Origin of the sequence: Pseudomonas sp. TWI929 (genome assembly GCF_039673335.1) — a bacterium.
In the GTDB taxonomy this organism is placed as follows: Bacteria; Pseudomonadota; Gammaproteobacteria; order Pseudomonadales; family Pseudomonadaceae; genus Aquipseudomonas.
The window spans coordinates 54,781-285,466 of sequence record NZ_JBDJLK010000001.1; the positions used below are offsets into that span (position 1 = coordinate 54,781).

Here is a 230,686-nt window from a genome sequence, read left to right on the forward strand (position 1 = left end):
TTCCGGGTAGTTGAGCTTCAGGCCACGGGCCAGGCGCCGTTCGGCCAGCAGCGCGGCGGTGAACAGCAGCAATTTGTCTTTCTCTCTCGGGGTCAGCTCCATGGCGCTCTCTCAGGTGGCCCAGATACGCGGCGGGCAGGCTGGCAGGCCGAGGACGGCCGGGCGCAGCACATGCCACAGGCGTTGCAGGGTGTGTTGCAGGTGTTGGTTGTCATGGTCGAGCAGGCGGATCACCAGCAACGACCCAAGCAGGGTTGCGCCGGCTGGATTGCCCAGCTCATCGAGCAGCGGGCGAACCTGCTCCAGCACGGCCTGGTCGGCAGGTGCGGCGCAAAAGGTGGCAAGCAACGGGTGCCCGCCCAGCTTGCCCAGTTGCCCGCCTTCGATACGCAGGCGTTCATGCAGGCCGGTTTCGTTGGGCAGTTCAATGTGCAAACGGCTGTCAAGGGCGCCCTGGTCGAAACGCTCGTTCATCACCGGGCGCCCCAGGCACAGGGTTTCCCAGGCCAGCAGGCGGGCGCCCGGTTCGAGGGTGAAGCGGCTGTCGAGGCTGGCGCGGGCGCCGGAAAAGAAAATGCTGTCTTGTGGCAGCCATTCCAGAGTGCTGCCGGCGGCCAGATGAAAGCGCTGGGCCAGCCTCGCCGTCGGGCCGATGCTGCGGTAGAACTTGCTGGCGCCGGGCATGGTCAGCAGCGCATGGCTGCCCGTTTCCAGGTGGATGTCCAGCTCCAGCCGGTCGCCAGCGACGATGCCACCCGGTGGGTGCAGCACGTAGACGTGGCACGCTGCACCTTCCGGGTAGAAAGGCCGCTGCACCAAAAGAGGTCCGAAATGCCGCCACGCACCAAGGCGGGTCACATCATCGCGCCTGACAAAGCGCAACTGCAGGTGGGCGCTCCAGCCTGCATCGTCCTGTTGTTGTTCGATCTGCTCCGCTAGCGACATCCTGCGGCCCCTGAAATCCGTGGCCTGCTGGCCGTTTAGAGGGTCCGGCGCGGGCAGCTGTCAGCGCGCGCGGCCTGACCACTCGATCAAATTCGCAGGCTGGATATAGCAGGTTGCGGGCCAACTCCGCAGGTGAAGGCAGATGAAACTTTTGTCGCGGCCGCTCTGGCATCGGGCATACAGGGGTATGGCGCACAAAGCGGGGGCGCGCTCAGGCCCTGTTTCGGTGCCAGACAGACAGAGTGTTGGGGCCGCTTTGCGGCCCTTCGCGGGCTCGCCCGCTCCCACAGGCAAACCTTATCCTTCAACCCTGTGGGAGCGGGCAAGCCCGCGAAGGGCTGCAAAGCAGCCCCAATCGATATCAGTAATCGAAACGGTCCACGGCACGCCGACGTTCGTTGTCGTCGCGCCGGTCGTAGATTGCGGTGGTCTGGATGTTGGCATGGTGCGCCAGCTTCTGCGCAATCGACAGGTCGTGCTCCTCGATCACCCGGGTGATGAACGCCCGGCGGAAGTCATGCGGCATGATCTTCACCCCAACCTGCGCGCCGCGCTGGCGGGCAATGTAGTAGATGGCATGCTTGGTGATACGCGCCCGGGTGATGTGGCTGCCGCGGCGGATGCGGTTGAACAGGAACGGGTCGTCCTCGGCACCGGCCGGCAGGTCCTGGCGGCGCAGGTCGAGCCATGCCTGCAGTTTCTCGAAAGCCCAAGGTGGTGCGTACTTGACCAACTGGTGGTTGCCCTTGCCCACCACCTGCAGGCTGCGGGCCTCGAAATCGACCTGCTCAAGGTTGATGTCGACCGACTCCGACTTGCGCATGCCAGTGCCATACAGCAAGGCAATGATCGCCGCGTCGCGCACGCCTTGTGGGCGCGGGTCGGCTGCGCACACGTCCATCAACTCGCGAATCAGGCTGCGCCGCAGGTTGCGCCCGGGCGGCAGGCGGGTGCCAGTGGCCGGCTTGACCTCGCGGATGCGCAGCAACTGCTCGTGGTCAATCAGGCCCTGGCGCCAGGCTTCGTTCATCACCCCGCGAATGGCGTTGACGTACAACGACGAGCTGTTGGGCGCGTAACCGTCGGCACGCAGGGCCGCCACCAGGGCAATCACGTGGCCGGGCTCGAGCCGATGCCAGGGCACATCGACTATGTTGCAGTCGACAAAGCCCAGCCGGTCGGCGGCGTCCTGAAGGATGTAGCGCATGGTTTGCTGACTGGATGGGGCCAGGCGGGCCATGTACTGCAGCAGCGGATTTTTCGAGAGGTCGGACAAAACGTGAATCCTGTAGCGTTGCGCCAGCCGGCAGCGAACCGGCTGAACCCTGAAGCGAGTCAATACGACATAACAGCAAGTCCCAATGACAGCATCACACGCATGTCATTCGGACCCGAAGAGGTGCCATCACCTTGATATTCAAAGGCTTTGAAGCTGGCACGGATCGTGATCTTACCCCAATTGAAGCCTACTGAACGAACCAAGGACTGCCCATGCTCGTGCAACCTATCGCTTCACGCCCACGCCAGGCCGTCTGGGGCCTGGGTTTTCGCCCATTCTTCCTGGGCGGCAGTTTGTTTGCGCTGGTCGCCTTGCTGTTATGGGCCAGCGTACTCGCCGGGGTACTGGCCCCCACGCCGCCCGGGGGCATGCTCGCCTGGCACCGCCACGAGATGCTCTACGGCTTTGCCGCCGCCATCGTCGCTGGTTTCCTGCTGACCGCCGTGCAGAACTGGAGCGGCATCCCGGGTTTGAGCGGGCGGGCGTTGCAAGGCCTGTTCCTGCTCTGGTTGCTGGGCCGGGCAAGCTGGTTCCTGCCACTACCCGCTGGTTTGCTGGTGCTGGTCGAAGGCAGTTTTCTACCGCTGGTGGCGCTGTGCCTGGCGCGGCCAATCGTGCAACGGCGCCTGCGCAACAACTACCCGATCGTCGGCCTGGTGCTGCTGATCGCCGCTTGCCAATGGCTAACCCTGGCCGGCTGGCTACGCCAGGACGAACTGTGGCAGCGCCGTGGGGTATTTGCCGGGCTGTGGCTGGTGACGGCGATGATGACCGTGCTCGGTGGCCGGGTCATTCCGATGTTTACCCGGCGTGGCCTGGGCAACATGACTGCGGCCCCTGCCCGCCCGTGGCTGGACCGTGCCTGCCTGTTGCTGAGCGTGGCGGTACCGCTGGCATTTGCCACCGGCCTGGCCGATACGCCACGTACCAGTCTGGCGGTGCTGTTCTTTGCCCTGTTCGCGCTGCACTCAACCCGCTTGGCGCTGTGGCACGACCGTGGCCTGTGGCGCGTGCCGTTGCTGTGGTCGCTGCACCTGGCCTACGCCTGGATCGCCCTCGCCTGCCTGGGCATGGCACTGTGGCACGCCGGGGTGAAACTGAACCCGAGCCTGGTGACCCACGCCCTGACGGTTGGCGCCATGACTGGCCTGATCCTGGCGATGATGGCGCGGGTCAGCCTGGGCCACACCGGCAGGCCATTGCAGGTGCCGACCAGCATTGCCTGGGCCTTTGCCCTGATGCAACTGGCGACGTTGGCGCGGGTGGTGTTGCCACTGTTCACACCGCTGGGCATCAGCCTTTCGGCACTGTGCTGGAGCCTGGCGCTGCTGCTGTTCATTCGACACTACCTGCCTATCCTGTTGCGGCCACGGGCAGATGGCATGCCGGGCTAGGCTGCAGAGCAGCCCCGGGGTTTCAGCGCAGAGGAAAAAATTGCTGGGGCTGCTCTGCAGCCCTATCGCGACACAAGGCCGCTCCCACAAGGGTCAGTGAGGGCCCGGAGATCGATGCATGGCATCAGGGACAATCTTTAGCAGGCGGCCACCAGCCCGGGAACATCTGCTGCACCCGGGGCTCGGCGAAGCGTTCATCGATCAGCACCAGCACACCCCGGTCCTGGTCGCTACGGATGACCCGGCCCGCCGCCTGGATGACCTTGCGCACGCCCGGGTAGAGGTAGGCGTAATCGAAACCCGCACCAAACTGCCGCCCCAGGCGCTGCTTGAACTGCTCGTTGACCGGGTTGACCTGGGGCAGCCCGAGGGTGGCGACGAACGCGCCGATCAGGCGCGTACCGGGTAAGTCCACCCCTTCCCCGAATGCGCCGCCCAACACCGCAAAGCCTACCCCACGGCCATCCGCGACAAAACGGTCGAGAAACGCCTGACGGGCTGCCTCGCCCATGCCCGGCTCCTGCGCCCACTGGGGAATCTGCTCATACCGCTCGGCCAGCAGCTCAGCCACCTGTTGCAGGTATTCGAAACTGCTGAAGAACGCCAGGTAGTTGCCCGGCATCCGCTCGTACTGCTGGGCAATCAGCTCGACGATCGGTGCCAGCGAGGCCTGGCGCTGCTGGTAACGGGTAGACACCTGGCTGGCTATTCGCACCTCCAGCTGTTCTGCGCAAAACGGCGCCGCCACCTCCAGCCAGGCAGTATCGGCCGGCATGCCCAGCAGGTCGCTGTAGAAATGCCGCGGGCTCAGCGTGGCGGAAAACAGCGTCACACTGCGCGCCGCCTGCATGCGCGGCGCCAACAGCCGCGCCGGGGTGACATTGCGCAGGCACAGGGTGGCCAGCCGCCGATTACGTGGCCCCTGACGCTGGCTGATGTCGAACATGAAGTGCTCGTCGAACAGTTCGGCAACCCGGCTGAATTGCAACGCCTGGTAGAAGAACTGCAACACCTGCGGGTCCATTTGCGCAGGCGCCTGGTTCATCTGCTCCTGGATCAGGCCGATGCATTGCTGCAGGGCACGCAGCAAGCCTTCCGGCAGAGCCTCGCTAGCCTGATACGGCGCAAGCTGTTCTTTATACAGCGCGTTCCATTGCCGGTTCAGCCGGTCCAGCGCACTGACCAGCCCATGCGGTTTGCTCTGGCGCAGGGCCAGCAACTGGCCCTGGTCGAGGCTGGCGCTGTACATGCCACGCCCGCGCTCGACCAGGTTGTGCGCCTCGTCCACCAGCACCGCGACCCGCCACTGGTTGAGCTGGGTCAGGCCAAAAAGCAAGGCATGGGCATCGAAGTAGTAGTTGTAGTCGGCGACCAGCACATCCACCCAGCGCGCCATCTCCTGGCCCAGGTAATAAGGGCATACCTGGTGCGCCAAGGCGACCTCGCGCAGGTTGGCGCGGTCGAGCAAGGGCAATGCTGCCGCCGCCTCGCGTGCTGCCGGCAGGCGGTCGTAGAAGCCTGCGGCCAACGGGCAGGACTCGCCATGGCAGGCCTTGTCAGGGTGCTCGCAGGCTTTGTCACGGGCAACCAGCTCCAACGTGCGCAAGGCCGGTTGCGGCGAAGCATCGGTGACCTGGCGCATGGCATCGAGGGCCAGTGCCCGGCCCGGTGTCTTGGCCGTGAGAAAGAACAGCTTGTCCAGCTGCTGCGGCACCATGGCCTTGAGCAGCGGGAACAAGGTGCCGAGGGTCTTGCCGATGCCGGTGCTGGCCTGGGCCATCAGGCAGCGACCAGTGCTCACCGCCTTGTACAGGGTTTCCGCCAGCTGCCGCTGGCCCTGGCGGAACTGCGCATAGGGGAAACCCAGCGCTTGCAGGCCTTGGTCACGTTCGGCAAGGCGCCGCTCCTGCGCCTTGGCCCAGGCCAGAAAGCACTGGCACTGGGTTTCGAAAAACGCCTGTAGCTCAGCAGCCGTGTGGTGCTCGCTTAACAACGTCTGGTCATCGCTGTCTACGTCCAGGTACACCAGCGCCACCTCGATGGCCGGCAGTTGCCGTGCGTGGCACATCAGCCAGCCATAGACCTTGGCCTGCGCCCAATGCAACTGACGATGGTTGGCCGGCTGGCGCGCCAAGTCGCCACGGTGCGTCTTGATCTCTTCCAGGCGGTTGCTGGCCGGGTCGTAACCGTCGGCGCGGCCGCGTACCTTGAGGGTTTCGAACTGTCCTTCGAGGGTGATTTCCGATTCATATCCCGCAGCACGCCGCGCCACAACCCGTTGGTGCCCTTCGATGCCTTCCTGGGCGGTGGGCGACGGCGTGAAGCGCAGGTCCAGGTCACCGACCTTGGCGCTGAACTCGCACAAGGCGCGCACGGCCACGCTGTAGCTCACGCCGTTTCGCTCCAGCGCACATGGCACACCGCGACGGGCAAGCCGTGCGCTTGGCAGAAGTCCAGCCAGCGTAGCTGGTTGTCCTGCAAGCGGTCCCCGGGCCCCTTGACCTCGATCATGCGGTAGCGGCCCTGCCCGGGCCAGAACTGGATCAGGTCGGGCATACCGGCACGGTTGTTGCGAATGTCCTGCAACAGGCGCAGGAAGCACTGCTTCAAGTGGGCTGCCGGCAGGCAAGCCAAGGCTTGCTCAAGCAGCTCATCGCTGAGCATCGACCAGAATACGAACGGTGACTGCAGGCCCTGCTTGGCGACGTAGCAGTCAAGAATGGCCTGGTGATGGCTGCCATCGTCAAGCCGCCCCAGGCAGCGCTCGAACAGCGCACTGCGCCGCTGCTGGAAGTCGCTGTCGTGCAGGTCCTGAGGGGCGGCCTGGAACGGGTTGAAGAACGCCCCAGGCACCGGGGCGAAGATCGCTTCCCAGCACAGCAGGCCGAACAGGCTGTTGAACAGGGTGTTCTCCACGTAATGCACCGGACCACCGCCTTCGGCCAAGTGCTGGCGCACCGCTTCCTCTACACCCAGCGCGGCGTGTTCCCGTGGCAGTTCAAGTTCAATAAGCTCCAGCGGGGCAATACGCTGACGCCGTTGTGGCGGGCCGCCTAGCTTGCGCGCCAGGCGTGGCAGCAAGCGTTCCAGTGCCTGCGCTTCCAACGCGTTGGCGGGCGCCGCTGCCAGTTGCAGCGCCAACGCATGGGCCTGGGGCCATTGCTCGCTGCGCTCCAGTACCCGTACCTGCCGGATACGTGCCTGGGCATGGCTGCACTGTGTGTAAATGGCCATTGCCTGCTCCCAATCGCCCAGGCGCTCACATTGCTGGCCGAGGGCAAACTGCAGGCGTGCATGGCGCCTGGCCAGCCACGGGTTGTCACTGTGCAGGCCTTGCATGGCAGCAACGATCGACCCAGGGTCATCGCCCTGCTCCAGGCGCTCGGTGCACTGGTGCAAGGCCATCGCCAAGTCGATATCGGCACGTTGCTGCAGGGCTCGCGAGCCGGTGCTGAACGGCACCTGCTCGTAACGCAGCAAACCCAGGTCGGCGAGGACAAAATCCGACCAGTCCTGGTACAGGTTGCCGAAAAACAGCAGACGCATGCGGTCGCACAGCGGCTGCAGGCACCACTGGAAAATACGCACGCCACTGTCCGGAAACCACTCGGCCAGGGAACGGGCCGTCAGCCCCAGGGGTTGCAGCTGCGCCAGCAAGTCATGCTTGGCAGCCTTGGGCCGGCCCAATTGGTTGGCAAAACAACGGGCCAGTTCGTCTTTGCGCAGCAGGGCGAACAGTTGCTCCAGTTCCAGTTGCTCAGGTTCACGCACCCAACCGAGGGCCTGCAGTGGCTGCAGGGCCAGCACGGTATCGCCGATTTCGACGTAGTCGAGCCGGTCACTGCGGAACAGCTCGCCCTTGCGCATGACCATGCGCACCATCATGGCTTGGGCCGGTGCGGCAAGTTGGGCAAATGCATGGATGAAGTCCAGCTCCTGAACATCGAGCAGGTCTTCGTAGCGCTGTTCGACCCACAGCAGTACCTGGCGGAAATTGTGCAGGTAGTAGAACGGGTCGTCGACGGAATGGGCGATCACTGGGAGAGTCAGGTAGCGGAAACAGGTACTGGTTATACATACAGACCACCCTGCCTGACAAGAGCCGTGGGTCGCATCACTGACAGTGATCGGTTTTGGGGGCTGCTTCGCAGCCCAATCGCGACACAAGGCCGCTCCCACAGGTACTGCGCTGCTGCCAAACCCAGCGCGATACCTGTGGGAGCGGCCTTGTGTCGAGATTGGGGCGCAAAGCGCCCCCTCAGGACTCACATCTGTTCAGTCGCTGCCGCCATCTCCCCCGCTTTGACCTTGGCACTGCCAATCGGCGCCTGCAGCAGCAGGAAATACGCTACCGCCGAACACAGCGCCACCACCGCACTGATCATGAACGCCGTGGTAAACGACCCCGAGTACTGAATGCTGAAGCCGGTAGCGATCGGCGCCACGGAGCCGGCAATGTAGCCGCCGAAGTTCTGGATCGAACCGAACGAGGCCACCCGCTGGCTGTCGACGATGGTGTTGACGATCATCCAGGCGGTGGCACTGGCCATGTTGATACTGAACAGTGCCAGGCACAGCAGGATGATGCAGCCAGTCAGCCCGGTGACGAACGACAGCGGCAAGGTGAACAGCGCCGCCAGCACCAAACCGGTGATGACACTGAACTTGCGGCTGCCCAGCACGCTCAGGCCACGCTTGACCAGCCAGTCACAGAAGCGCCCGGCCACGATCGTGCCCGCCGCGCCAAAGCCATAGGCCAGCGACACCACCCAGGCAGTCTTGTACAGGTCCAGGCCGTGCTCACGCTCGAAATAGCCCGGCAGCCAGGTCAGGTGCAGCCAGAGCATGTAGATCACGCCCATGAAGCCCAGCACCGCACCCCAGGTACTGCGGTGCTTGAACAGGTCGAGCCAGCCGGCGAAGTACGAGGCCTTTGGCGCCTGTGCAGCAGCTGCCGGAGCCTGCTGCTCACTGGGCAGCGGCTTGCCTTCAGCCGCCAGTTCCGCCAGGTAGCGTGCCTTGCTCTTGTAAAACGTCAGCCAGCACACCGCCAGCACCACACCAATTGCCCCGGTGATGATGAACATGCCGCGCCAGCCGAAGTTGACCATGAACAGCGTCAGCAGCGGTGGCGCCAGGCACGGGCCGAGGCAGGTCGAGGACCAGACGACGCCGGTCGGGGTGCCGCGCTCGTTGGCATCGAACCACTCCGACAGGGCCTTGGCCGCCGACGGGAACATCGGCGCCTCGCCAATCCCCAGCAACACCCGCAGGCCCATGAAGCCGGCAAAGCTGCTGACCATGCCGAAGGCCGCCTGGGCTACCGACCAACCCAGCAGCGAAGCACCGAGGGCGATCTTGCTGCCGAGGCGGTCGATGATCATGCCCATCGGCAGCTGGGCGAAGGCATAGGCAATGGAAAACGCCGACAACAAGATGCCCATCTGTGACGGGCTGATCATCATGTCTTTCTGGATCGAGGTGTTGGCGATAGACAACGCACTACGGTCCAGGTAGTTGACGATGCCGATCAGCAGCAGGAACACAACGGTGACGCGTTGGTACTTCTTCATAGGGTTCATGTGATGACCTTTATTATTATTGTTGCCGCGCTGTCAGCGCCCTGGCGATCCCTCATTCATGCTGCGCCTTCCCTGGCGCAGCGCGCCGCTCAAAGCTGGCGCGCGGTGGTTGCAACTTGCAGCAGGCCACGGCGGCCGAGGCTGTCGATCAGCGAGCGCAGGCCAAACTCCCACTGCGGTGCCTGGTCGCTGGTGGTGACGCGGTTGCACAGGGTGCCCAGTTGCGGGTTGCTGATGCTCACCACGTCACCCGGTTTATGAGTGAAGCCATTGCCCGGTTGGTCGCGGTCCTGCTTGGGGGCGAACAGGGTACCGAGGAACAGCACCAGGCCATCAGGATACTGGTGGTTTTCGTTGAGGGTTTGCTGCACCAGGTCCTGCGGGTCGCGGCTGATCTGGCGCATGGAGCTGCGCCCGGCAAGGATGAAACCGTCTTCGCCTTCAACCCGCAAGTCCACCTCGGCATTGCGCACATCGTCCAGGCCGAAGCTTTCGTCGAACAGGCGCAACAGTGGGCCCAGTGCAGTGGAGGCATTGTTGTCCTTGGCCTTGGACAGCAGCAAGGCGCTGCGCCCTTCGAAGTCGCGCAGGTTGACGTCGTTGCCAAGCATGGCGCCTTTGATGCTGCCGTCGCTGGATACAGCCAGCACCACCTCCGGTTCCGGGTTGTTCCAGCTCGACTTGGGGTGGATGCCAATGGCAGCGCCGTGGCCGACCGCCGACAGTGGCTGGGCCTTGGTGAACACTTCGGCATCCGGACCAATGCCCACCTCCAGGTACTGCGACCACAGGCCTTGCTCCACCAGCACCTTGCGCAGTGCTTCGGCCTGGGCGGAACCCGGCACGATCTGCGACAGGTCAGCGCCGATGCGGCTGGCGAGGGTATCACGGATGGCATCGGCCTTGGCCGGGTCACCCTTGGCCTGCTCTTCCACCACGCGCTCCAGCAGGCTGGTGGCGAAGGTTACGCCAGCAGCCTTCACTGCCTGCAGGTCGATAGGCGCCAGCAGCCACGGTTGGTGCAGGTCGCGTTGGGCCGGGTCGCTGTTGCTCAGCAATGCTGGCAGACCGATCAGCGGCTGGGCCAGCGGCAAGGCGCGCAGGTAGGCCACCGGGTCGGCCACTTCCAGCAGGGCCGAGACGGTCGCCACGTGGGTGCTGATATCGTATACGGCACCGGCCTTCACCAACACCACCGCCGGCCCCTGGCCTGGCAGCCAGACCCGCCCTACCCAGCTGCCGCTGTCGAATACGCTGGCATCGAAGCTCAGCGGCAACGGTTGATTGGCGTTCGATCGATCAGTCATCTGTGTACCCTTACTGTGAATCATTGGGAAAGTGCCGGCAGTTGCAGCTGCACGGCCAAGCGGTCAAGGTCAGCCACCAGCTGGGGTGAAAGGCTCAGTCCCTGCTCCAGGGCTTGCCGGCGCAGCGCCAGGCCGGCTTGCCCGGGCAGGCGCACCGGGCGCTCGGGGTCCAGTGGGCGGCTGGCGAGTACCAGCCGGCCAAGGAAGCTGGTTTCGTTGGTAAACGCCTCCAGGCCACCGAAGAACCGCGGGTCGATAACCACGGCTGTGGCCGAGGCGCCCCACTGCTCTGGCTTGTCCTTGCGGCCATGGCCGGCCAGCCCCGAGGTCAGGGCCTCGACCAGCAACGCCAGGGCGAAGCCTTTGTGGCCAAAGGCCTGGCCGCCGAGGGGCAGGATGCTGCCTTGCGGGCTGCTGAAGAAGCCGCGCGGGTCGTCAGTCAGTTGCCCGTCATTGCTGACCAGCACCGGGTGCGGCAGCCGGCTGCCGGCATCGCGGCACTGGCCGACCAGGCCAAGGGTGACGGTGGACATGCTCACGTCCAGCAGGATCGGCTCACCCTGGGTTGGAATGCCCGCAGCAATCGGGTTGGGCGTGTAGACCGGGTCGATACCACCGTGGGCGCAAACCAGGCCCACCGAAGGGTCCGACGAGTACACCAGCGCCACCAGGCCCTGGTCGGTGTATGGCTTGAGGTAGGCTGCCAGGCAGCCGATATGCGAAGCGCGGCGCACCACGGCAATACCGATACCGTGTGCAGTCGCACCCTTTGCCGCGCAGTCCAGGGCGCGGCTGACGCAGTACGGGCCCAGCACGTAATGGCCATCGAACAGGCTGGAAATGCCACTGCCCGACACCTGTTCCAATGCCTGCGCACGGGCCTTGACCTGGCCATCGAGCATGCCGCCAATGTAGCGGCTGACCAGGTTCAGGCCATGGGTACGGTGGCCGAGCAGTTCGCCCTCGAGCAGCACTTGGGTCACTACCTGGGCGACTTCGGCATCGGCGCCGGCTTTTACGAACAATTGCTCGACGAAGGCGGTGAGCGCTTGCACGTTGTAATGTGTGGCTGGAGTCATTGCGGTTACCTCGAATAGGGGTGGGAGCGATTGATCAGGTCACGGCACCGATTTGCCAGGGCACGAATTCGTTCTGCCCGTAGCCGTGCTGTTCACTCTTGCTGCGCTCCCCAGAGGCAATGCGCAGCATCTGTTCGAAGATGAATGCACCCCGTTCCTCGATGCTGGTGGAACCATCAGCGATGCCACCGCAGTTCACATCCATGTCTTCTTCCTGGTGCTCGAACACCCGGTTGTTGGTCGCCAGCTTGATCGATGGCGCCGGGGCGCAACCGTAGGCCGAGCCACGGCCGGTGGTGAAGGCGATCAGGTTGGCCCCGCCCGCGACCTGCCCGGTAGCAGAGACCGGGTCGTAGCCGGGGGTGTCCATGAACACCAGGCCCTGGGCACGCACCGCCTCGGCATACTGGTAAACGTCGACCAGGTTGCTGGAGCCGGCCTTGGCCACTGCACCCAGGGACTTCTCCAGGATGGTGGTCAGGCCGCCAGCCTTGTTGCCGGCCGAGGGGTTGTTGTTCAGCTCGGCGTTCATGCGCTGGCAGTAGTCTTCCCACCAGCGGATGCGGGCGACCAGTTTTTCGCCCACCTCACGGCTGACTGCGCGACGGGTCAGCAGGTGCTCGGCACCATAGATTTCCGGGGTTTCGGACAGAATCGCAGTACCCCCAGCCGCCACCAGGCGGTCGACGGCATTGCCCAGTGCCGGGTTGGCGGTGATACCGGAATAGCCATCAGAACCGCCACATTGCAGGCCGACCACCAGGTGCCGCGCACTGACTGGTTGGCGCTGCACCTGATTGGCCTCGGCCAGCAGCGCCTTGACCTGTTCGATGCCGGCAGCGATGGTTTTGGAGGTGCCACCGAGCCCCTGGATGGTGAAGGTGCGCAGCTGGGCACTGGCCTGCAGGCCCTGGGTTTCCAGCAGGCTTTCGATCTGGTTGGTTTCGCAACCCAGGCCGATGATCAGCACAGCGGCGAAGTTGGGGTGCACGGCGTATCCGGACAGGGTGCGACGCAACAGGCCCAGGGCTTCACCGCTGGGGTCGACGGCACAGCCGGCACCGTGGGTCAGTGCCACCACGCCGTCAATGTTCGGGTAATCGGCCAGCGCCTCGGGGTGGATGTCGCGGCGAAAATGATCGGCCACAGCGCGGGCCACCGTCGCCGAGCAGTTCACCGAAGTGAGGATACCAATGTAGTTGCGGGTAGCCACCCGGCCATCGGCGCGCACGATGCCCTGGAACTGGGCTTCGCTGCCCGGCTGGCTGCGGGTGTCGACACCAAAGGCATAGTCACGGGCGAAATCACCCATCTGCACGTTGTGCACATGCACGTGGTCGCCGGCTTCGATGGCCTGCGACGCAAAACCGATGATCTGCCCGTAACGACGCAGCGGTTGCCCCTGCTCTACACGTTCAGTGGCAACCTTGTGGCCCGAGGGAATTGGCTGGCGCACGGTAATCGCCTCGGCGTCCAGGCGCAGGCCTTGCGGCAGGGCCTGGCGGGCGATCAGTACATTGTCTAGCGGGTTCAGGCGGATGACGGCAAGGTCACCGGATTTGGCTATCAGTTGCATGGGACCTCTCTGGGCGGTGCGGCTGACTTCTTGTTATGACGCTGCCCGTACATTGCCGGGCGAATCTGCGACCACTGTAAAAAGCCTTGCGCAACATTCCCAATGAGATGATCCGATCGAACGATAACCGCGCGTTATCGCAAGGTGGTAACAGGCCGTGCTTATCAATCGCCTTTGATGGCCACTGGGGCTGCTACGCAGCCCATCGCGACACAAGGCCGCACCTACAAGGGCCAGTGCTGGCTTGAAGAGATATGCCTGGCAACCATCGAACGCGGCAACATGAGGCAGAGTTACTGCGCACGCAGGTAATGCAGCAAAGTGTCCAGGGCAACCGAGTTGGGCCGTGAGCGCAGGGTCAGCACGCCCAGGTTGGCCATGGCCAACGGCAGCTCCACCTGCAGGATGGCGACCATGCCATAACGCGCGTAGTGCTCGGCCACGTCATTGGGCACCACCGCAATCATCTCGGAGGCTTCAAGCATGGCGGTGGTGGCCAGGATCGAGGCGGTTTCGACGATATCCAGCGACTGCACCATGCCGCCAGCCTGCAGCGCACTTTCAACGCGGCGGCGCATGGGGCTGCCAATGGGGTGCAGGATCCAGGTCAAGGCCACCAGATCGGCCAGTTGCAGCATGCTGGCCTCTGCCAACGGGTGCCCGGCGCGGGCAATCACCCGCATCTGCTCTCCGCCTTCGAACAGTTCAATGTTCAAGTCCTGGCTGTCGCTCTGGTCTGGCAGGCGCCCCACCACCATGTCGAAGTCGCCACGCAACAAAGCCGGCAGCAAGGTATCGCTGGTGCCGACTTCCAGCGAAATACGCACCTTGGGGTGGTCGCGCTTGTAGGCCAGTACCGCCTTGGTCAGCACACCGGGCACCGGGCCCATGACGCTGCCCACCCGCACCAGCCCCAGCGCCCCGCGCGCCAGCTCAGCGATCTGCGCCTGCGCGTGATCGAACTCATGCAGCGCGTTCTGCGCATAGCGGATCATCACTTCGCCATACAACGTCGCTTGCATGCCCCGTGGCAAGCGCTCGAACAGGCGCACGCCCAGGCGCTCCTCAAGCTGCTGCAGCAACAGGCTGGCCGCCGGTTGCGTGGTGTGCATCGCCGCAGCGGCGCGGCGCAGGTTGCCGAACTCGCCCAAGGCGTTGAGCAGCGTGATCTGGCGGCTGGAGATTTTCAGTGCGCCAAGGCTGGCAGGCGCCTGGGCGCTGTCGAGAGGCAAGCGAGACATATCGAATCCGATATCGCTGATTAAGAATTGGCGATTATGCCTGTATCGCTCGACAACCTACAGTCAGGTCTCCCAGTGCTTGAACAGAACAAGAGCCCACCATGAGCATACGTATTACCCACCTCAGCGTTCGCGACATCCGCTTCCCCACATCGCTGTCGCTGGATGGCTCCGACGCCATGAACAGCGCCCCCGACTATTCGGCAGCCTACGTGGTGCTGCACACTGATGCCGAGGCCCTTGAAGGCCACGGCCTGACCTTCACCATTGGCCGCGGCAACGAGATCTGCGCGGCGGCGGTGCAGTCGCTGGCGCCGCTGATCGTCGGCCTTACCCTTGAGGACATCACCGCCGACATGGGCGGTTTCTGGCACCGTTTCACCGTCAGCGACAGCCAGCTGCGCTGGCTAGGCCCGGAAAAGGGTGTGATCCACCTGGCCACCGCCGCCATCATCAACGCCGTATGGGACCTGTGGGCCAAGCACCAAGGCAAGCCAGTGTGGAAGCTGCTGGCCGACATGTCGCCCGAGCAGTTGGTGCGCTGCCTGGACTTCAGCTACGTCACCGACGTGCTCACCCCCGAAGAAGCCATCGCCCTGCTGCGCCGCCAGGCACCGGGCAAGGCCCAGCGCGAGGCGCAGATGCTGCGCGAAGGTTACCCAGGCTACACCACCGCGCCGGGCTGGCTGGGCTATAGCGAAGAAAAGATGCGCAAGCTGGCCCGCGAGGCTGTGGAGGACGGCTGGACTCACATCAAGCAGAAGATCGGCGCAAACCTTGATGAAGACATTCGCCGCGCCAGCATCCTGCGCGACGAAATCGGTTGGGAACGTACCCTGATGATGGACGCCAACCAGGTATGGGGCGTCGAGGAGTCGGTTGCCAACATGCGCCGCCTGGCCGCCTTCGCGCCACTGTGGATCGAAGAACCGACCAGCCCGGACGACATCCTCGGCCACGCCAGCATTCGCCAGCGCATCGCACCGATTGGCGTCGCCACCGGTGAGCATTGCCACAACCGGGTGATGTTCAAGCAGATGTTCCAGGCCGGCGCACTGGACTTCTGCCAGCTGGACGCGGCACGCCTGGGTGGTTTGAACGAGGTGCTGATCGTGCTGCTGATGGCGGCCAAGTACGACATACCGGTGTGCCCGCACGGCGGCGGCGTGGGGCTGTGCGAATATGTGCAGAACATCGCCCTGTTCGACTACATCGCGGTGTCTGCCTCGCTGCACAACCGGGTACTGGAATACGTCGACCACCTGCACGAGCACTTCATCGACCCGGTGGTGATCCGCCGCGGGCGCTACATGCCGCCACAGCGCCCGGGCTACAGCATTGAAATGCATGCCGAGACCCTGGAGCGCTACCAGTACCCCAATGGCGCGGTGTGGCTCGACATCAACCGTTCCTGAACCACAGACCTGTGGCGTACCGCCTTTGCGCGGCGCGCCACCAGTACTTTCACGGGGAAAAAACAATGACAATCCTCACCGGTACTGCAGGGGCCTGCGCCCCTGCCACCACCGAGCAGCGCCTGAATAGCCTGCTGCTGCGCAAATTGATGCCACTGCTCATCGTCGTCTACGTGATGAGCTTCCTCGACCGCACCAACATCGCCTTGGCCAAGGCCAGCATGGGCATCGACCTGGGCCTGTCGGCGGCGGCCTATGGCCTGGGCGCCGGCCTGTTCTTCCTCACCTATGCCCTGGCCGAAGTGCCCAGCAACCTGATCATGCACCGGGTGGGCGCGCGCTTCTGGATCACCCGCATCATGATCACCTGGGGCCTGCTCTCGGCTGGCATGGCCTTCGTCCAGGGCGAAACCTCGTTCTACGTCATGCGCCTGTTGCTTGGGGTGGCCGAGGCCGGGCTGTTCCCCGGTGTGATGCTGTACCTGACTTACTGGTTCGACCGCGAACAACGCGCCCGCGCCACCGGTTATTTCCTGCTGGGTGTGTGCCTGGCCAATATCCTCAGCGGCCCGCTGGGAGGCGCCCTGCTGGAGATGGACGGTGTGCTGGGCTGGCATGGCTGGCAATGGCTGTTCGTACTCGAAGGCCTGCCCGCCGTGGCCCTGGCCTATGTAGTGTGGAAGAAGCTGCCTGATGGCCCAGGTTCGGCGCCTTGGCTATCGGCCGTCGACGCCCAGGACATCGTACGCCGGCTGAACGCCGAGCGCGCTGGCGCACCGCAACAAAGCAAGCTGGGGCAGATGTTCCGCGACCGGCAGATCTGGCTGGCGATCGTGGTGTACTTCGTGCACCAGATCACCATCTACACAGTGATTTTCTTCCTGCCGGGCATCATCGGCACCTATGGCGCACTAACGCCTTTCCAGGTCGGCCTGTTGACCGCCGTGCCATGGATTGCCGCCGCCATCGGCGCCGCCACCTTCCCACGTCTGGCCACCTCGCCACGCCGTTGCCGCACCCTGCTGTTCTTCGGCCTGCTGACCATGGCAGCCGGCTTGCTGCTGGCGTCGCTGGCCAACTCGTTCATTGGCCTGCTCGGGTTCTCGCTGACCGCCCTGATGCTGTTTGTGGTGCAGTCGATCATTTTCGTCTTCCCCTCCAGCCGCCTGAGCGGCAGCGCCTTGGCGGCCGGGCTGGCCTTCGTCACCACCTGCGGCCTGTTGGGCGGCTTCGTCGGGCCGTCGGTGATGGGCCTGATCGAGCAGACTACCGGCAGCACCCGCAATGGCTTGTGGATCATTGCCGCGTTGCTGGTGTTGGCAGCGCTGGTCAGTACCCGCTTGCGCCAAGGGCAGGAACAACCACATCGCGGCTAATGGGCGTTGTCCTGCCCGACCGCATATGCAGTACCTGTGAGCGGCCTTGTGTCGCGATGGGCTGCAAGGCAGCCCCAGGGTTTCAGCGCAAATGCTCAAATTGCTGGGGATGCCGGTGATGGGCTGCAATGCAGCCCTTCTGCCACTCAACGGGTAAGCCTGGCGGGCCGCCCGCAGCGCGGGTCCAGCACCCGGGCCAGGCGCTCTACCGCCTGCTGCAGATCTGTAGCCTGCTCCCCTACCCAGGTTAATGCCAGGTACTGCTGATACCGCCCCTGCAAGCTGAACTGCACGCCCGGCATTGCCTGCAATGCTGAACCTGCAATTGCTGAGGCAATGTCATCCCACGGCAGTGACTGGCGAAAGTGCACCCACAGCACTCGCCCACCGTGGGGCATTTCCAGCGCTACCAGGTTGCCGAACTGCAACTCCAATGCACGCGCCAGGCATTGCATGTGCCTTTGCAGGTCGGATCGCAGCCGCTCCTGCTGCATCTCGATCTCACCTTTGCCCAGCATGTGGGCAAGCGCTTGCAGGCGCAGCGGTGCAAGCCGAAACGCACGCTCGGCGAACGCCTCGCCCAGTACTGCATCGTGCCCCAGCACATAGGCGTAGGGCGCCTCGGCCCCCACTGCCGCCTCGAACGCCCCCATCACCAACAGCCTGCGAGGGTCAACCCAGTCGCGCAGGCGCGTACTCGGCGGCCCGCTGTAACAATGCTCACTGTCCAGATCGTTTTCCAGCAGCCATACCGCGTGCTGGCCAAGCAATTGGCCAAGCTGCTGCTGGTAATGCGGCGATACCAGTCGCCCCTGCGGCATGCCAAGGCATGACGGCATGACCAGCATGCACACCGGTTCACTGCCTAGCAGCCGGGCCAAGGTGCTCAGGTCCGGGTTGCCGCAGGTATCCGCTGGCACTTCCAGCACACGCATGCCGGCACGCGCCAGGGCGCGCAGCACTTGCCAGCAACAGGGCGAGTGCACCAGCACGGTCCCCCCTTGCAAGGCCAGCGCTGCAAGTACTGTTTCGAGTAAAGACTGCACATCAGGGGCAAGCTGAACATCTTCGGCACACCAGTAGCGGCTTGAGCAGCGGGTATAACGCTCAGCCACGGCGTGGCGCAGACGGGCGCTGCCGTGCTCTTGCCAAGGGGCAATGTTGTGCACGCGCTGGCGTGCCAGGCGCCGCTCGTGGGTAAACAGCGCCCGCTCCAACAATGGCGGCGCTGGCAAAGCTGCCTGCCCCGCCACGGGCGCAGCCCCGCCTTTTGCATCGTGCTGTACGTAGTAGCCAGACCTCGGCAGGCAGTGTACGCGCCCCTCCTCCTCCAGCAGGCTGTAGGCGCTCTGCACCGTGGCCAATGACACCTGCAGCCGCCGGGACAACGTGCGCAGCGACGGTAAACGGCATGGGCCACCGTTTGACGCTTGGTCGATCAAGGCTTCCAGGTAGCGATACACCTTTCGATAGGCGAACTCGCCGGGGATCGATCGCGCCATCAGGGCCGCCCCGTAAAACCACGCCGCTGCCCCGACGGCCGACGTGGCAGCAGCCTCAGGTGTACATCGCGACGGGCCAGGTTGCTGAGCACGCGCCAGGCGGACAGCGGCAAGCGCCCCTCATAAATCGCACGCAGTTGCCCCAGTGTCAGGCCGCTGGTGTTCACCAGCCAATCTTTCACTGCATCAGGGCAGGGTTTGCCTTGCAAGGCCCGATGCAGATAAGGCAACGCCACCAGCATGTCGGCGTGCCGGCACTGCAGAAAACGTTCAAGGTTTTTGCCCTGCCTGGCGAACGGGCCGAACATCAGGCATACCAGCTGGGCCTGGTTGATGCCGTAGGCTTTGCCGAGTTGTATCTGTTGCACATCGCGCTGGTTGTTGCCCCCCGCCTGGTCCGCCAGCCGTAACGCTGGGCGACTGGCCTGCGGCTCAAGGCAGCGTGCGCGCAGGTCATGCAATTGTGCCAAGGCCAGCGGATCGACAAATGCCGCCAATGGCCAGGCATCCTCGGCACACTCGAACCGATTACCTAGCATCAGGTCAAGCTGCTGCTCTTCGAGCAGGTGCGGCAGCAAGTCATCAATGGCCATCACCCGCAATGGCGCACTCTCTGCCGCCACGCTGGCCAGATGTTGCGCATAGGCGCCCAGCGGGCCCCCAACAGCGCCGTGCAGCCGGCTCAGCCCGTGGGCCAGTGCCGCCAGGCACTGATGCGGCACATGCTGGCCACGCCCCCCTGCCAGGCGTAGGCTACGCCGAGCCCAGACCAGGTAGCGGCGCCTCTGGCGCACGGGCATGTCGGTGATCAACAGGTCTGCAGGTGCCTGTGCCCGCAGTGCAAAACCCACGGCATCTGCCAGCTCCAGATGCAAGCGACTGCCCAGCAAGGCTTCGGGCCTGACATCGACCAGGTGGCCGAACATCAACATGGCATCCCTCGCCAGCAACCAGCGTTCGGGGGCTACCGAGGGCCGGCTGCTGAAAGGTACCACTTCGCGCCCCTCGATCATTTGCAGTTGCACCCGCGGATCGTCCTGCATGAACAAGGCATTGAAGCTGCGCTCATGCCCCTCCAGCGTGGCGCTACTCACGGCGGGCAGGCTGACTACCAGCACCCGTAACTGAAAAGTTACCGGCGCGCGCAGGGCGATGCTCAGTTGTGCGGCGCGCAGCATGGCCAGCAGCCGGGTACTGCGGCGATCGTTGCCTTGCAGGACCATCACGCGGAATGTACCGATGTACTCGGGCCCACCTGCGGCAACCAGCAGCCGTTGGATCAGTAACTGCAATGAAGCACGCTGCGCCTGAGACATGTGGCCAAGCAAGCGTTCTAGCACTTGCTGGTAGATATAGTGCATTGCCTGATCGTGAATAGCAGTCACGAAATCACCTCATCAACTTCTTGCAGCCAACGCACGCCGAGCAAAAACCTGAGCGCTAACATGCACTGCACTTATCCAGAACAAATTTGCTACAACCAACTAGAAGTAATGACGTAACCGGTCACTGTCGCCAGGCCATGGAAAAAAACGCACCACTGCGGCGTTCCGCCTTGCACAGCCCTGGCTTTGGCATTGCCGTACTCATCCCGCGCTCCTTGCGCAAACTATCACTGGGCCATTATCGAGGGATATAAAGTGAATAGTAGATACAGATCAGGGTAAAAAAGCCATTCAGCAAAGACGAGAGTTCACATTGAATTTCAGGTCAGAATAGTTCAAGCGGAAATTGTTGGCTGCATATTTCAACAGCGCTTGATTGCATCCAATTAGATGTAGTCCGATTCTGATTTTATTGTAGGAACGTTCTTACTTTTTATATTTCCATGGCGCCCTATCAAGCACAAAAAACCCGGGACTTGGCCCGGGTTCTTCAGTAACACATACAGCTGTCAGTGTTGCGCCATGTCCAACACCACACGCCCGCCGCACGGGCATTGGTCCATGTAGCGATGCGCCTCCACCACCTGCTCGAACGGGTACACCTTGATGATCTGCGGTGTCAGCAACTGGTCGGCAGTAAACTGGTTGATGTCGCGCAGGGCGCGCTGCAGCGCCACCTGGTCCTGGCTTATGCCCAGCTCCGGCTTGCCGGTGAAATTACCGATGCAATGCACGTAGAACTGGATGTTCTTCTGGAACGCCGCGCAAGCCGGAAACGGCGTCTGGTTGCCGCCTTGCAAGCCATACAGCACCAGGCTGCCACGCGGTGCCAGCACATCACCCAGCAGCGACATCTGCGGCCCGCCCATACCATCGAGGACCATGTCCACGCCGCGGCCATTGGTGTATTTGCCAACCTGCAGCAGCAGGTCCTGCTCTTCGGTGACAATCACCTTGTCGGCGCCCAGGCTCAACAAGTACTCACGCTGTTCCGCATCCTTGGTAACGGCGAACACCTTCAGCCCCAGGGCCTTGCCCAGTTGCACAAAGGCAGGGCCGGCGCAATGGCTGGCATCGGTAACCAGCGCGGTTTGCCCGGCCTTGGCCCGGGCCAGGTCGACGTAGGCGAAATAGGCGATCAGCAGCGGCGTGTAGTGCACGCTGGCCTCGATCGGGGTGAGCACAGCCGGGTAACGGGTAATGGCCGTGCGCGGCAGCACGATCACATCGCCATATACCGGGTGATCATTGGCACTGGTGGCCGGGAAGCTGGCAACCCGGTCGCCCACCGCAATGTCCTCGACCCCTTCGCCGACCGCCATGACCACCCCAGCCATCTCGTGGCCGATCCCCGCCGGCAGGTGTGCCTGGGACGGTGCCAGGTTCTGGCGCCAGAGCACGTCATACCAGCTGACGCCAACCGCCTCGACGCGGATCTGTACCTCGTCGGCAGCGGGTGACGGTTCGGCCTGCTCCTCGCAACGGAGCACATCGGCAGCGCCGAACTTATGGAAACGGATCATGCGGGACATCGCATACCTCGCCTTTGTGAACCTCTAATTACCACTGACTTTATCCGGGCTTTGCCAGTTAGACCATCAGTGGTCATTAATAGTCGACATGCTTGTCATCGATTGGGCACCTGACTTTCCCTGCGATTGGTCCCCCTAAACCCGTGCAGGGTAACAGCCTTTGGCCTTAAGATTCACCCCTGCCCCACTTTAGGCGAAGCGCACCGATGAATCGAAACGACCTGCGTCGCGTAGACCTCAACCTGCTGATCGTATTCGAAACGCTGATGCACGAGCGCAGCGTGACCCGTGCCGCGGAAAAACTGTTCCTCGGCCAGCCGGCCATCAGCGCGGCGCTGTCGCGCCTGCGCAACCTGTTTGACGACCCGCTGTTCGTGCGTACCGGCCGCAGCATGGAGCCCTCGGCGCGGGCTCATGAAATCTTCGCCCTGCTGTCCCCGGCACTGGACTCGATTTCCACCGCGGTCAGCCGCGCTGCCGAATTCGACCCGGCCACCAGCAATGCCGTGTTCCGCATTGGCCTGTCGGATGACGCCGAATTCGCCCTGCTGCCTCAGCTACTCAAGCGTATCCGCGCCGAAGCACCGGGTATCGTGCTGGTGGTTCGCCGGGTCAACTACCTGTTGATGCCGACCCTGCTGGCCTCGGGAGAAATTTCGGTGGGTGTCAGCTACACCAGCGAACTGCCGGCCAATGCCAAGCGCAAGGTGCTGCGCCGCAGCATGCCGAAACTGCTGCGGGCCGATAGCGTGCCCGGCAGCATCACCCTGGACGACTTCTGCGCGCGGCCGCACGCGCTGGTGTCGTTTGCCGGTGACCTGGCTGGGTTCATCGACGAAGCGCTGGAAGAAATTGGCCGCAAGCGCCATGTGGTGTTGGCGGTGCCGCAGTTCAACGGGTTGGGGAGCTTGCTGGCAGGCACCGATATTGTCGCTACCGTACCGGATTACACGGCCGATGCGCTGACTGCAGCCGGTGGCTTGCGGGCCGAGGACCTGCCGATACCCGTGCGCAGTTTCGAGTTGCACATGGCCTGGCGCGGGGCGCAGGACAACGACCCGGCGGAGCGGTGGTTGCGGTCGCGGATACAGATGTTTTTTGGAGATCCGGATAGCCTTTGAGCGAGCTCCACCGATATCCAGAAAAACCCGTAAATACAGTCACATAGAAAGCAATAATTAATCCGTCCCGATGCATCGAATTCCACCCCGTTCTGACGTGTCTGGGGGTAAGTGGGCCGCCTGACGGCCCGCTCAGAACACCAGGATGTTCCTGCCAAAAACGGCGCCCTGTCATGCTACGCCCCGTTTCGACAGCGCTTCATGTGTATCAAATGAAGTGTGTCGAAACTCGGCCGACGCCATTGATCTCCGCAATGAAACTGTCTCCACGGTTGACCGGGACCATCGGACCGAGCGCGCCACTGAGGACGACATCGCCCGCCTTTAGAGGCGTCCCTGCCTTGGCCATGACCCGGGCAAGCCAGACGACTGCATTCAGCGGGTGCCCCAGGCACTCGCTCCCCGAGCCGGTGGACACCGTTTCGCCGTTGCGTGTCAGACTCATCCTGCAGTCGAGCAGATCCAGGTTGCCAAGCTGTCTGACCGGGCCACCCAGCACGAAGCAGCCACAAGAAGCATTGTCAGCCACGGTATCGGTAAACCGAATATTCCAGTGTTCGATACGACTGTCGACAACTTCCAGCGCCGGTATTACCCAGCGGATCGCCTCGAATACGTCGCTGTGAGTGGTATCAGCATGCGGAAGGTCGCGCCCAAGTTGAAAGGCAATCTCCGCCTCAATTTTAGGTTGGATGAAACGTGCGTGGTCTAAATGCCCGTTGTCCCCGTAACACATATCGGCGAACAGCGTACCGAAATCAGGGCGATCGACTCCCAGTTGTCGCTGGACACTGGGATTGGTCAAACCAATCTTGCGTCCGATGATACGCCGACCAGCGGCAACGCCCTTTTCGACGTTGATTTGTTGAATACGGTACGCGGCCTCGCTGTCCCCATCGCTCAGTTGACTACGAATCGGAGCGATTGGCCGACCGCTTTCTTGAGCTCGTATTAGGCTTTCGGCCAAGTCATTCAGGTCTGTCATTTCTTTGTACCTTGTCGTTTATTGATGGGCCTGCAAACAAACCCTGGGCGCGCCAACTTGATTGCGACTTTTCCGAAAGTCAGCAGCGCACCGGGAGTTTGTCAGAGGCCCCTCCTTGCAAATAGAAGTCGTTTTTGGAGCGTTAGTGATGGCGAATTATGTACGGGACGTGCTCAAGGCATCCGGCATCGAGGACGATCAGAATATCCAGGCGATACCGACCATCGGGCCGGTGAGCGTCATATCCGGCTCATCGTCCAGGTCCTGTTCAAAACGACGGTAGGACACCATCGCTCCCAGATTTGGAGTGAGCATGGTTTTCAGGCCAACTCGAACTTCCTTGGCATTACTGTGCTTCAACTGAAAGGCACCGAGGTCGCCAAAGACAACGAGCGGGAACTTATCGGCAAGCAAAGTCACCATATAATCTCCGCCGGCATGAACACCTATGCCGAAGTCGCTGCCATCGGCAGGTAGGCTTTGAAACTTCAACTTCTGGCTGAAGCGCTCAACGCCAATGAAAGCCTGCCCTCGCTGAAAGCGCTTGCGCGCCCCAACGCCCAAGCGCAGCTCTTCGGCCTCCACTCTCTCTTTGACTCCAGGAGCAAGTTTCAGGTCGAAGCTGGGCTCCTCATACTGGAAATAACCGTACAGCCAGCCCTTTCCCAATTCTCCGACCAAGCCTCGCGCATGACCTTCTCCATTGGGTGCGGCACCTTTATTGTTTACATTCGCATCAGTGTAATAAGCACCCAGCATGCCAGTTATCGGCGCTTGTTCGTCGGCAGCTGCCTGCCCCAAAAGTCCCACCAGCAAGAAAATAGAAAGAAATTTTGTCATTGTTATGCCTTTCTTTTTTAAGTTGTGTGTGTGTGCGATGCTTTATTGCTGGTGCCTGGCCAGCAGATCCAGTGCCACGTCGACGATCATGTCTTCTTGACCGCCGACCATGCGCCGCTTGCCCAGTTCGACGAGGATATCGAGTGTCTTGAGGCCGTATTTGGCCGCCGCCACTTCGGCGTGGCGCAGGAAGCTCGAATAGACCCCGGCATAACCCAGCGCCAATGTTTCGCGGTCGACCCGTACCGGGCGATCCTGCAGGGGGCGGACCAGATCGTCAGCCGCGTCCAACAAGCAATACAGGTCAGTGCCGTGGTTCCACCCCATGCGCTCGGCAGCGGCAATGAACACTTCCAGCGGCGCATTACCGGCACCGGCCCCCATACCTGCGAGGCTTGCATCGACGCGATCGCAGCCCTCTTCCACCGCCACGATGGAGTTGGCCACGCCCAGGCTCAGGTTGTGGTGGGCGTGCATGCCGGTCTGCGTACGCGGGTCAAGTACCGCCTTGAAGGCACGCATGCGGTCACGGATGTCGGTCATGTTCATCGCACCACCGGAATCGGCCATGTAGATGCACTGCGCACCGTAGCTCTCCATCAGCTTGCCCTGGGCCGCCAACTGCTCGGCCGGGATCATGTGGCTCATCATCAGAAAGCCCACCGTGTCCATACCCAGTTCGCGGGCATATTCGATGTGCTGTTTCGATACGTCCGCCTCGGTGCAGTGCGTCGCTACCCGTACCGAGCGGGCACCCGCGTCATAGGCCTGTTTGAGGTCGTGGACGGTGCCGATACCTGGTATCAGCAATACGGTGATACGGGCGTGTTCGATTACATCTGCAGCAGCTTCGATCCATTGCAGATCGCTGTGGGCGCCAAAGCCGTAGTTGAAGCTGGAACCCTGCAGGCCGTCACCATGGGTCACTTCGATGGCATCCACTCGCGCCTTGTCCAGAGCGCGGGCGATGTCCTGCACGTTCTGGATCGAATACTGGTGGCGAATCGCGTGGCTGCCGTCACGCAGGGTGACGTCGGAAATATAGAGCTTTTTGCTAGGATCAAAGGTCATGATCAGTTCCTCTGCCGTTGATCATCGACAGCGCCATGCGCTCGGCGGTGGCCAGCGCTGCCGAGGTCATGATGTCGAGGTTGCCGGCGTAGGCTGGCAGGTAATGGGCGGCACCTTCGACTTCGAGGAACACCGAAGTCTTCAGTCCCGAGAATTGGCCATGCCCGGGGATGTTCAGCGGTGCGTTTTCCGGGATCACGTCAAACTGCACCTTCTGTTTCAAGCGATAGCCCGGCACGTAGGCGTGCACCGCAGCCGCCATTTCTTCTATGGACGCTTCTACCTCGGCCTGATCGACCATTTCGGACAGCACAAACACGGTGTCGCGCATCATCAGCGGCGGCTCGGCTGGATTCATGATGATGATCGCCTTGCCTCTGGCCGCCCCGCCGATCACTTCGATGGCCTTGGAGGTGGTCTCGGTAAACTCATCGATATTGGCTCGGGTGCCTGGGCCCGCCGACCTACTGGCGATCGACGCAATGATTTCGGCGTAATGCACCTTGGCCACGCGGGATACGGCGGCCACCATCGGGATGGTCGCCTGGCCACCGCAGGTCACCATGTTGACGTTCCTCTGATAAAGGTTCTGCTCCAGATTGACCACCGGTACGCAGTAGGGACCGATGGCGGCTGGGGTCAGGTCAATCAGGCGGATGCCCGGTTTGATCGAACGCAAAAAAGCATCGTTCTTGACATGGGCGCCGGCACTGGTGGCATCGAACACGAAATCGATGTCGGCAAATTCCGCCATACAGGCCAGGCCTTCTACGCCTTCGTGGGTCGTGGCCACGCCCATGCGTGCGGCCCTTGCCAAACCATCGGATGCCGGGTCGATACCGACCATCACCGACATTTGAAGGTGCTGTGAATTGCGCATGACCTTGATCATCAGGTCGGTGCCGATATTGCCGGACCCGATGATGGCGACGTTGAGTTTCTTATTCATCGTTTATCTCTCTTGATCGAGAAACGCTCGCGGCGCTTGTGAGTGCCCCGCTTGATCAGGGACGCCAAGTCCCGGTAATACCCCGGTGTTTTCCGGGGCCTTACCGCCACTTGCAGGGATTCGAGCGTCAGTGCCCCTTGATAAAGGTGGTTACGAGATCGTTGAACTCCTCTGCATGCTCGATCATTGCCCAGTGCCCGCATTGATTGAGCAGTACCAAACGGGAATTGGGGACATGGGCAGTGAGCAGCAGAGAGGTTTCGTAGGAGACCACACGGTCGTCACGACCGTGGATGAACAGCGAGGGAACTTTGATGTCACGCAGTTTGCTCAGGTCTACCCACTTGGGCAGAGGTGCCCCCTTGGGAAGTCCTTCGACGTAATTTCGCAGGTGTTCCGGGCGTGCGAGGGCAGCATCGGAACGCGCTTTACACAGTTCTGGCGTGGCAAAGCGGGCCTTGTCGAAGCACATGATTTCAACAAGCGATTTCATATTTTCCGGGCTGGGCTCTCGGTAGGCATTGATCAGCACCTTGAGTCCTTCCGAGGGACCGTCGCCAGCCCCGAACAGCGTTGGCAGCTTGCCCACGGGAGGCCCCATGGTGACCAGATGGCTGATCCGCTCCGGGTGCTCGGTTGCCAACCTTAGCGAGGTCTGGCCACCCATAGAGTTGCCGACGAAGGCAGCTTTTTCGATACCGACTGCGTCCATGAATTGAATGGCGGCACTGACGTGGTCGAGCTGATCGACCGTCGCCGCATCTGATTCGCCCCAACCGGGCATGTCGACGGCATAGACGTGGAAATGCTCGGCCAGCGCACCGATATTGCCCGAGAAGTTACTCCAGCCGGTGGCTCCAGGGCCGCTGCCATGCAGCAGGATGACTGGGTGCCCTGATCCCAGTTCGTAGTAGCGCAGGTTCCAGTCCCGGGTCCGAATGCTGCGCGCGAGATCTTGCTGAGTGAAGGTGGACATGATGGAAATCCTTATAGATCGCGTCAGGGTTTGAGGGGCGTGGCGGCGGCCAACAGCGCGGAAACGACTTCCGGTGACCGGTGGCCCCAGCTGTGCAGCCTGTCGAGGGTTTTCACCTCCCAGGTGGCGTCATCGACCCGCAGGCCGCCCCACCCGTATTCGAGGCTGAACCCCGAGGGCGTGAGCACGTAGAAACTGAGCATCTGGTCGTTTGGATGCTGGCCCAGGGTCATTTCGATAGGTTGACGGGCATCCAGGCAGCGATCGTATGCAGTACCGACATCGCAGTAGTCGCTGACCTCGACCATGATGTGGTGGATTTTCTTCGCAAGCGGTATCTCACCCATGGCCAAGCTGTGATGGCGCTCATTGCAACGCATGAAAATCAGGTCGGCAAAGATGCCGGGCGCCACCTCTTCGATGATGATGTCGCTGGTTTTGAAGCCCAGCAGGTGTTCGTAGAAGGCCAGATAGGTTTCGCGGGAAACACCGTGAGCCGCGAGCACTTCGTGTCCGGCGCCGCCGTCGCCGGTCACAAACCTGCCCTTGATACGGGTAGATACGAAGGGGGTGTCGGCATCAGCGAAGCCGGTGACCAACTCGACCCGGTTGCCCATCGGGTCTCGGGTGTGGAACAAGCGCTTTACCTTGCGGCGCTTCAACAGCGCCAGGTCGCCTTGCGTCACGTCGAATCCGGCGTCCCGCAGCTTCGCCACCAGTTGATCGAGCGCAGCGTCGCTTGCAACTTCGAATCCACTTGCCACCAAGTCTTCGGCAGTTCCAGCCTGAATCATCCAGCGATAGGCCTTGTGGTCCATTCGCAATGCGAGGCTGTCGTCATCACGCTCGGCGAGCTGCATGCCGAGCAACTCGGTAGCGAAATTTTCCCATGCGTCGAGGTCGCTGGCTTCGAAGACCACGTAGGCCAGTTCTTTGATATGCGCCATATTAAGGAGCCTTGAGAGTGTTGTTATGTTCAGGCGATCTCGGGCACAGCAAGGCCATGCGCATCGTCGGCGGCGACAAATTTGTCCGGGCGAACGGCAATCACTTTGGCGCCGTAACGGGCCATCCAGGGAAGAATGACGTGATCCAGATCCACCAACTCATGGGGAGCCTGGGTGTACTGGTCTTTCGAGCGGATCGGAATGTAGCGAGCACCCAAGGCATCCCAACCGCGCTTTTCATCGGCGCTCAGTACGCTGAGGGGGTCCACATCCGCGCCGAGCAGCACAAAACCTGGAGGAATCAGGCAGTCCGCTCGGGCAACTCGACCAACATTGTCGCCAATGATCGGCTGCGGCAGCATACGACCAATAATGCTGGTGCTGCTGCGCTCCCCGCGGAGCCAGCCCGCCTCCAACACTGGTGGGGCGACCAGTGGCGACTCATGAAGCGCGACTTGGCCTTCGGGCACCCGGTTGATGGCTTCAATTTCTTCCGGCGAGGCTTCCTGTTTGATGACTCGACCCAGGGCGACGGCCAGGTTGGTAAAGAACGTCACATTGGGGCGGCGCTCGGTTTCATAGGTATCCAGCCATGTTTCGGGCAGATCGCCTTTGATGACGGCGGCCATCTTCCAGCCGAGGTCATGCCCATCGCGCATGCCGCTTTGCATGCCAGCACCCGCCCACGGCGGCATCAAATGGGCAGCATCGCCGGCCAGAAAAACCCGGTCACGGCGCCATGTTTCAGCCATCCGAACATGGTGCTTGTAGAAGGCGTGCTGATGGATCTCCACATCCGCCTCTGAAACATTCAATGCCTGCAGCAAGGGCCACACTTCTTTCGAGGTGGGGTAATCGGCGGGAGTTTCACCCGCGCGAAGCGGGATCTCCCAGCGGTGATTACCAGCCGACAGGGCGATGTCCACTACGGGGCGGTCCCGGTCTGACCAGAACGTGAGAAAGTCCCGGTCCGGCCACCAGCGTTTCACGCGGCAGTCAATCACCACCCAGGTCACATCATTGGTATCCCCATCAAGCGGGATATCCAGCAGGCCGCGGCAAACACTGGAACCGCCATCAGCGGCAATGGCGTAGCGGGCGCGAGTGGTCTTTTCCTCACCGGTCTCGACATGACGGCTAGTAATGGTGACGCCATTGTCGTCTTGGTCGATGCCAACCACCTCGAAGCCAAAGTTGACCTGCAATTGCTGCCCGTATTCATCAGCACAGCGGCGCAGCTCTGCTTCCATGACGGGCTGATAGATGTTGTAAAAGCGAGGCTTGGTGTTTCGGGTTCCCAAGGTGCTGGGCGGATGCATGATCCGCATGATTTCGTCACCGGCATACGTTTGCCAGCGCAAGCCTCGCTGGGCTTCGATGACGCTTTCGATGCGATCGTCGATCCCCAACCCTTGGAAAATACGCATGGTCCAGTCGTTTACCGTTACCGCCCGGGCGCGAGGGTAGATCGATTGCTCGCGTTCAAAAGCAACTACGTTCACACCATGCTTGGCAAGTGTGAGGGCACTGACAATACCGGTGGGACCGTAGCCGATGATGGCTACATCGGTGTCGTACCGGGTGGAAGAGTCTTGTTGACGCATGTCATCACTCCGTCGGCGGTTCTACTTTATTTTTGTACCGATCGTTCGGTATTTAAATACTAGGCATGGATTTCCAGGAAATGCAATACCCAAAACACTGGCGTGGCAGATGCGAAATGGCAGCTGCCTTATGGCGCGCGGAAAGGTAAAATCCGGAATGATCACGACAAATTCCCGACGAGATCGGAAAGGCTTCTGTCGATGGAGGGGCTGACGATTAGGCCCGGTCTTTAACATTTTTTGGCGATACGCTATCGCCAAGTGGAGGCATGTCGACCAATGAGGTCAGAAAAGATCGTTCGGACGAACAACCGCCGAGGACAACGCTCACGCGAGGAAATCCTGGATGTCGCCTCTCGACTCATGGCGCAACAGGGGTATGCAGCTACTTCCCTTTCGGCACTAAGTAGTGAGACAGGGCTTCCAAAGAGCGCTATCTACCATCACTTCGAATCCAAGGCCCGACTGCTTTCCGCCGTCATGCTGCACAATGCCGAGCGGTTCTTCGGCGCGCTGGCCGAGGCTTATGCTCACCCGCCAAGCAGCGGCACAACGCATGAACGACTGAGCTGGCATCTGAAGCGCACAGGTGAAGTTTTCATGGCTCACCCGGACTTCCTTCGCCTGCATCTGATTTTGATCATGAGCGCCGAAGCGAAAGAGGCCGAAGTCGATACGCTGATTACCCAGGTGCGTTTGGAGGGCCGCTCGCACATGCACAGGATGATTTCCTCATCCTTCGCCGCTTACGGCCAAGAGGTCGCTCAGGTCATAGCCGACAAGCTTACGTACTTTGCCATAGCAGGTTTCGATGGCGCCTTCGTGGCGATGCAGGCAGATCCGCAGCGTCATCTTGCAGCGCAAATGCCGCAGCTTGCGCAAGCCATGGTTGTATTAGGCGAGATCTATGCCGCCCAACTTCGTGAAGATACCTGAACTTCTTCCCTCTTGGTTCACTGTAAAAGGCCCGCGAGCTGGCTCGACACAAATGGCTGATGCTCGCGATTGCTACGAGAAGGTTCACGGGGGGATGGTGAACACGTGGCACATCTCTCGTAGAGCACTGCGGATTCTAGTCATCGAACGTGAAGGCAGCGCTTAGGTCTCGCATGACCGCTTCCAACCCAGGCTGGGGGAGCAACGACCTGGCTCAAATTTCATAGGCTGCCGCGAAACCCGCTCCTATCAAGATCATTGCTGACATTACTGGCGGCTATGAGCATTCGCGAACGATCTAGGGCAATCTACGGAACCTAGGATTTGAGTCGACTGAACCAGTCGAGGAGTGCGTGGTGGTTAATCGTCTGCGGGTCTTCACTGAAAGTCAGTGACCACCTGGTATGGGGCACTCTCCCTACGGGAAACATTGGAAACATGCCAGGGTAATTTCGACAAAGCCCCACGTCGTCTCGGCATCACCGGATACATATCACGGAAACAGCGACGATCCACGCATACAGCCATAACCACCTGATCACCTGAAGAGAATTTCTAATCCTAATTCGAGACATCATTCAGGACCGCGAACGCTTACCGCTGCACAACCCATCATGATCAGCGAAAATGCCAATACCATCGGGGCAATACCGAAAGTATGAACCAGTGCTCCCAGTACCAACGGAAAAACGGTCTGCAGGCAGTTGTTGACGGTCATGGACAATCCTACCGACTCATTGACCCGTTCTGCCGGTGCTGCGTCATAAATCATTGCCAAGGAGACAGGCACACCAACGCCCAATGGCATCCCGAGAAGTAGGCTCAGAACGCTCAGGGTGATGACTTGATGGGCGAACGGTATCACTGCGTAAATGGCAGCGCCGATGATCATTGCCACCACCAACGTCGGTCGTGGTCTGGCATACCGGGTCAAGACGGGTGTGAAAAACCTGGAGATGAATGCGCCGCCGGCAAAAGCGCCGAGCAACCAGCCCGCCTCGATGGGAGCGATGCCATTGGCAACGGCATGCAGTGATATCACGAATGGGAAAATGGTCTGCGCAGCGAAGAAGAGGCTGCTCACCAGTATCCAGACCATCAATCCAGGCACACGTAACAGCGGATAGATGCCCTGACGGGCCAACTTCGCTACCGGCCCACGACGCTCGTGCCTGAAATGATGCAGACGAACACTGATCGCGAGAATGGACAGTACGGAGAACCCTCCCAGCAATGTGATTGCAGCGTTTGAACCATGATGCTGGTACATCGCCCCCGCCATTACCGGAGCCACGAGTTGAAACAGCGAATAGCTGAGGATCAGGTACCCCAGGTAACGCGGGCGCTGTGCCTCATTCGCGATTGAGCCGACAGCCCGGGTGGCAGCCATGTGGGTAAACACCGCGCCCGCCCCCACGAGCCCCGCGACGATCACAAGCGCGTACCTACTCGGAAAGACCCAGAACGTCGCCGTTGCGCCAACGATGAGCAGCGCGGCGCTCATGATCGGCATCAAGGTCCCCGCGCGGTCCAGCCAGCGCCCGAATGACACGCTAAGGACCATGGGAACAGCGGTGAACGCCGCGGCAATGACGCCCACGAGCGTAGCGCTTGCCCCCAACGAGAGCGCGATCAAGGGTACTACCAGGCGCGCAGAGCCCAGGGCAGAAATATTCAGCCCCGCGATCGCCAAGGTACCCATGAAATTCACCCTGTCACGGATACTCATCCGTTCGGGTCGATACTCCTGGATCTGTCCCATAAGACTTCGCTCCACTCCAATCCTGTCGAACCAGGCAGCAGCACACGCACGGGTACGAGGGCGGCATCTCGCCTCCACCCAGCCCCGTCAGGTATGGAAAAACACCACATGATGCTTGGCTATTGTTGTTGGATGGTTAGCGATTGCAGCGCGCGATCCAATTGGCATTGTATGAAGTGCCGCTTCTCAAGCAATGAATCGACCTTAACCTCTCGCAAGACCGCGTCCTTCCCCGCGAAGCGCGCAGCGCAGGACGTAAGGACCGGTTCATTTCGAAACGACAGGTTTGAAGATGTAGCCGCCTTCTTCAGTTGAGCAAATTTGACCGAACGAAGGTGTGCTGAAGTGAATCCCCACAAGCAATGTCGGCGTATCAGCGCACGCCGAGAGCAGCGCCTCCCTTGTCATCGTGGACTGACGCTGGTCATGATCACTCACGGTTGCCCACTGCGGCCTTGCGACTTGGCACGGGTGGTGAAACGCATCACCCGCAATGATGATGTCGCCACAGCCGCTATCGATCATGACGGCGATATGCGACTGGGTGTGCCCGGGGGTCGCCAGGATGGAGATGCCGTCACCCAGCTCACACGGTGCCTCGACGAGGTTCACCAGCCCAGCCTCGACCACCGGGTGGATGGACTCGCCAAACGAGACAGAATGCATGTCTTGCGGGCTCTGCTGAGCAGCCTCTAGCCAATACTCATACTCACCCCGGGCAAAATGGTACTTGGCATTAGGGAAAGTAGGCAGCCACCGGCCCTCGTGTAGATAGGTGTTCCAACCCACATGGTCGATATGCAGGTGGGTACACAAGACATCGGTCACTTGGCCACGATCGATACCGGCGTTCTCCAGCGCTTCGAGAAAACCGGTATCCATATGCTCCCATTCAGCGACCTCCGTGACGGTCTTGTCATTGCCGATGCAGGTATCCACGACCAGCGTGCGCCCATTCAACCTGACGATGAAACATTGAGAGAGCGCATTCAATGAAAAGTCAGCATTACGATAGGGAGGCTTCAACCATTCGATAGCCCGAATATTGTCAGGCGTCGTATCAGGTAGGAGCCAAGCCAGTTGCGGGCCTATTTCCAACTCGATGACCTGGAAGATTTCAGCAGCACCCATCTGCGTACGCACTACCTCTAGTGCCATGCCACATCCCCTTCAATGGGTCATTTCCAATGTTCAATGTTAGCGCCATGCAATGGCAATACACGCACACGCCTCACGCTCGAGCGTCAGGCGTGCGGCGATGAAGGGGTCATGCCAGGACGATGGTTTTCGACTCCATGAAGGCCAGCAAGCCCTCTACCCCACCCTCGCGACCAATCCCAGACTGCTTGAACCCACCAAAGCCGATCGAAAAGTCAGTGCGTGGCCCATTGTGCCCCACAGTACCGGAGCGAAGCTGCCGTGCCACGTGCAACGCCTTTTCACGGTCATTGGTAAAGACGGCGGCATTAAGTCCGAACGGTGTGTCGTTCGCCATGCGTATGGCATCCGCCTCACTGTCGGCGGGAATGACACACAGCACCGGCCCGAAAATCTCTTCCTGGGCAATGGCGGAGCGATTATCGACGTTGGCAAAGACCGTAGGCTCGTAGAAGAACCCTTTTTTCGGGTTTTCAGGGCGCTTCCCTCCTGTCACCAGCGTAGCCCCCTCGGCAACACCTTTTGCCACATAACGTTCCACTGTTTCCCGCTGACGCGCGCTGGCGAGCGGGCCGGAGGTCGTATCGTCGGCAAACGGGTCGCCGACGACAATCTTGCGCGCGATGTTAGCCAGCGCCTCGACCATCTGGTCGTGCTTGGCCCGTGGAACGATGACCCTGGTCAGGCTATGGCAGATCTGGCCGGTGTTATAGCCAAAGTAGGAGTTGCCCAAAGTGGCGGCGGCCGTTTCGATGTCATAGTCGTCAAGCACCACGGCCGGCGACTTGCCGCCCAGCTCCAGCGTTACGCGGGCGACGCGATCCCCGGCGATGGAGGCGATCCTGCGGCCTGCTCCGGTCGACCCGGTGAAGGTGATCTTGTCCACCCCCGGATGGCGAACCAACTCCTCGGACACATCCCTGTCCGCCGTCACGACGTTGATGACGCCTGGAGGCAGCCCGATCTCCTCGCAGATCTGCGCAAGCAGGTACGCCGAACATGGCGCTTCCGGCGGTGATTTGATGACCATCGTGCACCCGGCTAGCAGCGCCGGCGCGGTCTTGTAGGCCATCAACCCCGCAGGACCATTCCAAGGAATGATCTGCCCCACTACACCGACCGGTTCGTAAACGCGATAAGCCGGGTTTCCGGTCACCGACTGATGCGCCTCGCTGAAGGCAAAGCTCGACGCCATCGCCGCGTATTGCCGAAACGCGCCACTGATGAACAGGCCGATACGCGGTTGAGCGACCTTGTAGACAATGCCTGTTTCGATAGACCAGATGCGCGCGAACTCGTCATTCAACGCCTCGAGGCGCTCGGCAATTTTCTCTAGATAGACGGCACGCTCCTGTGGGCTCAGGCGCGGCCAGGGTCCCTCGTCGAAGGCTTCGCGCGCCGCGTTGATCGCCCGCTGCATATCCTCGGAAGAGGCTTTGGCCACAGTGGCGACGACCTCCTCGGTCGAGCAATCAAGCACATCGAAGGTTTCAGAGGTGGCAGGCACTACCCACTGCCCACCGATGAATAGCCGATCGGGGTGTTTCAGGGAAATGGTTCTTTTGGTCATGATGATCTCCATTGGGCACCAATGCGCCACTGAACGGGTTGGCCAGAACACAGGGCGGTCAGAAGACGATCACGCCCTTGCCGCCTGCCTGCTGGTTGAAATCGGCATAGGCCTCGCCGGCTTGCTCAAGGGACCACTCGCTGGAAAACAGCTTGTCTACCTCGACACCATGGGCCGCGATGAAGCGCGCACAGTCGCTCATGCCAACCTCCGAAACCGTGAATGAGCCCACCAGGGTTCGCTGCTTGCCAATCAGGTCCTTCATGACATCGAGACTCAGGTTGCCGCCCACCGACACCAGGGCAATCCGCCCCCAGATGCTGGTGCTGCGCACGGCTTGGCCACGGGGTATCTCACCACCGGCACACTCCATGGCGCAGGAGGCGCCTTTGCCAGCCGTGAGCCTGTGGATCTGCTCGACCGGGTCAACTCGGCTGGCATCGATGGCATGCGCGACACCAAACGCCTTCGCGTTCTGCACGCGTTCGGCGTTGATATCGACGCCGATCACCTCTACGCCCATGGCAGCCGCCAACTGCGCGGCGGAAAGCCCGACGGGCCCCAAGCCATAGATCGCCAGCGTGTCGCGCGCGGTGACGCCAAGGCGCAGCAAAGCGCCATAGGCCGTACCCGTGCCACAAGCGATGGCGGCACCGCCCTTGAACGAAATGTCTTGAGGCAGATGGATCAGCGAGGACACCGGGACCTTCATGTAGGTGGCATGCCCGCCGTGGTTGAGTACGCCATAGATGTCGGCGCCGTGATCGCACAGCTGGGTCCAGCCGCTGCGGCAATGCTCGCAGTGGCTGCACCCCTTGTAATGAAAGACGATGACCCGATCGCCGGGCTTGAAGGCCCATGCGTCGACACCGGCACCCACCGCAGCGATTACCCCACAGGGTTCATGCCCACCGATGATGTCGTCGCCGCGCATGCGCTCCTTCAGGCCGAGCATACCGAGAGCCTCGTGCATGCCGTGCCGGTAGTAATGCAGGTCGGTACCGCACATGCCGGACGCCTTCATCTCGATGATGGCCTCACCCGGCCCTGGGGTGGGGTCCGGGAAGTCCTTGACCTGGACTTCACACTGCCCCTTGAAAATCATGCCTCGCATTCAACGCCCTCAGCATCTGCTTGATTGTTGTTGGTGGTCAGGTGCTGTCGTTGCGTTCGAATATCCCCCTGTGCGCTTGCCAGGGAACGAAACACGCCGCGCATATGGCCAGCACCGGGACAGGCAATATCCCTCTGGCTTGAGGCTAAGAGCATCTCGGGCGTGGGGCAAACGCGATAAATCGAAGCGTCGATTCGTTCAGGGCGAAGCAGTTTCAGGGTTCGCCGGGAGCGAATCGGGGCTTGCGAATTCTTCAGCCGAAACAGCAGGCGCAATTGGTTGCTCTGCTTCATCGTTATCCCACTATCGCACCCGTGCACAACCACTGCCCGGGAGACATTGCGTACACGGTGATTCAACGAAGAGGAGTGACCCCGTGACCTGACAGGCCCGATCAACCCGACGACACCCAAACAGGAATAGAAACAACAACAAGATCATTCCAGTTTCAGAGGTACAGCCATGTTGTTCCGTTCGAAGACACAGTCAAAAACCCGTGCGCCTGCGCGGCCACCCGCCACCCAGACACGCCCGCTCCAGCGCCCTTCGGTACTTCAATGCGCGACGGTACTGACCCTTGCCGGTTTGTGCAGCGCGTTCCCCGCCGTGGCAGAGGACCAGATCAACCTGAAGTTCACTCACCGTTTCTCATCGAAACACTATGCCTGGACACACGGCGGTGGCGTATTCACCCAGGCGGTAGAGAAAGCCTCAAGCGGCAGGGTGACATTCGAAACCTACCCCGCCGCGCAATTGGGAAAAGACTATTTCAGCCTGCTCCGCTCAGGGCTGGCGGATATAGCCGTTTTCATTCCCGCGTATGAGTCGGACAAACTTCCAATGTCCACGGTTGCTGAACTGCCGAACATGTACAGCAACATATGCCAGGGCGTACGCACACTGGCGACCCTGGTCAGTGACAAAGGCACCATCGGCAAATCCGAGTACAACCGCCACGGGCTTCACGTGCTGTTCGTGACCCTGATGCCGCCCTATACCTTCATGACCTCGAAGCAACCGACCGCCAGCCTGGAGGCGATGGAGGGGTTGAAGATCCGCGGCGCCGGGGCGGCCATGACCAAGACGGTACAGGCCCTGGACGCGGTCCCCGTGCAGATCTCCGCATCGGAGGTCTACGAGGCGCTATCGCGCGGCACCATCGACGGCGCGGTCTACCCCTACAACGCGCTGACGCCCTACGCCCTCGAAGACCAGCTCAAGTACTCCGTCGACGGTGTAAGCCTGGGTGGAACGGCCGTGGTGTATGCCATCAGCAACAAAAAGTGGAACGCGCTGCCCGCGGATGTGAAAACCATCATGAACCAAGCGGCGCAGTCCACCCAGGCCTCGATGTGCCAATGGCTGGACGAGGAAAACGTCAGGATCAAGAACCAGATCGTCAGGGACAACGGCCATATCGTGACGCAGTTGCCCGCCGAGGACCTGGCCAAGCTGACGCTTGCCATGCAGCAGGTCAAGGAAAGCTGGGCGCAGGTCATGGATGCGGCCCATCACGACGGCAGTGCACTGCTTAAGGAGTACCACCAGCTGTCCGTGGCTTCAGAACACTAACCTGCCGCCTACCTGAGAGCCCTCCCATGAAAACGATAATTCAAGTATTCGAGAAGTCCAGCACGCTACTCGCGGGTCTCTGCCTGCTGATCACCATGTTGGTCATCAGCGCTGACGCGGTTGCCCGCTACATGTTCCATTCGCCCATTCCCTGGACGATGGACGTCATCAGCTATTACCTGATGGTGGTCATTTCCTACCTGGCGATATCCGATACGTTCCGGCATGGCGACCATATCCAGTTGGACCTGTTCCTTGCCCGCATGGGCCCGCGCACCAAGCTGATTGCAGATACCGTGTGCTCGCTAATGGCGACCTGTGTGTTCGTGGTGATTGCCATTGGCAGCACCCTCAGCATGATCGAGTCGTTTCAGGCAGACGAGTTTCTCACGGGGTACGTCAATTGGCCGGTCTGGCTGAGCTATTTGCCCATCAGTGCCGGCAGTGCCCTGCTGTCTTTGCGCCTGATCCATCACTGCTCGCTGCTATTGAGCAGTGGCCAGGATGCGTCTCTCGAACAACCCGAGGAAGCCTGAGATGATTGCTGCTGCTTTTTTCATTGCCCTGTTGCTGCTGATCGCCCTGGGTTCCCCCATCGGCTTTGCCATGGCGATCGTGGGCGGGCTTGGGCTTCTATGGGCCGGTGGTACGGATGCGCTGGTCATCATGCTCGGCTCGATGCCACGCGAATCGGCAGTGGTCTACGAGTTCGTGACCATCCCCATGTTTCTGCTGATGGCAGAGTTTGTACTCCGCTCGGGCGTGACCGACGACCTGTTCAAGGTCGGTGCGGCCTGGTTCGGTCGTATTCCCGGCGGGCTCGGTATTGCAACGGCCTTTTCCGGAGCAGGATTCGGGGCGATCTGCGGCTCTTCTTCCGCGGCTGCAGCGACCCTGTCGGCCACGTCCCTGCCGGCGATGCTCAAGCACGGCTATGAGCCGCGCCTGGCTGGTGGCTGTGTGGCAATTTCAGGGACCCTGGCGATGCTGATCCCCCCCAGCATCGCGATGGTGGTCTATGGCCTGATTGCCGACGTGAACATCGGTAGACTGCTGATGGCAGGGGTAGTGCCCGGAATCCTGGTGACCCTGACGATCGTCATCACGGTCTATACCCTGGTCAAGCTCGACCCTTCGCGCGCCCCGTTGTCGGAGCCAGTCGCCCTGACTGAGAAACTGCGCCTGCTCAAAAGCGTCCTGCCGGTGCTGCTTCTGTTTGCCGCGATCACTGGGGTCATCTACACCGGCATCGCAACGCCCACCGAAGCCTCCGCGCTTGGCGCATTGCTCGCGGGCGTGCTGTATGTCGCCCGCGGTCGCGCTTCCCTGCCCGATCTGCAAGGGCTGCTCGCACGGGCGGCGCGCACGTCTTGCATGTTCGCCATCATCATCTTGGGCGCAAAACTGTTCGCCATGGTGTTCGCACTGACCCACGTCACCCAGGACCTGATTGCCTGGGTGGGGGCGCTGGACGTGTCGCCCTGGACCATCATGCTCGGGCTGGTGCTCCTGTACCTGGTGCTGGGCTTTTTCATGGACCAGATGGCCATCCTCGTGCTCACCGTGCCCATCGTCGCGCCATTGGTGTCCTCGCTGGGCTTCGATCTGGTCTGGTTCGGCATCATCATGATCGTCGTCGCTGAGATCGGCATGGTTACCCCGCCGGTGGGCCTGAACTGCTTCATCGTGTCCAAGTATTCGAAGACACCGGTATCGCAGATCTTCAGAGGATCGTTCCCCTATGTGGTCACCCAGTTGGGCGCTATCGCGATCCTACTGGCCTTCCCTCAACTGACGCTCTGGCTGCCGCAGAACATGTAAGTGCTCCGGTGCGACGAAGTCTTTCGCCGCACCGGTTTCACCCAAGGTGCAACTTCAATACGACCGAATCAGGGCTTCGTAAAGCACAAGTTGGATCGGGCCGTGTCGGCGCCTACCCTTGGGTTTGATATTCATCAAACCTGCGCGGTGCGCGGCACCGCCAGTTTCGACCATGCAGTCAGGGGCTTTGGAGCAATGAACAATCTCGAAGGTAAAGTCGCCATCGTTACCGGTGGCACGGGTGGTATTGGCAAGGGTGTGGCATTGCAACTTGCCGCCCGTGGTGCCCGCGTAGTCATCAATGGCCGGGACGAAAAGAAGGCCCAGGCCGTGATCGAGCAAATCCGCGCCCTGGGTGGCGAAGGCTGCTTCGTTGCAGGCGACGTGCGCTCGAAAAGCGACATGCAGGCCGTGGCTGCTGAAGCGGCACGCCGTTTCGGGGGAATTGACATCGTGGTGCCCAACGCCGGAGGCAACGACGATGAGGCCCGGCAACCACAAGTGCGCGGCCCTTTTGCCGACATCGACCTGGAGCGGGTGACTCAATTCGTGGCGCAAGCCGTGGCAGCGAAGCTGCTGGTGGTGCAAGCCGCAGTGCCTTACATGCGCCAGCGCGGTGGCGGCAGTGTGGTATTCGTCACCTCCGAAGGCGGCAGGTCGCCCACCCCTGGCCAGACCGCCATCTCCACGTTCTCCGGCGGCTTGATCATGGCAAGCAAGGTGCTGTCCAAAGAGCTCGCCAGGGACAGGATCCGGGTCAACTGCGTTTGCGTCACCGTGGTGCGTGACACCCCGTCATGGGACGCCGTCCTGGGCCAGGACAGCGGTGCTTCCGAACAGCATCGCAAGCAGTACGAAAAGATCGTGGCCAGCAGCCCATTCGGCGTCGCCGCGCCCGGTGACATCGGGGGCGTCGTGGCCTTCCTGGCCTCCGAGGATGCCGCCTACCTCACAGGTGCCACGGTCAGCCCCACCGGAGGCCTGACCATTCATTGAGCCATCTGGCTCACCCGGCAGCAGACTGACAATTACAAGAACAGGAGCAATGCGGTATGTCGAATCAATGTGCCACTAATCCACCCCCGACCGATCACTCCACGCTGGTCGGGCCTTTGACCGGTGTGCGGGTACTGGACCTCACCTCGAATTTCATGGGGCCGTATGCCTCCCTGCTACTGGGGGACATGGGCGCGGACATCTGCAAGATCGAGGCGCCTGAAGGCGATACCACCCGCAACGTCGGCCCCAGCCGCAACAAGGGCATGGCGGCAATCTTCCTGCACCTGAACCGCAACAAGCGCAGCCTGGTGCTGAACCTCAAAACGCCCAGCGGCCTTGCTGCGATCAAACGCATGATCGCCACGGCGGATGTCCTGCTCTTCAGCCTGCGCCCAATGCGATGGCGCGGCTCGGGCTCTCCTACGAGCAGGTCCAGGCCATCAACCCGCGGATCATCTACTGCGGCGCATTCGGTTTTGGACAGCGCGGCCCCTACGCCGAGCGTCCGGCCTATGACAACCTGATCCAGGCCGCCGTTGGCGTGCCGATGGTACAAAGCCGCAAGACCGATGGCCCACCCAGCTATGTGGGCACGGCAATCGCGGATCGCATCGTCGGGATGGCCACCAGCAATGCCATCCTGGCGGCCCTGCACTACAGAGGGCAAACGGGCCAAGGCCAGTCGGTGTCGGTACCCATGTTCGAAACCTTCGCCCACTTCGTGATGGGCGACCACATGTATGGTCACACATTCGTGCCTGCGCTCGGCGACTGGGGCTATGCACGCATGACCAGTTCTGAACGGCGCCCCTTCCCCACATTGGATGGTTACCTGAGCGTGGAGATCTATACTGATCGCCACTGGCAACGGCTGTTCGAAGCCGTGGGCCGCCCGGAAATGGCCGAGGATGCGCGGTATCGTGACGTCCACAGCCGGGCGCTGCATATGAGTGAGCTGTACGAATTCCTTTCGCACACCTTCGAGACCCGAACCAGTGCCGAGTGGGTGAAGCTGCTCATCGAAGCGGATATCTGCGTGATGCAGATGAACACCCCTGAGTCACTGCTCGACGATGAGCACATGAAGGCCGTGAACTTCTTCGAAGAGCAGGACCACCCAAGCGAAGGTCGCATTCGCACCATTGGCCTGGCTCACGAATGGAGTGCCACCCCCGGCGCGCTCCGTTTTCCCGCACCGCGCCTGGGCGAACACACCGCCGAGCTGCTGCACGAATATGGCTTCGCCCAGGACGAAGTAGCAGCCGTATTGGAATCTGGCGGGGCACTGGCAGCTGCCGACTGAAGGCTCAAGCCGTATTCACTGATCACATGCTACGAGGTGCACGTTCATGGAAACTGTCCAAATTCCCAACCTGTACTGGAACATTTCCGCCGACCTGCACTTCCCGCCTGGCTTCGATGCCCAGAAGAAGTACCCCGCCATCATCAGTGCCCACCCCATCGGCAGTTGCAAGGAGCAGACGTCCGGCAACGTCTATGGCACAGCGCTCGCCAAGGAAGGATTCGTAGTCATCGCCTTCGACGCCAGCTTTCAGGGCGCCAGCGGCGGTGAGCCGCGCTTCATCGAAGACCCTAGCCACCGTGTCGAGGATTTCCGGGTGGTAGCCGACTACCTGACAACCCTGCCCTATGTAGACGAGCAACGCATTGGCGTACTCGGCCTCTGTGGCGGTGGCGGTTATTCGATCAATGCGGCGATGACCGAGCGGCGCATCAAGGCCGTGGCCACTGTCACCGGTGTGAACTATGGCCGCCTGATGCGCGAAGGGTTCAGTGGCTTTAACCCCGTCGCCCTGCTCGAATCCATCGCCCAACAGCGTACCGCAGAAGCCCGTGGCGCCGAGCGCCGGGTGGATGACCTGCTGCCGCCTTCTCCAGAAGACGCCAAACGCGTGGGCGCGACTGAAATCGACGTATTCGAAGCCACGGAGTACTACCGCACCCCACGCGGGCAGAAACCCAATGGTCTGAACCGCTCACTGCTCTCGCATCAGGGCAACGCCGTGGGTTGGGATGCTTTCCACCTTGCCGAAGTGTTGCTGACCCAGCCGTTGATGGTGGTGGTGGGTGACAAGGTCGGTGCATTCGGTGCCTACCGCGACGGCTGCGAGATCATCGGTCGTGCGGCTTCGAAGACCAAGGAACTGGTGGTGGTCGCAGGCTGGTCGCACTACGACCTTTATGACAAGCCAGAGCCGGTGAGCCAGGCCCTGGCCAGGCTGGTGCCGTTCTTTAGAGAGAACCTGTCCTGAGGCGATCGGGAAGGCACGTGCCTGGCTGAGCACGGCCCCAAGAGGCAGACCAGCGTAAAGAGAGACGGCCCCACTGGGTGCCGTCTCTCTTTACGCTAACAAATCCCCGCCAAAGTCAGGGCATTGCAGCGCGCCATCCCCCTCCCAGGGCTCGGAACAAATCCACTTGATCAAGCGCTACCTGTACATCGGATGCCGCCAGCTCTGCCTCGGCTGTCGCCAGCGTGCGATTGGCATCGAGACTGGAAAGGTACGGCGATTGCCCCGCCCGGTACAGACGGTCTTCGTCCACGGCCGCGCCTTTGGCATGGTCGCGCGCATCCCGCAGGTCAGCGTTGCGTACCAGCGCCCTTGAGTAATTGGTCAACGCTGTTTCGGTTTCACGCAATGCACCAAGCACTACACCGTCAAAATTCGCCAGCGCCGCCTCGCTGTCAGCTTCAGCAGCCTTGACGCGGGCACGAGCGCCGCTGTCCGGTATCGTCCAGCTCAGCAGCGGGCCGAAAGCGAAATGCGATGCCGACTGTTCGGCAAGCTCGCCAAATCGCCCCGCCAGCCCCGCCGATGCTCCCAGTCGGATGTCCGGGTACAAGTCTGCCATGGCTACGCCGATACGTGCGGTAGCGGCAGCCAGCTGGCGCTCGGCCTGGCGAACATCCGGGCGCCGGCGAAGCAGCGCGCCACCATCCCCCATGGGAATAGGCTGGGCCAGACGTGGCTCCCGCGAGCAGGCTGGCCGTTCATTGGAAAATTGCGCAGAGGTCTTGCCCAGCAGCGCAGCGAGTCGGTACGCAGCCCCATCCCGGGCGGCCTCGAACGGTGGCAGGTTGGCCCGCAGGCTGGCCAGCTGGGTGCGCGCCCGGTCTACATCGCTCTTGCTACCACTGCCCACCGCCACCAAGCGTTCGACCACATCCACGCTACGCGCCTGCAGCGCCAATTGCTGCTGTGCCACGGCCAGCTGATGCGTCGCCGAGCAGCCCTGTACATAGGCCCTCAGGGTCTGCGCCACAACTGCATTGCGCGCAAGTTCCAGCGCCGCCAGGGCACTGTCACTGTCGGCGCGGGCAGCCTGCTCGGCACGCGCCAGCTTGCCAAACAGGTCCAGGTCATAATTGATCGTCAAACCCATACCCGCGTCGTTCACCACGCCTGGGCGCACGCCAAGCGGTGACGATTCAAGGGCATCCTGGTGGCGACGTGCATCGGCTTCGATGCTGGCGTGTGGATGGCTGTCAGCAGTCACCGAGGCTTCCACCGCCAAGGCTTTGCGCAAGTGGGCAGTGGCCACCCGAAGGTCAGTATTGGCCGCCAATGCCTCGCGCACCAGTTGCTCGACTTCGGGATCATCGTAAAGCCGCCAGTGCTCAGGCACCGCTTGATCCCTTGCTCCAGGCGCCTGGAATGGCCCATTGGCTGCCTCCGTGCGCGCCAAAGCAATATCGGGCACCCTGTAATCTGGCCCCACAAGACTACAACCGGCCAAGGCCACACCGGCGATAACGGCAAGAATCTCAGGCTTCATCGTACCAGCTCCTGACGCACAGACACGGTAGCGGTGCGCCCGGCCACCATGCGCAGATCGCCAGGCACGTCGTCCAGCGCCACCCGCACCGGTACGCGCTGGGCCAAACGCACCCAGTTGAACACCGGGTTGACATTAGGCAAGAGCGCCTCGCCCGAACTGCGGTCACGGTCATCGATACCCGCTGCCACGCTCTGTACCTGGCCGTGCAGCAGACGGTTGCTGCCCATCAGGCGTATTTCCACTGGCTGGCCAATATGCAAACGCTCCAGCTTGGTTTCTTCGAAGTAGCCAACCACATGCAGCGAATGTTCATCGACAATCGAAAGCACTGGGCGCCCGGCGGTGATGTAGTCACCGCTACGCGGAACTTGGTCATTCACATAACCATCCACCGGGCTTCGCACTTCGGTGCGGGCCAGGTCCACCTGCGCCAGGGTCAACGCCGCTTCGGCTGCGGCCAGCGCGGCCTGGGCTTGCTCGACCCGGGTATCGCCTTCTTCCAGTTGCTGACGCGCCACCAGGTCGGATACCACATGGTTGCGTCGCGCCTGCCGTTGCGCCTGGCCCAGGTTCGCGCGCGCCTGCATCAGGTTTGCCTGAGCCTGCCTCACAACGGCCTGGTAGCGGCTGCGATCGATCGTAAACAGCAACTGCCCGCGCTTGATCAATTGGTTGTCTTCGACCGCTACCTGGGTGATCAGACCGGAAACGTCCGGCGCCACCTGCACCACCTCGGCTCGCACGCGACCGTCTCGTGTCCAGGGTGAGTTGCTGTAGTAGTCCCATAAATGGACCGCCACCGGGATGGCAATGGCCGCCAGCAGCAACGACGGGATGAAGGGAAGCAGGTTATGCAGCTTGCGGGTCATACGGGCCAATCCGATACCAGGAAAGTGGCAAGGCCTAGAACGAGCACGTACAAGGCCAGGTTGAAGAGAAAGGGATGCCACAGTCGTCGATACAGCCCCGACCGGGCCAAAGCCACTCGCAACAATGTACTCACGACATAGGCAATCGCCAGCATGGGCAACAGGCTGGGCAGATAGACACCGTACAGGTCGACTTCACCCAACATGGACGAGCACTCCAGATAAATCCGGTGCAGGTGCATCGGGGTAGCAAATGAGGCGCAGCTCCACCAGGGCGCTGCTGGCGTCCTGCTCAGCAAATGCGGTGCCCGCCAGCAACTGGCCCAAGGCCCGATCGATGAGCGGCAGCAGGCGACTGTCGGGGAGGCTCAGTCCCCCATTCTCGGCGCAGATCAGGAAGAACCGCCCAAGGCCGTCGAGCAGTTCCTCGACGGCACTGCGAGCGGTGTCATCGATCAAGAGCAGTTGCCTGCGCAGGTGCAGTAAGGCCAAACCCAGGCGCACTTCGGCCATACCATCGATGCCCGGTTGACGAGGCCAGGTCAGTTCCTGGCGATCATGAAGGCGCGCGGTGAGGCGTGGGTAGTCGTCGCCACCACACAGTGCTAGTTGGGCCAGCGACCTGAAGGTGGACTGGCGCAGCCGTGCCAAGGTTATTTCACGACCGAAGGGCCGAATCAGCATCGTCCACAATAATGCCACCAAGGCACCACCGATACTGGCCAGGCACCCCTCCAGGAACCCAGCGAAATCAGCCTGATATGCGCCATGTAGTCCGAGCGTGCTGCCGGTAAAGACAATCATCAACATCGCTTCGGTGCTGAACTGTGGACGTAGAATCAGTACCCCGAATGCCAGGCACGGCAGCATGAGACATGCCACCAGTGCCTCGAACGTCTCTACCTGAGGCAACACCACGAACAACAGCAGACCACCCAGCACACTGCTGGCCAGGTTAACGCCGAGAAAACGCAACATTCTCGGTGCAGGTTCGTCTAGCGCGCAGAACAGCGCACAAGCGACGATGCCCAACACCATGGCATTGGCCCCTGCCGTCCAGCCAGAGATCAGCCAGAGCAGGCCACAAAGGACAATGCCCAGGGCTACCGAGCTCGCATAGAACAGCACCAGGCCATGGTCCAGGTGATGGGCGTTCCCTGCCAAACGGTCATGGGGATACAGCAAGGGGCTACGATCCAGACTCATATCGATCAGGCGCTTGCGCAACTGCTGGCAATCATCGTTGAGTGCACGGAAGTGGGCCAGGCGTCGGCGTATGACCCACGCCAGGATCCCAGGCCAGTTCTGCCGTGGAGGGGCGTCGGAAAACTCAACGACAGCGTCTGCCGTTGCCGCGCCGCTCAGTTGATCAACCACCTGGCTGAGCTGCACCTGCAATAGCGGATCGAGGCTGCCCTCTCGCTGCAGCGCCTGGCGCATCGCCGACAGCGATGACAGCAGTGGCAGTAAGCGACGCATCCGCGAGCGCAGTTGCAACATCAGCGGCACAGCGTACCGGTGAGAGGTATCGAAACCCAGGTGGGTAGTCAACTTCTCCAGCGTCGAGAGTTCCACGACCAACTGATGGCGGCTGCCCGAGCCCGCCTGCCCTGTCATCAGTTCTTGAGCCCATATGGCCACATGGTCGAACCACTGCGCAAGACGCTTGCGGATCACCGGGCTGGCTCGCTGCACCAAGGCAACGCCAGCAACCAGGTTGGCGCAAAAGATACCAATCAGGATTTCTTCGGTTCTGGCCAGCGCGATGTCGAACACCAACTGGGGTGCATGCACTGAAGGAAAGACAATCAGCGGCAAGGTATAAGCCGGTAGGCGAAACAGGTACGTGCGAGGGCTACGATCGAGCATCGAAAAGAACAGAAACATCCCCGACCATAGCGCTACAGCGAGGATCAAAAACACCGGTTGAGAGCTTAGAGGCGGGACAAGTAGCAGGGCTCCAGCTGCACCGGTCAAGGTCCCGCCGATACGGTAGAGCGTCTTCGAGCGCATCGCGCCGAGCAGCGGTTGCGAGACAATATAGACCGTACCCATGGCCCAGATAGGATTGGCCAACGACAGGTCGAGCGCAATGTACAAAGCCAGCATCGAGGCAATGAACGTACGCAGGGAAAACCATAGATCTTCTCGGCTCGGCAAGCGAAGCATCATGGTTCTCGACTACCCGCGTGTCCGGCCAGGGCTGGGGATATCGTCGGCATCAAAGAAACGCCGGTGCCATAGGTTCGCAATACCTTCAGGGTCCGTCGCTGAAGCGGTTCCAATTGCTCGAGGCTGGCAACCATCAAGCAGCCTCCTGCTTCAGCTGTTTCCTGCGAGACATGATCCAGGCAGCACTTGCCATGATGATCAATGCCCATCCCCATACCATGAAAGCCACAAGGCCGTTTGCCGCCACGCCGATGACCATGGGGAAAACGGTCTGCAGGAGGTTGTTGGCGGACATTGAAATCCCTAGCGCTTCGTTCACCCTACCCGACGGTGCCACCTCATAGATCAGCGCCAGTGACACAGGCGCTCCCACGCCCAAAGGCAATCCCAAGGCACCACTCAACGTGATCAGTGACAGCGTGCCATGCGCTAACGGAATGACGGCATATACCCCTGCTGCCACGATCAACGCCAGGATCAATATCGCATTCGCGCTGACATGTTTGACCAACAGCGGCGTGAAGAACCTCGAAGTAAAGGTGCCAAAGGCGAATGCGCCCAGCACCCAGCCTGCCTGCGAGGCAGGGAGCCCGATTTGCGCAGTATGCAAAGACAAAATGAAGGGAAACAGAGTCTGATTCGCGGTGAAGACACTGCTGATGACGATCCACAGGCGCAGGTCGCTGATCCCCAGTAGATCGTACGTTTTGCGAGAGCCGCTGGCATTGGCGGCGCCTTGCCTTTCGTGCGTGTAGAAATGGGGCAGCGAACGGATACCAGCGATCGAAAAGACTGCGAAGAGCCCCAACACGGCAATGGCCAGGGTAGCGCCATAATGCTCGAAGGCATGCGTAGTAATCACGGGCCCGAAGAAATTGAACAGCGAATAGCTGAGTACCAGGTAACCTAGTGACTTTGCACGCTCGGCAACTTCCACCCCGAGCCCGACTGCACGTGTCGCTGCCATGTGCGTAAATACACCGGCGGTCCCGATCAAGCCGGCAACGGCCAACAAGCTGTATTGGCTGGGCATGGCGCCGTACAACAGGGCGGCCAGGACGATCATCATGGCCGAAAGCATGACGGCCGGCAGGGTTCCGGTACGATCCATCCACCGCCCGAACGGTACGCTCAGCAACATAGGGACCGCGGTGAACAACGCCGCGGCCACCCCTATCAAGAAGCTACTGGCCCCCAGGGATAAGGCGATCAATGGGATAAGCAGGCGGGACGATCCCAACGCGGCCATGACGAAACCAGAAACCAGGAACGTCCCTGCAAGTCTGGGCGTCTTGACCCGTTCAATCCGAGGGGACTGCTCATCGTCTATCGTGCGCATCTGCACTCCCCTCCCGCACCATCATGCAAAGACTCGCGTGTTGCTGGTTTCTTAGCGGGTTTGGGAAGCTGCATCTGTCTACCGTTGACCATCGATGTGAAAAACCACCTTGGCCTGGAGAACCCGGTACGCAAGGCAGTTCATGGAGAGGAAGGCCAGCACAATGCTGGAGGCAGGCATCACCTTATTCAATGCGTGAATCTCAAAGCGCCAATTCGATGGAATCGAACCACTGCAAGGACGTCCTGCGAGTGTCGAAAGGATGTTCAATTCGTCGGAGGTGAAGCTGTGCTTGCGAAATATTCATTTGTTCCGCACCCCGGCAAGACCAAACATCAGGCTGACGACAGGCCCAGACATTCCGACCTCCTATGAATACACCACACCTTGCAGTGCTCGACGCCCAGGCCCCCGACCTGGCTTCATTGATCCGCCCCGGCGATACCATCATGTGGGGGCAAGCCAACGCGGAGCCCCTGACCTTGATCCAGGCGTTGGTCAATCAGCGCCACGCGCTGGGCCGTGTACGCGTGTTCCTCGGTATCGGACAAAACAGCCTCCTCGAACCTGGACATGCCGACGCCATTGACTTTATGGCGTACTGCGCAACAGGCTCCAACCGCAAGCTGGCGCAAGCGGGTGTGCTGGATATCCTCCCGGCCCACTACTCCCAGTTCCCACGCCTGATAGAGCAGAAGACGCTGCGTATCGATGTGCTGATGCTTCAAGTACCACCCCCCGACGCGCTGGGCCGCTATAGCCTTGGCATGGCTCGCGAGTATCTGATTCCCGCACTGAAATCGGCGCGGGTGGTTCTCGCGGAGGTCAACGCCTCCATCCCCTGGACATATGGCGGCCCCTACCTGCAGGAGAAAGACTTTGACTTACTGATCCCCGCCACCCTCCAGCCCCACGCCACTGCAGCATCAGCCCTCGGCCCAACCGAGGTCGCGATTGGTCGTCATGTCGCCAGCTTCGTTGAAGACGGCGCCACCTTGCAGACCGGCATCGGCAATATTCCCGATGCCGTACTGGCGCAGCTACACGACCGACGAGAGCTCGGCGTGCACTCCGGCGCAATTGGTGACGGCATCGCCGAGCTGGCACTGGCAGGCATCATCACCAACGGCTGCAAGAGCATCGATGTCGATGTATCCATTGGTGGGGTGCTGATTGGCGGCGAGCGGGTGCGTCGCTACGCCCATATGAACCGAGCCTTGGAGCTGCGGGGCACGGACTACACGCACAACCCTCAGGTGCTGGGGAAGATCGACCGGTTTGTGGCGATCAATTCGGCTATCGAGGTTGACTTGAGCGGCCAGGTAAACTCGGAAATGGCCGGAGGTCGCTACCTGGGCGGTGTTGGTGGCATCGTTGATTTTCTGCGCGCCGCTCAATCGAGTCGAGGAGGCGTGCCAATCATCGCTCTGCCCGCCACGGCAGGTGGCCAGAGCAGAATCGTAACTGCGCTGTCGGGGCCTGTAACTGTGCCTCGAAGCGATGGCTGCGTCATCATCACCGAGCACGGTATCGCCGACCTACGCGGGCTCTCGCTCGCCCAGCGGGCAGCCAGGCTTATCACAGTGGCGGCGCCGGAACACCGCGAAGCACTCGAACGCCAAGTACACGCTGGTAATCTACCAGGCTAGCGATCACGAGGGTTGGCCGTGGACAGCAGTGTCCACGGCCAGAGAGATCAACCCTCCACAGCCCCTGAAGTACCCGCCAGGTACTCCAGCAGCGTACGAGCGGCCGGGCTCGGCAAACGCCCGTGGGGCGTCGCAATCGAGATGATGCGCTTGGCCCAGGGTTCAGCGAGATCGAGCACCGCGATGGTATCGAGCATGTCCCGGCTGACATGGCATTCTGGCTGTACCGTCACGCCGAATCCCGCCTGCACCAGGCTGATCGCCACCCCTGTACTGCGCACATTGAAGCGTGGCTGGAACTCCTGGCCCAAGCGTTTTGCCGCTACTCGGAACGCCGGCATCATGGCTTTCACTGCCACGATGTTTTCCGGTGCCAGATCTTCGAAGGTCACACTCTGCCGGCCCGCGAGCGGGTGCTCCCGTGGCACGATGGCTACCATACGGTCCTTGCGATAAGGGGTGACGTCGACACCGCTCAGGTCGATTTCGTGAGCCATTGCAAAGACACCCACATCAGCCTCGCCATGCGCCACCGTTCGCACGATCTCCGCATTTTCCACCTCGCTCAGCTGCAGCTCGATCAGCGGATAGTCGTGGGCATAGTTGCCCAGCTCACGCGCAAGGAACGGCGCAATGATCGAGCGTGCCGAAGCGACATGCACCTCGCCGCGAACCCCTTCGGTGAAGGAGGAAATTTCCGCCCGCATGTCATCCAACTGACCAAAGATAGAGCGCAGGTAGCGTACCAGCACCGCACCGGCCGGGCTGGGCAGTACGCCCTTGGGATTACGCTCCAAGAGTTTCACACCGGCAATTTCCTCAAGATCCTGGATTCTCTTCGTCGCTGTTGAGGCCGCGATATTCTCGCGAATCGCCGCAAGGCCAATCTGCTGTTCCTCCACAGCAGACAGAAACAGCTTCAAGGTAAACAGATCTACCTGGCGGATGAGGTGCATCTTGTTGAAAGTCATAGGCGCTCTGAAGGTGTGTGTATCGTCTTGTATTTATCATAGGGGGCAGTTGGGAACATTAGTCCGAGCGCCCTCTTTCACTGCTTCTCGCTAGTCTCGACTATACCCCTTCACTCGCCCTGCCGCTTGCCTATTGCTGCTTGATGCATCAACAGGGGCATTTTCTCAAGCCCTTTCGCTACGGGCGTTTGCGGCTGATTCAACCACGCTGAATCAGCGCTTCAGGAATGGTCACTTGAGCGACCAACTCAGCCCTTCAATAGTTACACCACGGACAAGAGCGCCATGTCCGTTATCCGAGAAAGCCCGCTGATCGTCGTCGGCAAGATCATTGCCGACGCGGGTACGCGTTCACCTGAAAAAAATAAGAAGAGGGTTGTAGTGTGGCCGAATCCAAGTTGTATCCGTTTGTTCTGATCATTGCGCTGAGCCCCATCGTCCCGATGACCGCGCGTGCTGACTTCGTGGCTGACAGCAGGCTAAACCTGGGCTTTCGAACGCTCTATTACAATAATGATTTTCGCGATAACACCAGCGGCCCATCCAAGACCGCTGAATTGGCACAAGGCTTCAAGCTCGACTACCAGTCCGGCTATACGGATGGCCCGATCGGTGTGGGCGTCAATGCGCTCGGACTGCTAGGCGTGACGCTTGACAGCGGCAGAGGGCGCCACCAGGGAAGTTCCATGATCCCATCGGACGGCGATCACCCTGCGGACGAATGGAGCAGGCTTGGCCTGACCTTCAAGGCCAGGGCCTCCAAGACCGAGCTGCTGGCCGGTTCGCTATACCCCAAGCTGCCCATCCTGGTCGCCAACGACGGCCGTTTGCTACAACAGCTCTTCCAGGGTGCGATGGTCACCTCCAGCGAATTTGACGGGCTCACCCTGGTCGCTGGCAAGTTGAACAAGGTTACCGGGCGTGGCTCGAGTGACCGTACCGGGCTGGCCGTTGGCGGCGGACGTGAGCAGAGCGACAGCTTCACCTTCGCAGGGGCCGACTACACGCTGGGCAGTAACCTTCTGCTTCAGTATTACCATGCCTCGCTGAAGGACTATTACCGTCAGGACTTCCTGGGTGCTGTGCATACCCTACCCATTGGCGAAACGCAGAAGCTCAAGACCGACCTGCGGTATTTCCGCAGCCGGGCGCAAGGGGCCAACGCCTCGGGTGATGCGGGTTATCAGGTGGCGGGCTTCACCCAAGGCGGCGATGGCGAAATCGACAACGATACGTGGAGCGCCACCTTCACCTATACCGTCAACGGGCACAGCCTGCTGGCCGGTTATCAGAAAGTGTCAGACAACAGTGCATTCGTCCAACCGAACCAGGCCAGCCTGAGCGGTGGTGTCGAGGCAGCCGGCTCCAGTACCTACCTGTACACCGACCGGCTCGCCTCCAACTTCACCCGTGCAGGCCAGGCCACACGATACGTACAATACGCTTATGATTTTGCCGCAGCCGGTGTGCCTGGCCTGAACGCTTCGATCATGTACCTGGACTCCGACTCAATCAAAACGTCCAGCGGCAGCGACCAGCGCGAGTGGGAACGTGACTTGTCACTGGGCTATATCATTCAGAGCGGCCCACTCAAAGGCTTGGGTTTCGTCTGGCTTAATGCCTTGCTGCACAGCGAGGCGGTACCAAACCAAGACCAGAATCGCTTACTGGTGACCTACACCTTGTCGCTGTTCTGAGCCACGTGGGTGCGGCCTGATGTCGCGAAAGGGCCGCACAGCGGCCCTCAGGTCTTGAAGTCGGCATAGCCATTGCTGGGGCTGCTGCGCAGCCCTTTCGCGACACAAGGCTGCTTCTACGGAGAGGGTGTCAGCTCAATCAGCTCAGCGATCGATCTGCCGGATGAAATCGATCGCCACTTGGCCAAAGGCATCGTTATCGTCGCCCGTCAGCATATGCCCCGCCCCGGCCACTTCGGTACTCCGGGCCTGAGGACACAACGCCAGAAATTCGCCGACCGCCTCACGCGTCAGCACATCAGAGTGCTCGCCGCGCACTACCAGCGTCGGCACATCAAGGCGATGCGCGCACTGGCCAAGCCTTATAGCCCGCTGGTTCAGATCGCCGCGGGCATCGAGAAATCGCGGGTCCCAGTGCCAGTAGAGGCGACCGTCGGGAGCTCGGCGCAGATTTTTCCCAAGTCCGAGGGGGCTTGCTTGGTTGCGCTTACCGCCACGGTAGTACGCAATGGCGTCGGCCGCTTCATCGAGCGAAGCGAAACCCTCGGCATGGCGCATCATGAAATCACGCACACGCCCTACGCCGCCGCCAGAGGATAGGTGGGCGACATCGGCCAGTATCAATGCTGCCGCCTCTACAACACCACCGCCCGCTGCCTGCAGGCTGGTCATGCCACCCATTGAGGCGCCGATCAACACGGGGCGCCCGGTGAGGGTGCGAGCCACACAAGCAAGATCCTGCGCCATGGCCATCTCGCCATAGTCGCCATCCTCCACCCAGCTCGAATCACCATGACCGCGGGCGTCGTAGGCCACCGCGTGAAAGCCGGCTTGTGCCAGCTGGCGTGCGGTATGTCGCCATGAATGCCGGGTTTGCCCCCCGCCGTGCAACAACACGACAGGCGCAGCACAAGGGTCGCCCCAGCTATCGCCGCACAGACGATTGCCGTGGGCGCCAATCCAGGTGTGCTTAGGGATAGGCGTGCCGGGAAGTGGGGAGCGTAGGGTCATGAGGTAAGAACCAAGGCAACGCGCCGATGGACGTGACTGCCGATTAACGCGGCATTGCGCGGCGCCCTCGCAAGTCGCTGTCGTCAGTCTCGTGATCAATCACCATCTTCAAGACTCTGGCAGATACCTCCAAGTCATGAATTCCGAAGCGCCACTTCAGGATTCGTCAAGTCGAGCGTCTTACGACGCCTGATCCATGTTTGATAGCGTGCGGATTCGATAAGTACAACAAAAACCAAGGAAGCGATATGAAGCTGCTCGCGCTATTGCATGTCCACCTCACCGCCCCGCAGGCAGAGGTGCACGATGGAAATCTATGACTATATCGTCGTCGGTGCCGGTTCCTCGGGTTGCGTGGTGGCGAGCCGTCTCAGCGAGGAACCAAAAGCCCGCGTTCTATTGATCGAAGCGGGTGGCAGCATGGAAGACTTCTGGGTCAATACCCCCGCGGGCATGGCCAAGCTCTTTGGCAGCGAACGCTTCAACTGGCGCTTCAAGACCGCGCCCGTGCCCACCCTCGATGGGCGCCAGGTGCAATGGGACCGGGGCAAGGGCCTGGGTGGCAGCAGCGCCATCAACGGCATGATCTACATGCGCGGCCAGCCCGAGGACTATGATCGCTGGGCGCAACTGGGTAACGCGGGCTGGGGCTGGGACGATGTGCTGCCTTACTTCAAGCGCTCGGAAAACAACATGCGCGGCGCCAACGCCTTTCATGGCGACCAAGGCCCCTTGTGCGTGACCGACCCGGTCGAGATCCACCCGACGGCACACGACTTCATCACTGCTTGCGTCAATGCCGGCATCGAACGCTCCAGCGACCTGAATGCCCCACCGTACCCTGCCGTCGGGGTTCGCCAGTACACGATCAGGAAGGGCCAACGCCACTCGGCGTACAAGGCCTTTCTCGCACCTGTACGCCACCGCCCCAATCTCGACATCCTGACCAACGCACATGTGGCGCGGATACTGTTTGACGGCGACGAGGCAACGGGTGTGGAAGTCAGGCTTCAGGGCCAACACCGCGCCATCACCGCCAGGCGAGAGGTGATCCTGAGCGCGGGCGCCCTCGCCTCGCCTCAGTTGCTCATGCTCTCGGGGGTCGGCCCTGCCGCGCAGTTACAACGCCACGGCATTGCCGTGCGCAGGGATTTGCCCGGCGTAGGCCGCAACCTGCAGGACCACTGGTATGCCTCAATGGCGTGGCGCTGCACGCCGGGCAGCTCGGTCAACCATCGCCTGACCGGCTTGCGTAAATACCTGGAGGGCGCGCGCTACCTGCTCACGCACAGTGGTTACCTTGCCTTGGGTGCCGCCCCTGTGACGGCGTATGCCAGAAGTGAAGCGGGCGAACGGGTCGACCTGCAGTTGTCCCTCAATCCTATGAGCTTTTCGGCTACCGCATCGGGCGAAGTCGCCGCCGACAACTACCCAGGCCTGTCCGCCTCGGTGGTGCTGCTCTCGCCCCGCTCGCGCGGCTATCTGGAGCTGGCAAGCGCCAACCCGCTGGACGCTCCGCTCCTTCACCCCAACTACTTCAGCGATGAAAGCGACATACGCCGGCACATCGCCGGGCTGCGCCAACTGCGCCAGATTCTGCAGACGCAGCCGCTTGCGCAACGGGTGGTCGAGGAGATCAATCCTGGTCCGCAGTGCACGAGCGACGATGAATTGTTCGACTACATCAAGCGATTCGGCGGAACAGGCTGGCACCCGGTAGGTACCTGCAAGATGGGCAACGACGGCGATGCCGTGGTCGACGCCCAGCTACGCGTGCACGGCCTTCGTCGGCTCCGAGTGATCGATGCTTCGATCATGCCAGTCATTCCCACGGGGAACACCAATGCCCCCTGCATCATGATCGGTGAAAAGGGTGCGGACATGATCCGCACCGACGCGCTTACCGCCCGTACTTTGGCAGCCTGACACCTCAAGGACCCCTAGCCATGACTAACCCAGGTCAGACCCTGAACATCCCCCATGCCGATTGCCTGTTTATCGGAGGGCAATGGGTCAAACCCTCCACAGCTGGCACCTTCGCGGTGCTCAACTGCGCGACCGAAGAAGTCGTTGCCCATGTGGCGAAAGCCGAGGAAACCGACGTGGCCTGCGCCGTGCTGGCCGCCCGACGGGCATTTGACAAAGGCCCCTGGCCGCGCTTGAGCCCCGCCGAGCGTGCGGGCTACCTGGAAAAGATCGCCCAACGCCTGGAAGCACTCAATGACGAGTTCGCCCGCATCTGGACGATCGAGTCCGGCATTCTTTACCGCATCGCTCAACCTCGCGTAGGACAATATCTAAGCGGTGCGTTCCGTCAGTATGCAGCGTTGGCCCACACCTACCCGTTCATCAAGCCCATCACTTCCGGCAGCGGTCACCAAGGCTATGCCGTGCAGGAGCCGGTGGGGGTCGCGCTGGCCATCGTACCGTGGAACGGTCCGGCGGGGCTGATCGCGTACAAGGTCGCGCCCGCCCTACTGGCCGGTTGCACGGTCATCATCAAGAACTCCCCTGAAGCCCCCTGCTCCGGCTACCTGTTCGCGCAGGTCTGCCAGGAGGTCGGGCTGCCACCGGGGGTGGTGAACATGGTGACGGCCGAGCGCGATGTGTCCGAGACGCTGGTCAGCAACCCCGGCGTCGACAAGATCACCTTTACGGGCTCCACTGCGGCAGGGCGGCGCATCAGCGCGGTGGCCTCGGAGCGCGTAGCACGCGTCACGCTGGAGCTAGGCGGCAAGTCACCCGCGCTGGTGTTGGACGACTACGACATAGGGGTCGCCGCCAAGGCCCTTGGTGCCCCGTATTTCAGCTACCTGTCAGGGCAGGTTTGCGCCAGCCTGACCCGGATCATCGTGCCTCGCAGCAAGCACGACGCGATGGTCGAAGCCCTGGTGAGCGCCGCGCGCGAAGCGGTGCCGGGCGACCCATTCGATGCCAGCACCACCATGGGGCCCTTGGCCTCTTCACGCCAGCGCGCCACCGTGGAGCGCCTGGTGGCCCAGAGCATCGCCGACGGCGCCAGGCTGGCGACCGGTGGCGGCAGGCCCAAGCACCTGCAACGCGGGTTCTTCTTCGAGCCCACAGTGTTTGCCCATGTCGACAATCGCTCCTTCGCGGCCCAGCATGAATTTTTCGGGCCGGTGCTATCGGTCATTGCCGCCGACAACGAGCAACATGCGATCGATATGGCCAACGACACCATCTTTGGCCTCAATGCCACGGTATTCACCCAGGATCCTGAGCGAGCCATGCAGGTGGCGCGGCAACTGCGCGCAGGTACGGTGGGCCACAACGCCTCACGCTATGACTTCTCGATCGGCTTCGGTGGCTTCAAGCAGTCAGGCATTGGCCGTGAAGGCGGCGAAGGTGGGCTCGAAGCCTTCCTGGAATCCAAGGCCGTGGTGCTCGATCTACCTGCGTCTTGACTCCCTCCGTACAAGCTCTGTCGCCCCTCCCACGGGGCGACAGGCCGGTCATCGTTTTGCATGGCGAGCGTCACTTCAATCTTCTCGAAATCAGACTTCAAAATTCGCAACTTGGTTTGCCGGGCTCTGCGGCCTAGCTTACGGGGTGTCTACTCAACAACATAAAAGGACCCCGGCCATGGCCAACTTCCTCGACCAATCGCAGCAGATGTGGCTCGACAGCGTGAACCGCTTCATGGACAACGAAGTCACCGTCGAATACATCCGCAAGTGTGACCAGAATCGCGATTACCCCTACGAAGCCTACGAAAAGATTGCCCAACAAGGCTGGCTGGGCCTGCTGTTCTCCGAGGAAGAAGGCGGCGCTGGCGGCAGCATCTTCGACTACGTGCTGATGTCCGAGGGCCTGGGCAAATACGGCTTCGACTTCGCCGCGGCCATCCTGGTGCCGACCTTCACCGCGATGAACATCGCCAAGTACGGCACCCAGGCGCAGCGAGACAAGTACATCCAGCCCTTCATCGAAGGCAAGATCCGCTTCTCGGTGTCCATGACCGAGCCCGACGCAGGTTCGGATGTTTTCGCCACCAAGACCCATGCACGCCGCAACGAAAACGGTGACTGGGTCATCAACGGCGCGAAGATGTTCTGCTCCGGTGCACAGGCCGACAACACCGTCATCGCAATGCTCGTGCGTACCGACATGAAGGACAAGCACGGTGGCCTGACCATGCTGCTGATCCCGAACGACACCCCAGGTATGGTCATCAACAAACTGCCTACGCTGTCTCGCCATGCTACCGGTACCACCGAGATCTTCCTGGACGACGTCATCGTGCCCGGGGATGCCATTCTGGGTGTCGAAGGCCAGGGGCACGAGATCATCCTCAACCACCTGGAGCTTGAGCGGTGTGCAGTTGCCGGCGCCTACACCGGCAACGCGCAGGAAGCGGTGAACAACGCCAACCGCTACGCACACCAACGCACCCAGTTCGGCCAGCCGATCTTCAACTTCCAGGTGCTCAAGCACATGCTGGCCGAGAACCAGACCCGCGTCGATGCGGCCCGCCTGCTGGTCTACCGCGCTGCCGCGCTCAAGTCCGAGGGCCTGCCCGCGCCGAAAGAGACCTCCATGGCCAAGCTGTACGCCTCCGAAACCCTCAAGCAATGCGCCCTCGACGGCATGCAGATTCTCGGCGGCTTCGCCAACCTGCCCGAGGCCGACATGGAGCGTTACCTGCGCGAGAGCGTGCAATGCACCATCGGTGGCGGCACCTCGCAGATCCAGCGAACCATCATCGCCAAATCCATGCGCCTGAACTAACGCCGTAGTCAGTCACCAACCAAGGAAACAGCCATGAGTCTGATCAACAACCAGATCAACCAGACCTTCGATGAACTGGAAGAAGGCCAGGTGTTCGCCTCCGGTGGCCGCACCATCACCGAAACCGATGTGGTGAACTACTGCGCGCTGACCGGCAACTGGATCGCGATCCATTCCAACACCGTCTATTCGTCCAAAACCCGCTTCGGCAAACGCCTGGTGCAAGGTGCCCTCACCTACTCCATCGCAACCGGGCTGGTGCAGTTCGGCCTGGGTTTCCAGGCCAACTACGGCATCGACAACATGCGCTTTCTCAAGCCAGTGCTGATCGATGACACCGTGTACGCCCGCGCCACCGTGATCGGCAAGAAGGTCAAGGACGATAAATACGGCGTGATCAAGTTCCTGATGCAGGTGCTGAACCAGGACGGCGATGTGGTGCAACAGGGTGAATGGAGCCTGTTGATGCTGCGCAAGCGCGAAGACCTCGATGCCCTGGTGGCCTCCACCCTGCCTACCCCGAAAGGCTGATTGCCATGAAAACCATTCGTATCGGCTCTGGTAGCGGGTTCTGGGGTGACAACCTCGACCCTGCCATCGAGATCGCCAAGCACGGCAACGTGCAGTACCTGGCTTACGACTTCCTCGGCGAGCCGACCATTCCACTGCTGCAGAAGATGCGGCAGAAGAACCCGGAGCACGGCTTCGTTCCGGCCATCCGCGCCGTGGTGCGAGGCGTGCTGCCGATCTGCCTGGAAAAAGGCATCAAGATCCTCACCAACGCCGGCGCGGCCAACCCCCAGGCCTGCGCCGACACCATCCTGGCAGCGGCAAAGGAGGTGGGCATTAGCCGACTCAAGGTGGGCATCGTCACCACCAACGACATCCAGCACAAGGTGGAGGAACTGCTCGACAAGGGTGTGCGCTTTACCAACCTGGACACCGGTGACATTGACCTGGGGCGGGTGCGTGAACGCATCGTCGGCTCCTACGTCTACTCCGGCGCTTATGGCTACGTGGAGGCGCTACAGGCCGGCTGCGACATCATCATCTCCGACCGCGCAACCGACGACGCCGCCATCCTGGCGCCGCTGGTCCATGAATTCGGCTGGAAATGGGACGACTGGGACAGGCTGGCCATCGGCATCACCGCCGGCCACTTGATCGAGTGCGGCGCGGCTTGCTCCGGCGGTATCACCAGCCTGTGGAAGGAGGTGCCAGAGCCTTGGAACATCGGCTACCCCATCGCCGAGGTCAATGAAGAAGGCGAGCTGTTCATCACCAAGGTGGACGGGACTGGCGGCCTGGTCAACAAGGTCACGCTGACCGAACACCTGCTCTATGAAGTGCATGATCCAGGCAACTACCTGATGCCCGAGGTCGTCACCGATTTCACTCAGGTACAGATGCAGGAAGTGGCCAAGGACCGTGTGAAGGTCTGGGGCGCCCGTGGCAAGCCGGCACCAGCCACACTCAAGGCCGGTATCGCCTACACCGACGGTTATATCGGCGAAGTCGAGTCCTCGGTGACCTGGCCGGATGCCGTGGCCAAGGCGCGACGCTCATTCGAGATCATCAAGAAGCGCTTCGAGATGGTCGACCTGAAGGCTGAGGAGGTGCGCTTCGACATGGTCGGTGTCGACTCCTGCCACTGGTCGGCTTCCCCCGAGCCCGACGAGGACATTAACGAGGTGCGCATCCGCGTGGCCGCCAAGTGCGCCAACCGTGCCGAAGCCAGCAAAGTCGCTCGTGAATGCGTGATGCTGATGGGCACTGGCCCCATTGGTTCCACCGGCCAGCTGAATACGCCCGCCCCGCGCGAGGTGTTCGCCCTCTGGCCCACGTTGATCGCACGCGAGCAAGTCGTACAGAACGTCGAGATCCGGGAGCTTTGACATGGCCAAGCTGCAACTGAAAGACCTGGTATATGCCCGCTCCGGCGACAAAGGCGACATCAGCAACATCGCCGTCATCGCCAAGGAGCCGCGCTTCTACCCCTTGCTGCAAAAGCACCTGACCGCAGAGCGGGTCAAAGCGTTCTTCGGCGAAATGTCCAAGGGCCCCGTGGAGCGCTATGAGGTGCGTACCCTGCACGCGATGAACTTCGTGCTGCGCAACTCGCTCGGCGGCGGCGCCACGCGCAGCCTGCGCATCGACTTCACCGGCAAGACCATGTGCCAGGCCATCCTGCGCATCGTCCTGGATGTCGATGAAAGCGACCTGCACCTGATGCATTGAAGGAGAACCGACATGGGCAACAAAGCCAGAATCATTGGCGTGAACATGGTCAAGTTCGCCAAGCCTGGGGCGCATGAGCCCTACGAGGTGATGGGCGCCAAGGCCATTCAGGGCGCTCTGGAAGACGCCGGCATCCGCTACGACCAGGTGCAGCAAGCCTTTGCCGGCTACGTCTATGGCGACAGCACCTGCGGCCAGCGCGTGGCCTATGGCGTGGGAATGACCGGCATTCCAGTGTTCAACCTGAACAACTACTGCGCCTCGGGTTCCTCTGCGCTGTTCCTGGCACGCCAGGCTGTAGAGGCAGGTGTCGTCGAGTGCGCGTTGGCGTTCGGCTTCGAGGAGATGCAGCCAGGCGCACTGGGCAGTGCCTTCACTGATCGCACGTCCCCCGTGGGCTGGATCCATGAGCGGCGCGATGTGCTGGCACCGCAACTGCCACAGGAGGCCCCGCGAGCGATCAAGGCATTCGGTGCAGCAGGATGGGAATACATCAACCGCTATGGTGCCAACCCGGACATCTTTGCCAAGGTGGCCGTGAAGACCCGTAGCCATGCCGTGAACAACCCCTACTCGCTGTTCAATAAACCTCTGACAGTCGAGGAGGTACTGGCGGCGGCGCCGATGTATCCTCACATGACACGACTTATGGCCTGCCCGCCCACCTGTGGTGCAGCAGCGGCAATCGTATGCAGTGAAGCCTTTGCCGCTCGCCATGGCATTACCAACGCAGTGGAAATCGTGGCTCAGTCGATGACGACCGACACTGAAGCCAGCAAGCTCGACCTGCTTAACCTGGTGGGTGCCGATATGACCCGCAGCGCCGCACAGCAGGTCTACGAAGCGGCCGGCATTGGTCCTCAGGACGTGAACGTCGTGGAGCTGCACGATTGCTTCACACCCAATGAGGTCATCAGTTATGAAGGCCTGGGGCTGTGCCCGGAGGGCGGCGCGGAGCAGTTCATCGCCGACGGGGACAACACCTATGGCGGCAAGTATGTCGTCAACCCGTCGGGAGGCTTGATGTCCAAGGGCCACCCGCTCGGTGCCACAGGCCTGGCCCAGTGCACCGAACTGGTCTGGCACCTGCGTGGCCAGGCGGGTAAGCGCCAGGTGGAGAACGCTCGGATCGCCCTGCAGCACAACATCGGCCTGGGTGGTGCCTGCGTGGTAACGATGTACCGGCGTACCTGACCGCGCCCCGACCGGGCCTGGCCACCAGGCCAAGTCCGGTCTCACGGCTAACCGGTGATGCCTTGATATCCAATAACAACAATCGGAGTAAGCGACATGGCAGGACCACTTGCCGGGGTACGGGTACTGGACCTGACCTCTAATTTCATGGGCCCCTATGCTTCACTGTTGATGGCGGACATGGGCGCGGATATCTGCAAGATCGAGGCTCCCGGTGGTGACCCCACGCGCGGCGTCGGACCTTGCCGCAACTCAGGCATGAGCGCGATCTTCCTTCACCTGAACCGCAACAAGCGCAGTGCCGTGCTGGACCTCAAGCACCCTGAGGCTGCACAAGCCCTCCAGCATATGCTGGCCTGCGCCGATGTGGTGTTGCACAGCCTGCGTCCCAAGGCAATGGCCAAGCTCGGGCTGACCTACGATGATGTGCGCAAGATCAACCCACGCATCATCTACTGCGGCGCTTTTGGCTTCGGGCAGAATGGTCCTTACGCTGACCGCCCTGCCTATGACGACCTGATCCAGGCAGCTGTGGGCATGCCAGTGCTGCAAGCGCGCAAATCTGGCCCACCCTCCTACGTCGCCACCGCCATCGCTGACCGAATCGTAGGCATGGCAACCTGCAATGCGGTAGCGATGGCACTCTATTACCGCGAAAAGACCGGGCACGGGCAATCTGTGGAAGTGCCGATGTTCGAAACCTTTGCGCACTTCGTGATGGGCGACCACCTTTACGGCCATACCTTTGAGCCGCCGATCGGCGACTGGGGCTACGCCCGCATGATGAGCGCCGAACGCCGCCCCTACCAGACGCAGGATGGCTACCTGGGCGTGAACATCTACACCGACCGCCACTGGCAGCGCTTCTTCCTCGCCGTCGGTCGCCCCGACATGGCTGACGACCCACGCTACGGCACGATCTTCGGCCGCACTGAAAACATCGGCTACCTCTACAAGTTCCTGGCCGACACCTTCGAAACCAAGACGACGGCGCAGTGGCTGAGCATCCTGACGGAGGCCGACATTCCTGTCATCGAGATGAACACTCCCGAAACACTGCTGCATGACCCGCACATGGAAGCCGTCAACTTCTTCCAGGTGCAACAACATCCGAGCGAAGGCCTGTTGCGCATGCTGGGTATCCCGCAACAGTGGAGCGAGAGCCAACCCGAGCAGCGCTACCCCGCTCCGCGCCTGGGCGAACACACGGTGCAATTGCTGACTGAGTATGGCCTGACGACAGAACAGGCCCAGCAGGTCGTGCTGTCCGGTGGCGCCGTGCAGGCCCCCATCGAGACGGCCAACACGTGAGCAAGGAGCCCCCAATGCAAAATGATCCCCGAGCTGACCTGCCCCTGGCAGGCATTACCGTGGTCGAACTGGGTGACAGCGCCTCTGCGCCATTCGCCGGCCACGTCCTCGCTGGCCTGGGTGCGCAGGTCTGGAAGGTGGAGCGCCCGGCCGGCGACTCCTCACGCGGCTGGGGCCCCAGCCAATGGAAAGGCTGCGGCGCAGCGTTCCACGCCATCAACCGGGGCAAGCGCTCCATCTGCCTGGACATCAAGGACCCGGTGCAACTGGCCACGCTGCATGACCTCATCGAGGGCCATGCCGATGTTTTCCTGCACAATCTGCGCCCAGGCAGTGCCGAGCAGTACCACCTGGACCCCGACAGCCTGCGCCAGCGCAAGCCTGAACTGGTGGTGTGCGAAGTCGGTGCCTATGGGCACCTGGGCCCGTTGAGCAAGCTGCCCGGCTACGACCCGTTGATGCAGGCGTTTTCCGGCATCATGACGCTCACCGGCGAGGACGGCCAGGCGCCTGTACGCGCCGGAGTCTCCATCTGCGATTTCGGCACCGGCATGTGGGCCGTGATCGGTATCGCAGCCGCCCTTGTGCGTCGTGAGCGCAAGCAGATCGGCGCGACCGTCAACAGTTCGCTGCTGGAAACCGCGATCGCCTGGATGTCCATTGGCATCGCCAACTATGCCGCCGACGGCAACCCTGGTGGCCGCCATGGTTCGGGCGTGGCCTTCATCGTGCCGCACCGTGCCTACGAGGCGGCAGACGGCCACGCCATCATCAGTGCGGCCAACGACACGCTGTTTGCCCGCCTGTGCGATGCCCTGGGGCATCCCGAATGGGCTACCGACCCCAAGTTCGCCACCAATGCCGGGCGCATCGCCAACCGCAAGCAGATCGACGGGCTGATCGGCGAGCGGATGAAACAGCACACTCGCGATCATTGGCAGAAACACTTCGATGCCCTCGGCCTGCCTTGCGCCTCGGTGCAAACCACCGAAGAACTCTATGCCCATGAGCAAACCCGTGCGCTGGGTATCCTCGGCAGAACGAGCGAGGACGAGATCGAGTTGGTGGGCATGCCTCTTTCCTTCGACCGCCAGCGTCCACCCGCCCTGGCCTCGGCCCCCGACATCGGCCAGGACAACACACGCCTCCACCAGTTGCTGCAAGGTGCCTGATCAACGCGGGCACCCGCGCACCTTCATTCCTCTTTGGATGGATTCATGAACAAGCAAGCTCAAGGCCCGTTGAAGGGTGTCAAGATCGTCGAAGTAGGTGGCATCGGCCCGGCCCCGTTCTGCTGCATGTTGTTGGCCGACCTGGGCGCAGAGGTAGTGCGCATCGATCGGCCTGCGGGTCATGATGGTGGCGCCCCTGTCGATGCCCGTTTCGACCTGCTCAATCGTAGCCGGCGCAGCGTGCAGATGAACCTCAAGCAGCCCGAGGCAGTAGATGCGGTACTGCGCATGGTGGAGCAGGCCGACGTGCTGGTCGAAGGCTTTCGCCCTGGTGTGATGGAGCGCCTGGGGCTGGGCCCCGAGGTCTGCTTGAGTGCCAACCCTCGCCTGGTCTACGGCCGCATGACCGGCTGGGGTCAGGACGGCCCGCTGGCCCAAGCGCCGGGGCATGACGTCAACTACATCGCGCTGACCGGTGCCCTGCACGCCATGGGGCGGGCTGGCGAGGCGCCGGCGATTCCACTGAACCTGGTGGGCGACTTCGGCGGTGGCTCGCTCTACCTTGCATTGGGCATCCTCAGTGCCCTGCTAGAGGCTCGTACTTCGGGCCAGGGCCAGGTGGTGGATGCGGCCATGGTTGATGGCGCAGCTTCGTTGATGACCCTGGTCTATGGCTTCCATGCCGCGGGGTACTGGAAGGATGAACGCGGCACCAACCGGCTCGACTCCGGCGCCCCTTGGTACAACGTCTATGAAACCCAGGACGGCAAGCACGTCAGCATCGCCGCCAACGAAGGGCGTTTCTACCGCGAAGCTCTGGGCGTGCTGGGCCTGAAGGAACAGGATCTGCCAGCGCAGCACAACCAGGACGGCTGGCCGCTGATGAAGCAGCGCTTCGCCGAGGTGTTCAAGACCCGTACGCGTGATGAATGGACAGCGCTGGCCGCGGGTACCCAGTCCTGCATCGTGCCGGTGCTGTCACTGGCCGAAGCACCGCAGCACACCCACGTACAGCAACGCGGCAGTTTCGTGGAGGTTGATGGTGTGCTCCAGCCGGCACCGGCGCCACGCTTTAGCCGCACCCCCGGGGCCATCCAGAACCCACCGCCTCACCCAGGCCAGGATGCCCAGGCGGCATTGGCCGACTGGGGCTTCTCCGCCGACGAGCAACAGCGCCTACGTGCGGCTGGGGCCGTGCTATAGGCCCGTCTTGCCTGGGCCGCCACGCGGCCCTTCGCGGGTAGACCCGCTTCCACAGTTCAAGCGTCGAATCCACGACATACGGCGCACCTGTTGGAGCGGATCTACCCGCGAAGGGCTGCCAACCCGCCTGGTTCGAAAACACGACATTGCCGCTGATCGAGGAGACAGCCATGCACATTGCCATCATAGGAGCCAGCGGTTTCATTGGTTCCGCCTTGCTTGCCGAAGCGCTCATGCGCGGTCACCAGGTCACGGGCCTGGTGCGTCACCCCGCGCGCCTGGAGGCTCACCCGCGGCTGACCGCGCAACCGTGCGATGTATACGCCAGCGCCGACCTGGTGCCCCTGCTACAGGGGTACGACGCCGTGCTGGTGTCGCTGCGCGGCCAAGGCGCGAACGACAACGGCGATCACTACATGACGGGGTTCCGCTCCATCGTGCAGGCCGCCCGTGATGCCCAGGTGACACGCCTGCTAGTCGTGGGCGGAGGCGGCTCGCTGGAAGTGGCGCCAGGCCTGGAGTTGCTCGACGCCCCAGGCTTCCCCGAGGAGCACAGGGGCCCCGCAGAGGGGCCACGCGAAGCCCTGAAACTGCTGCGCAGCGAAGCAGTGCTGGACTGGACCATGCTGTGCCCCGGCGCGGTCATCGCGCCTGGCGAGCGCACCGGCCGGTTCCGCCTCGGTACCGACCAACTGCTGGTCAACGACGCAGGAGAAAGCCGCATTTCGGTACAAGACTTCGCCCTGGCGATGATCGACGAGCTGGAGCGCCCGGCCCACAGTCGCACGCGCTTCACCGTGGGTTATTGAAGCCGAGAAACACCCAACTGCCGCGCAGCGGGCCACACCCCCGCGCTCCAGGAGCCCTGGCAATGAACGACGTTGAACGTGTCACCCGCCAGCTGTTCACCCCTGTCACCATCAATCGCCTGACCCTGAAGAACCGCCTGGTACTAGTCCCGATGGCCGTACTCTGCCCCGAACCCGACGGCCAGGCCAGCGACCAGACCATTGCCTTTCTGACGGCGCGAGCCAAGGGAGGCGTTGGCATGATCATCGTCTCCGCCTGCGCCTCCCAACGCTGCGCCGACGAATATGGCAGCCCCCTGCTGCGCTTCGACATCGAGGCGCATGTGCCTCGGCTCAAGGCCGTGGCCGATGCCGTGCACGCACACGGTGTGCCCATCATCGCGCAACTGACGGCCGCGTTCGGCCGCATGGGCTCGCCCAAGAGCCCCAAGCCGCTGATCTCGGCCAGCGCGAAGTCTGTCGCCATCCCCCAGCAGGCCTTGCCCAAAGGCTTGGTGGTTCCCGGTGGGCTGACCTTGCCCGAGCCCGAGCACGCGAGCATCGAGCAGATCCGCGAACTGCGCGAGGCCTGCATCGACGCAGCCTTGCGGGCGCAACGTGCCGGATGGGACGGTGTGGAGATCCCCGCCCATGGCAGCTATTTCCTGGCGTCCTTCCTTTCACCCTGGACCAACTGGCGCACGGACCAATACGGCGGCAACCCCGAGAACCGTGCGCGTGCAGTGGTCGAGATCGTGCAGGGCATCCGCGCCCAGGCAGGGCGGGACTTTCCCATCGGTCTGCGGATCAGTTGTGATGAGCCGGTCGAAGGCGGCCAGGGCCCGGAGCAGTTCGCGCAGATCGCCAAGTTGATCGTTGATGCCGGTGCGGACTATGTGGCACTGCTGGACGGTTGTTCCGAGCGACTGGATCGGATCTTCTCCGCCCGAGACGGCGGCATGGTTGAAAGCGGGGCGGCGCGGACCTTCAAGCAGGCACTGTCGGTCCCCATCTTGCTTCAAGGTCTGCACGAGCCTGGCAATGCCGCCCGCGCCATTGCCGGTGGTCATGGCGACCTGATCCTGCTGGGCCGCCCGCTACTGGCCGACCCGGACTGGCCAAGCAAAGTGCAAGACCGTCGGTACGACGCGATCGTGGTGTGCAACCGCGACAATTACTGCCTACACCGAACCTTGCTGAACCTGCCCGCACAATGCCCGCTCAATCCCACGTTCGGCAACGAAAGCCTGCGACGCAACCGGGCCTCCCCTTTGCAACGCCTGGCGGCCTCGGTGCGCGCGTTCGTGCTGATCAAACTCAGCGGCTCGGGCCGCTTCATGCAACTGGCCACACGGCTGATGCTGCGCAAAACCAAATGACCCCTACCCTCCCTTGTTCGAGGAGCATCCCATGACACCGAAACTGCGGTCCGATGAAGCGATCCTGGTACTGGGCGATCTGCAAAATGGCATTACCGACCTGCCTCTGACCGTTTCGCAACAGAGCCTCACGCGTTCCGCGGGGGCACTGGCGCGCCTTGCCGAGATCTTCGACATCCCCACCATCGCCCTGTGCATTCCCAAAGGCGAAGACACAGACCCCACCATCATTCCCGAGATCACCAACGCCCGCAGCACGTTCCAGCAGATCCGTCGAACCCGGCCCGACTCCTTCGAGAGCGAAGCATTTTGCAGCGCCCTGGAGGCCACAGGCCGCAATACTCTGATCTTGTGCGGTGTGGCCACCGAGATCGTGGTGCAGTGGCTGGCGTTGTCGGGCATCGCCAACGGCTACCAGGTGCACCTGGTGGTCGATGCCTGCGGTGGGCTGAGCGAACGTACCGAACAAGCCTCGTTGCGACGCATGGAGGCGGCAGGTGTGGTGATGACGTCCGTCGCCTCGCTGGCCGGGGAGATTTCAGGCGACTTTGTCACCTCGCCGGGTCGTGAAGCCATCGGCGTGGTCTATCAACTGATCGCGACCGGCTACGGCCGTTGATCTACCAGCCCAGGTAGCCACCATGCAAGCAAACCTTTCGTTGGCCTCTCACCTGCAGGCCTTGTTGCGTCCCGGCGATACCCTTTGGTGGGGCCAGGCCATGGCCGAACCCCTCACGCTCACGCGTGCCGTTGTGCGGCACCGGCACGCGCTTGCCCAAGGTGGACGATTGGGAATCTTCGCCAGCTACGGCAGCTCCGACACGCTGCGCCCGGAGCAGGCCGACGTATTCGACTTTGCCGGCTGCATCGCTGGTGGCACGCACCGCAAGCTCGCTGCGGCCGGTGTGTTCGATATCTACCCTGGCCACTACTCGCAGATCCCCGAGCTGATTCGCAGTCGGGCCCTGGCGGTGGATGTGGTGTTGATCCAGGTCTCGCCAGCCGATGCGCAGGGCCGCCATAGTCTGGGGCTGATTCAGGAATACCTGCCCGCCGCCCTGGAGCGGGCGCGCGTCATCATTGGCGAGATAAACCCGGGCATCCCCTGGACGCACGGCGGGGTGCATCTGCAGGCAGGAGACTTCGACCTGCTCGTCGATGCCGAATGTGCGCCCCTGGACGCCGAACGCGACGAACCCAGCCCGACCGAACAGGCTATCGCACGGCACATCGCCGCACACATCCAGGACGGTGCGACACTGCAGATCGGCATCGGCAAGCTGCCCGAGGCCGTGCTGGCGTTGCTGCATGACCGCCGTGACCTGGGCCTGCACAGCGGCGCGGCCGGCGACGGCATCGTAAGCCTGGCCGAAGCGGGAGTACTGACCAATGCACGCAAAGGCCGCGACAAGGGCGTCAGCGTGGCCGGCATCCTGATGGGCACCGAGCGCCTGCGTCACTGGGCCCATCGCAACCCCGCCCTGGCCTTGCGCGGCACCGAGTACACCCATGACCCGGCGGTGCTCGCCAGCCTGCAGCAACTGGTGGCCATCAATGGCGCGATCGAGGTGGACATCACCGGGCAGGTCAATTCCGAGGTTGCCGGCGGCCTGTATGTCGGGGGTGTGGGCGGCTCTGTGGACTTCTTGCGTGGCGCGGCGCGCAGCAAGGGCGGCCTGCCCATCGTCGCCCTGCCCTCCACGGCCAAAGGGACGACTCGCATCGTGGTGCAACTTAGCGGACCGGTGAGTACGCCGCGGTGCGACGCAGGCCTTATCGTCACCGAGCACGGCGTAGCGGACCTGCGCGGGCAGCCGTTATCACGACGTGTACAGCGCATGATCGATATCGCCGCACCCGAGCACCGAGCCGATTTACAACGTAAAGCCCATGAGGCCTTGCACCGCTGCGGCATGGTCCGCCAGCTGTAGATGATTAGCCGTACACCCGGCGCTATCTAGAACCCGCCAACACCAGCTGGCCAGGATGCCCAGCTGGTGTTGGCCGACTGGGGTTTCGCCGCCTAGGAGGCGCCGATCAAGCAACGATTTCAACCTTCTTGCTCACCGGAATCCACCCTGGTGCCGCCTCCACGGCTCGCAACAGGCCAGCGGGAATGGATAACACCGCGCGCTTATCCATATCCAGTTCCTGGCGGATTTGCGCACCGCAGCCCGACTGTGCCAAACCCACCCAGTCAGCGTTCATTACCAGACCCTTGCCTACACCTGCCAGCGACAGGCCCAGGTCCAGCGCGGCCTGAGCCTGCTTGGGTGTGCGCAGCATGCCTGCCGCAAGTATCGGCACGCGCTTGTCGACGTGAGCAATGACCTGCTCCACGGTAAGGCGGGAGTCCGCGCCCAGCGGGCGCGCTCCCAAAACGTCATTGAGCGAGACATGCAAATAGTCGATGCCTTCGGCAATCAGCCCATCCACCAGTGCGCAGATGTCCGGCACTCGATAGCCGCCATCTTCGCGTTCCTCGGGTGAGATGCGGTAGCCCAATACAAACGGCTCCTTGGCATGGGCGGCAATCACCCGCTTCGCCTCCCGCACCACAGCCAGTGCGAAGCGCATGCGATTTTCCGGTGAGCCCCCCCATTCGTCATCGCGCTGGTTGTAGCGTGGCGAGAAGAAGTTCTGCAACAAGAAACCGTGCGCGCCATGCAGCTCTATCCCATCGAACCCGGCTTCGATGGCCCGGCGGGTAGCTTCGCCGAAGGCACGCACCATCTCGAATATCTCGTCACCTGATAAAGCTCGGGGTGTCACATCACCCCGGTTGAAGGGGCCAGCCAGTGCATTGACGGCACTGGCACTTACCAGTTCACCTTCTGCTACCGCCTCCACCACCGCCTTGTTGCCCGCGTGGAAGATTTGCAGGACCGCCACAGCGCCGCCACTCTTGGCGGCCTCAGCCAGCCGTTGCAAGCTGGGAATGAAGCAGTCGTCGTAGGCGGCGAACTCGTCGGTGAAACCGATGCCGTTCTCCGTCACGTGCGTGCACCCCGTGATGACCATGCCCACGCCTTGGGCACGGCGGCGGTAGTAGTCCAACTCCGCATCCGAGATAGTGCCATCGGGGTTGGCAGACCACGTGGTCATGGGCGCCATCACTACGCGGTTGCGCAGCGTCAAGCCGCTATGGAGGGCGAAAGGTTGGAACAAGGTGGTGTATCCAGAAGTCATTTAGAAACCTTGGCGCAACGCAGGCGCCTCAAAAGAAAGTCACATGACCTTCAATCTGAGGCCAAAGCGTCCGCATGCCAAGATTTCCAATCTACACAACAGTATTCAGTCCAGATTGACAATGAGGCGTGAGAACGCCGCTCAGTGCCGACTTTTCTTCTTGGAAGGCGGCTGCCGCAGGGCTGACATGCCCTCGCGCTTCTCGACCAGGAAGTCAATTAAAGCACGCACCTTGGCGGGCATCTGCGCGCGGGTCGGCGCATAGATGTAGAAACCCGCGAAGGGCTTGCACCAGGGCTGCAGCACACGCACCAGCGCGCCCGATTGCAAATGTCGCTGCACGGCAATGTCGATATGCTGGATAAGGCCCACGTTCTGCAGTGCGGCGCGGATCATGCCGTCATCGTCGTTCGTGATGACGCTGCCCTGCGGCTCTACTGTGAAGGCGTGCCCGTCTTCTTCCGGTGCAGTGAATTCCCATGGCAGGATCGCACCACCCGGCATCCGAAACCGCAGGCAGTTGTGCTGCGCCAGGTCGGCGGGGGTGGCCGGTTGCCCATGGCGCTCGAAATAGGCGGGCGTGCCCACCACCGCCATCTCCAGCGCCGACGTGATCGGCACGGCTACCATGTGCTCGGCCAGGCTCTCGCCCACGCGGATACCCGCATCGCAGCCGTCGGCCACGATGTTGGCCAGTGCATCATCGGCGACCAGCTCCAGCTGGAGTTTCGGGTAACGGGAGCAGAACTCTTCCAGATGCGGCTCCAGCAGGGTTTTGGCCGCCACGCGGGAGGTATTCACCCGCACCAGGCCCGAAGGCTCATCGCGTGCGTCATGCATGGTGCGCACCGTGCGCTCCACCGCAATCAGCGCCGGATACCACACATCATAAAGCCGCTGGCCTTCCTCGGTCAGCGACATGTCCCGCGTCGTGCGGTACAGCAGCTTGACGTTCAGGCGCCGTTCCAGCGCCTTCACGTTCTGCGACAGATTAGCCCGTGAGACGCCCATTTCCGCTGCGGCCTTGGTGAAGCTGCGGTGATGGGCAACGTGCGCAAACCAGGCCAAGGAAGGCAGTAATGACGGATCCATGCGCTGCTCATTGTCAATTTTAAAATACAACTGTAGTACAGATTGATGGCTATGACGAATCAATCATCCAGCCTAAAGTGGCCCCATCGCTGCTTGGCCGCACGCCCTTTTGAGGAACGCGACCCGGCAACTTTCACTCAGCGGCCTATTAATGGCCACAAGGAGCCCATCATGCAAAGCGTCAAGATCAAGACCACCTACTGGGACATCGCAGCAGACCTGCACTTCCCGCCAAACTTCGACGAGAAGAAGAAGCACCCAGCGATCATCAGCGCCCACCCCATCGGCAGTTGCAAGGAGCAGACCGCTGGAAATGTCTATGGCAAGGCACTGGCGGAAGCCGGGTTTGTCGTCATCGCCTTTGACCGCAGTACACAAGGCCAGAGCGGTGGCGAGCCCCGCTTCACTGAAGACCCGGCCATGGCCGTGGAGGACTTCAGCCGGGTCATGGACTACCTGGTCACCTTGCCGTACGTGGATGCCGACCGCATCGGCGTGCTGGGCATCTGCGGCGGAGGTGGCTATGCCATCAACGCAACCATGACCGAGCGGCGCATCAAGGCCCTGGTCAGCATCACCGGTGTCAACTACGGCCGCCTGTGCCGCGAAGGCTTCAGCGGCTTCGACCCGATTGGCCAGATGGAAGCTGTGGCCCAGCAACGCACCGCCGAAGCCCGGGGCGAGCCGCTCAAGGTTGACCTGTTCGTCCCCCCCTCCATGGATGCGGTCGCCCAGGCGGGTATCACGGACATCGATGTTCTCGGTGCCACGGACTACTACCGTAACCGCTGCGTCAACGACAACGCCGGCACGCGCGGGCTGTTCTCGCGCCGGGCTGCTTCCGCCGGCTGGGATGCTTTCCATCTGGCCGAGACGCTGCTGACGACGCCGATGATGGTGGTGGTCGGCGACAAGCCGGGCGGCTTTGGTGCCTATCGCGATGGCCTGGAGATTTATGCGCGCGCCGCTTCGAAGGTCAAGGAACTGGTCGTCGTCGAGGGTACTTCGCACTACGAGTTGTACGACCAGCCGGCCCCTGTCGGCCAGGCACTGGCCAAGCTGATCCCGTTCTATCAGCAAAACCTCTGAGCGAGAGAGGCAAGATAGAGACCATCTTCATCACCGCCTGTTCGATACGAACAGGCGGGGGACGATTCGGGTCGCCAAGGCATTCAGCCAATGAATGAAGGAGTTACTGAAATGACCAAAGTATTGATTCTGGGCGCCAGCGGCCAGATCGCCCGATATGCCGTGCAGATGCTTGGCGAGCGCCAGGATGTCGAACAGACGCTGCTCGTGCGCGATCCCAAGAAACTGACCAGCACCGAACCCGCCAATGCCAGGATCGCCATCGGCGATGTGATGGACAAGAAGCTGCTGCCCCAGCTCATGGAGGGGCAGGACGTGGTTTATGCCAACCTGGCGGGTGATGTTGACCAGCAGACCGCGCACATCCTGACGGTGATGAAGGCCAAGGGCGTCAAGCGTCTGATCTTCGTGAACTCGCTGGGCATCTACGACGAAGTGCCAGGCACGTTTGGCGAATGGAATCGCAATGAAATCGGACAATACCTGCCGCCGTACCGTGCATCCGCGGATCTGATCGAGGCCTCGGATACTGACTACACCATCCTGCGCGCCGCCTGGCTGCAGGACGAGGACGAGGTGGACTACGAGATTACCAGCCGCGATGAGCCCTTCAAGGGCACCGAAGTCTCGCGCAAGAGCCTGGCCGCACTGGTGACCGAGTTGGTGAGGAACCCCAGTCTTCTACTACGTGCCAACGTGGGGGTGAACAAGCCCAACACAGACGGTGACAAACCCGCTTTCGTATAAGCGAGCCGTCTTCTCGACGCGATCGACCACTCGACTGTTTCGGCTCTGACCATAGTCCGGGCCAGCAGTATCAAGTCATCGGCGGTTCGATTCTTCAATGGTCACTGCATGAGAAAGCCCATGTCCGTACTGCACTGGATTCTTACCGCGCTGGCGCTCGCGCTGCTGTCGATGTTCGCCTACCTGTATGCTGTGACCTGGATCGAAAGCCGCCAGGCTCAGCAATTGGAAAACAAGCACCCCAACACATCGATCACCACGGCCATCGCGCCCTCCTCAAGAGCGGCAGTGGTGTATTTCTCACGCTCAGGGAACACTGCATTAGTCGCGCGTCATGTAGCACAACGACTCGATGCGACGTTGTTTCCTCTGGATGCGCCCGACTACCAGTTAGGTATGGGTGGCTTGGCGCATGCCGTCATGGACGCAAACACACGCAGATCGAAGCCCGAGGTACTACCTGACATCACCCCGCGCACCATCGACCTGAAACCGTTCGATACGGTCTGGCTCGGTTCGCCCGTGTGGCTCTATAGCCCCGCACCGCCGATTTGGGCGTTTGTCGAGCACAACCGCTTCGACGGCCAACGCGTGGTGCTCTTCAACACCTTCAACAGCCACATCGGCGATGACTATATCGTCAAGCTCAAGGCAAAGGTGATGGAGCGTGGTGCCCGGTCATTCGAGCATAAACATGTGCTGCGCGGGCGCATGACGCAGCAACTCACGCCCGAGCAGGTGCGGCAGGCCATTGATGAGCAATGGTTTGGCCCGCAAGCCGGGTCCTGAGTGCACCCACTACATCCTTGTCCAGGACAAGCTGGCTTCGGCCAATGCACTGGCAATCGAGCGCCGCGCGGGCGGCGCTGTCAGTCATCCCTGGTTTCGCGAAGAATTAAATCTTCGGGACAAAGTTTTGGGGCGTTGCAGGAATCGGTCAGGCTTCCTGGCAGTCCTTGCCCGCTGCTTCTGCCGTACCGAACCTGGAAACCGGGTTAGGAATAAAGGACACGACTACCGCCGCAATCACTGCTGGCAACGCGAAGGCATAGAAATTCCATTGATGGTCAAGGTTGGCGCCCACGATCCAGCCACCGATCATCGGCCCCAGGATTGCCCCCGCCCGCCCGATGCCCAATACAGCACCCACTGCCGCGCCGCGACATGAAGTCGGGAAATAGGCCCCAAGGAACCCATACAGCAAGGTGGTCGAACCGATGGTGCCAAGGCCTGCGCCAAACACCGCGCACATGAGCCAGAACGCATCGAGCTTCTGGCTCAACGCCAACAGCGACAGCGCGCCGATCAGGTAATACGGCACCACGACCTTCTTCGAGCCCACGCGATCCGCAAACACGGCGCCGGCCAGGTTACCGACGACCGCGCCCAGTTGGAGCACCATCAGAAACTGCAACGAAGACCCCAGCGGATAGCCCGCACTACGCATCAGATGTGGCAACCAGGTATTGAGCCCGTAGATAATCAGCTGGGTGCAGAACATACCGCAGATGAACAGCATGGCCACACCACGAAAACCGCTGGAAAATAGCAACCTGTACCCAATTTTTCCCTTTGCGACGGGTTGCATCTTGTGCTGGAACGCCTGCTCCTGCAGCACCTGTTCGAAGTCTATCCCGTAACGTTGTGCCAGCTTTTTCGCCTCTTCGAGACGACCTCGGCCAACCAGGAAGTTAACCGACTCAGGCAGTAAAAAGTACATCACTGGCAGAACCACGATGTACAAACCACCCAAGGCATATAGCGTGCGCCAACTGTGCTCCGGTAGCAGGGCGAGTGCAGCCAGTGCCGAAACGATACCTCCCACCGCGTAACCGGTCAGCATGATGCCGTTGTACAACTGGCGCCGTTGCCGTGGGGCGTACTCGATGGTCAAGGCCACCGCGCACGGCACCACACCGCCAAGGCCGATGCCACACAAAAAGCGAAACACGCCCAGTATCTGCGGCGACTGCGCGGTGGCGCACAAAGCCGAGCCCACCGAGAACCAGAGCACGCCAATCATGAGCAGGTTGCGACGGCCGAGCCGGTCGGTCAGCCACCCCGTCAACAGGAAGCCAACCATCAGACCGGCCAGCGTCCAGCCTCCGATCATCCCTGCGACCGCCGGTGTCATATTCCAGCCAGGTTCTTCCATCAAGCTCGGGACAGTCGCCCCATAGATGATCAGATCGTAACCGTCCGCCACGATCGTCAGGAAACACAGGATGACCACGAGCAGCCCGCTGCGAGTTGAAACCTTTGCTTGCCTCATTGCGCTTGCCTCCGGCCAGGCTCGGTCTCCCCTGACCGCACAGGACAAGGAGGACCGGACCCAACATTTCAGGTAATTGTTTTTGTTGTTCGATAGGTACCGACCAGAAGGCCGTCCCATCCGCGTGGCAAACCGTTCTTCGTGAGTCGCGACAAGCTCCCTGCCTATCGCTCCACGCGCTCGAAGATGGCGGCCAAGCCCTGGCCACCACCGATGCACATGGTCTCCAGGGCATAGCGCCCCTGGCGACGCTGCAGCTCATGCAGCACCGAGGTCATGATGCGCATACCCGTGGCGCCCACCGGATGGCCCAGGGAGATGCCCGAGCCGTTCACATTGAGCCGGTCCGGGTCGTTCCAGCCCCAACCCTTGAGCACCGCCAGCACCTGGCAGGCAAAGGCCTCGTTGACCTCCACCAGGTCCATCTGCTCGAAGCCAAGGCCGGTACGGGCGAACAGTTTGTTCACCGCCGGCACCGGTCCGATGCCCATGGTCGCCGGCTCGCAGCCGGCTGCCGCCCAGCTGTGCAGGTAGCCGATCGGCTCCAGGCCCAGCTCGTCCAGCTTGTCCTCGGCCACCACCAGGCAGGCTGCCGCGGCGTCGTTCTGCTGGGATGCGTTGCCGGCGGTGACCGTGCCGTCCTTGCTCAGGGTGCGCAGGCCGGCCAGTTTTTCCAGCGTGGTGTCGCCACGCACGCCCTCATCGCGGGTCACCAACAGCGGCTCGCCTCGCTTCTGCGGCACGCTGATCGGTACGATCTCGGCATCGAAACGCCCGGCCTCCCAGGCTGCCGCGGCGCGTTGCTGGCTGCGCGCGGCGAAGGCGTCGGAGGCTTCACGGCTGATGCCGTATTCGCGAGCCAGGTTCTCGGCAGTCTCGATCATCCCCGAGATACGGCCGAAGCGGTGCTCTGGCTGCGAGCGTTCACGGCCCCGGTCCAGACGGTCGTGCAGGGTCACGGACCCGGCCTTGGAGCCCCAGCGCATGTCGGTGCTGTAGTACTCGATGTTGCTCATGCTCTCCACGCCACCGGCCAGCACCACGTCAGCGGCGCCGGTCTGCACCATCATCGCGGCGCTGACCAGAGCCTGCAGGCCACCGCCACAACGGCGGTCCAGCTGCATGCCCGGCACGCTCACCGGCAGCCCCGCCTCCAGGGCGATCCAGCGGCCCACGCAGGGGGTTTCGGAGTTGGCATAGGACTGGGCGAACACCACATCATCGATACGCTCAGGGTCCAGTTTGGTTTGCGCCAGGATGGCCTTGACCACCTCGGCGCCCAAGCGCTCCACCGGTACACCGCGCAGGCTGCCGCCGAATGCCCCTACCGGGGTTCGGCGCGGTGCCACGATCGCTGCTCTTCTCATCGTCGTCTCTCCTCAGAGCGCGTCTTGCAGTTGCGGGACCAACTCGAACAGGTCGCCCACCAGGCCGTAATCGGCGACCTGGAAGATCGGCGCTTCTTCGTCTTTGTTGATCGCCACGATCACCTTGGAGTCCTTCATGCCCGCCAGGTGCTGGATCGCGCCGGAAATACCGACGGCGATATACAGCTGCGGCGCGACGATCTTGCCGGTCTGGCCGACCTGCATGTCGTTGGGGGCATACCCCGCGTCGACTGCGGCGCGCGAGGCACCGACAGCGGCACCGAGCTTGTCCGCAAGGGTGTACAGCAGGCTGAAATTGTCCCCGCTCTGCATGCCCCGACCACCGGAAACGACGATCTTGGCCCCGGTCAGTTCGGGGCGGTCCGACTTGGCCAGTTGCTCGCCCACGAAGCGGGACAGCCCCTTTTGGAGGCTCACCTCGACTGTCTCGATGCTCGCGCTCCCGCCTTCGGCCGCCACCGGGTCGAAGCCTGTGGCACGCACACTGATCACCTTGACCGGGGCCGAGGACTGCACGGTGGCAATGGCGTTACCCGCGTAGATCGGGCGCTTGAAGGTGTCCGGACTGACCACCTCGATGATTTCGGAGATCTGGTCCACATCCATCAGCGCCGCAGCGCGTGGCAGATAGTTCTTGCCATTGGTGGTGGCCGGGGCCAGAACATGGCTGAAGCCCTTGCCCAGCGACGCCACCAAGGGTGCTACATTCTCGGCCAGCAGGTTGGCGTAGACTTCGTTGTCAGCGACCAACACCTTGCTGACGCCCTCGACCTTGGCTGCCGCCTGCGCGACCGCATCAACCTGTTGGCCGGCCACCAGAACGGCGATGTTGTCATCGATTTTCCGGGCAGCGGCCACGGTATTCAGTGTGACGGCGCCCAAAGCGCCATTGCTGTGTTCAGCGATTACCAGGACGGCCATCAGATCACCTTCGCTTCGTTCTTGAGTTTTTCGACCAGCTCGGCCACGGTTTTCACCTTGATGCCGCCACTGCGTACCGCTGGGGCCTCGACTTTCAGGGTCTTGACTGTCGAGGTGATAGTGACGCCCAGCGCCTCTGGCGTCAGGGTCTCCAGTGGTTTTTTCTTGGCCTTCATGATGTTTGGCAGCGACGCATAGCGCGGCTCGTTCAGGCGCAAGTCAGTGGTCACGATCGCTGGCAGGGTCAATTCCAGGGTCTGCAGGCCACCATCGATTTCACGGGTGACGTTCAACATGCCACCTGCCAGTTCCACCTTGGAAGCGAATGTGCCCTGGGCATAGCCGGTCAGCGCGGCCAGCATCTGGCCGGTCTGGTTGTTGTCGCTGTCGATGGCTTGCTTGCCGAGGATCACCAGCTGAGGCTGCTCTTTGTCGACCACGGCCTTGAGCGCCTTGGCGATGGCCAGCGAACTCAGCTCGTCACTCGCCTCCACCAGGATGGCGCGGTCGGCGCCCAGGGCCAAGGCCGTGCGCAACTGCTCCTGGGCAGCGTTGGAAGCGACGCTCACCACTACCACTTCAGTGGCGATGCCTTGCTCCTTCAGCCGGACGGCTTCTTCCACTGCGATCTCGCAGAACGGGTTGAGGGCCATTTTCACACTGGTCAGTTCAACGCCGGACTGGTCCGCCTTGACGCGGACCTTCACGTTGAAATCGACCACGCGCTTGACTGCTACGAGGACTTTCATGCTTGAACATCTCCAACACAGCTGGAACGGGAAAGAATACGACGTGCTCGTTCGATCAGGGGGCGATCGACCATTGCGCCGTCAACTTGAACAGCGCCACCATCGCGGATGGCTTCCAAAACGCGGCACGCCCAATTGACGGACTGCGCGTCTGGCAGGAACGCTTCGATGATTGGGGCTACTTGGCGGGGATGGATCGCCAGCTTGCCGCCAAAACCCATTTCGGCAGCCGCCTGAGCATCCTGCAGAACCACATTCGGCTCATCGAATACTGTTGTGACCCCCTCCAGCGGCGATGGCAGGCCTGCCAGGCAAGACTTCAGCAGCAGGGCGCTGCGGAAGTAGCTCAACGCCTCACGGCTGGGTTGACAGCCCAAGTCCAGGGCCAAATCCAAAGAGCCGAACGCTGCCTGGACAACGCCGGGCTCTCTCAACAACCAGGCCAGATCCTCGAAAGCCGCAGCGGTTTCGATCAGGGCAATGATCGGCACTTGGCGACCTAGCAGGGCATGCACAAGGCGAATGTCTGCGGCAGTTTCGGCTTTTGCCAGCATCAACGCATCGAAACTGACATCGCGCAGTGCCGAGAGGTCTTCCTGGAAATGCGCGCTTGAACTGGCATTCACTCTGATAATGACAGGGACATTATCTATCCCGTGGTTGGCTACCGACTCCCTGGCCAATGACCTGGCGTTAGGCGCTACGGCGTCCTCCAGGTCAAGGATTACAGCATCAGCCCCGCTGTAGGCCGCTTTAGCGAAACGCTCAGGGCGATCACCGGGCACGAACAGGGGCGCCAACGGCGGGCGATATTCTTTCAACATGTCGCAGTTGCCTCCATGTTCACATTGCCATCTGCGTCTTGCGTCCACGCACGTAACCCTTCACCCAGCGAGCTACGGGATACTGCGGCGCGAAACACCGGGCCGGCGATAAGCGGTACCAAACCGCGATAATCAAAACGCGACGGCACCTTGCCCGCATGGCGTGCCGCCAGGTTGAATAGCAGGCTGGCCTGCAACGGCCCCTGTACGACCAAGCCTTGATAACCTTCCACTTCGGTGGCATAGGGCAGGTCGTAATGGATACGATGGGCATTGAAGGTCAGCGCCGAATACCGCATAAGCAGCGTGGGAGGCGTCTCTATCCAATGCTCCCATTCTCCTACCTGCGTGGCGCCGCCTTTGGGGGCGGGGCCCGGAGCCGCTGGGGCGCGGTAAACGATGTCCTGCCGTTCTCGGATCGCCACCCTGCCTTTGCAAGAAAGTTCGTGGTCAACAGTCACGAAGCACAGCTTGCCGCTACGGCCCTCTTTGAAACGAATGTCTCTTATTGTCGATAGTCGCCGAATCAGCTTGCCAATGGGCAATGGCTCCAGCGTTTGCACCTCGCCACCCGCCCACATGCGACGCGGCAAAAGTACCGGCGGCAGAAAGCCACCCCGCCGCGGATGCCCGTCCTCTCCCAGCTCTGCCATGCTCGCCGCTGCTGGACTGGGTGCAAGGCACCAATGCAGGCCTGGTGGTGCATACCCTTCAGCGTCCCAAAGATGCGGACCCAAGGTGGCGCGATAGGCCTCAAGCATCTGAGGACTGATGACCGCCGAACAACGCTCCTGTCGCCCTACCCATCCCTGCAATTGTCCAAGATCGAGTTCACTCATCACCTTGTCCTCAGAAAGAGCGCGGCATCTCGAGCAGGTGCTCGGCGACATAGCTGAGAATCAGGTTTGTGGAGATAGGCGCGACTTGATACAGGCGTGTCTCACGGAACTTGCGTTCTACGTCATACTCGTTCGCAAAGCCGAAGCCACCATGGGTCTGCAGACAGGCGTTGGCCGCCTCCCAACTGGCCTTGGCCGCCAGGTACTTGGCCATGTTGGCCGCCGCGCCGGCATTGCGGCCGCTGTCATACTCTTCACACGCGCGCCAACGCATCAGGTCGGCGGCCTCGATCTCGATATGGGCTTCGGCGATGGGGAATTGCACACCTTGGTTCTGCCCGATCGGGCGCCCGAAGACGACACGATCGCGGGCATAGGCACTGGCCTTTTCGACGAACCAGCGACCATCGCCGATGCACTCGGCGGCGATCAGCGTGCGCTCCGCATTGAGTCCATCGAGAATGTAGCGGAAGCCCTTGCCCTCTTCGCCGATCAAGCTGCTGGCCGGAATTTCCAGGTTGTCGAAAAACAGCTCGTTGGTCTCGTGGTTGACCAGGTTGGCAATCGGCTGGACAGTCAAGCCATTGCCAATGGCCTCGCGCAGGTCAACCAGGAAGATCGACATGCCATCGACCTTCTTCTTCACCTCCGCCAACGGCGTGGTGCGAGCCAGCAGAATCATCAAATCCGAGTGCTGTACCCGGGAGATCCACACCTTCTGCCCATTGATGATGTACTTGTCGCCTTGGCGCACTGCGGTGGTCTTGATCTTGGTGGTGTCGGTGCCGGTGGTCGGCTCGGTCACGCCCATCGACTGCAAGCGCAGTTCGCCACTGGCCAGCTTTGGCAGGTAATAGCGCTTCTGCTCTTCACTGCCGTTACGCAGCAGGGTGAACATGTTGTACATCTGCCCATGGATGGTGCCAGAGTTACCACCGCAGTGGTTGACCTCCTCCAGAATCACCGACGCTTCGGCGAGTCCCAAGCCCGAGCCGCCATATTCTTCCGGGATCATCGCCGACAGCCAGCCCGCCTCCGTCATGGCCGTGACGAAGGCTTCCGGGAAACCTTTTCGCTCGTCGATCTTGCGCCAGTATTCGGCGGGGAACTCTGCGCACAGGGCACGGACGCCCTCTCGGATGTCTTGGTAGTGCTCTTGAGTGTGTTTGGCAGTCATAAAACTCAACCTCATGAACTCGTTAAACCGGGTCCCAGCAAAAGACGTCCGCACTGACTTGCAGCGGGGTGAAAGAGCCGGTGAGCGCTGGCATGCCATGCTCTGCGATGGCCTGGGCAGTCCAGCCTTCGCCTTGCTGCACCGAGCGCACCGGGCGGTTCTGGCTCATCAGGAAGATTTCGTTGCGGCGCACGGTGAACACCTGGCCGTTCACGTCCTTGGCCTGGTCCGACAGCAGGTATACCGCCAGCGGAGCATTCTTTTCCGGCGTCATCTGCTTCAGCCGCTCGACCCGGGCCTTTTCTTCCGGCGTCACATCCGGAATCGCGCTGGTCATGCGGCTCCAGGCGAATGGCGCCAGGCAGTTGGAGCGCACGTTAAAGCGCTGCATGTCCAGCGCGATGGATTTGCTCAGCGCCACCATCCCCAGCTTGGCCGCCGAGTAGTTGGCCTGGCCGACGTTGCCGATCAACGCCGAGGTGCTGACCATGTGCACGAAGGCCCCGCTGCTCTGTGTGCGAAAGCGCTCGGCGGCGGCACGGCTGACGAAGAAGCTGCCGTTCAAGTGCACGTTAATCACCGACTGCCAGTCTTCCACGCTCATCTTGTGGAAGATCACGTCGCGGATGATCCCGGCGTTGTTCACCACGCCATCGATACGGCCAAAGCTGTCCATGGCGCAGGTGATGATGTTCTGCGCGCCGTTCCAGTCGGCGACGCTGTCGGTGTTGATCACCGCGCGGCCACCGAAGCCTTCGATCAGTTTCAGCGTCTCCTGGGCCGGGGTGGGCGAGCCGCCCTCGCCGCCCAGGGACACGCCCACGTCATTGATCACCACCGCGGCGCCGGCACGCGCCATTTCCACGGCGATGGCCCGGCCGATGCCGCCACCGGCACCGGTGACCACCACTACTTTGTTGTCGAGCATGTCGTTCTCTCCGTCGTTCGGTTACAGGCTGAGCATCGCCTTGGCCAGGATGTTGCGCTGGATCTCCGAGCTGCCGCCGTAGATGGTCGCGGGGCGTGCCTGGAGGAACAGGCCGGTTGGGTTGAGGTTGCCGTTGCCCTCGATCGGCTCCAGGTAGGCGGCATATTCCCCGGCGATCTCCAGCATGTAGTCGGTGATGCGCTGGAACAGCTCGGTCTGGTGCACCTTGAGCAGCGACACGTCGGCGCCCAGGTTCTCGCCCCGGCGCAGGCGCTCGGCGAAGGTCTCGAACAGCAGCTTGTGGTCGTCCAGGTCCAGGCGCAGGCGGGTGAGGCGGTCGCGGAAGCCCGGCTCGTCGTGAAGGCCCAGGTGCTCGCCGAGCACTTCCAGGCGGGTCAGCGCGTTGGCCGACTGCTTGGGCGAGCCGAGGAAGATGCGCTCGAAGCCCAGCAGCGCCTTGGCCATGGTCCAGCCAGCATTCATTTCGCCGACCAGGTTGGCCTTGGGCACGCGCACATCGTCGAAGAACACCTCGCACAACTCGTCGTGCAGATCGAGGTTGAGGATCGGCCGTACGGTCACGCCGGGGCTGTCCATCGGCACCAGCAGGAAGCTGATGCCTTCTTGCTTCTTCGCCGTCTTGTCAGTACGTACCAGCAGGAAGATCCAGTCGGCGTCGGTGGCCAAGGTGGTCCAGATCTTCTGGCCGTTGACCACCCATTCGTCACCGTCGAGCACCGCCTCGGTGCGCAGGCTGGCCAGGTCGGAGCCGGCGTTGGGCTCGCTGTAGCCCTGGCACCAGATGTGCTCGCCGGAAAGGATGCGCGGCAGGAAGTACTGCTGTTGCTCGGGCGAGCCGTAGCGGATCAGCAGCGGGCCGAGCAACATGATGCCGTGGTCCGGGGTACGGGCCACGCCGTGGTTCTCGAATTCCTCGGTATAGATCAGCTGCTTGGCCGCCGACAGGCCCATGCCACCGAACTCGCGGGGCCAGCCCGGGCATAGCCAGCCGTGTTCGGAGAGAGTCATGTACCATTCCTTGACCTCTTCCCAGTGCAGGCGCTTGGGCAGGTCGCGCAGCGCTTCGGGAAAGTGCGCGTGCAGGAACTCGCGAACTGCTTGGCGGAAGGCATCGTCGCTCAGGGCGTTGAAATCTGGCAGTTGTGTTGTGTCGCTCATGGTCGGGTCCTCAGGCGCTGGCCAGGCGTGGCATGCAGGCGTCGTAGCGACGACGGTGCTGGTCGGATGAGCCGTAAAGGTTGGCCAGGGTCATGGCCTTGCGCAGGTACAGGCCCACGTCGCACTCGTCGGTGTAGCCAATGGCGCCGTGCAGTTGCACGGCCTGGCGGGTCACCAGCAAGGCCGCATCGGCGGCGCGGGCCTTGGCCCGGGAAACGGCCGCGCGGCGTTGGGTGGCCGGGGCGCCGGCGTCACAGGTGGCCGCTGCCGCGTCCAGGCTGGCGCGCCACAGAGCCAGTTGCAGCTTCAAATCCACGGCGCGGTGCTGCAGGGCCTGGAAGTTGCCGATGGTCTGGCCGAACTGCTTGCGGGTGCGCAGATAGTCCAGAGTTAGCGCGAAGGCCTGTTCGGCGGCGCCCAGCAGGTAGGCGGCGGTACCCAGGGCGGCTTCGTCGAGGGCGTCGGCCAGGGCCTGGGCCTGCAGCGGCAGGGTTTCGGCCGGGGCGCTATTCAGGTGCAGGTGCCCGAAATGGCCGCCGTCCTGGGTGGTGACGATCTCCAGCTTCACACCCGGCGCATTGGCATCCACCAGGGCCAGGCCATCGGGGGTGCTGACCAAAAAGCCGTCGGCGCCAGCGGCCATGGGGATGCACAGCTTGCGCCCCCTGACCTTGCCGTTGTGCAGGCGAGTGCCGCCTTCAGCGGCTTCGAGGTTGTCGATCTGCTCTTGCAAGGCCGGCAGCAGCAGGTGCTCACCGCTCAGTTGCGCAGCAAGTTGCTCGCCATCGAGCAGGCGCGCCGCCAGCACCGCCGGTACGAAGGGCTCGGGCAGTAAGGCGGCGCCGAACACTTCCAGCAAGGCGCAGTACTCGGCCATGCCCAAGCCAATGCCGCCCTGAGCCTCGGGCAACGACAAGCCTAGCCAGCCGTTGTCGGCCATCTCGCGCCATACCGCGCCGTCGAACCCCGGCACCTGGTAGCGCAGGCCGCGCACCCGCGCCAGCTCGCTGGCCGGGGCGAACGCCACCGCGCTGTCGCGGATCATGCGGATGTTTTCCAAACGTTCTTCAGACGAATGCATATCGGTCTCCTGATAGCCTGGTGATGAACTCAGTTCTGGGTGGAGGTCGGGGCCAATGTCGCCAGGCCGTTGCTCACCACCAGGGCGTCACGTTCCAGGACACGCGCACGGAAGGAGCCGTCGCGCCAGATCTCGCTGCGAATGGTTTCCCCCGGCAGCACCGGCGCGGAAAAACGCAGCGCCATGCTGCGCAGGGCGCTGGCGTCATAGTTGCCAAGGGTCTTGAGTAGGGCGTGGCAGACCACGCCAAAGGTGCACAGCCCGTGCAGAATCGGCCGGCTGAAGCCCGCCGCCCGGGCCACGGCAGGGTCTGCATGCAACGGGTTGTCGTCGCCATTGATTCGGTAATAGAGGGCTTGCTCCGGCCGGGTGGTAAGGTCCACACAGAAGTCGGGCTCGGTGTCCGGCACCTGGTGGCTGCCGCGCAGTGGCGTGCTATCTCCACCAAAGCCTCCGCCACCGCGCAAGAAGGTCGTGCTCAGCGTGCTCGCCAACAACCGGCCATCCTCAGCGCTACGAACTTCCTTTTTTGTGTAGAGCAAGGCGCCCTGCCCCGGCCCCTTGTCAGCCACCCCGAGGATCTTGGTCTGGCCGATTACCTGCCCCTCCACGGGAAGCGGGGCATGCAGGGTAATTTCCTGCTCGCCATGCACCACACATTTGGGGTCCACGCCCGAGCGCGGGTCCCCCAACCAGAAGCCAGGGTGCCCAAGCACCAGTGCCATCGAAGGCATGGCGCGCAGGTCGCGACGGAAGTCGACATAGCCCAGTTGCCGCTCGTCCAATGGGTCACAGCCCACACCGACAGACAGCGCATAGAACGCCGTCTGTTGCCGGGTCAAGGTTTGGCGGACCACAGGGATCGGATAATCAAGCAGCTTTTCAATTTCGATGGGCATGGTGCCATCCCCTTGTTTTGTCGCTGTTCATGACTTGAGGGGATGTTTCAGCAAGCGAACTTCCAATTCAATTTACGAATTCGAAAGTGCCTCCTCGGTGAATCCGCATTGCAATTCATCAATCGTCAGGGGCCACGAATGGCCCACCCATGACCTGGCATTCGCATTGGTTCTGTTCATCGAATCGGAAGTGCCACTTGGCGTTTCATAAATTGAATTCTTGTATTACCTGCCGAATCATTCGACTCATGAGTCTGTGCCTGGGCATGCCTGGGCGGATATCGAATCGCTACAGAGAGGTCGAGCAGTGGAACGGGAATCAATGGAGTTCGATGTGGTCATCGTCGGTGCCGGCCCATCAGGGCTGGCCGCGGCTTGCAGACTGAAGCAGAAGGCGTTGGAAACGGGCCAGCAGATCAGTGTCTGCGTGGTCGAGAAAGGCTCGGAAGTCGGTGCCCATATCCTGTCCGGAGCCATCTTCGAGCCCCGCGCATTGAATGAGCTTTTCCCCGATTGGCAAGCGCTCGGCGCACCGTTGATCACACCGGTAAAACGCGACGATATCTACTTTCTGGGGGACGCAGAGCGGGCCAGCAAAGTCCCAAATTTCTTTGTTCCTCGTACCATGCACAACGAAGGAAACTTCATCATTTCGCTGGGCAACCTGTGCCGCTGGCTGGCACAACAAGCCGAAGCCTTGGGTGTGGAAATCTACCCCGGATTCGCCGCTCAAGAAGCACTGATCGATGAACATGGCCGAGTTTGCGGGATCGTCACAGGCGACCTGGGCGTGGATCGTGACGGTCAACCCAAGGCAGGTTATTACACACCTGGCATGGAACTGCGCGGCAAATACACCTTGTTCGCGGAGGGATGCCGTGGACATATCGGCAAACAACTGATCAAGCGCTTCGATCTTGACAGCGAAGCCGATGCGCAACACTACGGCCTTGGCATCAAGGAAATCTGGGACATCGACCCGGCGCGACACGAGCCTGGCCTGGTGGTGCACACGGCCGGGTGGCCGCTGAATGACGAGAACCCCGGCGGCTCGTTCCTCTATCACCTCGAAAACAATCAGGTGGTGGTCGGGCTGATCGTAGACCTGTCCTACAGCAACCCCCACCTGTCACCGTTTGACGAGTTCCAGCGCTACAAGCACCACCCGGTAATCAGCCAGTACCTGGAAGGCGGCAAGCGTGTCAGCTATGGCGCCCGGGCGATCTGCAAGGGTGGGTTGAACGCATTGCCCAAGATGGTATTCCCAGGCGGTGCACTGATCGGCTGTGATCTGGGTACCTTGAACTTTGCCAAGATCAAGGGCAGCCACACCGCGATGAAGTCGGGCATGCTTGCGGCGGAGGCCGTCGTGCAAGCATTACAGGCAGGACGTAGCGGCGACGAACTGTTTGAATATGTCGAGGGATTCAAGGCCAGTTGGCTGCATGACGAACTACTGCGCAGTCGCAACTTCGGCGCCGCCCTCCACAAGTTTGGTGCGATCGCAGGCGGCGCCTTCAATTTCATCGACCAGAATCTGTTCGGTGGCAAACTCCCGTTCACCCTGCGTGATACCCGCCCAGACCACAGTTGCCTCAAACCGGCCAGCGAGGCACTGCGGATCGAATACCCGAAACCGGATGGCAAGCTGAGTTTCGACAAGCTCTCATCGGTGTTTCTTTCCAGTACCAACCACGAGGAAGACCAGCCGGTTCACCTCAAGCTTGCCGACCCTACTCTGCCTATCAGCAACAACCTGCCCCTTTTCGATGAGCCCGCCCAACGCTATTGCCCTGCAGGCGTGTATGAAATCGTCGCGGCCGAAGAAGGCGACAAGCGCCTGCAGATCAATGCGCAGAACTGCCTGCACTGCAAGACCTGCGATATCAAGGACCCCGCCCAGAACATCACCTGGGTCGCCCCGGAAGGTACCGGTGGCCCCAACTATCCCAACATGTAACCTTTTCCCGACAGGACGCACACCATGAAAACACTCGCAGCTTTCCTCGCAGCCCTGGCACTGGCAGGTTGCTCAAGGGGATTTTTGGAGTCCCACTCCACAGGTTTCACTGGTGACAGTGAAAAGACCGCGCAGGCGTACGTGCAGTGCCTGGAGCCCAAGTGGCAAGCGCCGGCCACCTCGCTTTCAAAAACCAAGACGCCTACTGGCTACACACTGGAAGTGTCCGCTTTGCATATCGGCCCCATTGCTTTGGCCGTAATTCGTGAGCAGACACCGGGGATCAGCGTCGAAGTCTTCTTGCCGACGGCGCAGGGTCGGGCAGAACGGTGGGAAGAAGCTGCGAGGGCATGTTTGTAGCCCAACACTTTGTGGGCGGCGCAAGCTTGACCGACAAGGTGAAGCTTTCGCTCCTGCGACAGCGTCCGGACTTAAGGTGCTGAGAGCCGACAACGCCAGCGAAAACCTCACCAAGGTGGTCCAGCGGGCTCTGGTGCGTATCGCCAACAATTCGCCTCAGGTCCGAGGCAGCGACAAGGTGGCAGTCAGCCCACCACTGACACGGTTCTGCAGATGCACGCGCCCACCCAGACGGTCGACGATGGTCGCCACGATTGACAACCCCAGGCCGGCACCATTGGGGCTGTCACGGCTGTAGAAACGCTCGAAGACGCGCGTGAGTTCAGCCTCTTCGATACCCGGGCCCTCATCCTCGACAATCAGTTCGAAGCGATTATCCAGGCACCTGAGCAACACCGTGATGCGCCCTCCCGGGGGCGAATGCTCTACCGCGTTGGAAACCAGGTTCTGCAGCGCGATCGTCAACGCACCGGCATCAATGGCCAGATGATGATCACCTGGGCCAATGTCCAGTGAAGGCTCCAGGCCACGGTCCAGTATCCACGGAGTCAGTTCAGCCAGCGTTTCGGTGATCACTTCGGCCAGGTCGACTTCGGTTGTGGCGCGTTGCCCCAGCCGAGGCTCGACACGGGCCAGTGTCAACAACTGGCTGACCACCCGGGTTAGCCGATCGACCCCACCGATGAGAAAGCCCAGTGCCTTCTGCCGCTCGGCCTCGCTGCCCGCTTGCAGGGCATTCTGCGCGTGCAGGCGCAACACGGCCAGGGGCGTGCGCATTTCATGGGCGGCATCGGCAATGAACCGATGCTCGCGTCGCAGCAGTTCGTCGATTTGCGCCAGCAAGCGATTGATAGCCGCCTGCATGGGCTCCAGCTCTGAGGGCAGCGGCACCAGGCGCAAGGGCTCCAGGGAATCGGCGTGGCGTGCGCGGATCACCGCGGCCATGCTCTGCAGCGGGCGCAAGCCCCAGCCAATGGCCGCCCAGACAAGCAGTGCCAGGGCCAGGCCGCCCAGCAGGAACGGGAACAGGGTATGGCGCACGATGCGGTCGATCAGGTCCAGGCGCACGTCGTCACGCTCCCCCACCCAGATCACCCAATGCTGCTCCGGTACCGGCAACACGAAGGCACGCCATTGCTTGTCGCCACTGGCAAAGTCGTAGAAACCCGGCTCGCTCGGCGGCACCGCGAGGCTGGGTGCACTTGGGGTATGCACCAGCAGTGCGCCACCCTCCCCCCACACCTGGAATGCCAGCTTGCTCTCGTAGGGGTGGCCCACCCGATGGTGACCGGCCTGGGCCAATGCCTCGTTGAATGCTTGGTACATCGTTTCCCGCGAGCCACTTTGCACCGGCAGGCTCATGACGCCCTGCAGCAAGCGGGCATTCTGGGCCAGATGCGCGTCGTACACCTCGTTAATTTCATGGCGGCTGTCGTGGTAGTTGTAGAGCGCCAGCAGGCCGGTCCCCAGCAGCAACAGCAGCATCACCCGCCACAGGGTGCGTTGGCGCAGTGAACTCATGCTTTGACCTCGACCAGGTAGCCGATGCCGCGTACGGTACGGATCAGGCCGTTGAAGAGCTTCTTGCGCAGGTGATAGATGTGCACCTCCAGCGTATTGCTTTCAGGCTCCTCGTCCCAGCCATACAGCAGCTGGGTCAGGCGCTCACGGGTAAAGACCTTGCCAGGCTGCGCCAGCAACTCGTGCAGCAGCTGATATTCCTTTGGGGTCAGCACGACTTCGCTGCCAAGGTAGTGCACCTGCTGGGTCGCGGGGTCGAGCATGACCCCGGCATGCTCGATCAGCACCTTGGCGCGCCCGGCGCTACGCCTGAGCAAGGCGCGCAACCGGGCTTTGAGTTCATTCAGGTCGAACGGCTTCACCAGGTAATCATCGGCGCCTGCATCCAGCCCGGTGATGCGATCATCGAGGGCATCCCGCGCGGTGAGGATCAATACCGGCAAGCTGTTACCCCCTGCCCTCACGCGCCGCAGCACTTCGATGCCATCCATGCGTGGCAAACCGAGATCCAGGATCACCAGGTCGAACGCCTCATGCTGCAACGCATGCAAGCCACTGACACCGTCACGCAACCAGTCGAGCGTGTAGCCCGCCTGACGCAAGCCGTCGCAGATGCCTTCACCTAACGCAGTATCATCCTCAACCAGCAGCAGCCGCATGATCAATCCTGTTTTTCCTTGATGGCCTTGAGTAAAGCATCAATATCGGTGCGCCGACCCTGGTCAGCCATTTCACGCCCTGGCCGGGGCGGCGCCTGCAAGGCTTTCTGCAAGGCGGCGGTGGCTTCAGGGTAGCGCTTTTGCCGATACAGATGATCGGCCCAGAAGTAATTGCTATCGATCCCGTTGGGGTTGATCTGCAGGGCTTTGCGCAGCATCTTGTCGGCCATTTCAGCGTCACCAAAACCGATCGGCCAGCCGGGCACCTGGTCGTAGAGCGTGCCCAGGCTGGTGTAGGCCGAGCCTTGCAGGGCATTGGGGTCCAGTTTAATTGCCTGTTCCAGGCTGGCTTTTGCCGCCTTGACCTTGCCCAGCGCGCCCAGGCCACCGATGGCGCCCGCCCAGCTGCTGTTGATGATGCCCTCCCAGATCAAAGGTTCTGGCGTACCGGGGTTTTGATGAACGAACGCAGTTGCATCACCCGCCAGCTTTTCGAACGCGTCGGCACGTTTTTCTTTTGGTAACTGGTACTGGATCTGTGCCCAACGCTGCTGCAGATCGCTCAGGTGTTGCGTGCCTGCCTGGTCCAGAGCCCATGTGAAGGGGGCGAATGCCAGCAGACTGGCGATGAAAAGACGCTTCATTTGCTCGACTCCTTGGAATGGCTACCGATGTAGCGGCGAATAACAGGCAGCTGTTTGCGCAGTGCACGGTCTACCATCCCCGGCAACATGCCATTGATGCGCACGAACAGCTTCTCCGGCCAACCCAGGTAGAGTTCACTGCGCTCGGACTGCACCGCCTCAAGCACGGCACGGGCGACATCGGCGGGGTCGTCCATGCCGACTTTCAGTGCCTGATTGAGCGCCGTCGCGGCGCTGCTGTTCATGGCTGTGCGGGTCGCCCGTGGCGCGGCATAAAGCACATTCACCGAGGTGTCGGCCAATTCGCGCCGCAGCGCTTCGGAGAACCCCCGCAACGCGAACTTGCTGGCGCAGTAGCTGGCATAACCGGGGTAGCCGATCGAGCCATAGGTGGAACCGACATTGACCACCAACGCTTTGGGTTGCTCGCGCAGCAGCGGCAGGAAGGCGCGGGTCAGCTGCAGAGGAGCCTTGAGATTGATGTCCAGCAACTCGTCCAGTGCATGCTCGTCCAGCTGATCGAGAAAGGCGAAGCGGTTTACCCCGGCGGCGTTGATCAGCACATTGACCCCGCCCATCTCACGCGCCCGGCTGACGACCTGCTCCCGGCCCTGCAGGGTGCGCAGGTCGGCGGTCTGCCAGTGCAAGCGGTTCGGGTAACGGTTCATCAGGCCTGCCAGCTTGCCCATTTGCCGGCTTACAGCCAGCACCCGGGCGCCGGCCACGCACAGTTGCTCGGCCAGTTCCAGCCCGATGCCGCCACTGGCCCCGGTAAGCACCACGACCAATTCAGGCAAGCGCATGCTGCACCTCGGTCTGGCCTGCACGTGGCAGCCCTTCGAACATCGCGGTGTACAACCGGTACACCACCTTGGCAGCATGAATCACCGCCTGGTGATCACCGACATCTTCCAGCCGGTCCATCAGCCGCTTGTAAGTAATCATGTGGTCCTGGTCCAGCGCGCCATGCGAGCTGAGGTAGCTGAACGCGCTGTCCGGCAGCCCCAGGCTGCTCTGGATCGAACCGGCGGCGTGGGTGGCCAGGGCGATGCTGGTGCCCTCCAGAACGTTGACCATGCCGAACAGCCCCACCGGATTGCCCCGGGCAATGAGGTCGTACAGGTAGGCGACCATCAGCTCGATCGGCAATGCCGGCCGGCCGTCACGCACCGCCTCCCAGTCACCGCCGCAGGCCTTGATATCATTGAGGATCCACTGCTCGTGGCCATATTCCTCCTCGATGTATTCGCAGACGGCGCCGCGCAACCATTCCAGGCGCGAGGGCAAGCGTGCGCCGCAGGCCATCATCAGCGGCACGGTGTGGCGCACATGGTGGTAGGCCTGAGTCAGAAACGCGATATAGCTGTCCTGGCTGACCTGGCCGGCCAGGGCTTCACGAATCACCGGCAGCCCGAACAGGGCCTGGCGTTCGTGGCTGGTTTGCAATTGCAGGGTGTCGAAGAATGACATGACGGGCCTCACAACGGGATGTCGGACAATAGGGTGTGATAACGCTGCAGGATCGCCTCACGTCGCGGGCGGCCATTGGCAGTCAGGGTGTGTGCGTCGGGAGTAAGCGGGCCAGGCAGGCGCCGCCAGGCGTGCACCCTGGCGTAGTCGGGCAACGTCGCATTGCAGCGCTGTACGGCCTGCTCGATGACCTCATCGGTAGCGCCTGGATCAAGCGGCCAGAGCAATGCCATGTTGCGCGGCAGCCCTTCGCCATGCACGAACGCCTGGGCGATCACACCGTTTTGGGTAAGCTCGGCTTCCACCCATTCGGGGTTGACATTGCGCCCGAAGCTGGTGATGAACTGGTGTTTCTTGCGCCCGTTCAAGTACAGGTAACCGTCGTCATCGAAGTAACCCAGGTCACCTGTAGCCCACCAGGCGGATGAGGCGGGTGGCTCGCCCAGGTAGCCAAGCAGCACGGAACCCATGACCAGTACCTCGCCATCCTCGGCGATTCGTACCTGAACGTGTGGCAATGGCCGGCCGACGCTGCCACAGCGCATCGCCCCCGGGCGGTTGAGCGCCACCACCGACGCACACTCCGACAACCCATAGCCTTCGAAAACCGGTAAGCCGATGGCCTCGGCCCGCGCCAGCAGGGCGGGCGATACCCGTGCCCCGCCGACCGCGACGAAGCGCAATGGGCCAACCTGCATCCCGCCACGCTCGATCGCCGTGACCAGCCCCATCAAGAGCTGCGGTACCAGGATCAGGCTCTGCGCGCGGCTCAAGGCGATAGCCCCGAGCAAGCGCTTGAAATCGACCTGGCTGGCGCCGCCCATGCCCAGTTGCGCCTGTGGGTAAAGCAACACGCTCGCCCCGGCCATCAGCGCAGCGTAAACGCCCAGGTTTTCCAACAATACACCCAGCGGTAAAACGGCCAGGTATCGCTGGGGCTCGGTAGGCCGGCTGGCCAACTCTAGCTCATGGGCGACGCGCAGCATGGCATCGGCGCCCAGGCACACGCCTTTGGGCGTGCCCGTGCTGCCGGAGGTATAGGTAACCTTGGCAGTGCCTTCAGGCAGTTCCACCGGTGCTGCCAGGTCGCGCGCCCAGAATGCATCCTGCTGCACGAAGCCCAGCTGGCTGATCACCCCCTCCCAGGCATCCTGACAAAGCACCAGGCTGGCGCCGCACTGTTCGATGCAGTGGTGCACCTGCGCCATACTGAAGAACGTTGGCACGATCACGCAAGCTCGCCCCGAGACCAAGGCCGCCAAGTCCCAGAACAGCAGCTCGGGGCCGTTATCCAGCGCCAGAACCAACACGCCAGCGCGTCGCTCGCTCAAGGCCTTGGCGCGCAGCCAGACCTCGGCGAGCAATTGCTTGTAGGTGAACCGCTCTTTGGCGCCTTCCACGGCCAGGTCATCGCCCCGCTCACGGCCAAGGGCAAGCAGCAAGTGCTTGAAGCGTTCCAGTTCATGCGGCATGGCCGGCCTCCTCGCTCAGCGCAGGCAGCCCCAGGCGGCGGAACACACCTGCCGACTCCAGGCGATCGAAGCCATGGCGGATATCGCCGACGTACACGTGTGGATGCTGATCGTAATAGTGCCCCCAACACTGCGCCGTTTCGTTCAGGCGGGCAGGATCGGCGTGTGCAACCAAGGTCGGCACAAGGCCCAGGCGCTGGAAGCTGTTGATCAGCGTCGACGCGCCGGTGAAGGCCACCCAGCGCAGCCCGCGTGTGGCGAGCAGCCAGGTTACTGTCGTGATCATGATCCGGGCGCTGCCGGCACTGAGCGAGGCCAGGTTGCCCACCTCGACCATGCATTCGCGCCCCAGCGTCACGCCTGCCAGCCGGGAAATCGCGATTTCCAGGGGCTCATCCAGATAATGCTCGAGAAACAATGGCCCGCTGCTGGCTGGACGCATCCCGGCCGCAGCCATCAACCGCCCATGACTGTCCCGCAGGGCCAGTAACTCCGGCAGGTAATGGTGAACGTCGGCATGGTGCACGTCGGCGAAACACTGATGAATGAATTGCTCCACCTCGCCACGACCGTGATCGTCCTGCAGGTGCATGGACAAATGGGCGTGATGGTCAGCATGGGTGCCGATGGGTATCGGGAGCAGGCTGCTCCACAGGGTTTGAGTCATGAAGTTCCCCCCGACTGGGTTGGTCAGGGGCAAGTATCCAGGGTGAATCTGAAGGGAATCTGAAGGTGGATGCACAAACGCTGGCGGCCTGGTCGTGGAGCGTTTTACCCCTGGCGGTTTTTGCGCAACGCTTCCAGGCCATTGAACAATGCCATGCCCGCCAGCATCGCAGCCACGAACAGCCAGCCTTGCCAAAAACCACCGGCCAGCAGCACCAACGCCGGGCCTGGGCACACCCCGGCAAGCCCCCAGCCAATACCGAAGACCAGGCTGCCACCGATAAGCCGAAGGTCAATGTCTCGCCGAGTAGGCAACTGCATCGCACCGCCGAGCCAGGCCACATCGCGCCGACGTGCCCAGGCCATGGGCAACAATGCAGCACCAATGGCGCCAACCATGACCAGTGCCAGCGACGGGTCCCATTGCCCGGCGAGGTCGAGAAACCCAAGCACCTTGGCCGGGTTCGCCATGCCGGACAGCAACAACCCCATACCAAACAGCAACCCCGCGATAAATGCGCTGATCCGGGTCATTTCATGCTCCTGGATAAAGGTGTCGAACCACGAAGACGGTTGCAAAACCGGCCGCCATGAAACACAGCGTTGCCACCGCCGAGCGTGGCGACAACCGCGACAGGCCGCACACTCCGTGGCCGCTGGTGCAACCTGCGGCGTAGCGTGTGCCGATGCCCACCAGCAACCCGGCCGCCATGAGCGCCCAGGCCGAGGCGGTGAAATGCACGGGCGGCATCGTCGAAAACAGCTGCCACAGCAGCGGCGCGAGGATGATCCCCAGCAGGAACGACGCCTTCTCGCCACGCCCTTCTCCGCCACGCTGCAACAACGACCCGATCAGGCCGCTGATACCGGCGATGCGCCCATTGGCCACGGCGAACAGCCCTGCGGCCAGGCCGATCATGGCGCCGCCAGCCAGCGCCGACCAAGGGGTAAAATCGTTCATGCTCAACTCCTCAAGGAATACGACGCGTATGACACGCGCTCAAGGTCAAGGCAAGCGCCCCAGCCTGGCGGACCATGAGCCTGCGCTCACACCGTGAAGGATCACGCTGAGCAGCACGCAGGCAATCGAGGTGGCGATGATCGTGCCACCCTCCTGCAAAGGCGAATCCAGGATCAGCGTGGCGAACACGATCGAGGCCAGCCCGCGCGGGCCGAACCAGCCGATGAACAGACGGCTTTCGGCAGCCAGGGTAGTCCCCGCCAGGCTGACCCACACAGGCAGCATGCGCACCAGCGACAGGCTCAACAACGCGTAGAACCATACCGAAGGCGAAAGTATCTGCGAAGCCTTGGGCGCCACGTAGGCGCCAAAAACCACCCAAGTCAGCAGCGACAGCGCTTCGCTGCAAGATTCGCCGGTCTCGAGCAATGGCCGAGTTTCCTGCCTGAACAGAAAACTGGTCAGCAGCCCTGCGCAGAAGGCAGCGATAAAGCCGCTACCGCCCATTGCCTGGGCGCTGGCAAAACTCAGCAGTGCCAACGCTGGCATCACCAGTTGCTGCCAGGCATCGATCTGCAGGCAATGCCGTTGCGAAAAACGCAATAACACGCCCACCAATAGGGCCAGCACCGCCCCCGCGAGGGCACCGATACCCAACTCCTCCAGGAAGAAATAACCTGCCAGGGCGAAAGGCACGGTCGAGTGGAGTTCCACCGACAACGCCAGCAACAGCAGCAGGATGGGCACGCAGATGCCATCATTCAATCCACTTTCCACGTTCAGGCATTCACGCACTTCGCAGGGAACGTCCGGGTTGCTGACCACAGCCTTGCCGAGGGCGGCATCCGTGGGCGCCAGGATGGTCGACAACAGCGCCATTTCCAGCCAGGGCATTTGCGGGAACAGCAGCCAGGCAGCCAGACAGCCCGCGATCAAGGTCAGCGGCAGCCCGATCAGCAACAGACGCAGCGGCAGGGCGCGGTGATGGCGCAACTGGCCCGGGTCAAGCTTGGCAGCATCGGTGAACAACACGATGGCAAGGGTAAGTTCGGCCAGCAAGCGAAGGTCGTGGCGGTCCAGCGCCAGGTTCAGCAAGCCGAGCCCGGACGGTCCGGCCAGCAGGCCTGCCAGCAGGAACACCAGCGGCCCGTTTACAGGCTTGGATTCAAGTGCGCCGGCCAGGCTGGCATACAGCACCAGCAAGGCGGCCAGAACAGCCAGGTTCTGATACATGGCCACGCCCCGTGAACAAAAGCGTATGAATGAACGCTATCACTGTGCGCGCAGCACGACGATTTCAAAGAGGCCGGAAGTTAGCCTAGGTCAACAATTGTGCGGAATTAACCAGCCGCCCGGAACTGCGGTCACGCGCTGCTGACGTGGTGCCGTTAGTTGGCATTTATCAAGTTCCCATCGCGCTGACAGGTTAGGTTTCTGGTGAACGCTTCCAACAAAGGAAAAGATCATGAACCGCCCCGCTCCATCGAGGGTTCGACTGTATGACGAACAAGACCTCGACGATGTGCTGCGCTCGATGGCGCGCCAGGCCCTGGCGTACTTGCCAGCGTCCCAGGTGGCCCTGGTGGGCATCCAGCGGCGCGGTGAGCCCTTGGCACAGCGCCTGAGCCTGCACATGCAAGCCCTGGGCGGTGCAGCACCACTGCCGCTCTACCCGATCAAGGTCAAGCGCTATGCCGACGACCTCAGCATCCTGCACCCCCGTACGCAGCTCACCGAGAGCCCTCAGCTAGGCAGCCTGGACCTTGCCAATACCACCTTGCTGGTAGTCGATGACGTGCTCTACGAAGGGCACTCGTTGTTACGCACCTGCGCTTACCTCGCTGAACTAGGCGCCCGGCACGTCATCAGCGCGGTGCTAGTCGACCGCCATCTGTGCCGCCAGCCAGTACGCGCTGATATCATCGGCATCCACCTGCAGGTTGCGGCGCAGGATATCGTCGAATGCCATGTTCCGCCCTTCGAGGCAGCGTTCTGCCTTGAAGTGATACGCCACGGCCGGCGGGACGAAGCGCTCTGACTCAGCTGGCAGGCGCAGGCCTGATGGCCAGGATACTGCATGGCGCATGGCTCACCAGTCGCTCGGTGGTATCGCCGATCAGCTTGGCCCAGCCCCTGGCCTGCACAACGCCGACCACCACCACATCAATATGCAACCTGGCGATATGCGACTTGATCACCCGCAATGGCGCCCCTTCGCTGAAAAAGCGTTGCGCGCGGGGGATGCCATGGGCATCGGCGAGGGCGTCGAACGGCAACTGTAGCGACTCGCGGACTTCTTCGGCCCAGGGGCCGGCCAGGTCAGGATTGGCCAACATGGCGACCGGCAGGTCGTAAGCCGAAAGCACGTGAAGTTGCCCCCGGCATTGAGCCGCCAGCTGCTGCCCCGCCGCGAGCAGTTCATGGTTGAGGGCGTCCTTGTGCGTCGACGGGCCGGCGACGTCCACCGCCACCAGCACGTTGCCAGGCAAAGCCGGGGCGTCAGTCGGCACGAGCATCAACGGTGCCGCGCTTGCATGCAACAGCGCCTGGTCGAGCGAGGTCTGTGCCACCTGATCGAACAGGGCGCAGCCTGGGCAGTCCTTGATCACCAGGTCAGGTGCGTAACGGGTAATGTAACCTGAGACCAGATCACGCGGACTGGAGGTTTCCATGGCCTCGAAACCTGGGCGCATACCAACGGCTGGCTGTTCATCGAGCAACGCCTTGAGCCCTGAGCTGAAGTGCACGAAAGTCGCAGAGGGCAAGGCAGGCTCATGCAATTCATGGCGCAGCCGCAGCGCGGCAGGTTCGTGGATGCCCAGCACGTGCAAGTGAGCACCTGAGGCCGCAGCCAGTGCCATGGCCCGGGACAGCGCGGCACTGGCCTGGACCTGGGTCATGATCAGCAGGATCCGGCGATACGGGTTCATCGGTCATCTCCCGGCACAGTTGTAGGGTTGCCTGCGACTGTCATTATCGAAGCGTGCGCTGGTCGGTTCTTGATAAAAGTCAAGGCCCCTTGGCGCCATCGCGCCACCCTTGGCCTGAACCGGTATGCCGCCATCGAGGCGGCCATCGCTGTGGAGGCCACCATGAACGCCCTGACGCGACTGCTATTGATCTGCCACCCGGACCTGCACCCCTCGCCCGCCCTGGCGCGCGCGCAAGCATTGGCCAAGGCGACGGGCGCTACGTTGCACCTGGTGGTGCTGAGCCAGCTACCTTCGCGCCTGGCCACCCTGGACCAGGTGCTGCGCAGCAACGCGCGCAAGCAAGACGCCGAACACCGCAAGGCATGGCTGCACGAGCAGGTGAAGACGCTTGGCGAGCAGGGCATCACCGCCTATGCCGAGACGCTGGATGACGAGGACCCGCTCAAGGACCTGATCCGCCTGGCGCAATTGCACCGGGTGGAAATGCTGATCAAAGACATTCGCCACGAAACCCTCGTCAGCCGTGCCCTGCTCACGCCACTGGACTGGCAGTTGCTGCGTCGCTGCCCCATCCCTCTGCACCTGGTGGCCCAGGCGGATACCTCGCTGCCAGCGCGGATCCTGGCCGCCGTGGACTTGGTCGAGGATGATCCGGTCATCCGCAAAATGAACGAACGTATCCTCCAAGCCGCGCAACTACTGGCGCGCTGCTGCAAGGCGCAAGTGCATCTGCTGCAGGCCTGGGAGCCCAGCGCCAGCTTCGTCGCCTATGCCGCCGCACCCGTTGCCTGGACGGATGAACGGATCGAGGAAGTGACTGGCCGGGCGCGGGAGCGCCTGAGCACATTCGCCAACCCCTACGGCGTCAAGCCAAATCACCTGCACGTGCTGCGAGGCTCAGCTCGTAGCGTTGTCAGTGAATACGCCAATCAGCATGGCTTCGAGGTGGTTGTCATGGGCACGCTGTACCACGAAGGGCTGACCAAGGTGATCGGCAGTACCACCGAACAAACCCTGTACAAGGTGCATTCCAGCATCCTGGCGATACACGCATGAAGCCTACACCACCCTTAGTGTTTGCCTTGCAGGGTAGCCAAGGCTATGGCAACGCGGTAGCGCATCGACTCAGCCAGGTCTTGTCGCCCCATGAGGAACGCGACTACGAGGACGGCGAGCACAAGTGCTGGCCGACTGCCGAGGTCGACGGGCGGGACACCATCGTGATCCATTCGCTGTATGGTGACACCCGCCACAGTGCCCACGACAAGCTGTGCCGGCTGCTGTTTTTCTGCGGGGCGATCAAGGATGCCGGTGCCACCCAGGTCACCGTGGTGACACCCTATCTGTGTTATGGCCGCAAGGACCGCAAGGTGGAAGTCCAGGACGCCACCATCACACGCCATGTTGCCCGCTTGATGGAAAGTTGCGGCATCGACCGGATCGTGGCGCTGGACGTGCACAACCCCAGTGCGTTCGACAACGCTTACCGGATACCGGCCTGGAACCTGTCCTGCGCGCCGCTGTTTGCCCAGCGGCTGGCGCCACTGCTCGGCGAACAAGCGATCACGGTGGTATCGCCAGACACGGGGGGCATCAAGCGCGCCGAGCAATTTCGTCAGCGCCTGGCGCACCTGCTGGCCCGCCCGGTTGGAACTGCGCTGATGGAAAAGCACCGCCAGCAGGCGGGGCTCAGTGGGGATGTGCTGGTGGGGGATGTGGCCGGCTGCGTTGCAGTGCTGTTCGATGACATGATCAGCACCGGGCAGACGCTGCTGCGCGCCGCACAGGCATGCCATCAGGCCGGAGCAACCCGGCTGTTTGGCGCTGCTACCCACGGGCTTTTCACCACCGAAGGACAGGTGTTCGACAGCGGTCTGTTCGAACGTATCCTGGTCGCCGACAGTATTGCCCTGTTTCGCGTACCTGAGCACTGCCGGAACCTGCTGGACATCGTCGACACCAGCGCCCTGGTCGCCGAACGCCTGGCCAGCGGCCACAAGCCCGTTGCCTGAGCCGGGCGCAGGCGCCTACACCACCAGAATATTGCAGGGCACCTGGTACAACACATGCTCGGTGGTACTGCCAAACAGACGATCCAGCCCTCGTGCCATCGGGCGCCCCATGACAATCACGTCCACGTCCTGCGCTTCGACGTATTCGCTCAATACCGCGACCGGGAGCCCCAGCACGAAGTGCCGGCGCTCGGCGGGTGCGCCGTGACGGTCGGCCAACGCCTTGAAGTCATCTTCCAGTGCCTGGCGCAAGGGTGTACAGATGTCGCCGATGGCCCATGCGGCATAGCCCATGTCCCCCATGTAGGCCATCGACAGGTCGCAGGCGTGCAGCAGGTCCAGTTGCGCGCCGGTCTGCAAGGCCATGGCTCCGGCTTGCTGGACGATACGGTCGTTGCGCGCCTGCCCCTCTTCGCTCGTGTCGGCGACGTCCACCGCAGCAACGATCCGCAGCGGCAACGCGGGCCGTGCGGCACCCAGCAGGTAGACTGGAATCGGGCAGTGGCGCAGCAGTTGCCAGTCCAGCGGGGTGAAAAACGCGCGTTTGAGCGCGGGCTCGTGCTCGACCTGCTTGAGCAGCAAGTCGGGCTGCATTTCCAGGGCATGATCGAGGATGTCCTGATGCGGATCGCTGCTCCAGGCGACCTCGGTGGTCACCTGCACGCCCGAGGCACGCAACGCTTGCGCCTGGCCTTCCAGCTGTTCATGTTGGGCAGTGAGGTACGCCTGGCGAGCGGCTTCATGTTCACCGCTTTCCAGCAGCCTGAGTGTGTCCAGTGACTCCAGTAGCGCGACCACATGCAGGCTGGCCGCGCTTGACCGGGCCAGCGCGGCCGCTTGTTCCAGTGCGTCGGCCTGGCGCAGTACCGGGCGCAGGATCAGCAGCAGGTGTTGATAATGGCTCATGGTTGCCTCCATCTGTTCGGTTGACCTGAGTACCTGCACGCTGATTGATGCCGCAGAGCCCCCGCCGTTCGACGTGCCGTGCGCTGTGCACGTCAGCGATGCGTGCAGCATCCCGCTTTCGACGCCGTCGGCACTTGATTTTCATCAAACGTAAACGCCGGCCGCGTTGCTCAACGCCTGTCCAGATAGCGGTACAACGCCTCTTCCTGGTCGAAATGCAGTTTCGCCAGCGTGTCCAGGCGAATCAGCTGATGCTGGATGTCATCAGCGCTCGGGCTGGCTGAACCGTTGGCGAAATCCTGGCTCATGCGTGTCAGCAACTGGATCAGCCGGAACATTTCCCGGTGGGTATGGCTCAACGCCGACAGCGGATCCTCGCCGCTCATGTAGCGGCTCAACAGCGGGTACAAGCGGCGTTCGTCATCACGCTCGTGCCGCTCCAGCAGATCGTGCAGCGGGGCAATGAAGCGATTCAGGTCCGTTCGCGCCTGGTCGACGGGCCGCGTGGAAAAATCCCGTGCCATCTGGCTCAGCTCGGCCAACAGGCCGTCGAGTTGCCGGTGTTCGTCCTGCATACTCTGCAGATTCGCGACCGGCAGGCCGTCATGGCCGTCCCCCGTCAGGGGGCCCAGGGCACGCAAGGCGTTGGCGATGATCAGCAGGTCGATGCCTTCCTGCAGCACGGCACCCGTCACTGCTGGCAGATAGCCCGCTGCGGCGACCAGCATGGCCAGCAACGACAGGCTCATGCCCACCCACACACCCTGACGGGCAATGCCCACGGCATGTCGGGCGATGTCCAGCGCCTCGATCAACCGGTCCAGCCGGTCCACCAGCAAGACCACCCCGGCGGCCTGCGCCGATGCGGTCACGCCGGTGGCGCCCATGGCAACGCCGACATCGGCCGCCGCCAGTGCCGGCGCGTCATTGATGCCATCCCCGACCATCAGTGTAGGGCCGGTGCGGCAACCCTCTTGCACCAGGCGAACCTTGTCCTCGGGCGAGAGACCGCAACGAAGCTCATCGATGCCGGCCGTCAACGCGATGCTTTCGGCCGTTTGCGGTCGGTCGCCCGTGAGCATGACCACCTTGTCGATGCCGCGCGCCCGCAGCCGACGCAGGGTCTGAGGCGTCTCGCAACGCACAGTGTCGGCCAGGCGCAGCACGGCTTTCAAGTCACCGTCCACTGCCACGAAACTGCCGCTGCAGGCCAGGTAGTCCAGTTGCTGCAAGCGCGCCTGGGCCCAAGGGTCTGTCGCTTCGCCGGGCTGCACGTAAGCCAGCGTACCTAGGCGTACCGCTTTGCCCTGGACATGGCCAGCAAGCCCCTGACCTGGGCTTTCCTGTACCTGTTCCGGCGCGTCCAGCGTCAACGCGCGCTCGCGGGCAGCGTCGACGATAGCCATGGCGATCGGATGCGTGGACGCCTGGGCCAACGACGCGGCCAGTTGCAGCATCTGCAGTGGCGCGCCCTCCCCTTTGAGTTCGATGGATTGCAGCTGGGCATGGCCGCTGGTCAAGGTGCCGGTCTTGTCGAGAAACACCTGGCAGACCCCGGCGAGCGCTTCCAGCACCTCACCGTCACGCACGAGAATGCTGCGCCGCGCCGCTCGCGAAATGCCCGACAGGATGGCGATCGGTACGGCCAGTATCAGTGGGCACGGCGTAGCGACCACCAGCACCGCCAGCACGCGTTGCACGTCGCCGCTAAGCCACCAGGCCAGGCCAGCGACCAGCAACGTGAGCGGGATGAATGCCAACGCATAGCGATCGGCCAGGCGCACGAAAGGTGCGCGCGACTGCCGGGCCGATTCGGCCAGCCGCACGATGCCGGCATAGGTGCTTTGTGCCGCAGCGCGCGTGGCCTGCAGCAACAACGGTGGACCGGCATTGGTCACCCCGCTGGCTACCGGTTCACCCGCATGGCGGGTGACTGGCAACGACTCCCCCGTCAGCGCTGCCTCGTCCAAGGTTGCCTGGGCAGTGAGCAGCCGCCCATCGACCGGCACGATCTCACCCAGGCGCACCAGCACGGTGTGGCCAGGCCTGACCTGCTCCACCGCCACTTCACGCAGGCCGTCCTGTTCCTGGAGCCAGGCACGCTGCGGCGCACGGTCGATCAGCGCGCGCAGTTCCCGCTCGGCATGGCGCAGGCTTAAGCTTTCCAGTGCCCGACCGGTGGCCAGCATCAGCGCAACCACGGCCGCCACCAGCATCTGCTCCAGAGCCAATGCCGCGCCGATGGAAAGCAGCGCGATCAGATCGATGCCCGCCTCCCCTCTGGCCAGGCGCCTGGCCATTTCCACCGCCAGCACCACGGCCATCACGGCACTGCCGGCCGCCCAGATCAGCGGTGCCACACCAGGGCGCTGCGCCACATAGGCCAGGCCACCGGTGGCCAAGGCCAGCACATAGACCAACAACAGGACTGGGTCGAGCCATTGGCGTGACATGGCGGTTACTTGCGCCTGGCCTGCTGCAGCAGTTGCTGCACCTGATCCTGAGCCTGGGTCGCCCTGCGCAGGGCCTCGTTGGCGGTCTGCTCGACCAGGTCGATGCGGTAGCACACCTGGTCGGCACGCAAGCGGGCGGTGGCAGCGTTGTCCTCGGCCGACGCCAGGCGTGCGTCGTATTCCTCGGTGCGCCATGGGCTGCAGCCTGAAGCGCTTAACAGCAGCAGGCTCGCCCACCCCAACAGCAGATAGCGTTGCATGTGGATACCCTCGTGGGTGCCAAGACACCCTGAGTATCGGTAGCGGCACCCGCAGCGGCCTGACATTTGTCAACTGCGCAGCGTCTGTTCGCCGAGTTTGACCTTTATCAATCGCCACGCCCGGTGCAGGGGTAGAAATAAGGACGCAGGGCACTCCCGCCCCACCTCCAGACCTGCAAACGGAGCCCATCATGAACGACCTTGATTTGCGAGACCTTGTACTCGAAGAGCTGGAATTCAAGCCTGAGATCAATGCCGCCAGCATCGGTGTGACGGTGCAGGACGGTGTAGTCACCCTGTCCGGGCACGTCAACAGCTACGCCCAGAAGGTCAGCGCCGAGCGCACGGTCAAAGCCATGAAAGGCGTGCGCGGCCTGGCCGAAGAAATCGAGGTGCGGCTGAACAGACTTGAAGGGACTGCGGATGACACAATTGCCAGCCGCGCCTTGAAAATCATCGCCTGGAGCTCGGATGCCAACGTCGAGGGCATCAAGGTCACCGTCCAGAAAGGGCACGTGACCCTGGAGGGCCAACTCGATTGGCAATACCAGAAGGAAGTGATCGAACAGGCGGTATGGCGACTGTCGGGTGTGGTTGGGGTGCAAAACCGCATCACCCTCAAGGCCCGCGCCGATGCCGTCGACATCAAGCGCCATATCGAAGATGCCCTCAAGCGTAGCGCCGAAATCCAGGCCGAAGGCATCCGCGTCACGGTCAATGGTGGCGTCGTCAAGCTCGAAGGCAAGGTCCACTTGCTGCGCGAGCGCGAAGTGGTCGAGCGTGCGGCCTGGTCAGTGCCAGGCGTGAGCAAAGTCGAAGACTACCTGTTGATCGCCTAACCCGCGCAAACAGAGGGGGGATGGCCATGAACAACGATCAGCCCTGGAAGCTGTATTTCCTGGCCGTCGGGCTGGCCGTGCTGGCTGCCGTGCAATTCGGCCTGTTCAGTCAGCCGGCCGTGCAGGCCATCCCTTACAGCCAGTTCCTGCAGTTGCTGGAGCAGCAGAAGGTCAGCGACCTGCATGTCGAGCGCGAGCGCATCCTGGGCCGGTTGCAAGAGCCCATCGATGGGCGCACGGTGTTTTCCACGGTACGCGTCGAACCAGTACTGAGTGAGCAACTGGGGCGCTCGGGCGTGGCTTTCAGCGGTGTCACAGAAGACCGCACCCTGGCCACCGTGGTCGGCTGGTTCATGCCGCTGCTGATGATGCTGGTGCTGTGGTACTTCCTCTTTCATGGCCTGGGGCAGAAACAGGGCCTGGGCGGTTTGATGGGCGTGGGCAAGTCGCGGGCGCGGGTTTACGCCGAGAAAGACACCAAGGTCACCTTCGCCGATGTCGCGGGCATCGATGACGTCAAGGATGAACTGACGGAGATCGTCTCTTTTCTGAAGAACAAAGCCTGGTACGCACGCCTGGGTGCCCATGTGCCCAAAGGCACGTTGCTGGTCGGCCCGCCCGGTACCGGCAAGACCTTGGTCGCCAAGGCCATTGCCGGGGAAGCGGCAGTGCCGTTTTTCTCGATCTCAGGCTCGGAGTTCGTCGAAATGTTCGTCGGCGTGGGTGCCGCGCGGGTGCGTGACCTGTTCGACCAGGCCCGCCAGGCGGCGCCTTGCATCATCTTCATCGATGAGCTGGATGCCCTGGGCAAGATGCGTGGCATCGGCAGCTTTGGCGGCAATGACGAGAAAGAACAGACCCTCAATCAACTGCTGGCCGAACTGGACGGCTTCGACCCTCGCGAAGGCGTGGTACTGCTGGCGGCGACCAACCGGCCCGAAGTGCTGGACCCGGCGCTGCTGCGCGCCGGGCGCTTCGACCGGCAGATCCTCATCGATCGGCCCGACCGCAAGGGCCGCCTGGCGATCCTGAAAGTGCACCTGCACAAAATCGTCTACAAGAACGACCTCGATTGCGAGCGCATTGCCGAACTCACCCCGGGCCTGACGGGCGCCGACCTGGCCAACCTGGTCAATGAAGCCGCCATCGTCGCAACCCGGCGGGCCAGCCAGTGGGTCGAGCTGAAAGACTTCACGGCAGCGATCGAACGGCTGGTGGCCGGTGTCGAGCGCAAAGGCAGCGTGCTGCGCAGCGACGAGCGGCAGGTGGTGGCGTACCACGAAATGGGCCATGCCCTGGCCGCCAGCAGCCTGCCGGCAATGGACCCGGTACACAAGGTTTCGATCATTCCCCGCGCCGCTGGCTCGCTGGGCTACACCCTGCAACGGCCGACCGATGACCGCTACCTGATCAGCACCCAGATGCTGCGCGACCGGCTCGTCGTGCTGATGGCCGGGCGCGCCGCCGAAAACCTGGCGTTCGGCCAGATTTCCACGGGCGCCGCCGATGACCTGGGGCGCGCCACCGACATCGCCCGGCAGCTGATCACCCGCTTCGGCATGAGCCCGGCGCTGGGCCAGGCGGTGCTGGAGCGCCAGCAGGCCAGTTACCTTGGTGACACACTCTTGCACCAGGCGCGCAAGGACTATTCGGAGCAGACTGCACGCGAGATCGACCTCGGCATCCGTGCTTTGCTGGAAGAGGCCTACGGCCGCGCCCGCAGCTTGCTCGAACAGCGGCGTACGGACCTGGATGCCGGTGCGCGCCTGTTGCTGGCCAAGGAAACCATCACCCCGGAAGAGTTCCCGGCGTTGCTGCCGCAGGTCCGCGACCCCGCCACTTATACCTTGATCGTCAGCCAGCCGTGACCCTGCAACCCCGTGCCGAGTAACGACGATGCTCACTGTCACGCTGATCAACATGCTGATCGTGATCCTGGTGGTGGTCATTCACTACGAATGCCTGCTGCGCCTGAATGACTGGCTGCCACGCCTGAGACTGTGGAGCCGGTTCCGGATCGTCGCGGGGGTGTTCGGCGCGTTGCTGGCCCATGCCGTGGAGGTCTGGTGCTTCGCCCTGGCCTATTACCTGATGGCCCATGCCGAGGGCTGGGGCACGCTCAGCGGCAATTTCGACGGGAGCTTTCTGGACTGCGTGTACTTTTCCTTCACGACCTACACCACCATAGGCTTCGGCGACATCGCCCCCACCGGCCACCTCAAGTACCTTACCGGCCTGCAGGCGCTGACGGGCCTGGTGCTGATCACCTGGACCGCCTCGTTCCTGTTTCTGGAAATGCAGAAGTACTGGAAAACCAAATAGGGCCAGATCAACCGCTTGGGGGCCGCGTCCAGTGCCATTGCGCCACCTCAGGCATATCCTCACCATGTTCGATCAGGTACAGCTTGTGCTTTTCCATCGTCGCCCAGTAGCGGGCCCGTGCCTGCTCCAGGTGTGGCTGCAAGCGAGGCACGCGCTCGAATACATCGAGAACCAGCTGATAGCGATCCAGGTTGTTGATGACCGCCATGTCGAACGGCGTGGTGGTTGCGCCCTCTTCGCGAAAGCCCCGGACATGAAACCGTTGCGGATTGGCGCGTTTGTAGATCAGGCGGTGGATGAGCGCCGGATAACCGTGGAAGGCAAAGATGACGGGTCGATTTTCGGTAAACAGCCCATTGAAGTCGCTGTCGGACAACCCGTGAGGATGCTGTTGCGACAGTTGCAGCGCCATGAGGTCAACCACATTCACCACCCTCACGCGCACGTCAGGCGCCTGCTCCTGCAGCAGTGTAACCGCCGCCAGCACCTCCAGTGTCGGTACATCGCCCGCGCAGGCAAGCACCACCTCGGGCATCTCGTCATCATGGCAGGCCCAGTCCCAGCGCCCGATACCTGACTGGCAATGCACAGCGGCCGCTTCGCTATCGAGCCATTGCCACTCCATCTGCTTGCCGGCAACGATCACATTGATGTACCCACGGCTGCGCAGGCAATGCTCAGCCACCGACAACAGGCAGTTGGCGTCAGGTGGCAGATAGATCCGCGCGAGATTGGCCTTCTTGTTTGCCAGCAGGTCGAGCAAGCCGGGGTCCTGGTGTGAGAAACCATTATGGTCCTGCCGCCAGACATGCGAAGTCAGGAGGATATTCAACGAGGCGATCGGCTTGCGCCACGGCACCTCGGCAGCTGTCTTGAGCCATTTGGCATGTTGGTTGATCATCGAATCGACGATATGGATGAAGGCTTCGTAGCAGGAAAACAGGCCATGGCGGCCCGTCAGCAGATACCCCTCCAGCCAGCCTTCGCAGATGTGTTCACTGAGGATCTCCATGACCCGCCCCTGTGCCGAAAGGTGTCTATCATCGCTGGCCCGAGCATCCAGCCACACTTTGTCGGTCGCCTCAAATACCGCATCCAGGCGGTTGGACGCCGTTTCGTCAGGGCCGAACAGGCGGAAATTCTGCGACGCAAGGCTGTTCTTCATGACATCGCGCACATAACCGCCCAGCACTCTGGTCGCCTCGGCCCGCACCTGACCGGGGCCCGGCATCGGCACGCAGTAATCGGCGTAGTGCGGCAAATCCAGTGCCCGCAATAAGAGACCGCCGTTGGCATGCGGGTTTGCGCTCATGCGCCGACGGCCAGTCGGGGTTAGCGCGGCCAGCTCAGGCAGCAACGTGCCCTGTGCGTCAAAAAGCTCATGAGGACGGTAACTTTCCAGCCATTGTTGCAACTGCATCAAGTGTGGCGGTTTGCCAAGGTCGGCCAACGGCAACTGATGGGAGCGCCAGGTGCCCTCTACGCGCTGACCCTCCACGTACCTGGGGCCCGTCCAGCCCTTGGGGGTGCGAAGAATCAGCACCGGCCACAATGGCCTGTCGACCACCTGCGGGTCTTCGGCATGCCGCGCCAGGCGCTGGATCTGGCTGATCTTCTCGTAGATGACATCCAGCGTCCTGGCCAACGCGCGATGGACGTCCATGGGCTCGTCACCCTCGACAAAATACGGATCATAACCATAGCCATACATGAGGCTGGTCAGTTCCTCCTCGCTGATCATCGACAGCACGCTGGGGTTGGCGATCTTGTAGCCGTTCAGATGCAGGATGGGTAGCACCGCGCCATCGCGGGCGGGGTTGAGGAACTTGTTGCAATGCCAGCTGGCAGCAAGAGGCCCGGTTTCGGCCTCACCATCACCAATGACGCACGCCACGATCAGTTGCGGGTTGTCCAGGGCGGCACCGAAGGCATGGGCCAGCGAATAGCCCAGTTCGCCCCCTTCATGAATGGAGCCAGGCACATGGGGACCGACATGGCTGCCAATGCCATACGGCCAGGAAAACTGCCGAAAGAGCCGGGCCATTCCAAGGGCGTTGCGTTCGACCGATGGGTTGAGCTCGGTGTAAGTACCATCGAGGTAGGCCTGAGCGACCAGGGCAGGGCCGCCGTGGCCAGGGCCCGTGACGAACAGCACATTGAGGCTGTACTGGCGAATCAACCGGTTCAGATGGGTATAGATAAGGTTGAGGCCCGGCGAAGTCCCCCAGTGGCCCAGCAGCCGAGGCTTGACATCGGCCAAGGTCAACGGCCGGGTCAACAAGGCATTGTCCTGCAGATAAATCTGGCCAACGGTGAGGTAGTTCGCCGCACGCCAATAGGCGTCCAGGCTTTCGAGTTCTACAGTACCGGGGAAATCACTCATGCCAGCCTCCTTTTTTCATCGCGCACGCGGATGCTCAAAGATCTTCGCCGCGAAGATCTTCTTCCCGCCGGCTCTGTTGACGGATCAGCAGTGACAGTTCGTGCAAGTGGTCCGACAGCAGGCCCACCAGGTCGTCCGCCGTGGCGATTCCGACCAGCAGGCCGAAATCATCGACTACCGGAATGCGTCGGATATTGGCGCGCCGCATATTGAGGATCACATCGAACAGGTCCTCGTTCTGGTTCGCGGTGATCAGAGGCCGAGGCAGCACATCGACCGCCTGCAGGTCTTCCTGATCCGGTGGGTTGCGCGCAATGATCCGCAACGCCAGGTCGCGATCGGTGATCAGGCCGATGGGCCGACAACGATCGCGGTCGACATGTTCGGCCAGCACCAGATCGCCGACATGGTACTGATTCATCATGCGCGCCGCGGCATAGATGGAGATACCGGGTGGTGCGGTGACCACGTCCCGGTTGCAGTATTTGCCAATGGACATCATGTTCTACCTCCACAGGCGGAGCCTCCTTGCTCCCCGATGCAGTGAGAATGGGTGATCATTTACCGCTCTTGATCGGAATCACCTTTTCCGGATGGATGGCTTCGGCCCGTTTGGGCAGGTGCACCAGCAGCACGCCCTTGTTGAACTGGGCGTTGATCTTCTCGGCGTCGACTTCACGGGGCAGCTGGAAAACCCGTTCGAAGCTGCCGTAATGTCGCTCGGACAGGTGATATTCCTTGCGTTTTTCGTCCACTTCTTCCTGTTTCTCGCCGCGGATCACCAGGTTGCCATTGACGAGCTTGATCTCGATGTCCTTGTCGTCCACGCCAGGCAACTCGGCACTGATGCGGTATTCCTCGGCCAGCTCGCTGATGTCCATGGCCGGCATGCCGTGGGTGAACAGGTCACGCCGCCAGAAAGGTTCGACATCGAACGGAGTGTGGCTGAACGGCATGCGCATCGGCCGCCGTCCGAAATCCTCGAACAGGCTGTCGATCTGACGGCGCAATTGCTGAAAGGGTCGCCACAGCTCCGAGGGCTCGACGCTGGGCGGGGAAGCTTTGGCGGGCTGGGTGGCGACCGGGGTAACAGGCACTTTCTTGGCAACTTCTGACATGGCGACCTCCTCAAATGAGTAATGCCTCCCAGGGAGACCCCTCGAATGTGCGCCGTGGGGCAAACCACCGTTTGATCTTTATCAACAGCGTGGCGCGCCTTGCGCCAGCCGGTTTGATCCTGGTCAAAATGCCGCATTGGCCACGGCCTAGGCTTATATCAGCAAGACATGATTACAGTGCGAGGCAGCCATGAACCAGAATGGCGGTGCCAGTGTCCGCTTGCTGCAAACGTTGCCAGGCCCAGGCATCCAGCAGTTCGTGCGCCTGGCCCTCTGCCGCCAGCCGGGCAGCGAGGCAATGGCAGGCCAATACTGCATGCTCGGCAGTGGTAGCGAGTGCTGGCCGTGCAGCTACGTGACCCTGCCTGGTGTCGCCGGGCAATTTATCGTCAGCATCCAGCATGCACAGCCATTGGGTCGGGTGGGGGAACTGCTCGACTATTCCGGGCCGCTTGGCAGCGCCTGGCCGCTGCCCCTGCAAAGCGAACGGTTGCTGGCCATCAGTCGCGCCGACGGCCTGCTGCCCTTGCTGGGCGCGCTGGATGAGATTCGCTGCTGGCTGCCCTGGGTGCAAGTGCAGCTGTCACATGACGGCATCGCGGCCGAACTGCTGCCAGACGAGTGCCAAACCTGGCTGGAGGCGCTGTCGCCACTGCCGCGTGACAGCAGCGGTGGCGGGTGGCAAACCCGGCGCTTGCTGACCACCTTTGCCCCGGACACGGTGTACTGTTGCGCACCGCCACAGGTGGCGCGCCAGGTAGCCCGGCTGTGCTGGCAAGCGGGCGTAGCCCCGCAGCATATCTGGATACGCACGGATCATGTGCCAAGCCCGATCTGGGCGGGGCACTTCCCCGAAGGATGGCCGGTGCAACGCTATGACCGGCTGCTTGCCGCACTCAAGTGCGCTCCTCCAGGCGGGTGAGGTTGACCAGGCCTTGCATGTCGATGAGCGTGACCTCACGCCCGGTGCACTGCATGAAACCTGCATGGATGAAGCGGCTGAACAGTCGGCTGACCGTTTCCAGCGTGAGGTCCAGGTAGTTGGCGATATCACCGCGGGACATGGGCAGGTTGAACATATCTGCCCGCAGCCCGCGTGCCTGGTACCGTGCCGACATGCCCAGCAAAAAGATCGCCAGCCGCTGATCGGCACGCCCGTGGCAGCAACGCAGGTGCTCGTCCTTGCCCTGGATCCCCAGGCTGAGCATGTGCAGCAACTGGTAGCGCAGCCCCGGAATCTGGCCGGACAGGTCCACCAGCTGGTCCAGCCTGATCGAGCAGACCAGAGAGAGTTCCAGGGCAACGGCAAAGCTTCGGTAATGACTGGCACCGATAGCGTCCAGCCCGAGCATTTCCCCCGGCAGGAGGAAGCCGGTCACCCGCTCGATGCCATCGGCATCGAGCAGAAAACTTTTGATCGCCCCGGAGCGCAAGGCAAACACGTGCTCCATGGGTTCATTGGCCTTGAACAGGTACTCACCCCGCTTCAACGGCCGGTTACGGCTGACAATTCGCTCCAGCTTGTCTACTTCGTCTGCACTGAGGCTGGCTGGCAGGCAAAGCCGGCTCAACGAGCAAGCAAGGCACTTCACATGGGGCCTTGCCCCCATTTCCGCAGAGCCTGACATGACGATGCCTCCGCTTTTTTGCAGGCGGGCATCTATTCAAGTTAGCGGCTCCACTAAACGTTAGCGGTCCGTCCGACCAAGGGTCGGGCGCTACCTGATGCGACTTGATGACGATCAAGCCGCCCCTTGCCCGCACCCGCATGCTCAGGGTCAGCTGCATCTGTTCTCCGTCTATCACCAAGCTGCCTTACTGCGTCACAGCGAGCACTACAGCCTGGCGGAAATCCCCTCGTATGAAACCCTGGCAAGTGCACTCAAACGTTTGGCCGCGCAGCTGGGGGTCCCTAACGTTCATCACCACCTGATCGTCGGGTCATGCGCGCACACTCTGCGCTTACGCCAATCGCTGCGGCTACGACACCGTGGTGATCACCAGCCCTCACCGCGCCGGGCAGTTCGCGACCCTGGAATACCTGCTGAGCAGCCTCACATGCAACTTGCTGGTGGTCCACGCCAAGGCGCGCCAGCAGCAGTTGGCTATCGCTGAGTCAGAGGCGTTGCGCGACTCGCTTTTTCTATCGGTTTGACAGGTGATGAGTGCAGCAATTGACAACTGTCAAGTCAGCGCAAGGCCCGCTGCCGAAACTGAACTTCCTTGTTCATTCAACACAGAGGACATTGCCATGGCGCCCGCCGAGACTTCCCGTGTGCACACAACGCCTTCGTTTCCCAAACCTTCGGGTGAATACTGGATCGAAGCCCTTGAAAACGGCGTTCACGTGCTGATCAGGCCCCTGCAGGCCAAGGACCGAGAACGCGAAAAAGCCTTCATCGAACGGCTGTCGCCCGAGTCGCGGCATTTCCGCTTCCTGTGCCAGCTCAGGGAGCCCAGTAAAGCCATGCTCGACCAGCTGATGAAGGTCGACCAGGATCGCCAGGCGGCCTACGTCGCCCTCGCCCACGTGGATGGCGAATTGCAGGAAGTGGGCATTTCCCGCTACGCCACCGCTAGCGACAAGGACGAGTGCGAATGCGCCGTTACCGTCATGGACAGCTGGCAGCACCATGGCTTGGGCCACCTGCTGCTCAAGCACCTGATCGACCATGCCCGGGCGAAGGGCTTGCGGCAGATGTATTCGGTAGACGCGGCAGCCAACCACGCGATGCGCGACTTGGCCAAGGCGGCGGGGTTCACCACCGCCGCTGACCCGGATGATCCCAGCCAGGTCATCCACCGGCTCTCCCTGATCTGACCCTGGGCCGCCGCACCCTGACAGGTCAAGGCGCGGCGGCCCGACTACGGGAGTTTTCCCATGAACGACCCTTCGAATAAATTGATGGAAAAACTCTACGGCAAGCAGTATCAGGTCGACACTGCCGATATTGCCCCGGTGCTTCATCAGTACGCCGAACCTTTGCCAGACCTGGATACGCCGGCATTCGCAGCGCTGTTCGACCGCTACGCTGACGCGCGCGTCGTCCTGCTGGGCGAGGCAAGCCACGGCAGCAGCGAGTTCTATCGCGCCCGAGCGGCGATCACCCGGCGCCTGATCGAGCAGCATGGCTTCAACATCGTCGCCGTCGAGGCCGACTGGCCGGATGCCGGGCATGTCGATCAGTATGTCCGAGGCTTGGCGCACTCGGCGTGGAAACGCCATATTTTCAGCCGTTTTCCTACCTGGATGTGGCGCAATAGCGAAGTCAAAGTCTTCACCCAATGGCTGCACGGGCACAACCGCCTGCTGCCCACCGACCACCGGGTAGAATTCCGCGGCCTGGATGTTTACAGCCTGCGCAATTCCATCCATGAAGTCCTGGCATATCTGGACCGGGTCGATCCGCATCTGGCCCATGAAGCCCGTCGCCGCTACGGTTGCCTGACGCCTTGGCAGGACGACCCCGCGCTTTACGGGCACTTTGTCGAGCGCGGTGGGGTCATGCCTTGCGAGCAACCGGTGATCCAGCAGTTGAATGTCATGCTCGCCGAGCAGCTGTCAGGGCTTATCCGCAATGATGAGGCCTTCTTTAACGCAACGCAGAACGCCCGAGTAATCATCGCCGCGGAACAGTATTACCGCGCCATCTACCGAGGTTCGACGGCTTCCTGGAACCTGCGCGACCGGCACATGTTCGATACCTTGCGCGCGCTGCTGGATCACCGTGGTCCCCACGCCAAGGCGGTGGTCTGGGCGCACAACTCCCATATCGGCAATGCCGGCGCCACGGAAATGGGCTGGAAAGGCCAGTTCAACATCGGCCAGCTTTGCCGTAGCGCTTTCGGGCACGACGCGGTACTGATCGGCATGGCCACCGACCGCGGCCAGGTGGCCGCCGCCGATGACTGGGACGGCGACATGCAGATCAAGGAAATCCGCCCTTCGCGCAGCGACAGCTGGGAGCACCAGTTCCACCTCGCAGGCGTGCCAGCCTGCCTGAGCGACTGGCGCGACCCACAACGCAAGGCGTTGCGCCATGCGTTGTCCACAGTGCTACTCGAACGCGCTATCGGCGTCATCTATCGCCCCGAGAGCGAACGGCAGAGCCACTACTTCGAGGCGGTGCTGGCCGAGCAGTACGACGCGCTGCTCTGGTTCGAGCAGACACGTCCGGTCACTGCCCTGCCCTTGCCGAAACAGCAGCATCTTGAGCCTGAGGACGAAACCTATCCATTTGGTGTATGAGCCTCGGCGAAGCCCCATCAGGCAGAATTGCGGGCGCTAAGACGCCCGCTGCCGCTACCATGGGCGAAGATGACCAAGGCGCCAGCGTTGGCCGGCTCGCGCACGTCCGCCATGAGTTCGACGCCTGCCAGCTTCATCGTCTGCGTGCGAACTTAACCCCTGTGCTCAGTCATGGGGTGCACTCCGGCAAAGCGCTTGCTGATCGGCTTGCCCCATGAGCGTCATGACTTCCTCGTCCGATGTCTGCGGGAAATCCTGATACCAATAGCCAACCGAAACCATCCGCTCAGGAACCAGCGGGCACACCAGCTCATCCACCTCACCGTACAGCGTTTCGAGCGTTTCTGGCGGTGCAACCGGGATGGCTACCACGATCCGCGCCGGTGACTGGGCTCGCGCCGCCTGGATAGCCGCCCTCATCGTGGCGCCGGTCGCCAGGCCATCATCGATGAGAATCACCACCTGAGCCTTGAGCTGCAGGGCTGGCCGCCCTCCCCGGTAAGCCCGCTCACGCCGGGCCAGCTCCTCGGTTTCCCTGGCAACCACAGCGTCGAACACCGCGGGTTCTACCGGATAGGCCCGCAGCATGTCGTCATTGAGGAAAGTGACTCCGCCGCTGGCTATCGCACCCATGGCGAACTCGGGGTGAAACGGCATGCCGAGCTTACGCACCACCAGCAGGTCCAGGCGGACGTTGAGGGCGGTCGCCACTTCGTAGGCCACCGGAACGCCACCACGCGGCAGTGCGAGCACGATCACGTCGGGCCTGCCAGCGTAGCGGGCCAGTGGCTCGACCAGGCATCGTCCAGCCTGGGTACGGTCGGCAAACAAGGTTGGCAAGGCAAGATCATGGGACATGAACACCTCCCGCGCCGCGATGGGCGCCTGTCATGGCAGCTTCCGATGGGGCCGTTGATTGCGTCAAGGCGTGTCTGCATGCCCCTCCTCGGGCAACAGGTCGAACTGTGCGAGGCAACGCTGCTCATCAGCGGGGGTCAGCGCCTTCAGGCCACTCACTTCCTGCATCGGTGTCTCGAACAACGCCAGGCGGATCACCCCATTACGCTGGAGGAAGGTTTGCGCCAGGCAGGTGCACACAGGCTTGCCGACCAACGCTGCAAGCTGCTCATTTTCAGGCGCCTGCACCTGTGCCTGCAGGTTGGCCGAGCAGTTTTCCACGATTTGCGCCACGGAGCGCCCGGCCAGCCATACGGTGGCACCGCCCAGCATCGCCAGGAGCAACAGCATGCCCATCAGCACGTTCGATTCCCGGGTGATCGAGCGCAGGAAGGCCAGCCTGGCCTGCCAGCCCGTCTCCTGGCCGTTGAAAATGGCTTTGCCGACCGTGCGTTTCACGCCACGCTGCACAGCCCAGCCCAGCGCCACACACAGGGCCAACAGGCTCAGGAGCACGGCCGGATCGCGCATGGGCATGCGCCAACTCGGGCTCACGGCACGGTAGACAGACGCCGCTATGAGTAACGTGGCGATGGCCACGATCCAGCCCACGCTGCCCCTGGGGCGGTGCATCCAGGCCCTTAGTTTCGCACGTGCTTGCGTATTCATGACTACCTCCCGCGCCGGGTTCAGCGCACAGGGTCGATGGCAACGGTTTCCTGATATTCCGGCACGCACACCTGCCAGCCCAGCTCCAGGCTGATGCGCCGTCGCAAGGTGTCGGCGGCGTGTGGCTCGCCATGGATGACGTAGGTCTGCCGCGGTGGCCGGGTGAAACCGCGCAACCACTCCATGATCTCGTCGGCGTCGGCGTGGGCGGAGAGGTTTTCCATGGCGTGCACCTGCGCCCGGATGGGCACGTCTTCGCCCTGCAGGCGTACGCTGTGGGCGCCAGCGACGATATCGGCGCCGCGCGTGCCGCCCGCCTGAAAACCGGAGAACAGGATGCTGTTGCGCGGATTGGGGGCCAGCGCCTTCAGGTGGTGCAGCACCCGGCCACCGGTGGCCATGCCACTGGCGGCAATGATCACCGCCGGCTCGCGCAGCTGGTCAAGGTGGCGGGACTCATCGACCGTGCGGATGATCCGTGTGCCCTTGCACATCGCGGCGCACTCCGCCGCCGGTAGCCGATGTTCGTTGCGAAACTGCTGGTACAGGGCGGTGGCATCGGTGGCCATCGGGCTGTTGAGGTACACCGGGATATCCGGGATCAGCCGGTCACGCTTGAGCTTGTAGAGGTAATACATCAGCAGCTGGGCGCGCCCGACAGCGAATGAAGGAACCAGGACGATGCCATGGCGCAGGAGTGTCTGGTTGATGACCTGGGCCAGATACTGCTCGGTCGATTCTGCCGGGTGCTGGCGATCACCGTAGGTGGACTCCACCAGCAGCACATCCGCCGTGCGGATCAGCTCCGGTGCCCGCATGATCGGATCTTGCGGCCTGCCCAGGTCTCCCGAGAAGACCAAGGTCTGCCCCTCGGCACTGATCTGCACCGTCGCCGCGCCCAGGATATGGCCAGCCGTGCGCAGCAGCAGGTCCATGCCCTCGGCAATCGGCGTTGCTTGATGCAGCTCCACCGGGCGTAACAGTGCCAGCGCCTGTTTCGCATCCTGCTCGGTATAAAGCGGCCGCGCCGGGGTGTGTTTGGAATAGCCGTGGCGATTGGCATGTTCGGCCTGCTCTTCCTGCAGCCGCGCGCTGTCGAGCAGGAGCACTTCAGCCAGGGCGCAGGTTGCCGGAGTGGCATAGATCGGTCCGTTATAGCCCTCCCTGGCCAATACTGGCAGGTAGCCGCTATGGTCGAGATGGGCGTGGGTCAGCACGACCGCATCCAGCGCCCGCAGTGCCGGGGGCAAGGGTTCCCAGTTGCGCAGGCGCAATTGCTTGTAGCCCTGGAACAGCCCGCAGTCCACCAGTATCCGCGTGCGGTCGCGGGTCAACAGGAATTTGCTGCCGGTCACCGTCCCGGTGCCGCCGAGAAAGGTCAGTTGCATGGCCAAGTCTCCTGGGTTTCGAACACATGGGGATGAACCGCGAGCACGCTGCACGGCGGGTGGCCGACGATGCGTTCAGTGGTGTCGCCCAGCAGCTTGTCCAGCCCTTTGGGCTGCACCACGCCCATCACCACAGCGTCGACTTCCAGGGCCACGACCTGTTCGCGAATCACCTGCACCGGGCCGCCCTCCACGAAGTGTCGGCGGTCCGGCGCCACCCCTTCGGCCTCGGCCAAGGCGTTGAAGGGTTCCTGCAGCGCCGCGCGCATCTCGTCGATCCACGCCTGGGTGACGTTCATGTCCGCGGCAAACACCCCGGCCAGGTTGTAGGCCGACAGCAGATGCAACGCAGCATCGCACTGCAGTGCCAACGCCTGGGCGACGCGAATCAGCCCTCGATTGAACTGTTCCTGAACCTCTGGCGTCTCGCTGAAACAGGTATCCACGGCGACCAGAACGCGCTGAGGCAATGTAACGGCCGCTTTGGGCACGAACAGGGTGAGCCCCTTGAAACCGCGCATCAGCGCACTGTCCAGCGGGGTACCGAACAGCCGCGCCAGGGCCGACGCGGATTCGCTGTCCTTGATGACCAGGTCCGGCTGCAGTTCGCTGATGTAGTCGATGGCCTCGCTGCGGATATCGTCGGCGGCGAGGCTGTCGACCGTCAGTGTCACACCGCTGCCGCGGTGCCGTTCGACCAGCTCCTGCAGTTTCACGCAGTAGTGGTCGTACTGGCGTTTGATATCAGCCTCGTTCAGGCGCTCTTCGCGCAGCAGGTGCTCCTCGCTCGGCTCGAACAACCCAAGCACATGCACGCTGGCGCCGCTGACATGCGCCAGCGCCAGCCCCCTGCGCAGCGCGGCTGAATGGGGATCGACTTCGGTAAGCAGCACCAGCAATTGTCGAAACTGACCCATGATGAACCTCCGGGCTTGCGCGACTGGGATGTGATGAGGGGATTTTCCGAACACTGGCGCGCTGGCGTTTGATGCAGATCAGAAACTGGTGATCCGGCCCGAACTTGACGATTGTCAGATCCGCAGCGGCGCGCCACGTTACAACGGCTTAAGGCATCTATCCGGGTAACGGGAGGCACCATGAACACGCAGCAGACTGAACAACCGGACGCCTGCGAGCACTGGGTCGAAAAGCTTGATGACGGTACGCCCGTGCTGATCCGCCCGCTGCGCGAGGAGGATCACGACCGGGACAAGCGTTTTCTCAGCACGATCGCCTACGAGTCTCGGCGCTTCCGCCTCATCGCTGGGCTCAGTGGCGGCCTGCCCAGCCTGGACCCGCAAGGGATGCCGGTCGACTACCACCAGCGCATGGCCTACATCGCGCTGGCGCACGTCGACGGCTGCCTGCAGCAAATTGGCGTCAGCCGTTACGCCGGCATACCGGGCAGCCCGCGCTGCGAGTGTGCGGTAGCGGTGCGTGAGGACTGGCAGCGCAAAGGCCTGGGTTCGCGCTTGCTGCGGCACCTGATCGACGCGGCGCGGCGCAGTGGCTATGAGTGGATGATTTCCAGGGACCTGGCGAACAATTACGCCATGCACCGGCTGACCAAGGGGCTGGGGTTCAGCTCACGCTACTTGGGCGGCGATGTCAGCGAGATTCTCCACGAACTGGACCTGCGGGCCTGAAAACAAGGCCCTTGCGGGCCTTGTACCTCACCCCTGGGAATGCTCGGGGGAAATCACCAGCACACTGCTTGACAAGCGATGCAACACCCGCTCGGCAGTACTGCCGATGAACCAGCCGATGCCATGGTGGTGATAACTGCCCATGACCAGTACGTCGATATCATTGTTGTCCATGAACACGGCCAGGACCTTGGCCGGGTCGCCTATGCGCATGTGGCGGTGCTCGGCGGCAATGCCATTGCGCTCGGCGAGGGCCTGGAAGGCGTCGCTCTGGGCTTCGTGTAGCGTCCGGGCGAGGTTGGAATCGAACAGGAACGAATGCTCCCGGCTGCCGCCGGCGTCCAGGTACATGGAACCCAGGTCGTAGGCATACAGCAATTCGATCTGCGCGCTGCACTGCAGAGCCAGTTTCAGCGCCTCGCTGATGATCTGGTCATTGAAGCCTTCGAACTGATCCTCGGGCCTGGACAGGTCCACGGCCGCCAGGATCCTGCGCGGTAACGCATGGCTGGCCTTGTGCACCAGATGCAGCGGGATGCGGGTTTCGCGCAGCAGCTGGATATCCAGGGAGGTGAACATGGCACGCGCCCACCAGGGCTCATGCTCGAACTCCTTGATCAGCAGGGCGAACGGCTGTTCGCGCAGGTGCACCAGGATCTCGTTCAAGGGATGTTGCACCCACACCACTTCAGTGGTGACTGTGACACCGTTGCGCCGCATCGGCTGCGCCTGGTTTTCCAACCACTCCCGGTGTTGCTGCACGTAGCCTTCGCGCATCACTGCCAGCGCCTGGTCATTGACCAGGCCCGCCGTGGCAAGCCCTTCCACATAGTCGAAAGCCACGATGTGCAGCGCCATGCCCTTGGCCTTGGCCAAGGCTGCGGCTCGGTCGTAGACGGGGGTTCGGCGCATCAGGGGCGATGCGATCAACAGCAGTCTTTGCGGGGTTTCCATGGCACACCTCTGCGGTTGCGATACGTACCCGAAGCATCGGTTAACCGTGTTTTGCAGACTTGACGTTTGTCAACTGGCGCCCCTACGGACCAACGGTCTTTCCCGCAGCATACAAATTTGACGCGGATCAACGTATCGCCGATTGCCGGGCGCACGCTACACCCATATCAACAACAATCTCCAGCCTCGGAGGCGTGCCATGGCCCTGATGAAAGCAGCGGTGTTCGTCGACAGGAACCGTATCGTGCTGGACGATAAACCCGTACCCGATATCGGCCCCCTGGACGCCTTGCTGCGCATCACCACCACCACGATCTGTGGCACCGACGTGCATATCCTGCGCGGCGAGTACCCGGTGGCCAAGGGGCTGACCGTCGGCCATGAGCCGGTCGGTGTGATCGAAAAGCTCGGCTCGCAGGTGCAGGGGTTCCATGAAGGCCAGCGCGTCATCGCTGGCGCCATCACCCCCAGCGGCCACAGCAACGCCTGCCTGTGTGGGTGCAGCTCGCAGGATGGCGCAGGCACCACCCATGGCTTCAAGGCCATCGGCGGCTGGAAGTTCGGCAACATCATCGACGGCTGCCAGGCCGAATACGTACGTGTGCCGGACGCCATGGCCAACCTCTCCCCCATTCCCGATCAGCTGAGCGACGAGCAGGTACTGATGTGCCCGGACATCATGTCCACCGGGTTTTCCGGGGCCGAACGTGGTGGCGTGACCCTGGGCGACACCGTGGCCGTGTTCGCCCTGGGGCCTATCGGCCTGTGCGCGGTCGCCGGGGCCCGGCTGCTCGGCGCGACCACCATCATTGGCGTCGATACCGTGGCCGAGCGGATCCATGTCGCTCGCCGCATGGGCGCCGACCACATCGTCGATTTCAGGCAGGGCAACGTGGTCGAGCAGGTCATGGCGCTCACCGGCGGGCGCGGCGTGGATGTGGCAATAGAAGCGCTGGGCACGCAAGCCACCTTCGAGGCGGCGCTGCGGGTGCTGCGCCCGGGCGGCACCTTATCCAGCCTGGGCGTGTACAGCGCCGACCTGCACATACCACTGGGCCCGTTCGCTGCTGGCCTGGGTGACTACCGCATCATCACGACCTTGTGCCCCGGCGGCAAAGAACGCATGCGTCGGTTGATGGCGGTGGTCGCCAGTGGCCGGGTCGACGTTTCACCGTTGGTCACGCACCGCATGCGCCTCGATGACATCGAAGCCGCCTACGAACTGTTCGCCCACCAGCGCGATGGGGTGATGAAAGTGGCGATCACCCCCTGACCCTCGCGCGCTGGAGGCAGGGACGCCTTTGTTTGCATCGTTCCGCAGTTTTCTTGCCCATGCATGCTCCGGAGGCACCCATGAACATCTACCTCGAGAACAACACCGAACAGAACCGCTGCTGGGTCCGCATGGACGACTGGCGGGTGAGTTTCAGCACAGCCGCTGAAGCCGAACAGTTTGTCGAGCGGCTCAACGCCCGCCTCAACGCCCCCCATTCGCTGGACATGCTGGCGGATTGGGCACCCCGACCAGGTGTGACGGTCCGGGCGGATCTGCGATGTGCGAAGGGGGCCTGAAGATGACTGGCCAACTGAAAGTCACGCTGCTCGATCAGCCTGCTGCGTCGCGCACCTCCCCTCCGGTTCACCTGAAACCGCTGACCACGCTGTGCCGCGACTGTCGGGTCAGCGGCTTGTGCCTGCCCACCGGTCTGCCCGTGCATGACAACAGCTGCCTGGGCGCACTGATCGGGCCGCGCATGCGCATCCGCAAAGGCGCGGCACTGTTCAATGCCAATGCGCCCTTGACCACGCTCTATGCCGTGCGCTGCGGCAGTTTCAAGACCAGCCTCAACAGCGCCGAAGGCCAGGGTGTAGTGATCAACTTCTGGATGCCGGGTGACGTGCTCGGCCTGGATGCCATCGCCACCGATCACCATGTCTGCGACGCGATCGCCCTGGAAGACAGCGAAGTCTGCCCGGTCCCCTATCGTCGCCTGCAAACGCTGGCACGCGACTTTCCGGTCTTGCAGCAAAGCCTGAACCGCTTGATGAGCCGGGAGATCGTGCGTGAGCACGAGCGCGTACTGATGCTGTGCAACCTCACTGCCGAACAGCGCCTGGCCAGTTTTCTGATCGGGCTGTCCAGGCGCTTCGTCAACCGTGGCTACTCCGCCCATGGCTTCATGTTACGCATGTCGCGCGAGGACATAGCATCCTACCTGGGCCTGCGCCTGGAGACCGTATGCCGATCGGTCGCCCGCTTGCGTGCGCAAGGCATCGTCAGCCTGCGCGGCAGGCTGGTGGAAATACTCGACATGCCAGCATTGATGGCGATCGAGCAAGGCGGCCCTGACGGTGAACGCAAGCAATGCCTGAAAGCGCCATGCTCGACACCCTGAATGTTGGCCATGGCGCCGTGGCCTTGGGCATCGGCATGCTCGTGGGCCTTGAGCGCGAACGCAAGAAACGCCGCGATGAAGAACCTGCCGCCGCCGGGCTGAGAACTTTTGCCATCACCGCCCTGCTGGGCTATGTCAGCATGTTGCTGGCAGGACCTGTGCTAGTCGGGACAGCGAGCCTGGGCCTGGTACTGCTGCTCTGCCTGCAGTACCGCCACACGCCCGGGAAAGCGCCAGATGTGACAGGCGAGATCGCGCTTCTACTCGTGCTTGTGCTGGGCGCGCTGAGCGTTGCCGAGCCTGAGCTCGCTGCTGCGGCAGGTGTGGTCTCGACCGTGTTGCTGGCCTTGCGCCGCGAGCTGCATCATTTCGTGCTACAGCAATTGAGCGAGCAGGAACTGCGCGATGGTTTGACGTTGCTGACGGTGGCCCTGGTGGTATTGCCGCTGACACCGGATCGTTTTCTGGGTCCTTACAACGTGCTCAACCCACGCACTATCTGCACCCTGGTCGTCCTGCTGATGACAGTGGCGGCGTTGGGCCATATCGCCATGCGCCTCATGGGCCCGCGTTATGGCCTGCCCTTGAGCGCCATCGCTTCAGGCTTTGCTTCCGGTTCGGCGACCATTGCCCTGCTGGCCCATGAGGCCCGGCGACAAAGCCCAGCGGTACGGCCCCTCGCTGCGGCGGCGGTGTTGTCCAACCTGGCAACCATCACCCAGGTCGCCCTGGTGCTGAGTATCATCGATATCCAGCTGCTCGGCCCTTTCCTGCCCGCGCTCGGCCTCGGCGCGCTGGTGACCGCGATCTATGGCACGTTGCTGCTCGCGCCTTGGCGCGCGGTATCGAGCAGTTCGGCGGTGCATCCGGGCGATGGTGCCTTCAACCTGTGGACAGCCCTCATCATCACCCTCGCCCTGACCGGTATCGCGCTGCTCTCGGCATTTCTGCTCGAACAACTGGGACACAACGGGGCCAGCATCGCTGCGTTCATCAGCGGCCTGGGCGATGCCCACGCCGCAACGGCGTCGGCAGCCTCGCTGGTGGTTGCGGGCCGGCTGCAGGTGGCGGAGCTCCTGGTGCCGGGTATGCTGGCTTTGACGGGGAACACCCTGACCAAATGTGTTTTGGCGTTCATCAATGGCGGCTACGATTTTGCGCGATACCTAGTGCCAGCGCAGCTCATTATTCTCGGGGCGATGTGGCTGGGAATGCTGGCGTAAAGCAGCGTTGCTGCCAGCTTTCCACAAATCGCGCTCCGACGACCTACCTCAGCAATATCGTCCTAGAGCAGTGTCCAAATGCTCTTCGGCAGCGACGAAAACATGTAGGAACTACAACGTGGGCGCATTCGAGCGGAGCCAGTTGACGCAAGCTCATGGCAAATCACTAGGTTTATAACTGCTCGAATTCTGGTTCCTGGCCCGCAGCCCTGAGTAACCTTGACCCCAGATCAATGCGGGTGGCGTTGTAAATTTTCGATTGAGTTAACTTTGACAGGGCTCATTACGTATCGTTGACTCTGGACGTGCTTTGACAACTATTTCTCGTCGTCTGCAAATGGGGTATTCCAGATCACCAGCTCGAGTGCGGCAGCAATCTGGATGCGATGGTCGCCAAACGGGATAGGCAGCAAGTCCTGGGCGCGCTCCAGCCGGCGTAGTAAGGTATTGCGATGGGTACCCAGCACCTCGGCGGTCTGGGTGATGTTGCAGCCATTGGCCAGGAAGGCGTGCAACGAATGCTGAAGCACCGTGGGCTCGGTCGCCAAGCGCCCCAGCGTGCTCAAGACGAACTGCCTGGCCGCGCGGGCATCCTGGGTCATCAGCGACACCATCCTCACCTGATCGATCGTGGCAACGGCGGGTGAGCCCGCCAAACGGCCCATCAACCGCTGGGTGGTCAAGGCTTCCAGGTGCGAGCGCCGGAAGCCATTCATCCCCGCGCCCGCCGAACCGATTGCCGCGCGTATCTTCGGAAATTGCCGGGCGACGCCCTGCAGCAGGTTCAGGTCCAGCGGCTTTGCCGCATTGCTCCAGGCCCACAGGGTCGCAGGGCCCGCGAATACGATCAGAGGCGCTACCGTGCCCGTGAGCTGCGCCAGGGCACGCGCCATATCCTCCAAGGGGCGAATCTCGGCGTCCGGGGTTTCGCTCCAGACGAGGCAGGCATGGTGCCTCTGAGCCAGGCTGTAGCCCAGTCGCCTGCCGAACTGCTCCGCGTCCACATCCCTGCCATCGAGCAGCCGGCTGACCAGGCTGCGTTTATCGATAGGGTCGTCATGGGCCTGGGCGCTTTTCTCCTCGAGGATGATCTGCGTCACCACACGCATGTTGCTGTCGATGAATTCCGAGATCGACCGCGACGAGACCTCCAGGAATTCCTCGAGCACCGCGGGATCCTGCGTCAGGCTGAAGGCCATCTTCATCCACAGGTCCCAGGCTGCGTTCTGTGTCGACCTTGCAACATTCATCAGCAGTTCGGACAACCCCCTGCGGGCGAGCTCCCTGGCCGTGTCCACCATGTCAGCGGACACATAGGGCTCCACCGGCTCCCCAGGGCGCTGCAGGTTGGCATTCGCCCAGTGCAGCAACTCTGCGCGGTTGGCGCGCCGGCACGCCGCGAGGATGACCGGGTCCTCCAGCAACCTGGCATCTTCGGGCGAAGAGAACAGTGACTGGTTCAGGCGCTCGACCCACTCGGGTGGCAGCGCCTGAGCGAGTTCGGCGCCTTTGCGCATGAGCTCGCGAACGGTTTCCGAGGGGCGTGGCCAGGGTGATGGCGTGCTGGTCATGGGCGGTGCAAATCACTCAAAAATCGGCTGGAAAATGGTGCAGTTCGTACCTTGGCGCAGGGCCAGTGGAAACCTAGCATGAACTCACTGCCTGAACAAAAAATACAAGGAGGCACCGTGACGCTCCATGTCCCTTTTTTGGGCTTAGCGCAGTGGCAAGCAGGCCTGTTTCCTGATGCCCGTTGATCAAACGTCAACCCGCCTGCGCAACCGTTCCTTTCAATCTGGAGTGTTCTCAATGTCAGCCTCTCGCGACGCCACGCCAAGCCTGCCCGTGGTAACCCGCTCGACTTCCGCGCAAGAGATTGCGCTGCTGAGCGACCACGCAGGTGCGGTAATCATCCGCAACTTCATGACCCCTGAACAAGTCGTACGGATCAACAACGAACTCGACGCCCCCCTGGCCGCGCTCGATGCCGGCTCCAGGCACGAGCACGAGCTGATCGCCGAGTTCCATGGCCATCAGACCAAACGGCTCACCAACCTCGTCACCCACAGCAAGACCTTTCGTGATGAGATCCTCGATGACGACCTCTTCCACGAACTGGGGAACGTGCTTTACGCCCCGGAGTGCGGTGACTGGTGGCTGACCACGGCCCAGTTGATCGAAATCGGCCCAGGCAACAAAGCGCAAATGCTGCACCGTGACATGATGCAGTACCAACCGTTCGTGACCATGAACAAACATGCGCCACGCGCCATCACCAACCTCATGCTGGCGCTGACCGATTTCACCGAGGAAAACGGCGCCACTCGCTTGATCCCCGGGAGCCAGGACTGGGATGACTTCGACGATGTCGGAACCCCAGAGATGACGATTCCTGCCCTGCTCAAAGCCGGGGATGCCGTGCTGTTCGGCGGCAAGGTCGTCCATGGTGGCGGGGCCAACGTGACCACTGACTATTACCGTCGCGGGCTGACGATCCCGATGCAGGCTTCGATCATCACGCCTGAAGAAGCCTACCCGTTAATCGTGCCGCTCGAGCTGGTGCGCACGCTTTCTCCGCGGGTACAGAAGATCCTCGGTTTCCGCTCCCAATACCCCAATGGTAGCCCTGGCCTTTGGCAACATAACTACGCAGACCTGGCGGATTACCTTCAGCTCTAGCGTCCAGCGTTGACTTGCCTGGGCCTGAAGGTGCCACGACCACCCAATCGCCCAGGCAAGGAAACAGGCCAGGCATCGGTTTGCGATGCCTGGCTTCTGAGCGAGTGGCCAACCCTTCACTCCTGGTAGGGCATTACCCCTCGGCGTGAAAACAATACAGGTACACCTTCGGCGTTGAACAATGCCGCCGTCAGTGAAAGGCCATCAGCGGTCTGCGTTTCCTGGAAACTGTGCCCGCCATCGCTGCTCTGCACGCTCAGCCCATCCAGCCCGACCGCCAGCACACGAGAGCCGGCTACCGCTACGCAAGTGACAGAGCCCTTGCTTTGCGTTGGCACTCGGCGAAAGCCCTTGCCGTCCGCTGAACCCTGCAACAGGGTGCCGCGCTGGCCACCCAGCAGCAGACGTCCATCGGCCAATACCGCGCCTGCCCACAGGGTGCCTTCGTAGCCAGTATCCAGGTAACGCCAGTTTTTACCCTGGTCCTCGGAATGCAGTACCTGCCCATGCTCAGCCGTGGCGTACAGCGTGCCGCGGCTGTCGGCAAACAGCCCCATCAGGTTGAGGTCGGCCCGCTTGGCCCCCGGCGGGGCCGGCAGCGGCTGCTCGGACCACGTCTGGCCCCCATCCTCGGTAGTCAGTACCAACGACCAGAGGCCTACCGCAACGCCCTGCCGGGCATTGAAGAAGTGCACCGCGAACAGTGGCCGGTCTTCTTCGGTGGCCAGGCGCTGGACCTGCCAGGACTCCCCGCCATCGGTGGTGACCAGGATCGCGCCCCAGTGGCCAACCGCCCACCCGCGTTTGGCATCCACGAAAGACACGCCCGTCAACGGTGTGGACAGCGGTACCGACCTCGCCTGGCGCCACTGCAGGCCCTGATCGTCGGACAACAGCACGACACCGTGGTCGCCCACGGCCACCATGCGCGCCCCCGCCCAGCCGGCGGCCAGCATGGTGGCCTGCGTGGCATTGCTCGCCTGTACGGCCGGCACGGCCTGCAACGGCGCGGCCTGAAGAGACATCAGCGGCAATGCTGCTGCGAGCAAGGCCGCGGTGAATGAAACCCTGAACTTCATGCTTCTCTCCTCAGTGCACCAGCGCGCCGATCATGCGCACAGGGCGCTTACGTGGGAATACCCGCTCCAGCCAGACGGCGAAGGCCGGCAGCACGGTCATGGCCATGACCATGTTGACGATGAACATGAAGGCCAGCAGCTTGCCCATGTCGGCCTGGAACTTGAGATCCGAGAACGCCCAGGTAGCCACGCCCACCGCCAGGGTAATGGCGGTGAAGATCGTCGCAACGCCCACCTCGAGCAATGCGTGCTCGACCGCCTTGGTGATCGACTGGCCGTGGGCCAGGTGCAGTTGCAGCCGGTTGTAGATGTAGAAGGCGTAGTCGACCCCAATGCCCACGGCCAACACCATCACCGGCAAGGTGGCAATGGTCAGGCCGATCTGCAGTTCCTTCATGAACCAGTAGCCGATGAAGGTGCCGATGGTCAAAGGCAGGCAACAAACCAGCACCGCCCGCAGGTCGCGGTAGACGGCGAACACCAGCAGCGCGATCGCGGCATAGACGTAAAGCAGCATGGGAGTTTCGCTCTTCTCCACTTCTTCGTTGATAGCAGCCAGAACGCCGGCGTTGCCCGAGGCGAGGCGGATCGACAGGCCAGGCAGCGGATAGTCGCTGCGGAACGCCTTGGCGGCCTCAACCACCCTGTTGATGGTCGCGGCCTTGTGGTCGGCCAGATACAGGTGCACGGCGGACATGCTGCAATCGGTACGCACCAGCCCGGGCGTGCGCGCCACCTCGGTGGCCAGTGCTGCATAGTTCATCGGGTCGATCGGCACCGCGGCCATTTTAGGATTGCCTTCGTTGTACCCCTCGTTGAACTGACGCATGTTGCTGGAGAAGGAGGCCACCGACAGCACACCGGGCACACCCTGCATGGCCCAGACGAAGCGATCCTGGTACTGACCCGCCGCGACATCCTCGCAGGCCGCCGCCTCGCCTTCACCAGAGGCCCCCTGGTTAGCTTCGAAAACCACGCTGAGCCAGTCCAGGCCAATGTCGTAGTTGGTGGCGATGGAGACGGCATCGCGATTGAAGCGCGAGTCCTCACGCAACTCCGGGGCCCCCGCCTGCAACGAGCCGACGACCCGGTCGTGGCTTTGCCAGATCGCCACCAGGAAGACCACCAGGGCCACGCCAAGCACCCACTGTGCGTTACGCCACTCGGCGAGCCGGGACAGACCTCGCAGCCAGCGGGTACGGCGCTGCCGGGAAACTTCCTGGGCAGCCGCATAGCGATCGTCGACCCGCAGCATGGAGGCCAGCAATGGCAGCATCAGCAGGTTGGTGATGATCTTGTAGGCCACACCGAGGGAGGCCGTGATGGCGACTTCTCGTACCATCGGGATAGGAATCAGTAGCAGCGTCACGAACGACACCAGTGCGGTCACCAAAGCCAGTGTTCCCGGTATCAGCAAGCCGGTGAAGCTCGAGCGCGCCGCCTCTTCGGCACTCTTGCCGATAGCGATCTCGCGGACGATGAAGTTGATTTGCTGCACGCCATGGGAGACCCCGATGGCGAACACCAGGAAGGGCACCAGCACCGCCAACGGGTCGAGCCCGTACCCCAACAGGCGCAGGCTGCCGAACTGCCACACCAGCGAGGCCAGCGAACAGACCAGCGCCAGCAGCGTGAAGCGCAGGGAGTGGCAATACCAGTACACCGCCCCCGCGGTCAGGAGCAACGCCAGCAAACAGAACTCCAGTACGGCTGAAGCACCGTCAGCGATGTCGCCGATCTGCTTGGCGAAACCGATGATCTGGACTTCGAATTCGCCATCCTCGAATTGCTGGCGGATCTCTTTCTCCAGCCTGTGGTTGAACGCCACATAGTCCAGGTGGGCGCCATTGGTGTCGTACTCGTTGAGTTCCACCGTGATCATCGCGCTGCTCTGATCACGGGAAACCAGCGTGCCGATGAAACCACCCTGGGCAGTGGAGTTGGCGATCGTCGCGATGATCTGGTCATCCAGGTGATCGGGAGAAACCGTACCCGGTACCAGTGGATCAGCGCGAAAACCTTCTTCGGTGATTTCGTTGACGAAGGCATTGGGCGTCCACAGGGACCGCACACTGCTGCGCGACACTCCAGGAAGGAAGGTCGCTGCCTGGGTGACGTCATACAGCCGCTTCAGGCCCGGGGCGCTCCATATATCGCCCTGTCGGGCCTTGACCACGATGGTGAGCCGGTTTGCTCCCAGCAGGTCGTTGCGGTAGGCCTCGAATGTCTTGATGTATTCGTGGCCTACCGGCAATTGCTTTTCGAAGCCGGCATCCATACGCAGTTGCACGGCGAACCAGCCCATGATCAGCGTGAACACCGTCAGGCTCGCCAGTACCAGACGACGGTGCCCGAACAACACACCCTCGACGCGTGACAACAGGCCACGTGCCGGGGCTTCAGATAGCTTTACAGAACCGTTCACGGCAGGCCTCACAAGGTGCGGGAGATCGCGATGCCGACATAATCGCGGTCACGATAAAGCTGGTCGTAGGGGGTTTCGCCGCCCATGAACTTCGCGTAGTTGAGCGAAATCTGCCAACTGGCCGGGTTTCGCACGAAGTTCAGGTAGAGGTTCATGCTGCTCGCGTCTTCGGTGAAGGTGGCGCTCAGGTTCGGCGTTCGCCCTCCAAGCGAGCGCGAGTAGAAGACGCCGGGCGTGACCTGCCAGCCCGGCAGCAACGTGCCGTCATAGGTCAGGCTGAAGTCCAGGTTGATGCCCGACGAGGTCTTGTCGCCACGGGACTTGGGCGCTGTCGCAGGATCCAGTTGCCAGGCATTGAGCCCTGGGGCGAGTGGTTCGCCATTGACCTCGTCATGCAGCCCGGGGTACTTGATGACCACCAGTTCCGACAGCAGGGTGCCCGTGCTGGCCCCGGTGAAATCGAGCAGCGTCGGGGAGTTGGACGGCGTGAAGCTGTAAAGGCCGGTGAGGTGCCACTGGAATTTCTTTTCGTCTTTCCAGCATTTGCCCCCATTGCTGGAACACAGGTCGACGACAGGGTTGAGCATGACCGAATCCTTGGGCCGGTAAGAAAGCTCCGTACCGACTGCCCAGTCACCGATCGGCATGTTGGCACTGACGCCATACATCATCCGGTTTTCCTGGTATTCCCAGGTGGGTGCCGCCGCGAACGTGTTCGGGTCAAGAATGGCGACGCGCAACGACGGCAACTTGTCGTGATAACGCATCACGTAGAAGCCATAGTTGATGTCGCTGTCTTCCGGCTGCCAGCGCAGCGAAAGGCCCCACTGGCCGCTGTCGCGGGCGTCCTTTTCGGAGAACCCGTAGTCTCCCCTGCCCTCGCCCAGTGCGTTGGTGTTTGACCAATAGCTGCCCACCGGCGGCAACTCGCTCTTGTTCCAGCGGAACTGATAGTAGGCCTCGACGTTGACACCCGAGCCAAGGCCCGACGCGACACTGAGCATCGGCGCGGGCAGCACGGCCTCCTTGAGTTGCACGCCGGGGCGTGCCAAGGCCTGGTAGTCGTAGGCGTTGGTGTTGTTGATGCCACCGGCCACGAACAGGCTCTCGCCCCAGTTGATCACCTGGTTGCCCAGGCGCGCACGGACCCGCTGCCCGCCTACGTCGAAGCCTTTGCTCACCCACAGGTCCAGCAGGCGGGCCTTGAAGGCGAGGTCGTCGCGGGCGTCGTCACTCAGCCCGTCGCTGCCGACGCTCTCTGGGGTGTTGAACGACAGCGTGCCGGTGGTATCGGTGGCCGCGAAATCGCGGATCCAGGTGCCACGCGCCATGAAGGTGACGTCCTCGGGCATCTTGAGCAACAGCTCATGGGTGCCCTTGAGGTAGTTGGTGAACATGTCGCCGCGGTCGTAGTTCAGGTCGCCCTGGTCCGCCACGCCGGAGCTCTGCGCCAGGCAGCCGGAGGGCACGTTGTGCCCGGTCGGCCCCTGGTTGATCAGGTTGCAGCCCCGCGACTCCGTCCGCAGGCCCATGCCTGCGGTGATCGTGGAATCGAAGGAGCCCGTCAGGGTTTCGGTTTCAAAGGTGAACCCCATTGCCAGCGGGGTTGCGCACACGATGGCAAGGCCTGACGCTTTCGTCATTATTTTTTTCATGTTGGCTCTCGATCTGGCGTCGGTTTAGCGCTCGCTGATGGCTCGCAGGTTGTCGGAGGTGAAGAAGTCGCGTTTCAGGCGAGGGTTGCCACTGTCTTCGGTGATCCAGCGAATATCGTTCTTTCCCGCACCGATCGAGGTCATGTCGAAGAGGTAACGACCATCGGCCAGGTTGTACTGGACTTGGGCCTGCACGTCGCAAGCGCCGGTTTCGTACACGGGAATCGAGAACCCTTCACGCACCTTCCAGATCTGCCCTTGCTTGTCGAAGTCGACGGCCAGCAGCGGGTTCCAGCTGTCCTCGTCGATGTAGAACATGCGCTTGGGCGCCTGGTGCCGCATGCCTTGACGGACATTGGCCTCGACGACCCAGACGCGATGCAGCTCATAGCGACGCGACTGCGGCGCGATCGAGTCATTGCCGGCGAACGCTTCTACCTTGGTGGCGGTGTCGTAGGCACCGAAATCGTTGTAAGGCACCAGCAGCTCCTGCTTGCCGATCAGCTTCCAGTCGAAACGGTCAATGGTGCCGAAGAAGACGTTTGCCTCGTCCACGGTGTACTGGTTGTCCAGGCCGATCTGAGGCGCGTCGTAGGAGTACGACGGCATACGGCGCACGCGACGCTGGCCAGGGAAGTAGTAGAAGGTCGTGGCCTGCTCGCCGGCCACAGCCGTTTGCACGGCGGATTGACCGGCCAACGCAGCGGGCGCCAGGTAGTTGAAGAAGGTCGCGTTTTCCAGACGGCCGTAGGAGGAGAAAAGCGCGCTGCCCTTCTTGCCCCAGGGGGTCAGGAAGAAGGTGTCGGTGGACTGGCGCAACCACTCCCCCCCCTTGCGCGGTGAAATGCCTGAAATGCTCCGGGGGATTTCAACGCCAACGCCGCGATAGCGCATCTTCATGTTCCACATCACCTCTGCACCGGTAGTGGGCATCGGGAACGGGATACCCGGAACATGGGCTTCTTCAAGGGCGACACCGGAAGCATCGAGCTTGGCGAAGCCCACGTTCTGCCTGGTGTTCTCAGCCACGAAGTTCGGCGCGTCGCAGGTACGGCGGGTGGGGAAGACATCCATGCGATAGCCCGGAACCTTCTTGAACAGTTCCAGCTGGGCCGGTGAAAGCTGGCTCACGTGTTGCGCCACATTGCTCGAGTCGATGCTGTACAGAGGCTTGTCGCCCTTGAACTTCCAATGCTCCCCTCGCACCTGGCCGTAGCTCCAGCCCGCCCCCTGTGGCCCTGGGGCGGACCAGGCCGGAATATCCCCGCTAGAACTGGCGGCGCTCTCGCCCCCCAGCGGCGTCAACTTCGACCCCAGCGCCTCTGCCCCCTGGGGCGCAGCCTGTACCGAACAGATCGCGGTCGAGGCCGCAAGGGTAACCAGCAGCTGCCTGAAAATACGGCGGGCGGATACGACACTTTCCGACCGTGCAGTGACATCTTTCATTGGAGGATCCTCAAACAAAGGGCTTGGACCGGCTGCTCGACCCTTCGGGTGGAAAGATCGGCGCCTGCTACATCATGATCACGCGACATGATCAAATGACCATGTCGCGTGATCAACACGCAAGCCACATGCCAGAATGCGTCATGGGCGGATTACGTTAGAGAAATCAGCGAGTTGAAGTTAATTATCGATTAATGCGTGCCTGGCGCCTGCACCTTATTGGGAAGTAAGGAAACATGTGTTACCAAAAGATGCTTTTTAATAGTGCGCCACCTAAAAGAATTATCACTTGCCACACTGAACCCTAACTACTTTTCGCTTATCTAGACCCATGACTAACATGAATGATTCACCCATAAAAAAACCGCCCCTAGGGGCGGTAAAAAAGCAGGCTTTCGCCCGCCATGGAGTAACAGCAGATATCAAACCACGCTTCCCGTCAGCCATTGAACAGCCCGTTAACTACCCCGCAACTTAACTGGAATGGAGCATGGCATGTGAGGACACTTTCGTTGAGCGCTGAAGTGCCCCATAGGCATAAAACAACTGCACAATCGAATAGGACCAGGTCAGGAAGGCACAGGTCATGAAGATCATCTTGGTGTCATCCCCCGGGATCGGGAAGAAGTCATACCGCAGCGCGATCGTCAGCCCCGCCGCCCCTCCCAGCAAGGTGGCCAACGCGTGCAGCGACTCGCCGGCACGTACCAGCCGCCAGATAAAGTAGACCAGGAACAACGTGTACAACGACCACATCAGCACATAGAAATAGGGCAGCGCCTCTTTAAAGCTCGTCGACAGGTAGTAAATGGCCGTCGCGGCAAAAGCGACCAAAAACAATATCACGTCCTTCGCCGGCGACGGCCTGTAATTGTGCGTCACGGCCATCAATCCGAGCGTTGCAATAACCGGCACGCCGACCCCGCGGGAAAACGCATCCAGAAAAATGGCGACATTATAATTGGCTTGCCACCCCGTGGCGATGAACGTCGTAAAGTTTGTTGCGGAAATACCGACAATCAAGAACTCCACGCCCAACAAATAATTCTTGCGCCTGATAAATGCAACACCATAACCCAAGCCACTCATCACCAGCAGCACGCATGCGATCAACGCAAACAAATCTATGAGTTCCACGATAACAGCCTCTGTCAAAAGGGTCGCGCCGTAGTTCTGCACGTATGGGCATAGAACACGCACATCAATTGCAATCAGCCCTTGCTGGCCTTGTCTTTACGCACTTTTCTATCGGTCCAGTCATCCAGCAACTTGGCCGCCGCAAAGGCAGCGTGTACGGCGCACCATTGCAAGGGTTCAGGCAGCAAGGACGGCGTCTTGTGTTGCAGTGCTGCCAGCAGCTCAGGCGCCTGGCCGTTGATTTGCTCGGCAAACAGCTTGCCGATCAACGATTGCGTGCCCAGCCCGTGGCCCGAGCAGCCGGTGGTGTAGTAAATATTCTGTTTCGCGCCCATGGCACCGATCACCGGCAGGAAGTCGTAGGCGCCACTGACGTAACCACTCCAGCAGTGCTTTACGCCAAGGCCTTGCAATGCTGGATAGCGCTCGCGCAGTACCTGCGCCAATGCCGCATAGGCGCCCTGGTCCGGGACATTGGGCGTCTTCGAACCGTAGGCATAACCTAGCTTCTTGACGGTCAACACCATCGTGCCGTGTGCCGTCAGGCGGTGGCTCTCCATGGTGTAGTGCGGCGTGATGATCCCTTCCCGCCCTTGCCAGCCGAGGGCAGCCAACTGCTGCGGCGACAGCGGTTGGGTTTCGATTGCCGACACCCGAATCGCCGCGACCTTGTTGCGCAACACCCCCAGCTGAGGGGTATAGGCGTTGGTTGCCAGCACCATGACCGGGGCGGTTGCACGGCCATGGGCAGTCTTGCAGGTAATGACCGGCCCCTCGCTGAAGGACAGCAACGGCGTGCGTTCGTAGAGTTTCACCCCCGCCTCGATGGCCGCGCGCCGCAGGCCGCCGATGTACTTCCCTGGGTTCAAGGTGCCACCGCACTGCTCGGTGGCGAACAGAAACGCTGCGGGGATGCCCCGCGCACGCATCTCGGCACCGTCGACGAAGCGGCTCGTCGCCCCCAGTTTCTGACCCAGCGCCATGTTTTCCCGCAAGCGCTTCTCCTGGGTAGGATGAACACCTGCCCGGAGCACGCCCGAAGGGTTGTAGTCACAGTCGATACCCAACGTTTTGAAGCGACCCTCCACGTAGGGCACCGCCTCGTCATAGAACCTGACGAACTGCGTCGCCTGCTGCAAACCCACGCGCTTGACGAACATATCGTACTCGATGCCCATGCTGCCCAGCAGGTAGCCGGCATTGCGGCCACTGGCACCGAAGCCGGCGAATTCCTGTTCAAGCACGATCACATCCGCCCCGAGCGCCCTGAGTTCCAGCGCGGTCGACAGCCCGGCAAAGCCCGCGCCGATCACGATCACATCGGCCTGCGCGTGACCTTCGAGGGTCGGCTGCAGATCAGCCGGTCGCTCCACCCATCCCCCCAGACTGCGAAACTCCAACGGAGCTGCATCGCCATCGGCCGCATTGTTCAACGCGTTCATTCGCGTCACTCCCAGAATTGTCAGAAGCCTTTACCCGGCTCGGAAAAAGCCGGCATGCCGAGGAGTTCCTGCGGGTCGCGCATCTGGCCATCGATTTCCACCCAGCCCAGCAGCGTGGAACTGGCACTCCAGCCCAGCAGGCGTTGCATTTCGCTCGGGAGCTGGCGAACACGTTCGACGGGAATGGACAGGAAGTGATTCTCTTCAAGGCGCAGGAAGGCCAGGTCGTAGGCCATCGTCAGGCCAGTACGAGGGGATGCCGTCGTGTTGGCGCCGCCGCCGTGATACACCGAGCCGATCCACAGCAGCGCCGAACCTGCCTTCATCTGTGCGGCGACGGTTTCTTCCTGGGTCGGCATTCGTTCGTCATCCCATTGATGGCTACCGGGGATAACGCGCGTCGCACCGTTTTCCTCGGTGAAATCTGAAATGGCCAGCATCATTTGCAGCCTGGCCTCACGCCCATACTGTGGGTGCCGCCAGAGCGAAGTGGCATCGTCACGGTGCAAGGGCTGGAGGCCTTGGCCCGGGCCAATCTGGATCGCCTGGGTGATGCTCAGTTGAATATCAGGCGCCATTTCGATGCGCTCGCTGCCCACCCAGACGTGGGTAGGGGTCTGCAGGATCTGCCTGGCCGCGCCGAGGAACAGCGGGTGCAGCGCCACCTCCACGGCGGTGTCGCTGCGTCCGATGATGCGGGCCACACGGCGGGTCTGGGTGCCGGCGAAATAAGGATCGACACCACAAGGCGTGACCTTCAGGTAGCTGTCCAGCTCTTCGGTGAGGGACTTCAGCGTTGCCGGCGAAACAAAGTCGGCAATGATGACGCCGCCGTCACGCCGAATGATGTCCACCACCTGCTCGATCGAAGCATCGCTGCTGACTGTGGAGAGCGCTCGTGTATCCATCTGCTTTCTACCTGTCTGGTTTTGTCATTGTTCTGTCCACCGAGGCCGGGCGACTTGGGTGGTGAACTCATCATTACCGAACATGGTCATATGATCAAGTCATTTGATTTGCATTTTCCCGTACCCTCCTTTGCCCATACGGAATGGGATTGCATCGACTCATGGATTGAGGCTTGACCTTGCGCTAGCATTCGTCACCGTCAACGCCGGGCCAAGGGGCCGGCGGCAATACCGAAAAGGGAGAACGCTCAATGGCTCGGATTGGTGCTGAAGAGCGCAGGCAGGACTTTATCGAGGCCACCGTAAAGGTGATCGCGGAACATGGGGTGGCTAACGCCACAACCCGGCGAATCGCTGCGGCAGCAGATTCGCCGCTGGCATCGTTGCACTATGTCTTCCACACCAAGGACGAGCTGTTCTATGCGGTCTACGAGTCCTTGATCAACATGCCGCAACAATCGTTGCAACACGTGCCGACAGGCGCCACGGCGGCGGAATCGGTGGGGGAAATGTTGCGCCAGCTGGTCAACTGGTTCACCGCTCATCCTGAGATGGCGACCACGCAGTTCGAACTGTTTTGCTGGAACCTGCGCAACAATCCGGAGATGGCGACCAAGATCTATGCCGTTTCCCTCGAAGCGGCCCAACAGGCCATCGTGAAGGTCACCGACGGCGCGCTGGACCAGGCAGCACTGACCACTATCAGCCGCTTGCTGATCAATCTGTTCGACGGCCTGATGCTCGCCTGGTCCGCCCACGGCGACCGTGCACGCCTGGAGGCCGAGACCGAGACCGCCTGCCAGGCAGTCAAGTTGCTGGTTGCCAGTTACTGAGGCCCCACAGGATGCGCCGTGCTGCGTCGCTGCACGGCGATCCCCTCCCCCTCCGGCTCTGAAAACCGCAGCGCCCCCTTCGAACGTTCCGATGACGATATCTACCAGACTGACCCAGTCTGATCGTTGATCAGCGAAGCAACAGGTGCAAATCATCCTGAAATAGCAGTGACGTGGTGCATTTTGCACCTTGTCCCACCCTTCCTGCGACTTTATTCTGAGTCAAATGATCAAGTCAAAAGATCAGTCTCTATAACACAACAATAGGAGGCGACATGTCCTCTCACACTGCTCTTCCGGTTGAGCCGCTCGATGTTCTGATCATGGGAGCCGGTGTGTCTGGCATCGGCGCGGCGGCCTACCTGCGACGCCAGCAACCGAACAAGTCCTTTGCCATCCTCGAGTCCCGCGAGCGCGTGGGGGGTACCTGGGACCTGTTCCGTTACCCCGGCATCCGCTCCGACTCGGACCTCTACACCTTCGGTTTCGACTTCAAGCCCTGGACCAAGGCCAAGTCCCTGGCGGACGCCGCAGACATTCTCGAGTACCTGGTCGAAGCCATCGACGAGCACCAGCTGGCCCCCTTCATTCAGTACCAGCAGAAGGTCATCTCGGCCAACTGGCAAAGTGAAAAGGGCCTGTGGGCGGTGCGCATCGAGGATGGCCAAACGGCGCAGGTACGCACCCTCGAATGCCGCTGGCTGTTCAGCGCAGGTGGCTACTACCGCTATGACCAGGGTTTCACGCCCCGCTTCGAGGGTACCGAACAGTTCAAGGGCCAGATCATCCATCCGCAACACTGGCCGGAAGACCTCGACTACACCGGCAAGCGCGTCGTGGTCATTGGCAGTGGCGCAACTGCGGTAACCCTGATCCCGGCCATGGCCGACAAGGTCGCCAGCATCACCATGCTGCAGCGCACGCCCTCCTACATCATCAACCAGCCCGCCAACGATGGGGTTGCAGCGTTCCTGCGCAAGGTCCTGCCCGCGCAAACCGCCTATTCCCTGACGCGCTACAAGAACGCCAAGATCACCCTGGCCTTCTGGGGCTTCTGCCAGCGCTTCCCCAAGCTTTCGAAGAAACTGCTGCTGTGGCTGACCCGCAAGGAATTGCCGAAAGACTACCCGGTCGACGTGCATTTCAACCCGCCCTACAACCCTTGGGATCAGCGCCTGTGTTCGGTGCCCGAAGGCGATTTGTTCAAAGCCATCAGCGCGGGCAAAGCCGACATCGTCACCGATCATATCGAGCGGTTTACCGAGCACGGTGTATTGCTCAAGTCAGGCAAGATGCTCAAGGCCGATATCATCGTCACCGCCACGGGGCTGAACGTGCAGCTGTTCGGTGGCATCACCCTGCACAAGGACGGCAAACCGGTCGTGCTCAGCGAGACCCTGGCCTACAAAGGCATGATGCTCTCCGGTGTCCCCAATTTTGCGTTCGCGGTGGGCTACACCAACTCATCCTGGACCTTGAAAGTCTGCCTGCTGTGCGACCACTTCTGCCGCTTGCTGGGCTTGATGGAGCGCGAAGGCTACAACGTCTGCGAGCCCAAGGCGCCGGAAGGCATCGAAACCCGCCCCTTGCTCGACTTTGGTGCCGGCTACGTACAGCGCGCGTTGGACAGCATGCCGCGCCAGGGGCCGCGCGAACCCTGGGTGATGTCGATGGATTACTTCCGCGACGTCAAACTGCTGCGCCGTGGCACGGTGGCAGACAAGTGCCTGAAGTTCACCGCAGTACCAAATGCGCCCTTGCACGCCGATGTCCAGTTGCAGCAGCAAGGTAGCCGCCGATGAGCACCGATCGCTTCTGCGAGCTGCCAGGCGAGCGCAGGCTCTGCTATCGCAGCCATGGCCATGAAACCGCCCCGGCAGTCCTGCTCATCGTCGGCCTGGGGCTGCAACTGACCTACTGGCCGCAAGCGCTCATCGACGGCCTGGTCGAGCAAGGCTTGCGGGTCATCACACTGGACAACCGTGACGCGGGCCGCTCGTTCTTCACGGATGTGGCGCCCCCCACGACCCTGCAGCAGTTCCTGCGCAAGCGCACGCCCGGCTATGACCTGGGGGACATGGCCAACGACGTGATCGGGCTCATGGACGCTTTGCATCTGGAAGCGGTGCATGTGGTGGGGATGTCGATGGGCGGCATGATCGCCCAGACACTCGCCGCACGTTACCCCGAACGCGTCAGCACGCTTACCTCGATCTTTTCCACGACAGGCTCACTGCGCGTCGGCCAGCCAGCGCTCAAAGCGCTGTTCCAGCTTCTGCGCCGCCCACCGCGCACCCAGCACGAAAGCGTTCGCGACTACGTGGACATCATGGGGCTGATCGGTTCGCGGCTGGAGTGGAACGAGCCGGCCTTGCGTGACTACGCCATGCAAGCCTGGCCGCGAGGTGGCGGTGAGGCCAGCAATCTCGGCACCGCCAGGCAGATCGGCGCGATCATCAACTCCGGTGACCGTACCCAGGAGTTGCAGCGGATTCGCTGCCCCACGCTGGTCATTCATGGCGACAAAGACCTCATGGTCGCCACCAACGGCGGGTTTGCCACAGCGTCGGCGATTCGCGGCGCCAACCTGGTGCTGCTGCCCGGGATGGGGCATGACTTGCCGACGTGCCTGTCGGGCACGCTGCTGTCCCTGCTGACGGGGCACATGCGATAGCACAGATTTTCTTTTAGGGGCCCGTCGCTTGGTCGCCCCTCTTTTTATTCCGCTGGAGCCTTTTCGCAACAGGTTTACGCAAGACCCAAAACAACAACATTCCGGCCCGTGCTTAACCGCCAGGCCCAGATTACGCGCCCGAGCCGTTAAACACGGCCAGGCGCGGATGCCCCTCCACTGCCCTTTCGACAATGACAACAATTGAGCAAGAGGTACGTATGGAATTCAAGTTTTTACTCCCCAGCAAAATCGTGATGGAACCCGGCCTGCGCGAGCGCACCGGTGAACACCTGCGGCAACTCGGCCTGGCCCACGTGTTGATCGTGACCGATGCCGGGGTCAAGGCAGCAGGCCTGCTGGACAGCGTCTACGCCAGCCTCGACAAGGCCGGCATCGCCTACGAGGAAGTGGCGGACATCAAGGCCAACCCGCGCAGTGAAGACATTAACCACACCGCCCAGCGCTATCGGGGCACGGGTATCGACGGCCTGCTGGCCGTGGGTGGCGGCAGCGCGATGGATGCGGCCAAGGCCATCAGCCTGCTGCTCACCCACGACGGCCGTATCGAGGACTACGAAGGGTCGTTCACGCTCACCCATGCCATCCCGCCCATCGTCGCCATCCCGACCACGGCCGGCACCGGCAGCGAAGTGACTTGCTTCTCGGTGATTACCGACACCGCCCGCCACTTCAAGATGAACGTGCTGGACTATCGCATCGGCCCGGTGCTGGCATTGCTCGACTCCCATATCACCGACACGCTGCCGCCGTCGATTGCCGCCGCAACCGGCATGGATGCCCTGACCCATGCCATCGAAGCCTACACCTGCCGCGTGGCAAACCCGATCAGCGACGGCCTGGCGCTGCATGCCATCCGCCTGATCAGCCAGCACCTCAAGGCGGCCGTGCAGGAGCCCGACAACCAGGCGGCCCGGGAGCAGATGCTGGTGGCCAGCCTGATTGCCGGCATGGCCTTCGGCAACGCCGACGTCGGCAGCGTGCACTGCATTTCCGAAGCCATCGGCGGCATGTACGACACGCCCCACGGTGTCGGCAACGCGATCTTCCTGCCCTTCGTGTTCGGCCACAACCGTGATGCCGATATCGTCCGCCATGCCCAGGTGGCCTACGCGCTGGGGATCGACCCCACGCTTTCGCCGGTCGACGCCGCCGAGGCCGCTGTCGGCCACCTGTTCCAGATGAGCAAGGACCTGGGCATCCCCCGTTTCGCCGAGGTCAAGGGTGTGCGCGAGGAAGACTTCCCGACCATTGCCGAGAAGTCCAAGCAGAACTTCTCGGACGCCAGCAATGCCAAGGCGATGTCCGTAGAGGCCTACCACGACATCATCACCACCGCTTACCACTTCGTCGCGTAAGAGGGCACCGTCATGAGTCAGTCAACCCCCGGCGCCTCGTTGAGGCGCACCCTGGGCCCGTTTTCCGTGCTGCTGTTCGGCCTGGCATTTCTGGCCCCGCTGATCGTCTTCGGCACCTATGGCGTGATCACCCAGGCCAGCGGCAACACCACGGCCATGGCCTACCTGGTCGCAGCCACCGGCGTGGTGTTCACGGCCTTGAGCTATGGCCGACTGGTCAGGGTGTTCCCGGTGGCAGGTTCGGCCTACACCTACACCCGCAAGATGCTCAATGCCAACCTCGGCTTCATGGTGGGCTGGGCAGCCCTGCTCGACTACTTCTTCATCCCGATGCTGATCTGGCTGCTCGGCGCCAGCTACCTCAACATGGCGTTTCCAGAAGTGCCCCAGTGGGTGTGGGTCACTGGCTTCATCGTCTCCACCTCGCTGCTCAATGTGCTCGGCATTCAGGTCGCCAACCGCTTCAACGTGCTGTTGATGGTGGTGCAACTGGTCATCATCGTCGTGTTCATAGGGCTGTGCGTGCACTACATCGTGGCGGCCAACGGCCCTGGCGGGCTGCTGTCGGCCAAGCCGTTCTTCAATCCGGACGTGCCCTTCGCCACCAGCATGGCCGGCGCCGCCATTGCCGCGTACTCGTTCCTGGGCTTTGACGCGCTGTCCACGCTGAGCGAGGAAACCCGCGACCCTGGCCGCACGCTGCCGCGCGCCATCCTGCTGGTCGCGTTGATCGGCGGTTCGGTCTACGTCGGCTCCTCGTACTTCATGTACCTGGCGCACCCCTCCCCCACGTTCGAGCTTGTGGACGGGGCCGCCTTCGAGATTGCCCGGATGATCGGCGGCGACCTGTTCTTCGCCGTGGTCCTGGCCGGGATCATCGTCGCCCACTTCGCTGCGGGGATGTCATTCCAGGCCAGCGTGGGCCGGCTGCTCTACGCCCTTGGCCGGGACAACCAGCTGCCCCGGCGCTTGTTCGGCGCGCTGCACCCTCGCTACAAGACCCCGGCCTTCAACATCCTGCTGTGCGGTGTTTTCGGCACCGCCGGGTTTGGCCTGACGATCGCAACCGCGACTTCCCTGGTCAACTTCGGCGCCTTTCTCGCCTTCACCGCCGTCAACCTGTGCGCCTTGCGGCTCACCTTCGATGCGCGCGTCAAGGACGGCGCCGGGTTGCTGCGCGGGGTGCTCTTTCCGCTCATCGGCCTGGTCACGGCCGGGTGGATGCTGGTCAGCCTGGATAAAGACGCCCTGATCATGGGCGGTTGCTGGCTCGGCCTTGGGCTTGTCTACCTCGCCTGCCGGACCAGCCTGTTCCGTAACCCGGTCCCCGACGCCCTGGTATAGCCCCCTCTTCCCATCGAACGCTCTGACGACAATCACAAGGCAGGCCACAGGCCTTGCCGTTCAATGACGAGATCGACATGCAAACAAAACTGCTGATCAATGGTGCCCTCGTAGCCGGCGAAGGCGACCACGTGGACGTCTACAACCCCTCCCAGGGCCGCGTCCTGGTACAGACCCACGAGGCCAGCCATGCCCAGGTGCATGCCGCGGTGAAAAGCGCGGATGCGGCCTTCGAAGCCTGGTCGCAAACACCGCCCAAGGACCGTGCGGCACTGCTGCTCACCCTCGCCGACCGCATCGACGCCCAGGCCGCGGTGTTCGCCCGCCTGGAGGCGGACAACTGCGGCAAGCCGTTCACGGCCGTGCTGCAGGACGAACTGCCCGCCGTGTCGGACGTGTTCCGCTTCTTCGCCGGCGCCGTTCGCTGCCTGCAAGGCTCGGCGGCGGGCGAGTACATCCCGGGGCACACCTCGATGATCCGCCGCGACGCGGTCGGTGTCGTAGCCTCCATCGCGCCGTGGAACTACCCGTTGCTGATGGCGGCGTGGAAGCTCGGCCCGGCCTTGGCCGGCGGCAACACCGTGGTCCTGAAGCCCTCCGAGCACACCCCGATGAGCACCTTGAAGCTGGGGGAGCTGCTCGCCGATATCTTCCCCGCCGGGGTGGTCAACATCGTCCATGGGCGCGGCGCCACGGTGGGTGAGCCGCTGACCAGTCATGCTCTGGTGCGCATGGTGTCGCTGACCGGTTCCGTACGTACCGGAAGCCGCATCATCGAAGGCACGGCCGACAGTGTGAAGCGCATGCATATGGAGCTGGGGGGCAAAGCCCCCGTGCTGATCTTCGACGATGCCGACATCGACGCCGCCGTCGAGGGCATTCGCGCCTTCGGCTTCTACAACGCCGGCCAGGACTGTACTGCCGCGTGTCGCCTCTATGTGCAGAAGGCGGTCTACCCGGAGTTCGTTCGCAAGCTTGGCGAAGCCGTGTCCAGCATCAAATGCGGGTTGCAGGATGACCCGGCAACCGAAATGGGCCCGCTGATCACCCAAGAGCATCTGCAGCGTGTCGAGGGCTTCGTGAACCGGGCCAGGGAGCTGCCCCATATCGAAGTCGTCACAGGTGGCAAGCGCGCAGCAAGTGCCGGGTTCTTCTTCGAGCCCACGGTCCTGGCCGGCACCCGGCAGGAAGACGAGGTGGTGTGCCGTGAAATCTTCGGCCCGGTGGTAACGGTCTCGCCCTTCGAGGATGAGGCCCAGGTACTGGCCTGGGCCAATGAATCGGACTACGGCCTGGCCTCTTCGGTGTGGACCGCCGACGTGGGGCGGGCACATCGCCTGGCCGCCCGCCTGCAGTACGGCTGCACCTGGGTCAACACCCACTTCATGCTGGTGAGCGAGATGCCCCATGGCGGCGTGAAGCTGTCGGGGTACGGCAAGGACCTGTCCATGTACGGCCTGGAAGACTACACCGTGGTCCGCCACGTGATGTTCAAGCACTGACCGCCCCACGACACCCCATCATTGCAAGAGGTTATGCATGAACAACATCGAAACGTTCGAAAGGCTCGAGTCCAACGTGCGGATGTACTGCCGCGACTTGCCGCTGGTGTTCGATACCGCCCAAGGTAGCAAGATCCGCGGCGAAGATGGCCGCGAGTACCTGGACTTCTTCGCCAGCGCCGGCGCCCTGAACTATGGCCACAACGACCCGCGCATGCGCGATGCGTTGATCGCCTACCTGTCGGCCAACGGCGTGACCCATGCCCTCGACCTGCACACCACCACCAAGCGCCAGTTCCTGGAGTCGATCGAGCGTGACCTGTTCAAGCCACGCGGCTGGGACTACAAGGTGCAGTTCACCGGCCCGACCGGTGCCGATGCCGTCGAAGCGGCATTGAAGCTGGCGCGCAAGGCGACCGGGCGCACCAAGGTGGTCTCCTTCTACGGGGCTTACCACGGCATGACGGCCGGTGCGCTGGCGGTCACTGGGAACCGCACCCGCCGAGGCCCCGGGCTGTCCAACGACGTGGTGTTCGTACCGTACGAAGACAGCCCTTACGGTGAGTTCGACAGCATGGGCTTCCTCGAGCGCCTGGCCAACGACCAGGGCAGCGGATCGGAACTGCCAGCCGCCGTGATCGTTGAGTCGGTGCAGATCCAGGCCGGTGTCTACCCGGCCTCCAACCTGTGGTTGCAGCGTTTGCGCCAATGGACCCGCGATCACGGGGTTGTGCTCATCTGCGACGAGATCCAGGCTGGCTGTGGCCGCACGGGCGACTTCTTCGGTTTCGAGCGCTCCGGGATCGTGCCGGACCTGATCACCTGCGCGAAATCCATCGGCGGCTTTGGCCTGCCGATGGCGATCGTGTTGATCCGCGCCGGGCTGGATGTGTGGCAGCCGGGCGATCACATCGGCACGTTCCGCGGCAACCAGCTGGCCTTCCTGACCGCGCAGATCGCGCTCGGCTATTGGCGCGACGAGCAGTTCCTGAAGCTGCTGACCGACAACAGCGGGGCCATGACACGTGCGGTTGCCGGCTTCGCGGAGATCCCGGGCGTCGCCTCCGCCCGCTCGCGCGGCATGATCGCCGGCATCGATTTCGGCCGCGGCAACGTGGCCTTGGCCAAGGATGCCCAGCAGCGCGTGCTGCAAGCGGGCGTGCTGGTCGACCGCTGTGGCCCTAACGGCGAAATCATCAAGCTGATGCCACCGGTGAACACCCCGACCGACCAACTGGAAGAAGGCCTGAAAGCCTTTGGTGAATCGGTCGCGGCAGCGCTGCGCCAGTAAATGCCTGGGCCTGCTGTGCAACCTGTATCGATGCAGGTGCCGCACGCAGGTCCATCGCATGCAGTCGACAACCCATCCGTGGTAGGAAATCACGCCAATGAGCAACGTCACTTCAACCGTTCAGAATGACCTGGCTTCATTCATTCATCCCAATACCAACCTTGCGCTGCACCAGGAAATCGGGCCACTCGTGATCGCGAGAGGTGACCGCGTGCGGGTCTTCGACGAGCAAGGCAATGCCTACATCGAAGCCATGTCGGGCCTGTGGAGCGCGGCATTGGGCTTCAGTGAACAGCGCCTGGTCGATGCTGCCGTCGAGCAGTTCAAGCAACTGCCCTACTACCACAGCTTCAGCCACAAGACCAATGCGCCGGCGGCGTCGCTCGCCGCCAAGCTGGCCGAACTTGCGCCTGGCGATCTGAACCATGTGTTCTTCACCAACTCAGGTTCCGAGGCCAATGATTCGGTGGTGAAAATGGTGTGGTACGTGAACAACGCACTGGGCCGGCCCGCCAAAAAGAAATTCATCTCTCGACAACAGGCCTATCACGGCGCCACCGTCGCCGCAGCAAGCCTGACCGGCATCCCATCGATGCACCGTGACTTCGATCTGCCGGCCATCCCGGTTCATCACCTGACCTGCCCGAACTTCTACCGATCTGCTCGGCCAGGAGAATCACAAGAGGCCTTTACGGTTCGTCTGGCGAACGAACTGGAACGCTACATCCTTGCCGAAGGGCCGGAAACCATCGCCGCGTTCATCGGCGAGCCGGTGATCGCGGCAGGCGGCGTGATCCCTCCTCCCACAGGCTACTGGGCGGCGATCCAGGCGGTGTGCAAACGCTACGACATCCTCGTGGTGATCGACGAAATCATCACCGGCTTTGGCAGGCTTGGCACAATGTTCGGCTCTCAGTTGTACGGCATCCAGCCCGACATCATGGTGCTCTCCAAGCAGCTCACCTCCTCCTACCAGCCGCTGGCGGCCGTAGTGGTGTCCGATGCCATCAATGATCTGCTGGTGACCCAGAGCCAGCGTCTGGGGGCATTTGCCCACGGCCTGACCTGCACCGGCCACCCCGTTGCCACCGCGGTTGCGCTGGAAAACATCCGCATCATCGAGGAGCGCGACCTGGTTGGCCATGTGCAGTGCCTGGCCCCCGTGTTCCAGCGCCGGCTACGCGCGTTCGAAGACCACCCGTTGGTCGGCAACGTCCGAGGCGTCGGGCTGATGGGCGGGATCGAACTGGTTGCCGACAAGGCCACCCGCCAACCGTTCGCCCAGCCAGGGACGTTGGGCGGCTACGTGTTCAAACAGGCTCACAAGCATGGGCTGATCATTCGCGCCATCTACGACACGATCGCCTTCTGTCCTCCGTTGATTACCACCCAGGACGATATCGAGGCGATCTTCAGCGCCTTCGAGCGGACGCTGGCTGACGCGACGGATTGGGCGCGCTCACAGCACCTACTGTGAGCAAAGGCTGCATCTGATGGCAACTCACGTAAAACAACAATCATGAGGGTTTGATCGTGCGTGAACACAGTGATGAAAGCTTCGAGTTCGACGTTTCCGTAATCGGGCTCGGTGCCATGGGAACCATCATGGCCCAAGCGTTGCTCAAGCAAGGCAAGCGCGTCGCGATCTGGAACCGATCACCCGGCAAGGCCGCGGCACTCGTCGCCGCTGGCGCTCATCTGTGCGACAGCGTCAAAGCCGCGCTGAGCGCAAGCCCGGCCACGATCTTCGTGCTCCTGGACAACCACGCGACCCACGAGGTCCTCGGGATGCCGGGTGTGGCGCGTGCACTCGCCCATCGTACGATCGTCGATTACACGACCAACGCCCAAGACGAAGGCCTGGCGCTTCAGGGCCTCGTCAATCAGGCGGGCGGCCATTACGTCAAAGGGATGATCGTGGCCTACCCCCGCAACGTCGGCCACCGCGAAAGCCACAGCATTCATACCGGCGATCGTGCAGCCTTCGAGCAGCATCGGGCGCTGCTTGAGGGGCTCGCCGGCCATACGGTGTTCCTTCCCTGGGACGAAGCATTGGCCTTTGCGACCGTCCTTCACGCGCATGCGTTTGCCGCGATGGTGACTTTCTTCGAGGCCGTGGGTGCCGGCGATCGTTTTGGCCTGCCTGTTTCGAAGACGGCAAGGCTCCTGCTCGACACATCACGTTTTTTCGTCGCTGACGCACTCGAGGAAGCCGTACGCCGGCTCGAAACGCAAGATTTCGAAGGCGACCAGGCGAGGCTCGATGTGCATGCGGACGCCTTCGCGCACATTGCCCAATCCCTGCACGCACAAGGCGTCTGGACCCCGGTCTTCGATGCGGTGTGCCAGGTCGTGCAGCGTGCGGCCGCAATGGGCTACGGCGACCAGGACATCGCAGCCACGACCAAGTCATTCGCCCGCGAGCAAGAGCCTGGGCATTAACCGTGCTTTCGCGGATTGAACCCGAAGACAACAACTATAAAAATCGCTGGAGGATCCTATGCGCCGATTTGGTTTTCTACTTGCCGTGTTGACGCTGGCCATTTTCCTGAGTGCCCTTTTTGCCCCTCGGCCGTCCCTCGTCAACCGGGGGACGGCGCAGCACATGGGGCATCCGATTACCAGCATCGGGGAGATCTTCAGAGGTTACTAGCGAGGTATCACACGGCCGCCGGCACTCCTGCGCTTGCGGCCGCGGGTTACTCAATGATCGACGGCACCGCTGGCACCAAGGCCGGTCTGGCCACGGACGAACTGGTCGGCGAAGGCCGCCCTTTCGGCCTTGGCCCGCGCAGTGCGGTCCATCCGGGAAACCGCATACGCCACCAAAAACGCCGGCGGCATGGAGAACAGCGCAGGCTGGGTATAGGGGAACAGCGGTTCAGCAAAGTGCAACACATCCACCCACACCAGCTTGGAAAACACCACGAAGCCCATGGCACTGAGCAACCCGACGTAGCCACCGGCCAATGCGCCGCGGGTGGTCAGCCCCGACCAGAACATCGACAGGAACAGCACCGGGAAGTTGGCCGAAGCGGCAATACCAAAGGCCAGCGCAACCATGAAAGCCACGTTGATATTTTCGAACAGGATGCCCAAGGCTATGGCCACCAACCCAAGGCTCAGGGTAGCCAACTTGGTCACCCGCAGCTCCTGCGCCTCGCTGGCCGCGCCCTTCATGATCACCCGCGCATACAGGTCATGGGCGATGGCGGACGCCCCGGCCAGGGCCAGGCCTGAAACCACAGCCAGGATGGTGGCGAAGGTCACTGCCGACAAGAAACCCAGCAGCAGGTTGCCGCCGACTGCCTGGGCCAGGTGCATGACCACCATATTGCCCCCGCCCAGCAGCTTGCCACCCACCTCACCGCCCTCGAAGAACTTCGGCTGCTGACTGACGATCACGATCGACGCCAGGCCCAGCAGGAAAATGACATTGAAGAAGTAGCCGATGAACCCGGTGGCATAGAGCACCGACTTGCGCGCCTCCCGGGCATCGCTGACGGTGAAGAAGCGCATCAGGATATGCGGCAGCCCGGCGGTGCCGAACACCAGCCCCAGGCTCAGCGACAGCGCGGTCAACGGGTCGGCCAGCAGGCTGCCGGGCGCCAGCAGGCGTTCGCCCAGGGCATGGGTGTCCATGGCCTTGCTCACCAGCGCGTCATAGCTGAAGTCGAACTCGCGCATCGCCAGGAACAGAACCAGCGAGCCGCCGACCAGCAGCAGGAACGCCTTGATGATCTGCACCCAGGTAGTCGCCACCATGCCGCCGAAGGTCACATACAGCATCATCAGCGCACCGACGATGACCACCGCGATGTGGTAGTCCAGGCCGAACAGCAACCTGATCAACTGCCCGGCCCCGACCATCTGCGCCACCAGGTAGAAACACACCACGGTCAGCGAGCCGATGGCGGCCATGGTGCGCACCTTGCCTTGGTCGAGGCGGTACGAGGTGATATCGGCAAAGGTGAAGCGGCCCAGATTGCGCAGCCGCTCGGTCATCAACAGCAGCAACACCGGCCAGCCCGCGAAGAAAGCGATGAGGTAGATGTAGCCATCCATGCCAGAGGTGTAGATGAGCGCGGTGATCCCCAACAGCGTCGAGGCGGACATGTAGTCACCGGCCAGCGCCAGGCCGTTCTGCCAGCCCTGGATGCCGCCACCGGCGCTGTAGAAGTCTGCCGTCGAGCGTGTGCGACGCGCCGCCCACCAGGTGATGCACAAGGTGAACAGCACGAACACCATGAACATGCCGATGGCATGCAGGTTGAGCGGCTGACGCTGACCAGCGTCGAGCGAAGGCGAAGCCAGCAGCAGGCCTGAGTGCAGCAGCAGGGCCAGAGGCACGAGTTTTTTCATGCGCCCTGCTCCTCTTCCAGCCCGCTGAGCAGCGCCTGGGTCAGGCTATCGAACTCGCCATTGGCCCGGTACACGTAGAACGCCGACAACGCACAAAAGAACACGAACAGGAAGGCGCCGGCAGCCACGCCCATGGTCATGTTCGACCCTTGGGCCAGGCGCCTGGCAATCAGTTCGGGCCAAAACGATACCAACCCGATGTAGCCATAGAACGTGGCCAGAATCAGCACGAACAGGCTCAGGGTGAAACGGTTTCTGCGCGCCACCAGTTGCTGGAACCGGGCATTGGCGCGAACACGCGCGTATAACAGGCTGGACATGGGACACCTCGGTCAAAGTCGTTGTTGTTATGGGTGTACAGGAGTTGCACTCGATCAATGCTCGGCGTCGGCGATCTGCGCCTCCTGTTGCCGGGCCCACTCACGCAGGACGAACTTCTGTATTTTGCCAGTGGCGGTCTTGGGCAGGTCCACGAGCGACACATGGCGCGGCGCCTTGAAGTGCGCCAGACGCTCACGGCACCAGCGGACCAGGTCGTCCCCGCTGGCCAGTGCATCAGCGCGCAGCGTGACGAAAGCGTGAGGTGTCTCGCCCCAGCGCGAATCCGGACGCGCCACCACCGCAGCCTCGACCACCTCGGGGTGCTGGTAGAGCACTTCTTCTATCTCCAGCGAACTGATGTTCTCGCCGCCAGAAATGATGATGTCCTTGGCCCGGTCCTTGATTTCCACATAGCCGTCCGGGTGCAGCACGGCCAGGTCGCCCGTGTGCAGCCAGCCGTTGGCCAACGCGGCACGGGTAGCCTCTGGGTTGTGCAGGTAGCCTTTCATCACAGTGTTGCCCCGCACCACCAGCTCGCCAAGGGTAAGGCCGTCGGCCGGGACCGGGCGGCCGCTGTCGGTATCCAGCACCGTGGCCTCTTCAAGCATCGGGTGGGCGACGCCCTGGCGGCTCATGAACTGGGCCCGGGCCTCCAGCGGCAACTCGTCGACACCCGGCTGCCACAGGCACAGGGTGCTGGGGCCGTAGCTTTCGGTCATGCCGTAGGCGTGGGTGATGCTGAAGCCGCGTGCCTCCATCGCGGCGATCACCGCGCTGGGTGGCGCGGCGCCGCCTGTGATCACCGATACCGGCCCGCTCGGCGCGCCGGCGTGCTGGGCATGGATCAACATCGACATCACCACCGGCGCGGCGCTCAAATGGGTCACGCCATGCACGGCGATCGCGGTGTGGATCGCCTCGGGCTGGACCTTGCGCAGGCACACATGGGTGCCACCGGACAGGGTCACCGCCCAGGTGTGGCTCCAGCCGTTGCAGTGGAACATCGGCAAGGTCCACAGGTAGACGCTGCGCGGCCCCAGCTGGAAGATCAGCGCCCCGGCGCAGGCGTTGAGGTAGGCGCCGCGGTGATGCAGCACCACACCCTTGGGGTCACCCGTGGTGCCAGAGGTGTAGTTGATAGCGATCGACTGCCATTCATTCTGCGGCGCGCTCAGCGGCCTGGCCGGGTCGCCCTGGGCCAGGAACGTCTCATAGTCCAGGTCGTCGGCCAGCTCGCCCGGCTCGGCCGCGTCATCGTCGATGCCCACCAGCAATGGCGGTGTGTCGAGCATGGCCAGTGCCTGATGGACGACTCCGCCGAGCTCGCGATCGCAGATCAGTACCTTGGCTGCGCAATGACGCAGGATGAAGGCGATGCTGCGCGCCTCCAGGCGGATATTGATGCACACCAGAACGGCGCCCGCACCAGGCACGCCATAGTGCGCCTCGAGCATTTCAGGGATGTTCGGCGCGAGTATCGCCACCCGCTCGCCCGGCTGCACGCCGACCCGCTCCAGCGCACTGGCCAGGGCGCGGCTGCGCTGGTGCAGCAACTGGTAGCTGTAACGCCGCTCGCCATAGACCACGGCATCACGCTGCGGGTACACCTGGGCGGCGCGTTTGAGGAACGACAACGGTGAAAGGGGCACATGGTTGGCTTCGTTGGGGGCAAGCTCATGCTCGAAGGTTGGGTGAATCATCACTGACACCCCATCGACAGGTTATCCAGGCATTGAAGGTACATACACATCTCCTGCTTATTGTTGTTCTCGCCTCAGGCTTGGGTCCGCGTCAGATCACAGGCTGCTGCACAGATGCCCGCCATCGACCACGATCTCGGTGCCGCTCATGGCCCGCCCGGCATCGCTGGCCAGCAACAGCAAGGCGCCGTCCAGGTCCTGCGGCTGGCTGAAGCGCCGGCTGGGGATACGCAAGCGCAGCTTCTCCCCGGCCTCGCCGGCCAGGAAGGCATCGTTGAGCTCGGTTATCACGTAGCCCGGCGCCAGGGCGTTCACCCGGATGCCATGGCGCGCCAGTTCCAGGGCCATGGCGCGGGTCAGGTGGGCAAGCCCGGCCTTGGCCGCCAGATAGGGGCCAACGGCGCCGGCCACGCGGCTGGCGAGGATCGAGGTCACATTGATCAGGCTGCCGCCCTGCCCCGCGGCGACCATCCGCCGGGCGCACTCCTGGGCCACAGTCCAGGCGCCCTTGAGGTTGGTGTCGAACACCCGGTCCCAGCTCTGGTCGTCGCAGGCCAGTAGCGGCTGGCTGTCGCTCACCCCGGCGTTGTTGACCAGCACATCCAGCGTGCCGGCGGCGTCGAGCACCCGGCACACATCGTCACGGCAGGTCACATCCAGGGCTAAAGCCCGCGCGCGACCACCGGCCAGCTCAATGGACTCGACCAGGCTCTGCAGCGGCGCCAGGCGCCTGGCCGTCACCACCACCTCGGCACCGGCCGCCGCCAGGGTAGTGGCGAAATGTCGGCCAAGGCCGCTGGAGGCGCCGGTCACCAAGGCGCGGCGCCCATCAAGGGCGAACAGTCGGGCAACAGTCGGCTGCATCAGTGGGCTCCCGGGCGCTGGTCGAGGAGCTTCTTCGCCAGGCTCATGCGGTGTACTTCGCTCGGGCCGTCGTAGATGCGGAATGGGCGAATGTCGCGGAAGATCCGCTCCACCACGGTCTCCCCAGTCACTCCACGCCCGCCCAGCACCTGTACGCAGCGATCGACCACCCGCCACAGCGCCTCGGCGCTGATCACCTTGGCCATGCTCGAATCGACATTGGCGCGCTGGCCTTGGTCGAGCACCCAGGCGCAGTGCCAGACCGCCAGGCGCACCACATGCAGGTCCATCATGTTGTCGGCCAGCATGAAGCCTACGCCCTGATGCTCACCCAGCGGCTTGCCGAACGCATCGCGGGTGCGTGCGTAGTCACAGGCGATGTCATGGGCCCGTCGCGCAGCGCCGAGCCAGCGCATGCAGTGGGTCAGGCGCGCCGGTGCCAGGCGCACCTGGGCATAGCGGAAGCCCTTGCCGATCTCGCCCAGCACATCGCTGGCCGGTACCCGCAGGTTGTCGAAGCGCAGTTGCCCGTGGCCGCCGGTGAAGCAGCTGTCTAGCGTATCCAGCTGACGTTCGTGGATGATCCCGTCGCGCTGCATGTCGGTGAGGAACATGGTCGCAGAGCCATCCTCCATGCGCGCCATGATGATCGCGAACCCGGCGCCGTCGGCCCCGGTGATCAACCATTTGCGGCCGTTGATCAGGTAATCGTCGCCATCGCGGGTGGCGGTAGTACGCAGCATCGATGGATCAGACCCCGAGCCCGGCGCCGGTTCGGTCATGGCGAAGCACGAACGCACGTGCCCCTGGACCAAAGGCCGCAGCCAGCGGTCCTTCTGCGCTTCGGTGGCCACCACGTCCATCAGGTGGATGTTGCCTTCGTCCGGGGCATGGATATTCAGCGCCACCGGCCCCAGGGGCGAGTAACCGGCCTCTTCGAAGACGATGGCCTTGGCCGCATGGCTCAGGCCCAGCCCACCCATTTCACGGCTGGCATGGGGCGTCAGCAGGCCCGCTGCCTGGGCGCGGGCTTGCAGGTCCCGGCGCAGGGCGTCACTGGGGCCGTGGGCATCCTGGCGTGGGTCGTTTTCGAACGGGATGACCTGTTCGGCAATGAAAGTGCGGGTTCTGGCCTGCAGTTCGAGCAGTTCGTCTGGGAGGGTGAAATTCATGATTGTCCTTGTTCGTGCTTGTCGGTCTTGAAACAGGGGCTCGCCGCGCTCAGCGCACGGCCTTGGGGTTACTGATCGCCAGCCGGTCGAGGGTCACCTGGCGCAGCGTCTCGACCAGGCTGCGAGCGCTGTGCGGGGTGTCGTGGCGACCTTGGCGAATCGCCCGCGCCAGCTGGCGTCGGGCGTCCTGCAACGACGGGGCGGGCGCATCGATCAGCGCAGCCAGGTGAATCTGCTCTTTAAGGCTGACGGCGGCGTCCAGGCGGTTTTCCCGGGCGGCGATGGCCATGGCGTTGGCGATCATCAGCGTCGGGTAGCGCAGCTCGCCGGGTAGCGCCGGCAAGACCTGCTCCAGCAAGGTCTGCCGGGCAATTTCGAGAAGTTCATGGGCGTGCGGCTGAGTCATGGCGCATCGGCTCCGGTCATGTTCAGGATGTCGAGTTCAAGCTCCGGCAGCAGGCGCGCAGTCAGTGCCAGCTCCAGGGAAGGTTCTTCGCCGGACAGGTGGCGCTGCCCCTGCTGCAGCGCGATCACCGCCCAGCGCAGGGTCGCCATGACCTGCCAGTAGTGCAGTTGGCGGGGCTCGATCCACAGTGGCGATAGCTGGTGGTAGCCACGCAGGAAATCCGCCAGCTGGCCGATGCCGCCGGCCTCCAGGTCAGGGCGCGTGAAGCGCCAACAGGGGGCGGTGAACCAACCCAGGTCCTCGCAAGGGTCGCCCCAGCCGGTGAATTCCCAGTCCAGCACCGCCTCCAGCCCCTGCTCGCTGGCCAGGTAGTTGCCCGTGCGGTAGTCGCGGTGCAGCAGACACAGACGGCTGTCGCGCGGGGCATGCAGCTCGCACCAGCGCAGGCCCCACTCCAGTGCCGGGTAGGCATCGTCAAGGGTGTCGAGGTAACGACGATAGGCATCGACGGTGGCCAGGGCCGGCGAACGCTGCGGCACGGGCAGGAAGTCCAGCGCCGCACTCGGCGGGCGGATCTGATGCAGGCGCGCCAAGTTGGCGCCGAGCTGCTCTGCCAGCCGGGCCTGGCCCTGGGCGCCCGCCCCTGCGCTGAGCAGCCGCCCGGCTGCGACACCCGGCACATACTCCATCAGGAAGAACACCCGCCCGTGGACCTGCATATCGCGACATAGCCAGAGCGGGCGCGGCACTTTCACCCCGGCCTGGTGGGCCACCTGCAACACGGCGAACTCCTGGGCGCGGTCGAGGCTGGCCGGCAGCGCGGACAGCGCGTCGCTGCGCAACACCCAGCGCCGGGCACCGGCCCAAGGGCCGCCCTCAATCAGCAATTCGAGCAGCCAGTTTTCCTGGATGGCACCGCCGCTCAGGCGCTTGCGGGCTTGCATGTCAACGCGCGTTGCCGTTGCCTGCTCACGGATGAAGTCGACAAGGCGCTGCTCATCGGTCGCGACCGCGAGTGTGTCGCCTGCCGGACAAATCGTAGAGGAACTGCTCATGAATCAATGGTCCTGCCTTCGGTTTCAAGTGGGCAGGTCAGCTAGAGCAACACCTGGGCCAACTTTGCCCGGGTCACCTGCAGCCCCCGTCGAACCTGGCCTGCAGCGACTTATGGGAAAAGCTGACGAGACGCCATATTTCACATATGAAACAAAGTAGTTCACTATGGAAACACTTCAATTCTGAACAGGCGCCGCCATGCACTCCCCCACCTCCCAGGTCGTCGTGCTGATCAGCCACCTGCAGCGCCCCCGGCAACGCAGCCGCCTCGCCCATATGGTGGCCGCGCTCGCCACGGACTACCCCGACACCCACATCGAAGTGCTCGACACCTCGGTGACCGAGGCACTGCAAGTCGCCCGCGAATTGGAGTTGCGCGGCGAAGCCGACGTGTTCATCTGCGCCGGGGCCACTGCCGCCTACCTGCGCAAGCACCTGGCGCGCCCGGTACTGACGATGCGCGTGGGCGGCGATGACCTGCTGCGGGCGCTGGGGCAGGCGCGCGAGCATGCCTCGCAAGTGGCCTTGCTCAGCTACAACCGCATCGACCAGGGCCTTCAGGCCATGGCCGCGCTGTTCACGGTGCAGGTTCACCAGGCCGCCTACACCTCCCTGGAAGAAGCTCGCCAAGAGGTCGAACAGGCCGCGCGGCTGGGATGTGGCAGCATCATCGGTTCCTCGACGGTGGTGGAGCTGGCGGAACAGGCAGGCCTGCACGGCGTGCTGTCACTGAGCGAGGACACGGTGCGCAAGGCGCTCGAAGAGGCCTTGGGCATTCTCGACAGCCAACGTATCGAGATCGCCAAGCGCCGGCACTTGAACGCCGTGCTGCACCACATCCCCACCGGCGTGGCGGCAGTCGACAACCAGGGCGTGGTGCAGTCGCTGAATCCGGCCCTGGCCCATCTGCTGGATTTGCCCCTCAGCGCGGCGCTGGGCCGTCCATTGCAGCAGCTGTGCCCGGAACTGGACCTGGAGCAGGCGTTTGCGGAGGGTGGCGAAGAAAACCGGGTGATCCGGCTCGGCTCACATGCAGTGGTCAGCAACCTGCTGCCGATCCTGGAGAACGGCCAGCGCACCGGCCTGGTCCTGACCTGCCAGGACACCACCGCCGTGCAGCGCGCGGACCAACGCATTCGCTCCACCCGCCGCCCCGGCGCCTTTACCGCCCGATACCGCCTCGAGCAGCTCGACGGCAACAGCCGGGCCAACCGCGAAATGCTGCAGCTGGCCAGGCGTTTCGCCGCCAGCCAGTCAACCATCCTGATCACCGGTGAAAGCGGTACCGGCAAAGAGCTGCTGGCCCAGGGCATCCATAACGAGAGCCCGCGCCGGCAAGGCCCCTTCGTCGCCATCAACTGCGCTGCATTCCCGGAGTCGCTGCTGGAAAGCGAACTGTTCGGCTATGAGGAAGGTGCCTTCAGTGGCTCGCGCAAGGGCGGCAAGCCCGGCCTGTTCGAAGTGGCTCACCGTGGCACGCTGTTCCTCGACGAGATCGGCGACATGCCCGTGTCACTGCAGACGCGCTTGTTGCGGGTACTGCAGGAGCGCGAGGTCCTGCGCCTGGGCGGCACCGAGCCGATCGCGATCGATGTGCGCATCATCGCCGCCACCCATCAGGACCTAAGTGCCGCGATACAAGATGGCGATTTTCGTACCGACCTGTATTACCGGCTCAACATCTTGCGCCTGCAGACCACGCCCTTGCGTGAGCGCCCCGAGGATATCGCCCTGATCTGCCGAGGCATCAGCCAGCGCCTGCTGGTCCAGGGTCAGCCGCCCGGCGCGGCGGAGGTGCCAAGCGCCCTGCTGCCTTACCTGGCACGTTATGGGTGGCCAGGCAATGTGCGTGAGCTGGAGAACGTGATCGAGCGGGCGATGCTCTCGGCCTGCGAGCTGCTGGGGGATCACGGCGTGGACGAACAGTATCTGGCGCGGGTGCTACCCGAGCTGTGCGAAAGTGTCGCGCCAACCAGCCGTGCCAGGCCTTCCCGGGAGTCGGACCTGCACAGCATCGGCAAGGCCGCCCAGCTGCGGCATGTGCAGGAAACCCTGGACAACTGCCAGGGCAATCTCGACGAAGCGGCGCGGCAGTTGGGAATCAGCCGGACCACGTTATGGCGAAGGCTCAGGTCAGTGCAGTGAATCAGGTACTTAGCCACCCAACGGCCAATTACCGATTAAGTATCGTTCGAGGACTGTCCATCTATGTTGCGACTATCAAAAGCTCAATCTGAGCTTTTCCATAATCCGCCTACCTGTTACATCACTTGAGCGATTCGAGGCCTTTAGCGCCTGCCGTAGACAACTCACCAAACAACGCGCGGCCGGGTCCAGAGTCTGGTCACGCAACTGGATCACGCTAAGGTCGCCCTCATCCAAGGACTCCTCAAGTTCCAACGCTTTCGCCTTGCTGCGCAAGGGCTCACACAGAAGCATTGGTTCAGGCGAAAACCCAAGCATTTCACCATCGATGATCAGGCTGCTAAGCATAGCGCTGGATTGAGCGCAGACGATTCGTCCTGGCTCAATGGTCAATCCATGACGCCCAAACAGTTGATGCATCAACGCTTGTTGCCCAGCTTGGGTAAAGTTCATCACCCAGTCCTGCCCGAGTAGCTGTCCCAGCGACCGAGCGCCAAGCATAGGGTGATCGATACGCGCCAACACCCGCATGGGGTAGTGGGCCAAAACCTCATGACTGAACTCCTGGGTCGACAGCCCGCCGGCAGGCCCTAGGGCGAACTGCATCTGGCCGCTGCGCAGCAATGTCAGGCTAACCGCCTGCAGGCCTTCGTAAAGCTCCAGTTGGACCCCTGGCATCTGCTGACGAAAGGCTTGCAGTGCCGTGCCCAGCAAGGTCTGCCCGAACCAAGGCGTAATGCCCACGCACAGGCGGGTCGGCGCTTCGCCGCGCAGGCTCGCCAAGTCGCGCTGAGCCTTTTCCAGTTGGCTGGCGATCTGCCGAGCATGAGGTAAAAGCGTCAGCCCGCCAAAGGTCAGGCGCGCACCGCCGGCATGGCGGGACAGCAAGGGCAGCCCTTGCTCTTCCTCCAGCTCGCGCAGGGCACGTGTGATGGCGGCCTGGGATAAGTCCAGGGCCCGGGCGGCCGAGCGGATGCCGCCGTGGTCGGCCACTGCGATCAGGGCCTGTAGCTGGTGCAGCTTCACGAAGAGTCTCCTGCCTGAACACCAAGGGTCGTCATGACAACATTTTTGCGGCTTATGCCCCGCCGCCGATGGCGCTAGGTTAGAGCACGAGGCCAAGGCCGCCAACTGGCCCAGCAGTGTCGCCTCGCGAACCAGGAAATGACAACATGCATACCACCTGCATTGCCCCCGGCATCGCTGCCATCACCCCGGCCATGATCGAGTTGCGCCGGGCGATCCATCAACAGCCCGAACTGGGTTTCGAAGAATTTGCTACCAGCGCGCGAGTGGCCAGCCACTTGCGCGAATGGGGCTACGAGGTCCACCCGGGCATGGCAGGCACCGCCGTGGTTGGCACTTTGCGCAATGGCAAAGGTCCCACCCTGGGCCTGCGTGCCGAACTGGACGCCTTGCCCATCGAGGAACAGAGCGACAAACCCTGGGCCAGCACGGTACCGGGCAAGATGCACGCCTGCGGCCACGACGGGCACACCGCGATGCTCTTGGCCGCCGCCTGCGAGTTGGCCCGCGAGCGCAATTGGCGTGGCACTCTTCACCTGATCTTCCAACCAGCCGAGGAAGGCCACGGTGGCTCAGGGGCCAAGCGAATGCTTGATGAGGGCGTGTTCGAGCGTTTCCCTTGCGACGCGGTGTATGCATTGCACAACTCCCCCGGCATGCCGCTGGGCCAGTTCGGCGTACTCGCCGGACCACGCATGGCCTCCACCGACAGCGTCACCATCGTCATCCATGGCAACGGCGGCCACGGCGCGATGCCTGACCGTACGATCGACCCGGTGGTGGTGGGCGCCTCGCTGGTACTGGCGTTGCAGACTATCGTCTCGCGCAACGTGCCGCCGAGCGAAACCGCGATCATCACCGTGGGCGCCTTCCTCGCCGGCGATGCCGCCAATGTCATTCCCGGCCAGGCCGAGCTGCGCCTGAGTGTGCGGGCGCTGGACCCCACCGTGCGCCGCCTGCTGCGCCAGCGCATTCAGGCCTTGGCCGAGCACCACGCGCAAAGCTACGGAGCCGCCGCCGAGGTGAGTTTCGGCGAAGGCTATCCGGTACTGGTCAACGACCCGCAAGCCAGCCAGCTAGCCGAACAGGTACTGCGCGACTGGCTTGGCGACGAAGGCCTTGCAAAGGGCCAGAAACCGATCTGCGCCAGCGACGACTTCGCCTTCTGGCTCGAACAGGTGCCTGGCTGCTACCTGCTGATCGGCAACGGCGAAGGCAGCGGCAGCTGCGAAGTGCACAACCCCTGCTACGACTTCAACGACCTGGCACTGCCCTTGGGCGCAACCTTCTGGGTGCGGCTGGCGCGGCGCTTCCTGGTCTGACGGCCACCGCAAGAGAGCAACGACGATGACAACAAAAACAACAGACTTCGCCATCGACACCAGTGCCCAACAGCCCAGCAAGCGTCGGGCAATCGCCGCGATCTGCGTGGGCAATGCCCTGGAGTTCTATGACTTTCTGGTCTACAGCCTGCTGGCCACACTCATGGCCAGGCTGTTCTTCCCCTTCAGCGACCATCCGCTGGTCCCACTGATGCTGTCGCTGGCCGTGTTCGGCACCGGCTTTGTGATGCGGCCGCTGGGTGGCCTGGTGATCGGCCTGTATGCCGACCGCGTCGGGCGCAAGGCGGCCATGCGCCTGACCCTGTGGCTGATGGCGATCGGCTCACTGCTGTTCACCATCGCCCCCACCTATGCCCAGGCCGGCCTGCTGGGCCCGGCCGTGGTGATCGCCGCGCGCCTGCTGCAGGGTTTTGCTGTGGGCGGTCAGATCGGTACCTCGACCACCATGCTCATGGAGTACGCCGACAAGCATTCGCGTGGCTACTACTGCAGTTGGCAAACCTTCAGTCAGAGCCTGGGCATTTGCATCGGCGCGTTGATGGTCACCCTGCTGAGCAACCTGCTCAGCCCCGAGGCCATGGACAGCTGGGGCTGGCGGCTGATCTTCGCCATGGGCCTGCTCGCCATCCCGGTCAGCGAATACATCCGCCATCGTTTGGAAGAAACCCACGCCCATCGCCAGGCCTCGCGCAGCCGCGCGCCGGTGTCCCAGGGCAAACAACTGGCCCTGTTGCTTCAACACCCGCGCTCGATGCTGGCAGGCGTGCTGCTGGTGATCGGTGCCACCGTGCCGATCTACACCATCCAGTTCTACCTGGCCAACCATGCCATCGGCGTACTCGGCATGCCCCTGGCCAGTGGCACCTGGGCGGCGATCGTGGCCTGCCTGCCACCGCTGTTACTGTCGGCCCATGCCGGCCGGCTGAGCGACCGCATCGGCCGGCGCAAGGCGATTTTCTGGCCACTGCCGATCCTGCTGCTGGCGATCTACCCGGCGTTCCTGCTGCTCAACCTGCACCCCAGCCTCCCGGTGCTGCTGGCCGTGGTGTTCCTGCTGAGCATCCCGCTGACCTACACCATCGTGCCCAACCTGGCGATCCTGCCGGAGCTGTTCCCTACCCGTGTTCGCGCCTGCGGCATGTCGTTGGCGTACTGCGTCGGCGTGGCCCTATTCGGCGGTTTCGCCCAGCTGTTCGCCGCAGGCCTGGTAAGCCTCACCGGCAACACCAACGCCCCAGCGTTCTACATCATCGCGGCGATCCTGCTGTCGCTGGTGGGCCTGAAACTGGCGCCGGAAACCGCCGGCAAAGACCTCGATTGACCCTCCAGGCTCAAGGATGAGCCCTCCCACTCCTCATGCCCACAGGCCTTGCGCCTGCAGCAACCGGCTGCGCCTAAAACAAAAAAACAGGTGACCCCCCTATGCTCCATCGCCACGCCACACTGCTATGCACTGCCCTGCTGGCCACCGACACCCTGGCCGAGCCTCGGGGCCTCATCGAAGACAGCCAGCTGGAGCTGCGCAACCGTAACTTCTATTTCAATGGCGACTTTCGCAATGGCGCCAGCAACACCCAGGGCGACAATGCCGCGCGCCCTACCGTCGAGCGCAAGGGCTACCGCGAAGAATGGGCCCACGGCATGATGCTCGGCCTCACCTCCGGCTACACCCAGGGCGCGGTGGGCCTGGGGCTCGATGCCCATGCCCAGCTCGGCCTCAAACTCGACAGCGGTCCGGGGCGTACCGGTACCCTGCTGTTGCCTGTCAGCCATAACCGCCAGCGCAGCGCTGAGGTGGCGGACGACTACAGCCACGTGGGAGGTGCGCTCAAAGCGCGTGCGTTCGCCAGCGAGGTGAAATGGGGCGAGATGCGCACCTCGACCCCGGTGTTCACCACCGCCGACAGCCGCCTGCTGCCAGAGATGGCCACCGGACTGTACCTGCGCAACGATGCGCTGGGCAGCTTGCTGTTCGAAGGAGGACACTTCACGGCCTACCGCGACTTCACCTCCAGCAATGGCGACGGTAGCCTGCGTACCCGCTACTCCGACGTCGAGGTGCGCAGCCTGGACTTCATTGGTGCCACCTACCAAGTCAACGGGACCCTGAGCGTCAAGCTGTTCCACGCCCGCGCCGAGGACAACTGGCTGCAGAACTACCTGAACATCAATCAGGACATCCCGTTCTCCCCCGCCAGCGGCCTGAATCTGGACCTGCACCTGTACCGTAGCGACGACACCGGCCGCGCCCTCTCCGGCCGGGTGGACAACACCAGCTGGAGCCTAGCCAGCGCCTGGCGCCACGGCGCTCACCGCATCACCCTGGCCTACCAGCAGATCGACGGCGACACGCCCTTCGACTATGTCGGCGGCCTGTCCATTGACTTGGCCAACTCGGTGCAGATATCCGACTTCAACGCCCCGGGAATGAAATCCCGCCAGGCCCGCTATGACCTCAACCTGGCGGGATACGGCATCCCCGGCCTAAGCTTCATGGCCCGCTACGTCTCCGGCAGCAACGCCAGCGATGCGCAGTGGCGCCCTGAGCGGCACTATGCCGGTGGCCCGCTATCCAGCTACGGCCAGTACGATGGCGCCCGCTGGCACGAGCTGGATCTGGAATTGCGCTACGTGGTGCAACAAGGGCCAGCCCGTGACCTCTCGGTGCGCACGCGGGTGGCCAACTACCGGGGCAACCAAGAGGCGCAGGTGGACCTGCCGGACATCAATGAAGTGCGGCTAATCGTCGAATATCCACTCAAGTTATAACTTTTGCGACTCTACAGTTTTAGGCCAATAAACCACAATGGAACCTGGTTCTCTGGTCGATCCCAAAATGACAGGTGGATGTCCTGGGCTGACGCAGTGCGTACCACCTGCTCCAGCTGGATTTTCACGAACGTTCGGATATTGTCCCGAGACAAAGCGTGGAACACGATGCTGTCGTCGATACGGTTGAGGAACTCAGGGCGGAAGTGCCCCTTGAGCACGCCCATCAGTTCGACCTTGAGCGCCTTCTCTCCGGTGCATTCGGCCTCGGGATGCTCCAGGTTGGCCATGATGAGCTTCGCGCCGAGGTTGCTGGTGGCGATGATGATGGTGTTGCTGAAGTCCACCATGCAGCCCTTGCCAACGGTCAGTCGGCCATCGTCGAACACCTGCAGCAGCACGTTGTTGACATCGGGGCCGGTCCCTTCGCGGGGCAAGCCGCTCCTACAGGTTCAGTTAGCTGGATGCCTACGACGTCCTGCCACCGGCCGAGCACGCGCTGATTAACCAAGGCAACGCCCTGGCGCTGTTCCCACGCCTTGCCAAGCAGCTCGCGTGAGCCTTTCGTGACAGGCGACCCCATGCGCAGGCAACTCTGCTCTGATTCCGGCCATCCCGCCATGCAAGTACACGTCGCCCCGCTTCTCGCCTTACCAAGTTCGGCAAGTGCACGATCGGTTCCCCAAGACTGAGCCATTAGACAGCCATGTGCCTTTGAGTATGGGGCAGCGTCGCACGCCGTGCTGACGGTGTTCGCCCAGAGCATGATGGGAACCGTTCAATCCGCTTACCCTGCCGCCCTGTCAAAGGCGTAATCCTTGAAAACTAACCACCCGATCCCATGGGAGCACTGTACATGCCTATCGACTTCAGACCCGCTCAAGCCTCGGACGCGCACGATATTGCGCGCTTCTTTCAACTGACATCGGAGGGCATGGCCGATTACATATGGAGCAAGCTTGCCGCACCTGGAGAAGCATTGCTGAGTGTCGGTGCGTCTCGCTATGCCAGGGAACAGGGCGACTTTTCCTACAAGAACTGCCTGATGGCCACTTTCGAAGGGCGAGTCATCGGCATGATGCATAGCTATGCCTTGCGCGAGTCCCCTGACAGGCCTGTCGAGACAGACCCGGTCCTCGCGCCTTATTCCGACATGGAAATACCCGACACCTTATACATATCAAGCCTGGCCCTGGATGAGGCCTGGCGCAGCCAGGGGCTGGGCGCCCAGTTTCTTCGCCACGCCCAGCAGCGCGCTGAGGACTCTGGCTTGGATGGGCTATGCCTGATCGATTATGCAGAAAACCACGGTGCACGCCGCTTCTACGAACGTCACGGCTTTCAAATTGTTAAAACCTGCCAGATCGTTCCGCACCCGATGCTGGTCGTAACCGGTGAAGCCCACTTGATGTATCGCCCTACCCACAACGTGCTCGAGAAAAAACCATGAACAAGAAACTGACCGTATTCCGCGAACTGGATATCCAACCGGTGCGCGACCTTCCCTTTTTTGAAAAGGTCGTGGAAGGCACCCCTCATACGCTGACGTCCAAGTACTATCACGATGAACAGCAAGGTCGCATTTCCGGAGAATGGGAAGCCAGCACCGGAGCGTGGCGCATCGACTACAAAGTTTGGGAGTTCTGCCATGTCCTGAGTGGAAGCTGCGTCATCGAGCTTGAGGGTTGCGCCCCCATCACACTGGCCGCTGGCGACACGTTCATTATCGAACCGGGCGCCAAGGGCAAATGGACCGTGCTGGAAGACATGAAAAAGAACTTCGTGATCCTCTTGCCAGCGAAATAGAAACGGGGTCGCGTTTCATCGAGCGCAGCGCAAGGACATTTTGCATGCTTGCCTGCTGTTCGATCACCCTAGTGCGGCGGCGAATGCTTCGGGCGTCGGGCTCTCCTGCCATTGCGCGATAGCCCCTGGCAGCACCAGCCAGGGCTGCTTGCGCCGTGTCCAAATATGTGCAATTGGCTCGAAACGTTCAGAGCCTTCCAGGATGCCGGCCCGTACCACACGCATGCCGGGGGCTGCCGTGGTCTCGTTGAACAGCCGGGTATGACATATACCGCAGGCATGTTGCTTGGACGTTTGACCTTGGTGTTCATGTTCAAAGATCGCCGTTTCGCCCGCCACCTGAACAGCTGAAGCCGCGCTAAGCATGTGCAGACCAAACGCACTGCCGCTCAAGCGTTGGCAGTTCAAACAGTGGCATGCATACAGTGGCGGCAATTGCTGCGCTACGATCTCAATCGTGACTTGCCCACATCGGCACTGACCGGTGATTCTCATGCGTTGGTTCCTTACAATGACGCCCGGAAAAATGTGGGCGAATGATCCCTTTTCACGGGCTCGGGCAGAAGAGCAAATTAGGAGCAACTGTTGGCTAAAAATGTATGAGCGGCATTGAATGGGAAAGCCAGCGTGTATTTCTCGCCGTGCTGCGCTCAGGCAGCCTGAGCGGCGCGGCGAAGTTGCTTGGTATCGCCCAGGCCACCGCGCGCCGACGCCTCGACCATCTTGAACACGCTCTCGGTGTGAATCTGTTCACCCGCACACCTCTTGGTCTGACGCCTACTGGCGGAGCGCAGCGCCTGATCGAACATGTGGAGGCCATGGATCTGGCCGCACAAACCTTCAACCGCATGGCCAGCGCTGAAGCGTCGGTGGATCACGGTACGATTCGGCTGACCTGTGGCGAGTTGCTTGGCGTCGAGGTACTGCCCGATCTGCTGCGCCCTTTCCATTACGAACACCCGGGGCTCAAACTTGAATTGAGCATAAGCGATGCCCTTGAAGACATTGCCAGGCTGCAATCGGATATTGCGGTGCGGCTGATGCGGCCCAACGAAGCTGATATCACGGTGCGGCGCGTCGGCAGTTTGCAGATCGGCATCCATGCCAGTGTCGAGTGCCTGGAGCGTTACGGTAACCCAACCTGCCTGCGGTCGCTGCGCCAGCGGCCGTTGATTGGGCCGGATAGACGCTCGGCGGACATGCGTCGACTGGTCGATGCCGGGCTATGCGATGCCGACCAACGTTTCGCTGTCGTCTCTGATCATCACCTCACTCAACTGGCCGCACTGAAAGCAGGTTTGGGCTTCGGTCTGTGCCCGACGCAAATAGCAAGAAACCACGGGCTGATAAATGTGCTGCCGAACTGTTTCGGCTTCGAAGTTGATGTATGGATCGCAATGCACAATGACTTGCGCAAAGTTAAAAGGATCAGTCAGACATTTGGGGTTCTCGGGGAGCAGTTGCATCGGTATCTATGCCCTAGCGGTCAGTGAGCCAGGTACGCGGCAGTGTCTACTCCTTGGCTTCAACGGCAACGTTGGGTCGAAAGTTCCAATCGATTCGCTGAATCTCCGCCTCGTTCATTACGCGACAATTACCCATCCCTCACACCAGACAACTATCCCAGACGAAGCCGGTCATTTTCACGATAGTTAGAATTTATTCAGGTTAAATAAAATGATTTCAAATCTCGAAGCAGTGAGCGAGGTTGCCCCTAAGCTCGAGCTTACGAGTTTTGTCTCCTCAGGGATTGTATTAATGTGGAGGCTGAGATTAGCCCCCACGCCTCGGACATGTTCAAAACCTGCACTGCGCACCAGGGGGTTAGTTTTTCGCATGCGCACCAATGTGACACGAGCTATTAATTAGGTAAATCTTGAACTGCAACACTGTTTTGAGCTCATCGACTCTACGCCATCTCAGTCATGCGACTTTAGTGCTACCGCTTCGAAGCTGATGCTTTCGGACCTCTCAGATTCAGGGGTGTAAACCTCGATTTCATAACGAAGGGGCCGCAATGCGGCCCCATTCATTTAGCTTGGCCAGCAAGACTGGCGAATGATGCTGCAGAAGTTACCCGCCAGGAAGCCAGGCTCCTTGTCGGCTATCACATTAGCCTTGACATTGCCGAATGTCGTTTGCGGCTTATGGCGGATGCCGTTATAGAACGTCTGGATGATGGCTTCTTTGAATTGATCACCACGTGGATGTGCTTGAACCACGGCATCCCGGTCAGCTGCGCTGAGCTCCTGGTGGTGTAACCCGAGGACATCGGTCTCCACACCAGCAGTGACCAATGCAATGAGCGGGTGCATGTGCTCAGGAATCCCTGGAGTGGTGTGAAGTGCAATTGCAGTCCACACGCGCTCTATGTCGCGTTCATTGATGCCATGACCTTCGAGAAAATCACGCGCAGCATTCGCTCCATCGACTTCGAAACGACAGCAATCGCTGCTGTGCTGGTGGGTCAGTCCCATGTCATGGAACATGCAACCCGCGTAGAGAAGCTCGTCGTCGTATTTCAGGCCCAGTCGCTTACCAGCAAGCGATGCGAAATAGAAGACGCGACTCGAATGATGGAAAAGAAGGGGCGAAGCGGTGTCCCGAACAAGCTCGGTGATTTCTCGGGCCATCGAACTGTCAGGCATGTGAATGCCAGCAATAGCGTTAGTCATATAGAGATCCTGGGGAGGATGAGTGAGGACTCCAGTCTGAGTGTCCAAGCACATGGCATCAATTGACTTGTTACGTCAAATTCTGCCATTGTCAGCCAGTATCGGACCTGGGCAACCTGCCCTCGCTTTTAGGAGCCGTTATGTCCCGCCCCCAAATAACTCTCGCTATCCTGGGCATGCCAGGGGTTCAGCTTCTCGACGCTTGTGGTCCGTTGGACGTCTTCGCGGAAGCCAACCGGCAAGCTGGGTATGAAGCCTATCGGTTGCTTCTGCTCGCTTGTGAACCTGGACCGCTGGTGAGCTCTTCGGGTACCCGGTTAATTCCTGATGCCTGGATCGGAGAGGAGATCGATGCAATTGATACCTTGCTGATAGCCGGAACCCCTCAAGCCGCCGATCAGTACCTTCGATCAGGGATTCTGGATTGGCTCCGCCAGCGTGCTCCGTTGAGCAGGCGCTTCGGTTCGGTATGCACTGGCGCATTTGCGCTTGCAGCTGCTGGACTACTTGATGGCCGCCGGGTCACTACCCACTGGGCTGTGGCGCAGCCTCTCTCTGAAAGATACCCACAAGTCACCGTGGAGGCGGATGCCATTCAGGTCCATGACGGAAATTTGAGGACAGCTGCGGGTGTAACGGCTGGGCTGGATCTTGCGCTTACGTTGGTTCAGGAGGATTTGGGCGATGAGATTGCGAAGGACGTAGCAGGCCACCTGGTCATGTACTTCAAAAGAACCGGTGGGCAGATGCAGTTCAGCCGTCAAGGATCTACTTCACCCACAGGGCGCTCTGCTCTACAGGCATTGCAGCGGTATGTCACGGCAAATCCGGCTCTGGATCATGGGGTTGCGAATCTGGCAGAGCGTATGGGCGTAAGCCCAAGGCATTTCGCCCGGATCTTTCAAAATGATGTGGGCATGACGCCGGCAGCTTGGGTGGAGCAGACGAGGGTGAATGCTGCTCGCGAACGGCTGGAGGCTGGAAATGATGCGCCTAAGCAGGTAGCTGCCATGTGTGGATTTGCAAACGCAGACACATTGCGCCGAGCTTTCGTCCGTCATATGGGCGTTACCCCTGCGGAATACCGCAAACGCTATGCGCGACCTTGTTGAGAACAGGGGACCGTTTGATAAAAGGCTCAAAATCAGTCTGTGGTGTACCCCCAATCACCGGGCTTGCAAACAACGGCCAGCGAAATACGGCAATCTGTGTTCAGGCATCATGCCATGTTCTGCAGCAGCCATTCTTTCGGGCTTGTACGCACCTTCCGCCGAAAGGTGCGGGCCAACAATGCATCGAGCTTTCCCTTGTGATCTAAAAAGCGTGCAGTTCAATGCAAGAAGTTAAAATTCGTTCTACGCATATTGATTGTAATATTACATGAATAAATTTCATAATTAGCTTAGAACCAAAAAGCCTTTTACATGAAGAAAATATAAGAATACGGTCTTACGCGGCCACCTCATCACGCTGGGGCGCTAAGGCGATCGGCACCGATCGCCCCCCACCCTACGCCAGTGATGAGAGACCGACGCTGCATGCCAACGCCCTCACGTTCCCACCCACCCGTGCGTTTCACGACCCCGCCCCTGACATCGGGGCAAGCATCCTGTACCCCTACCAAGGGCCAGTGCTGGCTTAACAAGACGCGGCTCCTGATTGCCGCTTGCCAACACAAGGAAAGTTGAACATGAACCAACGCCCACCCTTTCCATTACGATCAGGGCTAACAGCACTCGTCGCCTGCCTGGCGCTGCCGCAACTCTCAGCGCTGGCCGCCGATCAGCAAGAGACTCGACTCGACACCGTCTCAGTGATTTCCACCGGCCTGCGTGGGCAGCAACGTACTGTCGCCGACAGCCCGACACCCATTGACATCATCAACAGTGAACAACTGCTCAAAACCGGCCGGGCGGAACTGTCGGAGGCCATATCCAAACTGCTGCCATCGTTCAACTTCGGCACCAACATCGCCGGGGTCAACTCACAAGTTCGGCCGCTCAGCAATCGCGGCCTTGGGCCGGCCTACACGCTGGTACTGGTCAACGGCAAACGCCGTCATAACGGTGCTGCCCCCGCCAATGGCAGTACCGACACCAGTGGTGCCAACGCTGTCGACATCGACATGATCCCGATCAGTGCCGTCGACCATATCGAGGTGCTCAAGGACAGCGCCGCAGCCCAATACGGCTCGGACGCAGTAGCGGGGGTAATCAACATCATCCTCAAGAGCAATGCTTCGGGCGGTCATGCCGAGGCCAGCTACGGTCAATTGTTCTCGGGCCAGGGCGAAACCATCAAGAGCGCTGCCGACCATGGCTTCGAGCTGGGTGATGGGGGGTTCCTGCACCTGTCTGCGGATGCCCGCAAACGCGGTACCGCCACCTGGGTCGGGAAGTCGCCAGACAGCGTCCGTGCGTTTTTCGAGGATGATCGCCAGGCCGCCTGGGATCACGTGAGTACCAAGAACGGCGACCCTGATCTGAAGGCTTTCAACCTGGCCTACAATGCCGAGTTGCCGTTATCCGACGACCTCAAGCTTTACTCCTATGCCACCTATGGCGAGCGCAAGACCGAAGCGAACAATCAGCTGCGAGCGGCCAACGGCGCTGCATCGATCCCGGCGCTGTTTCCGGATGGCTACTACCCCTTGAACAACCTCAAGGATACCGACTATCAGTTCCTGTTCGGCGGTAAAGGCAGCGCGGCCAGTTGGGACTGGGACCTGTCCACCACCTATGGCCGCGACAAGATCGAGCATGCCAGCGACCTGACTGCCAACCCGACCTATGGCCCGCAGTCCCCCACCAAGTGGGATGACCTGGCCACATTGCAGTTCGAGCAGTGGGTCAACAACCTGGATATCACACGCCACTTCGATGGGCTTTTCGGTGTCTCCGTTCCCACCCAGGTGTCCGTCGGCCTGGAACACCGCTGGGAGCGCTTCCGGACATTTGCTGGCAATGACCCACGTGCTTACAGTGTCGGGCCCTACACCTTCCCAGTCGGTAGCCCGCTGTATGTCGCCAACGGTGCGCAACCGTCAACAGGCGCTCAGGGCGTACTGGCAATCCGCCCGCAAGACGAAGCGGATCTGAAGCGCAACAACTATGCGGCCTATCTGGACCTTGGTTTTGACCTCACGCCGAAATGGTATGTCGGCATCGCCGGGCGCGCCGAACATTATGACGACATCAAGGAAAACACCTACAGCTTCAAGCTCAATTCCCGCTACGAACTCACAGACCAGGTTGCCGTCCGGGGTACCTTGGGCTCGGGCTTCCGGGCGCCTTCCCTGACCCAGCTCGGCTATACCGTCACCGACAACCGCACGGCAGCGGATGCCAATGGCAACGCGGTGCCCGCACTGCGCTATACCGCAACGCCCGACAGCCCCGTGGCCCAGGCGCTGGGCGCAACGGATCTGAAACCAGAGAAATCACGGAACGCGGGCCTTGGTATCACCTGGCAGCCAGCGCCGCGGACCAGCTTCACCGCCGATGCCTACGTCATCGACATCGACGACCGCATCCTGCTCAGCGAAAACCTGTATGACCGCAGCAATGGCAACGGCGCAATTGGCGACATCCTCGAATCCGTCGGCGTGGCACGCAATACCTGGGTCAGCTACTACACCAACGCCTTCGATACCCGTACTCGCGGCATCGACCTGGTGGCCGATCACAGCAGCCAATTCGGCGCCTGGGGCGATGTACGCTGGAGTGCGGCCTTCAACTACAACAAGACGACCGTCGAAGGTAGCCGTAGCACGCCGGCCGCGCTGCAGAATGCGGGCGTCAGCGTCGTGGGTCACGCCGCAGAGGGTTTGTTGGTAGCGGCCTCCCCGCGCAGCAAATGGATACTGGGCGCCAACTGGACACTTGGCAACTTCGCCGCCAACTTGCAGACCACCCGCTACGGCAAGGTCGAGACCTGGCAGCAGAACCCTGCTCAAGACCGCAGCTTCGGTGCCAAGTGGATCACCGACCTCGACCTGTCCTACCTGCTGTTCGACAGCCTGACCCTCAGCATCGGCGGCACCAACATCTTCAACGTGCGCCCCGACAACAATGGCATCACCCAGGCGGCCTACAAGTACAACTATGGATCCCCACCTTTCCATCCGGGCGGCGGATTCTGGTACAGCAAGATCGCCTACGACTTCTAACCCCATGCCCAAGTTGCCAAACGCATCGTGCGCGCCGGGCCTGCAAGCCTTGCGCGACAACCACGCTCTTCACCGGAGGACAGATGCAACAGCCGTCTGCGAAATTCTTCAACCTGCTGGAACTGGAAGACCTTGCCGCTGGCCTCATAGCGCGCCCAGCATTCGACTACATCGCCCGAGGTGCGGGAGATGAGCAGACCTTGCGGGAAAACCGCATCGCTTTCTCCAGGGTCTTCGTCGACCAACGCATCCTCAGTGGCAAAACTGTGCAGAACCTTCAGACCCAGGTCTTCGGCAGCCAATTGAGGGCGCCGATCATGGTTGGCGCGATGGCGGCCCACGGCTTGGTTCACCCCGCGGCAGAGTCTGAAACAGCACGCGGAGCCGCAGCTTATGGAACCTTGTTGGGCGTCAGTACAGTCGCCACGCAAAACCTGGAGCAGATCGCCTCTGCCAGCCAGGGTGATAAGTGGTTCCAGTGTTACCTGACGCGGGACAGCGGCTTCAACCGCGAGCTGCTGCAACGCGCCAAAGCTGCCGGGTACAAAGCTATCGTGCTGACAGCAGACGTTACAGTCGGTGGCAACCGGGAGCATGATCGCCGCAACGCCCTGCGCTTGCCGACGCCTGGCAACTTTCTCGGAAACGACGGCTGCTGCCGGCCTCTGGACTTGCCTTTCGATAGCCGCATAGGCCTCGACAGCCTGGAGTTTGTCCGCATGCACAGTGCCGGTCTGCCTTTGATAGTCAAAGGCGTAACCACCAGGGCGGATGCTCGCGCAGTACTCCAGCACGGCGTCGATGCCATACACGTCTCCAACCATGGCGGTCGCCAGCTCGATGGCTCGCCAGCAGCGTTCGACTCGTTGCAACGGGTCGCGGATGAAGTCCGGGGCCAGGTGCCCCTCCTTTTCGACAGTGGCATCCGACGTGGCCTCGACGTGTTCAAAGCCATTGCGGCTGGCGCCGATCTGGTTGCCATAGGGCGCCCGGTCCTCTACGGCCTGGCACTCAACGGCTGGCAAGGCGTGCAGGCGGTACTCGAACAACTCGAACAGGAACTGCGCATCGTCATGCAGCTCTGCGGCGCTGCCACGCTCGCGGATATTCGCAATACCCCGTTACTGCACGGAGCGTCTGGTTCCGAGCCAACCGGTTGACGGCAAGCCAGACTATCGAAAGTTTACCCGCGAAGAAGGCGGCACAGCCGCTGCCATGCACCGCGTTGGATTCTTCGCGGGCGCGCCCGCTCCCACAGGGTACGCGGAGCGCCCCGCTTCAAGCCATGCGGCGTACATGTGGGCGCCTGGCTTACCGACGATGGCTAGTTCTGCGCCGGCTCATAAAGGCTTACCGAGCTGGCATCCACTGCTTTTGGCAGCAGCCCCTCGCGATAGAACGCATCGGCGATGCGCTGCTGCTCGGCCAGGTTCTCCAGCTTCACCGGCTGCACGTCATAACTGCGCCGGGCGTTGGCCTGCTGCACCGTGGCGCTGTCCAGGTTGCCCCACAACGGGCCCAGGATACGCGCGGCCTCCGCCGGGTTGGCCTTGGTCCAGGCCCCAGCCTCGCGCAAGGCAAGGTAGACCTGCTGCAGCACCTCGGGATGGGCCTTGGCGTAGTCGCTGCCGGCCAGGTAGTAGCGCTGGTAGCTGGCCAGCTCGCTGCCATCGGCCAGGATGCGCGCGTTCTGCTGACGCTGGGCGCTGGCCACGTAAGGGTCCCAGGTCACCCAGGCATCGACCTTGTGGTTCTCGAAGGCGGCTCTGCCGTCGGCGGGAATCAGGTAGGCCGGGGTGATGTCCTTGAAAGTAAGCCCGGCCTTGGCCAGGGCCTGGATCAGCAGGTAGTGGCTGCCGGCCGCCTTCGTCACTGCCACGCGTTTGCCTTTGAGGTCGGCCAGGGTCTTGAGCGGCGAGTCCGCCGGCACCAGGATCGCCTGGGCCGTTGGCGAGGGTGTCTCGCGGGCGAAGTAGGTCAGCTTCGCACCCGCCGCCTGGGTAAACACCGGCACGGTGTCGGCGACATCCGCCGACAGGTCGACATTGCCCAGGTTCAGTGCCTCCAACAGCGGCAACCCGCTGGGGAACTCATGCCAGCTGACGCGGATGCCCTCGGCCTGCAGGCGTTGTTCAAGGCTGCCACGGGCCTTGAGCAAGGTCAGCAGGGTCGAGGACTTCTGGTAACCGATGCGCAGGGTCTGGTCGGCGCTGGCCAGGTTTGGCAGCAAGGCACTGGCCAGCAGGGCCAGACCAAGCTGGCGTAGAGCTTTCAATTGCATGAACGTATCTCCAGAGTCAGGGTTGCGCGGCCAGTTTGGCGGTACCGGGAATGGTGAAGCCGCTGGCGAAGGTCGGTGCCACGTCGAGGCGTTCGTTCATCAGGCCGTGGGCATGATAAAAATCGGCGGTGTCCTGCTGTGCCGCCACGGTCTGTGGGTCGATCACTTGCCAGCGCAGATGGCGTCGTTCGAACTGCAGACGGGCGGCGTCCTCCGGGAAGCCGATGATTGCGGCCAAGGTTTTCGAGTAACTGTCCAGATGCTGGTTGGCCCACACCTGCGCCTCGGCAAGGCGGTTGAGGTAGTCTTGCAGTGCCGCATGCCGCGCAGGTTCGTCCAGCGCCTTGTCGGTGGCTGCAAGGAAGCTGTTACCGCTGGACAGGCCGCAACCGTTGACCAGCACCCTGCCCTGCCCACTCAGTTCGGCCAACGCGGTGTAGGGCTCCCAAGTCGCCCAAGCGTCCACCGAGCCATTGGCCAGGGCGATCTTGGCGTCCACCGGCCCGAGAAAACGGAACTCCACGTCCTTCTCGCTAAGCCCAGCCTGCTCCAGTGCCTTGAGCGCCAGATGATGCCCAATCGAACCTCGGCCGGTGGCAATGCGCTTGCCCTTGAGTTCTGCTGCACCTTGCAGCGGCGCATCAGGCCGAACCAGCAGCGCTGTACCGTAAGGGTCTGACTTGTCCACGGCGACGGCTTTGACCGGCGCACCCGAAGCCAGCACGAACAACAGCGGCGCATCACCAATGATGCCGGCATCGATCGCCCCGGCATTGAGCGCCTCGGCTAGCGGCGCGGCAGCCGGGAATTCGGCCCAATGGATGTCATAGGGCAAATCGCGCAAGGCGTCGGCAGCCTCCAGCTGGGCACGCATATTGCCCTTCTGGTCACCGATGCGCAGGGTCAGGCGCTCTGTGGCGCTTGCCTGGCCAATCAGCACCAGGGCCGCGGCAAGGGTCAGCAGTTTCGTTCGAATGGACATGGCGCTCCTCGCTGCCTGGGCGGGCAGCGTCATGCTGCCCGGTCAGGCGACTCTAGCGAGAACCATCAAATAAACTAAATTCATTTTAGGAATAACCTAATATGCGCTTTGATCACATAAATTCCTGCAGATGGCATTACCCGCCATTCCGATTATGCTAATGCCTTATTTTTCCCGTTCGATCTTGTGAGCGCCGATTATGAAAATCGATGATATGGACGCCTTCGTCGCAGTCATTCGTTGCCAGTCGACCAACCTTGCCGCCGAGGCCTTGCAACTGACGCAACCGGCCATTACCCGCCGAGTGCAGAACTTCGAGGAAGACCTCGGCGCCACCCTACTCGACCGCAACACCAAGCCCCTCAAGCCCACACCCATGGGGCTGCGGGTATACGAGCAGTGCAAGGCGATCCTGCGCGAGATCGACTCACTGCGCGAACTGGTGGCCAACGATGGCGCCCCATCGGGCACGCTGCGCCTGGGCGTACCTCAGACCTTGGGTGATGTGGTGCTGCTTGACGCCCTGGCGCAGATCCGCGAAGCCTACCCACAGCTGCGTACCCAGGTCAGCAGCGGCTGGGGCAGCAGCTTGATCGCGCGCATGGAGAACGGCGAACTGGACGCTGCTGCCGCATTGTTCCCGCCAGGCAAGATCTTCCCCGAGGGAATCGCCAGCCAGTCCATTGCGCGCATGCCGCTGAAGGTGGTGGCGGCCAGGGGCAGCGCGGGCAAGCGCAGCTACAAGCTCAAGGACTGCTATACCCGTGGCTGGGTGCTCAACCCTGACGGCTGCGGTTTCCGCGCAGGGCTGCAGCGTGCACTGAGCGAACAAGGGCTAAGCCTGTCAATCAACCTGGAGACGTTCGGCACCGAGTTGCAACTGGGGCTGGTCGCCAACGGCCAGGGCCTGGGGTTGGTCCCGGAACCGCTGCTGCAAGCCAGCCGGCATCGCGATGCGCTGGACGTGCTCAATGTCAGCGATTTCAAGCCGCAGGTGGACCTGTGGCTGTTCCATCCGCGCTACCTGGGCAATTTGCAGGAGCCCGTGGAACTCTTTGGTGAAGTCGCCGGGCATAGGCTGCTGAGCTGAGATCGCCGGGGCCTGCGTTCTCCGGCGCCATTAAATGCAATTTTCGCATAACGTGATAAACATTAAATTCTTAAAACAAATAATTAGCATAGAACAAAAAAGACTTTTACAGCGCTCATCCATACGAATACGGTCTTAAGCAACTTACCGTCATTCAGGGATGAAACCCCATGAGCCACCCCTCCGACAGCGCCCTCGCTGAGCTGACGCAGGCCCTCGCAGCCAATGCCGAGCGCTATGATCGCAGCGGCCAGTTCCCCCGGGACAACTTCGACCTGCTGCAACGTCACGGCCTGCTCGCCCTCACCGTGCCCCGCGGCCTCGGCGGCAGCGGCGCTGACCTTGCCAGCGCTCGCCGAGTGATCGGCGCGGTCGGCAAAGGCGACCCGGCCACCGCGTTGATCCTGGTGATGCAGTACCTGCAGCATTTTCGCCTGCAGGACGAAGCGCGCTGGCCCGAGCACCTGCGCCATCGGATAGCCCGCGATGCCGTGCAACATGGCGCGCTGATCAACGCGCTGCGCGTCGAACCCGAACTTGGCACCCCTGCCCGCGGCGGCTTGCCCGCCACCGTCGCCCGGCGCACCACCGAAGGCTGGCGCCTGAGCGGGCGCAAGAACTATTCCACCGGTAGCCACGGCCTGACCTGGTTCCTGGTCTGGGGGCGCAGCGACGATGCCGACCCGCTGGTGGGCGGTTTTCTGGTGCACCGCGACACGCCCGGGATCACCATCGTCGACGACTGGGACCACCTGGGCATGCGTGCCACCTGCAGCCATGAGGTGCAGTTCGATGACGTGCTGATACCTCTCGACCACGCCGTCAGCGTCAGCCCCGCCAGTGCCCCGAAAGCCGAACTCGATGGCCAGGGCCTGCTGTGGATGGCCGTGCTGCTGCCGGCGGTGTATGACGGCGTGGCTCGCGCCGCCCGCGACTGGCTGGCGGGCTTCCTCAAGCAACGCACGCCCTCTAACCTGGGTGCCCCGCTGGCCAGCCTGCCGCGTTTCCAGGATGTGCTGGGCCGCATCGACACGCTGCTGTTCGCCAACCAGAGCCTGCTCGATGCCGCCGTCGCCGGGCAAACCGCTGCGCAGCATGCCGGCCAGCTCAAGCACCTGGTCAGCGCCAATGCCATCCAGGCCGTGGCACTGGCCGTCGAGGCCGCCGGCAACCCCGGGCTTTCGAGGCGCAACCCGCTGGAGCGGCACTACCGCGACGTACTCTGCAGCCGCATTCACACCCCGCAGGACGACGTGGTATTCGGCCAGGTCGGCCGCGCCGCGCTGACGGAGGTTCGGTCATGAGCCATTCGATCATCGCCAGCCAGCTCGACGCCCAGGCCAACCAGCATCTGCGCGAGCATTTGCCGGATCATGAAGTGATCGATATCGCCCCCGGCCAGCTGGCCCTCGAAGTGCCCGCCGATGTGTTCATCCTGCGCCCTGTCAACGTGCGTGGGCAGCGCGTCGACAGCCCGCCGCCAGGTTGGCCCTGGGGTTTGAAATGGGTGCAGCTGGTATCTTCGGGCATCGACTTCTACCCCGACTGGGTCTTCAAGGGTGCGCCGGTGACCAGCGGCAAGGGCGCCAACGCCGAGCAGGTGGCCGAGTTCGCGCTGGCCTTGGTGTTCGCCGCTGCAAAGCAACTGCCAACGCTTTGGGTCAAGGATGCCGACTGGCGCCTGACCCCACTGGCGCCGCTGCGCGGCCGCACCCTGGGCATTCTCGGCTTCGGCAACATTGGCCAGAGCCTGGCGCGCAAGGCCGTGGCACTCGGCATGCGGGTGCTGGCGCTGAGCCGCCCTGGCCAGCCAATCGCCGAAGTGCCTGGCGTGGAACGTGCCGACGACCTGCGTCAGCTGTTCGCTGGCAGCGACCACCTGGTGCTGGCCGCCCCGCTCACCCCCGCCACTCGCGGCCTGATCGACCGCCAGGTGCTGAGCGATGCCCGCCCTGGCTTGCATCTGATCAATATCGCCCGTGGTGGCCTGCTCGACCAGCAGGCCCTGCTGGAGGCCCTGGACAGCGGTTTGATCGGCCGTGCCAGCCTGGATGTCACCGACCCCGAGCCGCTGCCCGTCGGCCACCCGCTGTATCAGCACCCACGGGTGTTCCTGTCGCCACACACCTCGGCCATTTCCGAGGAGGGTTACCCAGCCCTCCTCGAAGCCTTCATCGCCAACTTCCACCGCTACCGCGAGCAGGCGCCCCTGGCCAACCTGGTCGACACCGCACGCGGCTACTGATTACCGGAGAGCACACCATGAGTTCACTGTCTGCCATCACCCCCCGTTCCGACAATGTGCGCGACCGGGTCAGCGCCGAAGAGTGGGAGGTACGCGTCAAGCTGGCCGCAGCCTACCGCCTGGCGGCCCTGTTCCGCTGGACCGACCATATCTACACGCACTTCTCCGCCCGCGTGCCGGGGCCGGACGAGCACTTCCTGATCAACGCGTTCGGCTTGCTGTTCGATGAAATCAGCGCTTCCAACCTGGTCAAGGTGGACGTCGACGGCACGATCATCGACGACCCACTGGGCCTGGGTATCAACCAGGCCGGTTATGTGATCCACAGCGCCATTCACCGCGCCAGGCCCGACCTCAAGGCCGTGCTGCACACCCACACCCGCGACGGTGCGGCAGTGTCGGCCCAGCGCGACGGCCTGCTGCCGATTTCCCAGCACGCCCTGGCCTATTACAGCCGGGTGGTTTACCACGATTACGAGGGCGTGGCCCTGGACCTGGACGAGCAGCAGCGGCTGGTGGCCAACCTAGGCGACAGCAACATCCTTATCCTGCGCAACCACGGGCTGCTCACCGGGGGCATCAGCGTGGAACACGCGTTCCGCGAACTGCATGGGCTGGAGCGTGCCTGCAACATCCAGGTGGCGGCGCAGGCCGGGGGCAATGACCAGCTGTTGCATGCGCCGCAAGCAGCGATTGCCAAGGTGCATGAGCAATCGAAGCGTTTTGCCGATGGCAAGGGGGAAGGTATCCAGCGGCATTGGGATGCCTTGATCCGGCAGTTGGACCGGGAGGGCCGTGATTACCAGGACTGACAGCTTTTCGTTGGCTGTGCCGGCCTCTTCGCGGGGCAGGATAACCCACTCTCATGAAGGACCACCCCATGCCCCCACTGCACCGCCTGTTCGCCATCGGCTCCCTGGCCCTGGCCCTCACCGCCTGCTCGCCCGCCGACAACAGCAACACCAGCAAAACCCTCAGCGTTGCCTTCTGGGGCGACAACACCACCCTGGTCAGCGTCGACCCCTTCCAGGTCTACTGGCTGGAACACCGCGTGCTGCTGCGCAACGTCGCTGAATCCCTCACCGACCAGGACCCGGACAGCGGGCACATCATCCCCTGGCTGGCGAAAAGCTGGGAGATCAGTGCCGACGCCCTGAACTACACCTTCCACCTGCGCCAGGACGTCACGTTCAGCAATGGCGAGCGCTTCGATGCACACGCCGTGAAAGCTGCCTTTGACAGCAACAAAGCCTTCGCCACCCAGTTGCCTGCCACCTTTGGTGCCACCTACCTCGCCGGCTACGACCACGCAGAGGTCATCGACGACTTCACCGTGCGGCTGGTGCTGTCACGGCCCAATGCAGGCTTCCTGCAAGCTACTTCCACCACCAATCTGGCGATCCTCGCCCCGGCCTCGTACCAGCTGACCGCGCAAGAACGTTCGCTGGGCAAAATCATCGGTACCGGCCCGTTCATCCTCGACCACTACACCCCCGAGGTCGGCGCACGCCTGGTCAAGCGTACCGACTACGCCTGGCCGTCGGCCAACATGCGCAACCAGGGCCCTGCACACGTGGAGGCCGTGGACATCAGCTACATCCCCGAAGAAAGCGTGCGCAATGGCCTGTTCCTGCAGGGCAAGGCCGACATCCTGTGGCCACGCAACCCGTTCTCGGAAGTCGACCTCAAGCTGTTCCAGTCCAAGGGCGCGACCATCCAGAGCCGCTCGCTGCCAGGCCCGGCGCTGAACCTCTACCCCAACACCCGCAACGACCGCCTGCTGGCCGACCGCCAGGTGCGCCTTGCGCTGCAGAAAGCCATCGATCGCACCAGCTACGCGCACACCGTGTACAACGCAGCGTTCCCGGTGGTGAGCGGCGTGTATGACGTCACCACGCCGTATTTCAAACCCCAGGCCAGCAAGCTTGCCTATGACCCCAAAGGCGCCGAGCAACTGCTTGACGCCGCCGGCTGGCACAAGGGTGAGGATGGCTACCGCCACAAGAACGGCCAGCGCCTGACCCTGCGCTACAACCTCACGCCGGCCGAAAGCGCCGGAGACGTGCTGGTCCAGGACCAACTGCGCAAGGTCGGTATCGATCTCAAGCTGAATGTGCTGACCCGTGCCGAATGGGTTGCTGGCAACGCAGCCGGCACTTATGACCTGACCTCCACCTACATGACCCGCGCCGACCCGATCATCCTGCAGACCATCCTCGACCCCCGCTCGGCCAACAGCGCCACGGTAGCCACCAACACCTACGAGCCACACACACTGGCCAAGGCCCAGGTACTGTTTGACAACGGCATCACCGCCACCGCCGATCCGCAACGGGCTCAAGCCTATGGCCAGCTGCAGGACCTGCTGATCGACGAAGCCTCAGCGTTCCCGCTGTACGAGCGCGTCTGGCAGGCCGCCACCGCGCCGCAGGTCAAGGACTTCCGCTGGACCGCAGAAGGCATCGCCTTGTTCAGCGACATCCAGGTCGGCCAGCCATGAAGCGCTACCTGACCGGCCGCATCGGCCAGGCACTGCTGGTGCTGTGGGGCGCCTACACGATCACCTATTTCATTCTCTACCTGCTACCCGGCGACACCCTGGCGATCATGCTCAGCGCCTCCGGCATGGAGGCCGACGGCCTGTCACCCGAGGACCTGGCCAAGGCCCGCGCCTACTACGGGCTGGACAAAGGGCTGTTCGAGCAGTATTTCGACCTGCTGTGGCGCGCGTTGCACGGCGACCTGGGGCAGTCGCTGTCACTGGGGCGGCCGGTCACCGCGCTGCTGGCCGAGCGCCTGCCGCAAACCTTGGCGCTGGCTGGCTCTGCCATCGTGCTGTCGTTGCTGGCCGGGGTCGGTCTGGCCTACCTGACCGCTTACCTGCAATGGCGACCGCTGAAGACGGCACTTGCCCGTCTGCCCTCGCTGGGCTTTTCGGTGCCGGTGTTCTGGATGGGCCTGCTGCTGATCCAGGTGTTCGCCTTCGCCCTGGGCTGGTTCCCGGCTACCGGTAGCCAGGGCCTTGCCAGCCTGGTGCTGCCGGCGATCACCTTGGCGATACCCAGCGCCGCCGTATACGCCCAGGTGTTGCAACGCGGCTTCCAGGGGGTGTGGCAGGAACCGTACATCACCACCGCCTTCGCCAAAGGCCTGAGCAGGGCCCAGGTACAGGCCCGTCACGGCCTGCGCAACGCCGCCTTGCCGCTGCTGACCCTGGTCGGCCTGCAGGTCGGTAACACGGTGTCCGGCGCAGTGCTGGTGGAGACCATCTTCTCGCGTAACGGCGTCGGCCGCCTGGCGCAGGAGGCCGTGTTGCGCCAGGACATCCCGGTAGTGCTGGCGATCGTCGCGGCATCGGCCACCGCGTTCGTGGTGGTCAACCTGATCGTCGACTTGCTCTACCCCTACCTCGACCCGCGCATCACCCATACGGCCAAGGTGAACTGAGATGACCATCGATATCCCCCTGACCCCGGGCGACACTGCGCCTGCCGGCGACGAGGCACGCCCTGCGGTCACCTGGAAGCGTCGCACACGCTTGCAGCGCGCACAGCAAACCTTGATCCCGTTGCTGCGCCGGCCCGGCTTCAGCCTGGCGCTGCTGATCGTGCTGTTTGCCTTGTTCGCCGCGCTGGCACCACAACTGCTGACCAGCTACGACCCTTATGCCACTTCGCCCGCCGACAAGCTCAGCGCCCCCGGCCTGGTGCACTGGTTCGGCACTGACGAGCTGGGCCGCGACCTTTACACCCGGGTGGTGTACGGCGCACGCCTGTCGGTGATGGCCGCACTGCTGGCGGTGGCCATCGCCCTGTTCGGTGGCCTTGGTCTTGGTGTACTGGCTGGTTTTGCCGGTGGGCGCGTCGATGCTGCGCTGATGCGCCTGATCGACGTGTTGCTGGCCCTGCCCGGCCTGCTACTGGCGCTGGCCATCGTCACTGCCATCGGCTTCGGCACGGTGCCTGTGGCCGTCGCCGTGGGCGTCGGGATCATCCCGGGCTTCGCCCGCACCACCCGGGCCGAAGTGCTGCGGATCAAAACCCTGCCCTACGTCGAAGCCGCACGCCTGGGAGGCGCCAGTTGGGCGCGCACGCTGCTGCGCCACGTGCTGCCCAACGCCTGGGGCCCGGTGGCGGTGCTCGCCACCCTGGACTTCGGCGCCGCCATCCTGGCCACCGCCGGGCTCAGCTTTCTAGGCTTCGGCGCGGCTCCACCAGCAGCGGAATGGGGCACGCTGATCGCCAACGGCCGCCACTTCCTCATCACTGCGCCTTGGGTATCCCTGCTGCCGGGGCTATTCGTGGTGGCCGTGGTGTTCAGCCTCAACCACCTGGCGCGCAGCGCCGAGGAGCATGCCCGATGAGCCAGTCGCCCTTGATCGAGGTACGCGACCTGAGTGTCAGCTACGCCTTCGCCGGGCACCGCACCCAGGCGGTGAGCCAGCTGTCGTTCAACCTGGCCCAAGGCGAAACCCTGGCTATCGTCGGCGAGTCCGGTTCAGGAAAATCGACCCTGGCCAACGCCCTGCTCGGCCTGCTGCCGGACAATGCCCACATCGACCAGGGCCAGCTGTGGGTCGACGGCGTCGATGTGGCCCAAGCCGACGAGCGCACCAAGCGCCAGTTGCGCGGGCGTACCGTCGGCCTGGTGCCGCAGGACCCTATGGTCAGCCTCAACCCCACCCTGCGCATTGGCCGGCAGATCGCCGAGGCTCTGGTGCTGGCCCGTGGCCGACGCTACCCCGAGGTGGACAGCGAAGTCCTGGCATTGCTGGCCCAGGTTGGCCTGGACGAGCCGCCGCTGCGGGCTCGCCAGTACCCCCACGAATTGTCCGGCGGCATGCGCCAGCGGGTGCTGATCGCCATCGCCCTGGCTGGCGAGCCGCGGCTGATCATTGCCGACGAGCCCACCAGCGCGCTGGATGTAACGGTGCAGCGGCGCATTCTCGACCACCTGCAACAACTGGTGGCCGAGCGTGGCATCTCATTGCTGATCATCACCCATGACCTGGGCATGGCATGCGACCGCGCCGACCGCCTGCTGGTGATGAAGCAGGGCGAGCTCATCGAGCATGCATCCCCCAGGCAAATACTCTGGGGGGCGCAGCACCCCTATACACGTGATCTGCTCAATGCTGCGCCGGCCTTCGTGCCGCGGCGCAGGCCCGGCGAGGTGACGGGCCAGGTGCCGCTGCTGCGCCTGAGCAACGTCGGCAAACGCTTTGCGCTGCCAGGTCAGCACGCCCACTTCACTGCCCTGCATGACCTGAACCTTGAAGTGCACGCCGGTCAGACCCTGGCCATCGTGGGCGAGTCTGGCTCAGGCAAAAGCACAGCGCTGCGTATTGCCCTGGGGCTGGAAAAGCCCAGCCAAGGGCACGTCGAGTTCGCTGGCGATGATGTCAGCGTGTTCAGCTGGCGGCAGTTCCGTCCCCTGCGTCGGCGCATCCAGCTGGTGCAGCAGAACCCATTTGCCGCACTCGACCCGCGTTTCACCGTGTTCGACAGCATCGTCGAGCCGCTGGTGTCATTCGGCCTGCTCAAGGGCCAGGCACTGGAACGCAAGGCCCGCGAACTGATCGCCAGGGTGCACCTGCCGGTGCACTTCCTCGACCGCCTGCCGCGGGAGTTGTCCGGAGGCCAGCGACAGCGGGTGGCCATTGCCCGGGCCCTGGCCCTGGAGCCGGACGTGTTGCTGCTCGACGAACCGGTCAGCGCACTGGACGTATCGGTGCAGGCACAGATCCTCGCCCTGCTGGATGAACTGCAGCGCGAATTGGGCATGGCGTACGTACTGGTCTCCCACGACCTGGCGGTGGTGGCAAGCATGGCCGACCAGGTGCTGGTGCTACGGCGCGGGCAGGTGGTCGAGCAAGGGCCGGCGGTGCAGGTGTTCGGCCAGCCGGCCAGCGCCTACACCCGAGCGCTGATCGAGGCAATACCAGGGCATTCACGCAGCGTGCTGCCCGTGGCGGTTTGACCGTTGTGCCACGCGGCACGGGCGTGCCGCGTGGATCAGACATTGAGGCCTATCTGGCCAGAGGTATTGAACGTGAGCAAACGACAGATCCATCTCGGCGCAATGATCCATGGTGTCGGCCACGGCTGGGGCGAATGGCGTCACCCCAAGGCACTGGCCGACGCCAGCGTCAATTTCGGCTACTACAAGCAACAGGCGCAGCTGGCGGAGGCTGCGAAGTTCGACTTCGCCTTCATTGCCGACAGCCTGCACATCCACGCCCGCTCCAGCCCCCATTACCTCAACCGCTTCGAGCCGCTGACCATTCTCTCAGCGCTGGCAGCTGTCACATCCCACATCGGCCTGGTAGCCACGGTCACGGTCAGCTACACCGAGCCTTTCCAGGTCGCCCGCCAGTTCGCCTCGCTGGACCTGATCAGCGGCGGTCGCGCCGGCTGGAACGTGGTCACCTCGTGGCTCTCGGGTACCGCTGACAACTTCGGCAAGGATGAACACCCACCCCATGCCGTGCGCTACCGCATCGCCCGTGAACATGTCGAAGTAGTCCAGGGCCTGTGGGACTCGTGGGAAGACGACGCCTTCACCCGCAACAAACAGACCGGCGAGTTCTTCGACCCGGCCAAGCTGCACACCCTGGGCCATCAAGGCGAGTTCTTCAAGGTCAAGGGCCCGCTGAACATTCAGCGCTCACCCCAGGGCCAACCGCTGATCTTCCAGGCCGGGGTGTCGGAGGACGGTCGCGATTTCGCCGCGCAGAACGCCGATGCGATCTTCGTCAACCCCGAGTCGTCAAGTGATGCCCGCGCTTATTACCGGGACCTGAAACAGCGCGCCGTCGGCCATGGCCGCGACCCGGACCAACTGTTCATCCTGCCGGGCATCCGCCCCATCGTCGGCCGCGATGAAGCCGAGGTCGAGCGCCGCTACCAGCAGGCCGTAGACCTGGTGAGCATCGAAGACGCCCTGGTCGCCCTGGGCCGGCCGTTCAACGACTATGACTTCAGCCGGCACGACCTGGATGCACCGTTCCCCGACCTGGGCACGCTCGGCGACAACAGCCACAAGGGTACCGCCGACCAGTTGAAACAACTGGCCCGCGACGAGGGCCTGAGCCTGCGCGAAATTGCCTTGCGCTTTTCGCGCCCGCGGCGGGACTTCACCGGTACCCCAGAGCAAGTTGCCGATGCCTTGCAAGACTGGTTCGAGGGCGGCGCCGCCGATGGTTTCATCATCAACTCGTTGCTGCCCGATGGTCTGCAGTACTTCACCGAACTGGTAGTACCCCTGCTGCAGGCGCGCGGCCTGGTGCGCAGCGAGTACACCGGCAGCACTTTGCGCGACAGCTTTGGCCTGAGCGTACCGACCAACCGCAATATCCAACGTCGCAGCCAGACCGCCGTCGCCTGACGGCTGCCCCCTTGAAAAGGAGTTCCACCACATGACCCTCGAATTCATTGGCCTCATCGGCCCCCAGGAAAGCAGTGAATCACAGGCCCCGCGCGGACCACTGGTTGACCTGGAGTTCATCAAGGCCTTCGCCCAGGCCCAGGAATACGCCGGCTTCGACAAGGCCCTGCTGGCGGTCAACACCAGTGCACCGGACTCGATGATCCTGGCCAGCTACGTCGCTGCGCTGACCGAACGCATCGGCCTGCTGGTGGCGCACCGCCCCGGCTTCCAGGCCCCTACCTTCGCCGCCCGCCAGTTCGCCACGCTCGACCAACTGAGCCGCGGACGTGCCTCGATCAACGTGATCACCGGCGGCGACAGCGGCGACCTGCAGCGCGACGGCGACTTCCTCGACAAGGATGCCCGCTACGCCCGCACCGACGAATACCTGGAGGTGCTGCACAATACCTGGACGCAGACCGCGCCGTTCGACCACCACGGGGCGCATTACCGGGTGGAAGACAACCTGACCCTGGTCAAACCCGTGGGCAAGCTGCCAGTCTACTTCTCCGGCGCCTCGGACGCGGCAGTGGAAGTCGCGGCCAGACACGCCGACGTATACATGATGTGGGGTGAGCCGCTGGAACAAGTGCGCGAGCGCATTGCCCAGGTACGCAAGGCCGCTGCCCGATACGGGCGGGAGAATCATATCCGCTTCAGCCTCTCGTTACGGCCGATCCTCGGTGCAACGGAAGAAGAAGCCTGGGCGCGGGCCGAGCGTATCCTGGCCGACGCCCAACAACGCATCGGCATCCGCCAGGGCAACCGCCGCGAGAAGAATTTCGGCAAGAGCAACGCCGGTTCCGAACGCCTGGTGCAGCTGGCCGGCCAGCGAAAGGTGCATGACACCCGGCTGTGGACCGAGATCGCGGCCTTGGGCGGCGGCGCCGGCAACTCCACCTCGCTGGTGGGCACGCCTGAGCAAGTGGCCGAGGCCGCGCTGGCCTACTACGAACTGGGCGTGAGCACCTTCCTGTTTCGTGGGTTCGAGCAGTTGCGCGATGCCGTGGAGTACGGGCAGGAGCTGATTCCGCGGATTCGCCAGCGGGTTGAGCAATTCGAGGCGCAGCGCACGACCCGCACGGCCTAGCACATCATCACCCGTTCGAGCGCCGCCCAGGCGGCGCTCGCTCCATGCCTGATCAGAAATGCACCCCACGGCCTCAAAATCAGCTTTACGCATTTAGTAGTCTTTTCTTTATCAGATATATACATAATTAAGTTAGAACCAAAAAGACTTTCACATCAATCTGAAAGTCCATTAGGTTCTACGTACCGACCCCGACATGGCGGAGGCAAATGGATTTGTGCCAGCCACCGTCGAGCCTTTCACCAGGGCAGCCCAGCTGTTGTGCACATCCGAACCCAACCTTTTCGGAGCATGCGACATGGGATTGTCCCGTAGAGACCTGATCACCCGCCTCGCCGCCATCGGCGGCTATTCGGCAGCCCTCGGCGCGCTGGGGCACAATGCCCTGGCCGCCACCTTCCAACCCCTGCAACTGGCCGCAAACGGCGGCAACGGCAAGCGCGTGGTGATTGTCGGCGCCGGCATTTCCGGCCTGGTGTCCGCCTATGAGCTGCGCAAGGCCGGCTTCTCGGTCACCGTGCTGGAAGCCCGCGAGCGCGTCGGCGGCCGGGTCTGGACCCTGCGCCAGGGCGACCGAATCGAACACAACGACGGCAGTTCGCAAACCGTCGAGTTCGACCCTGGCCATTTCTTCAACGCCGGCGCCGCACGCCTGCCCAGCCATCACCTGACCATCCTTGGCTACTGCCGCGAGCTGGGCGTGGAGTTGCAGGTGCTGGTCAACAGCAGCCGCAACGCCCTGGCCCAGCCAGACCTGGCACGCCCACCGCTGCTGCTGCGCCAGGCGGTCAACGACACCCGCGGGCATTTCAGCGAACTGCTGGCGCGCAGCGTCAGCCGCAACAGCCTCGATGCCGAACTCAGCAGCAGCCAGCGCAAGGCCTTGCTCGAGTTTCTCAAGGTCTACGGCGACCTCGACAGCCAACAGCAATACCGCGGCTCGGTGCGCGCCGGCTACACCCGCTTCGCCGGCGCCGGCGACCAAACCCCGGTGCAGCGCCAGCCGGTGCCCCTGGACCAGTTGCTCGACAGCAACCTGCTGCTGCCGCTGGTGTTCGACGAGATCCCCGAGTTCTCCTCGACCATGTTCCAGCCGGTTGGTGGCATGGACCAGATCCCAAAGGCGTTTTACCGCCAGGTCCAGGACAGCGTGCGCCTGGGCGCCGAAGTGCTGGCGGTGGAGACCGGTGACGCTGGCGCCAAGGTGAAGTGGCGCGACCGCAAGACAGGTCAGCAGCATGTCGAACACGCCGACTACGCCATCGTCACCCTACCCCTGCCGCTGCTGGCCAAGCTGCCGAACAACTTCGACAACGCCTTCAAGCAAGCCATCGCCAGTGCCGAAGGCGACAAGGCCAACAAGGTCGCCTGGCAGGCACCGCGCTTCTGGGAGACCGACTTCCAGATATACGGTGGGCTCAGCTACATCAACCACGAAGCACGCACCCTGTGGTACCCCAGCGACCACCTCAACAGTGCCCAGGGCGTGCTGGTCGCCACCTACAACACGGGTGCGGTGGCCCAGCAGTTCGCCGGCAAATCGCTGCAGGCGCAGATCGCCTCCTCGCGCCAGGCGGTGGAATCGCTGCACCCCGGCCACAGCGCCAAGCTGGGCCGGCCGGTGGTGGTGAACTGGTCGAAGGTCCCATTCAGCGAAGCGCCGTGGATCGTCCACGACGAAGTCGCCCAACCCGGCTACGACCTGCTCAACCAGCCCCAGGGCCGCACCTGGCTGGCCAGCGACGCTCTGGCCCATGGCGGCGTGGGTATCTGGCAAAACAGCGCCGCCGAATCCGCGCGCCGGGTGGTCGGCCTGATCGCCCGCCATACCAGCCAGACCACTCGCGGCGCCGCCGCCTGACCCACAAGGAGCCTTCTCCATGCCTCGTCTTCTTCTGCTTGCCGGAGCCCTCATGTCGCTGACTCTCAACGCCCACGCCGATGGCATCAAGCGTGTCGCCCCACCCGGCTCCAACTTTCCCATCTCGCAACTGGTCACCGTGCCGGCCGGCAGTCAGCTGACGTTCGTCAGCGGCACCCTGCCGGACGTCGCCGACCCCAAGGCGGCCAAGGGCAGCATCACCGCGTTGGGCAATACCGAAACCCAGACCCGCTCGGTGCTGAACAAACTGCGCACGGCACTGCAAAGCCAGGGCCTGGACCTGGGCGACATCGTCCAGCTACGGGTGTTTCTGGTGGGCGACCCGGCCAATGGCGGCGCCCTCGACTTCGCCGGGCTGCAAGCGGCCTACACCGAGTTCTTCGCCACCGCCAAGCAACCCCGCACACCGACCCGCACGGCGATCCAGGTGGTGGCCCTGCCACTGCCGGGCGCGCTGGTGGAAATCGACGCGATCGCAGCCAAGGCGCCGTAAGCGCGCACAGCATGCCAGACAAGGAACTGCGTGCATGAAGCAAGCATTCAAAACTGCCCCCTTTTTCAGCGTGGCCCTGGCCGCCGGCCTGCACACCGCCCCCGCCCTGGCTGGGGAACCAGCCGCTCAGGCCCTTGGCACGGTGATCGTCACCGGCAACCGTGGCAGCGAGAAACGCACCATCACCAGCAGCCCGGTACCCATCGACGTGATCAGTGCCAAGCAATTGCAGGAAACCGGCAAGCCCGGCCTGATGGAGGCGCTCAGCGCCAGCGTACCGTCGCTGACCCTGCCGGAGAAGACCGGCTGGGACGCCAGCGGCATGGCCCGCGCACCGAGCCTGCGTGGCCTCAATGCCGCCCAGGTGCTGGTGCTGGTCAACGGCAAACGCCGCCACACCAGCGCCACCCTGAACATCAGCGGCATCAACGCCGGCGCCGCACCCAGCGACCTCGACCTGATCCCCATCAGTGCCATCGACCACGTCGAGGTACTGCGTGACGGCGCGGCGGCCCAGTATGGCTCTGACGCCATCGCCGGGGTGATCAACGTGATCCTCAAGGCCGACACCAGCGGCACCGCCGTGAGCACTGCGGGCCAGGGCTACGATGGCAAGAAACAGACCGTGCAGCAAAGCCTGAACAAGGGCTTCGAAATCGGCCACGACGGCATTCTCCAACTGGCACTCGACGCCCGCAGCCAGAACGACGACAACAAGGCCAGCGCCAACGGCTACAGCAAGGCCGAAGCCCTCGACCGCGCCGGCAAGGTCACCTATGGCGGCTACGGCACGCCGAAGATCAACCTGTTGACCCTGGGCTACAACGCCGAGCTGCCGCTGCAGGACGACCTGACCCTCTACTCGTTCAGCACCTGGTCGTACCGCAAGGCCGAACAGGGCCAGAACTTCCGACTGCCGACCATCGTCAACACCATCACCACCGGGCCGAACGGGCGCCCGTCCGGCTACACACCCACCTGGTACATCGAGGAATACGACTACCAGGCGGCCTTCGGCGCCAGAGGCCTTGTCGGCGAATGGGACTGGGACCTGTCCAGCACCTACGGGCGCAACCAGGCCGAACAGGGCACCTGGAACAACCAGAACCCCTCGCTGGGCGAAGCCACACCCGACCATTTCGAGTCCGGCACCTGGGTCAGCTCGCAACTGACCAGCAACCTCGACCTGCACCGCAGCTTCGAGGTGGGCCTGGCCAAGCCGCTGGACTTCTCCTGGGGCCTGGAGCAGCGCCGCGATACCTACCAGGTGCAAGCTGGCGATTGGGCCAGCTGGGCCGATGGCGGCTACTGCGCGGCGCCGGGCAACTGCGCGGCCTCCGGCGCCCAGGTCACCAACGGTATCTCACCGGCCGAAGCCAGCAGCGCCAGCCGCAACAGCTACGCCGGCTACCTGGACGTGGGCTTCAACCCGCTGCCGCAGTGGTACTGGGGCGCGGCCCTGCGCTACGAGCACTACGACCGCGGCATCGGCGCCACCCGCAGCGGCAAGCTGACCACCCGCTACGAGCTGACACCCGAGCTGGCCGTGCGGGCCACGGTGAGCAACGGCTTCCGTGCGCCGTCATTGGCCAACAGCCTGTTCAGCGCCCGCTCCACCACCTACGGGGTGGTCGATGGTGTGTACCAGTCGATCAACTATGGCGTGCTGCCGGTGGACTCGGCCGCTGCCAAGGCCCTGGGCGCCGAAGCGCTGAAGCCGGAAAAGTCCACCAACTACAGCCTCGGGCTGGCCTGGCAGCCCAGCGAGCGCCTGGCCTTCACCGCCGACGCCTACCTGATCAACGTGCGCGACCGCATCACCCTGACCGGGACCCTGCTCGGCCCGGAAGTGACCCAGACCCTGCTGGCCAACGGCATCGACTCGACCTCGGGCGGCCAGTACTTCACAAACGGCGCCGACACCCGCACCAAGGGCCTGGACCTGGTGGGCAGCTACGACCAGAACCTGGGCGGTGCCGGCAGCGTGAAGTGGACGGCAGCGTTCAACTGGAACGACACCGAGATCCTCGACTACAAGGAAAGCGTGAACATCCTCGGCACACCCTATGAGTTGATGAACCGCCAGGCACGCAACTTCCTCACTGATGTGCAGCCGCACACCAAGCTGATTCTCGGTAGCAACTGGCGCCTGGACCGCTACCGGGTCAACCTTGGGCTGACCCGCTACGGCTCCTGGCGCGAGGTGAACGCGGCCAATGACCGCTCGCTGGACCGCGAGTACAAGGCGCGCTGGATCACCGACCTGGACGTGGGCTACCAGTTGACCAAGGATCTGGAACTGGCGATAGGGGCACGCAACCTGTTCGATGTGTACCCCGAGCGCCAGGCACCGAGCAGCAAGACCATGGTCAAGGGGTACGGGGTGTATTCGCCGTATGGGTTCACTGGGGGCTATTACTTCGGGCGGGTGACCTACAACTTCTAACAGGGTCGGGGACTGCACGGCAGCCCCCGACGATCTAGCGGCTGAAGCGCGGAATCGGCAACCCCAGGCTCTCGCGCAAGGTGCTGCCCTCATACGCCGTGCGGTAAACCCCCCGTTCCTGCAACAGCGGCACCACCTCTTCGGTAAACCGGCGGAACTGCCCGGGGTGGCCGATGTAGATGTTGAACCCGTCCAGCGCCCGCGCCTCGAACCACTCGGCCATCTTCGCCGCCACGGTCTGCGCCGAACCGACGAAAGCTCCCGGGCGCAACTGGCGGCCGAATTCGACTGCCTGGCGCAGGCTGAAACCCTTGTCCCGGGCCTGGTCGGCGATCCGCTTGGCGTTGGTGAAGAAACTGCTGCGGGCGAACTCCAGGCTCTCTTGGGGGAACGGCGCATCGAGGTCGTACTGGCTGAAATCATGCCAACCGAAATTGCGCCCGAATTCCTTCAGTGCCAGTTCGAAGCTGTGATCGGCCTGGTGGTAGTGGCGTTCGATCTCACGGGCATGCTCGTCGCTGTCGCCCACATAAATTTCCGCCCCCGGCAGCACCAGCAACTGCTCCGGGTCACGCCCCAGGCGCGCGGCCCGGGCCTTGATATCGCGGTAGAACGCCTGGCCCTGCTCGATGCTGGCGGCGTGGGTGAACACCACGTCGGCGGTGGCGGCCCCGAGTTCGCGGCCCTGTTCGGAATCGCCCGCCTGGAAGATCACCGGCTGGCCCTGGGGCGAACGCTGGATGTTCAGCGGCCCGACCACCGAGAAGTGCTCGCCCTTGTGGTCGAGGGCGTGCAGCTTGGCCGGGTCGAGGAAGCGGCCACTGGCGCGGTCGCGCAGGAAGGCATCGTCCTCGTACGAATGCCACAGGCCTTGCACCACCTGCACATGTTCCTGGGCCCGGGCATAGCGGGTGTCGTAGTCGTAGTGCTCGTCCAGCCCGTAGTTGCCGGCGGTGCCGGCATCGCCGCTGGTGACCACGTTCCAGCCGGCGCGGCCCTTGCTGATCAGGTCCAGCGAGGCCAGCCGGCGGGCAACGTTGAACGGTGCGTTGTAGGAGGTGGTCAGGGTACCGACCAGGCCGAGATGACGGGTGCTGACCGCCAGCGCCGACAGCAGGGTCAGCGGCTCCAGGCGGTTGAGGTAGTGCGAGGGTGAGCCAGGGGTGATGAACTGGCTGTCGACGATGAACATCAGGTCGAACAGCGCCGCCTCGGCCTGGCGGGCGATGTCGATGTACCAGTCGATGTTGACGCTGGCGTCGGCCGGCAGCTCGGGGTCGAGCCACAGGTTGTGCCGACCGGGGCCGCCGCAGCCCATGGTCAGGGCGCCGAGTTTGATCTGTCGTTTGCTCATGGGGAATCCTTTCAATGGCTGCTGGCAACGGGCGCCTGGAAGGCCGCGCCAAACGAGGTGTCGAACAGGTTCGCCGCCGGGTAGGCCTTGATCAGGCCAAGGTCGGCGAAGAAGTCCACGGTCTTCTGCGCATCGACAATCACCTGCGGGTTCAGCGGCGCCAGGTCGGTGCGCGCACGGGCGAACCAGGCGCGGGCGATGTCGCGGTCGGCACGGGTGCGCTGGGCCCAGGCGTCGGCGTAGGCCTCGGTGTTGGCCGCATCGTTCAAGGTCCAGTCACGGGCTTTCTTCAGGCGCTGCAGGAAGTCGGCGATCTGCGCGCGCTTCTGCTCCACGGCCTTGCTGTTGGCCACCACGAAGCTTTGCGCCGGGATCACACCTTCGGCGGTGGCCAGCACACGGGCGCCCTGGCGCTCCTGCTGGGTGACGTAAGGCTCCCAGGTGGCAATCACGTCTACCGAGCCGCCATCCAGGGCGTGGGAGGCATCCAGGGCGCTGAGGTAGCGCAACTCCAGGGCATCGCGGGGCACGCCAGCCTTGTCCAGGGCGCTGAACAGCAGTTGCTGGCTCCACGAGCCCTTCCAGATTGCCGCACGCTTGCCACGCAGGTCCTGCAGGCTGTGGATCGACGACTCCTTGCGCGCCAGGATGGCCACGCCCTCGAGGTTCTGCCGGCTGACCGCTATCACCTTGATCGGGGCCCCCAGGGCACCGAGGAACAGCGGTGGCGCGTCACCGAGCAGGCCAATGTCGAGGCTGCCGACGTTGAGCGCCTCGGCCACCGGCGAGCCGGCGGTGAACTGCTTCCATTCCAGGGTGTAAGGCAGGTCGTCGAGCACGCCAGCCGCTTCCATCACCGCGCGGGCGTTGTAGCTCTGGTCACCTACCACCAGGGTCTGGGCGGCGGCGGCAAGGCTGAAGGTGGTGGCCAGCAGCGTGGCGGCCAGGTGTTTGATGTAGCGCACGTTCGTCTCCAATTACCCGCCTGGGGTAGATGAGGCGATCCGCGCGTGCGGTCTCGTCCGGGTCTTTTATAGCCCTAAGGCATTAATTAAGTGTTTTTTATAATTTAAATCTTATTTTTCAGTCTGTGAAATGCAGATTAGGCATAACCTCATGCCTTTGGCTGACGCCATTTCAAAACAGAACGCCTCACCTGTAAATGCATTATTTGCATATTAGCTTATTATCATTTTGCATTTTGAGAATAGAAAAGAGATTTGCTAGGGTTAACTCAAACCCGAAAGCCGAGCCTGATCCATGACCCAGAACCTGCGCCCGGAGCGCTTGCGCCATTTCATCGACCGCCTCGCCGCGCTGCTCGACCAGCAGCCTGACGAAGCCACCCTGCTCGACCGCGGCCAGCAACTGCTGGCCGAGCTGGTTGCCCACGACGACTGGCTGCCCGACGACCTCGCCCAGCCCGACCCGCAGCGTTATCAGCAGTACCTGTTGCATTGCGACTCGCGCCAGCGCTTCTCCGTGGTGAGTTTTGTCTGGGGGCCGGGCCAGCAGACGCCGGTCCATGACCACCGGGTCTGGGGCCTGATCGGCATGCTGCGCGGCGCCGAGCTTGCGCAAGGTTTCCTGCGCGACGCCAAGGGTGCACTGTCGCCGCACGGCCCATCGGTGCGCCTGGTGCCTGGCCAGGTGGAAGCGGTGTCGCCGCGTATCGGCGACATTCATCAAGTCAGCAATGCCTTCGCCGACCAGGTATCGATCAGCATCCACGTCTACGGCGGCAACATCGGCGCGGTCAAGCGCGCTGTATACGCCCTAGACGGCAGCGAGAAACCGTTCATTTCCGGCTATTCCAACACCCACCTGCCCAACATCTGGGACCTGTCCAAAGAGAACCCTGCCCGATGAGCACCGTCACCACCCGCCACTACCGCGACATCCGCCACGCCCTGCTGGCCCGGGAGGAACTGGCCCTGATCGACGTGCGCGAAGAAGACCCGTTTGCCCAGGACCACCCACTCTTCGCCGTCAACATTCCCCTGTCGAAACTGGAGCTGGAGGTGCTCGCCCGGGTGCCGCGGGCAGACACCGCCATCACCGTCTACGACAATGGCGAAGGCCTCGCCGCCGTATCCGCGCAGCGCCTGTTGGCACTGGGCTACAGCGACGTAGCCGTCCTCGACGGCGGCCTTGCCGGCTGGCGCGCTGCCGGTGGCGAGCTGTTCCGCGACGTCAACGTACCAAGCAAGGCCTTCGGCGAACTGGTGGAGAGCGTGCGCCACACGCCGTCGCTGGCCGCCGAGCAGGTGCAGGCGCTGCTGGATGAAAAGGCCGACGTGGTGGTGCTGGATGCCCGCCGTTTCGACGAATACCAGACAATGAGCATCCCAGGCGGCATCAGCGTGCCCGGCGCCGAACTGGTGCTGCGCGTGGCCGAACTGGCGCCGGACCCAAGCACCCAGGTGATCGTCAATTGTGCCGGGCGTACCCGCAGCATCATCGGTACCCAGTCACTGGTCAACGCAGGCATCCCCAACCCGGTGGCGGCCCTGCGCAACGGCACTATCGGCTGGACCCTGGCCGGCCAACAACTGGCCCACGGTCAGCAGCGACGCTTCACCGAAGTTGGCGCCGACACCCGCGCCAATGCCGGGCACCAGGCCCGAGCAGTGGCCGACCGTGCCGGGGTCCTGCGACTGGACCGCGCCGGACTGGCGCAATGGCAGGCCGAAGCCAGCCGCACCACCTACCTGTTCGACGTGCGCACGCCCGAGGAATACAGCACCGGGCACCTGCCTGGTAGCCGTTCGGTGCCGGGTGGTCAGCTGGTGCAGGAAACCGACCATGTGGCAAGCGTGCGCGGGGCGCGCATCGTGCTGGTGGATGACGACGGTGTACGCGCCAACATGAGCGCCTCGTGGCTGGCACAGATGGGTTGGCAAGTAGCCGTGCTCGATGGTTTGTCTCAGGCAGACTTCAACAACACAGGTGAATGGCAGCCGCCACTGCCCGAACTGCCTGCGGCTAAAGAGATCAGTGTCGAGCAACTGTCCAGTTGGCTCCAGCAAGACGGCACTGTGCTTCTGGACTTCACCACCAGCGCTAACTACGTCAAGCGCCATATCCCCGGTGCCCACTGGGCAATCCGCGCACAGCTGGCGCAAGTACTGGAACGTCTGCCCCAGGCCAGCCGCTTCGTGCTGACCTGCGGCAGCAGCCTGCTAGCGCGCTTCGCCGCCCGCGACCTACAGGCCCTGACGCGCACCCCGGTGTACCTGCTCGAAGGCGGTACCGCACGCTGGATCGCTGCCGGTCAACCGCTGGAAACCGGCGAAACACAGCTTGCCGTACCCCGCAGCGACCGCTACCGGCGCCCGTACGAGGGTACGGACAATCCCCGCGAGGCGATGCAGGGGTATCTGGACTGGGAGTTTGGTCTGATCGCCCAACTCGAGCGCGATGGCACCCATGGGTTCAAGGTGCTCTGAACCTGAACAAGTGACAGTCCGTTCTGGATCGATAGCAGCCCATAGTGAACGGCTGCTAACGACCCAGGCTGTGGGCCAAGTCGGACAACGCGCTTCTATGCGAATTCTGGATAAGCTCGGCTACTCAACTGACCCAGCATTCACGCAGGAGCGCGATTTTTAAGTTGTTTCTCAATCAGCCGGAGTCCGCTTGGCGTTTTCACACAACCTGGACCCAAAGCCGCCCTTCGCGATGATAGGCTTGTGGCCAGAGCGGACGGCTTGAATCACATTTCCTATCTAAGTCCAAACTACATCATGATTGGCTTGCTGAATGGAACAATCCACGAATGACTTCCCTCAACCACCGATTCCCACTGTCCTGATGATATCGGGCATGCCAATGCTGTTTGACGGTGAACCCCTCTACTTCAAACGGGCAGTCATGCACCCTTAGCCCATGCATGTCAGCCAGTGTCTGCCCGATATGCCGCGGCAAGGTGGCCAGCAGATCCGTCGTCCCGATTATCATCCCCAACCCGAGAAACGCCGGCAGCTCCAGCATGATCCGCCGTTGGATCCCGGCGCGCGCCAAACCTGCCTCCAGCAGCTTCTGCCCAGTGCCGAAACTAATCTGCACATGCCCCTCGGCGCGGTAGCGCGTTAAGCTCATGCCCTTGCTTAGGCGCGGATGCAGCGGGTTGCTCAGGCACACCCAGTCCTGCTCGAACAGCACCTGCTGGTACATCCCCCCACCCAACCAGGGCACAAAGCCAATTGCCAGGTCCGCTTCGCCCGACTCCAGTGCGCTCTCGGTATTGCCATCGATCCGCGCCGCCTCCAAGCGGATGCCCGGCGCATGGCTGCGCAGGTGGTTGAGGATGTTCGGCAGCAAGGTGATATGGCTGGCGTCACTCACACATAGGCGAAAACGCCGCTGCGCCGTGGCTGCCATGAACTGTGGCTCCCATGCCGTTAGCCTGCGCAATGATTCCAGCACCTCGCGGCATGGTCCGATCAGTTGATCGGCCCGTGGCGTAGGGGCCATGCCCCCAGGCGTGCGCACGAACAACGGGTCGTTCAACTGCTCGCGCAGGCGCGCCAGCCAGATGCTGATGGTCGGCTGGCTCTGCCCCAGCTGCTCGGCCGCGCGGGTCACGCTGCGGCAGTGGTACAGCACGTCGAACAGTTGCAGCAGCTTGGGTTCGGGCAGAGCCTCCAGGGCATTCATTATTGCGAATCTCAATAGTCGTATTGAAGTCATTGTATAGCCCAAATAACCCCCACTGCATAAGGTAGTCGCAAACCACAGGAGGTCTGCGACGTGAAAATCTGCATTCTGGGCGCCGGTGCCCTGGGCTGCGCCATTGGTGCGGCCCTAAGCGAGGCGGGGCATGAAACCTGGCTGTTGAACCGCGGCCGTGCGCACGTTGAGGCGATGAACCTGCACGGGCTGCGAGTGCACGACGAACGAGGTGAGCGGCAGGTGTCGGTCAACGCTGCTATCGAAGCCGAAGATGTCGGCGTGGCCGACCTAGTGGTGGTGCTGGTGAAGTCGTTCCACACCGCCGAGGCCATCGCCGGTGCCGCCGCGCTGATCGGGCCGCAGACGCTGGTGCTGTCGCTGCAGAATGGCCTCGGCCACGAGGACATCCTGGCCGACGCCGTTGGTCGTGAGCGGGTGCTGGCCGGCAAGACCTATGTCGGTGGCGTGCTGCTGGAGCCGGGTTCGATCCGCGCTGGGGTAGCCGGCAAACAGACCTTCATCGGTGAGCTGGATGGCCAGCTGTCACCGCGCGTGCAGGCCATCGCCGAAGTCTTCAACGGCGCCGGATTGGCCACCACGGTCAGCGACAACATTCTCGGCACCATGTGGGACAAGTTGCTGGTCAACGTCGCCACCGGCGCGCTAAGCGGCATCACCATGCTCAGCTATGGCCAGCTGTACAGCGAGCCGCTGCTGGAAAGTACCGCCAAGGCCGCCGTGGCCGAAGCCATCGCCGTGGCCGAGCGCGCTGGCATCCGCCTCAGTCTGAGTAGTCCTGATGCCGCCTGGACGTTGGCCGCTGAAGGCCTGCCGGCGAGCTTCCGCACCTCGATGCTGCAGAGCCTGGAAAAGGGCTCGATCACCGAAATCGACTTCATCAACGGCTCCGTCGTGCGCTGGGGCCAGCGCCATGGCGTGGCCACACCGGTCAACGCGACCCTGGTGGCCTGCATCAAGGGCATCGAACGCGCCATGGCCGATCACCAGAAGAGGGAAAACCCATGAGCCAGCCAAAAGCCTACCTCGAACACGTCGCGTTCTGGGTGCAAGACATCCAGTGGCATATCCGCTTTTTCAGCGAGGTATGCGGCATGACCATGCGCGAAGTACAGGGTGACATCGAACAACCAGCGCAGTATTGGACCCTCGGCGGCCTGCAGTTCATCCACCAGCCGGACTTCGCCGGGCCTGAAGGGCGCATGGCGCATCTGGGCATCATGTGCGAGGACTTGGAAGCGGCGCTGGCCGCCGCCCAGCGCTTCGGCGTCAGCGAGATGCCCCAAGGTCGCAACTGGCTGCGTCTGCCCGATGGCCTGGCGGTCGAGTTCATCCAGGCGCTGCCGGCGAAATGCGTAGCCAAGGCACTGGCCATCGACCCGCGTGCGGAGGTGCAGGCATGAGCGTGATTGAAAAGTACTGGGACGATGCCTGCGAAGGCGACGAATGCATCAGCCCGACTTACACCGTGACCCGCGAACGCATCCTGGCTTATGCCGACCTCACCGGCGACCACACCCCGGTGCATGTCGACGAGGCCTACGCCAACGCCAGCCACTTTGGCTGCTTGGTCGCCCATGGCCTGTTCGGCTTGTCGATCGCCGATGGCCTGAAAACCCAGTGCGAGTACCGCTTCCTGCCGGGCATGTCGCTGGGCTGGACCTGGGACTTCGTGCTGCCGATTAAAGTCAACGACGTGCTCCATGTGCGCATGCGCGTTGGCGCGATGCGCCCGAGCAATAGCCGGCCGGGCTGGGGCATCGTGGTGCTGCCATCGGAACTGATCAACCAGCACGGCGACGTCGTGCAGCGTGGCGAGCACCGGCTGATGGTGCCGCGGAGGGTAGAAGCATGAGCCAGGTACTGCCATTGGCGGGTATCCGCGTCATCGACTACAGCCACTTCCTCGCCGGGCCTTATGTGGGGCGCTGTCTGGCGGCGCTGGGTGCCGAGGTGATCAAGGTCGAACGGCCAGGCAGCGGTGATGCTGGTCGCCAGCATGCGTTCACCCTGGACGACCAGCAGAGTGGCTATTTCCTGCAGCTGAACATGGGCAAGCAGGGCGTCAGCGTCAACATGAAGGACCCGCGCGGCAAGGCGTTCATGCAGCGCCTGACCGATTCGGCCGACGTATTCATCGAGAACTACCGCCCAGGCGCGCTGGACAAGCTGGGCCTAGGCTACGCCGAGCTATCGGCTCGCAATCCGCGTCTGGTGTACTGCTCGATTTCCGCCTACGGCCATACCGGGCCGGACGCCCACCGCGCCGGCTTCGGCCTGATCGCCGAGGCCAAGAGCGGCATCATGCAGATGGTTGGCGTGCCGGGCGAAGCGCCGCCGCTGCTGCGCATTTCACTAGGTGACATGTACACCGGCATTCACGCGGTGGCAGCGATCAATGCCGCGCTACTCGGCCGCGTGAGCAGTGGCCGTGGTCAGCACATCGACATGGCCCTGTACGACACCCTGGTGTCGATGCACGAATACGCGGTGCAGTGCTACACCCTGTCCGGCGGCACCGTGCTGCCCCAGCAGACCGGCCACGACATGCCCACCTCGACCCTGTACGGCGTGTTCCGCGCCGCCGACGGCGACCTGGTGATAGCTGCCCAGGTCGACGATGCCTGGCAGCGCTTCGCCGCCATGCTCGAAGCCAAGGGCGGCCCGCCCGGGTTCGGCAGCGACCGCCGCTACCACAACCTCAACGGCCGCAACGCCCATCGCGAGGCGATCCTGGCGGTGGTCCGTGACTGGGTTGGCGCTCGCCGGGTGGCCGACATCCTCGCGCTGCTCGATGGCATCGACATACCCAGTGCGAAGGTGCAGCGCATTGACGAGGTGCTGGCCGACCCGCAGATCCAGGCGCGCAACATGGTCATCGAACAGCAGCACCCGCGCTACGGCACCTTGCGCCTGGCCAACCTGCCGTTCCGCTTTTCCGACTGCGACACCACCATCCACCAGGTGGCCCCGGACCTCGGTCAGCACAATGCCGAAGTCGCTGCCGGGCTTGGCTTCAGCCCTGAAGAAATCACTGCCATGCAGGCAGACGGTGTGCTGTTTACTCATGGAGATGCGCGATGAACGACCACTACGCAGTGATCGGCCGGCCGATCAACCACACCAAGTCCCCTTTGATTCACGGCCTGTTCGCCGAGGCCAGCGGCCAGACGCTGAAGTATGGCGCCATCGAAGGCATGCTTGATGATTTCGAGACCCAGGTGCTGCGTTTCCGTCGTGACGGCGGGCTGGGTATGAACATCACCGCCCCGTTCAAGTTGCGCGCCTTCGAACTGGCTGATCGGCGCAGCGAGCGGGCTCAATTGGCACGGGCGGCCAATGCACTAAAGTTTGAGGATGGTCGTATCTTTGCGGAAAACTTCGATGGCATCGGTTTGTTGCGGGACATCGAAGAAAATCTCGACGAACCTCTGCGCAACACGCGTGTGCTCATGCTCGGTGCTGGCGGCGCGGTACGTGGTGCGTTGCTGCCGTTTCTGCAGGCCGGACCTCGCGAGTTGGTGATTGCCAACCGCGATATGGCCAAGGCAATAACGTTACGCAACGAACTGAATCACCCACGGCTGCGCATCAGTCGTTACGAAGAACTGGAAGGCCTCGGTTTCGACATCGTTGTCAACGCTACCTCCGCCAGCCTGACGGGTGAACTACCGCCGCTACCTGATGGCGTGCTGGCCGAGACGCGCCTGGCGTATGAGCTGGCCTATGGCAAAGGCCTGACGCCATTTCTGCGTATGGCGCAAGCGCAAGGTGTGGCGCGCCTGGCCGACGGCGTCGGCATGTTGGTCGAGCAGGCGGCTGAAGCTTTCGCCTGGTGGCGAGGGATACGGCCTGAAACGCGTACCGTGATTGATCGACTGACCATTCCTCTGGAGTAAGCCATGGTCGCCAATATCCTGATGCTGCACGGCATTAACCACAACATGTTCGGCAAGCGAGACCCTCGCCAATACGGCACGGCAACCCTCAGCGATATCGATCAGGCCTTGCAATCGCTGGGTGAAGAACTGGGAGCCCGGGTCGAAAGCTTCCAAACCAACTTCGAAGGCTCCATGTGCGAGCGCATCCACCAAGCCTATGAAGATAGGGTGGATGCCGTGCTGATCAATGCTGGAGCATGGACGCACTACAGCTACGGTATTCGTGACGCACTGTCCATCGTCGAAGTGCCGGTGGTTGAAGTGCATATGTCGAATGTCCATGCCAGGGAGCCGTTCCGTCATCACTCGGTGTTTGCCGACGTCGTGCGCGGGCAGATCTGCGGGTTTGGTGTCGAGACTTACTTGTTGGCGCTGCGTGCGGCGATGAAGATGATCTGAAGGCTCATCTCTAACCTTTCGGAGTTAGCTGACCCCGCGAATCAGGCGCAGAAAGCGTGACACTGCTTTGCCTGTATTCGCGGGGCAACCCGCGCGCTCATTGAAGACCCTCCACTGTCAGAAGGACTTGTAACCTTGGCCAATCCTGCAGTCACCCATAACACCCGCCAAGCCACCTGGATCGCCTTGCTGGTCGCCGTCACCTTCTTCATGGAAAACCTCGACGCCACCGTCATCGCAACCGCGCTGCCGCAGATGGCCCGTGACTTCGCCGAGAACCCGGTCAGCTTGAATATCGGCATCAGTGCTTACCTGCTGGCGGTGGCTGTATTCATTCCGCTAAGCGGCTGGGTGGCTGACCGCTTCGGTGCTCGGCAGGTGTTCGCCGGGGCCATCGGCCTGTTTACCTTTGCCTCGTGGCTCTGTGGCCTGGCCCCAAGTCTGGAAACCTTCGTTGTCGCACGCGTGTTGCAGGGCATCGGTGGCGCGCTGATGGTGCCGGTCGGACGCCTGGTGGTACTGCGCACGACTGAAAAGCAGGACTTAGTGAAGATGCTCGCGGTGATCACCTGGCCAGGACTAGTAGCGCCGGTGCTCGGCCCACCGATTGGCGGCCTGATCGTTACTCATCTTTCCTGGCCATGGATCTTCTACCTGAACATCCCGCTTGGCGTGCTGGCCATCGCGGCAGCATGGTGGTTGATACCCAACACACGCGCAAGCAAGGCACGGCGCTTCGACCTGCTCGGTTTTGTTTTCCTCGCCTCGGCCTGCGCGGCGTGGCTATTGGGTTTGGAGATGCTTGGCTCGCTCTCGGGCGGCAACCTCAACGCGGGGGCGGTGTTGGTTGCCGTGGGAGCACTGCTGACCTGGCTGTCGATCCGTCATTGTCAGCGCCACGCCTCGCCGCTGCTACCGTTGGCTACCCTGAACATTGCCACGTTCCGGGCTAGCATCGTCGGCGGCACGCTGTTCCGTCTGTCGATCAGCGCTTTACCGTTCCTGATCCCGCTCTTACTGCAGATTGGTTTTGGCCTGTCGCCGGTAGATGCCGGGCTGCTGGTGCTGGCTATCTTCGCCGGCAACCTCGCGATGAAACCTTTCACCACCGGGCTGCTGCGCCGTCATGGCTTTCGTCGCGTGCTGCTGGTCAATGGCTTGATCGGCGTCGGTTGCATTCTCGCTTGCTTGCTCTTGCAGCGAGACATGCCGTGGTACTGGATGGCTCTGGTGCTGTTCATTGGCGGGCTGTCTCGTTCGATGCAGTTCACTACCTATAACGCCGTCGGTTTCGCCGAAGTGCCAAAGGTACAGATGGGCGAGGCGTCGACGCTGTTCAGCATGTTCTTCCAACTGGCGATGGCGCTCGGCGTTGCGATTGCGGCTCTACTGATGAGGGTGTCGATGTTGGTGCGGGGGGGCGAAAGCGAGATGACGATGGGTGACTTTCACTGGGCGCTTGTCGGTATCGCCCTGATTGCTTGCGTCGCGTTGGTCGATGCTGTCCGCCTGCCTAGTAATGCAGGTGAGCAGGTATTGCGTACTTAGCTGCGTTGGGGTCATGGCCACGTCATGACCCCCGGGGTCACAGGTGTTGGAAGCGGATTCCATTGAACCACTAACGGCCTCAGCGAATGGCAGCTCTGGGGCGATAGCTGCCGTTGGGACAAACGGCCCCATACGCATGCAGCCCCCTCCTTCCGGCGACCCTGCCATGGAGGTGCACTGACGTCCAGTTTGTGCCCCCCCCCTTGAGAGCTATCAGGAATCGCCATTCTCGATCGTGCATCCTGCTGGGGGTATCGAGGGTATTTCTGGGGGTACATTTTTGCTTTTCAACGCCAGAAATTCCGACCTAGAGCCTTGTCCAAATGTTTTTTGGCGAGATCCCCCCGCCGATAGCGCGGCTATCAGTACGAAGATCGTACGTTCCGCGCCCGCTTTCCTGGCTAAGTAAGGCGCCACGGGGGCAAAATCGCCCAAGCAAAGTACTGGCAAGATGGTAAACGTACTGGTGGCGGCATGAGAAAAGCCGCACAGGTTCTCTGTGCGGCTTGTGCAGTTAGTTCTTGATGATGTTGTGTTCCGGGCCGTATGGGAACTTGGTGATGTTCTCGCTGCCGTGTTCATTGACGATCAGGATGTCATGCTCGCGATAGCCACCAGCACCCGGCAGGCCCTCGGGCAGCATGATCATCGGCTCAATCGAGACCACCATGCCTGGCTCGAGTACGGTGTCGATGTCTTCGCGCAACTCAAGGCCCGCCTCGCGGCCGTAGTAGTGGCTCAGCGTACCGAACGAGTGGCCGTAACCGAAGGTGCGGTATTGCAGCAGGTCGTGCTCCAGGAAGATCTCGTTCAACTGCAGGGCGATCTCGCTGCAGCGCATGCCAGGCTTGACCAGTTTCAGGCCAGCTTCATGCACCTTGACGTTGACTTCCCACAGGCGCAGGTGCTCATCGGAGCAGTGGTCCAGGAACAGTGTCCGCTCCAGCGCGGTGTAGTAACCCGCAATCATCGGGAAGCAGTTGAGGCTGAGGATGTCGCCCTTGTTGACCTTACGCGACGTCACTGGGTTGTGGGCGCCGTCGGTGTTGATACCCGACTGGAACCAGGTCCAAGTGTCCATCAGCTCGGAGTCAGGGTAAGTGCGGGCGATTTCACGCACCATCGCCTGGGTAGCGTGCAGCGCCACTTCGTACTCAGGCACCTGATCACGCAGGGCCTCGACGACCGCCGCACCACCGATGTCGGCAACCCGGGCACCCTGACGGATGATCGCGTGTTCTTCAGCCGACTTGATCATGCGCATGCGCATGCATGGCGCGGCGATGTCCACCAGCTCGGCGTGCGGATAACGGCTGGCCAGTTTTTCGCGGTTCATCAGGTTCAGGTGGTCGAACTCGATGCCGATACGCCCAGCCTTGGGCAGTGCCTGCTGAATCGCGACGAAGTAGTTATCGCGCTGCCAGTCGGTGTAGATGATGTTGTCGGTACCGACCGTACGGCGCCATGGCTGACCACCATCGATGTTGGCGCTGATCGACACCACGCCTTCCTGCGTGACAACCAGTGCATAGGGACGGCCGAACGAGCAGTACAGGAAGTCGCTGTAGTAGTTGATGTTGTGGTAGGAAGTGAAGACCGCAGCATCGATATTGTTTTGTGCAAGGTAAGTGCGCAACGTGGACTGACGGTTGGCATATTCCTGTTGCGAGAACGTCGGTTTAACTTTTTCGCCATTCTTGATCTGGATGGTTTTTGGCATTTGCATGTCTTCTATTCCTTGGTAGTGAGCAGCAGAGAGGCCCAGTTATCGGTGCCACTGGTGATCATTCGACCAGATTAATCGCGTGCTTTTTTGCGCGAATCCGACCCGTAAGTGATCAGATCCGTCGCCGTGCAAACTAGGTCAAGAGCAATGAAGGCGAAGCAAACCCGCACTGATTTCAATCAGGTGCATTCTGAAAAAGCGTCTTGGCTGCAGGGTACTCGCCACACTTTCCCTCCCGTGCGAGAAGAACCTTTTTTTGGACGGTATAGGCGATGGCAGGCAGAGAACTAGTTGCACTGTGGGCAGGGTCTATGCGCAGTATTGAACCCTGCTGAGCGGGTCAGTCGCAGTCGCGCCCAGCGCAGGCGCACTTCCGGATAACGGATGGCGAGGATTCAGTGTGGGCAGTGCACGAACAAGCGTTCAAGAACGGGCCGGGAAACCCCGATCAGTGCTGCCAGTTCGCTGAGCCCATGTAGGCGGGATGTCAACGGCGTGATCAACGCCAGGGTCTTCTGGACTTGTTCCAAAATGCTACCCGGCGCATGCACATACCGGATATGACCGGCAGGCAGGTCCGCCTGATCATCAACGGCGGGCAACAACCGCGTCACCTGCGCCGCCGCACTGCGCATCATCGGGCTCGATACATAGTGGCGCAGTTGTGGGGAGCCTGTGCGTGGCGGTATTTCATTGCCGAGGCAGAGAATCAGTACATCCAGCGGTTTTGCCTGGTTCAGTTCCACAGTGGCTGTGGCAATGCCGTTGCTAGCCTTCAACGGCCGGCCTGCAAGGCTGAGGATCTGCCACTCGCACACATCGCACCGGGCAAATTCATTGGCAACGCGCAACGCCTCCAACGCGGCGGCCAACGCGTAGAAATCGAACCCTTCGCTCAACAAAAAGCCAATGCGCACGGCGCTAGTCAGTCGCTGGCCGACTTCAGTCAATTGCTGCATGTACTGCCTCCTACTCCACCCACGCAGCGTCTACTGCGAATACCACGATTGTCCCTGTAGTTGCTTGGCCAGACGTGCCAAATTTCGACCCCTAATTGCCACGCAAAATCAGGGCTCGCGCATCAGCCCATCCAGCATGAACGGTCTGGCCGGCCTTCAACTCAAGCGCGTGGTAGTCCGTGCTCGGTCTCTGTACCTGCAATTCCAGGCCATCGCGGGTTTCCAGGTAGACGTTGACCATCGAGCCGTTGAACTCTTCACCCACGACCGTGCCAGACAACCGGCTATCGGCTGTCGGTTGCGTGGTCAGGTTGATATTTTCGGCACCGATGCAAACCGTTACCTTCTCACCTAACGCAACCGTTCGGCCTTCGGGCAAGCGTGCCCGGAAGCGACCATAGGGCGAGTCGATTTGGAGCAGCCCTGTATCGACGAAACCGAGCACGACCCCCGCGAATATGTTCTTGCCGCCGACAAACTCGGCGACAAAACTATTGTGTGGTTCCAGAAAGATATGCTTCGGTGAACCGATCTGCTCGACGCGACCGCGGCTCATGATCACCACCCGGTCAGCCATGGCAAAGGCTTCCGATTGGCTGTGAGTGACGTACACAAAGGTGATACCTAGGTCCTTCTGCAAACCGGTCAGTACCGCCTGCATGCGAACACTCAAGCGCGCATCGAGCGCGCTGAGCGGTTCATCCAGCAGCAGGATCGACGGTTCGGTGACCAGCGAACGAGCCAAGGCCACGCGTTGCCGTTGCCCGCCAGAAAGCATGCTGATATCCCGCGTAGCAAACTCCCCCAGATCAAGCCGCTCCAGCCATTGCAATGCTTTCTTGCGCCGCGCGGCCTTGGCCATACCCCGCATCCGCAAGCCGAATTCAACGTTTTCCACCACGTTCAGAAAGGGGAACAACGCCAGGTTTTGCCACACCAGCGGCGTGTCCCGCTGCCACGAGTAGAGGTCGTTGATGCGCTGGCCGTTCAAGCGAATCTCGCCAGAGCTTGGCTTGTCGAGCCCGGCCAGCATGCGCAGCGTAGTGGTTTTACCACAGCCGCTGGAGCCCATGATCGCAACGAATTCACCCTTGTATATTTCCAGGTTCATCGGTTCGACAGCCACGAAGCTGCCGAAATGTTTGACCACGTTGTCGAATACCACTAACGGTTGAGTCATGTTCGAGTCCTGCATGGGCATGGAGGGTTCAGCTGCGTTTGCCGTCAGCGGGCTTTTCCTGCCGGCTCATCAGCAAGATCTGCGCGATGGTTGTGAGCGTGATCGTCGTGATGAAAACGATCGTGCCGATAGCGTTGATGGTCGGGCTCACTTGGCCTTGCAAGGTATTGAGAATGCGCACCGGCACCGTCTCGTTGAGCCCCGAGACGAACCAGGCAACTGCGAACTCGTCAAACGAAACCGCCATGGTCACGAACAATGCGGCGAAAATGCTCGGCGCCGTGAACGGCAGGATCACGAAGCGCATAGCGTGCCACTGGCTGGCGCCGAGATTCCAGGCAGCGGCCTCCAGTTGTGGGTCCATCTGCGCCAGGCGCATGCGAATCACCGCCATCGCGAAGGGCGAACACATCACAATGTGGCTGATCATGACGGCATGGAGCTCACCGGACAGGCCGACCCGCGACAAGAACGCCAGCATCGCCAAGCCAAGGATCACCACGGGGATGGTCGGTGGCAAAAGCGCCAGCGCCATGTAGACCGACTTGCCGAAAAAGTGGTAACGGAAGTCTGTATAAGCCGCAGTAAAACCGAGCAACGTAGAAACCAGCGATACCACCACCCCGACGAACAGGCTGTTCTTGAAGGCTTGCCACACTTGCAGGTCTGTTGCGATCGCCTCGTACCAGCGCAAACTGAACCCACCCAGCGGCAAAGATGGGAAACGGTCGACGTTGAAGGAGAACACGAAGCTGCCAATGATCGGCGTGAGGATGAACAGGAAGACCAGAGCGACAAAGCTGCGCAGCATGAAGTTGATGACACGATGCTCGTTCATGCGCGCCTCCTGTAAGCGTAGCGAACCATCAGGAACGCCACCGTGAGCAAGGTCACGATCATCGTCGTGGCAATCACCGCCGCACGCGGCCATTGCTGCCCTGATTTGGTGGTGTCGGTAATGAGCGTGCTCAAGGTCGGCGGCTGGCCACCGCCGAGGTAAAGCGGGCTGACAAAATCGCCGAAGGTCATGATGAAACAGAACAGCGCCGCCACCACGATGCCAACCCGCGCCGACGGTATGATCACCAGAAACACCGTGCGCACACGGCCTGCGCGTAAGTTGTGCGCCGCCTCGATCAAGGTTCGGTCGATATACATCAGGCTGAACAACTGCAACAACACCACCAGCGGCAAACACAGGGTGAAGTAACCCACGTAACTTCCGAAGGCTGTATTGAGCATGGGCAATGGCCCTATCCCCAGCAGTGCCAGCGCGCTATTGAGCAAGCCTTGATCGCTGAGGAAGACTTGCCAGGAATACGTGCGGACCAGGTAGCTGGTGAAAAACGGTGTAATCAACAGCAAGATCAGCCACTGCCTGGTTGCCGCACGAAACTTGAATGCAATGGCGTAAGCGCACGGGAACGCCACGACACTGATCAGGACGCAGGCACCTGCTGCCATGGCCCACGTGTGAAAGTAGGCATCCCAGAAGAACCCGCAGCTGAACATGTAGCTCCAGTTCAGGCTTTCGAATGTAGGTTGCATGCGAAAGTTACGGACCAGCCAGAAGCTGATGGTCACCAAGAATACCAACGGGAATACAAAGAACACCCACTGCCAGATCAGTATCGGTAAAGAAAAACTCAACCCATACCAGGGCAGGCGAACGTTTCGCCTGCCTGGACGAGAAGCGCGCGTGCCGGTGGGTTGCTCATGGGCGGGCAGCGGGGGCGATACCTTGTTCGTGATCATTGCGCCGGTCCTCTCTGCGCGCCATCAAGCGCCCTTGTATTCCGACCAGAAGTCGTTCCACTGCTCCAGGCTCTGCTGCACAGGGAGTGCGCGGTACTGGATACGCCCTTCGCGGATATCGTCCATGACGTTGCGTTGGCCCAACACCATGCCCTGGCGTTTCGCTTCGGCCGGGTCGACCTGGTTGAGCAACTCCCAGCCGCGCTTGTTGGGTATCAGCGCTGGATAGGCCTCCATCTTCGCCGACTTGACCTGGCCTTCGGGTGAGGTGATGTATTGAATGAACTTCTTGGCCAGCTCAGGGCTACGGGCTTTTTTCGCGATGCAGTAAGACTCGGTCCACTGCAACCCACCCTCCTCTGGCACGACGGTTTTCACCGGGGCACCGGCACGCTGCAGGACACCGGTGATCCAGTCGCCAATGCCACACATTGCATGGACCTGGCCACTCTTCAGCGAGGCGAACGTTCCGCCATAGTCGAAGAAGCCGCCCACTTGGCTGCGAAGGCTCAAGGCTTTTTCCTGCACCATTTTCCAATGAGCGGCATCAATGTCGTAGGGCAAACGGTTGTTATTGAGCAAACTGATTTGCCCAAGGTTCGGCAAGTGCCAGTCGAAGTGCCCCACTTTGCCCTTTAGACTTTCGCCCCAGAACACCTGATAACTTTTGACCCTGGATTCGGGCAACAGTTGGGTATTGAAGGCAATCCCGAGGAAACCAAAGCGGACCATCACCGAATACAGTTCATCACCCTTCCAGTGGCCAGGGAAGTGTTGGAATTCTGAGAAGAAGTCATCGAGCGGGTAATCGGCCGGGTCCAGTCGCTCGATATAATCAGCGGCGTTAAGTTGCTGTACATACTCGGCATCCGACAAAATCAGGTCGAATGTACCCGGAGGCGATTGGGATATCAGCCCAAGCATGTTATCGCCGCCGGTATAGTATTTGGCACGGACCTTGACCCCGTGCTGGTGCTCGAAATCAGCGACAATATCGGGCGCGGCATGCCCGGCCCAAGCCAATATCACCAGTTCTTTTTCTGCTGCGCCCAAACTGTTGGAGGGCCACCAGGCGCCCAGTGCTGCCGTACCGGCGAGCACGCTGCTGTTTTTTATGAATGTACGGCGTGATAGATCGGCGTGATACTTCATGAAGATATCCTCGGTAATCAGAACATGCCTGGCCCGCCGTGCTCTACTCACGCCTTGCCAAATTTTCACTGCCTTGTTGATTACCGATTGCAGCAGATCGCCACTAGGGCGATTTGCATTTTTCCGACCTGCAGTTTATCAAACTCGCCCCTCGCCGCGCTGGCAGGGCCGCGCACCGCCCGCGGTTAGAGCTACGGCAGCATTTGTCAACTCCAGGTCGGAAACTGACAATTCCGGCAGGTTGCGATCTGATCAAATCGTGACATCTGCTACCTGCTACAAGCCGGACGACCTCAACGATTACAAGTACATAGAGAGACCACCCGATGAACGATAGCGTAGTAATTGGCGAACTCACCTGGCCTGAGTACGCCCAGCGAGTTGCATCCGGTAGCCCGATTTTCTTGCCTGTGGGCGCCCTGGAGCAACACGGCCATCACATGTGCATGGAAGTGGACGTATTACTGCCGACCGCACTGTGCAAGGCGGTAGCACGCAATGTCGACGGCCTAGTACTGCCCGCCTTGGCCTACGGCTACAAGTCGCAACAGAAATCGGGCGGAGGCAATCACTTTCCCGGCACCACCAGCCTGGATGGCGCGACACTGACGCATACCATCCAGGACATCATCAGGGAGCTGGCCCGGCATGGCGCGCGTAAGCTGGTGATGATGAATGGGCACTACGAGAACTCCATGTTCATCGTGGAAGGCATAGACCTGGCGCTGCGCGAGCTTCGATATGCCGGCATCACCGACTTCAAGGTCGTCGTCCTGTCCTATTGGGATTTCGTCAATGCGCCCGAGGTCATTCAGGAGCTTTACCCTGACGGATTCCTCGGCTGGGACATCGAACACGGTGGGGTCTTCGAGACCTCGTTGATGCTCGCCCTGCACCCCGACAAAGTCGACCTGGCCCGTGCCGTCGATCATCCGCCAGCCACCTTCCCCCCCTACGATGTGTTTCCGATCATTCCTGAGCGCACACCGGCGTGTGGAACCCTGTCATCGCCCAAGGGCGCCAGCCGCGAAAAAGGCGAGTTGATTCTGCGCGTCTGCACCGAAGGCATCAGCAACGCCGTCCGCGAGGCTTTCAACTAAGCGTCACGACACTGCATTAATTTCCCAGAGCACGATTCGCATTAGCTGTTCACCCGCCATCTATAACAACAAGGGTAATGATAATGTCCAGCCACTCAACTCTGGCCCCCGGCCTCAAACAGCGCCACGTCACCATGCTCTCAATAGCCGGCGCTATCGGCGCCGGCCTTTTCATCGGATCGGGGCACGCTATCGCAGCGGCTGGCCCCGCCGCCATCCTTGCCTACATCATGTCCGGCACACTGGTTGTGCTGGTCATGCGTATGCTCGGTGAAATGGCAGTTGCCTCCCCTGACACCGGTTCGTTTTCCACCTACGCCGAACGCGCCATGGGGCGTACGGCCGGTTTTACCATCGGATGGCTGTACTGGTGGTTCTGGGTGCTGGTCATTCCCATCGAAGCGATTGCCGCAGCGGCTATCTTGCATGCGTGGTTCCCGGCGATCGAAACCTGGGAGTTCGCGCTGGCAGTCACCGCCTTGCTGACCTTGACCAACTTGTTCAGCGTTGCCCGCTATGGGGAGTTCGAGTTCTGGTTCGCCATGCTCAAGGTCATTGCCGTGCTGGGCTTCATCGCCTTGGGTGCGCTGGCCCTGACCGGCGTCGTGCCAAACCTCAGCGTCAGTGGCGTGGTCAAGTTGAGCAATGACTTCGGCGGCTTCATGCCCAACGGCATGGCTGCGGTCATTGGCGCCATGCTGACCACGGTGTTCAGCTTCATGGGCACTGAAATCGTCACCATCGCAGCCGCAGAGTCGAAAGACCCCTCCAAGCAGATCACCCGCGCCACCAACTCGGTCGTCTGGCGCATGGGCATCTTCTATATTGTCTCGGTGTTCCTGATCGTCTCGATCGTGCCATGGAGCGACCCCATGCTGGTGCAGGTCGGCTCCTATCAAAGAGCCCTTGAGCTGATGAATATCCCTCACGCCAAGATGATCGTGGATATCGTCGTACTGATCGCCGTGGCCAGCTGCCTCAACTCGGCGATCTACACCGCATCGCGCATGGTCTATTCGCTGAGCAAACGTGGCGACGGCCCTGCCGTTCTGCAGCGCACCTCAACGGTTGGCGTACCTTTCGTCGCGGTACTGGCCAGCACCGCTGTAGGCTTCCTGACCACCGCGTTGAACTACTTCGCACCGGACGAGGTGTTCTCCTTCCTGCTGGCGAGCTCCGGTGCCGTGGCACTGCTGGTCTACCTGGCCATCGCGGTATCGCAACTGATCCTGCGTAAGCAGATGACCCGTCGAGGTCAGGTCATGTCCTTCAAGATGTGGTTGTTCCCTTGGCTCAGCTACGTGGTCGTTGCCTCCATCATCAGTATTCTGGCGATGATGCTGGTCATGCCGGGGCACCGCATGGAAGTGCTGGCAACCGGTGCGCTGGCACTGTCCATCGTGTGCATGAGCTCGATCTTCTCACCCAAGAAGCGCCCACAGCCCAGTGCTGTAACCGAATCGGCCTAAACCTGGTCAAGCCACTTCACCCTGCGAAGGCGATGCGTTCGCAGGGTTTTTGCTTTTTTGCGCCGAGCCGTAAACATGGGGCGAATATCGGCCAGTACGCCACTACAGCCCTATCACTCCGTGTAATATGCCCTCAACGCTGGCATGAATACCTTGTACACAATAAATTGCCGGTATCGGCAAACAGGCGCAGAGCACGTCATTTTGCATTGAAGGAGCCCTATTGATGGGTACGCTGAAATCCTCGCTATTGGCCACGGGATACCCTGTCAATGATCCCCCACCCAAGGTTATCGGGTTTCTGGTGATTCCCAATTTCACCACCATTGGGTTCGCCTCTGCCGTGGAGACCTTGCGCATGGCTAACCTGGCCGCGCGCAAACCCTTGTTCCAAACGCTCATCATCGCCGCCGACATGGAGCCAGTGAGCGCCAGCAACAGCATGCGCATCCTGCCTGACCACAGCATCAAGGACGTGCCCAAGCTCGACATGCTGTTCGTGGTCGGGCCTAACCCCATCGTCTCCGACCACAATACCCGCGCCATCGTGAAGTGGTTGCGCAAGCTCGCCCATGACCAAGTGGCGTTGGGTGGCATTTGCACAGGTAGTCATTTGTTGGCGCGCGCCAATTTGCTCACGGGTTACCGCTGCACCATCCATTGGGAAGACATCGAAGCGTTGAAGGACCGCTTCCCTGGCATCATCATTTCCGACCAGTTGTTTGAACTTGACCGAGACCGTTACACCAGCTCCGGTGGTGTGGCCTCCATGGACATGATCCTGCAGCTGATCGCCCGCGAGCCTGGCGGGCGAGACATTGCCGCGCATGCGGCCGAACTGCTGTTATGTGATCGAGTCCGTAGTTCGCAGGAACGCCAGCGCGTGCCCTTGCGAAAGAAACTAGGTACCTCCCAGCCCAAGCTCAGCCAGATCGTCAGCATCATGGAAGCCAACCTTGAGGACCCCATGACCTTGGAGGAACTGGCACAGTTGAACGACATCTCCGTTCGGCAGTTGGAGCGTCTGTTTCACAAGCACCTTCAAAGTACGCCAAGCCAGTATTACCTTGAATTGCGGCTGTCGCGAGCCCGGCAGCTGTTGTTGCACAGTGAATCGCAAGTACGCGATATCGCACTCGCCTGTGGCTTCATTTCGCCAGCGCATTTTTCCAAATGCTACAGCCGTTTCTTCGGTGTTTCTCCCATTGGTGAACGCAAGCAGGTCGCCGCAGCACATTGCTGATCATTTCCATTCGGCCCATGCCGCCTCGCTGGGCCGAGTGCAGATCGCGCGATGGCCAGGCTCGAGTAGTCGCCGGTCAGCAGTTGGCCGAAGATGTCATTGCGCGAGCGCCGTATCTGGATAATCTGCAACAGAGCTGTGCCGATCAGGTGAGTAACGGCCACTAACCTCAGCGCGTACGCTTGCTCGATCAGTGGCAGGCCCAACTACTCGGCACGAGCGATCATCGCAGGCGATAGGCTCTCGATGAACATGCCGCCAGTGAGGATCACTAGGCGTTTATGTGCACCGTGCTACACCCAGCTTACCGCGGCTTGCAGCATTTTAGGAGTTTCCTATGCGAGATACGAAGCACTTGAGACGCAACTTCATCCGTGAGTTATGGCGCGGGTTAGGCGTCGTCTGGCCGATAGTATCAGCACTGCTGGTATTCATGGCCCTGCTCGGCTTTGTTGTAGGGGAGATGGAAGATTGGCCAGTGGGTGACGGTCTTTACTTTTCCTTCGTTACAGGCTTGACCATTGGATACGGTGATCTGACTCCCAAACATGCGTCAGCCCGACTCCTGGCTGTCCTGATCGGAATGGCCGGCATCGTCATGACGGGGTTGATCGTTGCTGTTGGCGTCCATGCGTTGCGCAATGTATTGGAAGATCAAGGCATCCACTAACTATTCAAGTTGACGGCTGTAGGCCCCTGCGGGCTTACCCAGGGCCGTGAGTGTTCGCTTTTCAAAAACAGGTCATTGCAGGGCCGGAGTAGCTCGTGACGCAAAGCGCGGACGACTGAGTACGCGGCCAATGAGGGTTGGTAACGGGGTGGTTCGCGCCGTCGTGCACCTCGCAGGAAGCCGCGAAACGCCTACCTCGAAGGCCTGAGCAAGGGCGATGTTGCGCCCGGAACGGCCAGTCACTCAGGTGAAGTTTTCGCGCCCTACGTGTCCTGTCAACATGAAGTCGGGATGAAGGTGGATTACGGCACCTTCATGTCAACGATTGCGCTGTTCCAGATCACCAAGCCATCTGGTGAGCTGACTGCAGGGTCCGCCCCACGATGAAGATTCTCATGCAAGCCAGGGCTTTGAACATTGGGGTTTCATCAGTCCAGGCCAATCTTGGCATTTGACAAGGCCACGTACAGGGTCGATACCAATGACATCCCTGCCAAAGGAGTCACCCATGTCGAAGCTTTATCCCAGTATTGATCCTGAGGGGCTGGTCGAGTACTCGGTGGTGTACACCGACCGCTCGCTCAATCACATGTCGCAGACGTTTCAAGGCGTGATGAGGAATATTTCCAAGACCCTGAAACAGGTCTACAACGCCCAGGCTGTTGCGGTAGTGCCGGGCAGCGGTACATTCGGCATGGAAGCGGTAGCGCGACAGTTTGCCAGCGGCCAGCAATGCCTGGTGGTACGCAACGGCTGGTTCAGTTATCGCTGGAGCCAGATCCTGGAGATGGGTAACATCCCGGCGGCCACCACGGTGCTGAAGGCCCGGCCGGTCGACACGGGCCGCCAGGCGGCCTACGCGCCACCCCCTCTGGACGAAGTGCTTACGGCCATTCAGGTGCACAAGCCGCAGATTGTCTTCGCCCCCCACGTTGAAACGTCATCCGGGATTATCCTGCCCGACGATTACCTGCGGGCCATCGGCGACGCCGTGCATGCGGTGGGCGGCCTGTTCGTGCTGGACTGCATCGCCTCAGGCACGATCTGGGTTGATATGCACAAATGCGCGGTCGACCTGCTGATCAGCGCGCCACAGAAAGGCTGGAGCGCCTCCCCTTGCTGCGCCCTGGTGATGTTCAGTGCCTTGGCCCTCGATCGCATCGAGCAGACGCAAAGCAGCAGCTTTGCCTGCGACCTGAAAAAGTGGCTGCAGATCATGCAGGCCTACGAACAGGGCGGGCATGCCTACCATGCGACCATGCCCAGCGACTCTCTCGCGCGATTTAACAAAGTAATGAACGAGATGCGAGCCTACGGTTTCGACAAGCTCCGCAGCGAACAACAGGCTCTGGGCGATCGGGTGCGCGCCATGTTGACCGGCAAAGGCATCAAGAGCGTGGCCGCAGCCGGCTTTCAGGCCCCGGGCGTAGTGGTGAGCTACACCGATGATGCCGACATCAAGAGCGGTAAGAAGTTTGTCGAGCACGGCCTGCAGATAGCCGCCGGGGTGCCGTTGCAATGTGACGAGCCGGCCGACTTCCAGACCTTCCGCATCGGTCTGTTCGGGCTCGAAAAACTGCACAACATCGAGCGCACGGTCAGCACCCTTGAGCAGGCACTGGACGAAGTGATGATGAACTAGGCCCTCAACTTCGATTTCGCCTACGCTCCAGACTGACCACACACCAACGCCAGGAGGGACTAGTACCATGAACGTCGTACAGTTACATCCTTCGATCGACCAGGGCATTCAGCCGGCGCAGCCAGGCTTCACCGGAGGCACCCTGCAGTGCCTGTGCCCGGCCGACAAGGTCCAGGTCGCCATCAACGCACAAACACTGCACAACCATGCCTGTGGCTGCACCAAGTGCTGGAAGCCCGCAGGCGCGACCTTCTCGGTGGTGGCGGTGGTGCCACGCGACAAGGTCAGCGTGCTGGCCCATGGCGAGAAGCTCCAGGTGGTTGACCCCAGCGCAGTGATCCAGCGCCACGCCTGCCGTGACTGTGGCGCACACCTGTTCGGCCGCATCGAGAACAGCGGCCACGCCTTCTACGGCCTTGACTTCGTCCATACCGAGCTGTCCCCGCAAACCGGCTGGTCTGCGCCGGCATTTGCCGCTTTCGTGTCCTCGGTGATCGAAAGCGGTACGCCCCCGGCACAAATGGCGGCGATTCGCGAGCGTCTGCGTGAACTTGGCCTGGAGCCTTACGACTGCTTGTCGCCCCCGCTCATGGATGCACTGGCGGTTCACGCCGCCAAGCAAAAAGGCACCTACCGCGAATGAGGGTGAGCTGAACCCTTATACTGCTTGCAGTTGCCGGTCCGCGTGGTAGGACGAGCGCACCAGCGGCCCGGCGGCCACGTTTCTGAACCCCATCGCCATGGCTTGCTCGGCAAGCATGGCGAAGGTGTCAGGGTGCACGAAGCGCTGCACCGGCAGGTGGCTGCGTGACGGCTGCAGGTACTGCCCCAGGGTCAGTATGTCGACCTGATGCTCACGCATGCGCTGCATCACCTCGACCACCTCGGCATCGGTCTCGCCCAGGCCAAGCATCAGGCCAGACTTGGTCGGTACCGCCGGCAGGCGTTGCTTGAAGCGCTCCAGCAGGTCCAGCGACCACTCGAAGTCCGAGCCCGGCCGTGCCGCCCGGTACAGGCGCGGCACGGTTTCCAGGTTGTGGTTGAACACGTCTGGCGGCTCTTGCGCAGTGATGTCCAGCGCAACGTCCATGCGGCCACGGTAGTCCGGCACCAGGGTTTCCAGCTGAATACCCGGCGACAGCCTGCGGATCTCGCGCAGGCAATCGGCGAAGTGGCGGGCGCCACCATCGCGCAGGTCGTCACGGTCCACCGAGGTGATCACCACATACTTCAGGCCAAGGTCGGCAATGGCGATGGCCAGGTTCTTCGGCTCATCGGCATCCAGTGGCTTGGGCCGGCCATGGCCGACATCGCAAAACGGGCAACGGCGGGTACAGATGTCGCCCATGATCATGAACGTCGCCGTGCCGCCCGAGAAGCACTCGCCCAGGTTCGGGCAGGACGCCTCTTCGCACACGCTGTGCAGCTTGTGCTTGCGCAGCAAGGCCTTGACCCGTGCCACTTCGGGCGTGGTGGGAATCTCCACGCGTATCCAGTCGGGTTTGCGGGGCACCTGCTCGGTGGGCAGGATCTTCACCGGGATGCGCGCCACCTTGTCGGCGCCGCGCAGTTTCACCCCGGCTTGCACCGGCTGGGGGCGCGGCGGTGTGTGTTGCAGTTGTTCGGTAGACATGGCTGGCTCCTGGCCTGCTCTTGCTGAGTTTGCATACGCTCCGCGAACCCTGTGGGAGCGGCTTTAGCCGCGAAGAATCCAACGCGGTGGATGGCACCGGCTGCGTCGGTGTTCGCGGCTGAAGCCGCTCCCACAAGTTCCCTGCTATTTCAGTGAATCATGTGCAGTTCTGTGAGAGCGGTCCATTTGCTTGGCTGAGGAATACGGGTGTCAGGCCGGATAGACCGGGAACAGCTTGCACAACTGCGCTACCTGGCCCGCCACATGCGCCTCGACGTCGGCATCACCGAGGTGGTCGAGGATGTCGCAGATCCAGGTCGCCAAGGCGCGGCACTCCACCTCCTTGAGCCCACGGGTGGTCACTGCCGGGGTACCGATGCGCAGGCCCGAGGTCACGAACGGCGACTGCGGGTCGTTGGGCACCGCGTTCTTGTTCACCGTGATGTGCGCACGGCCCAGCGCAGCGTCGGCGTCCTTGCCGGTGATGCCCTGGCGGATCAGGCTGACCAGGAACAGGTGGTTGTCGGTGCCACCGGAAACCACGTCGAAACCGCGTTGCATGAACACCTGCGCCATGGCCTGGGCGTTGCTGATGACCTGGCGCTGGTACGCCTTGAAACCAGGCTCCAGGGCCTCCTTGAAGCACACCGCCTTGGCCGCGATCACGTGCATCAGCGGCCCGCCCTGCCCGCCCGGGAACACCGCCGAGTTGAGCTTTTTCTCAAGCTCCGGGTCGGCCTTGGCCAGAATAAGGCCGCCGCGCGGTCCGCGCAGGGTCTTGTGGGTGGTGGTGGTGACCACATCGGCATACGGCAGTGGGTTGGGGTACAGGCCTGCCGCCACCAGCCCGGCGACGTGGGCCATGTCGACAAACAGGTAGGCCCCGACCTTGTCGGCGATCTGCCGGAAACGCGGGAAGTCGAGGGTCTTCGAGTAGGCCGAGAAGCCGGCCACGATCATTTTCGGCTGGTGCTCGACCGCCAGGCGCTCGACTTCGTCGTAGTCGATCAGGCCGTTGGCATCGATGCCATATTGCACGGCGTTGTACAGCTTGCCCGAGGACGACACCTTGGCGCCGTGGGTCAGGTGGCCGCCGTGGGCCAGGCTCATGCCCAGCAAGGTGTCGCCGGCCTGCAGCAGGGCCAGGTAGACCGCCGCGTTGGCCTGGGAGCCCGAGTGTGGCTGGACGTTGGCATAACCGGCACCGAACAGCTGCTTGGCGCGGTCGATGGCCAACTGCTCGACCACATCAACATGCTCGCAGCCACCGTAGTAGCGCTTGCCTGGGTAGCCTTCGGCGTACTTGTTGGTCAGTTCGGTGCCCTGGGCCTGCATCACCTGGGGGCTGGTGTAGTTTTCCGAAGCGATCAGCTCGATGTGGTCTTCCTGGCGCTGCACTTCACGGCCGATGGCCGCGAACAGTGCAGGGTCGAAATCGGACAGGGTCAGGCTCTTGTGGAACATGGGTGTGATTCCTTGTTGTTCGGTCGGCAAGCACGGCCCGGCGGCGTCCGGGCCAGCAGGGTCAGGCATCTTGATAGCTCGACAGCGGTGGGCAGGCACAGGCCAGGTTGCGGTCGCCGTAGACGTTGTCCACGCGCCCCACCGGCGGCCAGTACTTGCTGTCGCGCAGTTCGGCCAGCGGGTACACCGCCAGCTCCCGGGCATAGCCATGGGGCCATTCGCCCACCAGCTCGGTGGCGGTATGCGGGGCGTTCTTCAGCGGGTTGTCGAGCTTGTCCAGGGTGCCGTTTTCCACGGCGCGGATTTCCTCGCGGATGCAGATCATCGCGGCGCAGAAGCGGTCCAGTTCTTCCTTGGATTCACTCTCGGTCGGCTCGACCATCAGCGTGCCAGCCACCGGGAAGGACATGGTCGGGGCATGGAAGCCGAAGTCGATCAGGCGCTTGGCCACGTCCTCGACGCTGATGCCGCTGCTGTCCTTGAGCGGGCGCAGGTCGAGGATGCACTCGTGGGCGACCAGGCCGTTCTCGCCGGTGTACAGCACCGGGTAGTGTTCCTCCAGGCGCCGGGCTATGTAGTTGGCATTGAGGATCGCCAGCTGCGAGGCGCGCTTGAGCCCTTCCCCGCCCATCATGCGCATGTACATCCAGGTGATCGGCAGGATGCTGGCACTGCCATAAGGTGCCGCGCTGACCGCGCCCTGCGGGTTGGCCAGATGAGCGTGACCGGGCAGGAACGGCGCCAGGTGCGCCTTGACGCCGATCGGGCCGACGCCAGGGCCGCCACCGCCGTGGGGGATGCAGAAGGTCTTGTGCAGGTTCAAGTGCGACACGTCGCCACCGAACTTGCCCGGGGCACACAGGCCGACCATCGCGTTCATGTTGGCGCCATCCAGGTACACCTGGCCACCGTGCTCATGAATGATGTCGCAGATGCGAGTGATGGCATCTTCGAACACGCCGTGGGTCGAGGGGTAGGTGATCATCAGCGCAGCCAGCTGCGCCTTGTGCTGCTCGGCCTTGTACTGCAGGTCGGCCACATCGACGTTGCCACGCTCGTCGCAGTTGACCACCACCACCCGCATGCCGGCCATCTGCGCCGTGGCCGGGTTGGTGCCATGGGCCGACGACGGGATCAGGCACACATCACGCCCCGCCTCGCCACGGCTGGCGTGGTAGGCGCGGATCGCCAGCAGGCCGGCATACTCGCCCTGGGAGCCGGCATTGGGCTGCAGCGACATGGCGTCATAGCCGGTGGCCGCACAGAGCATGGCCTCCAGTTCATCGGTCAGCTGGCGGTAGCCCAGCGTCTGCCCGGCGGGGGCGAACGGGTGCAGCGCGCCAAATTCCGGCCAGGTGACCGGCACCATCTCGCTGGCGGCGTTAAGCTTCATGGTGCACGAGCCCAGGGCGATCATGCTGCGGTCCAGGGCCAGGTCCTTGTCGGCCAGGCGGCGCAGGTAGCGCATCAGTTCGGTTTCGCTGTGATAACGGTTGAACACCGGGTGTTGCAGGAACGGCGTCGTGCGCAGCAGGGGCGCTGGCAGGCAATCGACCGCCTTGGCGGCCAAGGCGGTAAAGCCCGGAAGCGCCTGGCCAGGTTCGGCAAACACCTGCCACAGGGCCTCGACACTGGCCTGCTCGCAGGTTTCATCCAGGGCCACGCCAACCCGCAGTTCATCGATCAGCCGCAGGTTCAGGCGCTTGACCTGTGCAGCTGCCAGTACATCGGCCACAGGCCTGGCGGTGACCACGCTGACGCTGTCGAAGAAGTGCGCCTGCTCCACCTTGTGCCCCAACTGCTGCAACCCTTGCACCAGGATCGCGGTCAGGCGGTGCACCCGCCGGGCGATCTGCTCCAGGCCTTGGGGGCCGTGGTAGACCGCATACATGCTGGCGATATTGGCCAGCAGCACCTGCGCGGTACAGATGTTGCTGGTGGCCTTTTCGCGGCGGATGTGTTGCTCGCGGGTCTGCATGGCCAGGCGCAGGGCCGGCTTGCCGAAGCGGTCGATGGACACGCCCACCAGGCGGCCGGGCATGTCGCGCTTGAACGCATCGCGGGTGGCGAAGTACGCCGCATGCGGGCCGCCAAAGCCCAGCGGCACGCCGAACCGCTGGGCGCTGCCCAGCACCACGTCGGCATCAAACTCACCCGGTGGGGTCAGCAAGGTCAGCGCCAGCAGGTCGGCGGCCACGGCCACCAGCGCACCCGCCGCATGGGCGCGTTGCACCAGGGCGCGGTGGTCGGTGATGGCGCCGGTGCTGGCCGGGTATTGCAGCAACAGGCCAAAATAGCCGTCCAGGGCTTGGCCATCCAGCTCCGCTTCATCCGCGATGACCACTTCGATACCCAGTGGCTGGGCACGGGTAAGCAGCACATCGAGGGTCTGCGGGTGGCAATGGCTGGAGGCGAAGAACGCCGGGGCCTTGTTCTTCGCCAGGCGCTTGCAGAAGGTCATGGCCTCAGCTGCGGCGGTGGCTTCGTCGAGCAACGAGGCGTTGGCGATCTGCATGCCGGTGAGGTCGCAGACCAGGGTCTGGAAGTTCAGCAGCGCCTCCAGGCGGCCCTGGGAGATTTCCGGCTGGTACGGCGTGTAGGCGGTGTACCAGGCCGGGTTCTCCAGCAGGTTGCGCAGGATCGGCGTCGGCGTGTGGCATGGGTAATAACCCTGGCCGATGTGGTTGCGCAGCAGCTGGTTGTTCGCAGCGATGGCCTTGAGTGCGGCCAGGGCTTCAGCCTCGCCCTGCCCCTTGCTCAGCTCGAGCACGCTGCTGCCCTTGATGCTGGCGGGGATGACGCTGTCGATCAGGGCGTCGAGCGAGTCATGGCCGACCAGCGCCAGCATCGCGTCGATATCGCCCTCGCGCGGGCCGATGTGGCGGGCGATGAACTCGTTGTCGGTGCCCAGCGGGATGGATGCGTTGGTCATGTCGGCACCCTGGCTCAGGCGTTGTCGGCCAGGAAGCGGTCATAGCCGTCCTGGTCCATCAGGCCGTCGAGCTCCGACGGGTTGGCCGCCTGGATGCGGAAGAACCAGCCGTCCTGCATGGGCGAGGTGTTGACCAGCTCAGGGTCGTCGGCCAGGGCCTGGTTGACGGCCACCACGGTGCCGCGCAAAGGCATGGTGATGTTGCTGGCGGCCTTCACCGACTCAAGCACCGCAACTTCGTTGCCCTCTCCGTACTCGCCCGGCTCCGGCAGTTGCACGAACACCACGTCACCCAGGGCCTGTTGGGCATAGCTGGTGATGCCAACGGTCAACTCGCCAGTCGCTTCCAGACGCAGCCATTCGTGTTCGGGAGTAAAACGCAGCGTGCTCATGGATCTTCCTCTCTTGTTATCAGTTAGGTCCTGATGCAGGACTGACTGATACAGAGCAAGGCCGATGCCAACTCACTAAAACCCCTATATATCAATGCTTTACAGTTCTATTTGGGTCAACCCCAAGCCTGCGCTATGGAGCGAATTCGCTCCGTGGCCTGGGCCCGGCAGCCAACCCTGACAGCACGGGCCAATGAACCCGGGACCACGCCCGCCTGGAGCACAATCACTCCAGCGGAGCGTATTCGCACCGGGTTGGCTACGAGACCCGGCTGGCGATGCCGTACTTGCGCAAACGCTGGCCGATCGCCGTGTGCGAAGTCTGCAAGCGCAGCGCCAGTTGCCGGGTCGAGGGGTAGCTCTCGTACAGCTTTTCCAGCAAGGATTTTTCAAATGCCTGCACGGCCGCTTCCAGGCTGACGATCTCCTGCCCCTCGGCTTGCTGGCTGCTCAAGGCGGTGCCAGCCAGCTCCAGGTCATCGCAGTCGATCACCTCCCCTTCGCTAATGGCCGCTGCGCGGAAGATCACGTTCTGCAACTGGCGCACATTGCCGGACCAGCGATTGCCCAGCAGCAGCGGATGGGTGGTCAGCGCCAGCCGGCACGGGGCGCGCTGGATCTGCGCACAGGCCTGGCGCAGGAAATGCTCGGCCAGCAGCAGGATGTCCTTGCCGCGCTCACGCAGCGGCGGCACCTGCAGGTTGAGCACATTCAGGCGATAGTAAAGGTCTTCGCGAAAGCCGCCCTCGATCACCATGTTTTCCAGGTTGCGGTGGGTGGCGCAGACCACCCGCACATTCACCTGCACCTCGCTGCCACCGCCCACCCGGCGAAAACTGCCGTCATTGAGAAAACGCAGCAGCTTGGCCTGCAGGTACGGCGACATCTCGCCCACTTCATCGAGAAACACCGTACCGCCATCGGCCAGTTCCAGCAGGCCCGGCTTGCCGCCCCGCTGGGCGCCGGTAAAGGCACCGGCGGCGTAGCCGAACAGCTCGCTTTCGGCCAGGCTCTCGGGCAACGCCGCGCAGTTCAGCGCCAGGAACGAGGCATCGCGCCGGGCACTCAGCGCGTGGCAGGCGCGGGCCACCAGTTCCTTGCCTGTGCCGGTCTCGCCCTGGATCAATACCGGCGCCTCCAGGCTCGCCACCTTGTGCAGGCGGGCCTTTAGCGCCTGCAGCGCCGTCGACTCGCCCAGCAGCGCCCCCAGCCCTTCTGTGTTGTCGTGCAGCAGCGAGGCCAGGCGCTGGCCGATGCGGCTGGGTGGGTACAAGGTCAGCAGGCCACCCACCAGGCCATCGGCGCCTCCGCTGATCGGCGTGGCCTCCAGCAGCAAGGCCTGGCCCTGAAAGCCCACCTCGCACATCGGCAGGCGAAAGCCCTTGTCGATCAGGGTCTGGGCCAGGTCCGGCTCGGCAAACAACCGGTTCAACGGCTCACCGGCCGGCTCACGCCCCACCAGGGCGACCAGGGTCGGGTTCGCCAGCAGCACATGGCCGCCAGGGTCCACCGCCAGCACCGGGTCGCTCATCGCCGCCAGCAACGCCTCCAGCTGCAGGCGCCGGCGGTGGCCGGGGAGGAAGTCGACCAGCGCCACCTCCTGCACACCGTCCACGCCCAACAGGGCTGCGTAGAGTTCGTCGAGCACCATCGGCGACAGGGTCGGGGCATCGATATAGACGTTGGGCGGAATCATCTCCACGGCGTCCAGGTTGAGGTTGCGCGCCCCAAGCAGCGAGAGGATTTCCTGAGTGATACCGACACGGTCGAGAAAGTTGACGTGGATTCTCATAAAAATTCCCTGCTGGGTAAAAAGACGACAGGGGGACAGCGCACGGCGCTGTCCCCCTTGGGTAGTAGGTAAAGGTGTCGATCAATCGGCATCGAATGACAGCTGCACGGCCTGCTGCCTTTTGCGCCGGTTCGATCGGTAGGTCAGGCCCAGCACCGCAAACCAGACCGGCATCAGGTAAAGCGCGCTGCGGGTGTCGGCCTCCAGCGCCAGCAAGGCCAGGATGAAGGCGAAGAACACCAGGCACACCCGGCACATGAACGTACCGCCCGGCATCTTGTACTTCGATGCCTGGTGCAACGGGTCACGCTGCTTGCGGTACGCCAGGTACGACAGCAGGATGATCGACCAGACGAACATGAACAGCAGTGCCGACACCGTGGTGATCAGGGTGAAGGCCTCGAGCATGTTCGGCACCAGGTAGATGACCAGCGCCCCGCCCGTCAGGCACACACAGGAAAAGATCAGGCCGTTGGAAGGTACCGCGCGGCTGGACAGCGCACCGAACTTGCCGGGCGCATCGCCATCCACCGCCAGGCCGTAGAGCATGCGGCTGGTCGAGAAGACGCCGCTGTTGGCAGACGACATGGCCGAGGTCAGCACCACGAAGTTGATGATGCCCGCGGCTGCCGGCAGGCCGGCCAGTACGAACAGCTCGACGAAGGGGCTCTTGTTGGCCACCACTTCACGCCAGGGTGTGACGGCCATGATGGCGACCAGCGCGAGCACGTAGAAGACAATGATGCGCAAAGGAATCGAGTTGATCGCCCGTGGCAGGTTGCGCTCCGGGTTCTTGGTTTCGGCGGCGGTGGTGCCCACCAGCTCGATGCCGACGAAGGCAAACACCGCAATCTGGAAGCCGGCAAAGAAGCCCATGGCGCCATGGGGGAACATGCCACCGTCATTCCACAGGTTGGCCAGCGATGCCGCATGCCCGGCTGGCGACTGGTACGCCGCCGCCACCATGTAGAACCCGGTGCAGACCAGTGCGCAGATGGCGACGATCTTGATCATGGCGAACCAGAACTCCATTTCGCCAAACATCTTCACCGTCATCAGGTTCAAGGTGAGCAGCAGGCCGACACAGGCCAACGCCGGTATCCACAAGGGGATGTCGGGGAACCAGAACTGCGAATAGGCCGAGATGGCAATCACGTCGGCGATACCGGTGACAATCCAGCAGAACCAGTAGGTCCAGCCGGTGAAAAACCCCGCCCAGGGGCCGAGCAGGTCCGCCGCAAAATCGATGAACGACTTGTACTGCAAGTTGGACAACAACAGTTCGCCCATTGCCCGCATGACAAAGAACAGCATGAAGCCGATGATCATGTAGACAAAGATGATGGAGGGCCCCGCCAGGCTGATGGTCTTGCCAGAGCCCATGAACAGGCCGGTGCCGATAGCACCGCCAATGGCGATCAGCTGGATATGGCGGTTGGACAGGTTGCGCTTGAGTTCGTGTGCATCATCGTCAGGCGGGCGGTGACCGTGGGGCAAGTTATTCATTGTTTTCTACCTTGCTAGTCTAATTGTTTTTATAACGTCACAAGTTCAAACCTCGAGACCGGATGAACAACTTTCAAATCCGATCGCGTGCAAGGTAGAGAGCAAGCACTGTGCCAGGCGGAAAAACGCCCGAACTACAGGGTTTCTATTGAATGTTGTCTGCTTGGCTGTAAAGAAGTCGCTCCAGAAAACAGGGCCAATCAGGCGCTAGAACACCGCCAGACGTCGTGAACCTTTACGCCAGCGCCCCCTGTAGCGAAATCGCTCCAATGGAGCACATTCGGTCCGCTAGGCTGAAGCGATCCCTATAGGAGCGGCCTTGTGTCGCGATAGGGCCGCAAAGCGGCCCCAGCAATGTTTGCTTCTGCGCTGAAATCCTGGGGCTGCTGCGCAGCCCTTTCGCGACGCAAGGCCGCTCCCACATCCGGCCATTTAGCGGACAGGCATCTCGCGCAGCGGCGCACGGCTGCGTTGCTGCTCCTCCCAGCCCCCCACCAGGCCGACCGGCACATCACTCGGTGCCAACGGCTGGCGCCCGCGCACCAGGTCGGCCGCGCGTTCGGCCAGCATGATGGTCGGTGCGTTGAGGTTGCCATTGGGCTCGCTCGGGAACACCGAGGAATCGATCACCCGCAGCCCCTGCAGGCCATGCACACGCAATGTCGAGTCGACCACTGCCATGTCATCCTCGCCCATCCGGCACGAGCCGCACGGGTGCATGGTGCTTTCCATGTTGGCGCGCACGAACGCGTCGATCTGCTCGTCGGTCTGCACCTGCGGCCCGGGCGCCAGCTCCTCGCCGCGGAAGCGGTCCATGGCCGGCTGGGCGATGATCTCGCGGGTCAGCCGCACACAGCGGCGGAAGCCCTCGCGGTCCTCTTCGCTTTCGAGGTAGTTGAAGCGGATTTCCGGGTGCTGGTACGGGTCGGCCGACAGCGCCCGCACATGGCCGCGGCTCTTGGGCTTGTTGGGCCCGGTCAGCACCATGAAACCATGGCCCTTGAACGGTTTGTCGCCGTCATAGCGCATGGCCGCCGGCAGGAAGTGGAACTGGATGTCCGGCCAGCGCAGGCCCTTGGATGAGCGGATGAAACCGCCCGCCTCAAAGTGGTTGCTGGCGCCCAGGCCGTCCTTGAACAGCAACCAGCGCAGCCCGATCATCGCCTTGCCCAGCAGGTTCATCTTGCCGTTGAGGGTCACCGGCTCCTTGCACGCATACTGGATGTAGATTTCCGAGTGGTCCTGCAGGTTCTCGCCCACACCTGGCAAGGGGTGGCGCACCTCGATGCCGGCCTTCTTCAGCACGGCCTCAGGGCCGATGCCGGAGCGTTGCAACAAGTGCGGCGAACCGATCGGGCCGGACGCCACCAGCACCTCGCGGTTGCACAGCACCTTGTGGGTCTGGCCGTCATGGTCATATTCCACACCCACCGCCCGCTTGCCATCGAGCAGGATGCGCCGGGTCATGGCATGGGTGATCACGGTCAGGTTCGGCCGGCTCATGGCCGGGCGCAGGTAGGCGTTGGCCGTGGACCAGCGCACGCCATCCTTGACCGTCATGTGCATGGCACCAAAGCCTTCCTGCATGTAGCCGTTGCAGTCGTCGGTCTTGATGTAGCCGGCTTCGGCACCGGCCTCGACCCAGGCGCCGTACAGCGGGTTCTGCATGTTGTTGCCGTTGTTGGTGGCCAGCGGCCCCATGCCGCCGCGGTAGTCATCACCGCCGAACTTGTACTGCTCGGCACGTTTGAAGTACGGCAGGCAGTTGCGGTAGCTCCAGTTCTTCGCCCCCAGGCTTTCCCATTCATCGAAGTCGCAGGCATGGCCACGGATGTAGACCAGCCCATTGATCGAGGACGAGCCGCCCAGCACCTTGCCCCGCGGGCAGTGCAGGCGGCGGTTGTCCAGGTGCGGCTCGGCAACGGTCTCGTAGCGCCAGTTGTACTTCTTGGTGTTCATCGGCAGCGAGAAGGCGCTGGGCATCTGGATCAGCACACTGCGGTCGCTGCCACCGAACTCCAGGACCAGCACCGAGGTACCAGCGTCTTCGCTCAGGCGGTTGGCCAGGACGCAGCCAGCAGAGCCTGCGCCGATGATGATGTAGTCGTATCGCTTGGTCATGGTTCTAGTCCTGTACACGAAGGCCGGCAGCCTGGATGTTGTGATCATTTCGCTTTGGGTAGCCGCCCCAGCCCAGGCGCGCCGCCAGCAGCCGGGTCAGGCCGTAGTGCACCAGCCCGGCCAGCAGGCAGGACGGCAGCGAGGCGGTGGCGAAGGTGAAGAAGTCGGTATGGGCCAGGGTCTGCGGGTTGAACACCACCACGTAGATCGCGAAGCCCGCCACCAGCGCCAGCAGCGCGATGGGGTTGAAGCCTTTGCAGTAGCGCAACGGCGACACGCTCTGTTCGGCGTAGAGCTGGCGCAGGTTCAGGCGCTGCTTGCGCAGGAAGAAGTAATCGGCGATGCCGATGCCAGCCAGGGCGCTGTTGAGCGCGGACGTCCACACCAGGAAGATGAAGAAGCCGTCGTAGATCCCCGGCAGGAACACCACGATCACCACCGGGATGATGCAGAACAGCCCGATCAGTACCCCCCAGCCCACGCTGCGCAGGCGCTCGCCAGCCAGCTGACGCAAACCGATCACCGCGGTGTAGAGGATGTTGACCATGCCGGTCAGGTTGGCCAGTGCCAGGAAGCTCAGGGCGATGACGCCGAAGCCCATGCCGCCCGCCAGGCGCATCCACGCGGTAGGGTCGCTGCTGCCCAGGGTGGTGGCGGCGAACAGGCTGACCGACTCGCCCAGCGACGCGGCGCCGAAGATGCCCACCAGGTTGGGCCAGAAAGCCGTGCGCTGGTTGCTACACAGGCGCGACAGGTTGCCGATGTAGGGCCACCAGGAGAAGCCTGCGGCGATGTTGATCTCCACCGCGACCATGAAGTTGACGTGGGGGTTCTCGAACGGTGGCTGCAAGGGCGGCATGGCCAGCAGTTCGTCGAGGCTGTAGCGGCGGGAAATGAAGTACATCAGTGCCAGCATGATCAGGATCAGGCTGGGCGCAATCACCGCGCTCAGGCGGCGGATCATGTCCGGCCCGCGCATGGCCACCAGCGCCGCCAGCACGATGGCCAGCAAGCCCCCGGCGGTCACTAGCCAGTCGTCACCGTTGGGCTGGCGCTGCTGCACCAGGGTTTCCAGGTTGTCCAGCGCCCGCCCGCACATCAGCCCCAGCACCGCCAGCCAGCCCATGGTCAGCACCACCACCGAAAGGAAGTACACCAG

199 protein-coding genes and 5 pseudogenes (2 of these 204 running past the window's edge) are annotated in these 230,686 nt (G+C 62.4%); 96 read left to right on the forward strand and 108 right to left on the reverse strand.

The window, feature by feature from the left end; all coding sequences use genetic code 11:
* The 3 genes from ABE456_RS00295 to ABE456_RS00305 form a co-directional block, all read right to left on the reverse strand.
* Nucleotides 1-102 carry the 5' portion of an urease subunit gamma gene (locus ABE456_RS00295; RefSeq protein ID WP_003253929.1) on the reverse strand. Its footprint begins 201 nt before the window's first position, so 102 of the gene's 303 nt are visible here — the first part of the coding sequence; it begins with the start codon at nucleotides 100-102; the stop codon falls past the left edge of the window.
* Nucleotides 103-111: 9 nt separating this feature from the next.
* Entirely contained in the window at nucleotides 112-945 is an 834-nt protein-coding gene (locus ABE456_RS00300) for an urease accessory protein UreD (RefSeq protein WP_346642180.1), read from the reverse strand.
* A gap of 361 nt (nucleotides 946-1,306) precedes the next feature.
* Complete coding sequence (locus tag ABE456_RS00305; RefSeq protein ID WP_201207305.1) at nucleotides 1,307-2,221, reverse strand: tyrosine-type recombinase/integrase; 915 nt, start codon at nucleotides 2,219-2,221, stop codon at nucleotides 1,307-1,309.
* Nucleotides 2,222-2,436: 215 nt separating this feature from the next.
* Here ABE456_RS00305 and ABE456_RS00310 point away from each other — a divergent pair, with 215 nt between their 5' ends.
* A complete protein-coding gene (locus tag ABE456_RS00310; protein ID WP_346642181.1) occupies nucleotides 2,437-3,618 on the forward strand; it encodes an NnrS family protein in 1,182 nt (393 codons plus the stop codon).
* A 124-nt stretch (nucleotides 3,619-3,742) separates the two neighbouring features.
* On the opposite strand, the gene ABE456_RS00315 is transcribed toward ABE456_RS00310, so the two are convergent.
* From ABE456_RS00315 to ABE456_RS00345, 7 genes are all read right to left on the reverse strand, one after another.
* A complete protein-coding gene (locus tag ABE456_RS00315) occupies nucleotides 3,743-6,010 on the reverse strand; it encodes an ATP-dependent DNA helicase (RefSeq protein ID WP_346642182.1) in 2,268 nt (755 codons plus the stop codon).
* A complete protein-coding gene (locus ABE456_RS00320; RefSeq protein WP_346642183.1) occupies nucleotides 6,007-7,656 on the reverse strand; it encodes a VRR-NUC domain-containing protein in 1,650 nt (549 codons plus the stop codon). The genes ABE456_RS00315 and ABE456_RS00320 overlap by 4 nt, the downstream gene beginning before the upstream one ends.
* A 227-nt stretch (nucleotides 7,657-7,883) precedes the next feature.
* Nucleotides 7,884-9,191 carry an MFS transporter gene (locus ABE456_RS00325; RefSeq protein WP_346642378.1) on the reverse strand — a complete coding sequence of 436 codons (1,308 nt, stop codon included), beginning with the start codon at nucleotides 9,189-9,191 and terminating at the stop codon, nucleotides 7,884-7,886.
* Nucleotides 9,192-9,289: 98 nt separating this feature from the next.
* Complete coding sequence (locus ABE456_RS00330) at nucleotides 9,290-10,507, reverse strand: fumarylacetoacetate hydrolase family protein (RefSeq protein WP_346642184.1); 1,218 nt, start codon at nucleotides 10,505-10,507, stop codon at nucleotides 9,290-9,292.
* Nucleotides 10,508-10,527: 20 nt separating this feature from the next.
* Nucleotides 10,528-11,586 (reverse strand): Ldh family oxidoreductase, encoded by a 1,059-nt coding sequence (locus ABE456_RS00335; protein WP_346642185.1) that lies wholly within the window; start codon nucleotides 11,584-11,586, stop codon nucleotides 10,528-10,530.
* A 34-nt stretch (nucleotides 11,587-11,620) separates the two neighbouring features.
* The gene (locus tag ABE456_RS00340; protein ID WP_346642186.1) at nucleotides 11,621-13,162 is read right to left on the reverse strand and encodes an altronate dehydratase family protein; all 1,542 of its coding nucleotides are present in this window, start codon (nucleotides 13,160-13,162) and stop codon (nucleotides 11,621-11,623) included.
* Nucleotides 13,163-13,455: 293 nt separating this feature from the next.
* Nucleotides 13,456-14,403, reverse strand: coding sequence for a LysR family transcriptional regulator (locus tag ABE456_RS00345; protein ID WP_346642187.1), 948 nt, complete (start codon nucleotides 14,401-14,403; stop codon nucleotides 13,456-13,458).
* Between the two features lie 101 nt (nucleotides 14,404-14,504).
* Between ABE456_RS00345 and ABE456_RS00350 the strand changes: the two genes are divergently transcribed.
* Nucleotides 14,505-15,818 (forward strand): L-fuconate dehydratase, encoded by a 1,314-nt coding sequence (locus ABE456_RS00350; RefSeq protein ID WP_346642188.1) that lies wholly within the window; start codon nucleotides 14,505-14,507, stop codon nucleotides 15,816-15,818.
* A 65-nt stretch (nucleotides 15,819-15,883) separates the two neighbouring features.
* Complete coding sequence (locus ABE456_RS00355) at nucleotides 15,884-17,194, forward strand: MFS transporter (protein ID WP_346642189.1); 1,311 nt, start codon at nucleotides 15,884-15,886, stop codon at nucleotides 17,192-17,194.
* Between the two features lie 146 nt (nucleotides 17,195-17,340).
* On the opposite strand, the gene ABE456_RS00360 is transcribed toward ABE456_RS00355, so the two are convergent.
* The 3 genes from ABE456_RS00360 to ABE456_RS00370 form a co-directional block, all read right to left on the reverse strand.
* Nucleotides 17,341-18,696: a GntR family transcriptional regulator gene (locus ABE456_RS00360; RefSeq protein ID WP_346642190.1), complete on the reverse strand. Its 1,356-nt coding sequence runs from the start codon at nucleotides 18,694-18,696 to the stop codon at nucleotides 17,341-17,343.
* On the reverse strand, nucleotides 18,696-20,081 hold the full coding sequence (locus tag ABE456_RS00365; RefSeq protein WP_346642191.1) for a hypothetical protein: 1,386 nt from the start codon (nucleotides 20,079-20,081) through the stop codon (nucleotides 18,696-18,698). The genes ABE456_RS00360 and ABE456_RS00365 overlap by 1 nt, the downstream gene beginning before the upstream one ends.
* 509 nt (nucleotides 20,082-20,590) lie before the next feature.
* A complete protein-coding gene (locus tag ABE456_RS00370; protein ID WP_346642192.1) occupies nucleotides 20,591-21,613 on the reverse strand; it encodes a zinc-dependent alcohol dehydrogenase family protein in 1,023 nt (340 codons plus the stop codon).
* A 206-nt stretch (nucleotides 21,614-21,819) separates the two neighbouring features.
* Here ABE456_RS00370 and ABE456_RS00375 point away from each other — a divergent pair, with 206 nt between their 5' ends.
* On the forward strand, nucleotides 21,820-22,734 hold the full coding sequence (locus ABE456_RS00375; RefSeq protein ID WP_346642193.1) for a LysR family transcriptional regulator: 915 nt from the start codon (nucleotides 21,820-21,822) through the stop codon (nucleotides 22,732-22,734).
* Nucleotides 22,735-22,942: 208 nt separating this feature from the next.
* On the opposite strand, the gene mhpD is transcribed toward ABE456_RS00375, so the two are convergent.
* The 7 genes from mhpD to ABE456_RS00410 all read right to left on the reverse strand — a co-directional run bounded on the left by mhpD (nucleotide 22,943) and on the right by ABE456_RS00410 (nucleotide 30,106).
* A complete protein-coding gene (gene mhpD / locus ABE456_RS00380) occupies nucleotides 22,943-23,719 on the reverse strand; it encodes a 2-keto-4-pentenoate hydratase (RefSeq protein ID WP_346642194.1) in 777 nt (258 codons plus the stop codon).
* A gap of 198 nt (nucleotides 23,720-23,917) precedes the next feature.
* Nucleotides 23,918-24,559: a hypothetical protein gene (locus ABE456_RS00385; RefSeq protein WP_346642195.1), complete on the reverse strand. Its 642-nt coding sequence runs from the start codon at nucleotides 24,557-24,559 to the stop codon at nucleotides 23,918-23,920.
* Nucleotides 24,560-24,601: 42 nt separating this feature from the next.
* Nucleotides 24,602-25,630: a 4-hydroxy-2-oxovalerate aldolase gene (gene dmpG / locus ABE456_RS00390; protein WP_346642196.1), complete on the reverse strand. Its 1,029-nt coding sequence runs from the start codon at nucleotides 25,628-25,630 to the stop codon at nucleotides 24,602-24,604.
* Nucleotides 25,620-26,579, reverse strand: a complete 960-nt coding sequence (locus tag ABE456_RS00395) for an acetaldehyde dehydrogenase (acetylating) (RefSeq protein ID WP_346642197.1) — start codon at nucleotides 26,577-26,579, stop codon at nucleotides 25,620-25,622. Before ABE456_RS00395 ends, dmpG begins: the two co-directional genes overlap by 11 nt.
* Before the next feature lie 127 nt (nucleotides 26,580-26,706).
* Nucleotides 26,707-27,555, reverse strand: coding sequence for an alpha/beta hydrolase (locus tag ABE456_RS00400; protein ID WP_346642198.1), 849 nt, complete (start codon nucleotides 27,553-27,555; stop codon nucleotides 26,707-26,709).
* Nucleotides 27,556-27,578: 23 nt separating this feature from the next.
* Nucleotides 27,579-28,502, reverse strand: a complete 924-nt coding sequence (locus tag ABE456_RS00405) for a VOC family protein (RefSeq protein ID WP_346642199.1) — start codon at nucleotides 28,500-28,502, stop codon at nucleotides 27,579-27,581.
* Between the two features lie 29 nt (nucleotides 28,503-28,531).
* On the reverse strand, nucleotides 28,532-30,106 hold the full coding sequence (locus tag ABE456_RS00410; RefSeq protein WP_346642200.1) for an FAD-dependent monooxygenase: 1,575 nt from the start codon (nucleotides 30,104-30,106) through the stop codon (nucleotides 28,532-28,534).
* Nucleotides 30,107-30,385: 279 nt separating this feature from the next.
* Between ABE456_RS00410 and ABE456_RS00415 the strand changes: the two genes are divergently transcribed.
* Nucleotides 30,386-31,042, forward strand: coding sequence for a helix-turn-helix domain-containing protein (locus tag ABE456_RS00415; RefSeq protein ID WP_346642201.1), 657 nt, complete (start codon nucleotides 30,386-30,388; stop codon nucleotides 31,040-31,042).
* 574 nt (nucleotides 31,043-31,616) lie between these two features.
* On the opposite strand, the gene ABE456_RS00420 is transcribed toward ABE456_RS00415, so the two are convergent.
* From ABE456_RS00420 to ABE456_RS00440, 5 genes are all read right to left on the reverse strand, one after another.
* Entirely contained in the window at nucleotides 31,617-32,804 is a 1,188-nt protein-coding gene (locus ABE456_RS00420; protein ID WP_346642202.1) for an MFS transporter, read from the reverse strand.
* A gap of 267 nt (nucleotides 32,805-33,071) precedes the next feature.
* Nucleotides 33,072-33,962 carry an MBL fold metallo-hydrolase gene (locus ABE456_RS00425; protein ID WP_346642203.1) on the reverse strand — a complete coding sequence of 297 codons (891 nt, stop codon included), beginning with the start codon at nucleotides 33,960-33,962 and terminating at the stop codon, nucleotides 33,072-33,074.
* Nucleotides 33,963-34,071: 109 nt separating this feature from the next.
* Complete coding sequence (locus ABE456_RS00430; RefSeq protein ID WP_346642204.1) at nucleotides 34,072-35,532, reverse strand: aldehyde dehydrogenase; 1,461 nt, start codon at nucleotides 35,530-35,532, stop codon at nucleotides 34,072-34,074.
* 58 nt (nucleotides 35,533-35,590) lie between these two features.
* Nucleotides 35,591-36,646, reverse strand: coding sequence for a zinc-binding dehydrogenase (locus ABE456_RS00435; RefSeq protein ID WP_346642205.1), 1,056 nt, complete (start codon nucleotides 36,644-36,646; stop codon nucleotides 35,591-35,593).
* Nucleotides 36,634-36,939: a hypothetical protein gene (locus ABE456_RS00440; RefSeq protein ID WP_346642206.1), complete on the reverse strand. Its 306-nt coding sequence runs from the start codon at nucleotides 36,937-36,939 to the stop codon at nucleotides 36,634-36,636. Before ABE456_RS00440 ends, ABE456_RS00435 begins: the two co-directional genes overlap by 13 nt.
* A gap of 169 nt (nucleotides 36,940-37,108) precedes the next feature.
* Between ABE456_RS00440 and dctP the strand changes: the two genes are divergently transcribed.
* From dctP to ABE456_RS00470, 6 genes and pseudogenes are all read left to right on the forward strand, one after another.
* The gene (dctP, locus tag ABE456_RS00445) at nucleotides 37,109-38,218 is read left to right on the forward strand and encodes a TRAP transporter substrate-binding protein DctP (RefSeq protein WP_346642207.1); all 1,110 of its coding nucleotides are present in this window, start codon (nucleotides 37,109-37,111) and stop codon (nucleotides 38,216-38,218) included.
* Nucleotides 38,219-38,244: 26 nt separating this feature from the next.
* Nucleotides 38,245-38,754 (forward strand): TRAP transporter small permease, encoded by a 510-nt coding sequence (locus tag ABE456_RS00450; protein ID WP_346642208.1) that lies wholly within the window; start codon nucleotides 38,245-38,247, stop codon nucleotides 38,752-38,754.
* A gap of 1 nt (nucleotide 38,755) precedes the next feature.
* The gene (locus ABE456_RS00455) at nucleotides 38,756-40,039 is read left to right on the forward strand and encodes a TRAP transporter large permease (RefSeq protein ID WP_346642209.1); all 1,284 of its coding nucleotides are present in this window, start codon (nucleotides 38,756-38,758) and stop codon (nucleotides 40,037-40,039) included.
* A 195-nt stretch (nucleotides 40,040-40,234) separates the two neighbouring features.
* Nucleotides 40,235-41,035: an SDR family oxidoreductase gene (locus ABE456_RS00460; RefSeq protein ID WP_346642210.1), complete on the forward strand. Its 801-nt coding sequence runs from the start codon at nucleotides 40,235-40,237 to the stop codon at nucleotides 41,033-41,035.
* Between the two features lie 155 nt (nucleotides 41,036-41,190).
* A pseudogene (locus ABE456_RS00465) lies at nucleotides 41,191-42,341 on the forward strand (CoA transferase).
* A 46-nt stretch (nucleotides 42,342-42,387) separates the two neighbouring features.
* Nucleotides 42,388-43,311 (forward strand): alpha/beta hydrolase, encoded by a 924-nt coding sequence (locus ABE456_RS00470; protein WP_346642211.1) that lies wholly within the window; start codon nucleotides 42,388-42,390, stop codon nucleotides 43,309-43,311.
* A 115-nt stretch (nucleotides 43,312-43,426) separates the two neighbouring features.
* Here the strand turns inward: ABE456_RS00470 and ABE456_RS00475 are convergent, their stop codons facing one another.
* The 5 genes from ABE456_RS00475 to ABE456_RS00495 form a co-directional block, all read right to left on the reverse strand.
* Complete coding sequence (locus ABE456_RS00475) at nucleotides 43,427-44,836, reverse strand: efflux transporter outer membrane subunit (RefSeq protein ID WP_346642212.1); 1,410 nt, start codon at nucleotides 44,834-44,836, stop codon at nucleotides 43,427-43,429.
* Nucleotides 44,833-45,708, reverse strand: a complete 876-nt coding sequence (locus ABE456_RS00480) for an efflux RND transporter periplasmic adaptor subunit (RefSeq protein WP_346642213.1) — start codon at nucleotides 45,706-45,708, stop codon at nucleotides 44,833-44,835. The genes ABE456_RS00475 and ABE456_RS00480 overlap by 4 nt, the downstream gene beginning before the upstream one ends.
* The gene (locus ABE456_RS00485) at nucleotides 45,705-45,914 is read right to left on the reverse strand and encodes a DUF1656 domain-containing protein (RefSeq protein ID WP_209965915.1); all 210 of its coding nucleotides are present in this window, start codon (nucleotides 45,912-45,914) and stop codon (nucleotides 45,705-45,707) included. The genes ABE456_RS00480 and ABE456_RS00485 overlap by 4 nt, the downstream gene beginning before the upstream one ends.
* Complete coding sequence (locus ABE456_RS00490) at nucleotides 45,904-47,880, reverse strand: FUSC family protein (RefSeq protein ID WP_346642214.1); 1,977 nt, start codon at nucleotides 47,878-47,880, stop codon at nucleotides 45,904-45,906. Before ABE456_RS00490 ends, ABE456_RS00485 begins: the two co-directional genes overlap by 11 nt.
* A gap of 133 nt (nucleotides 47,881-48,013) precedes the next feature.
* Nucleotides 48,014-49,219 (reverse strand): MFS transporter, encoded by a 1,206-nt coding sequence (locus ABE456_RS00495; protein ID WP_346642215.1) that lies wholly within the window; start codon nucleotides 49,217-49,219, stop codon nucleotides 48,014-48,016.
* Between the two features lie 371 nt (nucleotides 49,220-49,590).
* Between ABE456_RS00495 and ABE456_RS00500 the strand changes: the two genes are divergently transcribed.
* A complete protein-coding gene (locus tag ABE456_RS00500) occupies nucleotides 49,591-50,868 on the forward strand; it encodes an acetyl-CoA hydrolase/transferase C-terminal domain-containing protein (RefSeq protein ID WP_346642216.1) in 1,278 nt (425 codons plus the stop codon).
* Nucleotides 50,869-50,915: 47 nt separating this feature from the next.
* Here ABE456_RS00500 and ABE456_RS00505 read toward each other — a convergent pair whose 3' ends face one another.
* Nucleotides 50,916-51,839 carry a LysR family transcriptional regulator gene (locus ABE456_RS00505; RefSeq protein WP_346642217.1) on the reverse strand — a complete coding sequence of 308 codons (924 nt, stop codon included), beginning with the start codon at nucleotides 51,837-51,839 and terminating at the stop codon, nucleotides 50,916-50,918.
* A 443-nt stretch (nucleotides 51,840-52,282) separates the two neighbouring features.
* Between ABE456_RS00505 and ABE456_RS00510 the strand changes: the two genes are divergently transcribed.
* Nucleotides 52,283-53,536, forward strand: a complete 1,254-nt coding sequence (locus ABE456_RS00510) for an OprD family outer membrane porin (RefSeq protein WP_346642379.1) — start codon at nucleotides 52,283-52,285, stop codon at nucleotides 53,534-53,536.
* 144 nt (nucleotides 53,537-53,680) lie between these two features.
* Here ABE456_RS00510 and ABE456_RS00515 read toward each other — a convergent pair whose 3' ends face one another.
* Nucleotides 53,681-54,547 carry an alpha/beta fold hydrolase gene (locus ABE456_RS00515; RefSeq protein WP_346642218.1) on the reverse strand — a complete coding sequence of 289 codons (867 nt, stop codon included), beginning with the start codon at nucleotides 54,545-54,547 and terminating at the stop codon, nucleotides 53,681-53,683.
* 306 nt (nucleotides 54,548-54,853) lie between these two features.
* Between ABE456_RS00515 and ABE456_RS00520 the strand changes: the two genes are divergently transcribed.
* From ABE456_RS00520 to ABE456_RS00585, 14 genes are all read left to right on the forward strand, one after another.
* Nucleotides 54,854-56,473 (forward strand): GMC family oxidoreductase N-terminal domain-containing protein, encoded by a 1,620-nt coding sequence (locus tag ABE456_RS00520; RefSeq protein ID WP_346642219.1) that lies wholly within the window; start codon nucleotides 54,854-54,856, stop codon nucleotides 56,471-56,473.
* A 20-nt stretch (nucleotides 56,474-56,493) separates the two neighbouring features.
* Nucleotides 56,494-57,972 (forward strand): aldehyde dehydrogenase, encoded by a 1,479-nt coding sequence (locus ABE456_RS00525; RefSeq protein WP_346642220.1) that lies wholly within the window; start codon nucleotides 56,494-56,496, stop codon nucleotides 57,970-57,972.
* A gap of 178 nt (nucleotides 57,973-58,150) precedes the next feature.
* Complete coding sequence (locus tag ABE456_RS00530) at nucleotides 58,151-59,296, forward strand: acyl-CoA dehydrogenase family protein (protein WP_346642221.1); 1,146 nt, start codon at nucleotides 58,151-58,153, stop codon at nucleotides 59,294-59,296.
* A 33-nt stretch (nucleotides 59,297-59,329) separates the two neighbouring features.
* Nucleotides 59,330-59,827 carry a MaoC/PaaZ C-terminal domain-containing protein gene (locus ABE456_RS00535; RefSeq protein WP_209965898.1) on the forward strand — a complete coding sequence of 166 codons (498 nt, stop codon included), beginning with the start codon at nucleotides 59,330-59,332 and terminating at the stop codon, nucleotides 59,825-59,827.
* A 5-nt stretch (nucleotides 59,828-59,832) separates the two neighbouring features.
* Nucleotides 59,833-61,191: an acyclic terpene utilization AtuA family protein gene (locus tag ABE456_RS00540; protein WP_346642222.1), complete on the forward strand. Its 1,359-nt coding sequence runs from the start codon at nucleotides 59,833-59,835 to the stop codon at nucleotides 61,189-61,191.
* 1 nt (nucleotide 61,192) lies between these two features.
* Nucleotides 61,193-61,534: a hypothetical protein gene (locus ABE456_RS00545; RefSeq protein ID WP_025339142.1), complete on the forward strand. Its 342-nt coding sequence runs from the start codon at nucleotides 61,193-61,195 to the stop codon at nucleotides 61,532-61,534.
* Nucleotides 61,535-61,546: 12 nt separating this feature from the next.
* Nucleotides 61,547-62,728 carry a lipid-transfer protein gene (locus ABE456_RS00550; protein ID WP_346642223.1) on the forward strand — a complete coding sequence of 394 codons (1,182 nt, stop codon included), beginning with the start codon at nucleotides 61,547-61,549 and terminating at the stop codon, nucleotides 62,726-62,728.
* Between the two features lie 96 nt (nucleotides 62,729-62,824).
* Entirely contained in the window at nucleotides 62,825-64,039 is a 1,215-nt protein-coding gene (locus ABE456_RS00555; RefSeq protein ID WP_346642224.1) for a CoA transferase, read from the forward strand.
* Nucleotides 64,040-64,053: 14 nt separating this feature from the next.
* Entirely contained in the window at nucleotides 64,054-65,211 is a 1,158-nt protein-coding gene (locus ABE456_RS00560) for a CoA transferase (protein WP_346642225.1), read from the forward strand.
* A gap of 45 nt (nucleotides 65,212-65,256) precedes the next feature.
* On the forward strand, nucleotides 65,257-66,414 hold the full coding sequence (locus tag ABE456_RS00565) for a CaiB/BaiF CoA-transferase family protein (RefSeq protein WP_346642226.1): 1,158 nt from the start codon (nucleotides 65,257-65,259) through the stop codon (nucleotides 66,412-66,414).
* Nucleotides 66,415-66,584: 170 nt separating this feature from the next.
* Nucleotides 66,585-67,223 carry an NAD(P)-dependent oxidoreductase gene (locus ABE456_RS00570; RefSeq protein ID WP_346642227.1) on the forward strand — a complete coding sequence of 213 codons (639 nt, stop codon included), beginning with the start codon at nucleotides 66,585-66,587 and terminating at the stop codon, nucleotides 67,221-67,223.
* Between the two features lie 62 nt (nucleotides 67,224-67,285).
* A complete protein-coding gene (locus tag ABE456_RS00575) occupies nucleotides 67,286-68,581 on the forward strand; it encodes an NADH:flavin oxidoreductase (protein ID WP_346642228.1) in 1,296 nt (431 codons plus the stop codon).
* Nucleotides 68,582-68,612: 31 nt separating this feature from the next.
* The gene (locus ABE456_RS00580) at nucleotides 68,613-69,200 is read left to right on the forward strand and encodes an isochorismatase family protein (protein ID WP_346642229.1); all 588 of its coding nucleotides are present in this window, start codon (nucleotides 68,613-68,615) and stop codon (nucleotides 69,198-69,200) included.
* A 22-nt stretch (nucleotides 69,201-69,222) separates the two neighbouring features.
* Nucleotides 69,223-70,512, forward strand: a complete 1,290-nt coding sequence (locus tag ABE456_RS00585) for an acetyl-CoA hydrolase/transferase C-terminal domain-containing protein (protein ID WP_346642230.1) — start codon at nucleotides 69,223-69,225, stop codon at nucleotides 70,510-70,512.
* Nucleotides 70,513-70,618: 106 nt separating this feature from the next.
* Here the strand turns inward: ABE456_RS00585 and ABE456_RS00590 are convergent, their stop codons facing one another.
* Nucleotides 70,619-71,770, reverse strand: a complete 1,152-nt coding sequence (locus ABE456_RS00590; RefSeq protein ID WP_346642231.1) for an NADH-dependent flavin oxidoreductase — start codon at nucleotides 71,768-71,770, stop codon at nucleotides 70,619-70,621.
* 141 nt (nucleotides 71,771-71,911) lie between these two features.
* A complete protein-coding gene (locus ABE456_RS00595; protein ID WP_346642232.1) occupies nucleotides 71,912-72,862 on the reverse strand; it encodes a LysR family transcriptional regulator in 951 nt (316 codons plus the stop codon).
* Between the two features lie 171 nt (nucleotides 72,863-73,033).
* Between ABE456_RS00595 and ABE456_RS00600 the strand changes: the two genes are divergently transcribed.
* The 3 genes from ABE456_RS00600 to ABE456_RS00610 all read left to right on the forward strand — a co-directional run bounded on the left by ABE456_RS00600 (nucleotide 73,034) and on the right by ABE456_RS00610 (nucleotide 75,487).
* Nucleotides 73,034-73,951, forward strand: coding sequence for an alpha/beta hydrolase (locus ABE456_RS00600; protein WP_346642233.1), 918 nt, complete (start codon nucleotides 73,034-73,036; stop codon nucleotides 73,949-73,951).
* Nucleotides 73,952-74,062: 111 nt separating this feature from the next.
* Entirely contained in the window at nucleotides 74,063-74,698 is a 636-nt protein-coding gene (locus tag ABE456_RS00605; protein ID WP_346642234.1) for an SDR family oxidoreductase, read from the forward strand.
* 120 nt (nucleotides 74,699-74,818) lie between these two features.
* Nucleotides 74,819-75,487: a hypothetical protein gene (locus tag ABE456_RS00610; RefSeq protein ID WP_346642235.1), complete on the forward strand. Its 669-nt coding sequence runs from the start codon at nucleotides 74,819-74,821 to the stop codon at nucleotides 75,485-75,487.
* A gap of 148 nt (nucleotides 75,488-75,635) precedes the next feature.
* Here ABE456_RS00610 and ABE456_RS00615 read toward each other — a convergent pair whose 3' ends face one another.
* The 11 genes from ABE456_RS00615 to ABE456_RS00665 all read right to left on the reverse strand — a co-directional run bounded on the left by ABE456_RS00615 (nucleotide 75,636) and on the right by ABE456_RS00665 (nucleotide 86,955).
* Nucleotides 75,636-76,970 carry an aromatic acid/H+ symport family MFS transporter gene (locus ABE456_RS00615; protein ID WP_346642236.1) on the reverse strand — a complete coding sequence of 445 codons (1,335 nt, stop codon included), beginning with the start codon at nucleotides 76,968-76,970 and terminating at the stop codon, nucleotides 75,636-75,638.
* Between the two features lie 164 nt (nucleotides 76,971-77,134).
* Nucleotides 77,135-78,337: an acetyl-CoA C-acetyltransferase gene (locus tag ABE456_RS00620; protein ID WP_346642237.1), complete on the reverse strand. Its 1,203-nt coding sequence runs from the start codon at nucleotides 78,335-78,337 to the stop codon at nucleotides 77,135-77,137.
* A gap of 12 nt (nucleotides 78,338-78,349) precedes the next feature.
* Nucleotides 78,350-79,279 (reverse strand): FAD-binding protein, encoded by a 930-nt coding sequence (locus tag ABE456_RS00625; protein WP_346642238.1) that lies wholly within the window; start codon nucleotides 79,277-79,279, stop codon nucleotides 78,350-78,352.
* On the reverse strand, nucleotides 79,279-80,028 hold the full coding sequence (locus ABE456_RS00630; protein WP_346642239.1) for an electron transfer flavoprotein subunit beta/FixA family protein: 750 nt from the start codon (nucleotides 80,026-80,028) through the stop codon (nucleotides 79,279-79,281). The genes ABE456_RS00625 and ABE456_RS00630 overlap by 1 nt, the downstream gene beginning before the upstream one ends.
* Nucleotides 80,025-80,852 (reverse strand): CoA ester lyase, encoded by an 828-nt coding sequence (locus ABE456_RS00635; RefSeq protein ID WP_346642240.1) that lies wholly within the window; start codon nucleotides 80,850-80,852, stop codon nucleotides 80,025-80,027. Before ABE456_RS00635 ends, ABE456_RS00630 begins: the two co-directional genes overlap by 4 nt.
* Nucleotides 80,846-81,691 carry a MaoC family dehydratase N-terminal domain-containing protein gene (locus ABE456_RS00640; protein WP_346642241.1) on the reverse strand — a complete coding sequence of 282 codons (846 nt, stop codon included), beginning with the start codon at nucleotides 81,689-81,691 and terminating at the stop codon, nucleotides 80,846-80,848. The genes ABE456_RS00635 and ABE456_RS00640 overlap by 7 nt, the downstream gene beginning before the upstream one ends.
* 10 nt (nucleotides 81,692-81,701) lie before the next feature.
* Nucleotides 81,702-82,868: an acyl-CoA dehydrogenase family protein gene (locus ABE456_RS00645; protein WP_346642242.1), complete on the reverse strand. Its 1,167-nt coding sequence runs from the start codon at nucleotides 82,866-82,868 to the stop codon at nucleotides 81,702-81,704.
* A 22-nt stretch (nucleotides 82,869-82,890) separates the two neighbouring features.
* The gene (locus ABE456_RS00650; protein WP_346642243.1) at nucleotides 82,891-83,796 is read right to left on the reverse strand and encodes an SDR family NAD(P)-dependent oxidoreductase; all 906 of its coding nucleotides are present in this window, start codon (nucleotides 83,794-83,796) and stop codon (nucleotides 82,891-82,893) included.
* 21 nt (nucleotides 83,797-83,817) lie between these two features.
* A complete protein-coding gene (locus ABE456_RS00655) occupies nucleotides 83,818-84,957 on the reverse strand; it encodes an acyl-CoA dehydrogenase family protein (RefSeq protein ID WP_346642380.1) in 1,140 nt (379 codons plus the stop codon).
* Nucleotides 84,958-84,985: 28 nt separating this feature from the next.
* Nucleotides 84,986-86,056, reverse strand: a complete 1,071-nt coding sequence (locus tag ABE456_RS00660; protein WP_346642244.1) for an acyl-CoA dehydrogenase family protein — start codon at nucleotides 86,054-86,056, stop codon at nucleotides 84,986-84,988.
* 29 nt (nucleotides 86,057-86,085) lie between these two features.
* A complete protein-coding gene (locus ABE456_RS00665) occupies nucleotides 86,086-86,955 on the reverse strand; it encodes a MaoC/PaaZ C-terminal domain-containing protein (protein ID WP_346642245.1) in 870 nt (289 codons plus the stop codon).
* A gap of 307 nt (nucleotides 86,956-87,262) precedes the next feature.
* Here ABE456_RS00665 and ABE456_RS00670 point away from each other — a divergent pair, with 307 nt between their 5' ends.
* Nucleotides 87,263-88,915 (forward strand): electron transfer flavoprotein-ubiquinone oxidoreductase, encoded by a 1,653-nt coding sequence (locus ABE456_RS00670; RefSeq protein ID WP_346642246.1) that lies wholly within the window; start codon nucleotides 87,263-87,265, stop codon nucleotides 88,913-88,915.
* Between the two features lie 24 nt (nucleotides 88,916-88,939).
* Nucleotides 88,940-89,275 carry a hypothetical protein gene (locus ABE456_RS00675; protein ID WP_346642247.1) on the forward strand — a complete coding sequence of 112 codons (336 nt, stop codon included), beginning with the start codon at nucleotides 88,940-88,942 and terminating at the stop codon, nucleotides 89,273-89,275.
* Nucleotides 89,276-89,431: 156 nt separating this feature from the next.
* Here ABE456_RS00675 and ABE456_RS00680 read toward each other — a convergent pair whose 3' ends face one another.
* The 10 genes from ABE456_RS00680 to ABE456_RS00725 form a co-directional block, all read right to left on the reverse strand.
* Nucleotides 89,432-90,796: an ATP-binding protein gene (locus tag ABE456_RS00680; protein WP_346642248.1), complete on the reverse strand. Its 1,365-nt coding sequence runs from the start codon at nucleotides 90,794-90,796 to the stop codon at nucleotides 89,432-89,434.
* Complete coding sequence (locus ABE456_RS00685) at nucleotides 90,793-91,455, reverse strand: response regulator (RefSeq protein WP_346642249.1); 663 nt, start codon at nucleotides 91,453-91,455, stop codon at nucleotides 90,793-90,795. Before ABE456_RS00685 ends, ABE456_RS00680 begins: the two co-directional genes overlap by 4 nt.
* A gap of 2 nt (nucleotides 91,456-91,457) precedes the next feature.
* A complete protein-coding gene (locus ABE456_RS00690; RefSeq protein ID WP_346642250.1) occupies nucleotides 91,458-92,099 on the reverse strand; it encodes a hypothetical protein in 642 nt (213 codons plus the stop codon).
* Entirely contained in the window at nucleotides 92,096-92,902 is an 807-nt protein-coding gene (locus ABE456_RS00695) for an SDR family oxidoreductase (RefSeq protein WP_346642251.1), read from the reverse strand. The genes ABE456_RS00690 and ABE456_RS00695 overlap by 4 nt, the downstream gene beginning before the upstream one ends.
* The gene (locus ABE456_RS00700) at nucleotides 92,889-93,569 is read right to left on the reverse strand and encodes an iron-containing redox enzyme family protein (RefSeq protein ID WP_346642252.1); all 681 of its coding nucleotides are present in this window, start codon (nucleotides 93,567-93,569) and stop codon (nucleotides 92,889-92,891) included. The genes ABE456_RS00695 and ABE456_RS00700 overlap by 14 nt, the downstream gene beginning before the upstream one ends.
* An 8-nt stretch (nucleotides 93,570-93,577) precedes the next feature.
* Entirely contained in the window at nucleotides 93,578-95,041 is a 1,464-nt protein-coding gene (locus tag ABE456_RS00705) for an AMP-binding protein (protein WP_346642253.1), read from the reverse strand.
* A complete protein-coding gene (locus tag ABE456_RS00710; protein WP_346642254.1) occupies nucleotides 95,031-95,708 on the reverse strand; it encodes a thermostable hemolysin in 678 nt (225 codons plus the stop codon). The genes ABE456_RS00705 and ABE456_RS00710 overlap by 11 nt, the downstream gene beginning before the upstream one ends.
* Before the next feature lie 104 nt (nucleotides 95,709-95,812).
* A complete protein-coding gene (locus tag ABE456_RS00715; RefSeq protein WP_346642255.1) occupies nucleotides 95,813-96,241 on the reverse strand; it encodes a DUF6691 family protein in 429 nt (142 codons plus the stop codon).
* Nucleotide 96,242: 1 nt separating this feature from the next.
* On the reverse strand, nucleotides 96,243-96,668 hold the full coding sequence (locus ABE456_RS00720; RefSeq protein ID WP_346642256.1) for a YeeE/YedE family protein: 426 nt from the start codon (nucleotides 96,666-96,668) through the stop codon (nucleotides 96,243-96,245).
* Between the two features lie 45 nt (nucleotides 96,669-96,713).
* A complete protein-coding gene (locus ABE456_RS00725) occupies nucleotides 96,714-97,901 on the reverse strand; it encodes a cation:proton antiporter (protein ID WP_346642257.1) in 1,188 nt (395 codons plus the stop codon).
* Nucleotides 97,902-98,133: 232 nt separating this feature from the next.
* Between ABE456_RS00725 and ABE456_RS00730 the strand changes: the two genes are divergently transcribed.
* On the forward strand, nucleotides 98,134-98,706 hold the full coding sequence (locus tag ABE456_RS00730; RefSeq protein ID WP_346642258.1) for a phosphoribosyltransferase family protein: 573 nt from the start codon (nucleotides 98,134-98,136) through the stop codon (nucleotides 98,704-98,706).
* A gap of 1 nt (nucleotide 98,707) precedes the next feature.
* Here ABE456_RS00730 and ABE456_RS00735 read toward each other — a convergent pair whose 3' ends face one another.
* Entirely contained in the window at nucleotides 98,708-99,598 is an 891-nt protein-coding gene (locus ABE456_RS00735; protein ID WP_346642259.1) for a universal stress protein, read from the reverse strand.
* Nucleotides 99,599-99,760: 162 nt separating this feature from the next.
* Here ABE456_RS00735 and ABE456_RS00740 point away from each other — a divergent pair, with 162 nt between their 5' ends.
* Both ABE456_RS00740 and prs read left to right on the forward strand, forming a co-directional pair.
* Complete coding sequence (locus tag ABE456_RS00740) at nucleotides 99,761-100,657, forward strand: universal stress protein (RefSeq protein WP_346642381.1); 897 nt, start codon at nucleotides 99,761-99,763, stop codon at nucleotides 100,655-100,657.
* Nucleotides 100,654-101,613: a ribose-phosphate diphosphokinase gene (prs, locus tag ABE456_RS00745; protein WP_346642260.1), complete on the forward strand. Its 960-nt coding sequence runs from the start codon at nucleotides 100,654-100,656 to the stop codon at nucleotides 101,611-101,613. The genes ABE456_RS00740 and prs overlap by 4 nt, the downstream gene beginning before the upstream one ends.
* A gap of 15 nt (nucleotides 101,614-101,628) precedes the next feature.
* Here prs and ABE456_RS00750 read toward each other — a convergent pair whose 3' ends face one another.
* The 3 genes from ABE456_RS00750 to ABE456_RS00760 form a co-directional block, all read right to left on the reverse strand.
* Complete coding sequence (locus ABE456_RS00750) at nucleotides 101,629-102,519, reverse strand: universal stress protein (protein ID WP_346642261.1); 891 nt, start codon at nucleotides 102,517-102,519, stop codon at nucleotides 101,629-101,631.
* Nucleotides 102,520-102,689: 170 nt separating this feature from the next.
* On the reverse strand, nucleotides 102,690-104,972 hold the full coding sequence (locus tag ABE456_RS00755) for a heavy metal translocating P-type ATPase (protein ID WP_346642262.1): 2,283 nt from the start codon (nucleotides 104,970-104,972) through the stop codon (nucleotides 102,690-102,692).
* A 5-nt stretch (nucleotides 104,973-104,977) separates the two neighbouring features.
* Nucleotides 104,978-105,232, reverse strand: a complete 255-nt coding sequence (locus ABE456_RS00760; protein ID WP_346642263.1) for an outer membrane lipoprotein OprI — start codon at nucleotides 105,230-105,232, stop codon at nucleotides 104,978-104,980.
* 191 nt (nucleotides 105,233-105,423) lie between these two features.
* On the opposite strand from ABE456_RS00760, the gene ABE456_RS00765 reads away from it, so the two are divergent.
* The 3 genes from ABE456_RS00765 to ABE456_RS00775 are packed head-to-tail and all read left to right on the forward strand — an operon-like array spanning nucleotide 105,424 to nucleotide 108,393.
* On the forward strand, nucleotides 105,424-106,071 hold the full coding sequence (locus ABE456_RS00765; RefSeq protein ID WP_346642264.1) for a BON domain-containing protein: 648 nt from the start codon (nucleotides 105,424-105,426) through the stop codon (nucleotides 106,069-106,071).
* Nucleotides 106,072-106,097: 26 nt separating this feature from the next.
* Nucleotides 106,098-107,939: an ATP-dependent zinc metalloprotease FtsH gene (gene ftsH / locus ABE456_RS00770; RefSeq protein ID WP_346642265.1), complete on the forward strand. Its 1,842-nt coding sequence runs from the start codon at nucleotides 106,098-106,100 to the stop codon at nucleotides 107,937-107,939.
* Nucleotides 107,940-107,967: 28 nt separating this feature from the next.
* Nucleotides 107,968-108,393, forward strand: coding sequence for a potassium channel family protein (locus tag ABE456_RS00775; RefSeq protein ID WP_346642266.1), 426 nt, complete (start codon nucleotides 107,968-107,970; stop codon nucleotides 108,391-108,393).
* Nucleotides 108,394-108,400: 7 nt separating this feature from the next.
* Here the strand turns inward: ABE456_RS00775 and ABE456_RS00780 are convergent, their stop codons facing one another.
* Genes ABE456_RS00780 through ABE456_RS00790 form a run of 3 tightly spaced genes read right to left on the reverse strand, consistent with a single transcriptional unit; the run spans nucleotide 108,401 to nucleotide 111,894 of the window.
* The gene (locus tag ABE456_RS00780; protein WP_346642267.1) at nucleotides 108,401-110,776 is read right to left on the reverse strand and encodes a phosphoketolase family protein; all 2,376 of its coding nucleotides are present in this window, start codon (nucleotides 110,774-110,776) and stop codon (nucleotides 108,401-108,403) included.
* Nucleotides 110,777-110,810: 34 nt separating this feature from the next.
* Nucleotides 110,811-111,278, reverse strand: a complete 468-nt coding sequence (locus tag ABE456_RS00785; protein WP_346642268.1) for a CBS domain-containing protein — start codon at nucleotides 111,276-111,278, stop codon at nucleotides 110,811-110,813.
* A 55-nt stretch (nucleotides 111,279-111,333) separates the two neighbouring features.
* Entirely contained in the window at nucleotides 111,334-111,894 is a 561-nt protein-coding gene (locus tag ABE456_RS00790) for an Hsp20/alpha crystallin family protein (protein ID WP_346642269.1), read from the reverse strand.
* A 190-nt stretch (nucleotides 111,895-112,084) separates the two neighbouring features.
* Between ABE456_RS00790 and ABE456_RS00795 the strand changes: the two genes are divergently transcribed.
* The gene (locus ABE456_RS00795; protein WP_346642270.1) at nucleotides 112,085-112,816 is read left to right on the forward strand and encodes a hypothetical protein; all 732 of its coding nucleotides are present in this window, start codon (nucleotides 112,085-112,087) and stop codon (nucleotides 112,814-112,816) included.
* On the opposite strand, the gene fnrB is transcribed toward ABE456_RS00795, so the two are convergent.
* A complete protein-coding gene (fnrB, locus tag ABE456_RS00800) occupies nucleotides 112,791-113,522 on the reverse strand; it encodes a Crp/Fnr family transcriptional regulator FnrB (protein WP_346642271.1) in 732 nt (243 codons plus the stop codon). The genes ABE456_RS00795 and fnrB overlap by 26 nt on opposite strands.
* 365 nt (nucleotides 113,523-113,887) lie before the next feature.
* Here fnrB and ABE456_RS00805 point away from each other — a divergent pair, with 365 nt between their 5' ends.
* The 3 genes from ABE456_RS00805 to ABE456_RS00815 all read left to right on the forward strand — a co-directional run bounded on the left by ABE456_RS00805 (nucleotide 113,888) and on the right by ABE456_RS00815 (nucleotide 116,143).
* Nucleotides 113,888-114,049, forward strand: coding sequence for a hypothetical protein (locus tag ABE456_RS00805; protein ID WP_346642272.1), 162 nt, complete (start codon nucleotides 113,888-113,890; stop codon nucleotides 114,047-114,049).
* 96 nt (nucleotides 114,050-114,145) lie between these two features.
* Nucleotides 114,146-114,715, forward strand: a complete 570-nt coding sequence (locus tag ABE456_RS00810; protein ID WP_346642273.1) for a GNAT family N-acetyltransferase — start codon at nucleotides 114,146-114,148, stop codon at nucleotides 114,713-114,715.
* Nucleotides 114,716-114,775: 60 nt separating this feature from the next.
* Nucleotides 114,776-116,143, forward strand: a complete 1,368-nt coding sequence (locus ABE456_RS00815; protein WP_346642274.1) for an erythromycin esterase family protein — start codon at nucleotides 114,776-114,778, stop codon at nucleotides 116,141-116,143.
* A gap of 26 nt (nucleotides 116,144-116,169) precedes the next feature.
* Here ABE456_RS00815 and ABE456_RS00820 read toward each other — a convergent pair.
* The 5 genes and pseudogenes from ABE456_RS00820 to ABE456_RS00840 form a co-directional block, all read right to left on the reverse strand.
* Nucleotides 116,170-116,280 (reverse strand): annotated as a pseudogene (locus ABE456_RS00820) (alpha/beta hydrolase); the annotation flags it as partial.
* Nucleotides 116,281-116,308: 28 nt separating this feature from the next.
* A complete protein-coding gene (locus ABE456_RS00825; protein WP_346642275.1) occupies nucleotides 116,309-117,001 on the reverse strand; it encodes a phosphoribosyltransferase in 693 nt (230 codons plus the stop codon).
* Between the two features lie 63 nt (nucleotides 117,002-117,064).
* Complete coding sequence (locus ABE456_RS00830; RefSeq protein ID WP_346642382.1) at nucleotides 117,065-117,673, reverse strand: hypothetical protein; 609 nt, start codon at nucleotides 117,671-117,673, stop codon at nucleotides 117,065-117,067.
* A gap of 56 nt (nucleotides 117,674-117,729) precedes the next feature.
* Nucleotides 117,730-119,097 (reverse strand): MBL fold metallo-hydrolase, encoded by a 1,368-nt coding sequence (locus tag ABE456_RS00835; RefSeq protein WP_346642276.1) that lies wholly within the window; start codon nucleotides 119,095-119,097, stop codon nucleotides 117,730-117,732.
* Complete coding sequence (locus ABE456_RS00840; protein ID WP_346642277.1) at nucleotides 119,088-120,014, reverse strand: universal stress protein; 927 nt, start codon at nucleotides 120,012-120,014, stop codon at nucleotides 119,088-119,090. Before ABE456_RS00840 ends, ABE456_RS00835 begins: the two co-directional genes overlap by 10 nt.
* A gap of 180 nt (nucleotides 120,015-120,194) precedes the next feature.
* Between ABE456_RS00840 and ABE456_RS00845 the strand changes: the two genes are divergently transcribed.
* Nucleotides 120,195-120,743 (forward strand): GNAT family N-acetyltransferase, encoded by a 549-nt coding sequence (locus ABE456_RS00845; RefSeq protein WP_346642278.1) that lies wholly within the window; start codon nucleotides 120,195-120,197, stop codon nucleotides 120,741-120,743.
* Nucleotides 120,744-120,770: 27 nt separating this feature from the next.
* Here the strand turns inward: ABE456_RS00845 and ABE456_RS00850 are convergent, their stop codons facing one another.
* A complete protein-coding gene (locus tag ABE456_RS00850; RefSeq protein WP_346642279.1) occupies nucleotides 120,771-121,697 on the reverse strand; it encodes a universal stress protein in 927 nt (308 codons plus the stop codon).
* Nucleotides 121,698-121,896: 199 nt separating this feature from the next.
* Here ABE456_RS00850 and ABE456_RS00855 point away from each other — a divergent pair, with 199 nt between their 5' ends.
* The 4 genes from ABE456_RS00855 (at nucleotide 121,897) to ABE456_RS00870 (ending at nucleotide 125,316) form a co-directional block, all read left to right on the forward strand.
* The gene (locus tag ABE456_RS00855; protein WP_346642280.1) at nucleotides 121,897-122,970 is read left to right on the forward strand and encodes an NAD(P)-dependent alcohol dehydrogenase; all 1,074 of its coding nucleotides are present in this window, start codon (nucleotides 121,897-121,899) and stop codon (nucleotides 122,968-122,970) included.
* 80 nt (nucleotides 122,971-123,050) lie between these two features.
* A complete protein-coding gene (locus ABE456_RS00860; protein WP_346642281.1) occupies nucleotides 123,051-123,269 on the forward strand; it encodes a hypothetical protein in 219 nt (72 codons plus the stop codon).
* Between the two features lie 2 nt (nucleotides 123,270-123,271).
* Nucleotides 123,272-124,093 carry a helix-turn-helix domain-containing protein gene (locus tag ABE456_RS00865; protein WP_346642282.1) on the forward strand — a complete coding sequence of 274 codons (822 nt, stop codon included), beginning with the start codon at nucleotides 123,272-123,274 and terminating at the stop codon, nucleotides 124,091-124,093.
* Nucleotides 124,078-125,316: a DUF4010 domain-containing protein gene (locus ABE456_RS00870; RefSeq protein WP_346642283.1), complete on the forward strand. Its 1,239-nt coding sequence runs from the start codon at nucleotides 124,078-124,080 to the stop codon at nucleotides 125,314-125,316. The genes ABE456_RS00865 and ABE456_RS00870 overlap by 16 nt, the downstream gene beginning before the upstream one ends.
* A 317-nt stretch (nucleotides 125,317-125,633) precedes the next feature.
* Here the strand turns inward: ABE456_RS00870 and ABE456_RS00875 are convergent, their stop codons facing one another.
* Complete coding sequence (locus tag ABE456_RS00875) at nucleotides 125,634-126,887, reverse strand: helix-turn-helix domain-containing protein (protein WP_346642284.1); 1,254 nt, start codon at nucleotides 126,885-126,887, stop codon at nucleotides 125,634-125,636.
* A 238-nt stretch (nucleotides 126,888-127,125) separates the two neighbouring features.
* Here ABE456_RS00875 and ABE456_RS00880 point away from each other — a divergent pair, with 238 nt between their 5' ends.
* The gene (locus ABE456_RS00880; protein ID WP_346642285.1) at nucleotides 127,126-127,995 is read left to right on the forward strand and encodes a phytanoyl-CoA dioxygenase family protein; all 870 of its coding nucleotides are present in this window, start codon (nucleotides 127,126-127,128) and stop codon (nucleotides 127,993-127,995) included.
* 116 nt (nucleotides 127,996-128,111) lie between these two features.
* Here ABE456_RS00880 and ABE456_RS00885 read toward each other — a convergent pair whose 3' ends face one another.
* The 7 genes from ABE456_RS00885 to ABE456_RS00915 all read right to left on the reverse strand — a co-directional run bounded on the left by ABE456_RS00885 (nucleotide 128,112) and on the right by ABE456_RS00915 (nucleotide 138,087).
* Nucleotides 128,112-129,074 (reverse strand): YCF48-related protein, encoded by a 963-nt coding sequence (locus tag ABE456_RS00885; RefSeq protein ID WP_346642286.1) that lies wholly within the window; start codon nucleotides 129,072-129,074, stop codon nucleotides 128,112-128,114.
* Nucleotides 129,075-129,084: 10 nt separating this feature from the next.
* Nucleotides 129,085-131,499 (reverse strand): efflux RND transporter permease subunit, encoded by a 2,415-nt coding sequence (locus ABE456_RS00890; protein WP_346642287.1) that lies wholly within the window; start codon nucleotides 131,497-131,499, stop codon nucleotides 129,085-129,087.
* 8 nt (nucleotides 131,500-131,507) lie between these two features.
* Complete coding sequence (locus tag ABE456_RS00895; RefSeq protein WP_346642288.1) at nucleotides 131,508-133,154, reverse strand: DUF1302 domain-containing protein; 1,647 nt, start codon at nucleotides 133,152-133,154, stop codon at nucleotides 131,508-131,510.
* Nucleotides 133,155-133,178: 24 nt separating this feature from the next.
* The gene (locus ABE456_RS00900) at nucleotides 133,179-134,600 is read right to left on the reverse strand and encodes a DUF1329 domain-containing protein (protein WP_346642289.1); all 1,422 of its coding nucleotides are present in this window, start codon (nucleotides 134,598-134,600) and stop codon (nucleotides 133,179-133,181) included.
* Between the two features lie 474 nt (nucleotides 134,601-135,074).
* Complete coding sequence (locus ABE456_RS00905) at nucleotides 135,075-135,722, reverse strand: hypothetical protein (RefSeq protein WP_346642383.1); 648 nt, start codon at nucleotides 135,720-135,722, stop codon at nucleotides 135,075-135,077.
* Nucleotides 135,723-135,811: 89 nt separating this feature from the next.
* Nucleotides 135,812-137,179, reverse strand: a complete 1,368-nt coding sequence (locus ABE456_RS00910) for an FAD-dependent oxidoreductase (RefSeq protein WP_346642290.1) — start codon at nucleotides 137,177-137,179, stop codon at nucleotides 135,812-135,814.
* A 20-nt stretch (nucleotides 137,180-137,199) separates the two neighbouring features.
* A complete protein-coding gene (locus ABE456_RS00915) occupies nucleotides 137,200-138,087 on the reverse strand; it encodes a phytanoyl-CoA dioxygenase family protein (protein ID WP_346642291.1) in 888 nt (295 codons plus the stop codon).
* Nucleotides 138,088-138,338: 251 nt separating this feature from the next.
* Here ABE456_RS00915 and ABE456_RS00920 point away from each other — a divergent pair, with 251 nt between their 5' ends.
* The 9 genes from ABE456_RS00920 (at nucleotide 138,339) to ABE456_RS00960 (ending at nucleotide 149,549) form a co-directional block, all read left to right on the forward strand.
* Entirely contained in the window at nucleotides 138,339-138,920 is a 582-nt protein-coding gene (locus ABE456_RS00920; protein WP_010953715.1) for a TetR/AcrR family transcriptional regulator, read from the forward strand.
* A 275-nt stretch (nucleotides 138,921-139,195) separates the two neighbouring features.
* Nucleotides 139,196-140,722: an NAD(P)/FAD-dependent oxidoreductase gene (locus ABE456_RS00925; protein WP_346642292.1), complete on the forward strand. Its 1,527-nt coding sequence runs from the start codon at nucleotides 139,196-139,198 to the stop codon at nucleotides 140,720-140,722.
* Nucleotides 140,719-141,594 (forward strand): alpha/beta hydrolase, encoded by an 876-nt coding sequence (locus tag ABE456_RS00930; protein ID WP_346642293.1) that lies wholly within the window; start codon nucleotides 140,719-140,721, stop codon nucleotides 141,592-141,594. The genes ABE456_RS00925 and ABE456_RS00930 overlap by 4 nt, the downstream gene beginning before the upstream one ends.
* Nucleotides 141,595-141,812: 218 nt before the next feature.
* Nucleotides 141,813-142,970: an iron-containing alcohol dehydrogenase gene (locus ABE456_RS00935; protein WP_346642294.1), complete on the forward strand. Its 1,158-nt coding sequence runs from the start codon at nucleotides 141,813-141,815 to the stop codon at nucleotides 142,968-142,970.
* Between the two features lie 12 nt (nucleotides 142,971-142,982).
* On the forward strand, nucleotides 142,983-144,314 hold the full coding sequence (locus tag ABE456_RS00940; RefSeq protein WP_346642295.1) for an APC family permease: 1,332 nt from the start codon (nucleotides 142,983-142,985) through the stop codon (nucleotides 144,312-144,314).
* Nucleotides 144,315-144,391: 77 nt separating this feature from the next.
* Nucleotides 144,392-145,816 carry a gamma-aminobutyraldehyde dehydrogenase gene (locus ABE456_RS00945; protein ID WP_346642296.1) on the forward strand — a complete coding sequence of 475 codons (1,425 nt, stop codon included), beginning with the start codon at nucleotides 144,392-144,394 and terminating at the stop codon, nucleotides 145,814-145,816.
* A gap of 37 nt (nucleotides 145,817-145,853) precedes the next feature.
* The gene (locus ABE456_RS00950; RefSeq protein WP_346642297.1) at nucleotides 145,854-147,107 is read left to right on the forward strand and encodes a diaminobutyrate--2-oxoglutarate transaminase; all 1,254 of its coding nucleotides are present in this window, start codon (nucleotides 145,854-145,856) and stop codon (nucleotides 147,105-147,107) included.
* Nucleotides 147,108-147,204: 97 nt separating this feature from the next.
* Nucleotides 147,205-148,584 (forward strand): aspartate aminotransferase family protein, encoded by a 1,380-nt coding sequence (locus tag ABE456_RS00955; RefSeq protein WP_346642298.1) that lies wholly within the window; start codon nucleotides 147,205-147,207, stop codon nucleotides 148,582-148,584.
* A gap of 56 nt (nucleotides 148,585-148,640) precedes the next feature.
* Nucleotides 148,641-149,549, forward strand: coding sequence for an NAD(P)-binding domain-containing protein (locus ABE456_RS00960; protein WP_346642299.1), 909 nt, complete (start codon nucleotides 148,641-148,643; stop codon nucleotides 149,547-149,549).
* Nucleotides 149,550-149,810: 261 nt separating this feature from the next.
* Here the strand turns inward: ABE456_RS00960 and ABE456_RS00965 are convergent, their stop codons facing one another.
* The 7 genes from ABE456_RS00965 to ABE456_RS00995 form a co-directional block, all read right to left on the reverse strand.
* Nucleotides 149,811-151,469, reverse strand: a complete 1,659-nt coding sequence (locus ABE456_RS00965) for a cation acetate symporter (RefSeq protein ID WP_346642300.1) — start codon at nucleotides 151,467-151,469, stop codon at nucleotides 149,811-149,813.
* Nucleotides 151,466-151,789 (reverse strand): DUF485 domain-containing protein, encoded by a 324-nt coding sequence (locus tag ABE456_RS00970; protein WP_346642301.1) that lies wholly within the window; start codon nucleotides 151,787-151,789, stop codon nucleotides 151,466-151,468. Before ABE456_RS00970 ends, ABE456_RS00965 begins: the two co-directional genes overlap by 4 nt.
* Before the next feature lie 54 nt (nucleotides 151,790-151,843).
* Complete coding sequence (locus tag ABE456_RS00975) at nucleotides 151,844-153,490, reverse strand: acyl-CoA synthetase (RefSeq protein ID WP_346642302.1); 1,647 nt, start codon at nucleotides 153,488-153,490, stop codon at nucleotides 151,844-151,846.
* A gap of 96 nt (nucleotides 153,491-153,586) precedes the next feature.
* Entirely contained in the window at nucleotides 153,587-154,354 is a 768-nt protein-coding gene (locus tag ABE456_RS00980; protein ID WP_346642303.1) for an SDR family oxidoreductase, read from the reverse strand.
* Entirely contained in the window at nucleotides 154,354-155,526 is a 1,173-nt protein-coding gene (locus ABE456_RS00985) for an acyl-CoA dehydrogenase family protein (RefSeq protein ID WP_346642304.1), read from the reverse strand. The genes ABE456_RS00980 and ABE456_RS00985 overlap by 1 nt, the downstream gene beginning before the upstream one ends.
* 49 nt (nucleotides 155,527-155,575) lie before the next feature.
* Nucleotides 155,576-155,932: a DUF6285 domain-containing protein gene (locus ABE456_RS00990; RefSeq protein ID WP_346642305.1), complete on the reverse strand. Its 357-nt coding sequence runs from the start codon at nucleotides 155,930-155,932 to the stop codon at nucleotides 155,576-155,578.
* Nucleotides 155,929-156,987 (reverse strand): phosphotransferase family protein, encoded by a 1,059-nt coding sequence (locus ABE456_RS00995; protein ID WP_346642306.1) that lies wholly within the window; start codon nucleotides 156,985-156,987, stop codon nucleotides 155,929-155,931. Before ABE456_RS00995 ends, ABE456_RS00990 begins: the two co-directional genes overlap by 4 nt.
* A gap of 199 nt (nucleotides 156,988-157,186) precedes the next feature.
* Here ABE456_RS00995 and prpR point away from each other — a divergent pair, with 199 nt between their 5' ends.
* The gene (gene prpR, locus ABE456_RS01000; protein ID WP_346642307.1) at nucleotides 157,187-159,133 is read left to right on the forward strand and encodes a propionate catabolism operon regulatory protein PrpR; all 1,947 of its coding nucleotides are present in this window, start codon (nucleotides 157,187-157,189) and stop codon (nucleotides 159,131-159,133) included.
* Between the two features lie 75 nt (nucleotides 159,134-159,208).
* Here prpR and ABE456_RS01005 read toward each other — a convergent pair whose 3' ends face one another.
* A complete protein-coding gene (locus ABE456_RS01005; protein WP_346642308.1) occupies nucleotides 159,209-160,159 on the reverse strand; it encodes a LysR substrate-binding domain-containing protein in 951 nt (316 codons plus the stop codon).
* 146 nt (nucleotides 160,160-160,305) lie between these two features.
* On the opposite strand from ABE456_RS01005, the gene ABE456_RS01010 reads away from it, so the two are divergent.
* The 3 genes from ABE456_RS01010 (at nucleotide 160,306) to ABE456_RS01020 (ending at nucleotide 164,271) form a co-directional block, all read left to right on the forward strand.
* On the forward strand, nucleotides 160,306-161,481 hold the full coding sequence (locus ABE456_RS01010) for a M20 aminoacylase family protein (RefSeq protein ID WP_346642309.1): 1,176 nt from the start codon (nucleotides 160,306-160,308) through the stop codon (nucleotides 161,479-161,481).
* A 25-nt stretch (nucleotides 161,482-161,506) separates the two neighbouring features.
* Nucleotides 161,507-162,823 carry an MFS transporter gene (locus ABE456_RS01015; protein ID WP_346642310.1) on the forward strand — a complete coding sequence of 439 codons (1,317 nt, stop codon included), beginning with the start codon at nucleotides 161,507-161,509 and terminating at the stop codon, nucleotides 162,821-162,823.
* A 101-nt stretch (nucleotides 162,824-162,924) separates the two neighbouring features.
* Nucleotides 162,925-164,271: an OprD family porin gene (locus tag ABE456_RS01020; protein WP_346642311.1), complete on the forward strand. Its 1,347-nt coding sequence runs from the start codon at nucleotides 162,925-162,927 to the stop codon at nucleotides 164,269-164,271.
* A 71-nt stretch (nucleotides 164,272-164,342) separates the two neighbouring features.
* On the opposite strand, the pseudogene ABE456_RS01025 reads toward ABE456_RS01020, so the two are convergent.
* Nucleotides 164,343-164,684: pseudogene (locus ABE456_RS01025) on the reverse strand (AAA family ATPase); the annotation flags it as partial.
* A gap of 443 nt (nucleotides 164,685-165,127) precedes the next feature.
* Here ABE456_RS01025 and ABE456_RS01030 point away from each other — a divergent pair.
* Nucleotides 165,128-165,721: a GNAT family N-acetyltransferase gene (locus tag ABE456_RS01030; protein ID WP_346642312.1), complete on the forward strand. Its 594-nt coding sequence runs from the start codon at nucleotides 165,128-165,130 to the stop codon at nucleotides 165,719-165,721.
* Entirely contained in the window at nucleotides 165,718-166,077 is a 360-nt protein-coding gene (locus tag ABE456_RS01035) for a cupin domain-containing protein (protein WP_346642313.1), read from the forward strand. The genes ABE456_RS01030 and ABE456_RS01035 overlap by 4 nt, the downstream gene beginning before the upstream one ends.
* A gap of 63 nt (nucleotides 166,078-166,140) precedes the next feature.
* Here the strand turns inward: ABE456_RS01035 and ABE456_RS01040 are convergent, their stop codons facing one another.
* Nucleotides 166,141-166,572 (reverse strand): GFA family protein, encoded by a 432-nt coding sequence (locus ABE456_RS01040; protein ID WP_346642314.1) that lies wholly within the window; start codon nucleotides 166,570-166,572, stop codon nucleotides 166,141-166,143.
* A gap of 104 nt (nucleotides 166,573-166,676) precedes the next feature.
* Between ABE456_RS01040 and ABE456_RS01045 the strand changes: the two genes are divergently transcribed.
* Nucleotides 166,677-167,570, forward strand: coding sequence for a LysR family transcriptional regulator (locus tag ABE456_RS01045; protein WP_346642315.1), 894 nt, complete (start codon nucleotides 166,677-166,679; stop codon nucleotides 167,568-167,570).
* Nucleotides 167,571-168,110: 540 nt separating this feature from the next.
* Here the strand turns inward: ABE456_RS01045 and ABE456_RS01050 are convergent.
* Nucleotides 168,111-168,752 (reverse strand): HD domain-containing protein, encoded by a 642-nt coding sequence (locus ABE456_RS01050; RefSeq protein WP_346642316.1) that lies wholly within the window; start codon nucleotides 168,750-168,752, stop codon nucleotides 168,111-168,113.
* Between the two features lie 140 nt (nucleotides 168,753-168,892).
* Between ABE456_RS01050 and ABE456_RS01055 the strand changes: the two genes are divergently transcribed.
* The 3 genes from ABE456_RS01055 to ABE456_RS01065 all read left to right on the forward strand — a co-directional run bounded on the left by ABE456_RS01055 (nucleotide 168,893) and on the right by ABE456_RS01065 (nucleotide 174,080).
* Nucleotides 168,893-169,864 (forward strand): helix-turn-helix domain-containing protein, encoded by a 972-nt coding sequence (locus ABE456_RS01055; RefSeq protein WP_346642317.1) that lies wholly within the window; start codon nucleotides 168,893-168,895, stop codon nucleotides 169,862-169,864.
* Between the two features lie 578 nt (nucleotides 169,865-170,442).
* Nucleotides 170,443-172,920 carry a TonB-dependent receptor gene (locus tag ABE456_RS01060; protein ID WP_346642318.1) on the forward strand — a complete coding sequence of 826 codons (2,478 nt, stop codon included), beginning with the start codon at nucleotides 170,443-170,445 and terminating at the stop codon, nucleotides 172,918-172,920.
* A gap of 83 nt (nucleotides 172,921-173,003) precedes the next feature.
* Complete coding sequence (locus ABE456_RS01065; RefSeq protein ID WP_346642319.1) at nucleotides 173,004-174,080, forward strand: alpha-hydroxy acid oxidase; 1,077 nt, start codon at nucleotides 173,004-173,006, stop codon at nucleotides 174,078-174,080.
* A 164-nt stretch (nucleotides 174,081-174,244) separates the two neighbouring features.
* Here ABE456_RS01065 and ABE456_RS01070 read toward each other — a convergent pair whose 3' ends face one another.
* Together ABE456_RS01070 and ABE456_RS01075 are read right to left on the reverse strand one after the other, a co-directional pair.
* On the reverse strand, nucleotides 174,245-175,201 hold the full coding sequence (locus tag ABE456_RS01070) for an aliphatic sulfonate ABC transporter substrate-binding protein (RefSeq protein ID WP_346642320.1): 957 nt from the start codon (nucleotides 175,199-175,201) through the stop codon (nucleotides 174,245-174,247).
* A 16-nt stretch (nucleotides 175,202-175,217) separates the two neighbouring features.
* Nucleotides 175,218-176,183, reverse strand: coding sequence for an ABC transporter substrate-binding protein (locus ABE456_RS01075; protein WP_346642321.1), 966 nt, complete (start codon nucleotides 176,181-176,183; stop codon nucleotides 175,218-175,220).
* A 199-nt stretch (nucleotides 176,184-176,382) separates the two neighbouring features.
* Between ABE456_RS01075 and ABE456_RS01080 the strand changes: the two genes are divergently transcribed.
* The 13 genes from ABE456_RS01080 (at nucleotide 176,383) to ABE456_RS01140 (ending at nucleotide 192,857) form a co-directional block, all read left to right on the forward strand.
* Nucleotides 176,383-177,273 (forward strand): LysR family transcriptional regulator, encoded by an 891-nt coding sequence (locus tag ABE456_RS01080; protein ID WP_346642322.1) that lies wholly within the window; start codon nucleotides 176,383-176,385, stop codon nucleotides 177,271-177,273.
* A 170-nt stretch (nucleotides 177,274-177,443) separates the two neighbouring features.
* Complete coding sequence (locus ABE456_RS01085) at nucleotides 177,444-178,577, forward strand: acyl-CoA dehydrogenase family protein (RefSeq protein ID WP_346642323.1); 1,134 nt, start codon at nucleotides 177,444-177,446, stop codon at nucleotides 178,575-178,577.
* Nucleotides 178,574-179,518 (forward strand): D-isomer specific 2-hydroxyacid dehydrogenase family protein, encoded by a 945-nt coding sequence (locus ABE456_RS01090; RefSeq protein ID WP_346642324.1) that lies wholly within the window; start codon nucleotides 178,574-178,576, stop codon nucleotides 179,516-179,518. Before ABE456_RS01085 ends, ABE456_RS01090 begins: the two co-directional genes overlap by 4 nt.
* 17 nt (nucleotides 179,519-179,535) lie before the next feature.
* The gene (locus tag ABE456_RS01095) at nucleotides 179,536-180,330 is read left to right on the forward strand and encodes a class II aldolase/adducin family protein (protein WP_346642325.1); all 795 of its coding nucleotides are present in this window, start codon (nucleotides 179,536-179,538) and stop codon (nucleotides 180,328-180,330) included.
* 68 nt (nucleotides 180,331-180,398) lie between these two features.
* Nucleotides 180,399-182,018 (forward strand): ABC transporter substrate-binding protein, encoded by a 1,620-nt coding sequence (locus ABE456_RS01100; RefSeq protein WP_346642326.1) that lies wholly within the window; start codon nucleotides 180,399-180,401, stop codon nucleotides 182,016-182,018.
* Nucleotides 182,015-182,965, forward strand: a complete 951-nt coding sequence (locus ABE456_RS01105) for an ABC transporter permease (RefSeq protein WP_346642327.1) — start codon at nucleotides 182,015-182,017, stop codon at nucleotides 182,963-182,965. Before ABE456_RS01100 ends, ABE456_RS01105 begins: the two co-directional genes overlap by 4 nt.
* Before the next feature lies 1 nt (nucleotide 182,966).
* Complete coding sequence (locus ABE456_RS01110; protein WP_346642328.1) at nucleotides 182,967-183,881, forward strand: ABC transporter permease; 915 nt, start codon at nucleotides 182,967-182,969, stop codon at nucleotides 183,879-183,881.
* The gene (locus ABE456_RS01115; RefSeq protein WP_346642329.1) at nucleotides 183,878-185,497 is read left to right on the forward strand and encodes an ABC transporter ATP-binding protein; all 1,620 of its coding nucleotides are present in this window, start codon (nucleotides 183,878-183,880) and stop codon (nucleotides 185,495-185,497) included. Before ABE456_RS01110 ends, ABE456_RS01115 begins: the two co-directional genes overlap by 4 nt.
* Before the next feature lie 72 nt (nucleotides 185,498-185,569).
* Nucleotides 185,570-186,904, forward strand: a complete 1,335-nt coding sequence (locus ABE456_RS01120; RefSeq protein ID WP_346642330.1) for an LLM class flavin-dependent oxidoreductase — start codon at nucleotides 185,570-185,572, stop codon at nucleotides 186,902-186,904.
* 31 nt (nucleotides 186,905-186,935) lie between these two features.
* Entirely contained in the window at nucleotides 186,936-188,036 is a 1,101-nt protein-coding gene (locus tag ABE456_RS01125) for an LLM class flavin-dependent oxidoreductase (protein ID WP_346642331.1), read from the forward strand.
* Nucleotides 188,037-188,334: 298 nt separating this feature from the next.
* Nucleotides 188,335-189,897 carry an FAD-dependent oxidoreductase gene (locus ABE456_RS01130; protein WP_346642332.1) on the forward strand — a complete coding sequence of 521 codons (1,563 nt, stop codon included), beginning with the start codon at nucleotides 188,335-188,337 and terminating at the stop codon, nucleotides 189,895-189,897.
* Nucleotides 189,898-189,916: 19 nt separating this feature from the next.
* Entirely contained in the window at nucleotides 189,917-190,411 is a 495-nt protein-coding gene (locus ABE456_RS01135) for a RidA family protein (protein ID WP_346642333.1), read from the forward strand.
* 34 nt (nucleotides 190,412-190,445) lie between these two features.
* Nucleotides 190,446-192,857, forward strand: coding sequence for a TonB-dependent receptor (locus ABE456_RS01140; protein WP_346642334.1), 2,412 nt, complete (start codon nucleotides 190,446-190,448; stop codon nucleotides 192,855-192,857).
* 34 nt (nucleotides 192,858-192,891) lie between these two features.
* On the opposite strand, the gene ABE456_RS01145 is transcribed toward ABE456_RS01140, so the two are convergent.
* Together ABE456_RS01145 and ABE456_RS01150 are read right to left on the reverse strand one after the other, a co-directional pair.
* On the reverse strand, nucleotides 192,892-194,211 hold the full coding sequence (locus ABE456_RS01145) for an LLM class flavin-dependent oxidoreductase (protein ID WP_346642335.1): 1,320 nt from the start codon (nucleotides 194,209-194,211) through the stop codon (nucleotides 192,892-192,894).
* An 11-nt stretch (nucleotides 194,212-194,222) separates the two neighbouring features.
* Nucleotides 194,223-195,176, reverse strand: coding sequence for an ABC transporter substrate-binding protein (locus ABE456_RS01150; RefSeq protein ID WP_346642336.1), 954 nt, complete (start codon nucleotides 195,174-195,176; stop codon nucleotides 194,223-194,225).
* A gap of 295 nt (nucleotides 195,177-195,471) precedes the next feature.
* On the opposite strand from ABE456_RS01150, the gene ABE456_RS01155 reads away from it, so the two are divergent.
* Entirely contained in the window at nucleotides 195,472-196,080 is a 609-nt protein-coding gene (locus ABE456_RS01155; protein ID WP_346642337.1) for a cysteine dioxygenase, read from the forward strand.
* Nucleotides 196,077-197,660 (forward strand): rhodanese-related sulfurtransferase, encoded by a 1,584-nt coding sequence (locus tag ABE456_RS01160; RefSeq protein ID WP_346642338.1) that lies wholly within the window; start codon nucleotides 196,077-196,079, stop codon nucleotides 197,658-197,660. The genes ABE456_RS01155 and ABE456_RS01160 overlap by 4 nt, the downstream gene beginning before the upstream one ends.
* A 295-nt stretch (nucleotides 197,661-197,955) precedes the next feature.
* Here ABE456_RS01160 and ABE456_RS01165 read toward each other — a convergent pair whose 3' ends face one another.
* Complete coding sequence (locus tag ABE456_RS01165; RefSeq protein ID WP_346642339.1) at nucleotides 197,956-198,870, reverse strand: LysR family transcriptional regulator; 915 nt, start codon at nucleotides 198,868-198,870, stop codon at nucleotides 197,956-197,958.
* A 93-nt stretch (nucleotides 198,871-198,963) separates the two neighbouring features.
* Between ABE456_RS01165 and ABE456_RS01170 the strand changes: the two genes are divergently transcribed.
* From ABE456_RS01170 to ABE456_RS01200, 7 genes are all read left to right on the forward strand, one after another.
* On the forward strand, nucleotides 198,964-199,911 hold the full coding sequence (locus ABE456_RS01170) for a ketopantoate reductase family protein (RefSeq protein ID WP_346642340.1): 948 nt from the start codon (nucleotides 198,964-198,966) through the stop codon (nucleotides 199,909-199,911).
* Complete coding sequence (locus tag ABE456_RS01175; RefSeq protein WP_346642341.1) at nucleotides 199,908-200,306, forward strand: VOC family protein; 399 nt, start codon at nucleotides 199,908-199,910, stop codon at nucleotides 200,304-200,306. Before ABE456_RS01170 ends, ABE456_RS01175 begins: the two co-directional genes overlap by 4 nt.
* Nucleotides 200,303-200,758 carry a MaoC family dehydratase gene (locus ABE456_RS01180; protein ID WP_346642342.1) on the forward strand — a complete coding sequence of 152 codons (456 nt, stop codon included), beginning with the start codon at nucleotides 200,303-200,305 and terminating at the stop codon, nucleotides 200,756-200,758. The genes ABE456_RS01175 and ABE456_RS01180 overlap by 4 nt, the downstream gene beginning before the upstream one ends.
* Nucleotides 200,755-201,987, forward strand: a complete 1,233-nt coding sequence (locus ABE456_RS01185) for a CoA transferase (protein ID WP_346642343.1) — start codon at nucleotides 200,755-200,757, stop codon at nucleotides 201,985-201,987. The genes ABE456_RS01180 and ABE456_RS01185 overlap by 4 nt, the downstream gene beginning before the upstream one ends.
* Nucleotides 201,984-202,802, forward strand: coding sequence for a shikimate dehydrogenase (gene aroE / locus ABE456_RS01190; RefSeq protein WP_346642344.1), 819 nt, complete (start codon nucleotides 201,984-201,986; stop codon nucleotides 202,800-202,802). Before ABE456_RS01185 ends, aroE begins: the two co-directional genes overlap by 4 nt.
* A 3-nt stretch (nucleotides 202,803-202,805) precedes the next feature.
* Nucleotides 202,806-203,243 carry a type II 3-dehydroquinate dehydratase gene (gene aroQ, locus ABE456_RS01195; protein ID WP_346642345.1) on the forward strand — a complete coding sequence of 146 codons (438 nt, stop codon included), beginning with the start codon at nucleotides 202,806-202,808 and terminating at the stop codon, nucleotides 203,241-203,243.
* Nucleotides 203,244-203,378: 135 nt separating this feature from the next.
* Nucleotides 203,379-204,791 (forward strand): MFS transporter, encoded by a 1,413-nt coding sequence (locus ABE456_RS01200; RefSeq protein WP_346642346.1) that lies wholly within the window; start codon nucleotides 203,379-203,381, stop codon nucleotides 204,789-204,791.
* Between the two features lie 514 nt (nucleotides 204,792-205,305).
* Here ABE456_RS01200 and ABE456_RS01205 read toward each other — a convergent pair.
* The 6 genes from ABE456_RS01205 to ABE456_RS01230 form a co-directional block, all read right to left on the reverse strand.
* Nucleotides 205,306-206,517, reverse strand: coding sequence for a M24 family metallopeptidase (locus ABE456_RS01205; protein WP_346642347.1), 1,212 nt, complete (start codon nucleotides 206,515-206,517; stop codon nucleotides 205,306-205,308).
* 395 nt (nucleotides 206,518-206,912) lie between these two features.
* Nucleotides 206,913-207,476, reverse strand: a complete 564-nt coding sequence (locus ABE456_RS01210) for a hypothetical protein (protein WP_346642348.1) — start codon at nucleotides 207,474-207,476, stop codon at nucleotides 206,913-206,915.
* 91 nt (nucleotides 207,477-207,567) lie between these two features.
* Entirely contained in the window at nucleotides 207,568-208,656 is a 1,089-nt protein-coding gene (locus ABE456_RS01215) for an ABC transporter ATP-binding protein (protein WP_346642349.1), read from the reverse strand.
* Between the two features lie 28 nt (nucleotides 208,657-208,684).
* Nucleotides 208,685-209,494, reverse strand: coding sequence for an ABC transporter permease (locus tag ABE456_RS01220; RefSeq protein WP_346642350.1), 810 nt, complete (start codon nucleotides 209,492-209,494; stop codon nucleotides 208,685-208,687).
* Nucleotides 209,491-210,411 carry an ABC transporter permease gene (locus tag ABE456_RS01225; protein ID WP_346642351.1) on the reverse strand — a complete coding sequence of 307 codons (921 nt, stop codon included), beginning with the start codon at nucleotides 210,409-210,411 and terminating at the stop codon, nucleotides 209,491-209,493. The genes ABE456_RS01220 and ABE456_RS01225 overlap by 4 nt, the downstream gene beginning before the upstream one ends.
* A 24-nt stretch (nucleotides 210,412-210,435) precedes the next feature.
* Entirely contained in the window at nucleotides 210,436-211,563 is a 1,128-nt protein-coding gene (locus ABE456_RS01230) for an extracellular solute-binding protein (protein WP_346642352.1), read from the reverse strand.
* A 326-nt stretch (nucleotides 211,564-211,889) separates the two neighbouring features.
* Between ABE456_RS01230 and ABE456_RS01235 the strand changes: the two genes are divergently transcribed.
* From ABE456_RS01235 to ABE456_RS01245, 3 genes are all read left to right on the forward strand, one after another.
* Nucleotides 211,890-212,663, forward strand: a complete 774-nt coding sequence (locus tag ABE456_RS01235; protein WP_346642353.1) for a creatininase — start codon at nucleotides 211,890-211,892, stop codon at nucleotides 212,661-212,663.
* An 83-nt stretch (nucleotides 212,664-212,746) separates the two neighbouring features.
* Nucleotides 212,747-214,132, forward strand: coding sequence for a GABA permease (gabP, locus tag ABE456_RS01240; RefSeq protein ID WP_346642354.1), 1,386 nt, complete (start codon nucleotides 212,747-212,749; stop codon nucleotides 214,130-214,132).
* 226 nt (nucleotides 214,133-214,358) lie between these two features.
* Nucleotides 214,359-215,375, forward strand: coding sequence for a GlxA family transcriptional regulator (locus tag ABE456_RS01245; RefSeq protein ID WP_346642355.1), 1,017 nt, complete (start codon nucleotides 214,359-214,361; stop codon nucleotides 215,373-215,375).
* 44 nt (nucleotides 215,376-215,419) lie between these two features.
* Here ABE456_RS01245 and ABE456_RS01250 read toward each other — a convergent pair.
* A pseudogene (locus ABE456_RS01250) lies at nucleotides 215,420-215,650 on the reverse strand (PucR family transcriptional regulator); the annotation flags it as partial.
* Nucleotides 215,651-215,712: 62 nt separating this feature from the next.
* Between ABE456_RS01250 and ABE456_RS01255 the strand changes: the two are divergent.
* The 4 genes and pseudogenes from ABE456_RS01255 (at nucleotide 215,713) to gfa (ending at nucleotide 218,330) form a co-directional block, all read left to right on the forward strand.
* Nucleotides 215,713-216,045 (forward strand): potassium channel family protein, encoded by a 333-nt coding sequence (locus ABE456_RS01255; RefSeq protein ID WP_346642356.1) that lies wholly within the window; start codon nucleotides 215,713-215,715, stop codon nucleotides 216,043-216,045.
* A 192-nt stretch (nucleotides 216,046-216,237) separates the two neighbouring features.
* Nucleotides 216,238-216,417 (forward strand): annotated as a pseudogene (locus ABE456_RS01260) (hypothetical protein); the annotation flags it as partial.
* A gap of 136 nt (nucleotides 216,418-216,553) precedes the next feature.
* Nucleotides 216,554-217,687, forward strand: a complete 1,134-nt coding sequence (locus ABE456_RS01265) for an aminotransferase class V-fold PLP-dependent enzyme (protein WP_346642357.1) — start codon at nucleotides 216,554-216,556, stop codon at nucleotides 217,685-217,687.
* Nucleotides 217,688-217,754: 67 nt separating this feature from the next.
* The gene (gfa, locus tag ABE456_RS01270; protein ID WP_346642358.1) at nucleotides 217,755-218,330 is read left to right on the forward strand and encodes an S-(hydroxymethyl)glutathione synthase; all 576 of its coding nucleotides are present in this window, start codon (nucleotides 217,755-217,757) and stop codon (nucleotides 218,328-218,330) included.
* A 15-nt stretch (nucleotides 218,331-218,345) separates the two neighbouring features.
* On the opposite strand, the gene lipA is transcribed toward gfa, so the two are convergent.
* The 8 genes from lipA to ABE456_RS01310 all read right to left on the reverse strand — a co-directional run.
* Complete coding sequence (gene lipA / locus ABE456_RS01275; RefSeq protein WP_346642359.1) at nucleotides 218,346-219,320, reverse strand: lipoyl synthase; 975 nt, start codon at nucleotides 219,318-219,320, stop codon at nucleotides 218,346-218,348.
* Nucleotides 219,321-219,530: 210 nt separating this feature from the next.
* Nucleotides 219,531-220,784 carry a serine hydroxymethyltransferase gene (glyA, locus tag ABE456_RS01280; protein WP_346642360.1) on the reverse strand — a complete coding sequence of 418 codons (1,254 nt, stop codon included), beginning with the start codon at nucleotides 220,782-220,784 and terminating at the stop codon, nucleotides 219,531-219,533.
* Between the two features lie 61 nt (nucleotides 220,785-220,845).
* The gene (gene gcvP / locus ABE456_RS01285) at nucleotides 220,846-223,716 is read right to left on the reverse strand and encodes an aminomethyl-transferring glycine dehydrogenase (protein ID WP_346642361.1); all 2,871 of its coding nucleotides are present in this window, start codon (nucleotides 223,714-223,716) and stop codon (nucleotides 220,846-220,848) included.
* Nucleotides 223,717-223,730: 14 nt separating this feature from the next.
* Nucleotides 223,731-224,108, reverse strand: a complete 378-nt coding sequence (gene gcvH, locus ABE456_RS01290) for a glycine cleavage system protein GcvH (RefSeq protein WP_085663889.1) — start codon at nucleotides 224,106-224,108, stop codon at nucleotides 223,731-223,733.
* A gap of 259 nt (nucleotides 224,109-224,367) precedes the next feature.
* On the reverse strand, nucleotides 224,368-225,900 hold the full coding sequence (locus ABE456_RS01295; protein WP_346642362.1) for a sigma-54-dependent transcriptional regulator: 1,533 nt from the start codon (nucleotides 225,898-225,900) through the stop codon (nucleotides 224,368-224,370).
* A gap of 81 nt (nucleotides 225,901-225,981) precedes the next feature.
* Nucleotides 225,982-227,406 (reverse strand): D-serine/D-alanine/glycine transporter, encoded by a 1,425-nt coding sequence (gene cycA, locus ABE456_RS01300; RefSeq protein ID WP_346642363.1) that lies wholly within the window; start codon nucleotides 227,404-227,406, stop codon nucleotides 225,982-225,984.
* A 432-nt stretch (nucleotides 227,407-227,838) separates the two neighbouring features.
* Nucleotides 227,839-229,527 carry a choline dehydrogenase gene (gene betA / locus ABE456_RS01305; RefSeq protein WP_346642364.1) on the reverse strand — a complete coding sequence of 563 codons (1,689 nt, stop codon included), beginning with the start codon at nucleotides 229,525-229,527 and terminating at the stop codon, nucleotides 227,839-227,841.
* Between the two features lie 4 nt (nucleotides 229,528-229,531).
* Nucleotides 229,532-230,686, reverse strand: partial view of a cytosine permease gene (locus ABE456_RS01310; RefSeq protein WP_346642365.1) — the 3' portion only. Its footprint extends 315 nt past the window's final position; only the last 1,155 of its 1,470 coding nucleotides appear in the window; the start codon falls outside the window, past its right edge; its stop codon occupies nucleotides 229,532-229,534.

Coding starts and splice junctions, on each gene's coding strand:
- gcvP (WP_346642361.1), bottom strand. CDS start 223,716: ATGACCAACGCATCCATCCCGCTGGGCACCGACAACGAGTTCATCGCC.
- ABE456_RS00965 (WP_346642300.1), bottom strand. CDS start 151,469: ATGAAAAAACTCGTGCCTCTGGCCCTGCTGCTGCACTCAGGCCTGCTG.
- ABE456_RS00815 (WP_346642274.1), top strand. CDS start 114,776: ATGAACGACCCTTCGAATAAATTGATGGAAAAACTCTACGGCAAGCAG.
- ABE456_RS00940 (WP_346642295.1), top strand. CDS start 142,983: ATGAGTCAGTCAACCCCCGGCGCCTCGTTGAGGCGCACCCTGGGCCCG.
- ABE456_RS00605 (WP_346642234.1), top strand. CDS start 74,063: ATGACCAAAGTATTGATTCTGGGCGCCAGCGGCCAGATCGCCCGATAT.
- ABE456_RS00845 (WP_346642278.1), top strand. CDS start 120,195: ATGAACACGCAGCAGACTGAACAACCGGACGCCTGCGAGCACTGGGTC.
- ABE456_RS00755 (WP_346642262.1), bottom strand. CDS start 104,972: ATGTCACGCCAATGGCTCGACCCAGTCCTGTTGTTGGTCTATGTGCTG.
- dctP (WP_346642207.1), top strand. CDS start 37,109: ATGTTGTTCCGTTCGAAGACACAGTCAAAAACCCGTGCGCCTGCGCGG.
- ABE456_RS00990 (WP_346642305.1), bottom strand. CDS start 155,932: ATGACTCAGCCGCACGCCCATGAACTTCTCGAAATTGCCCGGCAGACC.
- ABE456_RS00360 (WP_346642190.1), bottom strand. CDS start 18,696: ATGGCGCGATCGATCCCCGGCGAGTTCGCCTATCGAAAGGTGTATCGC.
- ABE456_RS00545 (WP_025339142.1), top strand. CDS start 61,193: ATGGCCAAGCTGCAACTGAAAGACCTGGTATATGCCCGCTCCGGCGAC.
- ABE456_RS00765 (WP_346642264.1), top strand. CDS start 105,424: ATGAACGACCTTGATTTGCGAGACCTTGTACTCGAAGAGCTGGAATTC.
- ABE456_RS01215 (WP_346642349.1), bottom strand. CDS start 208,656: ATGACTCAACCGTTAGTGGTATTCGACAACGTGGTCAAACATTTCGGC.
- ABE456_RS00370 (WP_346642192.1), bottom strand. CDS start 21,613: ATGTCCCGCATGATCCGTTTCCATAAGTTCGGCGCTGCCGATGTGCTC.
- ABE456_RS01045 (WP_346642315.1), top strand. CDS start 166,677: ATGAGCGGCATTGAATGGGAAAGCCAGCGTGTATTTCTCGCCGTGCTG.
- ABE456_RS00630 (WP_346642239.1), bottom strand. CDS start 80,028: ATGAAAGTCCTCGTAGCAGTCAAGCGCGTGGTCGATTTCAACGTGAAG.
- ABE456_RS00795 (WP_346642270.1), top strand. CDS start 112,085: ATGAACCAGAATGGCGGTGCCAGTGTCCGCTTGCTGCAAACGTTGCCA.
- ABE456_RS00900 (WP_346642289.1), bottom strand. CDS start 134,600: ATGAAAGATGTCACTGCACGGTCGGAAAGTGTCGTATCCGCCCGCCGT.
- ABE456_RS00300 (WP_346642180.1), bottom strand. CDS start 945: ATGTCGCTAGCGGAGCAGATCGAACAACAACAGGACGATGCAGGCTGG.
- ABE456_RS01080 (WP_346642322.1), top strand. CDS start 176,383: ATGAAAATCGATGATATGGACGCCTTCGTCGCAGTCATTCGTTGCCAG.
- ABE456_RS00750 (WP_346642261.1), bottom strand. CDS start 102,519: ATGAGCCATTATCAACACCTGCTGCTGATCCTGCGCCCGGTACTGCGC.
- ABE456_RS00540 (WP_346642222.1), top strand. CDS start 59,833: ATGAAAACCATTCGTATCGGCTCTGGTAGCGGGTTCTGGGGTGACAAC.
- ftsH (WP_346642265.1), top strand. CDS start 106,098: ATGAACAACGATCAGCCCTGGAAGCTGTATTTCCTGGCCGTCGGGCTG.
- ABE456_RS00740 (WP_346642381.1), top strand. CDS start 99,761: ATGAACGCCCTGACGCGACTGCTATTGATCTGCCACCCGGACCTGCAC.
- ABE456_RS01010 (WP_346642309.1), top strand. CDS start 160,306: ATGCATACCACCTGCATTGCCCCCGGCATCGCTGCCATCACCCCGGCC.
- ABE456_RS00925 (WP_346642292.1), top strand. CDS start 139,196: ATGTCCTCTCACACTGCTCTTCCGGTTGAGCCGCTCGATGTTCTGATC.
- ABE456_RS00385 (WP_346642195.1), bottom strand. CDS start 24,559: ATGACAAAATTTCTTTCTATTTTCTTGCTGGTGGGACTTTTGGGGCAG.
- fnrB (WP_346642271.1), bottom strand. CDS start 113,522: ATGTCAGGCTCTGCGGAAATGGGGGCAAGGCCCCATGTGAAGTGCCTT.
- ABE456_RS01100 (WP_346642326.1), top strand. CDS start 180,399: ATGCCCCCACTGCACCGCCTGTTCGCCATCGGCTCCCTGGCCCTGGCC.
- ABE456_RS01265 (WP_346642357.1), top strand. CDS start 216,554: ATGTCGAAGCTTTATCCCAGTATTGATCCTGAGGGGCTGGTCGAGTAC.
- ABE456_RS00330 (WP_346642184.1), bottom strand. CDS start 10,507: ATGACTGATCGATCGAACGCCAATCAACCGTTGCCGCTGAGCTTCGAT.
- ABE456_RS00345 (WP_346642187.1), bottom strand. CDS start 14,403: ATGTCTCGCTTGCCTCTCGACAGCGCCCAGGCGCCTGCCAGCCTTGGC.
- ABE456_RS00930 (WP_346642293.1), top strand. CDS start 140,719: ATGAGCACCGATCGCTTCTGCGAGCTGCCAGGCGAGCGCAGGCTCTGC.
- ABE456_RS01115 (WP_346642329.1), top strand. CDS start 183,878: ATGAGCCAGTCGCCCTTGATCGAGGTACGCGACCTGAGTGTCAGCTAC.
- ABE456_RS01090 (WP_346642324.1), top strand. CDS start 178,574: ATGAGCCATTCGATCATCGCCAGCCAGCTCGACGCCCAGGCCAACCAG.
- ABE456_RS00985 (WP_346642304.1), bottom strand. CDS start 155,526: ATGAATTTCACCCTCCCAGACGAACTGCTCGAACTGCAGGCCAGAACC.
- ABE456_RS00850 (WP_346642279.1), bottom strand. CDS start 121,697: ATGGAAACCCCGCAAAGACTGCTGTTGATCGCATCGCCCCTGATGCGC.
- ABE456_RS01040 (WP_346642314.1), bottom strand. CDS start 166,572: ATGAGAATCACCGGTCAGTGCCGATGTGGGCAAGTCACGATTGAGATC.
- ABE456_RS00565 (WP_346642226.1), top strand. CDS start 65,257: ATGAACAAGCAAGCTCAAGGCCCGTTGAAGGGTGTCAAGATCGTCGAA.
- ABE456_RS00525 (WP_346642220.1), top strand. CDS start 56,494: ATGACTAACCCAGGTCAGACCCTGAACATCCCCCATGCCGATTGCCTG.
- ABE456_RS00970 (WP_346642301.1), bottom strand. CDS start 151,789: ATGTCCAGCCTGTTATACGCGCGTGTTCGCGCCAATGCCCGGTTCCAG.
- mhpD (WP_346642194.1), bottom strand. CDS start 23,719: ATGACAGACCTGAATGACTTGGCCGAAAGCCTAATACGAGCTCAAGAA.
- cycA (WP_346642363.1), bottom strand. CDS start 227,406: ATGAATAACTTGCCCCACGGTCACCGCCCGCCTGACGATGATGCACAC.
- ABE456_RS01175 (WP_346642341.1), top strand. CDS start 199,908: ATGAGCCAGCCAAAAGCCTACCTCGAACACGTCGCGTTCTGGGTGCAA.
- ABE456_RS00660 (WP_346642244.1), bottom strand. CDS start 86,056: ATGCATTCGTCTGAAGAACGTTTGGAAAACATCCGCATGATCCGCGAC.
- ABE456_RS01060 (WP_346642318.1), top strand. CDS start 170,443: ATGAACCAACGCCCACCCTTTCCATTACGATCAGGGCTAACAGCACTC.
- ABE456_RS00375 (WP_346642193.1), top strand. CDS start 21,820: ATGAATCGAAACGACCTGCGTCGCGTAGACCTCAACCTGCTGATCGTA.
- ABE456_RS01065 (WP_346642319.1), top strand. CDS start 173,004: ATGCAACAGCCGTCTGCGAAATTCTTCAACCTGCTGGAACTGGAAGAC.
- lipA (WP_346642359.1), bottom strand. CDS start 219,320: ATGTCTACCGAACAACTGCAACACACACCGCCGCGCCCCCAGCCGGTG.
- ABE456_RS01230 (WP_346642352.1), bottom strand. CDS start 211,563: ATGAAGTATCACGCCGATCTATCACGCCGTACATTCATAAAAAACAGC.
- betA (WP_346642364.1), bottom strand. CDS start 229,527: ATGACCAAGCGATACGACTACATCATCATCGGCGCAGGCTCTGCTGGC.
- ABE456_RS01140 (WP_346642334.1), top strand. CDS start 190,446: ATGAAGCAAGCATTCAAAACTGCCCCCTTTTTCAGCGTGGCCCTGGCC.
- ABE456_RS00835 (WP_346642276.1), bottom strand. CDS start 119,097: ATGCAACTGACCTTTCTCGGCGGCACCGGGACGGTGACCGGCAGCAAA.
- ABE456_RS00620 (WP_346642237.1), bottom strand. CDS start 78,337: ATGAGAAGAGCAGCGATCGTGGCACCGCGCCGAACCCCGGTAGGGGCA.
- ABE456_RS00450 (WP_346642208.1), top strand. CDS start 38,245: ATGAAAACGATAATTCAAGTATTCGAGAAGTCCAGCACGCTACTCGCG.
- ABE456_RS00575 (WP_346642228.1), top strand. CDS start 67,286: ATGAACGACGTTGAACGTGTCACCCGCCAGCTGTTCACCCCTGTCACC.
- ABE456_RS00690 (WP_346642250.1), bottom strand. CDS start 92,099: ATGAAGCGTCTTTTCATCGCCAGTCTGCTGGCATTCGCCCCCTTCACA.
- ABE456_RS00780 (WP_346642267.1), bottom strand. CDS start 110,776: ATGAGTGATTTCCCCGGTACTGTAGAACTCGAAAGCCTGGACGCCTAT.
- ABE456_RS00715 (WP_346642255.1), bottom strand. CDS start 96,241: ATGACCCGGATCAGCGCATTTATCGCGGGGTTGCTGTTTGGTATGGGG.
- ABE456_RS00400 (WP_346642198.1), bottom strand. CDS start 27,555: ATGTCCACCTTCACTCAGCAAGATCTCGCGCGCAGCATTCGGACCCGG.
- ABE456_RS00590 (WP_346642231.1), bottom strand. CDS start 71,770: ATGACTTCTGGATACACCACCTTGTTCCAACCTTTCGCCCTCCATAGC.
- ABE456_RS00840 (WP_346642277.1), bottom strand. CDS start 120,014: ATGGGTCAGTTTCGACAATTGCTGGTGCTGCTTACCGAAGTCGATCCC.
- ABE456_RS00855 (WP_346642280.1), top strand. CDS start 121,897: ATGGCCCTGATGAAAGCAGCGGTGTTCGTCGACAGGAACCGTATCGTG.
- ABE456_RS01050 (WP_346642316.1), bottom strand. CDS start 168,752: ATGACTAACGCTATTGCTGGCATTCACATGCCTGACAGTTCGATGGCC.
- ABE456_RS00335 (WP_346642185.1), bottom strand. CDS start 11,586: ATGACTCCAGCCACACATTACAACGTGCAAGCGCTCACCGCCTTCGTC.
- ABE456_RS00440 (WP_346642206.1), bottom strand. CDS start 36,939: ATGAAGCAGAGCAACCAATTGCGCCTGCTGTTTCGGCTGAAGAATTCG.
- ABE456_RS00730 (WP_346642258.1), top strand. CDS start 98,134: ATGAACCGCCCCGCTCCATCGAGGGTTCGACTGTATGACGAACAAGAC.
- ABE456_RS00910 (WP_346642290.1), bottom strand. CDS start 137,179: ATGAACGCGTTGAACAATGCGGCCGATGGCGATGCAGCTCCGTTGGAG.
- ABE456_RS00310 (WP_346642181.1), top strand. CDS start 2,437: ATGCTCGTGCAACCTATCGCTTCACGCCCACGCCAGGCCGTCTGGGGC.
- ABE456_RS01070 (WP_346642320.1), bottom strand. CDS start 175,201: ATGCAATTGAAAGCTCTACGCCAGCTTGGTCTGGCCCTGCTGGCCAGT.
- gfa (WP_346642358.1), top strand. CDS start 217,755: ATGAACGTCGTACAGTTACATCCTTCGATCGACCAGGGCATTCAGCCG.
- ABE456_RS00775 (WP_346642266.1), top strand. CDS start 107,968: ATGCTCACTGTCACGCTGATCAACATGCTGATCGTGATCCTGGTGGTG.
- ABE456_RS00995 (WP_346642306.1), bottom strand. CDS start 156,987: ATGAGCAGTTCCTCTACGATTTGTCCGGCAGGCGACACACTCGCGGTC.
- ABE456_RS00645 (WP_346642242.1), bottom strand. CDS start 82,868: ATGACTGCCAAACACACTCAAGAGCACTACCAAGACATCCGAGAGGGC.
- ABE456_RS00945 (WP_346642296.1), top strand. CDS start 144,392: ATGCAAACAAAACTGCTGATCAATGGTGCCCTCGTAGCCGGCGAAGGC.
- ABE456_RS00865 (WP_346642282.1), top strand. CDS start 123,272: ATGACTGGCCAACTGAAAGTCACGCTGCTCGATCAGCCTGCTGCGTCG.
- ABE456_RS00455 (WP_346642209.1), top strand. CDS start 38,756: ATGATTGCTGCTGCTTTTTTCATTGCCCTGTTGCTGCTGATCGCCCTG.
- ABE456_RS00520 (WP_346642219.1), top strand. CDS start 54,854: ATGGAAATCTATGACTATATCGTCGTCGGTGCCGGTTCCTCGGGTTGC.
- ABE456_RS00935 (WP_346642294.1), top strand. CDS start 141,813: ATGGAATTCAAGTTTTTACTCCCCAGCAAAATCGTGATGGAACCCGGC.
- ABE456_RS01155 (WP_346642337.1), top strand. CDS start 195,472: ATGACCCAGAACCTGCGCCCGGAGCGCTTGCGCCATTTCATCGACCGC.
- ABE456_RS01180 (WP_346642342.1), top strand. CDS start 200,303: ATGAGCGTGATTGAAAAGTACTGGGACGATGCCTGCGAAGGCGACGAA.
- ABE456_RS01110 (WP_346642328.1), top strand. CDS start 182,967: ATGACCATCGATATCCCCCTGACCCCGGGCGACACTGCGCCTGCCGGC.
- ABE456_RS00560 (WP_346642225.1), top strand. CDS start 64,054: ATGCAAAATGATCCCCGAGCTGACCTGCCCCTGGCAGGCATTACCGTG.
- ABE456_RS01105 (WP_346642327.1), top strand. CDS start 182,015: ATGAAGCGCTACCTGACCGGCCGCATCGGCCAGGCACTGCTGGTGCTG.
- ABE456_RS00710 (WP_346642254.1), bottom strand. CDS start 95,708: ATGACTCAAACCCTGTGGAGCAGCCTGCTCCCGATACCCATCGGCACC.
- ABE456_RS00340 (WP_346642186.1), bottom strand. CDS start 13,162: ATGCAACTGATAGCCAAATCCGGTGACCTTGCCGTCATCCGCCTGAAC.
- ABE456_RS00350 (WP_346642188.1), top strand. CDS start 14,505: ATGAGCATACGTATTACCCACCTCAGCGTTCGCGACATCCGCTTCCCC.
- ABE456_RS00675 (WP_346642247.1), top strand. CDS start 88,940: ATGAAAACACTCGCAGCTTTCCTCGCAGCCCTGGCACTGGCAGGTTGC.
- ABE456_RS00725 (WP_346642257.1), bottom strand. CDS start 97,901: ATGTATCAGAACCTGGCTGTTCTGGCCGCCTTGCTGGTGCTGTATGCC.
- ABE456_RS00600 (WP_346642233.1), top strand. CDS start 73,034: ATGCAAAGCGTCAAGATCAAGACCACCTACTGGGACATCGCAGCAGAC.
- ABE456_RS01185 (WP_346642343.1), top strand. CDS start 200,755: ATGAGCCAGGTACTGCCATTGGCGGGTATCCGCGTCATCGACTACAGC.
- ABE456_RS00595 (WP_346642232.1), bottom strand. CDS start 72,862: ATGGATCCGTCATTACTGCCTTCCTTGGCCTGGTTTGCGCACGTTGCC.
- ABE456_RS01210 (WP_346642348.1), bottom strand. CDS start 207,476: ATGCAGCAATTGACTGAAGTCGGCCAGCGACTGACTAGCGCCGTGCGC.
- ABE456_RS00980 (WP_346642303.1), bottom strand. CDS start 154,354: ATGCAGCCGACTGTTGCCCGACTGTTCGCCCTTGATGGGCGCCGCGCC.
- ABE456_RS00720 (WP_346642256.1), bottom strand. CDS start 96,668: ATGAACGATTTTACCCCTTGGTCGGCGCTGGCTGGCGGCGCCATGATC.
- ABE456_RS00480 (WP_346642213.1), bottom strand. CDS start 45,708: ATGACCCGCAAGCTGCATAACCTGCTTCCCTTCATCCCGTCGTTGCTG.
- ABE456_RS00415 (WP_346642201.1), top strand. CDS start 30,386: ATGAGGTCAGAAAAGATCGTTCGGACGAACAACCGCCGAGGACAACGC.
- ABE456_RS00870 (WP_346642283.1), top strand. CDS start 124,078: ATGCTCGACACCCTGAATGTTGGCCATGGCGCCGTGGCCTTGGGCATC.
- aroQ (WP_346642345.1), top strand. CDS start 202,806: ATGGTCGCCAATATCCTGATGCTGCACGGCATTAACCACAACATGTTC.
- ABE456_RS01255 (WP_346642356.1), top strand. CDS start 215,713: ATGCGAGATACGAAGCACTTGAGACGCAACTTCATCCGTGAGTTATGG.
- dmpG (WP_346642196.1), bottom strand. CDS start 25,630: ATGACCTTTGATCCTAGCAAAAAGCTCTATATTTCCGACGTCACCCTG.
- ABE456_RS01015 (WP_346642310.1), top strand. CDS start 161,507: ATGACAACAAAAACAACAGACTTCGCCATCGACACCAGTGCCCAACAG.
- ABE456_RS00665 (WP_346642245.1), bottom strand. CDS start 86,955: ATGCCCATCGAAATTGAAAAGCTGCTTGATTATCCGATCCCTGTGGTC.
- ABE456_RS00635 (WP_346642240.1), bottom strand. CDS start 80,852: ATGTTGAAAGAATATCGCCCGCCGTTGGCGCCCCTGTTCGTGCCCGGT.
- ABE456_RS00680 (WP_346642248.1), bottom strand. CDS start 90,796: ATGAGTTCACTGCGCCAACGCACCCTGTGGCGGGTGATGCTGCTGTTG.
- ABE456_RS00510 (WP_346642379.1), top strand. CDS start 52,283: ATGACCGCGCGTGCTGACTTCGTGGCTGACAGCAGGCTAAACCTGGGC.
- ABE456_RS00460 (WP_346642210.1), top strand. CDS start 40,235: ATGAACAATCTCGAAGGTAAAGTCGCCATCGTTACCGGTGGCACGGGT.
- ABE456_RS00530 (WP_346642221.1), top strand. CDS start 58,151: ATGGCCAACTTCCTCGACCAATCGCAGCAGATGTGGCTCGACAGCGTG.
- ABE456_RS00685 (WP_346642249.1), bottom strand. CDS start 91,455: ATGCGGCTGCTGCTGGTTGAGGATGATACTGCGTTAGGTGAAGGCATC.
- ABE456_RS00485 (WP_209965915.1), bottom strand. CDS start 45,914: ATGTTGGGTGAAGTCGACCTGTACGGTGTCTATCTGCCCAGCCTGTTG.
- ABE456_RS01245 (WP_346642355.1), top strand. CDS start 214,359: ATGGGTACGCTGAAATCCTCGCTATTGGCCACGGGATACCCTGTCAAT.
- ABE456_RS01020 (WP_346642311.1), top strand. CDS start 162,925: ATGCTCCATCGCCACGCCACACTGCTATGCACTGCCCTGCTGGCCACC.
- ABE456_RS00535 (WP_209965898.1), top strand. CDS start 59,330: ATGAGTCTGATCAACAACCAGATCAACCAGACCTTCGATGAACTGGAA.
- ABE456_RS01130 (WP_346642332.1), top strand. CDS start 188,335: ATGGGATTGTCCCGTAGAGACCTGATCACCCGCCTCGCCGCCATCGGC.
- ABE456_RS01035 (WP_346642313.1), top strand. CDS start 165,718: ATGAACAAGAAACTGACCGTATTCCGCGAACTGGATATCCAACCGGTG.
- ABE456_RS00435 (WP_346642205.1), bottom strand. CDS start 36,646: ATGCGAGGCATGATTTTCAAGGGGCAGTGTGAAGTCCAGGTCAAGGAC.
- ABE456_RS00880 (WP_346642285.1), top strand. CDS start 127,126: ATGTCAGCCTCTCGCGACGCCACGCCAAGCCTGCCCGTGGTAACCCGC.
- ABE456_RS01145 (WP_346642335.1), bottom strand. CDS start 194,211: ATGAGCAAACGACAGATCAAACTCGGCGCCCTGACCATGGGCTGCGGC.
- ABE456_RS00580 (WP_346642229.1), top strand. CDS start 68,613: ATGACACCGAAACTGCGGTCCGATGAAGCGATCCTGGTACTGGGCGAT.
- ABE456_RS00625 (WP_346642238.1), bottom strand. CDS start 79,279: ATGGCCGTCCTGGTAATCGCTGAACACAGCAATGGCGCTTTGGGCGCC.
- ABE456_RS00760 (WP_346642263.1), bottom strand. CDS start 105,232: ATGCAACGCTATCTGCTGTTGGGGTGGGCGAGCCTGCTGCTGTTAAGC.
- ABE456_RS00355 (WP_346642189.1), top strand. CDS start 15,884: ATGACAATCCTCACCGGTACTGCAGGGGCCTGCGCCCCTGCCACCACC.
- ABE456_RS00640 (WP_346642241.1), bottom strand. CDS start 81,691: ATGAGTGAACTCGATCTTGGACAATTGCAGGGATGGGTAGGGCGACAG.
- ABE456_RS01125 (WP_346642331.1), top strand. CDS start 186,936: ATGACCCTCGAATTCATTGGCCTCATCGGCCCCCAGGAAAGCAGTGAA.
- ABE456_RS01295 (WP_346642362.1), bottom strand. CDS start 225,900: ATGAGAATCCACGTCAACTTTCTCGACCGTGTCGGTATCACTCAGGAA.
- ABE456_RS00495 (WP_346642215.1), bottom strand. CDS start 49,219: ATGCGCACGATAGACGATGAGCAGTCCCCTCGGATTGAACGGGTCAAG.
- ABE456_RS01235 (WP_346642353.1), top strand. CDS start 211,890: ATGAACGATAGCGTAGTAATTGGCGAACTCACCTGGCCTGAGTACGCC.
- ABE456_RS00615 (WP_346642236.1), bottom strand. CDS start 76,970: ATGAGGCAAGCAAAGGTTTCAACTCGCAGCGGGCTGCTCGTGGTCATC.
- ABE456_RS00875 (WP_346642284.1), bottom strand. CDS start 126,887: ATGACCAGCACGCCATCACCCTGGCCACGCCCCTCGGAAACCGTTCGC.
- ABE456_RS01220 (WP_346642350.1), bottom strand. CDS start 209,494: ATGAACGAGCATCGTGTCATCAACTTCATGCTGCGCAGCTTTGTCGCT.
- ABE456_RS00325 (WP_346642378.1), bottom strand. CDS start 9,191: ATGAAGAAGTACCAACGCGTCACCGTTGTGTTCCTGCTGCTGATCGGC.
- prpR (WP_346642307.1), top strand. CDS start 157,187: ATGCACTCCCCCACCTCCCAGGTCGTCGTGCTGATCAGCCACCTGCAG.
- ABE456_RS00950 (WP_346642297.1), top strand. CDS start 145,854: ATGAACAACATCGAAACGTTCGAAAGGCTCGAGTCCAACGTGCGGATG.
- ABE456_RS00735 (WP_346642259.1), bottom strand. CDS start 99,598: ATGAACCCGTATCGCCGGATCCTGCTGATCATGACCCAGGTCCAGGCC.
- ABE456_RS00430 (WP_346642204.1), bottom strand. CDS start 35,532: ATGACCAAAAGAACCATTTCCCTGAAACACCCCGATCGGCTATTCATC.
- ABE456_RS00915 (WP_346642291.1), bottom strand. CDS start 138,087: ATGGATACACGAGCGCTCTCCACAGTCAGCAGCGATGCTTCGATCGAG.
- ABE456_RS01085 (WP_346642323.1), top strand. CDS start 177,444: ATGAGCCACCCCTCCGACAGCGCCCTCGCTGAGCTGACGCAGGCCCTC.
- ABE456_RS01055 (WP_346642317.1), top strand. CDS start 168,893: ATGTCCCGCCCCCAAATAACTCTCGCTATCCTGGGCATGCCAGGGGTT.
- ABE456_RS00570 (WP_346642227.1), top strand. CDS start 66,585: ATGCACATTGCCATCATAGGAGCCAGCGGTTTCATTGGTTCCGCCTTG.
- ABE456_RS00885 (WP_346642286.1), bottom strand. CDS start 129,074: ATGAAGTTCAGGGTTTCATTCACCGCGGCCTTGCTCGCAGCAGCATTG.
- ABE456_RS01160 (WP_346642338.1), top strand. CDS start 196,077: ATGAGCACCGTCACCACCCGCCACTACCGCGACATCCGCCACGCCCTG.
- gcvH (WP_085663889.1), bottom strand. CDS start 224,108: ATGAGCACGCTGCGTTTTACTCCCGAACACGAATGGCTGCGTCTGGAA.
- ABE456_RS00790 (WP_346642269.1), bottom strand. CDS start 111,894: ATGTCAGAAGTTGCCAAGAAAGTGCCTGTTACCCCGGTCGCCACCCAG.
- aroE (WP_346642344.1), top strand. CDS start 201,984: ATGAACGACCACTACGCAGTGATCGGCCGGCCGATCAACCACACCAAG.
- ABE456_RS00860 (WP_346642281.1), top strand. CDS start 123,051: ATGAACATCTACCTCGAGAACAACACCGAACAGAACCGCTGCTGGGTC.
- ABE456_RS00585 (WP_346642230.1), top strand. CDS start 69,223: ATGCAAGCAAACCTTTCGTTGGCCTCTCACCTGCAGGCCTTGTTGCGT.
- ABE456_RS00610 (WP_346642235.1), top strand. CDS start 74,819: ATGTCCGTACTGCACTGGATTCTTACCGCGCTGGCGCTCGCGCTGCTG.
- ABE456_RS00420 (WP_346642202.1), bottom strand. CDS start 32,804: ATGGGACAGATCCAGGAGTATCGACCCGAACGGATGAGTATCCGTGAC.
- ABE456_RS00505 (WP_346642217.1), bottom strand. CDS start 51,839: ATGACTTTCAACAAGATGCACCTCATCCGCCAGGTAGATCTGTTTACC.
- ABE456_RS01165 (WP_346642339.1), bottom strand. CDS start 198,870: ATGAATGCCCTGGAGGCTCTGCCCGAACCCAAGCTGCTGCAACTGTTC.
- ABE456_RS00785 (WP_346642268.1), bottom strand. CDS start 111,278: ATGATGTCCATTGGCAAATACTGCAACCGGGACGTGGTCACCGCACCA.
- ABE456_RS00555 (WP_346642224.1), top strand. CDS start 62,825: ATGGCAGGACCACTTGCCGGGGTACGGGTACTGGACCTGACCTCTAAT.
- ABE456_RS00500 (WP_346642216.1), top strand. CDS start 49,591: ATGAATACACCACACCTTGCAGTGCTCGACGCCCAGGCCCCCGACCTG.
- ABE456_RS00405 (WP_346642199.1), bottom strand. CDS start 28,502: ATGGCGCATATCAAAGAACTGGCCTACGTGGTCTTCGAAGCCAGCGAC.
- ABE456_RS01030 (WP_346642312.1), top strand. CDS start 165,128: ATGCCTATCGACTTCAGACCCGCTCAAGCCTCGGACGCGCACGATATT.
- ABE456_RS00825 (WP_346642275.1), bottom strand. CDS start 117,001: ATGTCCCATGATCTTGCCTTGCCAACCTTGTTTGCCGACCGTACCCAG.
- ABE456_RS01225 (WP_346642351.1), bottom strand. CDS start 210,411: ATGATCACGAACAAGGTATCGCCCCCGCTGCCCGCCCATGAGCAACCC.
- ABE456_RS00550 (WP_346642223.1), top strand. CDS start 61,547: ATGGGCAACAAAGCCAGAATCATTGGCGTGAACATGGTCAAGTTCGCC.
- ABE456_RS00470 (WP_346642211.1), top strand. CDS start 42,388: ATGGAAACTGTCCAAATTCCCAACCTGTACTGGAACATTTCCGCCGAC.
- ABE456_RS00395 (WP_346642197.1), bottom strand. CDS start 26,579: ATGAATAAGAAACTCAACGTCGCCATCATCGGGTCCGGCAATATCGGC.
- ABE456_RS00975 (WP_346642302.1), bottom strand. CDS start 153,490: ATGATTCACCCAACCTTCGAGCATGAGCTTGCCCCCAACGAAGCCAAC.
- prs (WP_346642260.1), top strand. CDS start 100,654: ATGAAGCCTACACCACCCTTAGTGTTTGCCTTGCAGGGTAGCCAAGGC.
- glyA (WP_346642360.1), bottom strand. CDS start 220,784: ATGTTCCACAAGAGCCTGACCCTGTCCGATTTCGACCCTGCACTGTTC.
- ABE456_RS00515 (WP_346642218.1), bottom strand. CDS start 54,547: ATGACCCTACGCTCCCCACTTCCCGGCACGCCTATCCCTAAGCACACC.
- ABE456_RS00490 (WP_346642214.1), bottom strand. CDS start 47,880: ATGATGCTTCGCTTGCCGAGCCGAGAAGATCTATGGTTTTCCCTGCGT.
- ABE456_RS01075 (WP_346642321.1), bottom strand. CDS start 176,183: ATGTCCATTCGAACGAAACTGCTGACCCTTGCCGCGGCCCTGGTGCTG.
- ABE456_RS00955 (WP_346642298.1), top strand. CDS start 147,205: ATGAGCAACGTCACTTCAACCGTTCAGAATGACCTGGCTTCATTCATT.
- ABE456_RS00695 (WP_346642251.1), bottom strand. CDS start 92,902: ATGCGCTTGCCTGAATTGGTCGTGGTGCTTACCGGGGCCAGTGGCGGC.
- ABE456_RS00705 (WP_346642253.1), bottom strand. CDS start 95,041: ATGCCGCATGAACTGGAACGCTTCAAGCACTTGCTGCTTGCCCTTGGC.
- ABE456_RS00810 (WP_346642273.1), top strand. CDS start 114,146: ATGGCGCCCGCCGAGACTTCCCGTGTGCACACAACGCCTTCGTTTCCC.
- gabP (WP_346642354.1), top strand. CDS start 212,747: ATGTCCAGCCACTCAACTCTGGCCCCCGGCCTCAAACAGCGCCACGTC.
- ABE456_RS00650 (WP_346642243.1), bottom strand. CDS start 83,796: ATGCTCGACAACAAAGTAGTGGTGGTCACCGGTGCCGGTGGCGGCATC.
- ABE456_RS00830 (WP_346642382.1), bottom strand. CDS start 117,673: ATGCACCGCCCCAGGGGCAGCGTGGGCTGGATCGTGGCCATCGCCACG.
- ABE456_RS00920 (WP_010953715.1), top strand. CDS start 138,339: ATGGCTCGGATTGGTGCTGAAGAGCGCAGGCAGGACTTTATCGAGGCC.
- ABE456_RS01095 (WP_346642325.1), top strand. CDS start 179,536: ATGAGTTCACTGTCTGCCATCACCCCCCGTTCCGACAATGTGCGCGAC.
- ABE456_RS01135 (WP_346642333.1), top strand. CDS start 189,917: ATGCCTCGTCTTCTTCTGCTTGCCGGAGCCCTCATGTCGCTGACTCTC.
- ABE456_RS00895 (WP_346642288.1), bottom strand. CDS start 133,154: ATGAAAAAAATAATGACGAAAGCGTCAGGCCTTGCCATCGTGTGCGCA.
- ABE456_RS00700 (WP_346642252.1), bottom strand. CDS start 93,569: ATGTCATTCTTCGACACCCTGCAATTGCAAACCAGCCACGAACGCCAG.
- ABE456_RS01205 (WP_346642347.1), bottom strand. CDS start 206,517: ATGCAAATGCCAAAAACCATCCAGATCAAGAATGGCGAAAAAGTTAAA.
- ABE456_RS00410 (WP_346642200.1), bottom strand. CDS start 30,106: ATGCGTCAACAAGACTCTTCCACCCGGTACGACACCGATGTAGCCATC.
- ABE456_RS00475 (WP_346642212.1), bottom strand. CDS start 44,836: ATGAAGCCTGAGATTCTTGCCGTTATCGCCGGTGTGGCCTTGGCCGGT.
- ABE456_RS00425 (WP_346642203.1), bottom strand. CDS start 33,962: ATGGCACTAGAGGTAGTGCGTACGCAGATGGGTGCTGCTGAAATCTTC.